Source organism: Mesorhizobium sp. WSM3862, from assembly GCF_002294985.1.
Classification (GTDB): domain Bacteria; phylum Pseudomonadota; class Alphaproteobacteria; order Rhizobiales; family Rhizobiaceae; genus Mesorhizobium.
Genome location: NZ_NSGE01000001.1, coordinates 504428 through 732484, shown reverse-complemented (window position 1 = coordinate 732484; position 228057 = coordinate 504428). Strand labels below are relative to the sequence as shown.

General features: G+C 63.3%; 209 protein-coding genes, 6 tRNA genes, 3 pseudogenes and 1 riboswitch (1 of these 219 running past the window's edge). Of the genes and pseudogenes, 122 read left to right on the top strand and 96 right to left on the bottom strand.

Features of this window, described 5'->3' with window-relative positions; all coding sequences use genetic code 11:
- Nucleotides 1–188: 188 nt before the first annotated feature.
- Nucleotides 189–1199 (top strand): fatty acid desaturase, encoded by a 1011-nt coding sequence (locus CK224_RS03650; RefSeq protein ID WP_095780804.1) that lies wholly within the window; start codon nt 189–191, stop codon nt 1197–1199.
- A 75-nt stretch (nt 1200–1274) separates the two neighbouring features.
- Nucleotides 1275–2120 carry a PhnD/SsuA/transferrin family substrate-binding protein gene (locus CK224_RS03645; RefSeq protein ID WP_095780803.1) on the top strand — a complete coding sequence of 282 codons (846 nt, stop codon included), beginning with the start codon at nt 1275–1277 and terminating at the stop codon, nt 2118–2120.
- Here CK224_RS03645 and CK224_RS03640 read toward each other — a convergent pair.
- The 4 genes from CK224_RS03640 to CK224_RS03625 all read right to left on the bottom strand — a co-directional run bounded on the left by CK224_RS03640 (nt 2082) and on the right by CK224_RS03625 (nt 9248).
- Nucleotides 2082–3428, bottom strand: a complete 1347-nt coding sequence (locus tag CK224_RS03640) for a Xaa-Pro peptidase family protein (RefSeq protein WP_095778489.1) — start codon at nt 3426–3428, stop codon at nt 2082–2084. The two genes, CK224_RS03645 and CK224_RS03640, sit on opposite strands and share 39 nt — an antisense overlap.
- A gap of 17 nt (nt 3429–3445) precedes the next feature.
- Entirely contained in the window at nt 3446–4954 is a 1509-nt protein-coding gene (locus tag CK224_RS03635; protein ID WP_176477839.1) for a glycosyltransferase family 39 protein, read from the bottom strand.
- Between the two features lie 92 nt (nt 4955–5046).
- On the bottom strand, nt 5047–7617 hold the full coding sequence (locus tag CK224_RS03630; RefSeq protein WP_095780801.1) for an FAD-dependent oxidoreductase: 2571 nt from the start codon (nt 7615–7617) through the stop codon (nt 5047–5049).
- A 53-nt stretch (nt 7618–7670) separates the two neighbouring features.
- A complete protein-coding gene (locus CK224_RS03625) occupies nt 7671–9248 on the bottom strand; it encodes a trimethylamine methyltransferase family protein (protein WP_066999726.1) in 1578 nt (525 codons plus the stop codon).
- 256 nt (nt 9249–9504) lie between these two features.
- On the opposite strand from CK224_RS03625, the gene CK224_RS03620 reads away from it, so the two are divergent.
- The 4 genes from CK224_RS03620 to CK224_RS03605 all read left to right on the top strand — a co-directional run bounded on the left by CK224_RS03620 (nt 9505) and on the right by CK224_RS03605 (nt 14409).
- Entirely contained in the window at nt 9505–10665 is a 1161-nt protein-coding gene (locus CK224_RS03620) for an MFS transporter (protein ID WP_095780909.1), read from the top strand.
- Nucleotides 10666–10754: 89 nt separating this feature from the next.
- A complete protein-coding gene (locus CK224_RS03615) occupies nt 10755–12824 on the top strand; it encodes a prolyl oligopeptidase family protein (protein WP_095780800.1) in 2070 nt (689 codons plus the stop codon).
- Nucleotides 12825–12856: 32 nt separating this feature from the next.
- Nucleotides 12857–12979, top strand: a complete 123-nt coding sequence (locus CK224_RS03610) for a capsid protein (protein ID WP_066999731.1) — start codon at nt 12857–12859, stop codon at nt 12977–12979.
- 50 nt (nt 12980–13029) lie between these two features.
- Nucleotides 13030–14409, top strand: coding sequence for an aspartate aminotransferase family protein (locus CK224_RS03605; RefSeq protein WP_095780799.1), 1380 nt, complete (start codon nt 13030–13032; stop codon nt 14407–14409).
- Nucleotides 14410–14730: 321 nt separating this feature from the next.
- Here CK224_RS03605 and mmsB read toward each other — a convergent pair whose 3' ends face one another.
- The gene (gene mmsB / locus CK224_RS03600; RefSeq protein ID WP_095780798.1) at nt 14731–15615 is read right to left on the bottom strand and encodes a 3-hydroxyisobutyrate dehydrogenase; all 885 of its coding nucleotides are present in this window, start codon (nt 15613–15615) and stop codon (nt 14731–14733) included.
- A gap of 24 nt (nt 15616–15639) precedes the next feature.
- Complete coding sequence (locus tag CK224_RS03595) at nt 15640–16806, bottom strand: isobutyryl-CoA dehydrogenase (RefSeq protein WP_095780797.1); 1167 nt, start codon at nt 16804–16806, stop codon at nt 15640–15642.
- Nucleotides 16807–16944: 138 nt separating this feature from the next.
- Between CK224_RS03595 and CK224_RS03590 the strand changes: the two genes are divergently transcribed.
- Both CK224_RS03590 and CK224_RS03585 read left to right on the top strand, forming a co-directional pair.
- Complete coding sequence (locus tag CK224_RS03590; protein WP_095780796.1) at nt 16945–17550, top strand: dimethylsulfonioproprionate lyase family protein; 606 nt, start codon at nt 16945–16947, stop codon at nt 17548–17550.
- Nucleotides 17550–19025, top strand: coding sequence for a cobyric acid synthase (locus CK224_RS03585; RefSeq protein WP_095780795.1), 1476 nt, complete (start codon nt 17550–17552; stop codon nt 19023–19025). Before CK224_RS03590 ends, CK224_RS03585 begins: the two co-directional genes overlap by 1 nt.
- 278 nt (nt 19026–19303) lie before the next feature.
- Here the strand turns inward: CK224_RS03585 and CK224_RS03580 are convergent, their stop codons facing one another.
- The 4 genes from CK224_RS03580 to CK224_RS03565 all read right to left on the bottom strand — a co-directional run bounded on the left by CK224_RS03580 (nt 19304) and on the right by CK224_RS03565 (nt 21790).
- The gene (locus CK224_RS03580) at nt 19304–19723 is read right to left on the bottom strand and encodes a VOC family protein (protein WP_095780794.1); all 420 of its coding nucleotides are present in this window, start codon (nt 19721–19723) and stop codon (nt 19304–19306) included.
- Nucleotides 19724–19809: 86 nt separating this feature from the next.
- Nucleotides 19810–20643 (bottom strand): helix-turn-helix transcriptional regulator, encoded by an 834-nt coding sequence (locus CK224_RS03575; RefSeq protein WP_095780793.1) that lies wholly within the window; start codon nt 20641–20643, stop codon nt 19810–19812.
- 138 nt (nt 20644–20781) lie between these two features.
- Entirely contained in the window at nt 20782–20952 is a 171-nt protein-coding gene (locus tag CK224_RS03570; protein WP_082980616.1) for a hypothetical protein, read from the bottom strand.
- A gap of 52 nt (nt 20953–21004) precedes the next feature.
- On the bottom strand, nt 21005–21790 hold the full coding sequence (locus tag CK224_RS03565) for a TSUP family transporter (protein ID WP_095780792.1): 786 nt from the start codon (nt 21788–21790) through the stop codon (nt 21005–21007).
- Nucleotides 21791–21902: 112 nt separating this feature from the next.
- Here CK224_RS03565 and CK224_RS03560 point away from each other — a divergent pair, with 112 nt between their 5' ends.
- On the top strand, nt 21903–22328 hold the full coding sequence (locus CK224_RS03560) for a TerB family tellurite resistance protein (RefSeq protein WP_066999766.1): 426 nt from the start codon (nt 21903–21905) through the stop codon (nt 22326–22328).
- 15 nt (nt 22329–22343) lie between these two features.
- On the opposite strand, the gene CK224_RS03555 is transcribed toward CK224_RS03560, so the two are convergent.
- The 5 genes from CK224_RS03555 to CK224_RS03535 form a co-directional block, all read right to left on the bottom strand.
- Entirely contained in the window at nt 22344–23966 is a 1623-nt protein-coding gene (locus CK224_RS03555) for a dipeptide ABC transporter ATP-binding protein (RefSeq protein ID WP_095780791.1), read from the bottom strand.
- Nucleotides 23963–24832, bottom strand: a complete 870-nt coding sequence (locus CK224_RS03550) for an ABC transporter permease (protein ID WP_095780790.1) — start codon at nt 24830–24832, stop codon at nt 23963–23965. The genes CK224_RS03555 and CK224_RS03550 overlap by 4 nt, the downstream gene beginning before the upstream one ends.
- Nucleotides 24829–25776: an ABC transporter permease gene (locus CK224_RS03545; protein ID WP_095780789.1), complete on the bottom strand. Its 948-nt coding sequence runs from the start codon at nt 25774–25776 to the stop codon at nt 24829–24831. The genes CK224_RS03550 and CK224_RS03545 overlap by 4 nt, the downstream gene beginning before the upstream one ends.
- Before the next feature lie 29 nt (nt 25777–25805).
- On the bottom strand, nt 25806–27284 hold the full coding sequence (locus CK224_RS03540; protein WP_095780788.1) for an ABC transporter substrate-binding protein: 1479 nt from the start codon (nt 27282–27284) through the stop codon (nt 25806–25808).
- Nucleotides 27285–27399: 115 nt separating this feature from the next.
- Nucleotides 27400–28677, bottom strand: a complete 1278-nt coding sequence (locus CK224_RS03535) for an acetylornithine deacetylase/succinyl-diaminopimelate desuccinylase family protein (protein WP_095780908.1) — start codon at nt 28675–28677, stop codon at nt 27400–27402.
- A 255-nt stretch (nt 28678–28932) separates the two neighbouring features.
- Between CK224_RS03535 and CK224_RS03530 the strand changes: the two genes are divergently transcribed.
- Together CK224_RS03530 and CK224_RS03525 are read left to right on the top strand one after the other, a co-directional pair.
- A complete protein-coding gene (locus CK224_RS03530) occupies nt 28933–29364 on the top strand; it encodes a L,D-transpeptidase (RefSeq protein ID WP_066999783.1) in 432 nt (143 codons plus the stop codon).
- Between the two features lie 194 nt (nt 29365–29558).
- Nucleotides 29559–30404, top strand: a complete 846-nt coding sequence (locus CK224_RS03525) for a hypothetical protein (RefSeq protein WP_095780787.1) — start codon at nt 29559–29561, stop codon at nt 30402–30404.
- 141 nt (nt 30405–30545) lie between these two features.
- On the opposite strand, the gene CK224_RS03520 is transcribed toward CK224_RS03525, so the two are convergent.
- The 9 genes from CK224_RS03520 to CK224_RS03475 form a co-directional block, all read right to left on the bottom strand.
- Entirely contained in the window at nt 30546–31532 is a 987-nt protein-coding gene (locus tag CK224_RS03520; RefSeq protein ID WP_095780786.1) for a lipid A biosynthesis lauroyl acyltransferase, read from the bottom strand.
- Nucleotides 31533–31538: 6 nt separating this feature from the next.
- On the bottom strand, nt 31539–32567 hold the full coding sequence (locus CK224_RS03515) for a zinc-binding dehydrogenase (RefSeq protein WP_095780785.1): 1029 nt from the start codon (nt 32565–32567) through the stop codon (nt 31539–31541).
- Between the two features lie 38 nt (nt 32568–32605).
- Nucleotides 32606–33877, bottom strand: a complete 1272-nt coding sequence (locus CK224_RS03510) for a beta-ketoacyl-ACP synthase (protein WP_095780784.1) — start codon at nt 33875–33877, stop codon at nt 32606–32608.
- Between the two features lie 17 nt (nt 33878–33894).
- Nucleotides 33895–35085, bottom strand: coding sequence for a beta-ketoacyl-ACP synthase (locus tag CK224_RS03505; protein WP_095780783.1), 1191 nt, complete (start codon nt 35083–35085; stop codon nt 33895–33897).
- A 46-nt stretch (nt 35086–35131) separates the two neighbouring features.
- The gene (locus CK224_RS03500) at nt 35132–35413 is read right to left on the bottom strand and encodes an acyl carrier protein (RefSeq protein ID WP_066999801.1); all 282 of its coding nucleotides are present in this window, start codon (nt 35411–35413) and stop codon (nt 35132–35134) included.
- Nucleotides 35414–35590: 177 nt separating this feature from the next.
- On the bottom strand, nt 35591–36736 hold the full coding sequence (locus CK224_RS03495; RefSeq protein WP_095780782.1) for a slipin family protein: 1146 nt from the start codon (nt 36734–36736) through the stop codon (nt 35591–35593).
- Nucleotides 36737–37089: 353 nt separating this feature from the next.
- A tRNA-Met gene (locus CK224_RS03485) sits at nt 37090–37158 on the bottom strand.
- Nucleotides 37159–37232: transfer RNA gene (locus CK224_RS03480), tRNA-OTHER, on the bottom strand.
- Between the two features lie 221 nt (nt 37233–37453).
- The gene (locus CK224_RS03475) at nt 37454–38002 is read right to left on the bottom strand and encodes a histidine phosphatase family protein (protein WP_095780780.1); all 549 of its coding nucleotides are present in this window, start codon (nt 38000–38002) and stop codon (nt 37454–37456) included.
- Nucleotides 38003–38165: 163 nt separating this feature from the next.
- Between CK224_RS03475 and CK224_RS03470 the strand changes: the two genes are divergently transcribed.
- The 3 genes from CK224_RS03470 to CK224_RS03460 all read left to right on the top strand — a co-directional run bounded on the left by CK224_RS03470 (nt 38166) and on the right by CK224_RS03460 (nt 41845).
- Nucleotides 38166–39116, top strand: coding sequence for an AEC family transporter (locus CK224_RS03470; protein WP_095780779.1), 951 nt, complete (start codon nt 38166–38168; stop codon nt 39114–39116).
- 152 nt (nt 39117–39268) lie between these two features.
- Nucleotides 39269–40726: an NAD-dependent succinate-semialdehyde dehydrogenase gene (locus tag CK224_RS03465; RefSeq protein WP_095778551.1), complete on the top strand. Its 1458-nt coding sequence runs from the start codon at nt 39269–39271 to the stop codon at nt 40724–40726.
- Between the two features lie 96 nt (nt 40727–40822).
- A complete protein-coding gene (locus CK224_RS03460; protein ID WP_095778465.1) occupies nt 40823–41845 on the top strand; it encodes an aldose epimerase family protein in 1023 nt (340 codons plus the stop codon).
- On the opposite strand, the gene CK224_RS03455 is transcribed toward CK224_RS03460, so the two are convergent.
- The gene (locus tag CK224_RS03455) at nt 41842–42762 is read right to left on the bottom strand and encodes a sugar kinase (protein ID WP_095778464.1); all 921 of its coding nucleotides are present in this window, start codon (nt 42760–42762) and stop codon (nt 41842–41844) included. The genes CK224_RS03460 and CK224_RS03455 overlap by 4 nt on opposite strands.
- 159 nt (nt 42763–42921) lie before the next feature.
- Between CK224_RS03455 and CK224_RS03450 the strand changes: the two genes are divergently transcribed.
- Both CK224_RS03450 and CK224_RS03445 read left to right on the top strand, forming a co-directional pair.
- Complete coding sequence (locus CK224_RS03450; RefSeq protein ID WP_095780778.1) at nt 42922–43365, top strand: FixH family protein; 444 nt, start codon at nt 42922–42924, stop codon at nt 43363–43365.
- A gap of 7 nt (nt 43366–43372) precedes the next feature.
- Complete coding sequence (locus CK224_RS03445; RefSeq protein ID WP_095780777.1) at nt 43373–44581, top strand: cytochrome c peroxidase; 1209 nt, start codon at nt 43373–43375, stop codon at nt 44579–44581.
- Nucleotides 44582–44641: 60 nt separating this feature from the next.
- On the opposite strand, the gene CK224_RS03440 is transcribed toward CK224_RS03445, so the two are convergent.
- Nucleotides 44642–45094, bottom strand: coding sequence for an Lrp/AsnC ligand binding domain-containing protein (locus CK224_RS03440; RefSeq protein WP_095780776.1), 453 nt, complete (start codon nt 45092–45094; stop codon nt 44642–44644).
- 165 nt (nt 45095–45259) lie between these two features.
- Between CK224_RS03440 and putA the strand changes: the two genes are divergently transcribed.
- The gene (putA, locus tag CK224_RS03435) at nt 45260–48868 is read left to right on the top strand and encodes a bifunctional proline dehydrogenase/L-glutamate gamma-semialdehyde dehydrogenase PutA (RefSeq protein WP_095780775.1); all 3609 of its coding nucleotides are present in this window, start codon (nt 45260–45262) and stop codon (nt 48866–48868) included.
- Between the two features lie 33 nt (nt 48869–48901).
- Here the strand turns inward: putA and CK224_RS03430 are convergent.
- The 4 genes and pseudogenes from CK224_RS03430 to CK224_RS03415 all read right to left on the bottom strand — a co-directional run.
- Nucleotides 48902–49024, bottom strand: a pseudogene (locus tag CK224_RS03430) (antibiotic biosynthesis monooxygenase); the annotation flags it as partial.
- 9 nt (nt 49025–49033) lie between these two features.
- A complete protein-coding gene (locus CK224_RS03425) occupies nt 49034–49894 on the bottom strand; it encodes a TonB family protein (RefSeq protein ID WP_245425713.1) in 861 nt (286 codons plus the stop codon).
- A 216-nt stretch (nt 49895–50110) separates the two neighbouring features.
- A complete protein-coding gene (locus tag CK224_RS03420; RefSeq protein ID WP_067329442.1) occupies nt 50111–50548 on the bottom strand; it encodes a hypothetical protein in 438 nt (145 codons plus the stop codon).
- A 5-nt stretch (nt 50549–50553) separates the two neighbouring features.
- A complete protein-coding gene (locus CK224_RS03415; RefSeq protein WP_095780773.1) occupies nt 50554–52743 on the bottom strand; it encodes a TonB-dependent hemoglobin/transferrin/lactoferrin family receptor in 2190 nt (729 codons plus the stop codon).
- A gap of 203 nt (nt 52744–52946) precedes the next feature.
- Between CK224_RS03415 and hemP the strand changes: the two genes are divergently transcribed.
- The 5 genes from hemP to CK224_RS03390 are packed head-to-tail and all read left to right on the top strand — an operon-like array spanning nt 52947 to nt 57073.
- Nucleotides 52947–53153, top strand: coding sequence for a hemin uptake protein HemP (gene hemP, locus CK224_RS03410; protein ID WP_066999851.1), 207 nt, complete (start codon nt 52947–52949; stop codon nt 53151–53153).
- A 50-nt stretch (nt 53154–53203) separates the two neighbouring features.
- Nucleotides 53204–54265, top strand: a complete 1062-nt coding sequence (locus CK224_RS03405) for a hemin-degrading factor (protein ID WP_095780772.1) — start codon at nt 53204–53206, stop codon at nt 54263–54265.
- A gap of 11 nt (nt 54266–54276) precedes the next feature.
- On the top strand, nt 54277–55170 hold the full coding sequence (locus CK224_RS03400) for a hemin ABC transporter substrate-binding protein (protein ID WP_095780771.1): 894 nt from the start codon (nt 54277–54279) through the stop codon (nt 55168–55170).
- A 6-nt stretch (nt 55171–55176) separates the two neighbouring features.
- Nucleotides 55177–56277: an iron ABC transporter permease gene (locus CK224_RS03395; RefSeq protein WP_095780770.1), complete on the top strand. Its 1101-nt coding sequence runs from the start codon at nt 55177–55179 to the stop codon at nt 56275–56277.
- 7 nt (nt 56278–56284) lie between these two features.
- Nucleotides 56285–57073: a heme ABC transporter ATP-binding protein gene (locus CK224_RS03390; RefSeq protein WP_095780769.1), complete on the top strand. Its 789-nt coding sequence runs from the start codon at nt 56285–56287 to the stop codon at nt 57071–57073.
- Here CK224_RS03390 and rirA read toward each other — a convergent pair.
- Entirely contained in the window at nt 57070–57531 is a 462-nt protein-coding gene (gene rirA / locus CK224_RS03385; protein WP_066999863.1) for an iron-responsive transcriptional regulator RirA, read from the bottom strand. The genes CK224_RS03390 and rirA overlap by 4 nt on opposite strands.
- A gap of 196 nt (nt 57532–57727) precedes the next feature.
- Between rirA and CK224_RS03380 the strand changes: the two genes are divergently transcribed.
- The 3 genes from CK224_RS03380 (at nt 57728) to CK224_RS03370 (ending at nt 60205) form a co-directional block, all read left to right on the top strand.
- The gene (locus CK224_RS03380) at nt 57728–59023 is read left to right on the top strand and encodes a DUF445 domain-containing protein (RefSeq protein WP_095780768.1); all 1296 of its coding nucleotides are present in this window, start codon (nt 57728–57730) and stop codon (nt 59021–59023) included.
- 67 nt (nt 59024–59090) lie between these two features.
- Complete coding sequence (gene phaP, locus CK224_RS03375; protein WP_066999869.1) at nt 59091–59519, top strand: TIGR01841 family phasin; 429 nt, start codon at nt 59091–59093, stop codon at nt 59517–59519.
- A gap of 188 nt (nt 59520–59707) precedes the next feature.
- The gene (locus CK224_RS03370; protein WP_066999871.1) at nt 59708–60205 is read left to right on the top strand and encodes a MaoC family dehydratase; all 498 of its coding nucleotides are present in this window, start codon (nt 59708–59710) and stop codon (nt 60203–60205) included.
- On the opposite strand, the gene CK224_RS03365 is transcribed toward CK224_RS03370, so the two are convergent.
- Nucleotides 60202–61647 (bottom strand): PLP-dependent aminotransferase family protein, encoded by a 1446-nt coding sequence (locus CK224_RS03365; RefSeq protein ID WP_095780767.1) that lies wholly within the window; start codon nt 61645–61647, stop codon nt 60202–60204. The genes CK224_RS03370 and CK224_RS03365 overlap by 4 nt on opposite strands.
- Before the next feature lie 102 nt (nt 61648–61749).
- Between CK224_RS03365 and CK224_RS03360 the strand changes: the two genes are divergently transcribed.
- Entirely contained in the window at nt 61750–62613 is an 864-nt protein-coding gene (locus tag CK224_RS03360) for a DMT family transporter (RefSeq protein ID WP_095780766.1), read from the top strand.
- Nucleotides 62614–62622: 9 nt separating this feature from the next.
- On the opposite strand, the gene CK224_RS03355 is transcribed toward CK224_RS03360, so the two are convergent.
- The 4 genes from CK224_RS03355 to CK224_RS03340 form a co-directional block, all read right to left on the bottom strand.
- On the bottom strand, nt 62623–63663 hold the full coding sequence (locus CK224_RS03355; RefSeq protein ID WP_095780765.1) for a zinc-dependent alcohol dehydrogenase family protein: 1041 nt from the start codon (nt 63661–63663) through the stop codon (nt 62623–62625).
- Between the two features lie 75 nt (nt 63664–63738).
- A complete protein-coding gene (locus CK224_RS03350) occupies nt 63739–64200 on the bottom strand; it encodes a DUF4262 domain-containing protein (protein ID WP_095780764.1) in 462 nt (153 codons plus the stop codon).
- Nucleotides 64190–64840 (bottom strand): maleylacetoacetate isomerase, encoded by a 651-nt coding sequence (gene maiA / locus CK224_RS03345; protein ID WP_095780763.1) that lies wholly within the window; start codon nt 64838–64840, stop codon nt 64190–64192. The genes CK224_RS03350 and maiA overlap by 11 nt, the downstream gene beginning before the upstream one ends.
- Entirely contained in the window at nt 64837–65535 is a 699-nt protein-coding gene (locus CK224_RS03340; RefSeq protein WP_095780762.1) for a fumarylacetoacetate hydrolase family protein, read from the bottom strand. The genes maiA and CK224_RS03340 overlap by 4 nt, the downstream gene beginning before the upstream one ends.
- 291 nt (nt 65536–65826) lie before the next feature.
- Between CK224_RS03340 and CK224_RS03335 the strand changes: the two genes are divergently transcribed.
- Nucleotides 65827–66849, top strand: coding sequence for an acyltransferase (locus CK224_RS03335; protein ID WP_095780761.1), 1023 nt, complete (start codon nt 65827–65829; stop codon nt 66847–66849).
- 5 nt (nt 66850–66854) lie between these two features.
- Here the strand turns inward: CK224_RS03335 and CK224_RS03330 are convergent, their stop codons facing one another.
- The 4 genes from CK224_RS03330 to CK224_RS03315 all read right to left on the bottom strand — a co-directional run bounded on the left by CK224_RS03330 (nt 66855) and on the right by CK224_RS03315 (nt 69349).
- Nucleotides 66855–67340: an SRPBCC family protein gene (locus tag CK224_RS03330; RefSeq protein ID WP_066999887.1), complete on the bottom strand. Its 486-nt coding sequence runs from the start codon at nt 67338–67340 to the stop codon at nt 66855–66857.
- Between the two features lie 124 nt (nt 67341–67464).
- Nucleotides 67465–67959, bottom strand: a complete 495-nt coding sequence (locus CK224_RS03325) for a GNAT family N-acetyltransferase (protein ID WP_095778548.1) — start codon at nt 67957–67959, stop codon at nt 67465–67467.
- A gap of 14 nt (nt 67960–67973) precedes the next feature.
- Nucleotides 67974–68732 (bottom strand): copper homeostasis protein CutC, encoded by a 759-nt coding sequence (locus CK224_RS03320; protein ID WP_170950212.1) that lies wholly within the window; start codon nt 68730–68732, stop codon nt 67974–67976.
- Between the two features lie 185 nt (nt 68733–68917).
- Nucleotides 68918–69349 carry a cupin domain-containing protein gene (locus CK224_RS03315; RefSeq protein ID WP_095778447.1) on the bottom strand — a complete coding sequence of 144 codons (432 nt, stop codon included), beginning with the start codon at nt 69347–69349 and terminating at the stop codon, nt 68918–68920.
- A gap of 545 nt (nt 69350–69894) precedes the next feature.
- On the opposite strand from CK224_RS03315, the gene CK224_RS31160 reads away from it, so the two are divergent.
- Entirely contained in the window at nt 69895–70254 is a 360-nt protein-coding gene (locus tag CK224_RS31160) for a hypothetical protein (protein WP_176477838.1), read from the top strand.
- 78 nt (nt 70255–70332) lie between these two features.
- Here CK224_RS31160 and CK224_RS03305 read toward each other — a convergent pair whose 3' ends face one another.
- From CK224_RS03305 to CK224_RS03290, 3 genes are all read right to left on the bottom strand, one after another.
- Nucleotides 70333–72234: a hypothetical protein gene (locus CK224_RS03305; RefSeq protein WP_141245771.1), complete on the bottom strand. Its 1902-nt coding sequence runs from the start codon at nt 72232–72234 to the stop codon at nt 70333–70335.
- 706 nt (nt 72235–72940) lie between these two features.
- Complete coding sequence (locus CK224_RS03295; RefSeq protein ID WP_245299689.1) at nt 72941–73675, bottom strand: isoprenylcysteine carboxylmethyltransferase family protein; 735 nt, start codon at nt 73673–73675, stop codon at nt 72941–72943.
- A complete protein-coding gene (locus CK224_RS03290; protein ID WP_095780756.1) occupies nt 73672–73971 on the bottom strand; it encodes a hypothetical protein in 300 nt (99 codons plus the stop codon). Before CK224_RS03290 ends, CK224_RS03295 begins: the two co-directional genes overlap by 4 nt.
- A gap of 804 nt (nt 73972–74775) precedes the next feature.
- Here CK224_RS03290 and CK224_RS03285 point away from each other — a divergent pair.
- Nucleotides 74776–75240 (top strand): hypothetical protein, encoded by a 465-nt coding sequence (locus tag CK224_RS03285; protein WP_095780755.1) that lies wholly within the window; start codon nt 74776–74778, stop codon nt 75238–75240.
- Between the two features lie 153 nt (nt 75241–75393).
- On the opposite strand, the gene CK224_RS03280 is transcribed toward CK224_RS03285, so the two are convergent.
- Nucleotides 75394–76695 (bottom strand): hypothetical protein, encoded by a 1302-nt coding sequence (locus CK224_RS03280; protein ID WP_245425712.1) that lies wholly within the window; start codon nt 76693–76695, stop codon nt 75394–75396.
- Nucleotides 76696–77137: 442 nt separating this feature from the next.
- On the opposite strand from CK224_RS03280, the gene CK224_RS03275 reads away from it, so the two are divergent.
- The 4 genes from CK224_RS03275 to CK224_RS03255 all read left to right on the top strand — a co-directional run bounded on the left by CK224_RS03275 (nt 77138) and on the right by CK224_RS03255 (nt 86137).
- Nucleotides 77138–80242: an efflux RND transporter permease subunit gene (locus CK224_RS03275; protein WP_176477837.1), complete on the top strand. Its 3105-nt coding sequence runs from the start codon at nt 77138–77140 to the stop codon at nt 80240–80242.
- The gene (locus CK224_RS03270; protein ID WP_095780753.1) at nt 80229–81107 is read left to right on the top strand and encodes a hypothetical protein; all 879 of its coding nucleotides are present in this window, start codon (nt 80229–80231) and stop codon (nt 81105–81107) included. The genes CK224_RS03275 and CK224_RS03270 overlap by 14 nt, the downstream gene beginning before the upstream one ends.
- Nucleotides 81108–81185: 78 nt before the next feature.
- The gene (locus tag CK224_RS03265; protein WP_095780752.1) at nt 81186–84332 is read left to right on the top strand and encodes an efflux RND transporter permease subunit; all 3147 of its coding nucleotides are present in this window, start codon (nt 81186–81188) and stop codon (nt 84330–84332) included.
- Nucleotides 84333–85231: 899 nt separating this feature from the next.
- A complete protein-coding gene (locus tag CK224_RS03255; RefSeq protein ID WP_095780751.1) occupies nt 85232–86137 on the top strand; it encodes an FHA domain-containing protein in 906 nt (301 codons plus the stop codon).
- Nucleotides 86138–86217: 80 nt separating this feature from the next.
- On the opposite strand, the gene CK224_RS03250 is transcribed toward CK224_RS03255, so the two are convergent.
- Nucleotides 86218–86292: transfer RNA gene (locus CK224_RS03250), tRNA-Asn, on the bottom strand.
- Nucleotides 86293–86306: 14 nt separating this feature from the next.
- Here CK224_RS03250 and CK224_RS03245 point away from each other — a divergent pair.
- The 10 genes from CK224_RS03245 (at nt 86307) to CK224_RS03200 (ending at nt 97886) form a co-directional block, all read left to right on the top strand.
- Nucleotides 86307–86507, top strand: a complete 201-nt coding sequence (locus CK224_RS03245; protein ID WP_095780750.1) for a hypothetical protein — start codon at nt 86307–86309, stop codon at nt 86505–86507.
- Complete coding sequence (locus CK224_RS03240) at nt 86508–86768, top strand: hypothetical protein (protein ID WP_066999931.1); 261 nt, start codon at nt 86508–86510, stop codon at nt 86766–86768. It begins immediately after the preceding gene.
- A gap of 177 nt (nt 86769–86945) precedes the next feature.
- Nucleotides 86946–87019 (top strand) — tRNA-Cys (locus tag CK224_RS03235).
- 126 nt (nt 87020–87145) lie between these two features.
- Nucleotides 87146–87820, top strand: a complete 675-nt coding sequence (locus CK224_RS03230; protein ID WP_095780749.1) for a protein-L-isoaspartate O-methyltransferase — start codon at nt 87146–87148, stop codon at nt 87818–87820.
- A gap of 181 nt (nt 87821–88001) precedes the next feature.
- Nucleotides 88002–89396 carry a TolC family outer membrane protein gene (locus CK224_RS03225; RefSeq protein ID WP_066999937.1) on the top strand — a complete coding sequence of 465 codons (1395 nt, stop codon included), beginning with the start codon at nt 88002–88004 and terminating at the stop codon, nt 89394–89396.
- A gap of 233 nt (nt 89397–89629) precedes the next feature.
- A complete protein-coding gene (locus CK224_RS03220) occupies nt 89630–90436 on the top strand; it encodes a PopZ family protein (RefSeq protein WP_095780748.1) in 807 nt (268 codons plus the stop codon).
- Between the two features lie 219 nt (nt 90437–90655).
- On the top strand, nt 90656–93439 hold the full coding sequence (locus CK224_RS03215) for a valine--tRNA ligase (RefSeq protein WP_095780747.1): 2784 nt from the start codon (nt 90656–90658) through the stop codon (nt 93437–93439).
- 362 nt (nt 93440–93801) lie between these two features.
- Nucleotides 93802–95079 carry an OmpP1/FadL family transporter gene (locus CK224_RS03210; RefSeq protein ID WP_095780746.1) on the top strand — a complete coding sequence of 426 codons (1278 nt, stop codon included), beginning with the start codon at nt 93802–93804 and terminating at the stop codon, nt 95077–95079.
- 268 nt (nt 95080–95347) lie between these two features.
- On the top strand, nt 95348–97072 hold the full coding sequence (gene ilvD / locus CK224_RS03205) for a dihydroxy-acid dehydratase (protein ID WP_095780745.1): 1725 nt from the start codon (nt 95348–95350) through the stop codon (nt 97070–97072).
- A complete protein-coding gene (locus tag CK224_RS03200; RefSeq protein WP_066999951.1) occupies nt 97059–97886 on the top strand; it encodes a tetratricopeptide repeat protein in 828 nt (275 codons plus the stop codon). Before ilvD ends, CK224_RS03200 begins: the two co-directional genes overlap by 14 nt.
- Nucleotides 97887–97901: 15 nt before the next feature.
- On the opposite strand, the gene CK224_RS03195 is transcribed toward CK224_RS03200, so the two are convergent.
- The 4 genes from CK224_RS03195 to erpA all read right to left on the bottom strand — a co-directional run bounded on the left by CK224_RS03195 (nt 97902) and on the right by erpA (nt 99803).
- Nucleotides 97902–98177 carry a hypothetical protein gene (locus CK224_RS03195; RefSeq protein ID WP_095780744.1) on the bottom strand — a complete coding sequence of 92 codons (276 nt, stop codon included), beginning with the start codon at nt 98175–98177 and terminating at the stop codon, nt 97902–97904.
- An 80-nt stretch (nt 98178–98257) separates the two neighbouring features.
- Nucleotides 98258–99046 (bottom strand): exodeoxyribonuclease III, encoded by a 789-nt coding sequence (gene xth, locus CK224_RS03190; RefSeq protein ID WP_095780743.1) that lies wholly within the window; start codon nt 99044–99046, stop codon nt 98258–98260.
- A 7-nt stretch (nt 99047–99053) separates the two neighbouring features.
- Nucleotides 99054–99446, bottom strand: a complete 393-nt coding sequence (locus CK224_RS03185; RefSeq protein WP_095778431.1) for a VOC family protein — start codon at nt 99444–99446, stop codon at nt 99054–99056.
- A gap of 9 nt (nt 99447–99455) precedes the next feature.
- A complete protein-coding gene (gene erpA, locus CK224_RS03180; RefSeq protein ID WP_066999964.1) occupies nt 99456–99803 on the bottom strand; it encodes an iron-sulfur cluster insertion protein ErpA in 348 nt (115 codons plus the stop codon).
- Between the two features lie 70 nt (nt 99804–99873).
- Here erpA and CK224_RS03175 point away from each other — a divergent pair, with 70 nt between their 5' ends.
- From CK224_RS03175 to CK224_RS03120, 12 genes are all read left to right on the top strand, one after another.
- Nucleotides 99874–101088, top strand: coding sequence for a deoxyguanosinetriphosphate triphosphohydrolase (locus tag CK224_RS03175; RefSeq protein WP_095780742.1), 1215 nt, complete (start codon nt 99874–99876; stop codon nt 101086–101088).
- A 60-nt stretch (nt 101089–101148) separates the two neighbouring features.
- Nucleotides 101149–102906: an arginine--tRNA ligase gene (gene argS, locus CK224_RS03170; protein ID WP_095780741.1), complete on the top strand. Its 1758-nt coding sequence runs from the start codon at nt 101149–101151 to the stop codon at nt 102904–102906.
- Nucleotides 102907–103009: 103 nt separating this feature from the next.
- On the top strand, nt 103010–106735 hold the full coding sequence (locus CK224_RS03165; RefSeq protein WP_095780740.1) for an SPOR domain-containing protein: 3726 nt from the start codon (nt 103010–103012) through the stop codon (nt 106733–106735).
- 231 nt (nt 106736–106966) lie between these two features.
- Nucleotides 106967–107986 carry a beta-N-acetylhexosaminidase gene (gene nagZ, locus CK224_RS03160; RefSeq protein WP_066999978.1) on the top strand — a complete coding sequence of 340 codons (1020 nt, stop codon included), beginning with the start codon at nt 106967–106969 and terminating at the stop codon, nt 107984–107986.
- Nucleotides 107987–108049: 63 nt separating this feature from the next.
- The gene (locus CK224_RS03155) at nt 108050–108850 is read left to right on the top strand and encodes a ScpA family protein (protein ID WP_067000872.1); all 801 of its coding nucleotides are present in this window, start codon (nt 108050–108052) and stop codon (nt 108848–108850) included.
- Nucleotides 108847–109596 carry an SMC-Scp complex subunit ScpB gene (scpB, locus tag CK224_RS03150; RefSeq protein ID WP_066999981.1) on the top strand — a complete coding sequence of 250 codons (750 nt, stop codon included), beginning with the start codon at nt 108847–108849 and terminating at the stop codon, nt 109594–109596. Before CK224_RS03155 ends, scpB begins: the two co-directional genes overlap by 4 nt.
- Before the next feature lie 179 nt (nt 109597–109775).
- Nucleotides 109776–109994, top strand: a complete 219-nt coding sequence (locus tag CK224_RS03145) for a twin-arginine translocase TatA/TatE family subunit (RefSeq protein WP_066999984.1) — start codon at nt 109776–109778, stop codon at nt 109992–109994.
- Between the two features lie 83 nt (nt 109995–110077).
- Nucleotides 110078–110821, top strand: a complete 744-nt coding sequence (gene tatB / locus CK224_RS03140; RefSeq protein ID WP_095780739.1) for a Sec-independent protein translocase protein TatB — start codon at nt 110078–110080, stop codon at nt 110819–110821.
- Entirely contained in the window at nt 110818–111684 is an 867-nt protein-coding gene (gene tatC, locus CK224_RS03135; RefSeq protein ID WP_066999990.1) for a twin-arginine translocase subunit TatC, read from the top strand. The genes tatB and tatC overlap by 4 nt, the downstream gene beginning before the upstream one ends.
- Before the next feature lie 109 nt (nt 111685–111793).
- Nucleotides 111794–113098 carry a serine--tRNA ligase gene (gene serS / locus CK224_RS03130; protein ID WP_095780738.1) on the top strand — a complete coding sequence of 435 codons (1305 nt, stop codon included), beginning with the start codon at nt 111794–111796 and terminating at the stop codon, nt 113096–113098.
- 4 nt (nt 113099–113102) lie between these two features.
- Entirely contained in the window at nt 113103–113861 is a 759-nt protein-coding gene (gene surE / locus CK224_RS03125; protein ID WP_095780737.1) for a 5'/3'-nucleotidase SurE, read from the top strand.
- The gene (locus tag CK224_RS03120) at nt 113858–114511 is read left to right on the top strand and encodes a protein-L-isoaspartate(D-aspartate) O-methyltransferase (protein ID WP_095780736.1); all 654 of its coding nucleotides are present in this window, start codon (nt 113858–113860) and stop codon (nt 114509–114511) included. Before surE ends, CK224_RS03120 begins: the two co-directional genes overlap by 4 nt.
- 61 nt (nt 114512–114572) lie before the next feature.
- Here the strand turns inward: CK224_RS03120 and CK224_RS32245 are convergent, their stop codons facing one another.
- On the bottom strand, nt 114573–114695 hold the full coding sequence (locus CK224_RS32245) for a hypothetical protein (RefSeq protein WP_280952243.1): 123 nt from the start codon (nt 114693–114695) through the stop codon (nt 114573–114575).
- A 465-nt stretch (nt 114696–115160) separates the two neighbouring features.
- On the opposite strand from CK224_RS32245, the gene CK224_RS03115 reads away from it, so the two are divergent.
- Nucleotides 115161–116684, top strand: a complete 1524-nt coding sequence (locus CK224_RS03115; protein ID WP_095780735.1) for a LysM peptidoglycan-binding domain-containing M23 family metallopeptidase — start codon at nt 115161–115163, stop codon at nt 116682–116684.
- Between the two features lie 103 nt (nt 116685–116787).
- On the opposite strand, the gene CK224_RS03110 is transcribed toward CK224_RS03115, so the two are convergent.
- Nucleotides 116788–117660 carry an ATP-binding protein gene (locus CK224_RS03110; RefSeq protein WP_095780734.1) on the bottom strand — a complete coding sequence of 291 codons (873 nt, stop codon included), beginning with the start codon at nt 117658–117660 and terminating at the stop codon, nt 116788–116790.
- Between the two features lie 266 nt (nt 117661–117926).
- Here CK224_RS03110 and yajC point away from each other — a divergent pair, with 266 nt between their 5' ends.
- The 6 genes from yajC (at nt 117927) to CK224_RS03080 (ending at nt 123695) form a co-directional block, all read left to right on the top strand.
- Nucleotides 117927–118265: a preprotein translocase subunit YajC gene (gene yajC / locus CK224_RS03105; RefSeq protein ID WP_067000009.1), complete on the top strand. Its 339-nt coding sequence runs from the start codon at nt 117927–117929 to the stop codon at nt 118263–118265.
- A 55-nt stretch (nt 118266–118320) separates the two neighbouring features.
- The gene (gene secDF / locus CK224_RS03100; RefSeq protein WP_095780733.1) at nt 118321–120876 is read left to right on the top strand and encodes a protein translocase subunit SecDF; all 2556 of its coding nucleotides are present in this window, start codon (nt 118321–118323) and stop codon (nt 120874–120876) included.
- Between the two features lie 126 nt (nt 120877–121002).
- Entirely contained in the window at nt 121003–121392 is a 390-nt protein-coding gene (locus tag CK224_RS03095; RefSeq protein ID WP_067000016.1) for an Mth938-like domain-containing protein, read from the top strand.
- Nucleotides 121393–121400: 8 nt separating this feature from the next.
- The gene (locus tag CK224_RS03090; RefSeq protein ID WP_245425711.1) at nt 121401–122240 is read left to right on the top strand and encodes a phytoene/squalene synthase family protein; all 840 of its coding nucleotides are present in this window, start codon (nt 121401–121403) and stop codon (nt 122238–122240) included.
- 79 nt (nt 122241–122319) lie between these two features.
- A complete protein-coding gene (locus CK224_RS03085) occupies nt 122320–122745 on the top strand; it encodes a hypothetical protein (protein WP_095780732.1) in 426 nt (141 codons plus the stop codon).
- A complete protein-coding gene (locus CK224_RS03080) occupies nt 122745–123695 on the top strand; it encodes a sterol desaturase family protein (protein WP_176477836.1) in 951 nt (316 codons plus the stop codon). Before CK224_RS03085 ends, CK224_RS03080 begins: the two co-directional genes overlap by 1 nt.
- On the opposite strand, the gene trmFO is transcribed toward CK224_RS03080, so the two are convergent.
- From trmFO to CK224_RS03065, 3 genes are all read right to left on the bottom strand, one after another.
- Entirely contained in the window at nt 123696–125105 is a 1410-nt protein-coding gene (trmFO, locus tag CK224_RS03075; RefSeq protein ID WP_067000028.1) for a methylenetetrahydrofolate--tRNA-(uracil(54)-C(5))-methyltransferase (FADH(2)-oxidizing) TrmFO, read from the bottom strand.
- A 348-nt stretch (nt 125106–125453) separates the two neighbouring features.
- On the bottom strand, nt 125454–125594 hold the full coding sequence (locus CK224_RS03070; RefSeq protein WP_067000031.1) for a DUF1127 domain-containing protein: 141 nt from the start codon (nt 125592–125594) through the stop codon (nt 125454–125456).
- Nucleotides 125595–125645: 51 nt separating this feature from the next.
- Nucleotides 125646–125786 (bottom strand): DUF1127 domain-containing protein, encoded by a 141-nt coding sequence (locus CK224_RS03065; protein WP_006335194.1) that lies wholly within the window; start codon nt 125784–125786, stop codon nt 125646–125648.
- Between the two features lie 234 nt (nt 125787–126020).
- On the opposite strand from CK224_RS03065, the gene CK224_RS03060 reads away from it, so the two are divergent.
- A complete protein-coding gene (locus CK224_RS03060; protein ID WP_095780730.1) occupies nt 126021–127136 on the top strand; it encodes a DUF2157 domain-containing protein in 1116 nt (371 codons plus the stop codon).
- Nucleotides 127133–127714 (top strand): GDYXXLXY domain-containing protein, encoded by a 582-nt coding sequence (locus CK224_RS03055; RefSeq protein WP_095778412.1) that lies wholly within the window; start codon nt 127133–127135, stop codon nt 127712–127714. The genes CK224_RS03060 and CK224_RS03055 overlap by 4 nt, the downstream gene beginning before the upstream one ends.
- Nucleotides 127715–127998: 284 nt before the next feature.
- On the opposite strand, the gene CK224_RS03045 is transcribed toward CK224_RS03055, so the two are convergent.
- Together CK224_RS03045 and CK224_RS03040 are read right to left on the bottom strand one after the other, a co-directional pair.
- A complete protein-coding gene (locus CK224_RS03045; RefSeq protein ID WP_095780728.1) occupies nt 127999–128523 on the bottom strand; it encodes a hypothetical protein in 525 nt (174 codons plus the stop codon).
- Nucleotides 128524–128862: 339 nt separating this feature from the next.
- A tRNA-Leu gene (locus CK224_RS03040) sits at nt 128863–128947 on the bottom strand.
- Nucleotides 128948–129289: 342 nt separating this feature from the next.
- Between CK224_RS03040 and tig the strand changes: the two genes are divergently transcribed.
- The 4 genes from tig to CK224_RS03020 all read left to right on the top strand — a co-directional run bounded on the left by tig (nt 129290) and on the right by CK224_RS03020 (nt 133453).
- Nucleotides 129290–130774: a trigger factor gene (tig, locus tag CK224_RS03035; RefSeq protein WP_095780727.1), complete on the top strand. Its 1485-nt coding sequence runs from the start codon at nt 129290–129292 to the stop codon at nt 130772–130774.
- Between the two features lie 196 nt (nt 130775–130970).
- Nucleotides 130971–131477, top strand: a complete 507-nt coding sequence (locus CK224_RS03030) for a hypothetical protein (RefSeq protein ID WP_095780726.1) — start codon at nt 130971–130973, stop codon at nt 131475–131477.
- A 289-nt stretch (nt 131478–131766) separates the two neighbouring features.
- Nucleotides 131767–132147: a cytochrome c family protein gene (locus CK224_RS03025; protein WP_067000047.1), complete on the top strand. Its 381-nt coding sequence runs from the start codon at nt 131767–131769 to the stop codon at nt 132145–132147.
- Nucleotides 132148–132631: 484 nt separating this feature from the next.
- The gene (locus tag CK224_RS03020; protein WP_095780725.1) at nt 132632–133453 is read left to right on the top strand and encodes a DUF2189 domain-containing protein; all 822 of its coding nucleotides are present in this window, start codon (nt 132632–132634) and stop codon (nt 133451–133453) included.
- A 33-nt stretch (nt 133454–133486) separates the two neighbouring features.
- On the opposite strand, the gene CK224_RS03015 is transcribed toward CK224_RS03020, so the two are convergent.
- The 8 genes from CK224_RS03015 to CK224_RS30555 all read right to left on the bottom strand — a co-directional run bounded on the left by CK224_RS03015 (nt 133487) and on the right by CK224_RS30555 (nt 139475).
- Nucleotides 133487–133960: an aminoacyl-tRNA deacylase gene (locus tag CK224_RS03015; RefSeq protein ID WP_095780724.1), complete on the bottom strand. Its 474-nt coding sequence runs from the start codon at nt 133958–133960 to the stop codon at nt 133487–133489.
- Between the two features lie 111 nt (nt 133961–134071).
- Entirely contained in the window at nt 134072–134464 is a 393-nt protein-coding gene (locus tag CK224_RS03010; protein WP_082980618.1) for a cytochrome C oxidase subunit IV family protein, read from the bottom strand.
- 26 nt (nt 134465–134490) lie between these two features.
- Complete coding sequence (locus CK224_RS03005) at nt 134491–135210, bottom strand: heme-copper oxidase subunit III family protein (protein ID WP_067000053.1); 720 nt, start codon at nt 135208–135210, stop codon at nt 134491–134493.
- 10 nt (nt 135211–135220) lie between these two features.
- On the bottom strand, nt 135221–135925 hold the full coding sequence (locus CK224_RS03000; protein WP_095780723.1) for a cytochrome c oxidase subunit 3: 705 nt from the start codon (nt 135923–135925) through the stop codon (nt 135221–135223).
- Entirely contained in the window at nt 135922–137691 is a 1770-nt protein-coding gene (locus CK224_RS02995; protein WP_095779206.1) for a cbb3-type cytochrome c oxidase subunit I, read from the bottom strand. The genes CK224_RS03000 and CK224_RS02995 overlap by 4 nt, the downstream gene beginning before the upstream one ends.
- A 16-nt stretch (nt 137692–137707) precedes the next feature.
- The gene (locus CK224_RS02990) at nt 137708–138592 is read right to left on the bottom strand and encodes a cytochrome c oxidase subunit II (RefSeq protein WP_067000063.1); all 885 of its coding nucleotides are present in this window, start codon (nt 138590–138592) and stop codon (nt 137708–137710) included.
- 241 nt (nt 138593–138833) lie between these two features.
- The gene (locus CK224_RS02985) at nt 138834–139079 is read right to left on the bottom strand and encodes a hypothetical protein (protein ID WP_095780722.1); all 246 of its coding nucleotides are present in this window, start codon (nt 139077–139079) and stop codon (nt 138834–138836) included.
- A 93-nt stretch (nt 139080–139172) separates the two neighbouring features.
- A complete protein-coding gene (locus CK224_RS30555; protein ID WP_127214219.1) occupies nt 139173–139475 on the bottom strand; it encodes a hypothetical protein in 303 nt (100 codons plus the stop codon).
- A gap of 204 nt (nt 139476–139679) precedes the next feature.
- On the opposite strand from CK224_RS30555, the gene CK224_RS02980 reads away from it, so the two are divergent.
- From CK224_RS02980 to CK224_RS02945, 8 genes are all read left to right on the top strand, one after another.
- Nucleotides 139680–140837 carry an AraC family transcriptional regulator gene (locus CK224_RS02980; RefSeq protein ID WP_245299691.1) on the top strand — a complete coding sequence of 386 codons (1158 nt, stop codon included), beginning with the start codon at nt 139680–139682 and terminating at the stop codon, nt 140835–140837.
- Nucleotides 140838–141484: 647 nt separating this feature from the next.
- Complete coding sequence (locus tag CK224_RS02975) at nt 141485–142099, top strand: DNA ligase (RefSeq protein WP_067000069.1); 615 nt, start codon at nt 141485–141487, stop codon at nt 142097–142099.
- 375 nt (nt 142100–142474) lie between these two features.
- Nucleotides 142475–144124, top strand: a complete 1650-nt coding sequence (locus CK224_RS02970) for an EAL domain-containing protein (RefSeq protein WP_095780906.1) — start codon at nt 142475–142477, stop codon at nt 144122–144124.
- 155 nt (nt 144125–144279) lie between these two features.
- Nucleotides 144280–144798 (top strand): ubiquinone biosynthesis methyltransferase UbiE, encoded by a 519-nt coding sequence (locus CK224_RS02965; protein WP_176477835.1) that lies wholly within the window; start codon nt 144280–144282, stop codon nt 144796–144798.
- A complete protein-coding gene (locus CK224_RS02960) occupies nt 144795–145973 on the top strand; it encodes a class I SAM-dependent methyltransferase (protein ID WP_095780721.1) in 1179 nt (392 codons plus the stop codon). Before CK224_RS02965 ends, CK224_RS02960 begins: the two co-directional genes overlap by 4 nt.
- Nucleotides 145970–148336, top strand: a complete 2367-nt coding sequence (locus tag CK224_RS02955) for a SpoIIE family protein phosphatase (RefSeq protein WP_095779297.1) — start codon at nt 145970–145972, stop codon at nt 148334–148336. Before CK224_RS02960 ends, CK224_RS02955 begins: the two co-directional genes overlap by 4 nt.
- A gap of 1 nt (nt 148337) precedes the next feature.
- Entirely contained in the window at nt 148338–148898 is a 561-nt protein-coding gene (locus CK224_RS02950; protein ID WP_176477834.1) for an ATP-binding protein, read from the top strand.
- 17 nt (nt 148899–148915) lie between these two features.
- Nucleotides 148916–149254 (top strand): hypothetical protein, encoded by a 339-nt coding sequence (locus tag CK224_RS02945; RefSeq protein WP_067000080.1) that lies wholly within the window; start codon nt 148916–148918, stop codon nt 149252–149254.
- Between the two features lie 88 nt (nt 149255–149342).
- On the opposite strand, the gene radC is transcribed toward CK224_RS02945, so the two are convergent.
- The 3 genes from radC to CK224_RS02930 form a co-directional block, all read right to left on the bottom strand.
- Entirely contained in the window at nt 149343–150095 is a 753-nt protein-coding gene (gene radC, locus CK224_RS02940; protein WP_095779209.1) for a DNA repair protein RadC, read from the bottom strand.
- Between the two features lie 163 nt (nt 150096–150258).
- On the bottom strand, nt 150259–151182 hold the full coding sequence (locus tag CK224_RS02935) for a DMT family transporter (protein ID WP_067000092.1): 924 nt from the start codon (nt 151180–151182) through the stop codon (nt 150259–150261).
- 3 nt (nt 151183–151185) lie between these two features.
- The gene (locus CK224_RS02930) at nt 151186–151758 is read right to left on the bottom strand and encodes an NAD(P)H-dependent oxidoreductase (RefSeq protein WP_095780720.1); all 573 of its coding nucleotides are present in this window, start codon (nt 151756–151758) and stop codon (nt 151186–151188) included.
- Between the two features lie 95 nt (nt 151759–151853).
- Between CK224_RS02930 and CK224_RS02925 the strand changes: the two genes are divergently transcribed.
- Nucleotides 151854–152786: a LysR family transcriptional regulator gene (locus tag CK224_RS02925; protein ID WP_067000095.1), complete on the top strand. Its 933-nt coding sequence runs from the start codon at nt 151854–151856 to the stop codon at nt 152784–152786.
- Nucleotides 152787–152845: 59 nt separating this feature from the next.
- Here CK224_RS02925 and map read toward each other — a convergent pair whose 3' ends face one another.
- A complete protein-coding gene (gene map / locus CK224_RS02920; RefSeq protein ID WP_067000098.1) occupies nt 152846–153673 on the bottom strand; it encodes a type I methionyl aminopeptidase in 828 nt (275 codons plus the stop codon).
- 210 nt (nt 153674–153883) lie between these two features.
- Here map and CK224_RS02915 point away from each other — a divergent pair, with 210 nt between their 5' ends.
- The 3 genes from CK224_RS02915 (at nt 153884) to CK224_RS02905 (ending at nt 155125) form a co-directional block, all read left to right on the top strand.
- Entirely contained in the window at nt 153884–154279 is a 396-nt protein-coding gene (locus CK224_RS02915; RefSeq protein WP_245425710.1) for a hypothetical protein, read from the top strand.
- A gap of 117 nt (nt 154280–154396) precedes the next feature.
- Nucleotides 154397–154633, top strand: coding sequence for a hypothetical protein (locus CK224_RS02910; RefSeq protein WP_095780719.1), 237 nt, complete (start codon nt 154397–154399; stop codon nt 154631–154633).
- A 186-nt stretch (nt 154634–154819) separates the two neighbouring features.
- Nucleotides 154820–155125, top strand: coding sequence for a DUF982 domain-containing protein (locus CK224_RS02905; RefSeq protein WP_095779214.1), 306 nt, complete (start codon nt 154820–154822; stop codon nt 155123–155125).
- 4 nt (nt 155126–155129) lie between these two features.
- Here CK224_RS02905 and CK224_RS02900 read toward each other — a convergent pair whose 3' ends face one another.
- Nucleotides 155130–155816 (bottom strand): aspartyl/asparaginyl beta-hydroxylase domain-containing protein, encoded by a 687-nt coding sequence (locus tag CK224_RS02900; protein ID WP_095780718.1) that lies wholly within the window; start codon nt 155814–155816, stop codon nt 155130–155132.
- Between the two features lie 359 nt (nt 155817–156175).
- Between CK224_RS02900 and CK224_RS02895 the strand changes: the two genes are divergently transcribed.
- On the top strand, nt 156176–156841 hold the full coding sequence (locus tag CK224_RS02895) for an outer membrane beta-barrel protein (protein WP_176477832.1): 666 nt from the start codon (nt 156176–156178) through the stop codon (nt 156839–156841).
- Nucleotides 156842–156929: 88 nt separating this feature from the next.
- Here the strand turns inward: CK224_RS02895 and CK224_RS02890 are convergent, their stop codons facing one another.
- Nucleotides 156930–157631, bottom strand: a complete 702-nt coding sequence (locus tag CK224_RS02890) for a GNAT family N-acetyltransferase (RefSeq protein ID WP_095780716.1) — start codon at nt 157629–157631, stop codon at nt 156930–156932.
- Between the two features lie 66 nt (nt 157632–157697).
- Here CK224_RS02890 and CK224_RS32440 point away from each other — a divergent pair.
- Nucleotides 157698–157858 (top strand): annotated as a pseudogene (locus tag CK224_RS32440) (two-component sensor histidine kinase); the annotation flags it as partial.
- A 213-nt stretch (nt 157859–158071) separates the two neighbouring features.
- Here the strand turns inward: CK224_RS32440 and CK224_RS02880 are convergent.
- A complete protein-coding gene (locus CK224_RS02880; RefSeq protein WP_095780715.1) occupies nt 158072–158254 on the bottom strand; it encodes a hypothetical protein in 183 nt (60 codons plus the stop codon).
- A gap of 332 nt (nt 158255–158586) precedes the next feature.
- Here CK224_RS02880 and CK224_RS31155 point away from each other — a divergent pair, with 332 nt between their 5' ends.
- Nucleotides 158587–158760: a hypothetical protein gene (locus CK224_RS31155; RefSeq protein WP_095780714.1), complete on the top strand. Its 174-nt coding sequence runs from the start codon at nt 158587–158589 to the stop codon at nt 158758–158760.
- A gap of 22 nt (nt 158761–158782) precedes the next feature.
- Here the strand turns inward: CK224_RS31155 and CK224_RS31150 are convergent, their stop codons facing one another.
- On the bottom strand, nt 158783–158950 hold the full coding sequence (locus CK224_RS31150; RefSeq protein WP_176477831.1) for a hypothetical protein: 168 nt from the start codon (nt 158948–158950) through the stop codon (nt 158783–158785).
- Between the two features lie 543 nt (nt 158951–159493).
- Between CK224_RS31150 and CK224_RS02865 the strand changes: the two genes are divergently transcribed.
- Complete coding sequence (locus CK224_RS02865) at nt 159494–159775, top strand: hypothetical protein (protein WP_067000122.1); 282 nt, start codon at nt 159494–159496, stop codon at nt 159773–159775.
- 182 nt (nt 159776–159957) lie between these two features.
- Here the strand turns inward: CK224_RS02865 and CK224_RS02860 are convergent.
- The 3 genes from CK224_RS02860 to phaC all read right to left on the bottom strand — a co-directional run bounded on the left by CK224_RS02860 (nt 159958) and on the right by phaC (nt 163503).
- Nucleotides 159958–160032 (bottom strand) — tRNA-Glu (locus CK224_RS02860).
- A 138-nt stretch (nt 160033–160170) separates the two neighbouring features.
- Nucleotides 160171–161460 (bottom strand): YcbK family protein, encoded by a 1290-nt coding sequence (locus CK224_RS02855; RefSeq protein ID WP_095780712.1) that lies wholly within the window; start codon nt 161458–161460, stop codon nt 160171–160173.
- A gap of 201 nt (nt 161461–161661) precedes the next feature.
- On the bottom strand, nt 161662–163503 hold the full coding sequence (phaC, locus tag CK224_RS02850; protein WP_095780711.1) for a class I poly(R)-hydroxyalkanoic acid synthase: 1842 nt from the start codon (nt 163501–163503) through the stop codon (nt 161662–161664).
- Nucleotides 163504–163600: 97 nt separating this feature from the next.
- On the opposite strand from phaC, the gene CK224_RS02845 reads away from it, so the two are divergent.
- The 5 genes from CK224_RS02845 to recJ all read left to right on the top strand — a co-directional run bounded on the left by CK224_RS02845 (nt 163601) and on the right by recJ (nt 169696).
- On the top strand, nt 163601–164011 hold the full coding sequence (locus CK224_RS02845) for a hypothetical protein (protein ID WP_164748201.1): 411 nt from the start codon (nt 163601–163603) through the stop codon (nt 164009–164011).
- A 49-nt stretch (nt 164012–164060) separates the two neighbouring features.
- Nucleotides 164061–165278: an LL-diaminopimelate aminotransferase gene (locus CK224_RS02840; RefSeq protein WP_095779221.1), complete on the top strand. Its 1218-nt coding sequence runs from the start codon at nt 164061–164063 to the stop codon at nt 165276–165278.
- Nucleotides 165279–165325: 47 nt separating this feature from the next.
- Nucleotides 165326–166639, top strand: a complete 1314-nt coding sequence (locus CK224_RS02835) for a homoserine dehydrogenase (RefSeq protein ID WP_095780710.1) — start codon at nt 165326–165328, stop codon at nt 166637–166639.
- A 148-nt stretch (nt 166640–166787) separates the two neighbouring features.
- Complete coding sequence (gene glpX / locus CK224_RS02830) at nt 166788–167771, top strand: class II fructose-bisphosphatase (protein WP_095780709.1); 984 nt, start codon at nt 166788–166790, stop codon at nt 167769–167771.
- A gap of 140 nt (nt 167772–167911) precedes the next feature.
- On the top strand, nt 167912–169696 hold the full coding sequence (gene recJ, locus CK224_RS02825; protein WP_095780903.1) for a single-stranded-DNA-specific exonuclease RecJ: 1785 nt from the start codon (nt 167912–167914) through the stop codon (nt 169694–169696).
- A 13-nt stretch (nt 169697–169709) separates the two neighbouring features.
- Here recJ and CK224_RS02820 read toward each other — a convergent pair whose 3' ends face one another.
- From CK224_RS02820 to folE, 3 genes are all read right to left on the bottom strand, one after another.
- Nucleotides 169710–170681, bottom strand: a complete 972-nt coding sequence (locus CK224_RS02820) for a patatin family protein (protein ID WP_067000906.1) — start codon at nt 170679–170681, stop codon at nt 169710–169712.
- 84 nt (nt 170682–170765) lie between these two features.
- Complete coding sequence (hisI, locus tag CK224_RS02815; protein ID WP_095780902.1) at nt 170766–171224, bottom strand: phosphoribosyl-AMP cyclohydrolase; 459 nt, start codon at nt 171222–171224, stop codon at nt 170766–170768.
- Between the two features lie 93 nt (nt 171225–171317).
- A complete protein-coding gene (folE, locus tag CK224_RS02810; protein ID WP_067000141.1) occupies nt 171318–171944 on the bottom strand; it encodes a GTP cyclohydrolase I FolE in 627 nt (208 codons plus the stop codon).
- Between the two features lie 236 nt (nt 171945–172180).
- Between folE and CK224_RS02805 the strand changes: the two genes are divergently transcribed.
- From CK224_RS02805 to CK224_RS02785, 5 genes and pseudogenes are all read left to right on the top strand, one after another.
- Complete coding sequence (locus CK224_RS02805) at nt 172181–172627, top strand: iron-sulfur cluster assembly scaffold protein (RefSeq protein ID WP_095780708.1); 447 nt, start codon at nt 172181–172183, stop codon at nt 172625–172627.
- A gap of 180 nt (nt 172628–172807) precedes the next feature.
- Nucleotides 172808–173182, top strand: a complete 375-nt coding sequence (yidD, locus tag CK224_RS02800; protein ID WP_095780707.1) for a membrane protein insertion efficiency factor YidD — start codon at nt 172808–172810, stop codon at nt 173180–173182.
- 142 nt (nt 173183–173324) lie between these two features.
- Nucleotides 173325–173516: pseudogene (locus tag CK224_RS02795) on the top strand (class D beta-lactamase); the annotation flags it as partial.
- 229 nt (nt 173517–173745) lie between these two features.
- Complete coding sequence (gene thrS / locus CK224_RS02790; protein WP_095780706.1) at nt 173746–175719, top strand: threonine--tRNA ligase; 1974 nt, start codon at nt 173746–173748, stop codon at nt 175717–175719.
- A 95-nt stretch (nt 175720–175814) separates the two neighbouring features.
- Nucleotides 175815–176756 carry a lysophospholipid acyltransferase family protein gene (locus CK224_RS02785; RefSeq protein ID WP_095780705.1) on the top strand — a complete coding sequence of 314 codons (942 nt, stop codon included), beginning with the start codon at nt 175815–175817 and terminating at the stop codon, nt 176754–176756.
- A 9-nt stretch (nt 176757–176765) separates the two neighbouring features.
- On the opposite strand, the gene CK224_RS02780 is transcribed toward CK224_RS02785, so the two are convergent.
- On the bottom strand, nt 176766–177731 hold the full coding sequence (locus CK224_RS02780) for a hypothetical protein (RefSeq protein ID WP_067000157.1): 966 nt from the start codon (nt 177729–177731) through the stop codon (nt 176766–176768).
- 162 nt (nt 177732–177893) lie between these two features.
- Between CK224_RS02780 and CK224_RS02775 the strand changes: the two genes are divergently transcribed.
- A complete protein-coding gene (locus CK224_RS02775; protein WP_067000159.1) occupies nt 177894–178478 on the top strand; it encodes a nitroreductase in 585 nt (194 codons plus the stop codon).
- A gap of 1 nt (nt 178479) precedes the next feature.
- On the top strand, nt 178480–179088 hold the full coding sequence (locus CK224_RS02770) for a flavin reductase family protein (protein WP_095780704.1): 609 nt from the start codon (nt 178480–178482) through the stop codon (nt 179086–179088).
- Between the two features lie 63 nt (nt 179089–179151).
- Here CK224_RS02770 and CK224_RS02765 read toward each other — a convergent pair whose 3' ends face one another.
- Nucleotides 179152–180033: a CoA ester lyase gene (locus tag CK224_RS02765; RefSeq protein WP_067000912.1), complete on the bottom strand. Its 882-nt coding sequence runs from the start codon at nt 180031–180033 to the stop codon at nt 179152–179154.
- Complete coding sequence (locus CK224_RS02760) at nt 180033–180485, bottom strand: MaoC family dehydratase (protein ID WP_095780703.1); 453 nt, start codon at nt 180483–180485, stop codon at nt 180033–180035. Before CK224_RS02760 ends, CK224_RS02765 begins: the two co-directional genes overlap by 1 nt.
- Nucleotides 180486–180635: 150 nt before the next feature.
- Here CK224_RS02760 and CK224_RS02755 point away from each other — a divergent pair, with 150 nt between their 5' ends.
- Nucleotides 180636–181757, top strand: a complete 1122-nt coding sequence (locus tag CK224_RS02755) for a DUF2336 domain-containing protein (RefSeq protein WP_095780702.1) — start codon at nt 180636–180638, stop codon at nt 181755–181757.
- A 72-nt stretch (nt 181758–181829) separates the two neighbouring features.
- Here CK224_RS02755 and CK224_RS02750 read toward each other — a convergent pair whose 3' ends face one another.
- Together CK224_RS02750 and parE are read right to left on the bottom strand one after the other, a co-directional pair.
- Nucleotides 181830–183896: an FUSC family protein gene (locus CK224_RS02750; RefSeq protein WP_095780701.1), complete on the bottom strand. Its 2067-nt coding sequence runs from the start codon at nt 183894–183896 to the stop codon at nt 181830–181832.
- 43 nt (nt 183897–183939) lie between these two features.
- A complete protein-coding gene (gene parE / locus CK224_RS02745; RefSeq protein ID WP_095780700.1) occupies nt 183940–185994 on the bottom strand; it encodes a DNA topoisomerase IV subunit B in 2055 nt (684 codons plus the stop codon).
- Between the two features lie 254 nt (nt 185995–186248).
- Between parE and cpaB the strand changes: the two genes are divergently transcribed.
- The 9 genes from cpaB to CK224_RS02700 all read left to right on the top strand — a co-directional run bounded on the left by cpaB (nt 186249) and on the right by CK224_RS02700 (nt 195474).
- A complete protein-coding gene (cpaB, locus tag CK224_RS02740) occupies nt 186249–187187 on the top strand; it encodes a Flp pilus assembly protein CpaB (RefSeq protein WP_095780699.1) in 939 nt (312 codons plus the stop codon).
- Nucleotides 187188–187268: 81 nt separating this feature from the next.
- A complete protein-coding gene (locus CK224_RS02735) occupies nt 187269–188663 on the top strand; it encodes a type II and III secretion system protein family protein (RefSeq protein WP_245425717.1) in 1395 nt (464 codons plus the stop codon).
- Nucleotides 188664–188667: 4 nt separating this feature from the next.
- Complete coding sequence (locus CK224_RS02730; protein ID WP_245425708.1) at nt 188668–188943, top strand: hypothetical protein; 276 nt, start codon at nt 188668–188670, stop codon at nt 188941–188943.
- 13 nt (nt 188944–188956) lie between these two features.
- Nucleotides 188957–190171 carry a response regulator/pilus assembly protein gene (locus tag CK224_RS02725; RefSeq protein WP_095780697.1) on the top strand — a complete coding sequence of 405 codons (1215 nt, stop codon included), beginning with the start codon at nt 188957–188959 and terminating at the stop codon, nt 190169–190171.
- Nucleotides 190168–191589 carry a CpaF family protein gene (locus tag CK224_RS02720; protein ID WP_067000192.1) on the top strand — a complete coding sequence of 474 codons (1422 nt, stop codon included), beginning with the start codon at nt 190168–190170 and terminating at the stop codon, nt 191587–191589. Before CK224_RS02725 ends, CK224_RS02720 begins: the two co-directional genes overlap by 4 nt.
- Nucleotides 191590–191592: 3 nt before the next feature.
- Nucleotides 191593–192558 (top strand): type II secretion system F family protein, encoded by a 966-nt coding sequence (locus tag CK224_RS02715; RefSeq protein WP_095780696.1) that lies wholly within the window; start codon nt 191593–191595, stop codon nt 192556–192558.
- 1 nt (nt 192559) lies between these two features.
- Nucleotides 192560–193522: a type II secretion system F family protein gene (locus CK224_RS02710; RefSeq protein WP_095780695.1), complete on the top strand. Its 963-nt coding sequence runs from the start codon at nt 192560–192562 to the stop codon at nt 193520–193522.
- 133 nt (nt 193523–193655) lie between these two features.
- Complete coding sequence (locus CK224_RS02705; protein WP_095780694.1) at nt 193656–194129, top strand: hypothetical protein; 474 nt, start codon at nt 193656–193658, stop codon at nt 194127–194129.
- Nucleotides 194130–194301: 172 nt separating this feature from the next.
- Complete coding sequence (locus tag CK224_RS02700; RefSeq protein WP_095780693.1) at nt 194302–195474, top strand: GGDEF domain-containing protein; 1173 nt, start codon at nt 194302–194304, stop codon at nt 195472–195474.
- Between the two features lie 13 nt (nt 195475–195487).
- Here the strand turns inward: CK224_RS02700 and gcvP are convergent, their stop codons facing one another.
- The 10 genes from gcvP to CK224_RS02655 form a co-directional block, all read right to left on the bottom strand.
- Nucleotides 195488–198298, bottom strand: coding sequence for an aminomethyl-transferring glycine dehydrogenase (gene gcvP, locus CK224_RS02695; protein ID WP_095780692.1), 2811 nt, complete (start codon nt 198296–198298; stop codon nt 195488–195490).
- A 16-nt stretch (nt 198299–198314) separates the two neighbouring features.
- Nucleotides 198315–198683, bottom strand: coding sequence for a glycine cleavage system protein GcvH (gene gcvH, locus CK224_RS02690; protein ID WP_067000208.1), 369 nt, complete (start codon nt 198681–198683; stop codon nt 198315–198317).
- Nucleotides 198684–198690: 7 nt separating this feature from the next.
- Nucleotides 198691–199791 carry a glycine cleavage system aminomethyltransferase GcvT gene (gene gcvT, locus CK224_RS02685; RefSeq protein ID WP_095780691.1) on the bottom strand — a complete coding sequence of 367 codons (1101 nt, stop codon included), beginning with the start codon at nt 199789–199791 and terminating at the stop codon, nt 198691–198693.
- Nucleotides 199792–199940: 149 nt separating this feature from the next.
- A riboswitch (glycine riboswitch) is annotated at nt 199941–200027 on the bottom strand.
- A 139-nt stretch (nt 200028–200166) separates the two neighbouring features.
- Nucleotides 200167–200295, bottom strand: a complete 129-nt coding sequence (locus CK224_RS32240) for a hypothetical protein (RefSeq protein WP_259979720.1) — start codon at nt 200293–200295, stop codon at nt 200167–200169.
- The gene (locus CK224_RS02680) at nt 200295–201086 is read right to left on the bottom strand and encodes a molybdopterin-binding protein (RefSeq protein WP_095780690.1); all 792 of its coding nucleotides are present in this window, start codon (nt 201084–201086) and stop codon (nt 200295–200297) included. The genes CK224_RS32240 and CK224_RS02680 overlap by 1 nt, the downstream gene beginning before the upstream one ends.
- Before the next feature lies 1 nt (nt 201087).
- Nucleotides 201088–201969 carry a cytochrome b/b6 domain-containing protein gene (locus CK224_RS02675; RefSeq protein ID WP_095780689.1) on the bottom strand — a complete coding sequence of 294 codons (882 nt, stop codon included), beginning with the start codon at nt 201967–201969 and terminating at the stop codon, nt 201088–201090.
- Nucleotides 201970–202072: 103 nt separating this feature from the next.
- Entirely contained in the window at nt 202073–202750 is a 678-nt protein-coding gene (locus CK224_RS02670; RefSeq protein WP_095779246.1) for a DUF1345 domain-containing protein, read from the bottom strand.
- A gap of 24 nt (nt 202751–202774) precedes the next feature.
- Nucleotides 202775–203242, bottom strand: coding sequence for a YaiI/YqxD family protein (locus tag CK224_RS02665; protein WP_095779247.1), 468 nt, complete (start codon nt 203240–203242; stop codon nt 202775–202777).
- A gap of 62 nt (nt 203243–203304) precedes the next feature.
- Nucleotides 203305–203874: an S-(hydroxymethyl)glutathione synthase gene (gfa, locus tag CK224_RS02660; protein WP_095779248.1), complete on the bottom strand. Its 570-nt coding sequence runs from the start codon at nt 203872–203874 to the stop codon at nt 203305–203307.
- Nucleotides 203875–203941: 67 nt separating this feature from the next.
- Complete coding sequence (locus CK224_RS02655) at nt 203942–205069, bottom strand: S-(hydroxymethyl)glutathione dehydrogenase/class III alcohol dehydrogenase (RefSeq protein ID WP_095779249.1); 1128 nt, start codon at nt 205067–205069, stop codon at nt 203942–203944.
- 266 nt (nt 205070–205335) lie between these two features.
- Between CK224_RS02655 and CK224_RS02650 the strand changes: the two genes are divergently transcribed.
- The 8 genes from CK224_RS02650 to CK224_RS02615 all read left to right on the top strand — a co-directional run bounded on the left by CK224_RS02650 (nt 205336) and on the right by CK224_RS02615 (nt 217329).
- Complete coding sequence (locus tag CK224_RS02650) at nt 205336–207348, top strand: acetyl/propionyl/methylcrotonyl-CoA carboxylase subunit alpha (RefSeq protein WP_095780688.1); 2013 nt, start codon at nt 205336–205338, stop codon at nt 207346–207348.
- A 116-nt stretch (nt 207349–207464) separates the two neighbouring features.
- Nucleotides 207465–210992 carry a DNA polymerase III subunit alpha gene (dnaE, locus tag CK224_RS02645; RefSeq protein ID WP_095780687.1) on the top strand — a complete coding sequence of 1176 codons (3528 nt, stop codon included), beginning with the start codon at nt 207465–207467 and terminating at the stop codon, nt 210990–210992.
- 257 nt (nt 210993–211249) lie between these two features.
- Nucleotides 211250–212470, top strand: a complete 1221-nt coding sequence (locus tag CK224_RS02640) for a glycosyltransferase family 2 protein (RefSeq protein ID WP_095780686.1) — start codon at nt 211250–211252, stop codon at nt 212468–212470.
- Between the two features lie 198 nt (nt 212471–212668).
- Nucleotides 212669–213244, top strand: coding sequence for a methyltransferase domain-containing protein (locus CK224_RS02635; RefSeq protein ID WP_197504263.1), 576 nt, complete (start codon nt 212669–212671; stop codon nt 213242–213244).
- On the top strand, nt 213241–213633 hold the full coding sequence (locus CK224_RS02630) for a GtrA family protein (protein WP_095780685.1): 393 nt from the start codon (nt 213241–213243) through the stop codon (nt 213631–213633). Before CK224_RS02635 ends, CK224_RS02630 begins: the two co-directional genes overlap by 4 nt.
- Nucleotides 213630–214298: a class I SAM-dependent methyltransferase gene (locus tag CK224_RS02625; protein ID WP_067000248.1), complete on the top strand. Its 669-nt coding sequence runs from the start codon at nt 213630–213632 to the stop codon at nt 214296–214298. Before CK224_RS02630 ends, CK224_RS02625 begins: the two co-directional genes overlap by 4 nt.
- Before the next feature lie 12 nt (nt 214299–214310).
- Nucleotides 214311–215444, top strand: a complete 1134-nt coding sequence (locus tag CK224_RS02620; RefSeq protein ID WP_067000251.1) for a glycosyltransferase family 4 protein — start codon at nt 214311–214313, stop codon at nt 215442–215444.
- Nucleotides 215445–215637: 193 nt separating this feature from the next.
- The gene (locus CK224_RS02615) at nt 215638–217329 is read left to right on the top strand and encodes a hypothetical protein (protein ID WP_141245770.1); all 1692 of its coding nucleotides are present in this window, start codon (nt 215638–215640) and stop codon (nt 217327–217329) included.
- Between the two features lie 85 nt (nt 217330–217414).
- On the opposite strand, the gene CK224_RS02610 is transcribed toward CK224_RS02615, so the two are convergent.
- On the bottom strand, nt 217415–218296 hold the full coding sequence (locus CK224_RS02610; RefSeq protein WP_095780683.1) for a DMT family transporter: 882 nt from the start codon (nt 218294–218296) through the stop codon (nt 217415–217417).
- Nucleotides 218297–218376: 80 nt separating this feature from the next.
- On the bottom strand, nt 218377–219177 hold the full coding sequence (locus tag CK224_RS02605; protein WP_067000259.1) for an IclR family transcriptional regulator: 801 nt from the start codon (nt 219175–219177) through the stop codon (nt 218377–218379).
- A 239-nt stretch (nt 219178–219416) separates the two neighbouring features.
- Here CK224_RS02605 and CK224_RS02600 point away from each other — a divergent pair, with 239 nt between their 5' ends.
- Genes CK224_RS02600 through CK224_RS02585 form a run of 4 tightly spaced genes read left to right on the top strand, consistent with a single transcriptional unit; the run spans nt 219417 to nt 223923 of the window.
- Complete coding sequence (locus CK224_RS02600; RefSeq protein ID WP_067000263.1) at nt 219417–220469, top strand: ABC transporter substrate-binding protein; 1053 nt, start codon at nt 219417–219419, stop codon at nt 220467–220469.
- A gap of 24 nt (nt 220470–220493) precedes the next feature.
- The gene (locus CK224_RS02595; RefSeq protein ID WP_095780682.1) at nt 220494–221993 is read left to right on the top strand and encodes a sugar ABC transporter ATP-binding protein; all 1500 of its coding nucleotides are present in this window, start codon (nt 220494–220496) and stop codon (nt 221991–221993) included.
- Nucleotides 221990–222955 (top strand): ABC transporter permease, encoded by a 966-nt coding sequence (locus CK224_RS02590; protein WP_095779258.1) that lies wholly within the window; start codon nt 221990–221992, stop codon nt 222953–222955. The genes CK224_RS02595 and CK224_RS02590 overlap by 4 nt, the downstream gene beginning before the upstream one ends.
- Nucleotides 222952–223923, top strand: coding sequence for an ABC transporter permease (locus tag CK224_RS02585; RefSeq protein ID WP_095780681.1), 972 nt, complete (start codon nt 222952–222954; stop codon nt 223921–223923). The genes CK224_RS02590 and CK224_RS02585 overlap by 4 nt, the downstream gene beginning before the upstream one ends.
- Here CK224_RS02585 and CK224_RS02580 read toward each other — a convergent pair.
- The gene (locus CK224_RS02580) at nt 223897–224838 is read right to left on the bottom strand and encodes an amidohydrolase family protein (RefSeq protein ID WP_095780680.1); all 942 of its coding nucleotides are present in this window, start codon (nt 224836–224838) and stop codon (nt 223897–223899) included. The two genes, CK224_RS02585 and CK224_RS02580, sit on opposite strands and share 27 nt — an antisense overlap.
- A gap of 68 nt (nt 224839–224906) precedes the next feature.
- Here CK224_RS02580 and CK224_RS02575 point away from each other — a divergent pair, with 68 nt between their 5' ends.
- The 4 genes in view from CK224_RS02575 to CK224_RS02560 are tightly spaced (at most 38 nt apart) and all read left to right on the top strand, a layout consistent with a single transcriptional unit that may run on beyond the window.
- Nucleotides 224907–226232 (top strand): alanine racemase, encoded by a 1326-nt coding sequence (locus CK224_RS02575; RefSeq protein ID WP_095780679.1) that lies wholly within the window; start codon nt 224907–224909, stop codon nt 226230–226232.
- Nucleotides 226233–226266: 34 nt separating this feature from the next.
- Nucleotides 226267–226611, top strand: coding sequence for a RidA family protein (locus tag CK224_RS02570; protein ID WP_095780678.1), 345 nt, complete (start codon nt 226267–226269; stop codon nt 226609–226611).
- Between the two features lie 9 nt (nt 226612–226620).
- Entirely contained in the window at nt 226621–227631 is a 1011-nt protein-coding gene (locus CK224_RS02565) for a succinylglutamate desuccinylase/aspartoacylase family protein (protein ID WP_095780677.1), read from the top strand.
- A gap of 38 nt (nt 227632–227669) precedes the next feature.
- A protein-coding gene (locus CK224_RS02560; RefSeq protein ID WP_095780901.1) for a hypothetical protein crosses the window boundary here: on the top strand, nt 227670–228057 show its beginning. Its footprint extends 791 nt past the window's final position; the window shows 388 of its 1179 coding nt (coding positions 1–388); the start codon lies at nt 227670–227672; the stop codon falls past the right edge of the window.

Below are 228057 nucleotides of genomic sequence, written 5' to 3'. Positions count from 1 at the left end.
GCCTGCTGGGTAGGTGCTCAGGCGCAAATGAATCCCCAAATCTGTTTACAATATATAACATCTGCAGCCAAAAATGCGCATTCGCAACAGGTTGTTCACTTTGTCGCGTTGCGACAACGGCAGGCTCCTGACACAATACTGTCAGGAATCAAAGTGGTTCCGGCGACTGGAAGGCAGTGGTCGATAGCATGACTGGCATACGCAAGAGACACAGCAGCACACCGGCCGTGGAATGGCCGACAGTATTCCTCACACTGTTCTGTTATGGCGCCTGGCTTGCCACCGGCTTCCTGCTTTGGCTTTCCTATTCGCTGCTGGCCCTTGTCGCCTTGGCCTTGATACTGGCCCTGCAATCCTCGCTGATGCACGAAGTGCTGCATGGCCATCCGACCCGCAACGCCAGCATCAACGAAGCCTTCGTCGTCCTGCCGATCGGGCTGGTCTGGCCGTTCCGCCGTTTCAAGGCGATCCATCTTCGCCACCACGCCGACGAGCGGCTGACCGACCCGCTCGACGATCCGGAAAGCTATTACCAGGCGCTCTGGATGCATGCGGAAATGCCGCCGGCGATGAAGTTCCTGCTCAAGATCAACAACACAATGGTCGGCCGCTTCGTTCTCGGACCTTGGCTGTCGTCGATCGGCTTCTTCCTCGACGACGCCAGACAGATGGCCGCCGGCGACAAGGCGATCCGCAAAGCCTGGCTGCTGCATGCCGTCGGACTTGCAGTGGTCGTGCCGATCGTGACCTTCGGCTTCGGCATCCCGCTCTGGCTCTACATCCTGGGGCCGGTGTGGCTTGGCCAGTCCCTGATTTCGGTGCGCACCTATGCCGAGCATCAGTGGTCGGAACACCCGGAGGGCCGCACGATCATCGTCGAGCGGTCGCCGCTCTCCTTCCTGTTCCTCAACAACAACCTGCATTTCGTGCACCACAAGAGCCCGACCGTCGCCTGGTACAGACTGCCGAAGATGTTTCGCGATCGCCGCGAAGAATGGCTGCGGATGAACAACGGCTACGTCTATCCGAACTATTTCGCGCTGATCAAATCATTTGCCTTCAAAGCCAAGGAGCCAGTGGTGCATCCGGTGCTGCGCCGCGCGCCCGAACCCGGCCGCGCCTTCAAACCGCGTATCAGAGCGCGTAATGTGAGTGGACTTGGCACGGCTCCGGTGCCGGCTGAGCCGCCCAAAGAGTAATTTCGAACTTTCGCGACTGCTTTATCGCCGCGGAATTCAGGCGCCGATGACCGCCTGTTTTGAAAGCTGTTCGTCATGAGCAAGTTGATTGCGGCTCTGCCGATGTATGACTGGCCGGAAGTTCGTGGCGAGATCGACGCGCAATGGGCGCAGCTCCGCGACGCTTTTCGACGGAGCGGTATCGACGCGCCGGAAAGAATGGCGCGCAGCAATCGCGACCTGCCGCCGGTGTCCGGCGGCATCCAAGACGGCGCCGGAAAGCTGATAGCGCCCGACCCCGCGACATTGCCCCCGGACGAGTTCGATTTTCACCAGCTCTGGCTGAGCCCGGCGCTGCTTTTCGGCCAGACCTGCTGGGGGCCGATGGAGCTCGGCCTGGCCAGGCATGTGCAGGTGGTCGCTCAGCCAAGCTATGACGCGTTCGAGGGCGGGCAGGGCGAGCTCTATTCCAGCGCGCTGGTGATGCCGGCTGATGGCGGGCGGTCGGTTGGCTCGCCCGAGGATGGCAAGGCCGTCATCCCGCTCGATCTCATCCGCGGCAAGCGCTTCATCTTCAACAATCCGGATTCGATGTCCGGGCTGCTCGGGCTGACGCGCGACCTGGAGGCGATCGGCGAAAGTCTGGGCGTCTTCGCCTCGTGCGGCGAAAGCGGCGGCCACCGGTCGTCGATCGTCGCCATCGCCGAGGGCAGGGCCGATATCGCCGCCATCGACTGCCAGAGCTGGGCATTGGCGCAGCGATTCGAGCCGGCGGCGCGGCGCGTGAAAGTCGTCGGCTGGACGACTAGGCGGAAGGGATTGCCATTTATTTCGGCCAGGGCCACATCGGCGGACGTCGTTGCGTCCATGCGCGAGGCCATCGCCGAGTTTGGCTTGGACGGGTCAGCTGCCAAGCAGCTTTTCGTCGAGCGGGTAGGCTGAGAGTTTTTCGTTGCCGGTCTCGGTGATGAGGATCTGCTCCTCGATCTTGACGCCCTCGCGGCCGCCGAGCCTGCCGATATAGCTTTCCACGCACAGCACCATGCCGGGTTCCAGGACGCCATCCGGCGTGTCGTCCGTCCAGTCGCTGGCATGCGGCAGGGTCGGATATTCGTCCGCCAGACCGACGCCGTGGTAGAGCACGCCGTAGCGCGCCGGGAAGCAGTCTCCAGGCGGCACGGCGGAGCGTTCGACGAGATCGCGGAAGGAAATGCCCGGCCGCATCAATGCCGTGTTGTGGGCGATCTGGTCGGCGGCGATGCGGAACAGGTCACGCTGCTCGTCGGACGGCCGGCCATCGCCGCAGAGCCAGGTGCGCGATAGGTCGGCGCAAAATCCATAGGGACCGATGAGGTCGGTGTCGAAGGCGACGAGATCGCCGTCCTCGACGATGCGCGACGAGCATTCCTGGAACCAGGGGTTGGTGCGCGGCCCGGACGACAGAAGCCGGGTCTCGATCCATTCGCCGCCGCGCGCGATGTTGCCGCGATGCAGTTCCGCCCAGAGTTCGTTCTCGGAAATGCCCGGCTTCAGCCCCGCTTCCATCTCGCCCATCGCCGCCTCGCAGGCGACAATGGCGCGGCGCATGGCGAGGATCTCGTCGGGCGACTTTATGAGGCGCGCATTCTCCATCACCGCCTCGCCATTGCCGACCGTGATGCCGCGGCGGGCAAGCTCTTCGACGCCTTCCGGGTTGATGTGGTCGACGGCGATCCGCCGATTGCCGCCGCCGTGCTCGGCAAGGAGCTCGGCGATGCCGGCTGCCCAGCGGCGGACCTTCTTGTCGGTCAGCTCGCCGCTATAAAGGTACATCCACGACACCGCCGGCCGCACCTCGTCGACGACGCCGGCGTGATCCGACAAATGCTCGCAGGAGAAATAGTCGAACAGCACCACAGGACCTTCTGTGGCGACGAAACAGTGGCGGGTCGGATTGTGCGCGACCCAGAGCTGCATGTTGGTCGAATCCGTCGCGTAGCGGATGTTGACCGGGTCGTAGAGCAGGGCGCCGGCATAGTCGCGGCGCCTGAGTTCGGCGCGGATGCGCTCGAGCCGATAGGTTCGCATGGCAGGCAGGTCGGGAGCGGCAATGCCTGCCGCCGCCCATTCGGCTTCGGCTACCGCGCCATAGCCCAGAGCGTGCTGGTTGAGCGCGCCAGCCTTCTCGCGGGAGGCGGCGCGGAGCGCCTCGACGGAACCGGGTTCGAACGGCATGATCTTGCGGTGGCGGCCGAAACGTTGTGTGTCCATGCGGTCCCCCTGTCTGTCTATTGCGGCTTCATCTTGTGCAGCCTGGTGATCGTGACCTGGCGCGGTGCGCTCCCCAACTGCGGCACCGCGATGCGCCGATGGACGGTATCCATCACATAGCCGGCCTCGGTGATCCTTTTGAAGATGACGGAGGCCGGTTCCTCGTCATCCGCGAGCACAAGCACCGCGGGCTCGCGGATCGATCTGGCGAAATCGGGTATCTCGTCGTCGAGCACGATGAGATCGGGATCGACGAGGCGGAGATTGCCGATCCAGAACCAACTCGAGACCACAGTGCCGACCGGTCCGTCGGCTGTCAGCTGACGATGGAGCGAAGCGTAGTCCATGCGCACGATGCTGCCGCGGTTATCGCCGCCGTGGACCTGCATGTACCAGCTTACCGGAAGCACGAGGATGGCCATCACGGCGCCGACGAAGACGATTGTCGCCTGCGTCTTCCTGCCCCTTTCCCCCATCGCGTCCAGCCGCATGGCAATGGCGACCGGCAACAGCACGAATACGGGCAGCATCCAGCGATCGCGAAACTGTGTGATGCCGCCCGCCAGCACCACCACGAGCGTGATCAGCAAGGCGAAGGCTATCGCCCGCCAGACCAGCGTCTCTGGCCACGGTGCGGCCTCGGGCGGTGGAGCGGATTGCTTGCGCGCCAGGAAAAACGCGACGGCAAAGATCGTGGCCGGCAGCCCGGCGAAATTGAGCATCGCATTGCCCAAGCCGCGGATGCCGCGAGACAGGGTCTTTGCCGCGCTGCCCCCTTCGGCGACGCCCAGGCCACCGCTGTGCGCCAGCAGGTCTCCGAGATGCGTGAGGCTCCAGTAGAATGTGGGGAGGCAGGCAAGGATCGCCACAACCACACTGATCAGGAAACGGCGATCGAAGATCGCCTCACGTGTTTCGCGGACGGACAGCGCCGCAAGGAACAGCGCAGCGAGAAAGATCACCTCATTGTATTTCGACAGCATTGCGGCGGCCGTCGCCAAGCCAAGCAGCACATACGCGGTAGTCGAGCGCCGTTTCTGCAACTCGGCGACTGCCAGGAGCAGCAGCGATGAAAAGCAAAAAACCGCGACCGAGTGGGTGAGGGCATGCTGCATCTCCCATACGATCTGTGGAAACAGCAGCAGGCCGAACATGGCGGTGGTCGCCGCGCGGGCTGAATAGCCCAGGCGGCGCACTGTGGCGAAGGACGCGACCAATCCACCGGCCAGCAGCGTGTATTTGACGATCTTGAGCGCGAGAATGCTGGTTCCAACCAGCGAGGCCGTGAGGATGCCGAACCAGGTGTATAAAGGCGGCTGCGAGCCGCCATAGCCGGCCGCGAGGAAGCGCATCGCCATCAACTGTTCGGAATCGTCGACGCCGACGCCGGTGCCCACGAAATGGGACGAAAGCGGCATCACCACGATCTGGACCAGGCAATAGGCAAGTGCAAACGCGATTGCGGCACTGAAAGGGCCGACCCGTTCATCGCAGAGCCAGTCGGTCCATTTCTCCAGCTGCCGCAAGGGTCGTCTTCTCATCTGATGCGTTGGTGGCCGGTTGCTATATAGCCGGCCACCAACACGATCCGAAAGCGGTACATTACGGCTTCCTGGAATCAGGTGCGCATCTTCTCGCCGCTCGGGTCGAAGGGCGGCTCGACGTTGATGCGGGCCGGGCGGCGGTGGCCGAGGATCTCGATTTCGAACAGGCCGGCGCTCTCGTCCTCGGCAAGGGCCGCCGGCACATAGCCCTGCGCCATCGACTTTTGCACGTAATGCGCATAGCCGCCCGAAGTCACCCAGCCGACAACGCGCCACTCGCCATCGACGATACCGCGCACGGCCGAAGCGCCTTCGGCGGCTTCCGAGCCGCGCACTTCCTTGCCCGTCTCGTCGAAGCGCGGCGCGCCGTAGCCATGCGGCTTCTCCACCGTGCCGTAATCCTTGCTGACCTTGGCCCAGATCGGCTCGTCGCCCATCACGTCGGCGTCGGCAGCATCGACGATGAAGGAGACGCGGCGCAGCTTCGGCCCTTGCGCCTGCTCCCTGGCAGCCGCCTCGCGGCCAATGAAGTCGTTCTTCTCCAGCTTGATGAAGCGGTCCATCGAGCCTTCGAACGGCCCGTAGATCGGACGCAACTCGCGGAACCAGGTTGGGAAGTTCTTTTCGAGACGCATCGACAGCAGCGCGCGCATGCCGAAATCGACGAGGCCGAATTCCTCGCCTGCTTCCTTGATCGCCTTGTAGACGAGGCGCTGATAGGCGGGGGCCATCCAGATCTCGTAGCCGAGGTCGCCGGTATAGGTGATGCGGTTGACCATGCAGGGCGCGCCGCCGACCGCCATCTCGCGGAAGTCCATGAAGCGGAAGGCCTTGGTCGAGACGTCGACGTCCACAAGTTTCTGCAGCAAATTCCGCGCGCTCGGTCCGGCGATCGACAGGCCGACCAGTGTCTGGTCGAAGCGGTGGATGCGCACAGAACCATCCTTCGGCAGGTGCTTCTCGAACCAGCGCATATGGTATTTCTGCGCGGCCGAAGAGCCCCAGATCATGAAACGGTCCTCACCGGTCTTGGCGATGGTGAAGTCGCCGATCAGCCTGCCGAACTCGTTGACCATCGGGGTGAGCACAATGCGGCCGGTCTTCGGCATCCGGTTGGTCATCAGCCGGTTGAGGAAATCCTCGGCGCCCGGCCCGGAAACTTCGTACTTGGCAAAGTTGGCGATCTCGGTGACGCCGACCCGTTCGCGCGTCGCGCGAACTTCCTCGCCGATCGGGCCGAAATCGTTCGAGCGGTGGAAGGAGACGATGTCCTTTGGCTCGGTGCCCTTGGGCGCGAACCAGAGCGGGGTTTCCAGTCCCCACGAGTCGCCCATGACCGCATTGTTGGCGAGCATCGTGTCGTAGAGCGGCGTCGTCTGCGCCGGCCGGGCGGCCGGCAGTTCCTCGTTCGGGAAGCGGATCGAGAAGCGCCGCGAATAATTCTCGCGCACCTTGGCGTTGGTGTAGCGCAGCGTCGCCCATTCGCCGAAGCGGGCGACATCCATGCCCCAGACGTCGAAGCCCGGATCGCCGTGCACCATCCAGTTGGACAGCGCCAGGCCGACGCCGCCGCCCTGGCTGAAGCCGGCCATGACGGCGCAGGCGCACCAGAAGTTGGTCAGGCCCTGGACCGGGCCGACCAGCGGGTTGCCGTCGAGCGCGAAGGTGAAGGGGCCGTTGATGATCTGCTTGATGCCGGCCTTCTCGATGCCGGGGAAATGCTTGAAGCCGATCTCCAGCGACGGCGCGATGCGGTCGATGTCGGGTGGCAAGAGTTCATGACCGAAATCCCAGGGCGTGTTGACCGGCGACCATGGCTTGCAGGCTTTTTCATAGGTGCCGAGCAGGATGCCGTTGCGCTCCTGGCGGGTGTAGATCTCGCCCTTGAAGTCAAGCACGCCGATCATCTCGCGGCCGGTCGACCTGTTGAATTCCTCGACCTCCGGCATCGGCTCGGTGAGCAGGTACATGTGCTCCATCGCCAGCACCGGCAGCGCGACGCCGACCATGCGGCCGATCTCGCGCGCCCACAGGCCGCCGCAATTGACGACATGCTCGGCTTTCACGGTGCCTTGCTCGGTGACGACGTTCCAGGTGCCGTCGGCTTCTTGCGTCAGCTCGACGACGCGGTTGCGCAGCACGATCTCGGCGCCGAGTTTTCGCGCGGCCTTGGCGTAGGCGTGGGTCGTGCCCGAGGGGTCGAGATGGCCTTCGACGGGATCCCACATGGCGCCGACGAAATTCTTCTCGTCCATCAGCGGGAACATCGCCTTGGCTTCCGACGGCGTGATCAGCTCGGTATCCATGCCGAGATAGCGGCCCTTGGCGTGGGCGAGCCGCAGGAAGTCCATGCGCTCGGGGGTATCGGCCATCATCACGCCGCCGGTCAGATGCAGCGAGCAGGACTGGCCGGAAAGCTCCTCGATCTCCTTGTAGAGCTGGACGGTATAGGCCTGCAGCTTGGCGACGTTCGGGTCGCCGTTCAGCGTGTGGAAGCCGCCCGCCGCGTGCCAGGACGAGCCGGAGGTCAGCTCCGAGCGCTCGATCAGCATGATGTCGGTCCAGCCGGCCTTGGCGAGGTGGTAGAGCACCGAGCAGCCGACGACACCGCCGCCGATGACAACCGCTTTAACGTGGGATTTCATGAAGATAGGTCCGTTTTTGCAGAGACTGAATCGAGTGAGCGGGGCGTGAAAGATCAAAAATCGGTCGGCGCGCCGCCTTCGGCGCGGCGCTTCTCGACGAAGTCGTTGAGCTCCTCGCGGATGGCCGGGTCCATATAAGGCTCTTCGTAGGCCGCGAGGCGCTCCTTCCACACCTTGTTGGTGCGTTCCAGCGCCGTCGGCGAGCCCGCCTCGGTCCAGGTCTCGAAATTGCGCCAGTCGGAGACGATCGGCGAGTAGAAGGCGGTCTTGTAGCGCTCCTGCGTGTGCTGGGTGCCGAAGAAATGGCCGCCCGGGCCGACCGACTGGATGGCGTCGAAGCCGAGCGCGTCTTCGGAGAGATCAAGCGGGGTGAGAAATTCGGCCACCATCTGCAGGAGGTCGATGTCGAGGATGGTCTTTTCGTAGGAGCAGCGCAGGCCGCCTTCCAGCCAGCCGGCGCCGTGCATCATCAGATTGCCGCCGCCCTGGATGGCGCCCCAGAGCGAAAAGACGCTTTCATAGGCGGCCTGAGCGTCGACCGTGTTGGCGGCGCAGGTGTTGGAGGTCCGGTAAGGGATATTGTAACGGCGGGCGAGCTGGCCGCCGGCGAGCTGCGCCTTCATGTATTCGGGCGTGCCGAAGGCCGGTGCGCCCGACTTCATGTCGACATTGGAGGTGAAGCCGCCATAGCCGACCGGCGCGCCTTTCTTCACCATCTGGGCAAAGGCGATGCCGGAAAGCGCCTCGGCATTCTGCTGCACCAGCGCGCCGGCGATGGTGACGGGCGCCATGGCGCCGGAGAGTGTGAACGGCGTGACGATCACCGCCTGGCCCATGCTGGCCATTTGGATGATGCCTTCCATCATCGGCACGTCGAGCTTGAGCGGCGAATTGGTGTTGATGATGGTGAAGACCGACGGCTCCTCCATCAGCTGCTCGCGGCTGACGCCGCGCGCGATGCGGGCGATCTCGATGCCGTCGACATTGCGTTCCTTGCCGAGCGAATAGATGTGGAAGACCTTGTCGGTCAGCGTGGCGAGGTCGCGGATGCATTCGAGATGCCGGACCGAGGGATGGATGTCAATCGGCTCGACCGGATAGCCGCCGGTGCACTGCAGGATGTTGTGCATCTGCGCCAGGCGCAGGAAATTGCGGTAGTCGACCTGGTTGCCGGGGCGGCGGCCGCGGTCGAGGTCGGAGCAGTTCGGCGCCGAGGCCATCATCGACAGGATGACGTTGTTGCCGCCGAAGCGCAGATTGTGCGCCGGGTTGCGGGCGTGCAGCGTGAACTCCGGCGGACAGTACGCGATGAGCTCGAGGATCATGTCGCTGTCGAAGCGAACGCGCTCGCTGCCTTCGCGAACGTCGGCGCCATGCGCCTTCATGATGCGGCGGGCTTCGTCATGCAGCACGTCGACGCCGATCTCCTTCAAAACGCGCAGCGAGGCGAGGTGGATCGATTCCAGTTCGTCGTCGGACACCAGCCTGGTGGGCACCAGCGGGTTCTTAAGCTGCCGGAACGGCGGCTGCTCGAAGGCTGCCGATCCGCCGGCACGTTTGCCAGCACGGCCGCCGCGGCGGGCGCGATCTGTTGCCAATGCCGGTTCGGCGGGGTGAAGGGCGGCAGTCATGAGAGGCCTCGTGGGGATGCGAAAGTGGTCGGCATAATGGACCGGCGGCAATGCTGCCGGTAAGGAGGCGGCGACCACTAGGGCGAGGGAAGCGACATGACGGAAGGGCAGATTGGCCCGCCGAATTGCCGCCGCCAAAGCATTCCCTGCCGGCGTTCCTGACAAGGATTGGCTGGAACATGCGCCCTTGCCGTCAGTTGGCCGTTTACGGCTGTCGCCGGCAGCGGCTAAGCCTGCGTTGAATGGAGCAGGAATGATGGCTCTGGCGAAATCAGCGACCGGCGAGACGGTGCAGTGGGCCGCGATTACCGGCGTGATCGCGACCGTGTCGGTGTTCGCCATCGCGCAGGGGCTTTCCTATCCGCTGCTGAGCTTCATCCTGCAGCGTCAGGGCGTGTCGCCGGCGATGATCGGCCTGTCGGCCGCGATGACGCCGGTCGGCTTCATCCTGTCCTCGCCACTGATTCCGGGGCTGGCGCGCCGGTTCGGAGCAGGGCGCACTGCGCTCACGTGCGCCGGGCTCTCGGCACTGGTGCTGGCGCTGATCGGCTGGACGCAGGACGTCTATTTTTGGTTCCCACTGCGCTTCCTGGTCGGCGTGGTCACCAATCCGCTTTATGTGCTCAGCGAAATCTGGGTGATCGCGCTGGCGCCGCCGTCGCGGCGCGGGCGCGTCATGGGCATCTATTCGACCATCATCTCGGCTGGGTTCGCGGCCGGGCCGCTCTGCCTGCTGGCGGTCGGCACGGACGGTTGGCCGCCTTTTCTGGTCGGCATCTTTGCTTTTCTTTTCTGCGGCGCCTGCCTGGCGGTCGTGGTGAAACGTCTGCCCAGGGTCGACGAGGCAGGTGAAAAAGTTTCGGTGCTGGGCTTCATGCCGCTCGCCTGGCTGCTCCTGTCGGCGGTCGTCGCCGCCGCCGGTTTCGAGCAGTCGGTGCTGGCGCTGCTTCCCGTCTATGGCACCCACTTCGACATTCCCGAGACGCGCATGTCGGCGCTGCTGTCGACGATGATCGCCGGCAACATCGCTATGCAGGTGCCGCTCGGCCTGCTCGCTGAAAGACTGACGGCGCGCCTCGTGCGATTCGGCTGTGTCTCGGTGACGGTTCTTGGCTGCGCGCTCTTGCCGGCGCTCATCGAGACGCCGCTGATCTGGCCTTGCGTCTTCATCTGGGGCGCGGTTTCCTACGGGATCTACACGATGTCGATCATCGAGCTCGGCGAGCGTTTTACCGGCTCGGCGCTGGTCGCGGGCAATGCCGCCTTCTCCTTGATGTGGGGCGTCGGTGGCATCCTCGTGCCGCCGCTGACCGGCGGTGTGATGGACCTGATCGGCGCCGCGGGGCTTCCGGTGACACTCGGCGCGATCTGCGCGGCGCTGGCTGTAGCCACCGTCATTCGCCGGCGGGTGATGTAGGGCCGGCTGGCTGAGCGCAGGCAGCGCTGCTCTTGAATGTTGGCGCGGCGAACGCGATGTAGGCAGGGCCGCCAGACCCGGAGACCAGCATGACCAGCCCAATGGCCCAAACCCAGCCTGAATTGCCGGTCGAGGATCCTTTCCTGTGGCTGGAGGATCGCAACGGCAAGGAAGCGCTTGAGTGGGTCCATCGCCAGAATGCGACGACTGTCGCCGAACTGCAGGGCGATCCATCCTATCAGGCGGCATTCGAGACCGCGCTCGACCTGATGACGGCCGAGGACAATATCCCGGTCGGATCGGCGCTCGCCGGTTGCGTCTACAATTTTTGGCAGGACAAGACCAACGCGCTGGGCTTGTGGCGCCGCACGACAGTCGCCTCCTACAAGACCGACAAGCCGGAATGGGAAACGATCCTCGATTTCGATCAGCTCTCGGCCAAGGAAGGCGTGAAATGGGTGTTCGGCGGCGCGAGCCGGCTCTATCCCGATTTCGACCGCTGCCTGCTGTTCATGTCGCCGGACGGCGGCGACGCCAGCGAGATGCGCGAGTTCGACATTGCGACCAAATCCTTCGTCGAGGACGGGTTTCGGGCACCGGCTTCGAAGTCGGGGTTTTCCTGGCTGGACGGGGATACGGTGATCGTCTCGGCGGCTTTCGAGGACGAGGACAAAACTCAGTCAGGCTATCCGCGGGTGATCAAGCTCTGGCGGCGTGGCACGAAGCTGGAGGAGGCGACGCCGATCTTCGAGGGCGAAAAAAATCATCTCGCGGTCGGCGGCGGCGTGGAGTTCGATGGCGACAAGAAACATGTCATGCTCGGCAAGACCATCGACTTCTTCACCTCGCACAGTTTCCTTCGGCTGGCTTCGGGCGAGAACCGGCGCATCCCGCTGCCCGACGACGCGACCGACACCGCGATCTTCAAGGGACAGCTCGTCTTCGGCGTCCGCAGTCCGTGGACGGCGCCGGACGGCACGCGCTGCCTGCCGGATGGACTCCATTCCGTGGATTTCGACCGCTGGATTGAAACGGGTTCGTTCGAACCGGTCGAGACGCTGCTCAAACCGGAGCCCCGCGTTTCAATCGCAGGTCTCGCGAGGACGCAGGACCGGCTGTTCATCAACCTGATGGACAATGTGCGCGGCAAGGTCGTCGTTTGCGACCGCACCGGCAATGGCTGGTCGGTGAAGCCGGTCGACCTGCCCGACAACGGCAATGTCGGCATCAGCCATGCCGAGCATTTCGGCTCCAGCGTCTCCTTCTCCTTCACCGATTTCCTGACGCCGAGCTCGATCATTTGGTCGGACGACAATGGCGACTCGCTTCAAACCGTGAAATCGCAGCCGCCGCGCTTCGATGCATCGCCCTATGTTTCGGAGCAGTTCGAGGCGCGCTCGAAGGACGGCACGATGATCCCGTATTTCGTCGTCAGGCGGCGCGACCAGACGGGACCGGTGCCGGCGCTGCTCTATGGCTATGGCGGCTTCGAAGTACCGCTCTTGCCCGGCTATGCCGGTATCCGCGGCAGGCTCTGGCTGGACAAGGGCAATGCCTATGTGCAGGCCAATATCCGCGGCGGCGGCGAGTTCGGCCCGGCGTGGCATCAGGCGGCGCTCAAGGGCAAGCGCCAGAAAGCGTTCGATGATTTCGCTGCGGTCGCCGAGGATGTGGTCAGGCGCGGCATCACCACGGCGGCACAACTCGGCATCCAGGGCGGCTCGAATGGCGGCCTGCTGACCGGCGTCTCGCTGACGCAGCGTCCGGAGCTGTTCGGCGCCGTCATCATCGACGTGCCGCTGCTCGACATGCTGCGCTACACCGAACTGCCGCCCGGTGCCTCGTGGATGGCGGAATATGGCGATCCGTCAAAGCCGGAGGAGGCTGCATGGCTCGCCGCCTATTCACCCTATCAGCGTGTGGCGACCAGTGCCGTTTATCCGCCGGTGCTGCTGATGACCTCGACCGCGGACGACCGCGTCCATCCGGGGCATGCGCGCAAGATGGCGGCGCGGCTCCAGGCCGCCGGTCACGGCAAGACGCTGTTCTTCGAGGAGACCGAAGGCGGCCATGGCGGGCGCGGCGATCGCCGGCCCCAGGCCGCGCAAACGGCGATGCGCTACGTCTTTCTGCAGCGCACGCTTGCCGGTCCAGCTTGAATTGCTGGCCGTTGGCGGCTTAAGGTGCCGCCATGGTCCGCATCAGCACATCAGGCGCCTTCGGGGTCGCGGTGACGCCGTCACCGCGCACGCTGCGCGCCGAGCTTTTGCGGCTGTGCGCCCGCATCGGCTATTCGCCGCCCCGTTTCCTCTGACGAATCCGCCCCGGCCACCGCCGGATTGATTCAAGAGGAAAGACAAACCCATGACCTATCAGAACTATTCGCTGAAGCAGCTTCAGCAGATCGATGCCGCGCATCACCTTCATCCCTTCACCGACCATAAGGAACTGCGTGAAGCGGGCTCTCGCATCATCACCCACGCCAAAGGGCCGTTCATCTATGATTCCGACGGAACGGAAATCCTCGACGGCATGGCGGGCCTCTGGTGCGTCAATGTCGGCTACGGCCGCGACGAACTGGCGGAGGCCGCGTACGCCCAGATGAAGGAGCTGCCCTACTACAACTCCTTCTTCAAGTGTTCGACGCCTACACCGGTGCTGCTGTCGCAGAAGCTGGCGGAACTGGCGCCGGAGCATGTCGGTCAGGTCTTCTACGGCTCGTCCGGCTCCGAGGCCAACGACACAGCGCTGCGGCTCGTGCGCCACTATTGGGCGCTCGAAGGCAAGCCTGAGAAGAACCGGATCATCTCGCGCAAGATGGCCTATCACGGCTCGACGATCGCCGGCACCTCGCTCGGCGGCATGGAGCCCATGCACAAGCAGCTCGGCGGCGCGGTGCCGAACATCGTCCATGTGATGATGCCCTATGCCTATGAGCTCGCGCTGCCCGGCGAAAGCGACCACGATTTCGGCCTGCGCGCCGCCAAGGCCGTCGAGGACGCCATCCTCGAAGCCGGCGCCGACAAGGTCGCCGCCTTTATCGGCGAGCCGGTGATGGGTGCGGGCGGTGTGAAAATCCCGCCGATCAGCTACTGGCCGGAGGTGCAGCGCATCTGCCGCAAATACGATGTGCTCTTGATGCTCGACGAGGTGATTACCGGCTATGGCCGCACCGGCGAATGGTTCGCGGCGCAGACCTTCGACGTTGAGCCCGACACCATCACCACCGCCAAGGCGCTGACCTCCGGCTACCAGCCGCTGTCGGCGCTCCTGGTCGGCGACCGCATCAGCAGGACGCTCGTCGAAAAGGGCGGCGAGTTCTACCACGGCTACACCTATTCCGGTCACCCGGTCGCGTGCGCGGTGGCCCTGAAGAACCTCGAGATCATTGAACGGGAAGGTCTGGTCGAGCGCGTCAGGACCGACACCGGTCCCTATTTCGCGCAGGCGCTGCAGGAGCGCATCGCCGGCCACAGGCTGGTCGGCGAGGTGCGCTCGATCGGTCTTATGGGTGCGATAGAGATCGTCAAGGACAATGCGACCAAGGAACGATACCTGCCGTCGGGAAGTGCAGCGGTCGTCGTGCGCGATCACGCGATCTCGCAGGGCATGATGCTGCGCGCCACCGGCGACACGATGATACTGTCGCCGCCGCTGATCTGGACGCGCGACACCATCGACATGGCCTGCGAGCGCATCGCCAAGGCGCTCGACCTTGCGGAGGCGGATTTGCGGAAGCGCTGAGAAAACACAGCCGGGCGCCCTTGCTGGAGGGTGCCCGGCGACCCGAATCTGCAGCGAAGCCTTGCCCAGACGCAAAAACCGCGTCCCAGAAGGGAACGCGGCTTTGCCAGATACGCATGGCGTTTCGCTACTCGAGACCTGCGAAACTTACGGGCTCCGGTACGCGAGACCTGATCCGGAGCGCCGGGCGGTTGCGATGTCCGCCTCGCAGTCCGTTTTAAAGGCACATCGTTACCGGTGAGTTAGCGAGACCTTAAGCAAATCTAAATTTGCCGGATTTCTGTCGAAAAATTTGGCTAATAACCCTTTGCAAGCAGCTGCTTAGGTTGGATCGCCGCGCAGGAAATTTATGATGCCGGAAAAGTCGGCGCCTGCGTTGCCCTGCGCATTGAACAGCGCGTAGAGCTGCGTCGCCTCGGCGCCCAGAGGCGTCACGGCGCCGGCGCTTTGCGCGGCTTCCTGCGACAATTTCAGGTCCTTGAGCATGAGGGCGGCAGCAAAACCCGGCCTGTAGTCGCGGTTGGCGGGCGACGCCGGAACAGGGCCGGGCACCGGGCAGTAAGTGGTCAGTGACCAGCACTGGCCGGAGGAGGTGGAGGCGACGTCGAACAGCGCCTGGTGCGACAGGCCGAGTTTCTCGGCGAGCACAAAGGCTTCGGCGACGCCGATCATCGAAATGCCGAGAATCATGTTGTTGCAGATCTTGGCGGCCTGGCCGGCGCCGTCACCGCCGCAATGAACGATGCGGCCGGCCATCGGCTTCAGGATCGGCTCGGCTGAGGCGAATGCTGCGTCCGACCCGCCGGCCATGAAAGTGAGCGTGCCGGCGGTCGCGCCGCCGGTGCCGCCGGACACAGGCGCGTCGATCGAAGGCAAGCCGTGCCTGGCGGCAATGGCGTGAGCCTTGCGTGCCGATTCGACATCGATGGTCGAGGAATCGATCAGCAAGGCGCCTTTCTTCGCCTTGGGCGCGATGTCCTCGTAGACCGACAGCACATGCTTGCCGGCGGGAAGCATGGTGATCACCACGTCGGCGTCCTTCACCGCGGCGACGGCATTGGCCATGACGGTGACGCCATGCTCTTTTGCGATCGTGAGGTTCTCCGGCACGAGGTCGAAGCCTTGCACCGCAAACCCCGCCTTTACGAGGTTGGCAGCCATTGGGTTGCCCATATTGCCAAGGCCGATGAAGGCGATCGTTGCCATCGTTGTCTCCCGAAATTTGCTGCTTCAGCGGCCGATCAGCGTTCGCGCGATGATGACACGCATGATCTCGTTGGTGCCTTCGAGGATCTGGTGGACGCGCAGATCACGCACCAGCTTCTCGATGCCGTAATCGTGCAGATAGCCGTAGCCGCCATGCAACTGCAGCGCCTCGTTGGCGATGTCGAAGCCGATGTCGGTGACGAAGCGCTTGGCCATCGCCGACCATTTGCCGGCATCCGGCGCCTTGCGATCGAGCTTCGAGGCGGCGGCATAGAGGAAGATGCGGGCCGCCTGCAGCTCCGTTTCCATGTCGGCCAGCCTGAACTGCGGGGCCTGGAACTGGTTGATCTTCGATCCGAAGGCCTTGCGCTCGCTCGTGTAGGCGAGCGCCTTGTCGAGCGCCGACTGCGCGCCGCCCAGCGAGCAGGCGGCGATGTTGAGCCGGCCGCCGTCGAGCCCGGCCATGGCGATGCCGAAGCCCGCGCCTTCGGTGGCAAGCAGGTTCTCGACCGGCACCTTGCAATCCTCGAAGATGACCTGGCGGGTCGACTGCATATGCCAACCCATCTTATGCTCATTGGCGCCGAAGGAGAGGCCGGGCGCATCCTTGGGCACCACCAGGGTCGAAATGCCTTTGGGCCCGTCGCCGCCGGTGCGCGCCATGACGACATAGAGGTCGCTGTCGCCAGCCCCCGAGATGAACTGCTTGGCGCCGTTCAAGACATAGTCGCCGCCGCTCCTCACCGCTCTCGTCTTCAAGGCGGCGGCATCCGAGCCGGAGCCGGGCTCGGTCAGGCAATAGCTCGCCAGCCATTCCATCGTGGTCAGCTTCGGCAGGAAGCGCCGGCGCTGCTCGTCGCTGCCGAAGCGGTCAATCATCGAGGCCGCCATATTGTGGATGGAGATGAAGGAGGAGAAGGCCGGATCGGCATGCGCCAGCGCCTCGAAGATCAGCACCGCATCGAGCCGACCGAGCGCCGAGCCGCCGACATCGTCGCGGACATAGATGCCGCCCAGGCCGAGCGGCCCTGTCTCGCGGATCACGTCGGCCGGAAAGTGCTTTGCCCGGTCCCAGTCGAGCGCGTTCGGCGCGACCCGATCGGCCGCGAAGGCCTCAGCCATCTCCTTTATGGCGCGCTGTTGCTCGGTGAGTTCGAATTGGCCAGTGCCCGCATCGACTGCCGCGTCCATGGCGTGCTCCCTGTCGTTTCAGGCCTTGTGGCCTGTCGTTTTTGGCTTTGCGCAGCGATCAATCTAGACCAATGATGCCGCCGCGCAACCCAGCCCGCCGCGGACCGGCTGTGCATGGATTGATCAACGGAGTCTTGCGTGCCGACAATTTTCGATCAGCTGCTGGACCGGTTCCACTTCTATCTCGCCGGCATCGACAGCGATCTGGTTGCGGACGCCGTCGCGCGCATCGATTGGCACATGCCCTCTCGTTCGCGCGAACCACGTGCGCTTCGTTGCCTTCGCCATCTCGATCGGATTGCGGAGCTTGCGCCGCGGGACGCCGGGCCGCTGACGCGGTTCATCGCGGACCATCGCAATGAGCTGTGCTGGGGGCAGACTTATACCGCTGCCGATTTCGGACAGCTCTTCATCGACAATTACGGCTGGCTGGAGGTGTTCGGCATGCGGGGGCATTTCGCCAATGACGAGGTCGCGGGCGGCCTGCTGATCCTCGGGCCCGACAGTGTCTACCCAGACCATCACCACACCGCCGAGGAGATCTACATTCCGCTGACCGGCGGCACCGAGTGGCGCATGGGCGAGGCCGGCTTTCGGGTTCGAGCGGCGGGCGAAATCATCCACCATGCGTCCAACGTCAATCACGCCATGCGTACCGGCAAGGAGCCATTGATGGCGCTCTATATCTGGCGAGGTGGACCGCTCGCGCAGAAATCGATCATCGCCTCGGAGGGCAGGGGCTGATGGCGAGGGCGATCATGCTGCAAGGCACTGGCTCGGATGTCGGCAAGACCGTGCTGGTGGCGGGGCTCTGCCGGGCAGCAAAAAAACGCGGACTGAAGGTCAGGCCGTTCAAGCCGCAGAACATGTCCAACAACGCCGCCGTCGCCGACATCCCCGGCAACAACAAGACCGGCGGCGGTGAGATCGGCCGCGGGCAGTGGCTGCAGGCGCTGGCCTGCGGGGTGGGGCCGACCGTGCACATGAACCCGGTGCTGCTCAAGCCGCAAAGCGACATCGGCTCGCAAGTGGTGGTGCAGGGCAAGGTTTTTGGCGAGGCGCGGGCGCGCGACTATCAGGCGATGAAGGCCAGTCTGATGGATGCGGTGCTCGATTCCTGGGCGAAGGTCGGCGAGGACGCCGACCTCGTCATCGTCGAGGGCGCCGGCTCGCCGGCCGAGATCAACCTTAGAAGCCGCGACATCGCCAATATGGGCTTTGCCACGCGTACCAACGTCCCGGTGGTGCTTATCGGCGACATCGACCGCGGCGGCGTCATTGCTTCCGTCGCCGGCACGCATCTGATCCTGCCGGAGGAAGACCGGCGCATGATCGCCGGCTATCTCATCAACAAGTTCCGCGGCGATGTCTCGCTGTTCGACGATGGGGTCAGCGCCATCGGCAAGTTTACCGGCTGGCGCTGTTTCGGCGTCGTGCCCTGGCTGAAGTCCGCGGCAAGGCTGCCGTCCGAAGATTCGGTTGTGCTCGAGCGCCTTGCCTCGGGCGAAAGGCGGGCGCTGAAGGTGGCGGTGCCCATGCTGGCGCGGATCGCCAACTTCGACGATCTCGATCCGCTCAAGGCCGAGCCGCAGGTCGAGGTGGTGTTCGTGCCGCCGGGAAAGCCGCTCCCGGAAGATGCCGGGCTGGTGGTCATTCCGGGCTCGAAATCGACCATCGGCGATCTGATAAAATTCCGCGAGAATGGCTGGGATCGCGACCTTGCCGCGCATCGCAAACGCGGCGGCCATGTCGTCGGCATCTGCGGCGGATATCAGATGCTCGGCCGCAAGGTTCGCGACCCCGATGGCATCGAAGGCAGCGTCATCGAGACGGAGGGCCTTGGCCTGCTCGACATCGAGACGGTGATGGAACCGGGAAAGACGGTGCGCAACTCGAGCGCTCATTCGGTGCAGTTCGGTCTGCCGCTCGAAGGCTATGAGATCCATCTTGGCCGCACCACCGGCCCGGACACGGCGCGGCCTTCGGCAATCATCAACGGCGTCGAGGACGGCGCGGTCTCCGCCGATGGCAAGGTTATCGGCACCTATCTGCATGGGCTGTTTGCAGCGGACGCTTTTCGCGCGGCCTACCTTGCGAGCATCGGGGTCAAGGATGGGGGCATCGACTATCGCGCCGAGGTCGAGAAGGCGCTGGACGAGGTCGCGGCCGAGCTGGAGAAGCATCTCGACTGCGATGCGATTTTCGGGCTGGCGCGGTAGGTCCTCCCGTCGATGCGCATACGCTTGCCATTAGCGAAAGCTTCCGCCGCATTGTCATCCACGGGCGGAGCAAGGAGCGAAGCGACGCGGCGCAGACCCGAGGATCCATTCCGTGACGGTAAGGCGTTGCTACCGTGCAGAATTCTGCTCCGCTGCGCCCTTCGATCGAGGTCACGGAATGGATCCTCGGGTCTTCGCGTCCGCTTCGCTCCCGCTCCGCCCGTGGATGACGAAGTTCAGGCGTTTTCGCCAGCCGCAAATGCCGGCGCGGATAGCAACTACGCCTTCTCGCCCGCCTTCGGCCAGTAGGTGCCGAAGGACCAGACATTGCCTTCGGGGTCGAGGCAGATGAATTCGCGACTGCCATAGTCGCGGTCGACCAGTTCCTGGGTGATCCTGGCGCCGGCCTTCTTCGCCTTGGCATAGGCGGCATCGGCGTCATCGACGGCAATGTAGATAAACTTGCCGCCGCCACCGCCGGGCTCGCCGACCATCTTGCCGTAATCGTCGTCGCGCGCGGTGCCCAGCATGATCATCGAGGACCAAAAGGTCAGTTCCGCGTGGTGAACGATGTCGCCATCGCCATAACGGGCGCGCAGTTCGAAGCCGAAGGCCTCGCTGAGCCAGTCGATCATCCTAGCGGCGTTCCTGTATCGAAGGACTGGATAGAGACGGGGTGCTTCGTTTGTTGCTGGCATGACAATATCCCTGTGCCGGTTGAATGAATGCCAGTCTGTGCGAAGGCGGTTTCCACGTCTTGAAGAAATGTTACCTCGCCTGAGGCTTAGATCCGCGCGGCGAGCCCAGACGGCGTTTCGCCGGCAAGCTGACGGAATTCGCGCACCAGATGCGCCTGGTCGGCGTACCCGCAATCGGCGGCAATGCCGGCCCAGTGGTCGTCCTGCCGCTTCGACAGCGACAGCGCGCGGTTGAAGCGCACGATGCGTGACAATGTCTTCGGGCCGATGCCGATCGCGTCGGTGAATTTCGCCGCCAGATGCTTGCGGCTCCAGCCGATCTCGCTGGCGAGCGCCGAAATGCGGGTGCGGCCGCCCGATGCGATGACCGTTCGGTAGGCCCAGGCGATTTCGGGCGAAAGCGCATGCGCGTCCGCGAGGCGGCCTGCGATGAACCCCTCGGCAATGTCGAAGCGCTTGTCCCAATCCGACGCTTCGCCGAGCTGTTCGCGCAGCGCGATGCCATCAAAGCCCATCGCATCGTCCAACCCGACCATGCGGTCGCGCAATTCACTCATCGCCAGGCCGAAGAATTGCCTGGCGCCGAGCGGCGTGAAATTGACCTGGACACAGCAGGCGGCGCCGAAGGATTCGATCATGACCGGGCCGGCATAGAGACCGGCGGCGAAGCTGGCGTAGCGATCGTTGTCGCCCGGGCTGCGGCCGAGCCCGATGGCGAAGGCTCCGGCGAAGCTGATCACCAGCGGTACAGTCAGCGAGGCATATTCGACGATGCGGAAATGGCCTGGCCGTATTTCCCGGTAGCCGCAGATATCCGTGACGATGCCTGCGAGAGAAGCGGCGGGTTTGCGCCGCACCATCTCGAAATGGAGGGCGGGAGAGCGAGTATCCTGCCGATGGCGCTCCGTCTCGTCGGACATGCCGCGAGTCTAGCAGAACACGCTCGCAAAAATCAAAAGCGCCCGGCAGGGCCGGGCGCCCCGAGTTGCCTGAGATTGGTGTTGGCGGTTAACGCAATTCCGGACGGAAAACCGCTGCACACTTTTCCTGGAATTGCGTCAAGCGCCGCGCATCAGACAGCCGCCGGCGAGCACGACATAGGCGATGAGCATGATCCACACCGACGCAAGAGGAATGAACGCAAGAAGGCCGAGAGCGGCGAGAAGGCCAATGACGGCGATGACCAACGAAATAATGAACACAATCTGCGTGGGCGCACTAAGATTCATGTCTGGTCCCTCCAACATGATTCGCAACACCCGAATTCTACCAGCAGGACAGTCACACACCAATGAGTTGGCGTAGGGGATTGGCCGGGTCGGCAAGCAGCTTCACCGCCAGCGCTACACACACGATCACCAGCAGCGGCTTGATCAGTCTTGCGCCGATTTTGATGGCGAGGCCTGCGCCGAGGCGGGCGCCCAGAAACTGGGCGACACCCATCATCAGACCGATCTTCCAGTCGATGACGCCGACGGCGGCGAAGACGACGAAGCCGCCGATGTTGGAGGCGAAATTGAGCAGCTTGGTGTGCGCGGTCGCCTTGAGCAGACCATAGCCGGCAAGGCTGACGAAGGCGAGCATAAGGAACGAGCCCGTGCCTGGGCCGAACAGACCGTCGTACAAGCCAATGGCAGGCACAACCGTTAGGCCGTATAGGAGCGGCGACAGACGTTCTGCGCGGTCAACGTCGTTCATGTTGGGTTTGAACGCGAAGTATAGAGCGATCGCGATCAGGAGAACCGGCAAAAGGGCGCGCAGGAAGTCGCCGGGCACGATCGTCGCCAGCAAGGCGCCGATGGCGCCGCCAACCAGCGCCAGCAGCGCGGGAGGCAGTTGTCGGCGCAGATCGACCTGGCCATTGGCGGCATAATGGATCGTGGCCGAGCCGGACCCGAACATGCCCTGCAGCTTGTTGGTGCCGAGCGCTGCCACCGGAGAGAAGCCCGCCAGGAGCAGCGCCGGGATGGTGATCAGGCCGCCACCGCCGGCGATCGAGTCGACGAAGCCCGCCGCGAAAGCGGCTGCGGTGAGCATGAAGACAGTCTGCAAGGTAAGGTCGATCATCGGGCTGTGGGTCAAGGCGGGGGACGGCTGCTTCCATCATGCTTAGACAGTTTGCGCAAGACCGATTCCACGCTAACAATTTCAACGGAATCGCAAAGGGAGGCTTACGGCGATGGCGCTGCTCGACCAGATACGCTCGATCTTCGACGGCGACCCGGGCGTGCGCAAGGTAGCGGACGATCCGGTGCTGTCGGCCGAGCTTCTGATGCTGTTCCGGATGATCCTGGCCGACGGCGCGGTGTCGGAGAGCGAGATGGTCGCCTTCCGGCACATCTGCAAGGAAGCCTTTGGCATTCCCGAAGCCTCGATCGACAGCGTCGTCGAATATCTCAACGACTACGGCTACGAGACCAACGGCTCACAAGCGATCGCGCTGTTCCGCGACCTCGATGTCGAGCGGCGAAAGCTGCTTGCGCGCCACATGGCCGAGATCGCGAAGGCGGATTCCAAGCTTGCCGAGAGCGAGGTGAAGCTGCTGCGTCGCACGCTCGACCTGCTCGACATCAGCCCGGTGGATTTGGTCAAACCGGAGGGCTGAGCGCGGGCTCGCCGCTTACCCTTGTTCCTGCATGCGTCGCGCTATCGCACGGTGAAGGTCCGGCGCCGCCGCGACCAGCGCCTGCGCGGCTTCCGAGCGCGGGCTGTCGAGCACATCGGCCGTCCTGCCGCGCTCGACGATCTTGCCCTCATGCATGACCAGCACCTCGTCCGACATGGCGCGGGCAACCGTCAGGTCATGGGTGATGAACAGATAGGCGATGCCGAGCTTCTGGTTAAGCTCGGCGAAGAGGTCGAGGATCTGGGCGCGGATCGACACATCCAACGCCGAGACCGGCTCGTCGGCGACGACCAGTTTCGGGCGGGTGATGATGGCGCGGGCGATCGACAGGCGCTGGCGCTGGCCGCCCGAGAATTCATGCGGATATTTGTCCATGTCGCGCGGGCCGAGTCCGACCTCATGCAGCGCATGCGCGACCAATTCGCGCCGCTCGGCTTTCGACGGCTGGGTCTCGAGAAGATGCAACGGCTCGGCGACCAGCTTCTCGACCTTCTCGCGTGGATCGAAGGAGCCGTAAGGGTCCTGGAAGACAACCTGCATGTCGCGCCTGGCCGGCTTCAGTTCGGCCTCTGACTTGCCGGTGATGGTCTCGCCGCGAAAGCGGATTGAGCCCGCCGTCGACTTGTCCAGTGCCAGGATCATGCGGGCGAGCGTGGATTTGCCGCAGCCGGAACGGCCAACGAGGGCTACCGACTGGGCCGGCTCGATGGTTAGCGAGACATCGTCGACGGCGCGAATCGGTTCTGCCGCCCGGAACAAGGATTTGCGCCGACCCGGATAGTCGCGGCTCAGGCCTTCGACTTCGAGAAGCGGCCTTGCCGAACCGGCAAGGTGTTTTTTGGGCCGCGCCGGCACATGCATGGAAGCCAGCGCCAGCTCGCGCGTGTAGGGGTGGTGTTGTGCCGACAGCGTGCGCGCGGTGTCGCCGGCCTCCATCACTTCGCCACCGCGCAGGATGGTCAGACGGTCGGCCATCTCGGTCACCACCGCGAGATCGTGCGAGATGAGCAGCAGGCCCATGCGGTTTTCGCTGACGAGGTCGCGCAGCAGGTCGAGGATCTGCGCCTGCAGCACCACATCGAGCGCCGTGGTCGGCTCGTCGGCGATCAGCAGTTTTGGCTTCAGCGCGCAGGCGATGGCGATGACGACGCGCTGGCGCTGCCCGCCGGAGAGCTCATGCGGGTAGCGCGACAGCGGGAACTTGGCTTCCGGCAGGCCGACACGGTCGAGCATTTTTCGCGCTCGATCCTCGGCCTCGGCGCGGCCCGCCCTGGTGTGCCAGCGAATGCCCTCGGCCACCTGCTCGCCGATGGTCTTGACTGGATTGAGCGCCGTCATCGGCTCCTGGAAAACCATGCCGATGTCGTCGCCGCGCAGCGCACACATCTGGTCCTCGCTCGCTGCAAGGAGGTCGATGCCGTCGAAAGTGACGCGTCCGCGGGCTTGAGCTAGATGCGGCAGCAGGCTCATGATCGTCAGCGCCGTCATCGATTTGCCGGAACCGGATTCGCCGACCAGGCCGACCACCTCGCCGGGCGCAATCGCAAGCTCGACCTGCTTCAGGATCGGCGTTCCGCCGATGACAAGCGACAGGTTCTCGATCTGGAGCAGGCTCATCGCCGCCGCCGCGATTTCGGATCGAGGATGTCGGCGATGCCGTCGCCGAGCAGGTTGAGCCCAAGCACGGTCACGATGATCGCCATGCCGGGAAAGATCGCCATCCACGGCGCCGTCACCATCCGCGTCTGCGCGTCGAACAGCATGCGGCCCCAGCTCGGCATTGGCGGCTGCGCGCCCAGGCCCACATAGGAAAGCCCCGCTTCGGCGAGGATGCCCAGCGCAAACTGGATCGTGCCCTGTACCAGCAGCAGCGTCGCGATGTTGGGCAGGATGTGCTCGACAGAAATCTGCGTCATGCCCTTGCCGGCAGCGCGCGCGGCGAGGATGAATTCGCGCGGCCAGATCGCCAAAGCGCCAGCGCGGGCCACGCGCGCAAAGACCGGGATGTTGAATATGCCGATGGCGATGATGGCGTTGACGGCGCCCGGGCCGAAAATGGCCGTGATCATGATCGCCGACAGCAGCGCCGGGAAGGCGAAGACGAGATCGTTGATGCGCATCAGCGCCTCGTCCGCAAGGCCGCCCCGCGCCGCCGCGAAGGCGCCGAGCGGCACGCCGATGCCCATGCCGATACCGACCGCCACCAGCGCCACCGCGATCGAGTTGCGTGCGCCGACCATGATCATCGAAAGGATGTCGCGACCGAAATGGTCGGTGCCGAACCAATGCGTCCACGAGGGCGCCTGCGTCTTGTCTGCGATCACCAGCTTGGTGACGTCGTAGGGCGTCCATACAAAGGAGAGCAGCGCAATCGCGGCCACCAGCAGCGTGATGGCGAAGCCGATCAGAAAAGAGCGGTTGCCGAAGGCTTTGGCCAGAACCCCGGCAAGCGTTTCCTCGGGCAGGTCGACGCGCACCGTCATTGCCGGCCCCTGAGCCGCGGATCGACAACGGCGTAGGAGAAGTCGACCAGCAGATTGACGGCGATCACGGCGGCGACCAGCAGCATGACGACGCTCTCGACGACGATCAGGTCGCGCTGGGTGATGGCCTGGAACACCAGCCGTCCAAGCCCCGGCAGATAGAAGACATTCTCGATGATAATGGTGCCGGCAAGCAGGAACGCGAATTGCAGGCCGAGAATGGTGAGCACCGGGATCATGGCGTTGCGCAGCGCGTGGCGCCAGAGCACGGCGCGGTAGGGCAGGCCCTTGGCGCGGGCGGTGCGGATATAGTCTTCGTTGAGCACCTCGATCAGCGCCGAGCGGGCGACGCGCGCCAGGATCGCCGCCTGCGGCAGCGCCAGCGCCACCGCCGGCAGCAGCAGCGATTTTACCGCCGGCCAGATCCCGGCGCCCCAGCCAGGAAACCCACCCGCCGGCACCAGCCGCAGCCAGACGGCGAAGAGATAGATCAGCATCAGCGCGAACCAGAAATTCGGCACGGCAACGCCGAGTTGGGCAGCACCCATGGCGACTGTGTCGCCGGCCCGGCCCTGGCGGCCGGCGGAAAACACCCCGACCGGAATGGCTATGACGGTCGACAGCGCCAGCGCGATTAGCGCCAGCGGCAGAGAAACGACGACGCGCTCACCCACGAGGTCGATGACGGGAACCGAATAGGTGTAGGAGCGACCGAAATCGAGACTGAGCAACCCGCCCGCCCAGTGCAGGTAGCGCAGGACAAGCGGCGCGTTCAGGCCCATCTGGTTGCGCAACTGCTCGACCTGGTCGGCGCTGGCGTTGAAGCCAAGCATCAGGCGCGCCGGGTCGCCAGGCAGGATTTCCATCACCGCAAACACCACCATCGAGGCCAGCACCAGCGTGATGGCCGCGATGATGAGGCGCTTGAGGAGATAGGTGGCCATGGGAGGCGATCAGGCGACCGCGCCGGCCGTCAATCCGTCCACTTCACCTTGGTAAGGTCATTGGCCTGAATCGGTGCATTCTCCCATAGGCCCTGCAGCTTCGCGTCCCAGACCCCCACCTTCGGCAGCTCGTAAAGGAAGCCGACCACGGCGTCGTCGGCCAGGATCTTCTGCGCCTCTGCCAGCAGCTCTTTCCGCTTCGCCTCGTCCGAGGTCAGGTTGAGCTTGGCGATGATGGCGTCGAAGGCCGGGTTGTCGTAGTTGAAGTAGTAGTCCTTGCGCGAATAGATATCGATGTCGTTCGGCTCGGTGTGGGAGACGATGGTGAGGTCGTAGTCCTTCTTGGTGAAGACCTGATCCAGCCATTGCGCCCATTCGACGGGGATGATCTCCAGATCGATGCCGACATCGCGCAGCTCGGACGCGATGATCTCGCCGCCAAGCCGCGCATAGGACGGCGGCGGAAGCTTCAGCGTCGCCTTGAAGCCTTTTTCTAGGCCGGCTTCCTTCAGCAGTTCCTTGGCCTTGTCGACATTGTGCGGATAGAGGCCGGTGAGGTCGACATAGTCTTTGTTGGCGGGCGACATATGCGAGCCGATCGGCACGCCGAGGCCCGCCGAGGCGCCGTCGATGATCGCCTTGCGGTCGAGCGCGAAGGAGATGGCCTGGCGCACCTGGAGCTTGTCGAAGGGCGGCTTCTTGTTGTTGATCGAAAGAATCGTCTCGCCTTCGGTGGAGCCGATCACCACCTTGAAACGCGGATCGTCCTTGACCTGAGCGACGCTGTCGGGATCGAAGAAGGGGAAGGCCTGGATGTCGCCGGAAAGCAGCGCCGGCACGGCCGCGGCGGCATCGGGTACGATGCGGAACTCGACCTTGTCGAGCGCAACCGGGGCACCCCAGTAATTATCCGACTTCACAAGCGTGATCGACGAGCCCTTGGCCCAGCTCTGGAACTTGAAGGGGCCGGTGCCGACCGGCTTTTCCTTGTTGGTGTCGGCCGATTTCGGTGACACGATCACCGCGTCGCCCCAGCCCATATTGTACAGGAAGGAGCCTTGCGGGTTTTTCAGCGTGACCTTCACCGTCGCCGGATCGACGACATCGACCTTGTCGATCTGCGCGAACAGCCCCTTTTGGGCGTTGACCGAATTGTCGGCCCGGGCACGGTCGAGAGAGAATTTCACGTCATCGGCGCTGAAATCGCTGCCGTCGTGGAATTTCACGCCGGTGTGCAGCTTGAAAGTGTAGATCTTGCCGTCATCCGAGATGGTCCAGCTTTCGGCAAGGTCGGGGATCACCTCGCCGTTCGGACCGATGCGGGTGAGACCTTCGAAGACATTGGCGTAGAGCACCTCGTCGATGGCGGCGGCGGCGCCCGCGGTCGGATCGAGATGCGGGGGTTCGAGCGGAATGCCGATGACGAGGTCAGTGCGGGCCGAAAATGCCGACGTGGCGGCAGCGAAAGTAAGCACAGCGGCGGCCAAAATGGTCTTCCACAGTTTCATTGCCGAACTCCCATGCGGTCAAACGGACAAGCCCAGCGGATAGAAGCGTGATTTGGCCTGTGAGTAAATTGCGTTTCGTGCTGCCGGGTGGCGCCAAGGGAAATGTTTTCCCCGATCAGCCGGTCGTACCGCGCAGCAGCACGTCGAGGCCGATCGCCATCACCTTGGCCGCGTCCACCATGTCGGCGATGCCCACCCATTCGTCCGGCCGATGCGCGAGATCGAGGATGCCGGGGCCATAAGCGATGCAGTCGTAGATCTGGCCAATGCGGGCAACATGCTTCTGGTCGTAGGTACCGGGCGAGATGACGTATTCCGGCTCGCGGTCGAAGATTTCCATGATGCCCTTGGCGACGGCTTTCACCACCGGCGCGTCGCGCTCGGTCATCAGCGGCAGCACCTCCATCAGGTCGCGGATCTCGTAGTCGAATTTTTCTCGCTCGCGCTTCAGCCGGTCGAGGATGCCGGTGACTTCACCCTTGACGGTGGCGAGGTCTTCCTCGAGCAGGAAGCGGCGGTCGATGGTCAGCCGGCAGGAATCCGGCACGTTGGGCGAGGGCAGTCCCGGCCGGAAATCCTCCGTCTGGCCGCCATGGACAGAATTGATGTTCATGGTCGAGCGCCGGGCGCCCTCGGGCACCACCGGCATGCGCGACACCTTGCGGTCGAGCGCCGGGAAAAGCTCGTCCTCGAACGCCTGCACGACGGCGCCCATATGGCGCACCGCGTTGTCGCCGAGGAACGGCATCGAGCCATGCGCGATCTCGCCCTTGGTCTCGATCTCGGCCCACCAGACGCCGCGATGGCCAAGGCAGATGCGGTCCTTGTTCAGCGGCTCGGGGATGATGACGTGGTCGATCCTCGGCTTCGAGAAATAGCCGAGCTTCGCCAGATGGGCGACGCCGCCGAACCCGCCGGATTCCTCGTCGACCGTGCCGGATATCTCTATGGCGCCGGGAAAGTCGGGGTAGACCTCCATGAAGGCTTCGGCGGCAATGACAGAAGCCGCCAGCCCGCCTTTCATGTCGCAGGCGCCGCGGCCGTAGACCCTACCTTCCTTCACCAGGCCGGCGAAAGGATCGACGGTCCAGCCTTCGCCGGCCTCGACCACGTCGATATGCGAGTTGAAATGGACGCAGGCACCGGGCGAGCGGCCGTCGAAGCGGGCGACGACATTGACGCGCGGGTAGCGGTCGGTGTCGCCGGGCGTGCCTTCTGCGCGAATGAATTCGGTTTCGAAGCCGAGCTTCTTGAGGCGTGCGCCGAGATACTCGGCACATGGCCGGTAGGCCTCGCCGGGCGGATTGACGGTCGGAAAGCGGATGAGCTCGGCGGTCAGCGCGATCAGGTCGTCGACCCGGTCATCGACGGCCCGGAGGAGTCGTTCATTCATCCTGCCGATTGAAAAAGCAACGCGGCGCTTTTGCAAGCTGCCTTTCGCGGTTGCCGGACAATGATTGAGGGCAGGCTCGCGCTTAAACCGTTGAGAGTGGGTGGCGGCCCAGCAACTATGACGGGAAATCATTCAAATTCGCGAAATCGAATTGGCGAATTTGTCAAGGAGTGTGTGGTACTTAACGCACCTGCCGGCAAAAATGATGGAAAAGAGACCACGTGATGGCAGGGGGCAATCGAAGGGGTTCATCGCATGAAAAAATCCAGCCTCATGGCGGCCGTGCTGGCAACCACGTTGCTCGGCACGTCGATCGCAAGCCGGGCGGCTTCGCTGGTCGCCAATATCGACGTCTCGACGCAGACGATGACCGTCAGCAGATACGGCCAGGTGCTGTATCGCTGGAATGTATCGACGGCCCGCAGGGGCTACTTCACACCGCGCGGCAGCTACCGGCCGCAATGGACCGCGCGGATGTGGTACTCGCGCAAGTATGACAATTCGCCGATGCCGTATTCGGTGTTCTTCCGCGGCGGCTACGCCATTCACGGCACCGGCGCCGTGAAGTATCTCGGGCGTCCGGCCTCGCATGGCTGCGTGCGCCTGCATACGGCCAATGCCGCGACTTTCTATTCGATGGTGAAGGAAGCCGGCTACGGCAACACGCGAATCGTCGTCACCGATTGAAACGGCCCGGAGAGGGCTGCCTTAGGCCGCAGGCAGCATTTGATGGCTGCGCCTGCTCCTTTCGGAGCGTTGCAGCAATGCCGCACATGCTTCGAAAACAAACAGCTTATACTAGCGTGAGCATCGCCGAAGCTGGTTTGCATGACGGCGCAGTGGTAAGTACGAAGCGTTGTTCTGGCTGCTTGGGGACTTTAATGTATCGATTTCTATTGAGCGCTGCGATCGCGGCAACCGCAACCTCGGCTTTTGCTGCCGATGCACCCGTTCTTCTGGACCAGGAACTCGCGCAGCCGCATATATCAGGTTATGGCGAAATCTATCTCGGAGGTCTCTATTTCGCGACCCCAGGGGACGACTCGGATGGCACGACTGCCGGCGGCGCCGTTCGGGTGAATTTCCCGATCGACGCCCGCTGGAACATCCAGACCGACGCGGTGATCGATTCGCTTTGGGTCGAAGGCACGAACATCTACAGCTACGGCGGTGCGCTCCACGGTTACTGGCGCGATCCGAGCTCATATGCGCTGGGTGGATTTGCTACGATAAACGGATTTGGCGGCGATAACGGCATCGGTGACTTAGACCTTTATACCTTCACTGTTGGTCCAGAGGCTCAGGCCTATTTCGGCAACGTGACGATCTACGGGCAGGCCTACTACGGGCAGCTGCGGGCCAGCGGCGAGTCCGAACATTTCGACAATTGGGGCGGCCGGGGTGTCGTGCGGTATTTCGCGCAAGACAATCTCCGCTTCGACGGTGAACTCGGCTTCTCGCGGCTGTCCGGTTTTGGCGGACATTTCGATACGGTAACGGCGGCATTGCAGGCTACTTATCGGTTCTCGGGGACCCCTTGGTCGGTATTTGGCCGCTATCAGCTGGATCACCTGACCTTCTCGGAAGCTTCAGGCACCGTGAACATCCACAAATACGTGGTCGGCCTGCGGGCAAGCTTCGGCTCGGACACACTGCTTTCCGAGGATCGCAACGGTGCCACGATGGATACGTTCCGGCCGAACTTCACCATCCCCGCTCCGCTTTGAGACAGCTGAACCTGGAGCCGCGTGGACTTAGTCCTTGCGGCTTTGCGTTGCGCATGGGTCGCAACAGGGCTAGGGGAAAGCTATTTCAAAGCGGTTCCGTGTTTGATCCAGACGAAAGCGATCTGAACGTTCTGGGCCGCTTTAGCTGACCTTGGCCTGCTCACGCCGCTTACGTCGGCGGCCGCTCATCTCCCAGCGCTTGTGGAACCACATCCACTGTCCGGGATCCTCGCGCACCCAGCGCTCGACGACGTCGGCGAGCAGCTGCGTGGTGGCGTGAACATCGACGCTGCCGGTTTCGGTGCGCGGCAAGTCGAGCTTGTCTTCGATTTCCAATCGGAAACGGTTTCCCGGCAGCCTGACGCAGCGCGCCGGATAGACATCGCAGTCATAGTGGCGGGCGAGCATGCCCAGCACGGGATTGCTCTGGCAGGGGCGACCAAAGAAGGTCGTCTCGACGCCGTTCGTGAATTTCTGATCGACCAGCACGCCGATATTGCCGCCGTTTTCCAGGATGGCGGCAAGGGCAAACGATGCGCCGGTCGAGGACGGCAGCAGGCCTCCCATGCTCGAGCGGCGAGTCGAGTGGATGTAGTCGGCAAGGTAGGGATTGTTGGGCGGGCGGAACAGTGCCGTGATGTTCATGCCGAAGGTGGCGGCGGCGACCGGCAAAAGCTCGAAATTGCCGAGATGGCCGGTGAACAGGATGTGCGGCTTCTTTTCGCCTGCGATTTCGACGAAATGCTCGATACCGCTGACCTCGACCCGGCCCGGCTTGGCGGCATTCGGGTCAAAATCGAAGAGGGCATCGAGGAAGATGTATTCGGCGGCAAGCCGGGCCATGTTGCCCCACATGTCGGACGCGATGGCCTCGATTTCGGCATCGCTCTTTTGCGGATAGGCAAGGCGCAGATTGTTGACGGCTACCCGGTGCCGTCCGACCATCGGCCCGATGCGGCGGGCGACGCGGTGGGCGAAGTTGAGCGCGCTGTCAGGCGGCAAAAGGCGCAGCAGGCCGATGATCGCCATGGCAAGCCGCGCCACCAGCCAGTGCTCCATTTGGCGTAGCCGCCGGCCATAGCGGAACATGAAGTCCCGGCGGGCTTTCTTGAGCACCTTGCCGACCATCTTGTCTTAGGAAACGCGAAGAATGATCTTGCCGAAGACGTCGCGGCCTTCCATGCGCTTCAGCGCGGCGTCGATGTCGTCGAAGCCGACTTCGGTGTCGATCACGGGCGCGACGAGACCGGCCGCCATCTTCTGCATGGCATCGGCCATGTTCTCCATGCGGCAGCCGAAGGAGCCGAGCAGCTTCAGCTGTTGCTGGAAAAGCTGCATCAGATTGACCTGCGTCGAGACGCCGGAGGTCGAGCCGCAGGTGACGAGGCGGCCGCCGCGCTTCAGGCACAGCATCGAGCCGGCAAAGGTGTCGGCGCCGACATGCTCGAACACGACATCGACGCCCTTCTTCTTCGTCAGCTTGCGCACGACGCCTTCGAAGCGATCCTCGCGATAGTTGATGACATGGTCGGCGCCAAGCGCCTTCGCCTTGTCGATCTTGTCGTTCGAGCCGACCGTAGTGATGACCGTGCAGCCCATGCGCTTCGCCAATTGGATGGCTGCGGAGCCGATGCCGGAGCCACCGGCATGGACGAGGATGGTCTCACCGGGCTCCAGTTTCGCGTTGTCGAACAGCATATGCTCGACGGTGCCGAAGGTGACGGGTGCGACGGCAGCGCCGATCTCGGAGACACCGGGCGGCGCAGGCACCAGGAGATGGGCAGGCAGGTTGATCTTTTCCTGCGCGAAGCCGTCGAGATGAAAACCGTGGACGCCGGAGACGTGCTCGCAAAGATTGTCGCGGCCCTCGCGGCAGGCACGGCAGAGCCCGCAGGTTCGCGCGCCGTAGATCGACACCAGTTGCCCCGGCAGGAGGGTGGAGACGCCGGGTCCGACCGCCTCGACCTCGCCCGAGGCTTCGGCGCCGACGACCAGCGGCAGCTTGCGCTTGGCGAAGGCCATGCCGCGCCAGCCCCAGACGTCGATATGGTTGAGCGCCACCGCCTTGATGCGGAGCGTCACTTCACCTTGCGAAGGCGGCGGGGGAGGCAGAAGGTCCACCGTTTCAAGGCGGCGGTCCTCGATAAGTTGCAATGCGCGCATTTGGCCTGTCGGTACTTTGGAAGCGGGAAAACGTCCGCTTAGACCGGTTCCCGCGCCATGACAAGGCAGGTGTTCTGGCCGCCGAAACCGAAGGAATTCGACAGAACCGTGCCGACCCCGGCGTTGCGCTTCTTGTTTGGCACCACGTCGAGCACGATTGCCGGATCAGGATTGTCGTAATTAATGGTCGGCGGGATGACGCTTTCTCGCATCGTCATCAGCGAAAACGCGGCCTCGACCGCGCCGGCGGCGGACAGCGTGTGGCCGATCATCGACTTGTTCGACGAGATCGGCATCGAGCCGATCCGCTCGCCGAACACGGTCGACAGCGACAGATGCTCCATCTTGTCGTTTTCCGGCGTCGAGGTGCCGTGCGCGTTGACGTAGTCGATCTCGTCTTCGCTCAAGCCGGCATCGGCAAGGGCAGCGCGTACCGCGGCGATGGCCGGCGAACCGTCAGGCTTGGAGCGGGTGCGGTGGAAGTCGTCGGCGCGCTCGCCGCAGCCGCGCATGATGCCGAGGATGGTGGCTCCCCGGGCAAGTGCCGCTTCCAGCGATTCCAGCACCAGCGCGCCGGAACCTTCGGCAAGGACAAAACCGTCGCGGTCCTTGGAGAAGGGTTTCGAGGCCTTTTCGGGAATGTCGTTGTGGGTGGAGAGCGCCGAGAGCAGCGAGAAGCGGATCAGGGCTTCGGCCGTCGCGGAGCCGTCGGCGCCGATCGACAGCGCCTTGTCGCATTCGCCGCGGCGGATGGCCTCGACACCGAGCTGGATGGCGGTGGCGCCTGACGCGCAGGCTGTCGACAGCGTGATCGGCAGGCCGCGCGTGCCAAAACGATCGGCCAGGCGATCGGCGATCGAGCCGAACTGGGTGGTCTCGAAAATGCCGAGCTCCTTCAGTCCGCGCGCCACGCGCAGCAATCTCTCGGAACCGCTTTCCTTCTTGTCGGAATTGTAGAGCGAGAAGCGGTCGGCCCAATCGAGTTCGACCGGCGGCGAGGCGAGAAAGAGCGGGCCGCCGAAATCGCCGGAATCGAGGCCGGCCTCCGACACCGCCTCCTGGGCGGCCGTCTCGGCCAGCTCGTAGGTGAGGGGACTGGCACCCTTGGAGCTCGACGGCAGGAAATCGACCATGCCGGAGATGCGGGTGTTCAGATGATCGACGGGAAAACGGGTGATCGGATGGATGCCGGATTTGCCTGAGGTCAGCGCCGCCCAGTTGTCGGCCTTGCCGACGCCAAGCGAAGTCACCACGCCGATGCCGGTCACGGCGACGATAGGCCTGCCCATGTGATCGCGGAGATTGGCCATGTTCTGTCTGTCTCGCTCTAAGCGGCCTTGATCAGCCCCAGGCCCTCGAATTGGTGATAGCCGATCGCCGTTGCAAGGACGGAGCTGGGGGCGCCTTCGAATGGTTGCTCCACTGTGGCATCGAAGACAGGGTAGGGGGCCTTGCGGTCGACGGCGAGCGCGGCAAGCGCCACGGCGAAGGGGAACTGCGCTTCCTTCATGTGGCCGGTGAGCGTCGAGAAGGCGCGCACTGCAAGCGCCGGGTTGGCATCGAGTGCCACCTTTTCGGCCGCCGTGGCGGCATGGGCGCCGGAGGCACCGGAAATCGTCAGCAATTCGCCGGCGGGCAGCGCCGCCTGCTTCAGCAAAGCGGCGATGTCGGCATTCAGCTCGCCGCGCCGGCGTCGGGCCCGGCCGGAAACCACAGGGCCGAGCTCAGCATAGATCTTGCGACCGCGGCTCTGCGCATGCTCGCGCTGTTCGAGCACCAAGAAAGCGCCGCCCGAGCCCGTCACCACGCCGCCGCCTTCCGCGCCCTGTCTTTGCCAGACCGGTCTCCACGGGCCGCGATGCAGATAGCCGGCGAGTTCATAGCCGAGCAGCATGTCTGAGTGCTCGGTCTGGAACGCGCCGCCGACCAGCACATGGGTCGACTGGCCCGAGCGGATGCGCGCGGCGGCCGTCTCAACAGCCGAGACGCCGGCGCCTTCCTCGCCCATGAAGGTGCGAGACGAGCCGGTGACCTTGTGCACGATGGAGATGTTGCCGGCGAGCAGATTGGAAAGCTGGGCGAGGAAAAGCGTCGGCCGCAACTCCGTGGTCAGCTTCTCGTTGAGCAGCACGTCGCGGTCGTTGCGGCTCTCGGATGCTGCGAGTATCGCGCTGTCCACGGCCTCGTCGCGCTCGCCGCCGCCGGCCGCCACAACCATGTCCATGGTCGCGCAAAGCTCGTCATTGCCCTTGATGCCGGCGTCGTCCAGCGCCAGGCCGGCGACATAGGTGCCGAGCCGCTGCCAGGTCTCCATCTGGCGCTGGTCGCCGCGCTTGGCGATCTGCAGGTTCCAGTCGATCTCGGGCAGGGGATGAATTGTGTAGGGCGCAAAGCGCGTCGCATCGAGCACCGGCTCAACGCCCGGCCGGGTCAGCTTCTGCCAATGCCCGTCTGGTCCTTCTCCCAGGGAAGAGACAAGGCCGATGCCGGTGATGACGACGTCGCGCGGGCTGCTCATGAGCGGCTTTGCTGGTCAGGCTGGAGGCGGGGCAAGGTCGCGCTCTTCAGGCGGCCTTGGCCGCGACCAGCGCGTCGATCTTGGCGCACAGGTTCTGCATGACGAAGTAGTCGTCGGTCGAAGCCTTGCCGTCATTAACCTCTTGCGTCCACTTCTCGAGCGGCACCTTGATGCCGAATTCCTTGTCGATGGCAAAGACGATGTCGAGGAAATCGAGGCTGTCGATGCCGAGATCGTCGATGGTATGGCTTTCGGGCGTGATGGTGTCGATATCGATCTCGCTGGTGTCGGCAATGATCTTGGCGACTTTCTCGAACGTGGTGGACAAGGGCTCTTCCTTCGGTTGCGGGCGGAATCTGTCCGCATCTTGTTTTGGCGCTGTCTAATCGGTTTTTCCGGGCAGGAAAAGGCCTGACACGCCGGGCGCAGATGGGATGCCGGCTTTGTGGACGCAAGAAGGGCCGCCGGGCAACCGGCGGCCCTTCCCATTTTACGCGGCGTAAGCTCAGCCTTCGCGGAGCTTGACCAGATCGTTGAGCAGCCCGCCCGTCCCGTTGTGGACAGTCAGGCGCTCGACCTTGCCGGCGATGGCCTCGAGAGCCTCAAGCTCCTTCAGCCGCAGCATCACCGGATTCTCGGCCATCACCTTGGCCGTGTTGAGCAGCGAACGCGTGGCGTTCGTCTCCTCGCGGCGGCGGATGACGTTGGCCTCGGCCTGCTTCTCGGCCGAAACCACCTGGTTGAGGATCTCGCGCATCTCGCCCGGCAGGATCACATCCTTAAGCGCGATATCGCTGACCTCGAGGCCGATCGCGGCCATGTCGGAACGCACCTTGGCGGCTGCCTCCTCATCGACCGTGATCTTCTTGTCGAGGATCTGGTCGAGGGTGAGCGCGCCGAGCGTCTTGCGGAAGGCGTACTGCAGGGCGCGGTAGAGGGCTTCCGAGAAGTCCTTCACCGTGCTCACCGCCGTCACCGGATCGACGACCCGGTATTCGGCGGCGATGTTGACGCGGATCGTCACGCGATCCTTGGTCAGCACTTCCTGCCCGGCGACATCAAGCGACTGCCGCTTGAGGTCGACGACCTTCACCTGGACCATGCGCCCAACATTCCAGAAGGCGTGCACACCCGCGGCAAGCGTGCGGGTGTAGACGCCGTCCACGAACAGCAGACCGACCTGCCCGTCCACGACCGGATGCAGGAACATGTGTTCCGCCTTTCGGGCCTGGCCGATCCGGCGCATCAAGGCCGGATCGACGGCCAGATCGGCCGCCGCGTCGACGGAGGTCACCGCCCACGGGCCGGCATCCGTCCACAGCACGAGCTTGCGATCCGGAGCGAGAACGGCATGAAGGGCGCCGTCGCGCTCGATCACGGCAATGTCGGTGCGCCCGGTGCGAACCACGGTGAAGTGACGCGCGGCCGCATCCGGGAGCTTGTCGAACAATGCCTTCTCGTAGGCCGAAACGAATTCCGGGTTCTTCAGGTCGTGCCTGGAGATTTCCAGGTTTCCGCGCCGGTTGTCGAGCCAATGTTCGCCCGGCATCAGGACAGCCTGGATCTCGCCCTTGTAGAGGGCGACGGCACGTTCATTTTCCTTCACGAGGACGCGCTGGCGTCCCAGAACCTTTTCGAGAATGGTCTTCATTGTCTTACTCCTGTCGGGCATGGCCCCATGCGAGGCGTCACGTCATGCGTCGATCGTCCTTTCGTTTCTCGTTTCGTTTCCCGGCACGGATGATCCGGAGACCGGTGGCATCGCCAGGCGGCGGGCCTTCGGGAGCGGATCGCGGGGCGGCAAGGCGGGCGCCGGCGCCCGAAGGCTCCTTTGCCGGCATTGCCGCGCCTTGATCGTCACCGCGAGCCTGGCCGCGAGCCGATGGCATCGGACCGTTCGATACGGCATCGGCCCGAAGGCTTAGCCGTCCGTCAGGTCTTCTGCATTCCGGTCCCCGGACCGTTTTGGATAACACCACCCAAAGGTGTCGGCTTAACAGGCCGTTGGAGAAGGAATCGAACCTTCGACAATCAGATTATGAGTCTGACGCTCTAACCAAACTGAGCTATCCGTGGTGCTGATGAAGGGACTCGAACCCCTGACCTCCGGACCCAAATCCGGCGCTCTTCCTCTGAGCTACATCGGCGATCCCAACACTCCGAAACGGCGCCGTACACAGCGCGGCAAAGCCGGCTGCGCGGGCGGAGACGAAAGCTCCAACCGTTGTGCTCGCTTCGGTTTTCGTGACCGGGAGCGCGCCTATAGACCCTGCGACGGCTTGTCGCAAGCGGCATTGTCGCGGGGGCTTGCGGCTTCTTGCGGCTGTGTCATTTCGGCCACAGCGCTGAGCTGTGCAGACCTATGCCGTCAGAAGGTGACGCGGCCGAGCACTTTGAGGCCATCGCCATCCGGCGCCACGACCACGGCCTCGCCCTCGCGCGGCGCGACGCCGGTGAGCGCCTGGATGTTTTCCAGATGCGTGACCAGCACCAGATTGTCAGAGCCGGAATAGCCCCGGATCTCCTTCATTACGGCCTCCATCTGAGCGGCCTTCTCAGCCGAGTCGGTCTTGAGCAGGTCGAGCGGCGCAAATGGTTTCGGTTCGGCCTCGAAAGCGATGCGGGCGGTGTCAAGGCAGCGGCAGTAGCGGCTGGAGAGCACACGCTCGATGGGCGCCGCGCGCGCCGCGAACAGCGCGCCGATGCGGCTTGACTGCTGCTTGCCGCGCTCGGACAGGTTGAGCTGGGTGGCGCAATTGCCGATGTCGAAATTCGCCGGATCGGTGGCCCCGGTGACGAATGCATGCCTAAGCAGCACGATATGGCCGCCATCGCGCAGCAGTGCCCAGCCGGCGTCGGTTGCATGGGCGAGGGTGGGAACGGCAAGCAGGAAAAGCGCCAGGGCAAGTCGCAGCATGTGAAGTCCTTATGGCGGCCGGAGAGGCCGGGGCCATGTTCGGCATATAGGGACCGCAAAGCCGGCTGAAAAACAAGCAGAGGACCAACGGTCGGCCGGATAACGGCCGATTGCACGGCGCTCGAGGCTTGCCTATCACGCGAAGGATGTCTCCGCCCGAACAATGACGCCGCTCACCGAAACCGTCCTCTTCGTCTTCAGTCTCGTTGCGCTCGGCTATCTCGCCGGCCTTACCGGCTATCTGAAGCCGGCAAGTGGTGAGGGCATATCCGAATTCGCCGTCAACGTGGCTATGCCGCTGCTCTTGTTCCAGACGATGGTGAAGTCCGATTTCCATGGCGTGGCGCCATGGTCGCTGTGGAGCGCCTATTTTGCGGCGGTTGCCGTCACCTGGTCCGCCGGGCACCTGGTCATGACGCGCCTCTTCGGCCGCGATGCCCGTGCCGGCATCGTCGGCGGCGTGTCCTCGGCCTATTCCAATGTCGTGCTGCTTGGCGCGCCCTTCATCCTCGGCATATTCGGCACCAGCGGCTTCGTGGTGCTGTCGCTGCTGGTCTCGATCCACCTGCCTGTCATGATGATGGCGTCAATCGTGCTGTTCGAGATGTTCGGCCGTCGCGGCGAGGAGTCCGTGCATCCGTTGCGCGTCATCCGGAATTTCCTCAGGCGGCTGTTCGTCAACCCGCTGATCATCGGCATTCTCGCGGGGCTCGCCTGGCGCTTCATCGGCGCGCCGCTGCCGCCGCTGATCGGGCGGCTGGTCGACGCGCTGGCCGATACGGCCGGGCCGGTGGCGCTGTTTGCGATGGGGCTCAGCCTGTGCCGCTTCGGCATATCCGGCAACATCCGCCCGGCGCTCGCGCTGTCGGCGCTGAAACTCTTCCTGATGCCGGCCTTGGTGCTGCTCGCGGTCTGGCTGCTCGGCCTGCCGCCGCTGACGGCAAAGGTCGCCGTCGTCGTGGCGGCACTGCCTTCCGGCATCAATTCCTATCTCATCGCCGTCCAATTCAACACCGGCCAGGCGCTGGCGTCCAACCAGATGACGATCGCCACGGCCAGCGCGGTGCTCACCACATCCTTCTGGCTGACGGTGGTCCTGCACGTGTTCGGCTAGCGCTCGTTTTTGCTGGCCCAACCCCCATATGCCATCTTGTGATTGCTTGCCGGGCTTTCCCTAGGTAAGAGCAATGCGCCGGCGTGCAGCCTTGCACGCCCCCGAATATCCAGAAAAACGGCCGATCAGCGCGCCGAAACGGAGGCCAGACCATGCTTCAGAAAACCAGTCATTTCATGCGCCAGGCCAATCTCATCAACGGCGAATGGGTGCAGGCCGACAGCGGGCAGACCATCGACGTCAACAATCCGGCGACCGGCCTGAAGATCGGCACCGTGCCGAAGGCCGGCAAGGCCGAAACCCGCCGCGCCATCGAGGCCGCCGATGAAGCATTCAAGAGCTGGCGCAAGACCACCGCGCTCGAGCGCTCGAAGCTTCTGCGCAAGCTGCACGACGCAATGATGGACAATCAGGACGTGCTGGCCGAGTTGCTCACCATCGAGCAGGGCAAGTCGCTGTTCGAATCCAAGGGCGAGATCGGCTCGGCCGCGAGCTATATCCTGTGGTTCGCCGAGGAAGGCCGCCGCACCTATGGCGACATCGTGCCGTCGCCCTGGGGCGACCGCCGCATCCTGGTGACGAAGGAGCCGGTCGGCGTCATTGCCGCCATCACGCCGTGGAACTTCCCGTCCTCGATGCTCGCCCGCAAGCTCGGACCGGCGCTGGCCGCGGGCTGCACGGCCGTGGTCAAACCGGCCTCGCAGACGCCTTATTCGGGCCTCGCCTGGGGCGCGCTCGCCGAAGAGGTCGGCTTCCCCAAGGGCGTCATCAACATCCTGACCGGTTCGGCCGGCGAGATCGGCGACGAGATCTGCGCCAACCCGCTGGTCAAGAAGATCACCTTCACCGGCTCGACCGAGGTCGGCAAGATCCTGATTCAGAAGTCGTCGACGACGGTCAAGAAAGTGTCAATGGAACTCGGCGGCAATGCTCCGTTCCTGGTCTTCGACGATGCCGACATCGATCGCGCCGTCACCGGCGCCATCACCGCGAAGTACCGCAATTCCGGCCAGACCTGCGTCTGCACCAACCGCTTCCTCGTCCAGGCGGGTATCTATGACAAGTTCGTCGAGAAGCTGGCCGCTGCCAGCAACAGTCTGAAGGTCGGCTCCGGCCTGGAAGAAGGCGTGCAGCAGGGGCCGCTGATCGACGAGAAAGCGGTCGAGAAGGTCGAGGAACTGATCGCCGATGCCACCTCGAAGGGCGGCAAGGTCGTTGCCGGCGGCAATCGCCATGCGCTCGGCGGCTCGTTCTTCCAGCCGACGGTCATCGCCGACGCCACGCCCAAGATGCGCTTCATGAAGGAAGAGATCTTCGGGCCGGTCGCCCCGGTGTTCAAGTTCGAGACCGAGGAAGAAGCGATCGCATTGGCCAACGACACCGAGTTCGGCCTCGCCTGCTATTTCTACACCGGCGATCTCGGCCGCGCCTTCCGCGTCATGGAAGGGCTGAAATACGGCATGGTCGGCGTCAATGAAGGCCTGATCACCACGCCCGAGGCGCCGTTCGGCGGCGTCAAGGAATCGGGCCTCGGCAAGGAAGGCGGACATCAGGGCATCGAGGACTATCTCGACACCAAATATGTCTGCATCGGCGGCCTCGGCCTCTGACACCGCTCGACTGGTGGGGCAGGCATCAGGCCTGCCCTTGCCGGAGACGGCCGGCGTAGTCCACAGATCAATGAACTGACGTTTTCGGGCACAGCGATGAAGGACGGCGAGGTCTTCGGCACGACGCAGGCGGGCGAGGCCGTTCGCCGCTTCACCATCCGTGGCGGTGGTCTCACGGCCAACATCATCGGGCTTGGCGCGATCATCCAGGATCTGCGGCTCGCCGGCCATGATGCGCCGCTGGTGATGGGCTACGACCAGTTCGAGCCCTATGAGACCGACCGCGCCTATTTCGGCGCCGTCGTCGGCCGCTTCGCCAATCGCATTCGCGACGGCCGCTTCACCATCGCCGGCAAGCGCTACCAGACCGAGCGCAATTTTCTAGGGAAACACACGCTGCATGGCGGCTCGGAGGGCTATTTCCACCGGCCATGGTCGGTCTCGCTGCACGGGCGCGATTTCGTGACGCTGACACTGCACGATCCCGATGGCACGATGGGCTTTCCAGGCGCGCTGGACGTCACCTGCACCTACCGGCTGAAGATCCCCGGCACGCTCAGCATGGAACTGACCGCCACATGCGAGGAGCCGACGCTCTGTAATCTTGCGCAGCACTCCTACTTCAATCTCGACGACGGGGGCGCGGGCGACATTCTCGACCACCGGCTGATGCTCAATGCCGGCGCTTATACGCCCGTCGACGCAGAGATGATCCCGACCGGCGCGGTGAAGCCCGTCGACGGCACGCCCTATGACTTCCGCCAGGCGCGGCCGCTGCGCATGGAATCGGAAGGCGAGCAGCTTCCCTACGATCTGAATTACTGCCTCGCCTCCAGCCGTGGACCGCTGCACCAGGCAGCCTGGGTGCAGGGCGCCAGTTCCGGCGTCGAAATGGAAGTCTGGACCACCGAGCCCGGCCTGCAGCTCTATATCGGCCAGTATGTCGCGCCGTCCTCCCCTGGGCTGGACGGGCGCGGCTACAAAGCCTTTTCAGGCTTTTGCCTCGAAGCTCAGACCTGGCCCGACGCGCCGAACCGGCCCTATTTCCCACAGGCCACGCTTTGGCCGGGCCAGATCTACCATCAGGTGACGGAATACAGGTTCCGGCTCCCTAGCTAGATCCCAAAGGCTGTTCTTAGAATCTCGAACGGCGCGAGCGCGCCGCGCACCTGTACGACGGCCGCAGCCACCCGATGCGCGCGCCGAACCGCGTCGACTGGGGCGTGACCGGCAAGCCGGGCGGCGAGATAGCCGCCGTTGAAGGAATCGCCGGCGCCGGTAGTATCGACAGGCGAGGCGACATGCACTGCCTCGATTGTTTCCGAGGCGCCGTCCACGGCAATCAATGCCGGCTGCTCGCCGTTCTTGACGACAACCTCGCCGACCACTCCTCCGAGACGCCTGGCAGTTGTTTCCGGCGCCTCATCGCCAAACAGCATCTGCTCATCCGGAAAAGTGGGCAATGCGATATCCGCGACGGCGAGCGCTTCCAAGATCGCAGCCTGCGCGGTTTCACGGCTCGGCCACAGCCTGGGACGGTAATTCGGGTCAAAGGCGACCAGCGAACCCGCCGCGCGTGCTGTCGCGACGGCCGAAAGCAGGGTTTTGCGCGCGGCATCATCCAGAATTGCCAAAGTGATTCCGGAAAAATAGACAAGCGCTTGGTTTTCAAGACTTTTCGCCAGTGCCGCTGCATCGGAGGCAAGCTGGCGCGCGGCAGCATCGCTTCGCCAGTAAGTGAAGGCGCGCTCGGCTCCAGTGAGCGTGATGGCGTAAAGGCCCGGTCTTGCGCCGGCAATGACCGGGCTGCTGCCGATACCGATGCCGTTCTGGGCTAAGAACGCGATCTGATCGCGGGAAAAAGGGTCGTCGCCGAAGGCCGAGACATAGGTCGCGGGCCGGCCGGGGCTGAGCGCATGCAGCGCCCATAGCGTATTGAAGGTGTCGCCGGCAAAGCCCATACGCCAGTTCGGTCCTGCCTGGCCCGACAGTTCGAGCATGCATTCGCCGATCGACGCGACACCATTGGCTTCCATATGACTTGTCCTCCTAAAGCTTTGGTGCTGTAGCTTTTTGCAGCCGGCAGCGCCATGCTTGGCGCAGGCCGATTTTTGCGCCAGAAGCGAAGCGATTTCCTACAGGCGGGAGGGATGCTGCGCGCAGCCCGTGACGTTATCAGCCGAAGAGGAGCCGGTTTGGCATCGATATGGCGTTACATTCTTGCGGGTCTCGGTCTTGCTGCCCTGCTGGTCGGCATTCTGACTGTCGTCTACCTGACGGCGCCGCATTCGGCACCGGGCCCCGATACGTCGCGTTCGAAAAAGACGGCGAGCGGCCTGTTCGTTGCGAGCTTCGAGCCGGAGCGCGGCGTCATCCGGCAGGGCGAGCTGCAATCCTGGCTGCTGACACTGAAGACCTCCGCCGGCGCTCCGGTGGAGGGGGCCGCGATCACCGTTTCCGGCGGCATGCCGCAGCACAATCACGGCCTGCCGACCAGCCCGCAGGCGACCGACTATATGGGGGCGGGACGCTACCGCATCGACGGCGTGAAATTCACCATGAGCGGCTGGTGGCAATTGCGCTTCGCGATCTCGGCGGCGGCGGGTTCCGATTCAGTCGTCTTCAACATTCTGTTGTGAGCGGCCGATGAAGCGTCTTCTCCGCCTCGCAAGCCTGTCCGCTCTGGTCGCGCTCGCTTTGCTTGGCGGTTGCGACGAACCCGAGTTCAGCGACGCCGAGAAGAACACCATCGCCTCGCTGGCGTTGAACACGCTGCCGGCGCTCAAAGCGGACACGACGAACCAGTATGCCGATGTGCCGGCCGCTGCAGCGCTCGGATCGACGCTGTTCTTCGATGTCGGCATGAGCCGCGGCGGCACCGTGTCCTGCTCGACCTGCCACAAGATCGACCGTCAGTTCCAGGACGACCTGCCGCGGGCGGTCGGCGTCGGCCACACCAATCGCCGAACCATGCCGCTGGCCGGCGTGGCGCGCGATCCTTGGTTCTTCTGGGACGGACGCCGCGACAGTTTGTGGGCGCAAGCGCTGACGCCGCTCGAAAACCCGCTGGAGCAGGCCGGCAACCGCGCGGCCTTCGCGCATTACATCAAGGAGCGGTTCGGCGAGCGCTATGAGCGCATTTTCGGGCCGCTGCCCGATCTTTCCACCGTGCCGGCCAATGCCAGCCCGCTCGGCACCGAGGCCGAAAAGGCGGCATGGAACGCCATGCCCGCCAGGCAGGCCGAAGACGTCAACCGCGTCTTTGCCAATATCGGCAAGGCAATCGCGGCCTTCGAGCGCTCGATCGAACCTGGGCAGACGCGTTTCGACCGCTTCGCGATCGACCTCGCGACCGGCACCAAGCCGCAAGGCGATGCTGCCTTCTCGCCGGAAGAGATCCTCGGGCTGAAGCTGTTCATCGGCAAGGCCAATTGCGTGACCTGCCATAACGGGCCGCGCTTCACCGACAATTCGTTCCACAACACCGGCGTGCCGCCGGTCAAGGATCTGCCGCCCGACCGCGGCCGGGTCGATGCCGTGGCTCAAGTGCAGGCGGACCCGTTCAACTGCTTCGGCAAGTTCCGCGACGGCGATGAAAGCGCCTGCCGCGAATTGCGCTTCATGGTGAAGGACGGGCAGCAACTCGTGCGCGCCTACAAGACGCCGTCGCTCAGGGGGGCAGCTACGCGTGCGCCCTACATGCATGCCGGGCAGTTCTCGACCCTCGACGAGGTGGTGGCGCATTATTCGAAAGCGGCGCCCAGCGTTGAAGGCGTTTCGGAGATCCACCCGCTCGAGCTTTCCGATCGCGAGCGCGCGGCTCTGGTGGCGTTCCTGAAGACTCTGTCGGAGTAGAGTCTTAATTTTGCGCGATTCCCGGACGGAAAACGGCTGCGCACCTTTCCTGGAATTGCGCTAGCGATCCTTCACCGTTTCCATCGCCACGAAGGTCGAAGTCTGCGCCACGTGGGGAAGGGCCGAAATGCGCTCGCCGAGCACGCGGCGGTAGGCGGCGATATCGGTGGTGCGGACCTTCAGGAGATAGTCGAAGCTCGACGCCATCATATGGCACTGCTCGATCTCCGGCACGCCGTGCACCGCGCGGTTGAACGCGTCGAGCGCCGCCGAGCGCGTATCCGACAGCTTCACCTGGACGAAGGCGACATGGCCTTCGCCCATGCGCTCCCGGTCGATGATCGCGCGATAGCCTCTGATGTAGCCCTCCTTCTCAAGACGCTTCACACGGGCCTGCACCGGGGTCTTCGACAGCCCGACCTTCAAAGCCAGCTCGGACATTGAAAGCCGGCCGTCGCGCCCGAGCGCGGCCAGGATGTTGCGGTCAATGCGGTCCAATTGGTCTTCGCTCATCGATCTTATGGACAAAATGACAGGAGTTGAGCCGCTACGATAGCTCGAATGGACTATCTTGTCGATTTCTTTGGACCGACCTGGGCTCCCAGCTGTGCTAGCTTGCGCCAATCGGTCCGGCGACCGCCAGACCCGCTCGCTAACGCTTGCTCTCATGGATCCGACATGCCGCTCGATGCCATCCGCCAGGATATCCGCGCCAACTATTTGCCCGACGAAGACGAGGCGGTGAAGCGACTGTCCGCGGCTGCCGGGCTTTCGGCGGAAGAGCGCAAGGCGATCTCGGCGCGTGCGGCCGATCTGGTGCGCGCGGTGCGCGGCTCGACCGACCCTCGGCTGATGGAGGTTTTTCTTTCGGCCTATGGCCTGTCGACCAAGGAAGGCGTGGCGCTGATGTGTCTCGCCGAGGCGCTGCTGCGCGTTCCCGATGCCGAGACGATGGACGATCTCATCGCCGACAAGATCGCGCCGCATGACTGGTCGGCGCATTCGGGCAGCTCGAGTTCCATTTTCGTCAACGCCTCGACCTGGGCGCTGATGCTGACCGGCCGCGTGCTCGATGAAGGCGAGGGCGGTATCGAAGGCACGCTGCGCGCCATGGTGCGCAGGCTCGGCGAGCCGGTCATCCGCAAGGCCGTGGCGGCGGCGATGCGCGAAATGGGCGAGCAGTTCGTGCTCGGCCGCACCATCGCCGAAGCGGTCAAGCGCGGCCGTCCGATGACGCAGAAGGGCTATCTCTATTCCTTCGACATGCTGGGTGAGGCGGCCCGCACCGAGGCTGATGCGCTGCGCTATCACCGCGCCTATGCGGATGCGATTTCCTCGCTCGACGCGGGGTCCAATGGCCCGGACATTCGCTACAACCACGGCATTTCGGTCAAGCTTTCGGCACTGCATCCGCGGTATGAGGTGGCGCAGAAGGAGAAGATGCTGCCGGTAATGGCCGAGCGGCTGTTGTCGCTGGCGCTTGCCGCGCGGCATTCGCGCATGGGCCTCAACATCGATGCCGAAGAGGCCGACCGGCTCGATCTGTCGCTCGACGTCATCGAACGCGTGCTCGCCGAACCGGAGCTTGCCGGCTGGGATGGTTTCGGCGTCGTCGTCCAGGCCTATGGCCCGCGCGCGGCATTCGTCATCGACTGGCTCTATGCGCTTGCCAAAAAATACGACCGCAAGATCATGGTGCGGCTGGTGAAGGGCGCCTATTGGGACACCGAGATCAAGCGGGCACAGACGCTTGGGCTTGCCGGCTATCCGGTCTTCACCCGCAAGACCAACACCGACGTCTCGTATGTGGCCTGCGCGCGAAAACTGCTGTCGATGACCGACCGCATCTACCCGCAATTCGCCACCCACAACGCGCACACGGTGGCTGCCATCCTGTCGATGGCGAAGGATCGCGACTCCTTCGAATTCCAGCGTCTGCACGGCATGGGCGAATCGCTGCACAAGACGGTGCGCAAGGCCGAAAGGACGCGCTGCCGCATCTACGCGCCGGTCGGTGCGCATTCCGACCTGCTCGCCTATCTGGTGCGGCGGCTCTTGGAAAACGGCGCCAACTCCTCTTTCGTCCACCAGTTGACTGACGAGGAGGTCGAGCCGGAAGAAATCGCCCGCGACCCGCTGGAAGCTGTAGAGAAACAAGGCCCCGCCGCCAATCCGGCGATCGCGCGGCCCGCCGCGATCTTCGGCGCCCACCGGCGCAATTCAAAAGGGTTCGACATCAGTGATGCGGTGACTCTTGCAGCCATCGACAGGGCGCGGGCGGAATTCGCGGGAGCGGATCGCTGGCATGCCAAGCCGATCACGCGCGCCGCCGGCTACGGCAAGCCGCGCCAGATCGTCAACCCGGCCAAGCCCGATGAGGTCGTCGGCACCGTGCATGAGGCGGCGGCCAAGCAGGTCGCGACGGCCGTTCGCATCGCTGTGGAGGCGCAGCCGGCCTGGGCAAAACGCCCGGTTGCCGAGCGCGCCGCGATCCTCAACCGCGCCGCCGACCTCTACGAGGCCAATGCCGCCGAGTTCTTCGCTTTGGCCACTCGAGAGGCCGGCAAGTCGTTGGCCGACGGCGTCGCCGAAGTGCGCGAGGCGGTCGATTTCCTGCGTTACTATGCGGCCGAGGCGGCGAATGCCGAAGCGGGCACTGAAGCCCGTGGCGCGATCGTCTGCATCTCGCCGTGGAATTTCCCGCTGGCCATCTTCACCGGCCAGATCGCGGCGGCGCTCGTCACCGGCAATTCAGTGATCGCCAAGCCCGCCGAGCAGACGCCGCTGATCGCCTTCCGCGCCGTCGAGATGCTGCGCGAGGCCGGCGTGCCGGAGGATATCATCCAGCTCCTGCCGGGTGACGGTGCGTCGGTCGGAGCGCCGCTCACCGCCAACCCGCGCATCGCAGGTGTCTGCTTTACCGGCTCGACCGAGGTCGCCAAGCTGATCGAAAAACAGCTGGCCGAAACGGCGGCGCCCGATGCCATGCTGATTGCCGAGACGGGTGGGCTGAACGCCATGATCGTCGATTCCACGGCGCTTCCCGAGCAGGCGGTGCGCGACATCCTCGCCTCCGCCTTCCAGAGCGCCGGGCAGCGCTGCTCGGCGCTGCGCGTGCTCTACGTGCAGAAGGATGTCGAGAAGAAGATGCTGGCCATGCTGAAGGGCGCGATGGAGGCCCTCAATGTCGGCGATCCGTGGCTGATCTCGACCGATGTCGGCCCGGTCATCGACGATGAGGCGCAGGCCTCGATCGGCGACTACTGCAAGAAAAAGGGGCTGGAGGGGCGCCTCATCGCCAAGCTCGAAGCGCCGGCTGCCGGCCGCTTCGTCGCGCCGCATGTCTTTCGGGTCAAAGGCATCGAGGAGATGGAGCGCGAAGTGTTCGGTCCGGTGCTGCATGTCGCCACCTTCGACGCCGACGACGTCGACGCGGTGATTGCCGGCATCAACCGCAAGGGCTACGGCCTGACCTTCGGCCTGCACACCCGCATCGAGGGCCGCGTCCAGCATTTCGTCGACGGCATCCATGCCGGCAACATCTATGTCAACCGAAACCAGATCGGCGCCGTCGTCGGCTCGCAGCCCTTCGGCGGCGAGGGTCTGTCCGGCACCGGGCCGAAGGCCGGCGGGCCGCATTATCTGCGCCGCTTCCGCAAGGGCCCCCAAGCCGGCACGGAAGTCGGCGACGGTCACAAGGTGACGGCGACGGAACTCGCCGACAATCTGCCGGACCCGACGCTTGGCGGCTGGTCGACGCGACCAGATCGCGTGGCGATTCTGAGAAAACATCTGCGCGGCAAGGGGGCTGCGGCCATCGCCGCCGCAGCGAGCCTCGATTTCGGGCAGGTCGACCTGCCGGGCCCGACCGGCGAGGCCAACACGCTGTCGCTGGCGCCGCGCGGACGGGTGCTCTGCCTCGGGCCGGATGCCGAGACGCTGCTTGCGCAGACAATCCAGGCTTTAGCCGCCGGCAATGCCGTTCTGGCAGTGGCGCCAGGCGCGCCGGCGGCGCTGTCGGCGCTGACCGGCAAGGGCCTGCCGCTGGCGGCGATCGACGGCCGGCCGGACCCGGTCGAGGCACGCTCGCTGCGCGTCGACGTCGTTGCCTTCTCCGGCACGCCGGAAGCGGCGCGCATCGTGCGCAAGGTGGTTGCCGAGCGCGCCGGGCCGATCGTGCCGCTGGTCGGCGAAGTGCTTAATCCGGCGGCTTATGCGCATGAGCGCGCGGTCTGCGTTGACACGACGGCGGCCGGCGGCAATGCCAGCCTGCTCGCGGCAGCCTAATCAGGTGCGGGAAGGCCGCCGCGTTAGCGGCGGTCAGGCGCCCTCGACGACCAAAAACCCTTCGAACTCGGGGTGGCCAAGATAATGCACCTTGGCGGTGCCGGCGTTGCGATGGGCGGCGCGGAAGTTCTCCGACTTCGTCCAGGCGATGAAATCGCGGAGGCTTTAAAAAGGGCCGATCCGCGCCTTGAACACCCAACTTGATTTGCCGGTCTCGGGTGGAATGGGAGGGAACGGGGCTTGCTTGCGCACCAGCGTCAAAGCGAACTGATCGAGCTCGGCGGACCCTGAACTTTCAGTGAGCTGCAGGTCGCTGACGCTGCCGTCGGCCGCGACGACGAAAACCACCCTGGCGTTGTTGCGAGCCTTGGCCTGGATCGATTTCGAAACGCGACGGTTGGCGCGCGCAAGTTTCTTCTGGATTTCACCGCTGTAGTGGGATTCCAGGGCATTGCCGGCAGCGGCCTGTTTCTTGCCCTTGCTGGCGGCAACAGGCGCGTCGCGTGTATCGCCATCCGCCGTGCCGCCGGTTGCATTGGTCTGGTCTGCCGCTGCCGATGGGGCTGGGGCGCTCGATGTCGCACTGGGGACCGGTGGCTGTTGAGGCTCGGCAAGGGGCGCTTCAGCGCTTTGCAGTTCGGTCGCGGGCGTAGGTTTGCTGTCGTCGGGGACAGTCTGGTCATCCTGGCGTGGGCTGGTGGCCGCCACGATATCCGGCGCGGAAGCGGCTTCCTTGACGGCTTGCGGCGGAAGCTGAGGCGTCGAGGGTTCGCTTGCTGGTTCCTGCGCTTCGACCGGCGGTGCGGGCTGCGCGGCCTGGCGTTTCACCGGCTGCAGATCGGGCACCAAGGTGACATCCACGGCGCCGGACGACTGGTCGTCCAGGGCGCTGCCGGTGACGTTGGCGCCGGACTGATCTGCGCCCTCGGCCCGAATCGCGTCCATGGAGTCGAATATCCCGGCAGGCGCGAGCAGGAACGCGGCCGCCGCAGCGCCATGGAGCAGGCCGGAAGCGATGATCGCCACCGGCCATTTGCGATGCCCGGCCGAGTGCCGCGGCTGCATGAGCGGCTCGGCCGGCGTGATCGCCGGTTCGCTGCCTGCATCGGAGGAGTGATTGATGTCCTGCATGTCTCGCGCCGAGACCTGCTGTACGCGATAAGAAATTGTCAAATCAAGATCGGTTGCCGCCCATGGCCCACGCCATGGCGTCTCCTGGCGGGCCGGATGCAATCCCCACCTCTATACGCCGAAGGCGATGGCGGTTTTAGTCGAGGTCTTCAGGTCGCGCATGCAGGCCGTCGGCTCGACGCCGGTTCCAGCGCATTCCGTCGCGCTGTTGATCAGCACGCGGCCGAGCTTGCCGCAGTCGGCGCCCGCGAGATCGAAGCGCGTGACTTTCGTCTTGCCGACCGGCAGGTCCTTGAAATCGAGCACGGTGAGGCGGTCGACAACGCCGGACTCATTGAACAGCGCGATTTCGAAAGCGGACTTCGACAGGTCGGCGCCGAGCGCGTTGTTGACGACGAAGGTCAGCCGGCAGCCCTTGTCCGAAGGCTGCACGGCGTTGAGTTCGAGATTAAGGGCCGGCGCTGGCGCGGACTGGCCGCGCGCCGGCACCGGGCCGAGCGACATCGCCAGCGCCGAGGTCAAGAGACGGAGCGATGTCGTCAAGTTCATGGTTCTCAGCCTCCAAAGCGCATGGTTGCCGCAAGCTTCAGCGTGACGCCCGGTTCATAGAGGACGGCAGTCGTGCTTGCGTTGAGCGGATTGGTGTATTTGACATCGAACAGATTGTCGGCGCGGACGTCGAGCTTGAGGTTGTCGGTCGCCTGGTAACTGGCAAAGGCATTGACCAGCGTATAGTCCTTGGCCACCGGATTGCCCTTGGGCTTGCCGTTATATTGCACTTCACCGCCGACGGTGAGCCTGTCCTCGAGGAAGCGAAGTCCGAGCTGCGCCGTCACCTGCGAGGAGGGAATGGTGGCAAGGTCGGCCCGCTCGCCCTCATACGAGATGGTGTGGCCGTTGATGATCGAGGCCGAGAAGCCCGCATAGCCCCAGCCGGCGTCATAGACGCTTTCCAGTTCAAAACCGTTGATCTTGGCCTTGGCGAAGTTCTGGTACTGGAAGCAGATCGGGATGCCGGGGCCGAACGGGCAGCCGCTGATCGGGTCGAAGGCCGACAGCGTGACGCCGTCGATATAGTCTTCGACATTGTTGTTGAAATAGGCGGCCTTGAGCCGCAGAGCGTCGCCGCCTTCGAAAATGTCGTTCTGCTTGTAGTTGACGCCGAACTCGACGGTCTTGCCGGTCTCAGGCTTGAGATTTGGATTGGGCAGGAAGGGGAAGGTGACGCCGGCCGGATGGTTACCGCTGATCAGCGTCTCCGTCAGCGAGGGTGAGCGGTAGCCTTCCGCATAGGTGCCGTAAAACTGCAGGCCGGCGAGGTCAGCGCTTTCGAAGGGCGATACGCCGACGGTGATGCGCGGCGACAGCCGGTCGCCTGATGTCTCGTGCTCGGATTCCTTCAGGCTGTACCTGTCGTAGCGCAGGCCGGTGATGACCTCCAGCCATTCCCAGGTCAGCTTGTCCTGGACATAGGCGCCGGAGACGTTGCGCTTACCTGACGGCGTGTAGAAGCTGTCGCCGCCGGCTGTGCCCCCGGTTTCGACGTCGTCGCCGACCCAGTCACCGCCGTAAGTCAACTCATGCGCAATGCCGGCGGTCTCGAATCGCGACGTGTTCCATATGTCGATGCCGGTCGTCCCGACATCGAAAGTCGAGAGCGACCCGGCGGGCAGCACCACGGGCAGGCCGGTCGTCGGATCGAAACGGTTCTGCGGGAAGAGCGTCGTCAGATCGAGAAGCGTCTTGTTGTAAGAGGCGTTGATGTGGAGATCGAGCCAGCTTTTGGCATCGTCGGTGATGTTGTAGCGGGCGGTGAAGGTATTCGATTTCAGGTCGACATCGTTGGCCGGAACGCCGCCACTGGTCTCCGTCCACCCGTCCTTCGAGCCGACCCAGCCGAGCTTCAACTCGCTGTTCTCGGTCGGGCGAATGGTGGTCTTGAGCAGGCCGCTCAGCACGTCGAAGCCGGTGCCGGCAACGGTGTCGCCGCCACCGTTCTTGTAGTCGCCGTAGTCGCGGTAGACGATGTTGCCGAGAACGTCCCAGTTCTCGTTGAAGCGATAGGCGCCGCTAGCGCTGGTGGTCCAGCCCTTGCCATTCGTTTCATAGCGACCGGTCAGCGATCCGGCCCAGGTCTCTTCCGGCTTGAGGAAATCTCCGACGTCCTTGGTTTCGAAGAAGACCACTCCGCCGATGGCGCCGGAGCCATAGGTGTTGGCGACCGGGCCGCGGATCACGTCGACCGATTTGATGAGCTCGGGATCGACATAGAAGGTGGACTGCGTGCCGTGGTCGGAGCGCTGGAAATCCTGCCTGGCGCCGTCGACGATCACCGCCACGCGGCCGAAATCCTGCAGGCCGCGGATGTTGATGCTGGAGCTGACGCGTCGCGCGTCGGCCTGCACTGCAACTCCCGGCACGCCAAGCAGCATCTCGTTCGGCGTCGTCGCCATGCGGCGCTCAAGCTGTTCCTTGTCGACATGGCTGGCCGAGGCCAGCGACTGGATCGCCGTCTCGCCGGTGCGGCTAATGACGAGGATCTTGTCGAGCAGCGTCGAGTCGCCTGCACTTTTCTGGTCAGCCTTCTTTGTCTGGTCGCTCTGCTGGTCAGCCGCCGGCTGGGTGGCCTGTTGCGCTTTGGCCGCCGGCATACAGAGCGCGATTGCCGCCGCGCCAGCCAGCAAGGCCGCCATTTCCTTCGCCATCGGCCGATCTGTCGGCCGTCCCCAATTCACCAACCCCATGCCCCAACTCCAGATTCTCAGGCTCGATGCTGGCTGGCGCGGGGCTCGCTCGCATTTTTGATCGCGTCCGGCGTCTTAAATGTTGACTCATTTAGTCCGGTAATGCACGACTAGTAAACATGAGAAATCGAGTCAAGAATTTAATCGGCATTTGACGAGGCGACCGGCCCGGTGGCCGGCACAGGAAAAAGGGACCGAATGAGATGAACAGCCATAACCCAAGCGACTTTCGCTACCGCGGCCGCCGCTCCGACGACGTGCCCGCGCGTTTTGACCGCGTGGCGATGTCAGTGCGCACGCTCTCCAGCAACGCGCTGTTCCAGGGCGAGCATGAGATCGGCATCGAACATCATGGTGCTCTCTACCGTCTGAAGATCACCCGCCAGGGCAAGCTGATCCTCAACAAGTAAGCACGATCGGTAGACGAACAGGGCAGACAAAAAGTGGGCAGGTGAACGATATGGACCAACGCGTGAAGCCGTCGCCGGACGAGATCCGGGGTTCGCGGGAAAACAATCCGAAGATGCGCGAGCGCGATTTGGCGGCCCCACTCGGCATTTCGGAAGCAGAGCTGGTCGCGGCACATTGCGGCCATGGCGCCGTGCGCGTCGAGCCGCGCGTCAATGACTTGCTGAGCGGCCTCGAAGCGGTCGGCGAAGTGATGGCGCTGACCCGCAACGAAAGCGCCGTGCACGAAAAGATCGGCGTCTACGACAAGGTCGTCACCGGCAATCACAACGCCATGGTGCTCGGCGAGAACATCGACCTGCGCATCTTCCCGAAAGTGTGGGCACATGGCTTTGCCGTCGAGAAACGCGACGGGGGCGAGATCCGCCGCAGCCTGCAGTTCTTCGATGCGGCCGGCGAGGCCGTTCACAAGGTGCATCTGCGGGCGGCCTCGAACCTCTATGCTTACCAGAAGCTGGTGGCGAGCCTTGAATCGTCGAACCAGGAGCCGACGATCGCAATCGCCTCAAGCGCGCCGGAAGGCGAAGTGGAGGTGCAAGCCTCGGTAGCCAGCATCGACGACCTCCGCGACCGCTGGAGCCGGATGACCGACGTGCATCAGTTCTTCGGCATGCTGAAGACGCTGAAGCTCAGCCGCCCTGAGGCGGTGCGCATGGTCGGCCAGGACTATGCATGGCTGCTCGACAATGATGCCGTCAGCGCCATGTTTCACCACGCGGCCGAAGGCGAGATGCCGATCATGTGCTTCGTCGGCAACCGCGGCTGCATCCAGATCCATTCCGGCCCGATCAAGTCGGTCAAGCCGATGGGGCCGTGGATCAACGTGCTCGACGAGACCTTCCACCTGCATCTGAGGACCGATCACATCCATGAAGTCTGGGCGGTACGCAAGCCGACCAAGGATGGCCATGTCACGTCGCTCGAGGCTTATGACGCCAAGGGGGGCATGATCATCCAGTTCTTCGGCAAGCGCCATGAAGGCGAGGGCGAGCGCGAAGACTGGCGCTTCCTGGCCGAGAACCTGCCCCGCATCCCCAGCCCGACCGCTGCATGAGGCGAGACTCGATGCGTGTCGTTCACCGTTTCCGCTCTGCGCTTGCGCCGCTGATCGGCGTTCTGCTTGCCGCCGCCGCTCTGCCTGCCGGAGCCGATGAAGGTAGGGCCGTCTTCTCGGACACCTCGCGGATTGCCTCCATCGGCGGCTCGATCACCGAGATCGTCTATGCGCTCGGCGAGGAAAGTCATCTCGTCGCCCGTGATTCGACCAGCTCCTTTCCGCAAGCCGCGCAGAAATTGCCCGATGTGGGCTATATGCGCGCGCTGTCGCCGGAGGGCGTTCTTTCGGTCAATCCGTCGGGGATTCTCGCTTTGCATGGCAGCGGCCCGAAGGAAACCGTCGACGTGCTGAGGAAATCGAGCGTGCCCTTTATCGAGGTGCCGGAGCGCTACAGCCATGAAGGCATCCTCGTAAAGATCCGCACCGTCGGGAGGGCGCTGGGGGTCGAGGCCAAGGCGGAGAAGCTCGCTGCGGAGACGGACGCGAAGCTGAAGTCGGCCGAAAAGCAGACGGCCGCGATCAAGGAGCGCAAGCGCGTCCTGTTCGTGCTGTCGATCCAGGGCGGCAAGATCCTGGCCGCGGGCAGCGATACGGCCGGAGACGGTATCATCAAGCTTGCCGGCGCCGTCAACGCGGTCGAGGGTTTTTCGGGCTACAAGCAGATGTCCGACGAGGCGATCGTCACTGCAAGGCCGGATGTGATCCTGACCATGAAAAACGCCGGTCCGCCGATCTCGGAAGATGAGCTGTTGGCCAATCCATCGATCACCTCGACGCCCGCGGGAGCTGCTCGCAAGCTGATCAGCATGGATGGCGGCTACCTGCTGGGCTTCGGGCCGCGCACGGCCGCGGCCATCCACGACCTCGCCGTCTCGCTTTACGGCAATCAGGTCACGGACTGAGCGGTGATGGCCGAACAGTCGATTGCGGGGCCGGCGGGCAGGGTGAGGGCATCCGATGGCGACCGCTCGGCGCGGGCAAGGATCGTCATCCTGCTTTTGTCTGTCGCGCTTGCGCTGTCCATATTCCTGTCGCTGACCTCGGGCGCTTCGGACGCGTCCGCCGTTCGCGTCATCCGCGACTGGCTGACCGGAGGCGTGCCGGCCGATACGGCGCTCGCCGCGCGCGACCGGCTGATCGTCTATGACATCCGCATGCCGCGCGTGCTGCTCGGCGTGCTGATCGGCGCCGCGCTCGCCGTCTCCGGCGCGGTGATGCAAGGACTGTTCCGCAACCCGCTCGCCGATCCCGGCCTGATCGGCGTCTCGGCCGGCTCGAGCCTTGGCGCGGTGGCAATCATCGTGCTCGGCACAACCTGGCTTGCGCCTGTCACGCTCGCCCTTGGCACGCTCGCCCTGCCGCTGGCAGCCTTCCTCGGCGGCCTGGCGGTGACGCTGCTGCTCTATGCCATTGCGACGCGCCACGGCCGGACGTCAGTCGCCACGATGCTGCTCGCCGGCCTGGCGATCGCCGCCCTTGCCATGGCGCTCACCGGCATACTGGTCTTCGTGGCCGACGACAGGCAATTGCGCGACCTCACCTTCTGGCAACTCGGCTCGCTTGGCGGCGCCACTTGGCCGAAAATCGGCACGGTCGGACCGGTGATCTTGCTGGCACTGGCGACGATGCCGTTCCTGTCGCGCGGCCTCGATGCGCTGGCGCTCGGCGAGGCGACCGCCGGCCATCTCGGCATTCCGGTCCAGCGGCTGAAATATACGGCCATCGTCGGCGTGTCGGCGGCGGTCGGTGCGTCGGTCGCCGTCAGCGGAGGCATCGGCTTCATCGGCATCGTCGTGCCGCATCTGTTGCGCCTCGCGATCGGTCCGGATAACCGCTACCTACTGCCGGCCTCGGCCTTGCTCGGCGCCTCGCTGCTTCTGCTTGCCGACGCGGTCGCCCGTACCGTCGTCGCGCCCGCCGAACTGCCGATCGGCATCGTCACGGCAGTGGCCGGCGCGCCGTTCTTCCTGTGGATCCTGCTGCGCGAGCGCGGCGTCATTGATCTGTGAGCAGCCGATGATCGAAGCCCGGGACATCTCCGTAGCGATCGGCTCCAGGCGCATCGTGTCGCATGTCGATTTCACGGCGCGGCCGGGCGAGGTAACGGCAATCGTCGGGCCCAATGGCTCGGGCAAGACGACGCTGCTCAAGGCGCTGACGGGCGAGCTCTCCTATACCGGCACTGTCATCCTCAATGGCCGAGACCTGGTTTCCATGAAGCCGGTGGAGGCAGCGACGCATCGCGCCGTGCTGCCGCAATCCACCACGCTGTCCTTTCCCTTCACGGTGCTAGAGATCGTTCGTCTCGGCCTGATCGGCGGGCGTTCCGGGGTGCTGCCCGGCGAGGATGCGCGCTTGCCCGAGCGGGCGCTGGCGCGTGTCGATCTCGACGGCTTTGCCGGCCGCTTCTACCAGGAGCTTTCAGGCGGCGAGCAGCAGCGCGTCCAGCTTGCCCGTGTACTTTGCCAGGTCTGGGCGCCGGTTCTCGAGGGCAGGCCGCGCTACCTTTTCCTCGACGAGCCTGTCTCCAGCCTCGACGTCAAGCACCAACTCATCATCATGAATATTGCGCGCGATTTCGCCCGGCGCGGCGGCGGCGTGGTGGCGATCCTGCACGACCTCAATCTGACGGCCATGTATGCCGACCGGATTTTCGTGCTCTCTCGTGGCCAGCTGGCTGCCGCCGGCTCGCCGCAAGACGTGCTCAATGACGAGCTGATCGAAAAGGTGTTCGACTGCCGGCTCAAGGTCGGCGCACTGCCTGCTGGAAGCGTTCCGTTCGTGTTGCCGCAATCGGCAGCTTAGGCGGCCGGGGCGCGCTGCTCCAGGAGGTCGATGCCAAGCAGGTGGCGCACATTCGGGCGCGCCGCGACGAGGTCGGCGATCGTGTAGCGGGAGAGCACGGCGAAGAAGGCGTTGAGCGCTTCGCGCAGTGCCGAATTCAAGGCGCAGCTGTCGACCAGCGGGCATTCGGCGGCGTCGTTCTCGAAGCACTCGGCCATGGCGAAGCTCTCTTCGGTGACGCGCACGACGTCGAACAGGCTGATCTGCTCTGCCGGGCGGCCGAGCCTGACGCCGCCATTGCGGCCGCGCACCGTCTCGACCAGGCCGGCCTCGACCAGCGGCTGCAGGATCTTGAACAAAAACAGCTCCGAAACCGAATAGGCGGTGGCGATCTCGGGGATGCGGCTCAGCCGATCGCTGTTCGCGGCGCAATACATCAGTATGCGCATCGCATAGTTGGTCTGGCGCGTGAGCCGCATGGTGATCCTCGCGAAATGAGCTTGGGCCGAATATGGCCCATAGTTTGGAACAATTCCAGACTGGACCGCTACATAGCTGAATAATCTTGTCAACTTTTTGTGCGTGTCCGCCGCATCGCGCCGCAATGGGCTTTGAGCGAGCTTTTCCCCGGCGCAGGCCCTAGATAAGTCCGGGTGCAATAGGGAAGGCCTTTCCATGTCACAATCAGCTCAGGCCCTCGCGCCGGTTCGATTCGACGCCGATGCGCAGGCAAAGCTCTCGGCATTGCGGCGGACCAAGTTCGTCGCCGCCGCAGCGCTTGGCCTATGCATCCTTGTCTTCGCGCTCGCCAAGTCGTTAGAGGTCACCCATCCGTGGCTCGGCTTTGTCGCCGCGTTCGCCGAGGCGGCGATCATTGGCGGGCTAGCCGACTGGTATGCGGTCGTGGCTTTGTTCAGGCGCCCGCTCGGCCTGCCGATCCCGCACACTGCCATCATTCCTGAGAACCAGCACCGGATCGCCGACAATCTCGGCCGGTTCATCGAGGCCAATTTCCTTGCGCCGGAGCCCGTGCGGGAAAAGCTCGCCGAGGTCGACTTTGCGGCCCTCGTCGCCGACTGGTTGGCCGACGCCGAACGCGCCGCCGACCTGTCGCGATTCGTCGCCCGCCTGGTGCCGCAGACGCTGACCGCCGTGGAGCAGTCCGGGCTGCGCGACTTCGTCACCAGCCGCTTGCTGGAGCAGATCGAAAAGGTGCCGCTGGCGCCTTTAGCCGCGGAGCTGTTGTCGGCGCTCACCGACGACCGGCGCCACCAGAAACTGTTCGACGAGTTCACCAGGGTGGTCGGGCGCTTCCTGAACGACGAGAAGGCGCTGGCGACGATGCGCGAAAAGATCCGTGAGGAACTGCCGTCGCTGTTCAACCTGTTTCGCGCCGACGCCTATCTGCTCAAGAAGATTGTCGCTTCCGCCGGGTTGCTGCTGGAGGAGGTGCGGGCCGATCCCGATCATCCGGCGCGCGCCGAGTTCGACCGTTTCGTACTTCGCTTCGTCGAGCGGCTCAGGACCTCGAAGCAATATGCAAGGCGCGCCGAAAAGCTGAAGCGCGATTTCCTGGGCCGTCCGGAAGTCAGGGCTCTCGCCGGCGACACTTGGGCAAGCCTGCGCTTGTTCATCGAGCAGGACGCCAACGCGGCCAATTCGACGATTCGCGAGCACCTCGCCAACCTGTTCGTCGAGGTCGGACGACATTTGGCCGACGATGCCCAGATCAGGGCCGACATGAACCAGGGTTTTGTTGTGGCGCTCGCCTCCTTCGTCGAAAGCCAGAAGAGCGGCGTGTCGAAATTCATCGCCGATCAGGTCAAGCGCTGGGATCTGGCCCAGCTGACGCGGCTGATCGAGATCAATATCGGCAAGGACCTGCAGTATATCCGCTTCAACGGCATGGTGATCGGCGGTCTGGCCGGCTTGGCACTCTATACGGCGGAGCGGCTGCTTCTCCTCAATTGACGCGGACCGGGCGCGCACTATTCTCCCTAGTGGGCGCTGTAAGAGCGGCAGATCGGGAGGCGACGACATGGCAAGACAACCGGAATCCGACTCTTTTCTGGACATCTTCAGCAGGTTCGGCCGCGACTTGAAGCTGCCGAAGGTCGACATCCAGGCGATCCTCGATCACCACCGCAGGAATCTCGAGGCTCTGGAGAAGTCGGCCCGGGCAAGCGCCGCCGGCGCGTCATCCATTCTGTCGAGACAGCACGAAATGGTGCAGGAGGCGCTCGGCGAAATTACCCGGATGGCACGCAACTACCAGCCTCCGGGCAATCCGCAGGAGTTGATGACGAAGCAGGTGGATTTCGCCAGGAAATCCTTCGAGACAACGCTGAAGAATGCCGGCGAGGTCGCCGACCTGGTTCGGAAATCCGGCACCGAATCGGTCGAAATCCTGCGCGACAGGATCAAGGACGCGATGGCGGAAATCCGGGCCGGCTACGACGGGAAGTGAGCAATCCAGGACGCCTATTCGGGTTTTCCGGATCGGGTTCAGGCGGCTGAGCAATCGGCGCGTGCGGCTGCGCGTTCGCGGCTTGCCGTAAAACCGTCAACTCTGAGGGTGAAATCGAGGCGCCGCGAATTGACAGGAGCCGCCGGTTCATGGTCGGGAGATTGGCAGAAGCCAGCAGGAAAGCAGGAATGACGGAAAATCGGCCGAGGACGCCGCCGACCTTTGAACAGTTGCGGACAATGGCCGGCCAGGAGATCGGCGTGTCGGACTGGACGACGGTCGACCAGCAGCGCATCGACCAGTTCGCCCAATGCACGGGCGACCACCAGTGGATACATGTCGATCCGGAGCGCGCGAAGCGGCAGAGCCCGTTCCGCACTACGATCGCGCATGGCTATCTGACGCTGTCGATCATCGGCGCGCTGGCGCTGGAAATGGGCATCGTGCCGGAAAACACGCAAGCCGCCTTCAACTATGGCTTCGACAAAGTGCGCTTCCTGGCGCCGGTGAAGTCCGGCGCACGTATCCGGCTGCGCACGACGCTGCTCACCATGGAAGACCGAGGCCCCGGCCAATATCTGATGAAGGCCGCGAATACCGTCGAGATCGAGGGCGAGCAGAAGCCGGCGCTGACTGCCGAGACGCTGGTGATGATGTATGAGCGCCGCAAGCGGGCAGGCGCCTAAGCTCTGCCGCTGCCGGGCTGCGACGCGCCTTTGCGGCGGGACGCGGCCATTGCCCTTTCAAGCACTCTGAAGTTGCGCTCATCGGCGCATTGGGCGACGTTGAAACGCATGAAGCGGCCGGCGGAGTGCGACAGGCTGAAGGCGTTGCCGGGCGCCAGCACGACATTATCCGCCAGCGCATGGCGGGCGACATCGGCGGCGTCGATGGCGTCGGGCAGGCGGCACCACAGGAACATACCGGCCCCCTGATCGATCCAGGGCATAACGTCCATTGCTTTCAGCCTGCCGGCTGTTTCGGCCATTGCGCGCGACAGGCGGGTGCGCAACTGCTCGACATGCTTGCGGTAGCTGCCGTCCTTCAGCAGAGTCAGCACCAGTTCCGAGGAGAGCCTCCCGCCGCCGAAAGTCGTGGCGATCTTGAGGTCAATCAGTCGTTCCATCCAGTCGCGGGGCGCGGCGATGAAGCCGCATCGCACCGAAGCCGACAGCGTCTTCGAGAAGGAACCGATCTGGACGACGCGGCCGAGGCCATCGAAGGCCGCGAGCCGCGGCGCCGGCGTGTGCTCGAAATCGGCGAAAATGTCATCCTCGACGATGGCGAGACCCGATTGATCGGCAAGCTTGAGCAGCCGGTGCGCTATAAGCGGCGAGAGCACCGCGCCGGTCGGGTTGTGAAGCGCGGAATTGGTGATGTAGAGGCGCGGCTTGTGCTCGGCGAGCGCTTGCGCGAAGAGGTCGATATCGGGCCCTGAGGGTGTCATCGCGACACCGACCACTTTGGCGCGGTGCGCGCGCAGCAACGCATGGAAGTTGAAATAGCAGGGATCGTCGACCAGAACCGTATCGCCCGGCTCGAGGAGCAAGCGGCACAATAGGTCGATCGCCTGCGTCCCGGACTCGGTGAGCATGATCTGGTCCGGCGAAGCCTCGACGCCGTGCGCCGACAGGCGGCGGGCAAGCAGCTGCCGCAGTGCCGGCAGGCCAAGCGGCGTGCCGTAGTCGGCAAGCGTCGCATCGTCGGCTCGGGCGGCGCCGCGCAGTGCTTGCCGCAACGCGGCCTGAGGCATCCAGGAAGCCGGCAGCCAGCCGCAGCCCGGTTTCAGCATATCGTCGCCTGCCTCCAGTGCTTGCCGCGAGACCCAGAGCGGGTCGACGGCGCGGTCGAGCCGCGGGCCGATCTCGGCCAGCGACAGCGGCGCAAGCGGGCAGGCGGCAAAGAAGCCGGAGCCCGGCCGCGAGCGGATCGTGCCTTCCGCCGCAAGCCGCTCATAGGCCTCGACCACCGTAGATTTTGACACCTGCATCGTGCCGGCGAAGGCGCGGATCGAAGGCAAGCGCGCGCCCGGCGTCAGGATGCGCGCGGCGATCCGCTGCCGGATTGCCGACATGACGGCTTCGACGAGCGTTCCGGCATTCGTCGCCTTCGGGTCGGGCGTGTCCATCTGTACTTCCCTGTCGACCAATACAGTTTTGCGGAATTGTACCCCATTGTCTCTGGCAACGCCATGCGCTGCGCCGGTACAGAAGCGCAAACGGAGCGGATGATGGATAAGAGTTTCAACGGCTGGCTCAACGGCTTCATCGGCGTTCTGATCTTCAGCGGCTCGCTGCCGGCGACGCGCGTGGCCGTGGTCGATTTCGACCCGACCTTCCTGACGTCGGCCCGTGCGGCGATCGCTGGCCTGCTCGGCATCGCGGTGCTGTTCCTGTTCCGCGAGAAGCGCCCGGATCGCGGCGATCTGGTCTCGCTGGTCGTCGTTGCGCTAGGCGTCGTGGTCGGCTTTCCCCTGCTGACGGCGCTGGCGCTCAAACATGTCACGGCGGCGCATTCCATCATCTTTGTCGGCCTGCTGCCGCTGGCGACGGCGATCTTCGGTGTGCTGCGCGGCGGCGACCGTCCGCGCCCGGCCTTCTGGCTGTTTTCCTGCCTGGGCAGCACGCTCGTCGCGGGTTTCGCGCTGTCGCAAGGCGTGACCGCCTCACCGGTCGGCGACGGCTTGATGCTCGCCGCCATCATCGCCTGCGGGCTGGGCTATGCGGAAGGTGCGGCGCTGTCGCGCAAGCTCGGCGGCTGGCAGGTGATCTGCTGGGCCTTGGCGCTGTCGCTGCCGGTCATGTTGGCGCTGAGCTTTGCGACCCTGCCGCCGTCTTTTGCCGCTGTCGGCTCCGGCGCATGGATCGGCCTCGGCTATGTCTCGCTGTTCAGCATGCTGATCGGCTTCGTGTTCTGGTATCGCGGCCTGGCGCAGGGCGGCATCGCCGCGGTCGGGCAATTGCAACTGCTGCAGCCCTTCTTCGGCCTGGCGCTCGCGGCGAGTCTGCTGCACGAGCAGGTCAGCCCGCTGATGGTGGTGGTCACGCTCGGCGTGGTGGCCTGCGTGTTCGGGGCGAAGAAGTTCGCCAGGTAGGGAGCCTACTCAAAACTTCGTCACCACCCCGATGCCGATGCCCTCGAAGCCGCCCATCGCCATCAATGCGGCTGGCGCCTCATCGAGGCTGATCCTTTTGCCGACCAACAGTTCGGGCTTCAGCTTGCCGGTGCGAATCATGTCCATCATGGCGGAATAGCGGTAGGCCTGCATGCCGTGGCTGCCGAGGATTTCGAGCTCGAAGGCGATGACCTTGTCCATCGGCACTTGCGGGCGGGCATGGTCGCCCAGCATCAGCCCGACCTGAACATGGCGACCCCGCCGGCGCAGATTGGCGATCGAGTTGAAGCACGTGGTTGGATGGCCGAGCGCGTCCATCGACATATGCGCGCCGCCGTTGGTGATCTGCTTGACGGCCTTGACGACATTGGGCGTGGTCGAAGCGTTGATGGTCGCGACCGCGCCGATCCTTTTCCCAAACTCCAGCTTCTCGTCGGTGAGGTCAATGGCGATGACATTGGCGCCCATGGCGCTGGCGATCATGATCGCCGAGAGACCGACACCGCCGCAGCCATGCACCGCCACCCACTCGCCGGGCGTCACCCGGCCCTGGTCGACGATGGCGCGGAAGGAGGTGACGAAGCGGCAGCCGAGGCTGGCGGCAGTGGCGAACTCCATCTCGTCCGGCAGGCGTACGAGATTGGTGTCGGCATGCTCGATGCCGACATATTCGGCGAACGAGCCCCAGCCCGTGAAGCCAGGTTGGGTCTGGTGCTCGCAGACCTGATGGTTGCCGGAGTTGCATTCGAAGCAGCGGCCGCAGCCGACGGCGAAAGGCACGGTGACGCGGTCGCCGGCCTTCCAGCGGCTCACCTGCTTGCCGGCGGCGACGACGACGCCCGCCAGTTCATGGCCGGGGACATGCGGCAGCGTGATGCCGTCGTCATGACCCATCCAGCCATGCCAGTCGCTGCGGCAAAGACCGGTCGCCTCGACCTTGATGACGACGCCATCCCCCGCCGGCTTGGGGTCAGGCACGGTCTGGATTGTTGGCGCTTCGCCGAATTTTTCGAAGACGACAGCTTTCATGGGAGTGCTTTCTATCCAGTTCAAAGGGCAGGGCGATTTTGGGTAATAGGTGCCAAGCTAAGTCGGCCATGGTGGTTAGTCGAGCAATGGTTGCCGCTTGCAAAACCACTCGCCGGCTTCGGCATCCCATGGCCAAACACCGGAGGTTGTCGGAAAGATAAGCTGCAGAATCCGGAAAACGGGCCCGTCGTAAAACCATAGGTCCCAACCGAAATATTCAGGGTAGTGGTCGGGATGGACCGCACCGAATTGACAGTCGAAGCCACCTCCCAGGAAACCCGGCGCCTGCTCTCCAACGTTGAACCTCTCGCCGCTGCGCACTCGTCGGCAATACTCGTTGATGATGGTCTGCGAAAGCTCCGGCTTGAGCCCGATGACGACCAGCTCAGGGGCTTTGGAATTGTACTCTATCCCCACCGAGTAAGCGAATGGCGGGTGCTCGTCGTCCTCCAGCACGTAGAGAATATGACAGCCATACTCCTCCATATCGGCGAGCGTCTTAGCCTCGTCGGGATCCCTGGCTTCCCTACTCGGCATCGATCTGGTTCTGCGGCGCAGCCTTCTGGAACGCCGGCAGCGCCATGCAGGCGGCGTGGATGCGCGAGATCACCGGATAGGCCGCCATGTCGACGCCGAAGCGGGCATTGTTGGTGACCTGCCCGGCGAGGCAGATATCGGCGAGCCCCGGTGTATCGCCATGGCAGAACCTGCCGGTCTCGGGCGAGGCGGCCAGAATCTTTTCAAGCGGCTGGAAACCTTCATTCACCCAATGCCGGAACCAGTTGACGACATCCTCGTCGCCGGCGCCGAACAAGGTGCGCAGCGAGGTGAGCACGCGCAGATTGTTCACCGGATGGATGTCGCAGGCGATCATCTGCGCCAGCATCCGGACCCTGGCGCGTCCCAGCGCATCCTTGGGCAGCAGCGGCGGCGCGGGCGCGATCTCGTCGAGATATTCGATGATCGCCAGCGACTGGGTTAAGAGCGTTCCGTCGTCGAGCACCAGCGCCGGTACCAGCCCTTGCGGATTGACCGCGAGATAGGCGGGCTCGAGATGCTCGCCATGGCGCAGATGGTGGGGCACATAGGTGTAGTCACGCCCCTTCATCTCCAGCGCGATCCGCACCCGGTAGGAGGTGGAGGAGCGATAATAATTATGGAGGACGAGGTCGCTCATCGCTTCGGCTGCCCGATGGTGACCTCGACGGCGCCGATGCCGTCGACGCCACCAGTGATCTTGTCGCCCGCCTGAACCGCACCAACGCCGGCCGGCGTGCCGGTGAAGATCAGGTCGCCGGGCTGGAGCTCGACCGCTTCGCTGCAGATCGAGACGACATCGGCGACGGGCCAGATCAGCTCGGCGAGGTCGCCGTCCTGTTTTACGTCACCGTTTACAGCGAGCCAGATGCGACCCGTTTCGGGATGGCCAGACCTTGCGACCGGAAGCAGCGGGCCGCAAGGCGCGGAGAAGTCGAAGGCCTTCGACCAGTCCCAGGGGCGGGCCGCTTTCTTCGCCTGGTCCTGCAGGTCGCGGCGAGTGAGGTCCACGCCGACGCCATAGCCCCAGACATGCGCGAGCGCCTCGGTGCGAGGGATGCGGAAGCCGGCCTTGCCGATCGCCACGACCAGCTCGATCTCGTGGTGGAGATTGCCAGTCAGCGGCGGGTAGGGGATCTCGGCGCCGCTGTCGACCACGGCGTCGGCCGGCTTGGTGAAGAAGAAGGGCGGATCGCGCTCGTCATTGCCGAGTTCTCGCGCATGCGCCGCGTAGTTGCGGCCAACGCAGAAGATGCGGCGCACGGCAAACCGTTCCGCCGAGCCGGTCACCGCGACCGAAGCGATCGCGGGCGGAGGGAGGACGAAGTCTGCCATAGGCGGTCTCTGCGTTGGAAATGAATCTATCCGCACATTCGGCCGATTTCGGCAGGCGGGCAAGGCATTAGGCCACGAAACATTGCCGACCATGGCGGGTTCACTAAGCGGCGGCAGGACCCGCCGCGGCCCCTTTTTCTTTGTGTTCGCAATCGGTTGGCAGGAACTGCCTGTGAATTCGCTGCTTCGCACTTGCACAAGATTATCCCGCACTGCAAAATAACTGCGGCGGGGAAAACGAAGCGGTTCCAGGCACGGCTATGCCGGGACCTCGAGTTGCGAGGGACGGGCATGACCGACATCTCCGCGACGGCCGGCGTCCTGCCGCGGGCCGCAGCCGACAAGGCGGCACGGGCAAGGCTGGCCTATCTCGACGGCTGGCGCGGCCTGTCGATTGCCTTCGTGCTGATCGGCCATTTCTTTCCGATTCGCGGCATCAATCTGGGCGTGCTCGGCGTCGAGTTCTTCTTCGTGCTGAGCGGCCGGCTGATGGGGGAAATCCTGTTCGTCGAGCGCTTTCCGCTGAAGAAATTCTTCAAGCGCCGCTTCGCCCGCGTCTATCCAGCCCTGCTGGTGTTCGTGATTGCCGTCATGATCGGGCTCTCCGGCACCTTCATTGCCTTCAAATGGAAGGCGGCGCTTACCGCGCTGACATTCACCTACAATTATGCCGGCATTCTCATCAATCGCGCGGGCGCGCTCGACCATATCTGGTCGCTTGCCATCGAGGAGCATTCTTATGTCATCCTGGCGCTGATCAGCGTGGCGGTTTCCAGGCGCGCGAATGTCGTGCGCTTGCTTGTCATGCTGTCGCTGCTCGCTATGGCCAACGGCGCTATTTCCTACTGGGTCTTCGGCATGGACTACGAAACCAGCTACTGGCGAACCGACGTGCATATCGCCTCGATCCTGCTGTCGGCGGCTATCTGCCTGCTCAAGGCCGATGGACACCTGCCGGCATTCCTCAGGAACCGGCATCTGGCGCTGGGGGCCGCGGTCGGGGGAATCTTGCTGTTCCTCGATCCGGTGCCGACGCCCTTGCACTATCTGCTGGGCGTGCCGCTGCTGGCGCTCGCCGTCAACACGCTCGACTTCGCCGGCGGCTATCTGACCGGCCTACTGTCATCGCGGCCGATGGTGATGCTGGGGCTGTGGTCCTACTCGCTCTATCTGTGGCAGCAGCCCTTCTACAAATTCGTCCATGACCGCGACGTGGCGCCGATCCCGATGCTGGCCGCAGTCTTCGCCTGCGCCCTGGCGAGCTACTACATCGTTGAGAAACCGGCGCGCGGCTGGCTCAACCGCAATTGGTGAGGAGGTCAGGCCTTGCCGGTTTTTTGTGCGGCGAGATAGCGGCGAAGCCCGGCTTCGCCGCGAGGTGTGGTCCAGCGGTGATTCCACGCGAAAACCGGTCTGAGCAAGGGTGCCAGGAGTTTGAGGATCGGCCTCTCCACGATGACCTGCCAGGTGAGCTTCGCATGCGTTCCGCTTCCGGCTGGCGACAGTTCGGCCCGCCACAGTCCGTCGAAATCGCCGAAGGTCTTGACCACCACCAGCCGGCCAGGCTCGAGCTCTGCGGCCTCGATGATGAAGTTCAGCTCGTAGGGCAGGGCGCCTCGCGCCCTGGCTCTTGCCCGTGACCCGACAACGGCCTTGCCTTTCTTGTCGAGCGGCTCGACTTCCTTGTAGGCGTCGCCCCACCAGAGCGGCAGCAACTCGGCGTCGGACAGAACGTCCCACACTTCCTGCGGCGTGGCATCGGGAATGTTCCAACTCTCGTCGAAGCGGAAGACGTTGCTTGGCATGATGTCACGCCCCCAGCACGCGAAGGCGATACATTAGCTGTAGCTTCTGTTTGTGGCCAGTGCGGCCGTCGCACGAACCTTGTTTGGCGTATGGTTGAAAGCCTCTGCTTTTCAGGACCATGCGCTAGTCGATCGGCTTGGCGTAGTAGCGCACCGACTTCCTGCCGCCGTGGATCACGGCATCGCCGACCTCGGCAAAGCCGAGCGCGGCGTGAAAGGCATCCGATGTGGGGTTCGGGGGATCGGCATTGACCTCGCAGGTTACGATCGTGTGGCATGCGCGCCTGACATGCTCGAACAGATCCTCGTAGAGACGGCGGGCATGGCCACGGCCGCGCGCTTCGGCCGCGACCACCACCCGGTCGACATAGACGAAGCGGGGATAGCGCTCACGAAACCAGAGGAAGTTCGGGCTTTCGTAGCTGGCATCCTGATCGAAGCACATGATGAAGGCTTCGAGCGTCCCGATGCGGCGCGTGTAGAAAGCCTGCCCGATCAGGAATGACAGGCGCTCCGGCTCCAGCCAGGACAACTCGGCGGCATGCTCGTTGTTGAGAGCGAGAATGGCGGCCTCGTCGGCAGGCGAAACGCGTTCGATCGGCGCGCGATCTTTCGACATCGTCACTTCCGGCATCAGACCCTCGCGGCCGCGATCGTTGCCGCCGCCAAGTCCTGGTCGGTCACCGTGTTGCGGTACTCGCGATCGAGATCGGTGCCGCCCATGCCGACATGCGGGTTGCGGTAGCGCATGGCGCTCGGCACGTCGGCAAGCGCGGCAAAATGCATCTCGGTCAGTCCGGTTTGCCGGCGGACCTCGCCGATATTGTCGGGCGCCAGCCCGCCGCAGCCGAGGATGATGATGCGTGCGCCGGCCTGGCGAACCAAGCGCGCGAGCAGATCGAAGCCCTCCAGCGCCGTGTCGCGTTGCCCGCTGGTCAGCACGCGGCCGACCTTGCAGCGGATCAGCGCTTCGAGCGCCTCGGCCGGGTCCCGCGTCATGTCGAAGGCGCGGTGGCAGGTGACGTTGAGGGGACCGGCGGCGCGCGCCAGTTCGCTCATTCTCGCTTCATCGATTGCGCCGTCAGCGGTCAGGCAGCCGACGACGACGCCGGCGACGCCGAGATCGCGCAGCGCGCCGATATCGGCCAGCATCGACTGGTATTCCGCCTCGCTGTAGAGAAAATCGCCGCCGCGCGGACGCACGATGACATGAAACGGAATAGTCGCACGTTCGAGTGCTACGCGCACCGTGCCGAGGCTCGGCGTAATGCCGCCTTCGACGAGGCTGGCGCAAAGCTCGACCCGGTCGGCGCCGGCGGCCTGCGCGGCAAGCAGCCCGTCAATGCCTTCGACGCAGAGTTCTATCAGGGGCCTTTGAGCGGCGGTCACCATCATCCATCCATGTTGAAGAGAAAGCGCAGCCCTAGCATCGGGGCGGTCGAGGCGAAAGCCGCATCAATCGGTCCAGCAAGCGAAGCGGTCACTTTGCGCTTCCGGTTTTGTTCGGCTCGCAGTTATTGATTGCTCAAGCCTTGGAGCGCCGCCCTACCGCGGAACAGCTGAGCCCCGTTGCCTCGCTACTGCTTCAGGATTGTGTTCTTGGCGCCTTGTTCGACCTGGTCGATCACCAGCAGCTTCACCGGATCGCTGCCGATATTGGTCGCCTGATGCCACTGGCCGATCATCTCGACGATGAAATCGCCGGTCTTGTAGGTGTTGCTGTTGCCGGTCTCGACGTTGGTGACCTTGAGGGTGCCTGCCTCGACATAGGCATAGCGCGGGAAGGGATGTTTGTGCACCGGCAGCGTCGCGCCGGGCGCGATCTGATAGGCCGAGACCTGGACCTCGACATTCTTCTGGGGCAGCTTGATCGGCTGGCCGGATGCCGTCGTCGTCTTGGACGCCAATGGCGTCACGACAACAGGTGTGGCCGAACTGTCCAGAGCGTCGGCGGTGGTTGCATAAAAAGCGGCCGCCAGCAGCAGCGCCGATGCCGGAATGTTTCGCACGATTTCCTCCCGAAATGATCGGCAAAATCGCCTAAGCGCTGTCGACTCGCAAGGAGAAAGGATTTGGGGCTTCCCGGGCTGTATGAACTATGAGCTGCCAGGTCCTTCAAATCTGCCCCGCACTTGGGTGCTGCCGCACCCAGTCCCTTGATAGACCGGAATCATCCCCTAGTTAGTTTCCCTGGCGTAGTCGCGAGTTGCCTGGGGGTGCTGCGCCGTTCTGACGGCATGCGGCGGAAGGACGGCCGGCCGAAGCGCCTTTGGAGGGTGCCGTGCGTCAATATCTGGGATCCAGCTTGGCCCATCTCGCGTTCGCGTGCTCTGTCGCGATAGCTTGCGCGGGAGCCGCGGCCGCCGGCGAGCGCGGCCAAGGTCATAACGCTGGTGGCGATCACGGGAATAACGGAGGTCATGGCGCTGGCGGCAACAACGGTCAGCACAACGGAACTAGCGGCGATCCCGGTGGCTCCGGCGGCAGTCCGCCGTCTGACCCACCGTCCCCACCGTCTAACGATGACGGAAGCAGCCCCACCACAACCGGGTCAGTGACGTCAAGGGCGGGCGTAGCCGGCAACGGCGGAAGGTCGCTCGACCTTCCGCCCGCCCTGCTGCCCTTCGAAGACAGCGCCATTCCACTGGCAGTCCATCCAATCGAAGTGCTGCCGGGTGTCCCGGACAACATCGTTCGTGCCTGCCGTGAGGCAATCGAGCAGGCCGCAGCTCAGTTTGGCGCGACCAGTGTGCGCGTCAGCAGTGCAGGTTCCGTACGGCGGTTGAGCCGTCAGAGGATATCGGCTCCCGTCCAGGTCAGCATCGACTACGGATATCAAAACGGCGTCGAGACGCGCCATGCGCCGGTCGGCTGCGAATTGAACGCGAAAGGCAGCGTGATCGGGCTGACATAGCGCACAGTGCGAGCCCTCGCCGTAGACGTCCGAGTTCATGCCGCCCAGCGCCCGATTTTCCAGGGCAGTCGTTCCAGCTCAGTCCAACGTCGAATGGCTTGGCCGGAGGGAAAACGGAAGCGTGATGGCACGCACACGGATTTCGCGCGACGGTTTGCGAACCTTGCTGGACGTAGTCTTCTTTTGGCTGACAGCTTTCGTCTGGCCTGCGCCGGCCGATGCGCGGCCAGTGCGCGGCTTCAGCGGCGGCTCGATCTGAGCGTCGCGGCGCTGAGCCCGAAGCTTGTCATTGTCGGCGCGCGCGGCGGCCAGCTCGCGGGCGAAAGAAACCGTCGCTTCACGTTGCTTGTCCAGAGCCTCCTTCAGCCTCATGGCGGCCTGTCCCAAGAGTTGGCGGGCTGTGTCACGCTCGAGGCGGGCTTTGTTGAGGTTCTCTCCGGCCGACACTGCTGAAGCGCGTTCTCGTTGCAGAGCCTGCGCCGTCTCGGCAGCACTCTGCTCCGCATGCTCGCTCGCTGCGGCCGCCTTGGTGCGCTCCTGCAACGCTGCGTCGCGCTCCAGCCGGGCTTTGTCGAGGTCCTCCCGGGTCGCGACTGCCGAAGCGCGTTCGCGCTCCAGCGCCTGCGCCGTCTCGCTAGCAGTCTGCTCCGCACGTTCTCTCGCTACGACAGCCCTGTCTCGCTCCTGCAACGCCGCGTCGCGCTCCAGCCGGGCTTTGTCGAGGTCCTCACGGGCCGCGACTGCCGAAGCGCGTTCGCGCTCCAGCGCCTGCGCTGTTTCAGTTGCAGCCTGCTCGGCATGCACTTTCGCCGAGACAGCCTTAGCTCGCTCCTGCTCAGCCGCGTCGCGCTCGAGGCGGGCTCTGTTGACATCCTCTTGGGCCGATATTGCTGAAGCGCGCTCGCGTTCCAGAGCCTGCGCCGTCTTGGCGGCAGTCTGCTCGGCACGCTCTTTGGCTAAGACGGCCTTGGCTCGCTCCTGTTCGGCCGCGTCGCGCTCGAGCCGGGCTTTGTCGAGGTCCGCACGGGCCGCGACTGCCGAAGCCTGTTCCCGCGCCAATGCCTGCGCCGTCCCGGCAGCAGTCTGCTCAACCCTTGCTCGCGTCGCGGCGGCACCGGTCCGTTCCCGCTCAGCCGTGTCCGCGATCGCGGCCTTGGACTGCTCCATTTCAGCGATGTCGCCACGAAGGTCCTCCGACTTCCGGCGCTCCTCGTCAAGCATCCCGCTCGCTTGCGCCAGCGAAGCCTCGGCTCTGGCGCGATCCCCGGCGGCTTTGGCTTCCAGCTGTTCAATTTGCGCTCGCGCCTGCGCTAGGTCGCGCGCCATCTGTTCGGTTCGCTCCCGTTCGAGGCGAGCAGCGGGCATCTGTATAAAGACATGGTCGATGGTTTCGCTGATCCGCGCGCGGACATCTTGCGCAATCCACCGCAATGCCTCGAGCGTGCGGGCTGCCACAAGTTCGTTGCGCAAACGCTCCTCGCTGGCGTAGTCGGCGGCTGCCATGCTTGTCTTCAGCACCTCGATCTGCTTGCGCGTCTCAGCGAGCGCACTCTCCAGAGAGGCACTCCTGGCGCGCTCCTCCTCCATCGCTCGGTGCTCCTGGCCAGCCAATTCCGTTGCAGCTGCTGCCTGAGCACGAGCTGCCTCGACCTGTGCTTCGGCAGCGTTGAGATCCGGGTTGGGCAGTTCGCCGTTGGTGGGTGCGTCGGTTGATGCCGTGCTGGCAGGAATCTCCAAGCGGCGTGAAAGATCGGGAAGGGAGTAGCTATCGGCCCGCGAAACAGCGGGGGCGCTTTCGACCGGCTTTTGTCTCGTCAACGCATAGCCAAGCGGCACGGCCAGACAAATTGCGGCGACGCTCAAGCGTAACAAGGGGCTCGTCGGCCTGCGAACACGGGGAGGTAAGGCCAAAGCATCGGGCAGGTCCTCGCGCGAGTTCTCGTCCGCTTCGGGCGTCGTGTTGAGATAATCCTTTCGCACCCCGGACTTACCGGAGTTTAGACCCTGAACATCCGGGGGCGGGGGCACGGCGGCCGGGGAAGAAGCCGCCTTGGCTGCAAGATTGCGTGGGCGATCCCAGGCCCAAGAAGCCTCATCGAGGGGAATAGGCGTACTTTCGCTCAGGTAGCCATACTGGTGACGCCGTCTCGCTGCGATGAGGATACGCCGGACCACAAGGAAGAAGCCGACCAATACAAATATTGTCATCCCGCCCAGGAGAGCGAGACCTGTGTCGTCTGCGTAAAACCCGGCAAGATCTGACATCGCCGTACCTGCGCGGTTTCCGATGTAACTTTAAGCTCGTGAAGCGGTGTGTGGCTCCTCGCCCTGGCTAACTGCCTGCCTTCGAAGCTGTCATCGCTTCGGCCCCAGTACTGGGGGAATTTTGGCGATGCATGGCTGGGCGCCGGTCGAAAGCCAGCTCGCGCCTCTCCATCCTCAACGTCCCGGGGAGTTCTCCCACGGTGCGCGCCATGCCACCATTTCGGAGTCTGGGACGCTCCATTGTAAAGCTAGGTCACAGACCTCGGTGGTCAACATCTGGGCGACAGTTCGGCCATGCAAAATGGCCATCGCGGTGCCCGGCACGAGCGCCAAGACTCCCGCGGCTACCTCATCAAGCTCGACGAACTGGTGACGATGCCGAAATCGGCAGGCCATTTGGTGAGAGAGGATCTGGCGGATCTCAGTAGATCGTCATGAGGATCGGCAGGTAACTGCCTGCTCGCAGTTGTTCGATTGCTTCAATTGCGGGATAGGCTGCGGGGAAGTACAGTCCATCCTGGAAGTTGCGCTTGAGCGCTTTCGGGGAGAAGACAACTTCGGCAGAGTCCGTATATTGGGACAGTTTCGGCCAGAACAGCGGCGTATAGCGCGCATAGGAATCGTATTGCGAGCCGAAGATCGTCTTCAGGTGTTCGGCCTCTTTGGCTGCCGTGATGACCAAGATCCAATAGCTGAAAAATCCCAGCGCCAGAGCGACGGCGATCGATCCATGGATCAATCCGATCCCAGCTGCTCCAAGCGTAGAAAAGAGATAGAGCGGGTTTCTGGTCAACGAGTAGGGGCCGGAGGTAATCAACTCCAGATTCTTCTTTGAACCGATATAGAGAATGCTCCACATTCTGCCAACGAAGCAGGTGAGGACCAGGCCGAGACCCGCCATCTGGATCAGTTCATGTACGCCCCCACCCAATCCGGGGTGCGAAAACAGGATAACAGTTGCAGCAACCAGCCCCGCTGCCCGAGCGGCGTTTATTCGCATCCTTTGATTGACTGACTGAACTCTCATCGAGGCCCCCGGGAATGAAGAGGCCGCGTTTCTGGGCTCCGCATTTTGACGGCACCCCCCGATATGCGGCTCGCTTGCGCTTGCCAGGCTTTGCTGGCCGTGCGGTTGAACAGGAGGGGTATCGATCATTGGATCGTCTCCTCGGTAAGCTGAAGGAAGACGTCCTGGAGCCGCCCGCCCTCGGCCTCGAAGGCGAGAATCGGCATCTCGGCGCGGATCAGGACGTTCGGGATTTCGTTGTTGAGATGGCGGCTTGGAGGTGTTTTGGTCGGATCAAGAAGTTCGACGCGCAGCCAGCCCGCGTCTCCGTTGACAAAATGTCCCGTGATAGGCTGCAGAATGGTCGTCAGGATGCGGGTGGAGGTCGCTTCTGTGTCGATCGTTCCGCCTGCGCGCCGGCCGGGTTCTTGGCTTGCTCGGCCCAAACGGCGCTGCAGGCAAAACGCCTTTCGTGACCCATAGGACTTGTTAGGGTCTTCGGGCGCGAAGACGTGAGCAGATGAGCCGGGCGCTACGGCGACACTTCCGCGAGACATTCAGTGCAGGCTCCCTCGTGCCTGCCAGCACGCTTTCAGGTTGACGCGCCTATTTATCGCTGCAGTCGTTAGGCTTTACGATTCGGCAGTTGAGCTGACTCGCTTGCGAAGGGATTACCCCTTTTTGCGAAGGGGCCTCGTCCGTGATGTCCGACATCAACGCCAGAGTGGGCTTAACCGACAGCGGGATTTCGGCTCATTGTAGCGCTTGAAGGAAGTCGTCGCCGAGCAGGCGCTGGAGCTGCGGCTGCAAAAAAGGCATGATCGCGACGGGAGCGACGACGGTCCCCGGAACGGCGCCACCTCCGCTGGGGGCGTCCGGAACTTCGCATGAGCCGCTACGGCTTTCGGTTAGGCCGGCAAAGCCGTTTTGGGCTATCGGTCCGCCGGCGCGCTTTGTCCTATCTTGGGTTTCCAACGTCGGGCAACGGTCGCTCAGGCTGCCTTAGCCAGCCTACCCTCCGCTGGCGCGGCGGGTCGGTTGCGCAACACTTGTCAACTTGATGGGTCGCAGTGCTGCAGGCGAAGCTCGCGCAAATACGTACAAACCGCACACCGCCAGCAGAGCCATAAGCGAGGAGTACGCGAACTCGGCCCGCGGCAGAGGCGGCAAAGCGGCACTGCTGCTTGTCTGGTCGACCCCAGTGTTGGTGCTCCGTGAAAGCCGATGAGGTCATATGAAGGAGGTCCCCCATGAAACCTGTTCGTTACTGCCTGGCGCCCGGCGCATTCGTCCTCGTGCTTGCCGGGGCGGCCGGCGCGTCGGCCGCGGAACAGCCGATAGCCTGCAAGAAGGTGCCGTTGGTGGTGCGGGACATGTTCCACAAGGATTTTCCCGTCGCCAAGGTCAAGGCATGCGCCCGCGAGGTCGAGAACGGAGAACTGGTTTTCGAGATAGCAAGCGTCGAGGGCGCAATGACGCGCGATGTGCTCTACCATCAAGACGGTAAGGTCATCGTCGTCGAGGAATCAATTCCGATGGAAGCGGTGCCTCAATCGGTGCGCGCGGCCGTTGATATGAAATTCGCAGGTGGAAAGATCAAGCTTGCGGAGAAGCTGATGCGCGACGGCAAGGTAAGTTACGAGTTCCAGATAAGCTACAGGGGCAAGAACGTTCAGCCCGTCTTCGATCCGGATGGAAAGGAAGTGAAGGGCTGATGGACGCAACTCTTGTGCTGAAGGGTCGCTGAAATAGCTTCAATCAGCCTGAGGGAGGGAATAAGTTCGGCGCATGTAGACGGGCTTGCGGACCTCACTCGAGTTCAGCAGAAGGCAGCCGTCAACAAGCGTCGGACATCCCGACGATCGAGCCTACCTGCCCAACTTCACGTGTCCACCGAACTGGAGCGTCGCGCGCACACTGAAGGTGTGCGTTCTCTCGTCCTCAGCATTCTCCGCGAATGTGTAGCCGGCGCCGAGGTTCCATTTCGCCGCGCCGGACGGCGCGTCTTCTTCCCCGGACGCATAAATCACTTCGAAATCCGCCAATTGCTCGCGGGTGTCCGGACCGTCGGCGACAAAGTTCCGCTGCTGCGTGTAGGTGGCTATGTAGGTCAAAGGTTGCACTTCCAGCGCGACAGAGCCGGTGAGAAGCAGAGCGTCGTCCGGACCGCCGTCGAAATGCTTGAGGTAGGCCGATTCGCCGAGAAGCCTCAGTGTGTTCCCGTTAAGGTCGAGGCTTCCAGTGGCGGCAGCAAGGTAGGCCAATTCATTGCCGGTCCCCGGCAGCGGTTCCTCTTCTTCTTCCTCCTCCTCCCCTGTGTCGGCGGACAGCCCGGGCTTCTGGTATCGGATGCCAAGGCGATAGCCGAATTCACCGTCCTTGTAACAATCGCCCTTTTCCGCCCCTTTGCAGCCATCAAGGGTAACCGAGAATGAGGATAAACCGGTGGTGTTGCCGGCACCGCCATCCGCCAGCGTGGTCCGTCCACGGTTGGTAAAGAGCGACTCGCTGAGGAACGTCCGGTCGGTCGTGAATACCGTCGCGGCCAAGGCATTGTTCAGCCCAAAGCCCTCGAAGCCAACAACAGCTTCGCCACCCAGACGTTCGTCAGCGTCAAAAACAGACGCCAGATCCGGGGCGTGTATCCCCGGCAGGGCTTCGCTGGCCAGGCTGAACACCGTGTCGAACTTTCCGGCCCTCACGGTCAGGGGATCGACCTTAGCGAGAGCATAGAGCTCACCGACATAGGTGCCGATCCCTTGAAAGGCCGCATTCTCCCCGGGTTCCGGGTCGACCACGGGCTCGGTAATGATGGCACTCACGAACCGAAGATAATCCGTCGGCGCGTAGAAAAGATCGAGCTCCAACTTCGGAAAGAACACATCGGATCTCAGGAAAGACGGATGTGCGCCAAATATCCAGTCGTTCTGCAGCTCCGCGGTAGCCTCGTACCCCGCGCAGGGCGCAGCGCATTCTTCAGCCAGAGCCGGTATCGTTTCTTCGGCTAGAGCCCGCTCGTGCTCCTCCGCCAGTGCCGAAGCCGAAGAGTACAGCAGCCCTATGCCACTAAGCGCTAAGATAAAAAGGCGAATGACCGGCGAGCCCCCATGAGATGCACCACGCGTCGATGATATCCGCTGATTCCACTGTGGCAACTGCGATTTCGTCATTTTGTCCCTTACAAACGCGACTTGTCTCATACAAACGCAAACGTGTCGCATCCCTACAACACTTCTTCGCTATTCCGCGCCCGGTACGCTCCCCGAGGACCGCCGGCGCAGCAAATTGGCGATCTCGCTTCGCCTTCCTCAAATCAGTATTCGCATGGCACTCCCGGACCGAGGCAAACTGCGCCACGGCACGTCCAGCGTTTTGCTGGAAACAGGCGCACGCCCATGCAACCGACGCGAGCACTCACGCGTGAGTCGCGATCATAATAAATTTGTATGAACTATTTCTCTACTCCGAAAGTTAGGGACCGCCGAATATACGGTAAAAGCGCCTTGCAATATTGATTAATTATGCGGCGCCCTCCCGCATGATACGCTTTGGGACTGTCTCTGATCTGTCGCAGGCGCGGTTTCGCGCGCCGCGGAATCGTGGGGGATTGCCGTGCTGCAAACGCTCGTCAAGCTGAGTCTCGAATTTCGGCATCTGGTCCTAGCAGCCGCGATACTCTTGGTAGCGGCGGGTGCCGTTCTGCTTCCCAAGGCCAAAACCGATGCTCTTCCCGAGTTCGGGGCGCCGATCGTGGAGGTGCAAACCGAGGCTCTCGGCTTGTCGACAGGCGAAGTGGAAAGCCTGGTGACCATCAATCTCGAAGAGATTCTGACCGCGACGCCGTTCCTCAAATCAATTCATTCCAAGTCGGTGCCGGGGATGGCTTCGGTGTTGCTCACCTTCGAGCCCGGCATGGATCCAATGAAAGCCCGACAAATGGTGCAGGAGCGTCTTACGATGGCTTGGGCCCTGCCCAATGTCTCGAAGCCGCCCACCATGCTGCAGCCGAAGTCGGCGGCGGGCCGTGGCATGATCGTCGGACTGTCGTCCAAGACCGTATCGCTGATCGACATGTCGGTGCTGGCCCGGTGGACGATGACGCCGAAGCTGCTCAGCGTGCCGGGCGTCGCCAATGTCGCGATCTGGGGCCAGCGCGCTCGCCAGCTTCAGGTGCAAATCCAACCTCAGCGCCTCGAATCGGCCGGCGTCTCGCTCGATGAAGCCGTAGAGAGCGCCGGGGATTCGCTCTGGGTCTCGCCGCTCAGTTATCTGGAAGCGTCAGTACTCGGAAGCGGAGGCTGGATCGACACGCCGAACCAGAGGCTCGGCATCCAGCATGTGCAACCGATCAGCAAGGCCAGCGACCTGACGAAGGTTGCTGTCCCGTCTTCAGCGCTCAGGCTAGGAGACGTGGCCGAGGTCGTCGAAGGCCATCCGCCGCTGATCGGCGATGCGATGATCAACGGACAGCCTGGCCTCATGCTCGTCGTCGAGAAGCTTCCCAACGTCGACACGAAAGCGGTCGTAGCGGGGGTCGAAGCTGCGCTCGCGGAGTTGAGCCAAGGCATGCCGGGCATCGACATCGACGCCTCCCTCTACCGCGCCTCCGACTATGTCGACAGCGCCTTGGCCAATCTGGTCCGGATGGTGACCGCCGCCATGGTGGTCGTGTCCGTAGCCCTCTTCCTGTCCTTGACGCCGGTCGGCGCGGCGAGCATCGCCGTCGTCGCGATCGTCCTGTCGTATGTCGCGGCACTTGTCGCTCTCTATTTCAGCAGCCCCATCTTCAACCTGATCCACCTGGCCGGCCTCGCGGCCGCGCTTTCCCTCGTGGTCGACACTGCGGTAGTGGCTGCCGAGGCCATCGGGCGGCGCCTCCGCGCCGGTGGCGGCCGTCCGCTCGCCGCGCCTGTATTCGATGCGATCGCCGAAATCGGCAAGCCAATGATCTATGCAGCGGTGATCGGTCTGCTGGCGGTCGCTCCGATACTCGGACTCGACGGCGAAACCGCGGCATTCTTCCGGCCGCTGGCTCAGGCCTATGGCGTCACGGTGGTTGCTGCCATGGTCGTCGCGCTCTTGGCGGCGCCCGCCCTCGCGATGGTTTTTTTCCGCTCGGGCAGCGCAGCAGGAAACAGGTCCGAACCTGTGGTGGCGCGGCTGTTCGGTGCGGCCTATGGGCGGCTGCTGGGGAGGTTCTCGGCGACGACCGGTCCTGCCTATGCGATCGTGGGTCTCGGAGCGTTGGCGCTACTCGCGGCGACGCCCGCCCTGAAGTGGTCGCCGTCGCCGTCCTTTGACGAAGGCACCGTCCGCGTTTCGTTCAACGCCGCGCCGGGTGCATCCTTGCCCGCCATGATCCGGACGATGGCGCGACTGGAATCCGAAGTCCGCGCAATCGACGGAGTCCGCTCTGTCGCTGGCCATCTCGGCAGGGCCATCACGGGCGACCAGGTCACCGGCATCGAATCCGGGCAGCTCTGGATTGGCCTCGACGAGCGGGGGAACCGAGCCGCCGCACTGTCCCAAATTCGCGACACGATGGAGGGCTTCGCGGACCTCGAAGTGAAGGTTGAAGGCTATCTGGCCAGTACGGCCGGGCGGATCTTCGCCGACGCCGGCGAACCAGTGGTGGTCCGCATCGAAGGGGCCGAGACGGCCGTGCTTGAAGAGCAGGCAAAGCTCGTCGCCGCGAGAATCGCCGCCGTTGACGGCATCAACTCCGTACGCATCGACAAGAACGCTTTCTCGCCCGAAATCGAGGTCAAGGTCGACGTTGCGGAGGCGGCCGCACGTGGACTGAAACCGGGGGACATCCGGCGCGCGGCAGCGACGGTCTTCGCCGGGCTCGAGGTTGGCAATCTGTTCGAGCAGCAAAAGGTCTTCGACGTGGTCGTTTGGGGGGCTCCCAACGCACGAAGCAGCATCGCCGACGTCGAGAATCTTCTGATCGAAACGCCTGATCGCCCGCATACACGCCTTGGCGATATCGCCGAGGTGCGGATGGTGCCGCAGTTGAGCACCATCGAGCGTGACGGCGTCACGCGCAGCATGGACGTTCACGCCAGCGTCGCAGGCCGCAGCGTCACGGCAGTGGCGGAAGACGTGGCGGCAGAACTCAAGAAGGTGCAACTCCCCTTCGAATACCATGCCTACGTTCGAGGCGAGTATGCCGAGAGCCGTGCAGCCATGCTGCAGGTGGCGCTCTTCGCAGCGTCGGCTGCAGTCCTGATCTTCTTCCTGCTGCAGGCGGCGCTGCAAAGCTGGCGACTGGCGACCGGCATGTTCCTTTCGCTGATGGCAGTGTCGGGTGGCGTCGCGGCGATCCTCGTGGCGGTAACGGGCACCGTTTCGGTTGGGGCGCTTGCCGGACTTCTCGCCGTCCTCGGGCTTGCACTCCGCAACGGTCTGGTTCTGGCCAGCCGCGTCGATCAGACCGGGGAAGGTGACGAATCCTGGCCGGATCTTGTCGCTGCGGCCGCGCGCGAGCGCTTCGCGCCCATGCTGACGAGCACGCTGGTCACCTGCCTCGCCTTCCTTCCCGCAGTGGTCATGGGCAGCGCCGCCGGTCTGGAGATTCTGCATCCAATGGGATGGGTTGTGATCGCAGGCGCAGTCATTTCAGTCCTGATCAATCTGTTCGTCCTACCGGCCATGATGCTCCATTCCGGCCCGGTTTCACGACGCCTTGGAGGAGTTGCACATGCTTCGCAATAGGCTTTTTCTTACGTCATCCCTCGTCGCCGGTGTGGCTTTCGTCGTGGTTGCCACGGGATCCTTCGCGGCCGCGGAGTCGCCCGCCGGCGCGCCTGCCAAGCTGGTAGAGGTCGCAGGTTCACCATTTCCACGCGTGGTTCTGACCGAACAGGCCTCCAAACGACTGAGCATCCAGACCGAAGCGGTGCGGGAGGAGATGGCGAAGCGGTGGATGATGATGAACGCCCAGGTCGAGATTGCGAGCGGTGAACCGTCGGTGAATGCAATTACGGAGACGGCTTCCATCGCGCCGGCCGGTGAAAGCGGCCAAGCACGGCAATCCCTGATCAAGGTGCCTGTGGACGCGGCGAGCCAGATTTTGATCGCGGTTGTCGCCGACGAGGATGACGACGACGAGACCGGCGACCACGACGAGTTTGCCGAGATTTTCGGCGTCGCCAACCCGGCGGACGAGGATAAGGATGGTCTAGTCGTCGTGCTGCTGACCGGCCAAGGCCGCTCCGGTAAATATTACAAGGCGCGGCCGGTGGCGGTGACGGACCGGGACGACGGGCGGTTCTTTGAATTCCTCGAGGCAAGCAGCGGCGTCAAGCCCGGCGATCATGCGTTCGTGGCGATGAAGGCGCCGGAGAGCGGCAGGATGGCGAAGATCGTGCCCTACTCGTCGGTTATCTACGACGAGCACGGGAACAGCTGGCTCTACTCCAACCCGGAGCCGCTCGTCTTCGTCCGCCAAAAGGTGGCTGTCGAGCGCGTCCTCGGCGACATAGCAGTTCTGTCGGACGGACCAGCGAGCGGTACGCCGGTCGTGTCGGTCGGCGCGGTCGAGCTGATGGGGGTTGAACTGAAGTTTGGCGGGCACTGAGCGGGCGTGAAAGACATTCCGCCGCTTGCGAACGCCTGAGTTAGCCGGCGTCCAATCATCCGAACAAAGGACAGGGCCATGTTCCGCTGGATCATCGGCACGAATCTGAAATACCGGTATCTGGTACTGGCCGCGGCAGCGCTGATGGTGCTGCTGGGTCTGGACGTGTTCCGCAAGATGCCCGTGGACGTCTTCCCGGAATTCTCCCCGCCGCTGGTGGAGATTCAGACCGAGGGTATCGGCATGTCGACCGCCGAGGTCGAGGAGCTGATCACCATTCCCCTCGAGGATGCACTGCGCGGCACACCGGAACTCGACGTCATCCGCTCGAAGAGCGTGATGTCGCTGTCCTCCATTGTCATGATCTTCAAGCGGGGAACCGACATCATGCACGCGCGGCAGCTCGTCCAGGAGCGCGTGCAGCTTGCGTCGGCCAGACTGCCGTTCGGCTCGAGCCCGCCCGTCATGCTGCAGCCCTTGTCCTCGACCAGCAGGACCATGAAGATCGGCCTCTCGTCGAAGGAGCTCACTCAGCTCGACCTATCGATGACCGCCTACTGGAAGATCCGCTTCCGCCTGCTGCGCGTGCCCGGCGTCGCCAACGTGGCGATGTGGGGCGAAAAGCTCAAACAGCTGCAGATCCAGGTCGATCCCGCGCGCATGCTGAAACACGGCGTGACGCTGAACGAGGTCATGGAGGCTTCGGCCGATGCGCTGGACTTCGGCCTGCTGCCGATGGCGAGCTCAGCCAAGAGCCAGACCGTAGGCTTCATCGACACCGCCAACCAGCGGCTGTATGTCGGCGCCGACGTAGCGTCCAGCGTGAAGCTGGAAGACGTCAAGAGAATTCCGGTTGAGTCGAAGGCCGGCGAGCAACTGGTGCTGGCGGACTTTGCCGACGTCACCTGGGGGGAACCGCTGCCGATCGGCGACGCTGTGATCAATGACGGTCCCGGCATGATGCTGATCGTCGAGAAGTTCCCGTGGGCGAACACGCTGGAGGTCACGCGCGGCGTCGAGGCCGCCTTCGCCGAAATGAAGGACGGCCTCAAAGGTATCGACGTCGACCTGCAGATCTTCCGCCCGGCGACGTTCATCGAGCTCTCGATCCATAATCTGACAATGGCCTTGCTGGTGGGATCGGTCCTGGTGGTCTGCGTTCTCGGCGCCTTCCTGTTCGAGTGGCGCGTGGCGCTGATCAGCCTGCTGGCGATCCCGCTCTCCCTGGTCGCCGCGGGACTTGTTCTCTACTGGCTCGGAACGACCATCAACACGATGGTGCTGGCCGGCTTCGTCGTGGCGGTGGGATCCGTGGTGGACGACGCTATCATCGACGTTGAAAACATCACGCGGCGATTGCGCGAGAATCGCCGCAGCGGCGCCGGCAAATCGGTGGCATCAGTCATCCTGGAAGCATCGCTCGAGATCCGCAGCCCGATCGTCGCCGCAACCCTCATCATCGTCATCTCGGTCATTCCTGTGTTCTTCATGGGCGGTCTGTCGGGCACTTTCTTCGTGCCGCTGGCGACGTCCTATTCCATCGCGCTCCTCGCTTCGATGGCCGTGGCGCTGACGGTGACGCCGGCACTCTGCCTTATCCTGCTTCAAGGAGCGCCGATCGAGCGCGTCTCGCCGCTGGTCGGGTGGTTGCAGCGAGGCTATGCCGCCATGCTGTCGAGGATCATCGCTGCTCCTCGCGCGACGTTTGGGATCACCGCGGTCGTCGTGGTCGCGGGATTAGGAGTTTGGCCGCTGCTCGGAACCTCGCTCCTGCCCTCCTTCAAGGAACGTGACTTCCTCATGCACTGGCTGACGCCGCCCGGGACATCGCACGCCGAGATGTATCGGATGACGGTAGCTGCCAGCAAAGAACTGAGATCCATTCCCGGAGTGCGCAACTTCGGCGCTCACATCGGCCGGGCGCTGGTGGCCGACGAGGTGGTGGGCATCGACTTCACGGAGAACTGGATCAGCGTCGATCCAAAGGTCGACTATGACAAGACCCTGAAAGCCGTTCAGGACACGGTCGACGGCTATCCCGGTATCTATCGCGACGTCCAGACCTACCTTCGCGAACGCGTGAAGGAAGTGCTCACCGGATCGAGCGAGTCGATAGTGGTTCGGATTTTCGGGCCTGACGCGGCGGCGTTGCGCGAGCAGGCGGTGAGGGTCCGCGACGCCCTGGTCGGCATCGAGGGCCTGATCGACCTACACGAGGAGCCGCAGAAGACGGTACCGCAAATTCAGGTCACCGTGGATGTCGCCAAGGCGGCTTCCAGAGGTCTCAAGCCCGGCGATGTTCGTCGCGCTGCTGCCGTGATCTTCGCCGGTCACGAGGTGAGCGACGTTCATCGCATCGGAAAGGTGTATGACGTCATGGTATGGTCGACGCCCAAATCGCGGCGCGGCCTCGACGACGTGCAGAACGTTCTCCTGGATACTCCCGACGGCGGTCAGGTCCGGCTCGGCGACGTTGCCGAAGTCAAGATTGCCCCGGTGGCCAGCACCATCAAACGCGAGAACGCCTCGCGCCGCCATGACGTGCGTGCAAATGTGCGCGACCGCGACCTGGGCTCCGTCGTCCATGAGGTTGAGCAGCGCCTGGCCAAGATCGAGTTTCCGCTCGGCTATCATGCCCAGCTGCTGGGCGAGGCGGCGGAACGCAACGCTGCGCAAAACAGGCTCGTCTATGCCTCTGTCGTCGCCGCGGTCGTAATCTTCATGCTGCTGCAGGCCTCCTTGAGAAGCTGGAGGCTCGCTGCCCTGGTTTTCCTTTCACTGCCGGCCGCTATGGTCGGCGGGGTCATCGCCGCCTATCTGGGCGACGGCATCATCTCGCTAGGCGGCCTCGTGGGGTTCCTGACGGTGTTGGGCATCGCGGCCCGCAACGGGGTGCTTCTGATCCACCATTTCCTGCATCTGGAGCGCGAGGAGGGCGAGCCCTTCGGACCGGAACTTGTCCTGCGCGGCGCGCGTGAACGCCTTTCGCCCATTCTCATGACGACGCTGGCGACCGGTCTTGCGCTCGTCCCACTGGTTGTTACCGGCAACATTCCCGGGCAGGAAATCGAACATCCGATGGCCATCATCATTCTGGGCGGGCTGATCACGTCAACGCTTCTGAACCTCTTCGTCGTGCCTGCCATCTATCTCAGACTCGGTTCGCTGCAGGCGCGATCGCCGGCGCGGACCACAGGTCTCGGCCTGGAACCATCTCCCCTTTGATGCAAGGCCCGAGATTTAGACCAGAACGTTCGTGACTCTACCGCATTCAATCCACCGGCTATACCGTTGACGATCATCTCGATCGCGCAGCGAAAGAGCATGACAACTTACAAAACTCGGAGGACTTGGAGCAGCAAGGAACGCGTCCGTGTTCACAAAGCAGGCGGACAGAGCCGGGGGCGAGCCGGCGGGGGCTAGGAAACGAAATACGGCACCGGCTGACGGCAACTATACGCTCCTGCCGCTATGATGGGGCACGCATCCATAGGTGAAGCAGCGTCGCTAATTCCCGCGCGGTCTGGGTTTTGGTCCTGGAAGGCTTTCGCACGGATTTGCGGCCAATCTCGCGATTCGCGGATCTCTTAGCCAGACAGTCTTCTTTCTTCTTTCTAGAATCTCGTTGCGGCCCACATCGACGGCCGATTGGCCTTTCGCGGCAAAGGCATAGTCGGCTCGGTTCGTGCGATAGTCTTCCTTTTGGATGGACATCTTTTTCCTCCCGGTCCGCGGCTTCCCTCCACTAGCCTGGACGGAGAACACTAGCTGCCGATGCATCGCAGGAGTCTACAAATTGAGGATTGTATTAAAATGATACACTCCACCCGTTCGTCTCACGGGCGCCGCTCAGCATTACCCTGAACCGGCCCGTATGCCGCGCCTATTCGTCGCTATGCTCATCGTCGCTTTCGGAATGCTGTTCCGGACCGCATCGCCCGCTTGCGCTTCAACGTGCGCTTGGCAGCCTTGGTCATAGCCGTGGAAAGTCTTGTGCAGTTGCCGGGGCGGCAACAAGGCCGGGTTGTCCGTGGAAGGTGGTCTCGCCACAGCGCCCGGCTCCCAGGCGGGTAAGCAGGGTGAGTTATGCTATATACGTCGCGTTCGTGGTCGGATACGAGCCGATGGATCAGGAAAGACTTCTGGCCGCAGTCCTCCTAGCTGATGTCGTGGGCAGCACGCCGCTCTATGAGCGCATCGGCGACGATGCAGCTCTGCAGCAGATCTCGGATTGCCTCGACGCGATACGCGAGATCGTCGCCCGGCACGGCGGTGACTTCATTTACTCGAAGGGCGATGACGTGCTCAGCCTGTTCGATAGTTCAGAGGCGGCGCTGAGGGCCGTCTTCCAAATCAGCAGCGAACTGACGAAAGGGCCGTTGCACGCCCGGATCGGATTGCATTTCGGGGCGGTCATTCGCGCGCGGGGCGCGGTATTCGGAGACGTTATCAATGTCACCGCAAGGTTGTCCACCACGGCCAACCCCGGGGAGGTGCTGATCAGCCAGAGCTTCTTCGAAGCCCTTTGCGCGGATAGCCGCAGTGCCTTGCGGCTCCTCGACAAAATGGCTTTCAAGGGAAAGCAAGAACTCTTCGATGTCTATACCCTGGGGAGCGAGGATCGGGCCCTCAGTACGCAAATCATCAGCCGGGGCACGGTTATCGAGAGACGCTCCGCCCCGCCGCGGCAGATCAATCTGGTCATCCGCTATGGAGATCAGTTGCGATCCTGCCGAAACAACGAATTGGTGACGATCGGCCGATCCCCGGAATGCAACATCGTCATCCAGCGGCCCTGGGTCTCAAGGCACCACGCAACCTTCACCCTTTCGAATGGCAAGGCCGTCCTTATCGAGCGAAGCTCGTCGGGCACATTTGTGTCGATGGGACCCGACCATGAGGTATTCGTGCGCCGCGAAGATATTCTTCTCTTCGGCTCCGGCGTTATCTCGCCTGGACGCAGATCGTCCCTCGGCGACGCCGAAATCCTTTACTACGAAATTACCTCAGACTGGCCCGGCCCGGCTTGACCGTTGCCGCATGCTGCCGGATCCAGCGCCGCGCGCTTGCAGTATCGGAAGTTCATTCAATCAAATGAAACAATGGCAATTGGCTCCCCGGGCCGGATTCGAACCAGCGACCAACCGGTTAACAGCCGGTTGCTCTACCACTGAGCTACCGGGGAACGGAGGCTCTGACGTGAGTGGCGCAGCCTATAGCAAACACCTTTCGGCTTTGCAAAGCAGCAATTCGCAATTTTTCTGCAGTTTTTCGTGCGGCGATTTGTGGCATCGCTTCGGCGTGCCCACATATGAGCGGCTTGACACCGGCATGGAACAATGCGGCTGGTCGTCCTTTGGTATTTATGACATCGGCCGCGCAGATGGGATCTGGCTTTGAATGACGGCAACTGACGACGATAACCCGCCGGCGCGCAAGATCACGGTCTTCGGCCGCGACTTCTCCATGCCGCGCTCGCGGGGATTGCGGATCGCGATCGGCGTGCTGCTCACAATCGGCGGGATTCTGGGCTTTCTGCCGATTCTCGGTTTCTGGATGGTTCCGATCGGCCTGCTGGTCCTGTCCTACGAATTCGCACTGGTGCGACGTCACAGGCGCCGCTTCGTGGTCTGGTGGGAACGCCGCCGCCGGCCGGATTGAGAGCTTTGCAGGGAGAGAGTCCAGCAGGTGCCGGCGACACCATCGGGATCGGCCGCAAGCAATCGGCAACCACTGCCTTCGATGAGGAATGGGAAAGCATCGGGAATGACTTGCCGGTGCTTGACGACCTTTCACCGCCAACATATTGAGTTGCCCCGGAACGCCGGGAGCATGGAAGGCCTCGTGGCGGAGTGGTTACGCAGAGGACTGCAAATCCTTGCACCCCGGTTCGATTCCGGGCGAGGCCTCCAATGCCCGGGCTCCGGCGCTGTCGCGCCGGGGCGCTAGGTTCCGGTCGAATTGGCCCGCGTCATTTGCCTGGAAATCGGATCGGGCGCGGGGCACGAATTGGGCGCGGGAAGCGGGTTGGTTGGGACATGAACGCTGATTTCTCCGAACGCCGCGTGAAGATGGTCGATGGCCAGATCCGCACCACCGATGTGACCAGCGCGCCGCTGATCGAAGCGATGCTTTCCGTGCCGCGCGAGGCTTTTGTCGGCGCCGGGCAGCGGGACCTTGCCTATATCGACGAGGACATCCGCATCACCGATGGCGTCAGTGGCGGCGGTGCCCGCTACCTGATGGAACCGTCACCGCTCGCCAAGCTTTTGCAACTGGCCGAAATCAGCGACACTGATTCGGTGCTCGATGTCGGCTGCGGCACCGGCTATTCGGCCGCGCTGCTTTCCCGAATCGCAAAATCGGTGGTTGCGCTCGAAAGCGACCCGACGCTTGCCGAAGCCGCGAAGTCGACCCTTTCCGCACTGGATTGCCAGAACACCACAGTAGTGATCGGGCCGTTACCGCAGGGTCATGCCGCCGCGGCGCCCTATGACGTCATCTTCATCGGCGGCAGCGTCGAGGAGGTGCCCGCGGCATTGCTCGGCCAGCTCGCCGAGGACGGCCGGCTGGTTGTGGTCGAGGGGCAGGGCAACTCCGGCGTTGCGCGTCTTTTTGTCAAGGCCGGGGGGGTTGTAACCGGCAGACGCGCATTTAATGCGGCAATTAAGCCACTACCGGGGTTCGAACGTGCTCATGCGTTCGAATTTTGAGCGGTTTTGCCTTGCAGCGAAGGCGCTGTCATGATCGCTTGCGCTTGAACAATCGTTGCTGATTTGCTTCACGTGCATTTTCGGGGGCTGTCAGCGGGGGACGATAAACACGCGGCGCTAGCTGATCCGGAAGGAAAAGGTGCGCGGCGTGGTTCCCATGCAAACGAATGAGGGATAATACGTGCCGCCCCTACACAAGACTTTTCTATCAGCCATACTTGTTTCGGCGACCGCGCTTTCGCCGCTGGCAGCATCCGCCGAAACTATCACCGGCGCGCTCGCCAAAGCCTATCAATACAATTCCCAGCTGAATTCCGCCCGCGCGGGCACCCGTGTCACCGACGAGGGCGTGGCCATCGCCAAGTCCGGCTACCGGCCGACGATCAGGGGATCGGCAAGCATCGACTACACGAGCAGCCGCAACAACAACCTGGGTCAAACCTTAAACATCACTACGGGCAATTTCGGGGTTGAGATCGACCAGACGCTGTTCGACGGCTTTCAAACCAAGAACAATGTCGCCGCGGCCGAAGCGCAGGTCAGGGCCTCGCAAGAAAGTCTCCGCAACACCGAAGAGAACATCCTGTTCAACGCGGCAAGCGCCTACATGGATGTGATTCGCGATCGCCAGATCGCGGTCCTGACCGCACAGAACCTGCAATTCCTGACCGAGCAGGCGCGCGCCGCGCGGTCGCGCTTCGAGGTCGGAGAGGGCACCCGCACCGACGTCGCACAGGCCGATGCCTCGCGGGCGACCGCGGTGGCGCAACTCGCCAGCGCTCGCGCGACGGCGCTGGCGAGCGCTGCGACCTACCACCAGATCATCGGCGACGAGCCGGGAAAGCTCAAGGCGGCCGCGCCGGTTGGAAAGCTGCTGCCGGGAAGCCTCGATTCGGCCTTCACCATTGCCGCCGCGGAGCATCCGGCCATCCTTGCCACCGAGCATCTCGTCGACGCCGCGGCCTTTTCGGTGAAGTCGGCCGAAGGGGCGCTATTGCCGCAGCTTTCCGCCAGCGCCGGGATTTCGAGCCAGTATCGCAACACCTCGCCCGGCGTTTTTGCATCGGCGGGTTCCGAAGGAACGACCAATTCGGCCAATATCGGTGCAACGCTTACCGTGCCGATCTATTCGGGCGGGCGCACCTCTGCGCTGGTCCGCCAATCGAAGGAATCGCTCAGCCAGGCCCGCATCGAGGTCGACGTCAGCCGCGACCAGGTGCGCCAGGCCGTGGCTTCGGCGTGGACGCAATACACCGCCGCGCGCGAAAGCGTGGATGCCAACAGGCAGGTGATCGCCGCCGCGCAACTGGCGCTCAACGGCGTCATCGAGGAACGCAATGTCGGCCAGCGCACGACGCTCGACGTGCTCAACGCGCAGAACGCCGTCATCACCGCCAAGATCAACCAGGCGAGCTCCGAGCGCGATGTCGTCGTGGCGAGCTACGCCATCCTGTCGGCGATCGGCCGCCTGTCCGCCGGCCAACTCGGCCTGGCGGTCACGAAATACAACCCGGAAGAGCACTACAACGCCGTCAAGGACAAGTGGATCGGGCTGCGCACGCCGGACGGCCGCTGAACCTTTGGCATTTCCAAAAGCGCCGCGTGTCCAATGGATGCGCGGCGCTTTTGCATTGGAACCAGACGGTCGGCTGCCGGCGGCGTAGCGAGCTAATCTGTTGAAATCCAACGTCTCCCCAGATTGGGGATTCTCGGATGACGATCGGTCAGTTACGCTGTCCGCATTGATTCGAATTCCGGTCTTGCCGGATTGGAAATCTTGAACAAGTCACAAAGGCGGCGGATGTGACGATGGCGACAGCGAGCAGCGCGCAGCGCGAACCTTCCATGGAAGAGATACTTGCTTCCATCCGAAGGATCATCGAGGACAGCGACACCGGCCGCAAGCAACCGGCGGCGGACAACGGTGAGGTTCGCCAGGACCTCCGGCCGACGCCGGCGGCGCAGACGGCCGACCTTGATGCCTTCCGTTCCGAGCTCAACGCCGGATCCGCTCCCAGCAAGCCGGTGAGTCTGGCGGAAATACAGGCCCAGCTTGCGGCGTCCGATCCGACGATCGCCGAGACGAGCCCTGAACCGGTGAAGACCGCGCCTCTACCCTCCACCCTGGCGGAAGTCGGGGCCAGGGTAGCCGCGGAGCCGGACACCCCGGCGGTCGCGAGGGCAGCGGAGAGCGTGCCGCAAAGTGCCGATACCATCGTCGCCGATTGGCGGCGCGAGATCGCCGCCGTTGGCGGAAGTTCCGTCAAGGCGAAGGTAGCAACTCCGGAAGTGGCGCCCGAAGTCGAGATCGACGAGGAGGATCTTGCGGCGCCAACGGCCGAAACCGCGGCGCCTGGCAACGTTTCGGCGCCATCCTCGTCCGACCTGCCGCCAGCCCGGCCGGCAATCCTGTCCGAGCATGCGGGCCGTCAGGTCGCGGCGGCCTTCGGCGAGCTTTCCGATGCCTTCGCCAGCCGCAGCAAGAAGAGCTTCGACGAGATGGCCGAGGAGATGCTGCGGCCGATGCTGCAGGACTGGCTCGACAACAACCTGCCGACACTGGTCGAACGGCTGGTGCGCGAGGAAATCGAGCGCGTGGCGCGCGGCGCGCAGTGATTTCGTCTGGGCTTTCAGCGTAAAAGCGCCGCCCTCAGGCGGTGCTTTTTATTTCCGCGAAAATGCGGCCGCGCGATTTGTCTTGCGATGAGTCATGGGCTTGCCGCAGATCGCCGCAAGCCTATCTGGGCAAGGCGGGCCCATCCTTCTCGCGGTTGACTCGGCCAAGAGCTTCCGATTTACACCGGACGCTTGTTCCCGACAGTTCGGACTTCCTCCATGCTTGATAAAACCTACGACGCCAAGACCGTCGAGCCGAAGATCGCCAAAATCTGGGAAGAGGCCGATGCGTTCCGCGCCGGCGCCGGCGCGGAGGAAGGGGCGGAAGCCTTCGCCATCGTCATCCCGCCGCCCAACGTTACGGGCTCGCTGCATATGGGGCACGCGCTCAACAACACGCTGCAGGATATCCTGGTGCGGTTCGAGCGCATGCGCGGCAAGAATGTGCTGTGGCAGCCCGGCATGGATCATGCCGGCATCGCCACGCAGATGGTTGTCGAGCGGCAGCTGATGGAGAGGCAGATCCATCGCCGCGACCTGACGCGCGAGGAGTTCATCGACAAGGTCTGGGAGTGGAAAGCCGAATCCGGCGGCGCGATCTTCAATCAGCTGAGGCGGCTCGGTGCCTCGGCCGACTGGAGTCGGGAGCGCTTCACCATGGACGAGGGTCTGTCCAAGGCGGTGCTGGAGGTGTTTGTCACCCTCTACCAGCAGGGGCTGATCTACAAGGACAAGCGCCTTGTGAACTGGGATCCGAAGCTGTTGACGGCTATTTCCGACCTCGAGGTCGAGCAGCATGAGGTCAACGGCAGTCTCTGGCATTTCCGCTACCCGGTCGAAGGCCTGGCGTTCGATCCCGAGAATCCGCAGACGTTCATCACCGTCGCCACGACACGCCCGGAAACCATGCTGGGCGACACGGCGGTGGCGGTGCACCCCGACGACGAGCGGTTTCGCGACCTGGTCGGCAAGCACGTCATCCTGCCGATCGTCGGCCGCAGGATACCCGTTGTGGCGGATGAGTATTCGGATCCGGAAAAGGGTTCCGGCGCGGTCAAGATCACCCCGGCGCATGACTTCAACGACTTTGAGGTCGGCAAGCGCCACAAGCTGCCGGCGATCAACATCCTGACCGTCGAAGCCTACATCAAGCTCAAGGATAACGAGGAGTTCCTTGCCGGTCTTGAAGTGACGCCGCAGCGCCAGTCCGTCTGGGATGAACTCGACGGGCTGGATCGCTTCGTGGCGCGCAAGAAGATCGTCGAGCTGATGGAAGCGGGCGGCTTCCTGGAAAAGGTCGAGCCGCATCGCCACACCGTGCCGCATGGCGATCGCGGCGGCGTGCCGATCGAGCCGTTCCTCACCGACCAGTGGTACGTCAACGCGGCGGAGCTCGCCAAGCCGGCCATTGCCTCTGTGCGCGAGGGCCGCACGAACTTCGTGCCGAGGAACTGGGAGAAGACCTATTACGACTGGATGGAGAACATCCAGCCCTGGTGCATCTCGCGGCAGCTGTGGTGGGGGCACCAGATTCCGGCCTGGTACGGGCCGGACGGACGCGTCTTCGTCGAGAAGACCGAAGAGGAGGCGCTGGCTGCGGCGGTCGAATATTATTTGGCACTGGAAGGCCCGTGGAAGGCCTGGGTCGAGGACAAGCTTGAGAATTTCAAGCCGGGCGAGATCCTGACGCGCGACGAGGACGTTCTCGACACCTGGTTCTCCTCGGCGCTGTGGCCGTTCTCGACGCTCGGCTGGCCTGACCAGACGCCGGAGCTGAAGACCTACTACCAGACCGACGTGCTGGTGACCGGCTTCGACATCATCTTCTTCTGGGTGGCCCGGATGATGATGATGGGCCTGCATTTCATGAACGAGGAGCCGTTCCACACGGTCTATGTTCATGCGCTGGTGCGCGACAAGAACGGGCAGAAGATGTCGAAGTCGAAAGGCAACGTCATCGACCCGCTCGACCTGATCGACGAGTATGGCGCCGACGCGCTGCGCTTCACCTTGACCGTGATGGCGGCGCAGGGGCGTGACGTGAAGCTCGACCCGGCGCGTATCGCCGGATACCGCAATTTCGGGACCAAGCTCTGGAACGCCACGCGCTTCGCCGAAATGAACGGGGTCGCCAGGAACGACGATTTCTGGCTGCAGAACGCCAAGCTCGCGGTCAACCGCTGGATCCTGACCGAGCTGACGCGGGCGGCGCGGGCGATCACCGAGGGCATCACCACCTACCGCTTCAATGAGGCGGCCGGCGCCGCCTATCGCTTCGTCTGGAACTTGTTCTGCGACTGGTATCTCGAACTGCTGAAGCCGGTGTTCATGGGCACGGACGAGGCGGCCAAAGCGGAGAGCCGGGCCTGTGTCGCCTTCGTGCTGGACGAGATCTACAAGCTGCTGCACCCGATGATGCCGTTCATGACCGAGGAGCTGTGGGCGCAGACCGCGGGCGAGGGGAAGGTACGCACCTCCCTGCTTTGCCACGCCGCCTGGCCCGCGCCCGATTTCGAGGATGACGAGGCTGCCGCCGACATCAACTGGCTGGTCGAGCTCGTCTCCGGTATTCGCTCGGTGCGCTCGGAAATGAACGTTCCGCCGGCGGCGATCGCGCCGCTGACGGTGATCGGCGCCAGTGCCCTTACGCAGGAAAGGCTGGAGCGCCACGCCCAGGCCATCAAGCGGCTGGCGCGCGTCGGCGACATCGCGCTGGTGGATGCGCCGCCGAAAGGCTCGGCCCAGATCGTTCTGAACGAGGCGACCGTCTGTCTGCCGCTCGGCAGCCTGATCGACCTTCAGGCCGAAGCAACGCGGCTGCAGAAGGAACTGGCCAAGGTAACCGAGGAGATCGCCCGCCTGCACAAGAAACTTTCCAACGAGAAGTTCGTCGCCAACGCGCCGCAGGAGGTGGTCGAGGCAGAGCGCGAAAAGCTCGCCGAATATCGCGAGGCTCAAGAGAAGCTTTCAGTCGCCCTGACCAGGGTCCGAGACGCCGGGTGACCGGCAAGATTCGGCTTCACTGGAGGGCGCTTTACGAAGCGTCACTACACTCAGATACGGGCCTGCCGTTGGGTTAATTTTGACGTAAACGGAAAGTTTTGGCCCCATTGTTGCCGTAATGTAACAATGGGGCCCAGTCCGATCAAAATGGCCCGTTTTTGAGCTGTTTCGGACCGTTTTTGCAATTTTTTCTCTCAGTCCGATGCCGAGTGGGCCGCTTTTAAGGCTCAATGGGCGGTCGATGACCATGGCGAAAATACGAGCTGTCAAGGTGTACATGTACAGCTCACGAATTCGTTGTTGCGCCGTTAACCTGAATTGGTTCTAGCTTGCCCCACTTCGTGTTTCGGGGAGGGATTTCCATGAACGTTTTGCGGCTCAAAGCACTGCTGGGGGCAGGGTGCTTTTCGCTGGCTTTGATCGGATCGGCGATGCACCCGGCGCATGCCGGTGGCTTGGAGCGCGGTTGGTACGACATCGACCTGCTTTTCGATCCAGCGCAGATCACGGGGGAAGTCACGGGTACCTACGTGATGCCGCAACGAGACCTCAAGAATGCAAGGGACGCCGATCCATCTGACGGCGACCTCACCGCGCTAGGAAGATCAAGCACTGCCCGTGATACCGAAAGCTATTGGGTGCCGAGCGTGGGAATCAAGATTGGGATGGGACCAGTCGATTGCCTTGGCGACTACTCTCAGCCAATCGGTGCATTCAGCAACCCTGGTGCCAATTGGGCCGGCGCGCAAAGCAACGTCGAGACAAAGGTCGAGAGCGAGGCGTTCGGCGCAACCTGCTCGTACAAGATGGACGTAGGCAAAGGTCAGTTTCGTCTTATTGGGGGCGTCTTTCACGAGGATGTTTCTGGCTTCAAAGAACAATTGGTGGCGCCTATTCCTGCAATGTTTGGCACAGGCATAGGTCGTCTTGATCTGGAGGGCGACGGATGGGGATGGCGGGCCGGCGTTGCCTACGAGATTCCGGAAATCGCTCTGCGCGCCAGTTTAGTTTATAACTCGGCAGTCAAGCTTGACAACTTGAGCGGGACGCTTGATCTGACCCAGGTTCCCGGATTTATCAATCCCGCAAATCCGCTTCTGGGTAGCGTGACCGACGTATACGGCTCCTCCGAGGTGCCCGAGTCCGTGGAATTGAAGCTCCAATCAGGTATAGCACCGGGCTGGCTTGCCTTTGGATCCATCAAATGGGTCAATTGGAGCGTCCTGCAAAGCATTCCGTTCTGCCCGACATCGACCCAGGGCGTGCTCGCCTGTACGACAACGAGTCCTGCGCGTGCAACCTCGCTTGATTTGCTCTACCGTGACGGGTGGACAGTCGCAGCCGGCATCGGCCACAAATTCAACGAGCAGTGGAGTGGTGCGGCCGGTATCGCTTGGGACCGCGGAACGACGACCGGGCTCAGCACTCAGACCGACACATGGACAGTTAACGCCGGCGTCGCTTACACGCCGACCAAGAACGTCGAGCTTCGTCTGGGCGGTGCGCTTGGCGTCTTGACGAGCGGGCACATCCATTCGGTCGTCGGCTCCGACGGCGTGACCTACGGGACCGATTACACCGCCGACTTTGGCAACGACCTCGTTTCGGCGATTTCGGGATCGGTTAAGGTCAAGTGGTAACTCCTTTAATTTGAACGAAAAGGCCGGCATTGCCCGGCCTTTTTTATTGCGGCGGCCCTGACCGCTGACTCGAACTGCAGATTCGCCTCACGACCGAGCGAGTGTGACGTTTCAGCAACAGTTTATGAACAAGCCCCGCGCTAAGAGCGTCGCCGAGGGAACTGCCCATTTCCCGCCATAAACCCGGAGCAACTCGAGTAGGTCTCGGGACGCGTGCCAGGTTGGCCCGGCGATGGGACCGGCCGCGGGGTGTGCGGCAAGGACGACGATGGACGCCAAGGCAATCTCCAAGGCCAAGCTGCCCAGCCGCTACGTGACCGAAGGTCCGGCGCGCGCGCCGCATCGTTCATACCTCTACGCCATGGGATTGTCGGCGGCCGAGATCGCGCAGCCGCTCGTCGGCGTCGCCAGCTGCTGGAACGAGGCCGCACCCTGCAACATCTCGCTGATGCGCCAGGCGCAGGTGGTGAAGAAGGGCGTCGCGGCCGCCAATGGCACGCCGCGCGAATTCTGCACCATCACCGTCACGGACGGTATCGCCATGGGCCACCAGGGCATGAAGTCGTCCCTGGTGTCGCGCGAGGTGATCGCCGATTCAGTCGAGCTCACCATGCGTGGCCATTGCTATGACGCGCTGGTCGGGCTTGCCGGCTGCGACAAGTCGCTGCCCGGCATGATGATGGCGATGGTGCGGCTCAACGTGCCGTCGATCTTCATTTATGGTGGTTCGATCCTGCCCGGCAGCTACCGCGGAAGGCAGATCACCGTGCAGGATGTGTTCGAGGCGGTCGGGCAGCATTCGGTCGGCACGATCTCCGATGCCGAGCTGCTCGAGATCGAGCAGGCCGCCTGTCCGTCGGCAGGGTCGTGCGGCGCCCAGTTCACCGCCAACACGATGGCGACGGTCGCCGAGGCGATCGGGCTGGCCTTGCCCTATTCCTGCGGCGCGCCTGCGCCCTACGAAATGCGCGACCGGTTCAATTTCGCCTCCGGCGAAAAGGTCATGGAGCTGATCGCGAAAAACATCCGGCCGCGCGACATCGTTACCCGCAAGGCTTTGGAGAATGCCGCGACGGTCGTGTCGGCCACCGGCGGCTCGACCAACGCGGCACTGCATCTGCCGGCGATCGCGCATGAGGCGGGTATCAAGTTCGACCTCTTCGACGTGGCGGCGATCTTCGAAAAGACGCCCTATATCGCCGACCTCAAGCCCGGCGGCAAATATGTCGCCAAGGACATGTTCGAGGCCGGCGGCATTCCGCTCTTGATGAAGACGCTGCTCGACCACGGCTATCTGCATGGCGACTGCATGACGGTCACTGGCCGCACTTTGGCCGAAAACATGGAGCACGTTGCCTGGAATGAGAGCCAGGATGTTGTGCGTCCCGCCAATCGGCCAATCACCAAGACAGGCGGCGTTGTGGGCTTGAAGGGCAACCTCGCCCCCGAAGGCGCGATCGTGAAGATCGCCGGCATGTCGGAGCTGAAATTCTCAGGCCCGGCGCGCTGCTTCGATTCGGAAGAGGAGTGCTTCGAAGCGGTCACGCAGCGCAATTACCGGGAGGGCGAGGTTCTCGTCATCCGCTACGAGGGGCCGCGCGGCGGTCCGGGCATGCGGGAGATGCTGTCGACGACGGCAGCGCTCTACGGCCAGGGCATGGGCGGCAAAGTGGCGCTGATCACCGACGGGCGTTTTTCCGGTGCTACACGTGGTTTCTGCATCGGCCATGTCGGGCCGGAGGCGGCGGTCGGCGGGCCGATCGGGCTCATCAAGAATGGCGACGTGATCTCTATCGATGCCGTTAATGGCACGATCGAGGTGGCGCTGTCGGATGCCGAACTGGCGGCCCGGGCCAAGAAATGGAAGGCGCGCAAGACCGACTATCAGTCCGGCGCGATCTGGAAATATGCGCAGACCGTAGGGTCGGCCCGCGACGGCGCGGTCACCCATCCGGGCGGCGCAAAAGAAATACACTGCTATGCGGACATTTGAGGTGTTGAGGTCATTTGTCTTGCCGGCACTGGTCGCGGTGGCGACCCTGGGCGCCGTCGGGCAGGTCATGGCCTTCGACGACAAGGTGTTCGACGACAAGACCGGGGTCAAGCCGCAGTCGAGCCCGTGGGCGGTGTTCCAGTTCGGCTTCTCCGCCTACAAGAACGGCCACAAGGACCAAGCGGTCGAGGCCTATAAATATGCCGCCGAGAACGGCCAGATCGGCGCCACCTGGAAGCTTGCGCGCATGTATGCGCAGGGCGACGGCGTGGCCCGCGACGACTATGCGGCCTTCAAGTTCTTCTCCGAGATCGTCGATCAGGATGTCGAGCCCGGCTCGCCCGAGGAAAGCTATGTCTCCGATGCGCTTGTAGCGCTCGGCGACTATCTGCGCAAAGGTATCCCCGGCAGCCCGGTCGAGGAGAACGAGGTTGCGGCGCAGGAATACTACATGCGCGCCGCCGCCAACTACCGCAACCCGAACGCGCAGTTCGAGATCGGTCAGATGTTCCTCAAAGGCGAGGGCGGCGTGAAGGCCAGCGTCAAGCAGGCCGGGCGCTGGCTGCAACTCGCGGCCGAAAAAGGCCATGCCGGCGCGCAGGCGACGCTCGGCAATCTGTTGTTCCAGAGCGGCAAGATCGTGCGCGGCCTGGCGATGATGACGGCTGCCTTGGAGCGTGCCCCGCCGGCGGATCAGCCCTGGATCCGCAGCATGCAGGAAGAGGCCTTCGCCGCGGCTGGCGAAGCCGACCGTCGCACGGCGATTTCGCTCGCCGACGACATCCTGACCAAGGGCAACAACGGCGACCAGTAGGCCGCAGCTTCGGCTTCAATTTTCGGTAGGTTCCGTCGGCGCCGTGATCGAGGTCGGGTGCAGTTTCGGCGCCTGATTCTCGCCGGGGCAGTCGTCCTGGACCTTCGTCCAGGACGTGTTGTTGAGAACCATGTCGCAGCGGGCGAGGTGACTTTCGCCGGCAATCGTCAGGCAGGCCGTCTCACCGATCTTGAACGATTTGCCGTTGGCAAGACACTCCGGCGCCGCGAGCGCCGGCGCGGCAAACGCCAGCGCAAGGCCGACCGAGCAAAGAACAAATCGGATCGCCATCGAACCCCCGCAACAATCCCGCATCAGACGCGCGATTTGTGGCGACATCAGGGTTCGGCAAGAGCCCGCAAGCAGCGCCTTCACTGCAAGCGCAGATCGATGGCCACCGGCACGTGGTCGGAAGGTTTTTCCCAGGCGCGGACGTGCTTTTCCACCGAGGCCGACGAGAAGCGGTTGGCGGCTTCGGGAGACAGCAATAGATGGTCGATGCGGATGCCGTTGTTCTTCTGCCAGGCCCCGGCCTGATAGTCCCAGAAAGTATAGACATCGGGCGAATCGGTCACGGCGCGCACGGCTTCCGTGAACCCGAGATTCTTCAGGCGCCGGAAGGCCTGCCGCGTCCGAGGCTGGAATAGCGCGTCACTACGCCAGTTTTCGGGGAACCTGGCGTCGGCGGGCTCGGGGATGACGTTGTAGTCCCCGGCCAGCACCAGCGCTTCCTCGAGCCTCAGCCGCTCTTCCGCCCAGCACTCTAGCCTCGCCATCCATGACAGCTTGTAGGAAAACTTCCGCTCGTCCTCGACTGGGTTGCCGTTTGGCAGATAGAGGGAGGCGACCCGCAGCGCGCCCTTATCGGTCGAGAAGACGCCTTCGATGAAGCGCGCGTGGTCGTCGGCATCGTCGCCAGGCAAACCGCGATTGACCTCGTCGAAGGGCAGCTTCGACAGGAGAGCGACGCCGTTGAAGCTCTTCTGCCCGTTGGTCTCGACATTATAGCCCAGCGCCTCGATCTCGGCGCGCGGGAACTGGTCGTCGACCGTCTTGATCTCCTGCAGGCACACGATGTCCGGCGCGCTCTCGGTCAGCCAGTGGGTGAGGTTGCCGATGCGGGCGCGAACGCCGTTGATGTTCCAGGTGACGATCTTCATGCGGACCTCAATGTTCTTCCGGCGCAAGGCGCTCGACGAGGCCGATCGTATTGCCTGCCGGATCCTTTAGAAAGGCCATCCATTCGCTTTCCCCCGCCGGACCGAACCGGCCCTCGGTGTCGCGATGGACCAGCGCCGGCGACGCGGTGAAAGGAACACCGGCGGCTTTCGCCTCAGCATGGAAGGCCTCGAGGCCGGCAATATCGAGATAGACGGTGCCGGGGGGCACGCCGTCGCCAAAGAACAGCCGCACGCCGCCCGCGATGATGAAGGCGATGCCCGGCGGATCGTAGCGCGCATGCACGCTCATGCCGAGCACATCGTGCCAGAAAGCCAGCGTTCTATCGAGATCGCGCCCGGCCGACAGCGCGACCTGACGGACCGCGCCGACCGTGGGCATGGCGGCCCGCTAGACGGAGAAGCTGGTGCCGCAGCCGCAGGAGGCGACGGCGTTCGGGTTTCGGATCTGGAAAGACTGACCCATAAGGTCATCGACGAAATCGATCACCGAGCCGCCCATATAGACCAGCGAGAGGTCGTCGATGAGGATCGTGGCGCCATCCTTCTCGATGGCTACGTCGTCGTCGTTGCGACTGTCGACGAGATCGAACTTGTAGGAGAAGCCGGAGCAGCCGCCGCCTTCGACGGAAACGCGCAAGGCATTCTTGCCCGGCTCGCCGGCCAGAATCCTGGCGATCCGCTTCGCGGCCGCTTCGGTCATTTCGACCTTCATGGCAGTCTTGGCATCCGCGCCCATCGGCGTCACCTTGCTTTCGGTTTCCCATGATAGGTATGAAGCTGAGGGGGGCAAGTCAACTGGTGGGCGAATGGGCAAGGGTGCTCTCGGCGATATCGGTTTCGGCTACCGGCCGCGCGCCGTTTACGCGAGCGATCCGGCGCGCTCGCGCGGCCGCCTGTTCGATGAGCCGGAAAGCCCGACCCGGACGCCATTCCAGCGTGACCGCGACCGCATCATCCATTCCACCGCCTTCCGCCGGCTGAAGCACAAGACGCAGGTGTTCGTTGCGCATGAGGGCGATCACTACCGCACAAGGCTGACGCATTCGATCGAGGTGGCGCAGATTGCCCGCGCCCTGGCGCGCGCGTTGCGCGGTGACGAGGATCTGGCGGAGGCAGTGGCCTTGGTGCACGATTTCGGTCACACGCCTTTCGGCCATACCGGCGAGGAGGCGCTGAACGAAAAGATGGCCGGCTGGGGCGGCTTCGACCACAACGCGCAGTCGCTGCGCGTCGTCACCCGGCTCGAGCGGCGTTACGCCGAGTTCGACGGGTTGAACCTCAGCTGGGAGACGCTGGAAGGGCTGGTAAAACATAACGGGCCGCTTACCAATGCAAGCGGGAAGGGCAAGGGCCCCGTGCCGCAGGCGATCCGCGACTATTCCGCACTGCACGACCTCGAGCTCGACCGCTTCGCCGGAATCGAGGCGCAGTGTGCCGCGATCGCCGACGATATCGCCTACAACACGCATGACATCGACGACGGCCTGCGTGCCGGCCTGCTGACGCTGGACATGCTGGAAGACGTCGGCCTGCCGGGCTCGATCCTGAGTGGCGTGCGCGCCCGCTACCCGCAACTCGACAACGTTCGCACCGGCCACGAGCTGATGCGGCGGCAGATCACGCTGATGGTGGAGGATGTCATTGCTGCCGCTACCGCCAATATCGAGCGCCTCAAGCCGGACAGCGCCGATGCGGTGAGGGCCGCGGGTGAGACGATGGTCGCCTTCTCGGCCAAGATGGCGGCAGCCGAAAAGGAGCTGAAGGCCTTTCTCTACAAGCATCTCTACCGGCATGCCGAAGTGATGCGCGTGCGGGCCGATGCCGAGCAGATCGTCCGCGACCTGTTCGATGTCTATTTCGCCGACCCGCGCGCCATGCCGGACGGCTGGCGCGAAGGGCTCGACAGGGCGCAGGATCGCATCAAGGCGCGCAGCGTCGCCGATTTCCTGGCCGGAATGACCGATACCTATGCGCTCAAGGAGCACAGGCGATTGTTTGACCATACGCCGGATTTGGGCTAGGGCGAGCCACGATTTTGTCGGCCAAGCAGCCGGTCCCTCTTAAAGCCCAGAGCATACCCGATGAATGTCTTCGCCGATTTCAACGCGCGGATCGTAAGAGCCGTCGAAGCCCTTGACCTGAAGGACAAGGATGGCGGAGCGCTGGATCTGTCGCGCATCGCGGTCGAGCCGCCGCGCGACGCCAGTCATGGCGACCTTGCCACCAATGCGGCGATGGTGCTGGCAAAGCCCACCGGCCAGAACCCGCGCGCGTTGGCCGAGAAGCTGACCGAAGCACTGCGCAGCGATGCCGACATCGCTTCCGCCGATGTTGCCGGCCCGGGCTTCGTCAATCTCCGGCTGAAGGACGGCTTCTGGCAGGCGCATTTGGCAGTGCTGCTCGGCGAGGGCCGCAACTATGGCCGCTCCAAGATAGGCGGCGGCCGCAAGGCCAACGTCGAGTATGTCTCGGCCAATCCGACCGGCCCGATGCATGTCGGCCATTGCCGGGGCGCCGTCGTCGGCGACACTTTAGCCAACCTGATGGCCTTCGCCGGCTACGACGTGACCAAGGAATATGTCATCAACGATGCCGGCTCGCAGATCGACGTGCTTGGACGCTCGGCCATGCTGCGCTATCGCGAGGCGCTCGGCGAAGCCGTCGGCGAGATTCCGCCAGGCCTTTATCCAGGCGACTATCTGATACCCGTCGGCCAGGCGCTGGCCGAACAGTTCGGCCTCGGCCTGCTGGAGATGCCGGAACACGAGGCGCTGGCGATCGTCAAGGATCGCACGGTCGACGCGATGATGGCGATGATCCGCGAGGATCTGGCGCTGCTCAACGTGCATCATGACGTGTTCTTCTCCGAACGCACGCTGCATGCCGACAATGCCAAGAAGATCCGCGCGGCAATCGCCGACCTGACGCTGAAGGGCCATATCTACAAGGGCAAGCTGCCGCCGCCGAAGGGCGAGAAGCCGGACGACTGGGAAGACCGCGAGCAGACGCTGTTCCGCTCGACCGCGGTCGGCGACGACATGGACCGGGCGCTGGTGAAGTCGGATGGCTCTTTCACCTATTTCGCCGCCGACGTCGCCTATCTCAAGGACAAGGTCGAGCGCGGCTTCGTCGATCTCATCTATGTGCTCGGCGCCGACCATGGCGGTTACGTCAAGCGGCTCGAAGCGCTGGCGCGCGCGGTCGCCGGCGACACGGTCAAGCTCACGGTCCTGCTCTGCCAACTGGTGAAGCTGTTCCGCGACGGCGAGCCGGTCCGCATGTCGAAGCGGTCAGGGGATTTCGTCACGCTGCGCGACGTGGTGGAGGAGGTCGGCCGCGACCCGATCCGCTTCATGATGCTCTACCGCAAGAATGATGCGCCGCTCGATTTCGACTTCGCCAAGGTCACCGAGCAGTCCAAGGACAATCCGGTGTTCTACGTGCAATACGCTTCGGCGCGCTGCCACTCGGTGTTCCGGCAGGCGAGCGAGCAACTGGGCGAAGCGAATTTCGACCGCGACCGGCTTGTGGCCTCGGTTGCGTCGCTGACGGACGAGGGCGAAATCGGCCTGATCCGGAAACTCGCTGAATATCCACGGCTAATCGAATCCGCGGCGCTTGCGCTGGAGCCGCACCGGCTGGCATTCTACCTCTACGATCTGGCGTCGAGCTTTCACGCACACTGGAACCGGGGCACCGACAATCCAGACTTACGTTTTGTTAAGGTTAACGACCCACAATTGACGTATGCCAGACTGGGGCTGGTGCAGGCTGTTTCGGATGTTTTGACCTCCGGCCTGACGCTGATAGGAGCTGATGCGCCTACCGAAATGCGTTAGGTTTGACTAAAAAGCCTGTCACCTTTTGCCCACATTGCGCTGGTAAGGGCCAACCCTGCGCGACGTCCATGGCGTCCGACTGTGTGCGAGTTCGGGAACAATAATGGCAGACAGAACCCAGCTGAAAGTAGCCGCAAGCAATCACATCGCCGACGACGATCCGTTCGCCGAACTGACCCGCATCATGGGTTTCGATCCGCGTCAGCCGGTCAGGCCGCAGTCGCCGGCGGCCGCAAAGGCTGCGCCCGCGAACCAGGCTGCCGACGGGGCCAACTTCGACATCGACCTCGAAAAGGAGCTGATGGGCGACTTCAACATTGCCGAGGAAAGCGAGCCGGTGGCGCAGCAGGCTGCCCAGGCTGCGCCGGCTTACTGGGCTGCCACTCTCAGCGACGACGAGCTCGCCGCTTCTCTTGAACGGGATTTCGTCTTTGACGATGCGGCGGATCACGCCCATTTTGCCACGCCCGCTGTTGCCACGCCCCCTGCGCTGGAGCCGGCCGCGGACACGGCATTCGACGATGATTTCGACAGGGCGGTCGCGCGTTCGTTGGAAGTCTCGCCCGTGCAGGACGACCTTTCCGTCGACCAGGAAATGGCGGCCTCCCTGGATGAGGGCTTCTGGATCGACGACCAGCCTGACACGGACGAGAGCGCCGCCGCGGCCGCCGAGCCTGCGGCTGTCGAGCCTGCTGTCCTTGCGCCTGCGGACGAGACGGCGTTCGACGCCGATTTCGACACTGCGGTCCAGATGTCGCTCGAGGACGAGTTGGCCTTCGATGACCGTGATATCGAGCAGCCCGAAGGCGCCGACGTGCAGCCGATCGAGGCTCACGCCGCTGTCGACCAGCCGATCGCCGCCGAAGATTACGAGAGCCGGTCCGATCAGGCCGCATTTGATCAGGCCCATTTCGATCATGCCCAATCTGATCAGGCCCAATTTGAGCAGGTGACGGCTGATATCGCCATGGATATCGATCAGCCGCAGCACCTGATCCTGGAGCAGGAACTGTCGGTCGATGACGAGCCATCGCCGGCCCTCGAGGCGCCTGTCGAGGCCGAGCATTTCGCCGCCGATCCCGAGCCCGCCTTCGATCCCCAACCCGATCACGGAGCTGTAGCCGATCAGGTCTTCGAAGACGATTTCGAGCTCAGCTTCCGTGACGCGCTTGCCGAGGAGCCGGAAGGCCCGGCTGTCGATCCTGAACCGGTCGCCGGTCACGAGGCTGCGGCTGAAGAGGTCTTCGGAGACGATTTCGAACTCAATTTCGACAACGTGCCGTTCGGGGAACCGGAAGCGCCGGCTGCCGAGCCCGTCGCCGCGGCGGAGCCGTCAATCGCGGAGCCTGCTCCTTCTGTATCGGCACCGGTTCCGCCGGTTGCGGCAGTCGAGCCGGCTAAGCCGGCCGCAGGCGAGCGCAGCCTGGAAGACGAACTCAATGCGCTGCTTGGCGCCATGACGGCGCGGCCGATTCCGGTTGCGCCGGTCCCGGTTGCTCCTGTTCCGGCCGCCGCATCGGAACCGCGGTCGGTCGTTCAGCCGGCTGGCGACACCGACCAGAAGGCTGGCGTGGCCGATGAGCTCGATTGGGACCTCGACGCACGCAACGAGCCCGCCTACGGCACGCAGACCGCCCAGTCCGCCGATGCCGATCTCGATAGGCTGCTCGCCGGCGAACTCGACCGGCAGGGCTTCGAAGGCGCGGCTTCCGAACAGGATGCCGAACCCAGCATAGATTTCGATGACGAGGCTTTCGACGCCGCCTTCGCCAAGGGCATCGAGATGGACGCGCCGGTCGCGCCTGCCGAACCGCCAAAGTCGTGGAGCCGCGTGACCCCGGTCGCAGCGCCGGTGCACGCCTCTTATGCCACGCAGCCTGCGGCTACGGCGCCGCAAACCGCGGCCCCTGCCTACGAACCGGTGAAGGATTATTCCGCATACGCCAAGCCGGCGCCGCAGATGCCGACGCCTGCCTATCGTGCGGAGCCGGCGAAGGACTATGCCGATTACGCCACGCCGGCCCCGGCGCCGCAGATGTCGGCGCCTGCCTATCGTGAGGAGCCGGCGAGGGACTATTCCGCTTACGCCAAGCCAGCCGCGGCGCCGCAGTCTCGCCAGCAGGAGGAAATGCCCGATGTCGAGACGGTCGACGTGCCGGAGCGCGTGGTGGCGTTGGCCGACGACCTCGACATTCCGGAGCTCAGCTTCGAGGAGGATCAGCCTGCGGCGCCTGCCTATGACGATCTCGATGCCGAGTTTGCCGGCCTGCTTAGCGAGATGAACGCAACCGAGATCGCTCAGGCGCCTGTGCAGAGCCGGGGCTATGAGGACGACTCCCTCAATGCCGGATTCAAGACCGGCTACGACCGCCGCGAGTTGCGCGCCGAGACGGCCGCTGCACCGGCGACCCTGTCCCATTCCGCAGCTGCAAGCCAACTCGATGCAGACGATTTGCCCGGCAGCCGGCCGGTCTCGCAGGCGGACGACTTCGCCGTCGACGAACTTGACTACGATCCTAAGCTCGACGAGGCGATGACTGTGCCCGGCTTTGCCGAGCGCGAAGCCGCGAAGCCGCGAAGCCGTGGCATGATGCTTGCCGCGCTCGTCGGCGCCGTTGTGGTCGCGGGCGGTCTCGGCGCTCTCGCCTTCTCCTTTGGCGGCAAGGGCGGCAGCGAAGCGCCCGTGATCGTGAAGGCGGACAATTCGCCGATCAAGGTCAAGCCGCAAAATCCGGGTGGCACTGTGGTGCCGAACCAAGACAACAAGGTCTATGACGCCGTGGCCAAGGGTGGGGCGGCCAAGCCCGCCGAACCGGCGCAGCAGAAACTGGTGACCAACACCGAGGAACCTATCGACGTGGCGTCGAAGGAACCCCCGCAGAGCCGGATCGTCGACCTTTCGCCTGACGACACCGACGCCGCGCCTGGCACCAACTCAGCCGGCAATGCGGCCGCGGCAGCGCCGGTTCCGGACACAGCAGCTCCGGCCGCAGCCGCGCCGGCACCGGCCGAAGCCGCGCCGGCTCCGGAGGCCGCAGCGCCGGCACCGGACGCAGCAGCGCCAGCGCCGGCTGACGCCCAGGCCGCCGCCCCCGCAACCCCACAGCAGGCCGCTCCGGCGCCGAAATCGGAAGACCGCATCGCCCAGGTTCTGCAGGAGGCAGACAAGGGGACCAACAACGATGTCGTCGCCGTGGCGCCGCGCAAGGTGAAGACCATGATGGTGAAGCCTGACGGCTCGCTGGTTCCGCGAGACGACCCGGCTCCCGCGCCGCAGGTCGCGGCGACCGAACCGATCGATCCGGCGCCGCAGCACGTCGCTTCCGCCGGGCAGGGCGATGCCCAGCCGACAGGCGCCGTCACGCCGGCAACCGATCAGGCTGCCGACCAGGGCGGTGATGACCAGAGCGATGCCGCAGCGGTGAAGCCCGCCGCCGCGCCGAAGACCGAAGCCAGGGTCCAGTCCGCCAACACGCCGGCGAAGGTGCCGGTGGCGCCGCCGCGTCCGTCCGATCAGCCGGTCGATATCGTGGGCGAGGTCAAGCCCGACCAGGTCGCCTCCATCGATCCGGCGGCGGCAGGCGGCGGCTCGTGGTCGATGCAGATCGCTTCGCAGCCGACGGTTGAAAGCGCCCAGTCCACCTACCAGGACCTGCAGCGCCGTTACGGCAGCGTGCTTGCCGGACGCACAGCCAACATCGTCAAGGCGCAGATCGCCGGCAAGGGCACTTTCTACCGCGTCCGGGTTCCGGCCCAGTCGCGCAACGACGCGATCAATCTGTGCACCAACTACAAGGCGGCCGGCGGCACCTGCTTCGTGTCGCGCTGATCATCTAGCACCGTTCAGAGCCGGCGCCGCCGCGAGGCCGCGCCGGCTTTTTCGTTGTGGACGGCTATCGGCATTCATGCGGCAGCGTCAGGGTCAGTCCCTTTGCTTTCGCAAATCTTAGGGCGGTTCAGCGCCGGCAGAAACGCAGAACCGCATAACTCCTTGTTTTTGCGCAATTCCGGGCACAAAACGGTTACACATTGTTCCTGGAATTGCTCTAAGCTTCGATTCATGACCGAATCAAAATCCATGATCCTCGGCTGTGCCGGGAAATCCCTCACCGAAGATGAAATCCGCTTCTACGGCGACGAACGTCCTTGGGGCTTCATCCTGTTCGCGCGCAATGTCGGCGAGACCGAGCAGATCCGCGACCTGGTCGCCTCGATGCGCGAGAGCGTCGGACGCCCGGATGCCCCGGTCTTCATCGACCAGGAGGGCGGCAGGGTGCAGCGCCTGCGGCCGCCGCTGGCGCCGAACTATCCTGCAGGCGGAGCGCTCGGCGCGCTTTGGCGCGACGATCGCGAGGCCGGCCGCCGCGCCGCGTGGCTGCTCGCGCGGCTTCACGCCTTCGATCTGCTGCGCCACGGCATCACCGCCGACTGCCTGCCGGTGCTCGACGTCCCCATTGCGGGCGCCAGCGATGTCATCGGCGCGCGCGCCTATGGCATGGAGCCCAATGCCGTGATCGAGCTTGGCCGGGCTTCGGCCGAGGGCCTGATGTCGGGTGGCGTCCTGCCGGTCATGAAGCATATTCCCGGCCACGGCCGCGCCTTTGCCGATACGCATTTTGCGCTGCCGACGGTCGACACGCCCCTCGCCGAGTTGCGGCAACATGATTTCGCCCCGTTCAAGGCGCTCAACCACCTGCCGATGGCGATGACGGCGCATGTCGTCTACAGCGCGATCGACCCGGACAATCCGGCGACGACCTCGGCCAAGGTCGTCAACGAGGTGATCCGTGGCGAGATCGGCTTCGACGGGCTCCTAATGAGCGACGACACCTCGATGAAGGCACTTTCTGGGGATTTCCCGACAAAGGCGGCCGCGATCCTTGCGGCGGGCTGCGATCTCGTCCTTCACTGCAACGGCGTTTTCGAGGAAATGTCGGGGATCGCGTCGCGTACGACGGTGCTCGAAGGCAAGTCCTTGGCGAGAGCGGAGCGGGCGCTGGCCTATATAAAGGACCGCGACGTCGCGGACGAAAGCACCATACGCGCGGAATTCGCCACCTATTTCGACGCGGTGGCCTGAACCGAAGGGAAAGCAAGGCAAGTGGCGGAAACATTGGACAGCAAGGCCGCGAAGGCCGCACCGATGGACCGTCTGTGGGCCGAGAACGACGAGTCACGTCTGACCGGCGATCCGTCGCTCGTGGTCGATGTCGCCGGCTTCGAGGGCCCGCTCGATCTTCTGCTGCATCTGGCGCGCAACCAGAAGGTCGATCTCGCCCGCATCTCGATCCTGGCGCTCGCCGAGCAATATCTGGCCTTCATCGAGAAGGTGAGGGCGCTGAGATTGGAGCTCGCGGCCGACTATCTGGTCATGGCGGCATGGCTTGCCTTCCTCAAGTCGAAGCTGTTGATCCCGAAACAGCCGGGCGAAGAGGGCGAGAGCGGCGAGGAACTGGCAGCGGTGCTGCAATTCCGGCTGAAGCGGCTGGAGGCGATGCGTGATGCCGCTGCGCGGCTGGTCAACCGCAACCGGCTCGGCCGCGACGTCTTCGCGCGCGGCATGCCGGAAATGGTGATCGTCGAGAAGCGCAATGCCTATTCGGCCTCGCTCTACGATCTGCTGACCGCCTATGCGCAGCAGCGCCAGCGGCAGGCGATCAGCAACGTGACGATCGCCAGACGCGCCGTATGGTCGCTGAAGGACGCACGCGACGTGCTGGCACGGCTGGTCGGAACGATTGGCGACTGGACGGCGCTCGACAGCTTCCTGATCCAGTATCTGGCGGCGCCGGAAGAAAGGCGCACGGCAGTCGCCAGTTCGTTCGCCGCGACACTCGAAATGGTGCGCGAGGGCAAGCTGGAAGTGCGGCAGGATCAGGTCTTCGCGCCGATCTATCTGCGCGGCCGCGCACAAGGGGTCAAGGCAGTCGAGGTGGCATCATGAGTGAACGCGCCAACGCTTCGGTCATCCCGTTCAAGGTCGAACCGGAAGCCGAGATGGCCGAGCAGGGTTCTATCGAGAACCCCGCCGAGCGGCTGCAATTGTCGGAAGCAGTCCGCATGGCCGAGGCGATCATCTTCGCCAGTGCCGAGCCGGTCAGTGAAAGGCAACTGGCGGCGCGCCTGCCCGAGGGCGTCAACATCGCGGCGGCAATGGCCGATCTGCAGGAAATCTACGCCAAGCGCGGGGTCAACCTGGTGCGGGTCGGCGACGCCTGGGCGTTCCGCACCGCCGGCGACCTGGCTTTCCTGATGAGCCGGGACTCGGTCCAGCAGAGAAAGCTTTCGCGCGCGGCGCTCGAAGTGCTGGCGATCATCGCCTATCATCAGCCGGTCACCCGCGCCGAGATCGAGGATATCAGGGGGGTCGAGACCTCGAAGGGCACGCTGGACACGCTGCTGGAGACGGAGTGGGTCAGGATGCGCGGCCGGCGCCGCACGCCCGGCCGTCCCGTGACCTACGGTACGACCGACGCTTTCCTCGATCACTTCGCGCTGGAGGAGATCCGCGACCTGCCCGGCATGGAAGAGCTGAAGGGCGCCGGATTGCTCTCGACGCGCATGCCGTCCAATTTCTCGATGCCTGTGCCGCCGGCCGATCCGGACGCGCTGGCCGAGGACGAGGATGCGCTGACCGATATCGACCTCGAGGAGCTCGGATTGCTCACGCCGCGCGTCACCGAAGAGTGAGTGCGAAACCGATACGAATGGTTTATTAGCAGGGGCTGCGCGGATTCGTAGCAAGGCGCTCACGCCGAAAGTGCGTGACATCCGCTAGCCATTTTACCAACTTCATTGCGGTTGTGTTTGAATCCCCGAGCGAAAACGCATAGATCATCGCCGAGGGAAAACATTCGAGAGAGATTGTTATGGGTTCACTATCGATATGGCACTGGCTGATCGTTCTGGTCATCGTGCTGCTCCTGTTCGGCCGCGGCAAGCTGCCGGAGCTGATGGGCGACATGGCCAAGGGCATCAAGAGCTTCAAGAAGGGCATGGCTGAGGACGATACCGACGACAAGCGGACCGTCGAGCACCGCGCCGACGAGACCGTATCGCCGGGCAAGGAAAAGGTCAGCAAGAGCTGAGTCCGGTTGTTGCTTTGAGCATGTCGTTGTCCCAGAACCCTTTCGTGTTTTTGGGCGACAGGCTCTCGTTGGAATAGATTGCCATGTTCGAAGTCGGCTGGAGCGAGCTGCTGGTGATCGCGGTCGTCATGATCGTGGTCGTCGGGCCGAAGGATTTGCCCAACATGCTGCGCACGTTTGGCCGCACCGCGGCCAAATTGCGCGCCATGGCGGGCGACTTCCAGAAGCAGTTCAACGACGCCCTGAAGGAAGCCGAGCTTGACGATGTCAAGGACTCGGTCGACAGCCTTCGTGGGCTCAGCCCGATGAACGAAATCCGCAAGCAGCTCAATCCGTTCGAGCAGGCGGCGGCCGACGTGCGGGCCGGCGTCGATACGATGATGAAGCCCAAGCCGGCTTCCGATCAGGCGCCCTCGGATGCAACGACCCCGCAGCCTGCCGAGCCGCTGAAGAACGGCGCGACGGAAATCCCGGGCATCAACGGAACCGACGTCGCCCCGGCTGTGCCGATGTCCCCGCCAGCTGCGCCGATCTCCCCGGCCTTGACTGAGGCCTCTGTGACCACGCCCATTGCGGAGACCGCCGGGTCCGCCCAGCCGGCGAAAAAAGTGGCCGCGTCGAAGACGAAAGCCGCCGGTGCAGCGGCGAAAGCCGCATCGGCCAAGGCTCCGGCGCCTAAAGCCCCGGCAAAATCTGCGCCGGCGCCCGCAAAGGCCGCAGCGCCTGCTAAGAAGGCGGCACCCAAGGTTGAGGCCAACCACGCGGCGAAGAAGCCGGCCGTGAAAAAGGCGGCCGATGCCAAGAAGACGGCAGGAGCCGCCAAGTGAGCGTCTCGGACAAGGAGAGGGAAGAGATCGAGAAATCCTCGGCGCCGCTGATCGAGCACCTTGTCGAGCTGCGCCGGCGGCTGATCTGGTCGCTGGGCGGCTTCTTCATCGCCTTCCTCGCCTGCTTCTTCTTCGCCAAGCGCCTGTTCAACCTTCTGGTCGTCCCGTTCAAATGGGCGACGCAATGGGCTGGGCTCGACCCGCACAAGGTCGAGCTGATCTACACGGCGCCGCAGGAGTTCTTCTTCACCCAGGTGAAGCTCGCCATGTTCGGCGGCATGGTCATCGCTTTCCCGCTGATCGCCACGCAGATCTATAAATTCATCGCGCCGGGTCTCTACAAGAACGAACGCAGCGCCTTCCTGCCGTTCCTGATTGCGTCGCCCATCCTGTTCCTGATGGGCGCCTCGCTGGTCTATTTCTTCTTCACCCCGATGGTGATGTGGTTCTTCCTCGCCATGCAGCAGGTCGGCACCAACGACCAGGTGCAGATCTCCTTGCTGCCGAAGGTGTCGGAATATCTCAGCCTGATCATGACGCTGATCTTCTCCTTCGGCCTGGTGTTCCAGCTGCCGGTGGTGACCAGCCTGCTGACGCGCGTCGGCCTTCTGTCGTCGCAAGCGCTGGCCGAGAAGCGCAAATGGGCGATCGTCATTGCCTTCGTCGTCGCCGCGGTGTTGACCCCGCCAGATCCGATGAGCCAGATCGGCCTCGCTCTTCCGACCATCGTGCTCTACGAGGTCGCGATCTTCACTTCGCGCCTGATCGAGCGCAGCCGGGAGCGCGACCGTCTGGCGCGCGACAGGCAGGAAGAGGCAGACAGCGCTGTCGCCGGAAAGACGCCGGACGCGCCGTCAACCTAGCGCTAAAACCTGGTCCCGGGCCTGAAAAACACGGCTGCCCGCTGCTGCTGTCTTGCATCGATCAGGGATGCGGTTTACGCCCTCGAACCTTACCCGAGGACGGAAAGCCATGCTTGACATCAAATGGATTCGCGACAACCCGAAGGCCCTTATCGAAGCGCTGGTGAAGCGCTCGTGGTCGGCTGAGGACGCCCAGTCCGCCGTCGAGGATCTGATCGCCAGGGACGAGGAGCGCCGCACCCATCTCAGCGAATTGCAGGTCAAGCAGGAGCGCCGCAATGCCGCTTCGAAGGAAATCGGCAATGCCATGCGCTCGGGCGAGGCCGTGCTTGCTGAAAAGCTCAAGGCCGAGGTCGGCGAGATCAAGGCGTTCATCCAGAACGGCGAGGCGCGCGAGCGCGAGCTCGACCAGGCGCTGAACGACGCGCTTGCGGTCCTGCCCAACGTGCCGCTCGACGACGTGCCGGTCGGCAAGGACGAGCACGACAATGTCGTAAAGCGCGTCGTCGGCGATGTGCCGACCCGCCCGAACTGGGTGAAGGAGCATTTCGAGATCGGCGAAGCGCTCGGCATGATGGATTTCGAGCGTGCGGCGAAGCTGTCCGGCTCGCGCTTCACGGTGCTGAAGAGCCATCTGGCGCGCATGGAGCGCGCGCTCGGCCAGTTCATGATCGACCTGCACACGACAGAGCACGGCTATGAGGAGATCCAGCCGCCGCTGATGGTGCGCGACGAGGTTCTCTTCGGCACCAACCAGCTGCCGAAATTCGAACTGGACCTGTTCTTCACGCCGCATGGCGACGGACGGCTGGGCCTGATCCCAACCGCGGAAGTGCCGCTCACCAACCTGGTGCGCGAGGAGATCACGCCGCATGAGAAGCTGCCGCTGCGCTACACGGCGCTGACGCCGTGCTTCCGCTCGGAAGCGGGCTCGGCCGGCCGCGACACGCGCGGCATGCTGCGCCAGCACCAGTTCTACAAGGTCGAGCTGGTGTCGATCACCGACCAGGAAAGCTCGCTCGCCGAGCATGAGCGCATGACGCAATGCGCCGAGGAGGTGCTGAAGCGGCTCGGCCTGCCGTTCCGCACGGTGACGCTCTGCACCGGCGACATGGGCTTTGGCGCACGCAAGACCTACGACATCGAGGTCTGGCTGCCGGGCCAGAACGCCTATCGCGAAATCTCGTCCTGCTCGGTCTGCGGCGACTTCCAGGCGAGGCGCATGGATGCCCGCTACAAGGACAAGGACGGCAAGGGCAACCGCTTCGTGCACACGTTGAACGGCTCCGGCACCGCGGTCGGCCGCGCTCTCATCGCCGTCATCGAAAACTACCAGAATGAGGACGGCAGCGTAACCATTCCTGAAGTGCTGCGGCCTTACATGGGTGGTCTCGCCAAGATCGAATCGAAATGAGTTCATGCGCATCCTGCTGACCAATGATGACGGCATCCACGCCGAAGGCCTTGCGTCGCTCGAACGCATCGCCCGAACGCTCTCGGATGACGTCTGGGTGGTGGCGCCCGAGCAGGACCAGTCCGGCTACGCGCATTCGCTGTCGATCTCGGAGCCGCTCAGGCTGAGGAAGGTTGGCGAGAAGCATTTCGCCGTGCGTGGCACGCCGACCGACTGCGTCATCATGGCTACGAAGAAGATCCTCCCCGGGCCGCCTGACCTCATCCTTTCGGGGGTCAATTCCGGCGCCAACATCGCCGACGACGTTACCTATTCCGGCACGGTCGCCGGCGCGATGGAGGGGGCGCTGCTCGGTATCCGTTCGATCGCGGTCAGCCAGGCCTATTCCTATCTCGGCGAGGACCGCGTCGTCCCTTACGAGACGACCGAAGCGCTGGCGCCGGCGCTGCTCGAAAAGCTGATCGCAACGCCGCTGCCGGAAGGCGTGCTGCTCAACGTCAATTTCCCGAACTGCGCACCCGACGAAATCGAGGGCACGGTCGTCACCGCGCAGGGCAAGCTCGTGCACAGCCTTTGGGTCGACGAGCGCCGTGACGGTCGCGGTCTGCCTTACTACTGGCTGCGCTTCGGCCGGGAGCCGGTCGAAGGCAAGAAGGGCACCGATCTTTACGCGCTGCGCAACCGGCTGGTGTCGGTGACGCCGCTGCAGCTCGACCTGACCGCCCATGAACTCCGCGACCAGCTGACCAAGGCGCTGTCATGACCATGGCTATCGACGACCGTGAAGGGTTCGCCGCTTTCCTGCTGCGGCTGCGCGGCAGGGGCACGGCGCCGAAGGCACTGGTCGCTGCTTTCGAGGCGACTCCGCGGCGCGGCTTCCTATCCGCGCAGTTCCATTCGATGGCCTGGTCGGAAGGCATGCTGCCGATCGAATGCGGCGAGGCGATCGAGGGCGCAGACCTGCAGGCGGCGGTGGTTGCGGCTTTGGCCATCGAGCCGGGCAACCGCGTGCTCGAGATCGGCACCGGGTCTGGCTATACGGCAGCCGTGATGTCCAGGCTCGCCGCGCGCGTCGTCAGCGTCGACCGCTACAAGACCTTGACTGAGCAGGCAAAGCAGCGTTTCGAGGCGCTCGGCATCAGCAATGTCATCGTACGCCAGGCCGACGGCTCCAACGGCCTGCCCAACGAAGGGCCGTTCGACCGCATCATCGCCTGGGCGGCCTTCGACAGCCTGCCGCGCTTCCTGCTTGATCAATTGTCGAGCGGTGGCGTCGTCATCGCGCCGATCGGCCCGGAGGAGGGCGAGCAGGTGCTGGCCAAGCTCACCAAGGTCGGCAGCCGTTTCGAACGCGAGGACATCGGCATGGTCAGGCTGCAGCCGGTCCTGCGCAGCGTTGCCGCGGTGATCTAGGGCGCCAGCCCTGCGATCGACGGCTAACCGCGTCGAACGCGCCTGCGACCCATCATTGTAGTCAGCCACCCCAGCGGTAGTTCAGGTGCAAACCAACGAGATCGACATCCTGATCGATGCGCTCGGTGCTGAAGGGGCCCCCGGGCGCGCCAGCGACCGTGAAGGTGGTGGTCTTGTCGGGCATGAACAGGTGATCGTATTCGATCGCGAGTGACCAATTCGGGGCAAGCCATATTCAAGACCGGCACCCAAGGCACCGCCCCAGCGGGTCTGATCGTCTGTCTCGCCGGCGGGCGTGTCGGGTGAAAAGAGAACATCGAAACGGTCGTGAGTCACGGCCGCGCCTCCCTTGACGTAGAAGAGGGCGTTGTCGACGCTGTACTCGACTTGGGCGGTCAGCAAGCCAAACCAAGCGAAGGCGTGGTCGAGTGAGGGTGGTGCCGCTGCTCGCCCGGTCTCATTTCGTGCGATTCGCCGGTTCCCGAGACGTCCGTCTCGTCTCGGCCGGCACGATCTGTCCGGACTTCGTCGCGCCTGTCGAAAAATGTTTTAAGAAAATTTTCGGCGGATTCTAATGGGTTAACCGGCCAGTAACATTAACGCGCTTTAATCATGACCAGTTTGTACCGGGTCTGTGCGGGTTAGTGCGATGCAATTCAATGGTTTGAAGGCAAACGGACGCAATCTGGCGCGCGGCTGCGCCGTCCTCATGATCGCCGGTGCCGCGGCAGGCTGCAGCTCCCAGGCGATGCGCTTCAATGGTGTCGACGACGTCTTCACATCGTCCACCAACAATCAACGCGCCATCATCAACAAGCAGAATGTCGACCAGCCCTATCCGGGCGATACGGTCGCGCCGGCGCCTGTCGACGGCAGTCACACCCAGTCGGTGAGCCGCTCCAGTCTCGAACCGGTGACGTCCCAGCAATTGCCGCCGCCCTCGGCGCCGGCCGCCGCCAAGCCGATACGCACCGCCTCGGCCCCGGCACTCGCGCCGGCTCCTGCCGCGCCGCATCTCGACAGGACGGCCACCAACACAGTCGCGCCGGCCAAGCCGTTCAAGACCGCCGAGCCCGACGCGGTGCGCAACGCAAGCGCGACGCCACACGCGACCGAGATCGTGGTGAGGGAAGGCGAGACGATTTCCGGTCTGGCCCGGCAATATCATGTGCCGGCCGATGCGATCATCAAGGTCAACGGGCTCGATGCCAACAAGGGCATCAGAACCGGCCAGAAGATCGTCATTCCGGCCTATGCCTATTCGAGCAAGGGCGGGCCGAAGGTTGCCGACAGCACCAAGCCCGCCAACCCACCGAAGCAGCCCGCCGGCGCGCCGGAGAAGGTTGCCGTGCTGCCGCAGCAGCCAAAACTCAAGGACGGCAAATCCGCCGCGCAGGTCGATGCATCGGCGGCGGCCAGCGGTTCGAAGAGCGCCACGCCCGCCCAGATGGCCGAGGCAAAGCCGGCCGGCGCCGGCGGTACCTACACCGTTCAGCAGGGCGATTCCCTGTCTTCGATCGCCCGCAAGACCGGCGTCGGCGTCACGGCGCTCAAGCAGGCCAACGGCATGAAGGACGGCCTCTTGAAGATCGGCCAGACGCTCAAGGTTCCGGCCGGCGGCACCGTTGCCGTCGCTGCCGCGAAGCCTGTCGCGACCAAGCCGACCGTCGATCCGGTGACGACGGCAACCACGCAGCCGCCGGCAAAGACCACACCGTCGGAGACGCTCGCCTCCTACACGCCGCCGAAGAAGGACGCCAAGGTCATCCAGCAGGCCGAGGACGACGATGCAGTGGCGCCGGATGCGACCGGCATCGGCAAGATGCGCTGGCCGGTGCGCGGCCGCGTCATCTCCGGCTTCGGCTCCGGCAAGGACGGGGTCGACATCGCGGTGCCGGAAGGGACGCCGATCAAGGCGGCCGAAAACGGTGTCGTCATCTATGCCGGCGACGGTCTCAAGGAGTTCGGCAACACGGTGCTGGTGCGCCACGAGAACGGCCTGGTCACCGTCTACGGCCACGCCAGCTCGATCGAGGTGCAGCGCGGCCAGAAGGTCAAGCGCGGCCAGGAGATCGCGCTGTCCGGCATGAGCGGCACCACGGACTCGCCGAAGCTGCACTTCGAGGTGCGCAAGAACTCTGCCCCGGTCGATCCGAGCGGCTATCTCGAATAGAACAAGAACAAATTGCGGGCCGCCTGACCTCCAGTCCGGCCCGCCGGCTTCAGCCCGCTCCGCCAGGAGCGGGCTTTTTCAGGGCAGCCGGTGATATGGGCTATCAGTCCTTCAGCGGCTTGCCGAGCCGTCCGGCAAGATCCTGGGTGAACTGCCAGGCGACGCGGCCGGAGCGGCTGCCGCGCGTCGTTGCCCATTCCAAGGCTTCCGCGCGCAACGTCTCGGGATCAATCGCGAGGGCATGGTAACGGACATAGCCGTCGATCATGTCGAGATATTCGTCCTGCGAACATTTGTGGAAGCCGAGCCACAGGCCGAAGCGGTCGGAGAGTGAGACTTTTTCCTCCACCGCTTCCGACGGGTTGATGGCGGTCGAGCGCTCATTGTCGATCATATCGCGCGGCAGCAGGTGCCGACGGTTCGACGTGGCGTAGAAGATGACATTGGCGGGCCGGCCCTCGACGCCGCCTTCGAGCGCTGCCTTGAGCGACTTGTAGGAAGTGTCGTCATGGTCGAAGGAAAGGTCGTCGCAAAACAGAATGAAGCGGTAGGGCGCCGCCTTCAACAGGCTCATCAGCTTGGGCAGGGTATCGATGTCCTCGCGATGGATCTCGATCAGCTTCAGCGGCCGGTCAAGCTTGTCCGAGGCGTTGACCTTGGCGTGCACGGCCTTGACCAGCGACGACTTGCCCATGCCGCGCGCGCCCCAGAGCAGCACATTGTTGGCGGCGAAGCCGGACGCGAAGCGCTCGGTGTTGTCGAGCAGGATGTCGCGGACCCGGTCGACGCCGCGGATCAGGCCGATGTCGACGCGATTGACCTTGTGGACCGGCTCCAGGTAGCCCGGATCGGCCTGCCAGACGAAGCAATCGGCCACGCCGAGGTCGGTCTCGGGAACCGCTGGCGGGGCGAGACGGGAGACCGCGTCGATCAGGCGGTCGAGCTTTTTGTTCAGGGCATCTAGGCTATCGGTCATTTCCGGTCTTTTTAACTTGGCAATCACGGAACGTGAAACGGATCCGCGGCTGCGCACCAAGAACCAACTGCAAGCTTCTGTTGTAGCACGATCTTTTCGGCCGGCTCCAACTGGCTTCCGGCTGCGACGCTCTAGCACGCGCCAAACGGCTGGAAAAGCAACGGATTCGGCGGGTCGCGCAGTTGCATTGGCAACTTTACCGACTATATTCCGCCCAAATTTCGCGGGGCCGTCCCGGCGGTATTTCACCATCCAGGAGTTTCTTGATGTTCGTCACACCGGCATACGCCCAAGGCGTCGGCACCTCGCCCGATATGTTCATCAGCATTTTGCCGTTTGTCCTGATTTTCGTGATCATGTATTTTCTGATCATCAGGCCGCAGCGCACGCAGCTGAAGAAGCGCCAGGAAATGCTGGCCGCAGTGCGCCGCGGCGATACGGTGGTGACCGGCGGCGGCTTCGTCGGGAAGGTGACCAAGGTGATCGACGACAATGAGCTGGAGATCGACCTTGGCGGCGGGACCAAGGTGACGGCGCTGCGCTCAACCATCTCCGACGTGCGGGTCAAGGGCGAGCCGGTGGCGAACCAGAACGCCAAGAAGTAATCACCACCTCGATGGCGGAACGCTGCCGCTTGTACGCCTGAACGGATAAGAACTAATGCTTTATTTCTCGCGCCTGAAGATGATCCTGATCTGGCTGGCCGTGGCCGTGACAGTGGTCCTCGCCGCGCCCAACCTGTTTCCGGCAAGCATGCTGGCGCAACTGCCGAGCTGGGTGCCAAAGCGGCAGATGACGCTCGGCCTCGACCTTCAGGGCGGCTCGCACATCCTGCTTGAAATGAATCAGAACGATCTGATCAAGGATAGGATGGAGACGACGCGCGACGAGATCAGGACGCTGCTGCGCGAGGCCAATCCCAAGATCAACTACACCGGCCTTTCCGGCTCCGGCCGCACCGTGCAGGTTCGCATCACGGACCAGGCTCAACTCGACCAGGCCAAGAAAGTCCTGAAGCCGCTGACCGATCCGGTGGCGGCGGGACTGTTCAGCGGCGGCTCCATCCAGGAAATGTCGCTGGATGACTCCGAGCCCGGCCTGCTCAAATTCACGGTCACCGACGCCGGCCTGAAATACCGCACCTCGACGGCTCTGTCGCAGTCGATCGAAGTGGTCGAGCGGCGCGTCAACGAGCTCGGCACGACCGAGCCGATCGTGCAGCGGCAGGGCGACGACCGCATCCTTGTTCAGGTGCCGGGCCTGCAGGATCCGCAGCGGCTGAAGGAGATCCTCGGACAGACCGCCAAGCTGACCTTCCAGATGGTCGACCAGTCGATGCCTGTGCAGGATGCGCTGAAGGGCCGTCCGCCCGCGGGCTCTTCCGTCCTCTACTCGCAGGACGATCCGCCGGTCCCGTATCTCATCGAAAACCGCGTCATCGTTTCCGGCGAAAATCTGGTCGACGCGCAGGCGACCTACAATTCGCAGACCAACGAGCCAGTGGTTTCGTTCCGTTTCGATTCCAAGGGAGCGACACGGTTCGGCCAGGCGACGGCGCAGAATGTCGGCAAGCTGTTTGCCATCGTCCTCGACAACCAGGTGATTTCGGCGCCGCAGATCCGTGAGCCGATCCTGGGCGGTACCGGGCAGATTTCCGGCAATTTCACCCCGCAGAGCGCCAATGACCTTGCCGTGCTGCTGCGCGCCGGCGCGCTGCCGGCAACGCTGACGGTCATCGAAGAGCGCACCGTGGGTCCAGGCCTCGGCCAGGATTCCATCCATGCCGGCAAGGTGGCGGGCGTGATCGGTTCGATCCTCGTCGTCGCCTTCATGTTCGTCGCTTACGGCTTCCTCGGCTTCCTCGCCAACATCGCGCTGGCCGTCCACGTGGCGATGATCGTGGCGCTACTGTCGCTGCTGGGCGCCACGCTTACTTTGCCCGGTATCGCCGGCATCGTGCTCACCATCGGCATGGCGGTGGACTCCAACGTTCTGATCTATGAACGCATTCGAGAGGAGCGGCGACTTGGCCGCTCGGTGATCCAGTCGATCGACACCGGCTTCGCCAAGGCGCTGGCAACGATCGTCGATTCCAACGTCACCTCGCTGATTGCCACCGTGGTGCTGTTCTGGCTGGGTACAGGACCGGTCAAGGGTTTCGCCATCACCTATGCGATCGGCATTCTGACCACCGTCTTCACCGCCTTCACCTTTACCCGCATGCTGGTGTCGATCTGGCTGCGTCGCGCCCGTCCGAAGGAATTGCCGCGCGCGCCGGTCACCTTCATTCCGCCCGGCACTAGGATCCCATTTATGGGTATCCGCCGCTGGACGTTCGCTTTGTCCAGCATCTTGTCGATCCTGTCAGTTGTCGGGTTCCTCACCATCGACATCAATTACGGCATCGACTTCAAGGGCGGCTCGATGATCGAGGTGCAGTCCAAGCAGGGCGACGCCGATCTCGGTGACATCCGCAACAGGCTCTCCGAGCTCAACATCGGCGAGATCCAGGTGCAGCAGTTCGGCGCGCCGAACGACGTTCTGATCCGCGTCGGCACGCAGGACGCCGGCGAGAATGCCGAGCAGACCGTCATCGACAAGGTGCGCGGCGAACTGCAGGACCAGTATGACTTCCGCCGCGTCGAGGTGGTCGGACCGACGGTCTCCGGCGAGCTCGCCAAGCAAGGCACGATCGCCATGCTCATCGCGCTGGTCGGCATCCTGCTCTATGTCTGGTTCCGCTTCGAGTGGCAGTTCGCCGTCGGCGCCATCATCGCCACGGTGCACGATGTGGTGATGACCATCGGCTTCTTCGTCATAACCGGACTGGAATTCAACCAGTCGTCGCTCGCGGCGATCCTGACCATCATCGGCTACTCACTCAACGACACCATCGTCGTCTATGACCGCGTCCGCGAAGACTTAAGAAAATACAAGAAGATGCCGCTGCCGCAGCTGTTGAACAACGCCATCAACGAGACGCTGTCCCGAACCACGCTGACGTCGGTGACGACCATCCTTGCGCTGTTGGCGCTGGTGCTGTTCGGCGGCGAGGTGATCCGCTCCTTCACACTGGCGATGCTGTTCGGCGTGGTGTTCGGCACCTATTCGTCGATCTTCATCGCCGCGCCGCTGCTGATCCTCTTCAAGCTCAGGCCGCAGGCCGCAACCGCCGAAGAGACCAAGCCGGCGAACGGCAAGGCCGTGGCGACCTGAAGCCGTCAGAGCCGGATGATCTCAGGTCGAGTCGACCTGAGATCTGAATCCGCTCTAAATCAAAGAGATAGAGCATGATGTCGTCCGAAAACCGCTTCACCCTTTTCGGCATCATGCTCTAGCCCCATGGCCAAAGGCATCGTCATCCGCGAGGCGCATTTCCCGGGCAGGGCGCCGGTCGAGGCCTATGGCAATGGCGGGTTCCGCTTTGCCGACATGTCGCATCGAGGCTCGCTGCTCTGCCTGCCGTCCGGTATCCATGGCTGGGAGCCGGCCGATCCGTCGGCGCTGAAGGCCTCCGACTTCGACAAGCTGTTCGCCCAGGCCGACAAAGTGGAAATCCTGCTGGTCGGCACCGGCAAGGATCTGCGGCCGCTGCCGGCTGCACTCCGCTCCGCCCTGAAAGAGGCCGGCATTTCGGCCGACCCGATGTCGACGGGCGCGGCCGTGCGCACCTACAACGTGCTGCTGGCCGAGGACCGTGCCGTTGCCGCAGCGCTCATTGCCGTCGATTGATGGCCGGCATGCCCAACATCGTCATGGATGCGGTGCGTGCCGCAGATCATGATCGCTATCTATGCGCGCTCTACGCGCCCGCCGACAGGCGTGACGCGTTGCTTGCGCTCTATGCCTTCAATGCCGAGGTCGCCGGCGTTCGCGACCGCATCCACGAGCCGCTGCCGGGCGAGGTCCGGCTGCAATGGTGGCGCGATGTCATCTTGGCCGAGGGCGAGGCGGAGACAGGTCATCCTACCGCCGACGCGCTGAGGGCGGCGATCGCCGCCAACCATCTGCCGAAGGCCGCTTTCGAGAACATGCTCGAAGCGCGTATCTTCGATCTCTACAACGATCCGATGCCGTCGCGGACCGACCTGGAGGGTTATTGCGGCGAGACGGCCGCGGCGCTCATCCAGCTTGCGGCCATGGTGCTCGATCCGAATGCCGCGCCACGCTTTGCCGAACTGGCGGGCAGGGCGGGCTGCGCGCAGGCCATCACCGGCTTGCTGCTTTTGTTGCCGCTGCACCGTCGCCGTGGACAGTGCTTTATCCCCTCCGATATCCTGGCAGCCGCCGGCACCTCGCCGGAAGAGTTCGTCAAGGGCGACGGCGATGCTGCCGCGGAGCGCGCGGTCGCGGCGATGATCGCGCTGGCGCGAGAGCATCTCGGCGCTTTCGAGAAGGGCGCGTCGGCTCTCCCCGTGTCGCTGCGCCCCGCCTTCCTGCCGCTGGCGCTCACACATGCCTATCTCGACAGGATGGAAAAGCCGGGTCGGTCTCCACTCGGGGGCACTTCGACCCTCTCAACCTTGCGCCGGCACTGGCTGCTCTTGCGTCATGCCATGCATGGCTGGACGCCCCTTTGACGTAAACGTCAACCATGCTAGGGGTTCTGCGCGTGGACTCGCATCAGAGAAATGCGAGCCAGCGGAGGACCGCCTTTCCATGAGCCTGCCAGTTTTGGTCGTCCTTGTCGTGTTCGGCATCGCGCTGTCGGTGGCGGCCGTGCATTTCACCGGCGGTACGACGACCGCGACGCTTGCCGGGGCTGAACACGCGCTCGCACGTTTTGCCGAAGACTTTCCAGACGAAAGGTCTGGGGCGGTCAGGCTGACATCCGACAGGCAAGCCGCCATCCTGGAACTCGACCCGCAGCGCTGCGGCATCGTCCAGAGCATCGGCGACTGTTTCCTAACCCGCATCGTCACGCCGCGGGATGTGCTCGCCCTGGTGCGGGAAGGTAATGTCTTGTCGCTGAAAATGGATGATTTCACCTGGAAAGGCGGGCGGTTTGCCTTCGCCGACGAGGCAGACGCGCTGAGCGTGGCGGCGGCGCTGATGAGCCACGATCAGATCCGAGAGGCGGCGTGATGGACGTTTACAATTTCCCGCAGGTCACCCAGCTTGCCATCCCGTTCTTCGTGACGGCGATCCTGATCGAGCTCTGGCTGGTACGCACCGGCCGCGCCAAGGGATCGTTCGAGACGCGCGACACGCTGGCCAGCCTGATGATGGGGACGGGCAATGTCGTCGCCGGCCTGCTGCTCGGTGTCGTATCCTACTGGGCGCTGCTGTGGCTCTGGCAGTTCCGTTTCTTCAATCTCGGCCTGTCGATCTGGGTGTTTGTCGCCGCCTTCCTGCTCGATGATTTGCGTTACTATGTCTACCACCGCATCGCGCATCGGGTGCGCTGGGTTTGGGCCGAGCACGTCAACCATCACTCCAGCCAGCATTACAATCTCTCGACGGCGCTCCGGCAAAGCTGGACCGGCCTCTTCACCTTCATGTTCGTGCTGCAGGCGCCGCTGGTGCTGCTCGGCTTCCATCCGGCCGTCATTGCCTTCGTCTTCGGCTTCAACCTCGTCTGGCAGTTCTGGATCCACACCGAAACGATCGGCAAGATGTGGGGTTGGTGCGAATTCGTCTTCAACACGCCCTCGCACCACCGCGTCCACCACGCCACCAATCCGCGCTATCTGGACGCCAACTATGCCGGCACGCTGATCATTTGGGACCGCATGTTCGGCACTTTCGTCGCGGAACTGGACGACGACCGGCCGCGCTACGGCATTGTCAAGAACATCGGCACCTTCAACCCGCTGAAGGTCGCCTTCCATGAATGGATCGGCATGTTCAAGGATGCGATGATGCCGGGACTGACGCTCGGCCAGCGTCTCAGCTATCTGATCCGGCCGCCAGGCTGGAGCCATGACGGCTCGCGCGATACGTCGGAGACGTTGAAGGCGGCCTATGTGCGGAGGAATCCGTCCGAAGCAGGAAAGCCGGGATTGCCGGCGGCGAGTGCCGAGCCGGCGGAGTAGCTATTCCGCTGCCTGCGCCTGCGAAGGCAGGCCCAGCCACACGCGACAATCGGCCAATGCGCGCGCCGTGATCGCGCGGCGCTTGGCAACGGTCTTGTCCTTGCCGCGCAGGCGCTTGCCTTCAGACTTTGGAGCCTCGACCGGCGGGAACAGGCCGAAATTGACGTTCATCGGCTGGAAGGAGCGCTTGCCCGGCTCGTCGTCGGAGACGATGTGGCCTCCGGTAATATGGTTGAGCAGCGCGCCGAAGGCCGTGGTCGACGGCGGCAGTGAGGCCGCCCGGCCGAGCCGTTCGGCCGCGGCGAAGCGGCCGGCGAGCAGGCCGATCGCGGCGCTTTCGACATAGCCTTCGCAACCGGTGATCTGGCCGGCAAAACGCAGGCCGGGGCGCGACTTCAGCTGCAGCGACGGATCGAGCAGCGTCGGCGAGTTGATATAAGTGTTGCGGTGCAGGCCGCCGAGGCGGGCGAATTCGGCATTCTCCAGTCCGGGAATGGTGCGGAAGATGCGGACCTGCTCGGCATGCTTCAGCTTGGTCTGGAAACCGACCATGTTGTAGAGCGTGCCCAGCGCATTGTCCTGGCGAAGCTGCACCACTGCATAGGCTTTGACCGACGGATTGTGGACGTTGGTCAGCCCCATCGGCTTCATCGGCCCGTAGCGCAGCGTCTCGACGCCGCGCTCGGCCATCACCTCGATCGGCAGGCAGCCGTCGAAATAGGGCGTGCCTTCCCACTGCTTGAACTCGGTTTTTTGGCCGTCCAGCAACGCCGCCACGAAGGCGAGATATTGCTCCTTGTCCATCGGGCAGTTGATGTAGTCCTTGCCGGTGCCGCCGGGGCCAACTTTGTCGTAGCGCGACTGGTACCAGCAGGTGTTCATGTCGATGGTGTCGAAATGCACGATCGGCGCGATGGCGTCGAAAAAGGCGAGCGCATCGGCGCCGGTTGCTTCGGCAATCGACTGCGCAAGCGAAGGCGCGGTCAGCGGACCGGTGGCGATGATCGCCTGGTCCCAATCCGCCGGCGGAAGTCCAGACACTTCCTCGCGCTGGATGGCAATCAGCGGATGCGCTTCGATTTTTGCGGTTACTGCCTCGGAAAAAGCGTCGCGGTCGACGGCTAAAGCGCCGCCGGCCGGGACTTGGTGCGCGTCGCCGGCGCTCATGATCAGCGAGCCGGCGAGCCGCATTTCGGCATGGAGCAAGCCAACTGCATTGGTCTCGGCGTCGTCCGAGCGGAACGAGTTGGAGCAGACGAGCTCGGCGAGCCCGTCGGTCTTGTGCGCGTCGGTGCCGCGCACCGGGCGCATCTCGTGCAGCACGACCGGCACGCCGGCTTCTGCGATCTGCCATGCGGCTTCGGAGCCGGCGAGGCCGCCGCCGATGACGTGAACGGGATCTTTGCTCATGAGCGCCGAGATAGTCGCTTGGCGCGGCGAATGCAATTGCCGGCTTCGACGGGCCGACTACCTCCAAAACAACAACACCCGCCGGGGGAGGAGGTCCGGCGGGTGTCGTTTTGGGGGTCGATCCTCGGGAGGAGGTGAAGATCGACCATATTCGTCATTGCCGGGGAGGAGGTCGGCTTTGACGAAATTCCTTCCGCCAATTGAAGGGGCGGACCCTTTCGGAGAACAACGCCCGCCGGGGGAGGAGGTCCGGCGGGCGCCGTTTCGGTGGTCAACCTTCGGGAGGAGGTAAAGGCTGACCGTATCCGTCAGGGTCGGGGAGGAGGTCGACCCTGGCGAGATTCTTTGTCAAACCGCCTTGCGGGCGATCATCTTGATCTCGTCGCGAACGATGCCGAGATCATTGAGCTGGCGGTTCGAAAGCCGACCCAGCTCAGAAACCGTCTCGCGATAAACGCGCCAGTTACGGTAGCTGCGGATCAGGTTCATTGTCTTGCTCTTCTCAAAAACTGGTTCGGACCATTCGCGGTCCGAAGCGGATTAGACCGCCTTGCGAGCGACGTAGTGAATGTCGCTGCGGCTGATGCCGAGGTCGGTCAGTTCACGGTTCGACAGGCGGCTCAGCTCGGAAACGGTGTCCCGGTAGCGGCGCCAGTTGCGGTAGTTGCGGATCAGGTTCATGGTAGTGCTCGTTTCGTCTTTGGTTCGGATCATTCCGTTTGTGTACGAACGGAAAATAGGCGGGGTCATATCGGTTTAAAAGTGCCATTGGTGCATGGCAGCAATGCAAATTGTGCAATGCAACATTAACGGCGATTCACGCTTGCGCCATAAGCAAGACCGAATCGGAAAATGCCGTCGCGTCAACAATTTGCGGCGCGCGGTTGTAAAATGGCCAAAGCTCGGGGGGAACGGATGGCGGGCTATGCGACGAAGGTGAGGGCCGATATCGCCCGCTGGCGGGCGGCGGGCCTGATCGACGCGCCGACGGCGGACGCATTAACGCGTGACGTTGCCGCCAACGATCGCGCCTCGCTGAGCTTCGGCTCTATCCTGGCGATGATGGCGGCGTTACTGTTCGGTGCCGCGATCCTGATCTTCGTCGCCGCCAACTGGGAAGCCATTCCGCGCCTGGCGCGCGTGACGGCGCTGTTTGCTGTCATCCTCGGCGGTTATGTCGCTGGCGCCGTTCTGAAGACACGCGACCATGCGGCGATCGGTGAGGCGCTATGGATCATCGCCGCCGCGGCCTTTGGCGGGTCAATCGCGCTGATCGGTCAGATGTATCATCTGTCGGGCGACGAGGCTTCGGCATTGCTGACGTGGTGCGCCGGCACGGCGCTGGCGGCGGTCGCATTGCGCTCGAACCCGCTCACCGTCGCCTCCGTCGGCATCGCCGATGCCTGGCTGTTCCTTAAATGGGGAGGATTTTTCCGCCGTGCCGAGTTCCCGCATCTCTTCGCCGCTATCGTGCTGGTGCTGTTCGCCATCTCATTCTGGACACGCAGCCAGGCGGCGCGGCACGTCATCATCCTTTCGATCGTATTCTATCTCCTGCTGCTGGCGATCGACCACAACACGCTCCAGGTCGCGATTCCGCTCGTGCTCGTCTCGATGCTGCTGTTCGCGGCAGCGATCTTTGTCGCCGAACCCGTCGACAGCGTCGTGCAACTCGGCGGCAGGCTGCCATTGCATGCGCTCATCGGCTTTCTTGCCGGCCTCGCAATGGTCCAGTTCGAACTGGCCGATGAGGCGAGCTACAACAGCGGCTTTGCCATTGCCTCGGCAGCCGCGCTTGCCGGCATCGTCGCGGCGATCATGCTCGGCGGCCGTGAAAGCAGAGGCTTGCGCTGGGTGGCGTATGCCGGCTTTGCCTTCGAGCTCGCCATTATCTATGTGGTGATGTTGCAGTCGATGCTCGACACGGCGGGCTTCTTCCTGTCCGCGGCCGTGCTGCTGGGAATACTGGCGCTGGTCATCATCCGCGTTGAAAAACGAATGAAGACGCCCGCCGGAGGAGCAGCGGCATGAGCGGCAAAAGACTGATCATCGCGGCGCTGGTGACGGCGCTTGTCCAAATCGGCTTGCTGGGCTGGATCATCGCCGGACGCGCGGCGATCCTGCGCAACGGCAAGGAGGTCCTGCTCAAGGTTGAGCCCGTTGACCCGCGCGATCTTCTGCGCGGCGATTATATCTCGCTTGGCTATGACATCTCGCGCATCCCGGTGAAGCTTATCGCCAACATTCCGCCGGGCAAGTTCACCAGCAACGACTCCGAGATCGTCGTCAGGTTGAAGAAGGCTGTGGACGGCTACTGGCAGCCGAGCGCGGCATGGTTCGATCAGGCGCCGGCGCCTGCCGCTTCCGATGAGGCCGACATTGTCGGGCATGTAGCGGATGGCTGGGATCTGCGCTCACCCGAGATGACGATCACGCCGGAATACGGGATCGAGCGTTTCTACCTGCCGGAGGGCAAGGGGATGGCGATCCAGAACGACATGCGCGTGCGGCCGTTCGGCGTCAAGCTGGCGCTCTCCGCCGATGGCAAGGCGCAGATCAAGGCGCTCATGGACGGCGACAAGACGCTGTTCGAGGAGCCTCTTTATTAGTGTGTTCGGGCCTGGGCGTCAGCGCGACGGTCCGGGTTAACGACGGTCCTGGTTATGGCCGGACATCGCCCGTCTCGGCGATGATTTTGGGATAGGGACCGATCGATATCGTATAGCTGAAGTCCGCTACGCCTTTCTCCTGCTTGTGTGTCGAGGGGCTGCGCACAATCCAGTCGTAGATGCCTGAGACGTTGCAGCGATCGTTGGCGCAGCTGACCGCAATGCTGTCATTGCGGACGTTGTATCCGCGTTCAGGCCATCGCTGGTAATAGCTCCTCTTGTCCTCAATGATCGAACTTAGGTTCGTCAACTTGCCGTGATAGTCGACCGTGGGAGCGTAGGACGCCGAGCCTAAGCAAGAGCGAAATCGTTGTTATCGCCATGATGCTCGATGAGATCCCTGACGAAGGCGACCGCAACGCTTTCCGGCTGTTGCCTGGCGTCGGGCGCAGGAGTTCGCTGGCCGACAGGTACCGTATGTCATGCTTGTCATAGCTCGAAGCCAATTCCATCAGCTTGGGATCCGCTCCCATCTCGACCACATAGGATATGATTGCGGCCGTGCCGAACTGGAAACGGGCCTCCGCGTCTTCATTTGATCTCCCGTCGGCCGGTTTGAGGGACGGCCGATGAACGCCGATGGAACCTGGTTCGGCAACGCGGTGGACGCCGCCCAGGAAGGCCAGTGAGCAGGCTGAAGCGCACTGCAATTGGCGAAGCTGAAAAGTATCCAACCCCGCCGCGCGGATCAGCCGCCCCAAGCGAATCGCACTGCCGACGTTGCCGCCGCGGGAGTTGAATACGATCATCCTGGCCCTGCTGCTCGCAACCGCGTTGCTGAAGGCGTTCAGGGGACTCCAAGGCCTCAACGTGACATGTCGCTGCCGCGACAGCCGACCCAACCGCCAGAACCAGAGAAACTACGCGCACAACCTGACAGAGCCCCAACCTGCCTGTTGCTGCGACTAAGAACCTGTCGACAGGCTATTTCAAGGGCATTGGACACGAAAAAGCGGGTTGTCTGCTCGAGCCTTTGCGTGCGCCGCCAGGAGTTGATGGCTCCGATCCTTCCTTGCAAAGGTTCGGAGGACACCCTTCGCTCTGACGACCATAGGGTGGCCTACCACCAGAAGCTCGCAGGCGAAGGGTGGTGCGGATGAAGGGACTCGAACCCCCACGCCTTTCGGCACTGGAACCTAAATCCAGGGCGTCTACCAATTCCGCCACATCCGCGTTCCCCGGCAATCCCATGTAGCCATCATTCTGTCAATGTCGGGGTCCAAGTCACCGTCATTCTCGTAATCGCGAAGATGGTTGAAAATTAGCCTAGCCTGTGACAAAAGGCGTGTCGAATGTGACGGGACGCGACTATCCGCTTCTGCCGAATGCAAGAAGAAGTAGGAAAAACAAAGACTTCTTCACATTTTGGAAGCGCAGTTCAGGAGAGTTTGAGCCGCATTGGCGGTCAAATCACCAGGTTCCGTACCAAAGCCATTTCCGGCAAGATTATACCGGCAGGCTGTGAACGGCTAAGGACCGTTTGGCAGCCTCGTTGGTGAAAACAAAGGTTTTAGGATGCAGGTCACCGAAACGCTCAACTCCGGTCTCAAGCGCGAGATCAAGATCACCGTGCCGGCCGGTGACATGGAAGCCAAGCTGATGGCGCGGCTGAACGACGCCCGCGGCAAGGTGCGGATCAACGGTTTCCGCCCGGGCAAGGTGCCGGTGCAGCACCTGCGCAAGATGTACGGCAAGTCGTTCATGGCCGAGGTGGTCAACGAGATCCTCAACGACTCGACCCGCTCGATCATCTCGGGCCGCGGCGAAAAGGCCGCCATGCAGCCTGAAGTCATCATGACCGAGGACGAGAAGGAGGCGGAGAAGATCCTGGCCGGCGGCGCCGACTTCGAGTTCCGCCTCAATTACGAGGTCATCCCGGCCATCGAGGTCAAGGATTTCTCCGACATCAAGGTGACGCGTCAGGTTTACGACGTGCCGGAATCGGAAGTCGACGACCAGGTGAAGCGGGTCGCTGAATCGGCTCGCAGCTACGAGCCCAAGGAGGGCAAGGCCGCCGAAGGCGATCGCGTGAGCATCGATTATGTCGGCAAGATCGGCGGCGATGCGTTCGCCGGCGGCGCCGGCACCGACCAGCCGCTGGTCCTGGGCTCGAAAGAGTTCATCCCGGGCTTCGAGGACCAACTGGTCGGCACCAAGGCGGGCGATGAGAAGCAGGTCACCGTGACCTTCCCGGAGAACTACCAGGCAGCGCATCTGGCCGGCAAGGAAGCCACCTTCGACGTCACCGTCAAGGAAGTGGCCAAGCCCGGCGCGCTCGAGATCAATGACGAGACGGCCAAGAACCTTGGCCTGGAATCGCTGGAGCGCCTGCGCGAGATCGTGCGCGGCCAGATCGAGAACCAGTTCGGTTCCATGACCCGCCAGAAGGTGAAGCGCCAGCTGCTCGACCAGCTCGATGCCGCCTATTCCTTCGAGGCACCGTCGAAGCTCGTCGAGGCCGAGTTCAACAACATCTGGGCGCAGGTCAACCGCGACCTCGAAGCCGCCGGCCGTACCTTTGCCGACGAAGAAACGACGGAGGAAGAGGCGCGCGCCGAATATATGCGCCTGGCCGAACGTCGCGTGCGTCTCGGCTTGGTTCTTGCCGAGATCGGCGAGAAGGCCGGGGTCACCGTGTCGGACGATGAACTGCAGCGCGGCCTGTTCGAGCAGGTTCGCCGCTTCCCGGCCAACCAGCAGCAGGAAGCTTTCGAGTTCTACCGCAGCAACCCCGAGGCGATTAATTCGCTCCGCGCGCCGATGTTCGAGGAAAAGGTCGTCGACTATTTGCTGGGCCAGATTTCGGTCGAGGACGTGAAGGTCAGCAAGGAAGAGCTGATGGCGGACGACGAGGAGGCCGAGAGCGCCAGCAAGGCGAAGCCGGCGAAGAAGGCTTCCTCCAAGAAAGCCGAGGCCAAGGCCGGCGAAGCAGCCGGTGAGGCGGAAGAGCCCAAGAAGAAGGCCGCGCCGAAGAAGAAGGCCGCCAAGGACGCCGAGTAAAACCGGCGATAAGCTGATTTCGAAAGGCCGCCCACGAGGCGGCCTTTTTCGTTCATGTTCTCTGTTGTTGCTGCGGGGCAACACCACCCGCTTCAGATGAATGCACGCTGCTGGCGATACCGAACATTGATGATTATCTGCTCGATATCACATTGCGCAGGGTCGTTTGGAGGCGTCGGTGGGTGTGGCATTCACGATGAGGGGCGTGGTCGTTACCGCGGCGCTCTTGCTTGCCGCGGCCGGTGTGGCAGAGGCCGGACCCGATCTCGGCAACTGGCGCGTCGACGCCGGCAACGACGGCCAGGTCACTGCGTCGCTATACGCCACCAACAAGCTGATCACCGGCGGCGGCGCGCTGGGCTACAGTCCGGTGCTGACGCTGGCCTGTCGACCGGACGGCGAACCGCGTTGGAGCGAATGGCTGCAACTCAACGATTCAGTCTCCGCCAGCCGCAAGATCACCATGTCGGTCATGGTTGATGGCGGCGGCAAGTTCGATGAAAGCTGGTCTGTCGGCCCACGCGGTAAAATGCTGGTCAGGGACGGAGCCGATGGCATCAAGCGGCTGGTTTCGGCGAGCCGGCTGTTGCTGTCATGGCGCTTCGGCCTGCTGTCGGGACGCGGCGAGGCCGATTTCGAACTCGCCGGACTGTCCGAGGCGATCGGACAGATGGCTGCAAGCTGCAATACCGATCCGCCGTGACTCTCAGCACACGGCCTAAAACGCGTCGCGAGGAGCCGGACTCAGGCGACGCGCTTTAGGTCCGTGTTTTGATGCATGTCGTTCTGCCAGAACCGCTGCGGAGCTTGGGCGACGTGCACCTTTGCACAAATTGCCGTTTCTACCCATTGGCTTGATACTGTGGTATGTAGATGCCGCAATTCCATTGGTGGGACCACGGATGTTCCGCTGTACCGTGCAGGCCGCCCCAGCGCAGCTGGCGTGGTGCGGATCGTCCGGCGCAGATGACGATCGATCAGGGAGGAATGCCATGCGCGCAATCGCACTTTTCATCGCCTCGGCGGCCACGATCTTCATTGCAAGCCCTTCGCGGGCGCAGGATGCAGCCGCAGGCGAGAAGGTCTTCACCAAGTGCAAGGTCTGCCACATTGCAGACCAGGACCAGAACAAGGTCGGCCCGTCTCTGCACGGCGTCATCGGGCGCACGGCGGGCACGCATCCCGGTTTCACCTTTTCCCCGGCTATGATCGAGGCCGGAAAATCCGGCATCAAATGGGATGAGCCCACGCTGACGAAGTATCTTCAAGACCCCAGGGGCATGATCAAAGGGACGAAGATGGTGTTTCCCGGCCTCAAGAACGATCAGGACGTAGCCAACGTCATTGCTTACCTGAAACAGTTTTCGAAGTAAGCGGGCCCTTCCAGGCCCGTCGGTGGCGCCGGCTCGCTCCGACCGAGGGCGGCCGGCATGACGCTGCTGGAATGCCGCCGCCGGCCCTGTCATGCAGGCAGCGCAAAGAATCCCAGCACCAACAGAATGGCTATGCCGAGGCCGAGTATGAGAAGCGTTCGCGTGTCCATGACGTTCGCCTTCGACCAGGCGCATGACCCGGAAAACAGGGAAAGGATCACGGGCCAATCAAAGTGATCCAGCCTCCTTGCGCGTCCCGGAGGGCGCTGCGTTGTAGCTGTATAAGAATACCGCAAAAAAACCTCTGGAACCAGCGTGCAGCTCTGGCCGGCCACCGCACCCTCGTTCCAATGAAAAGAGACAAACCGGGCGCAATGGAGTATGTTGGCTGCCGGTGCAGGTCGCGGTTTTGCGTGGCCAACCATGCAGAGCGGTAGCACCGCGAATCCGCGACCTTGCCGGACCCTGGTCTGGAGGAATGGTCATGGCAAGCTTTCACGTCATTGCAGGCGCTAGCGAAACGCTCGAGCATACCAGAGTGAGAAAGATCGGCCTTTCCGATCTTTTCGACGCGCTCAGGCGCGGTGTCGACGATTTCATGGTGAAACCCTCGCATATCGTGTTTCTGTGCATGATCTATCCGCTCGTCGGCGTGGTGCTTGCTACCTGGACATCGGGAGCGAACGCGCTGCCACTGCTGTTTCCGCTGGTGTCCGGTTTTGCGCTGATCGGCCCATTCGCGGCGATCGGTCTTTACGAGATCAGCCGCAGACGGGAAGCCGGGCTCGATGCATCCTGGCGCCATGCCTTCGAGGTCAGGAACTCCCCGGCGCTGCCGGCCATCGCCGCGGTCGGGATCATGCTGTTCGCGATCTTCATCGCCTGGCTTTTGACCGCCAAAATCTTCTACGAGCAGCTGTTCGGTCCCGCGCCCCCGGCATCGCTGTCCAGTTTCATCGCTGACATATTCGCCACCGGGCGCGGTTGGACCCTGATCGTGCTGGGTCACGCCATCGGATTCGTCTTCGCCGTGGTCGTGTTGTGCACCACCGTGGTGGCTTTTCCGCTGCTGCTTGATCGCGATGTCGGCGCCTACGAAGCCATTCACACTTCCGTACGCGTAGTGCTGGCGAACCCCATCGTAATGGCCGTCTGGGGACTGATCGTCGCCGTTGGGCTGATCGTCGGCTCACTGCCGGTGTTCGCAGGGCTGGCGGTTGTGCTGCCAGTCCTCGGCCATGCCACCTGGCACGTGTATCGCAAGGTCGTGGAAGCGCCGGCCGCCCCAAGACCGGCGAACTCGTAGACCTGTCGAGCACGGGCGGGAGTGCCGGTGCTCTCACAGGGCCGGGTGGCTGAAGCGTGCCCGACGCGCGCCTGTGGTCAGGTCGCGGAAATCCTTGCCGCTGACATGCACAAGGGTCTTGTGGTCGCCGCCCTCGAAATAGATCTCGGCGGCATCGCCGAGGCTTTCGTCCAAAATGACCGGCACGTCATAGGCCGCGCCGATCGGCGGCACGGCGCCGATATCGCAATCATCGAAGAGCGAGACCACCTCTTCCTCGGAAGCGAGCCCGAGGCGCTTGTCCATGACGTCCTGGAGCTTGGCGAGTTCGATCCTGTGGGTGCTTGGGACCACGGCCAGCGCATAGCCGAGCTCGTGGTGAACGACCACGGACTTGGCCATCATGCTGCCGGGCACGTGGGCGGCAATGGCGGCCTGCCTGCTGGTTGCAGTCCGATGATGCGCGACGGTGTCGTACGGGATTCCCTTGCCGTCTATGAAATTCCTCAGTCTGTTCGCTATCGTCATTTTCCGCGTCCTTTGCTTGAGTTCACGACGCATATCAAAACCAAACCGCCGGTTGTTTCGAGGCACCGGCCATTTCGGGCTGATTAGGCTGCGGTTTATCCAAACCGCGCGTCAGGGGCCGGGCCCGAAAAACGCGATACGGGTCAGCAGCGTATAGTCGGCCTCGAAGACCATCATCGCCACGAAGACCAGCACCAATATCGGCGGCAAGATGATCGCATACATCATCGCCAACCGTTCCCAGGCCATGTGCATGAAGACGGCCACGATCAGTCCTGCCTTGAGCATCATGAAGATCAGGATCAGCGACCATCTGAGATAGCCGTGCAGGCCGAAATAGTCGACCATATAGGAGCAGGCGCTGAGTATGAACAGCCACACCCAGACCACCAGATAGAGCTTGATCGGGTGTTCCTGGTGCGTGTCCGATTTGCCGGCGGTCGCCGCATCGTGGGTGGAGTGCAGCGCCTGTTGTCCGAGACCGTTTGCGGTTGCTTCAGCCATTTCGTCCTCTCAGCAAAGCCTGCCTCTCACCAAAGATAGAAGAAGGCGAAGATGAACACCCAGACCAGGTCGACGAAGTGCCAGTAGAGTCCCATGATCTCGACATTCTCGTAGTGGCCCCGGCGACTGGTGAAAAACCCTGGACGCCCGATGTCGTAATCGCCGCGCCAGACTTTTCGCGCCACGATGATCAGGAAGATGACCCCGATCGTGACGTGCGTGCCGTGGAAGCCGGTGATCATGAAAAAGCATGAGCCGAATTGCGCGGCTCCCCAGGGATTGCCCCAGGGCCGCACTCCTTCGGTGATGAGCTTGGTCCATTCGAAGGCCTGCATGCCGACGAAGGTTGCGCCGAGCGCGGCGGTCAAAAGCATCAGGATCGCGGTTTTGCGGCGATCGCGGCGGTAGCCGAAATTGACCGCCATGGCCATGGTGCCGCTGCTGGAGATCAGCACGAAGGTCATGATGGCGATCAGGATCAGCGGGACCTCCGACCCGCCGATGTGCAGCGCGAAGACCTTGCTTGGGTTGGGCCACGGCACGCGCGTCGACATGCGGGCGGTCATGTAGGAGAGCAGGAAGCAGCCGAAGATGAAGGTGTCGCTGAGCAGGAAGATCCACATCATGGCCTTGCCCCAGGACACGTTCTTGAACGCGCGCTGATCCGAGGCCCAGTCGGCGGCAATCCCGCGCCAGCCCTGGGGGCGATCCAACTGGCTGCTATCCGTCAGTGTCGTCTCGGCCATCGCCAGTCTCCTAGGTCAGCAGCCGTTGGCAAATGCTCACGAATGTCGCCGCCCAGCCGGCCAGAACGGCGAAGATGCCGAGCCAGACGAAAAGCAGGAAATGCCAGTACATCGCGCAGAGCTCGATCCCGAGGCGAAGCCGTTGCGGCCGGGCGCCCGTCCGGGCGCCGATGCTCGTCCTGCCAAGGCCGACCAGCCCGCCTAGTATGTGCAGGCCGTGCATGGCGGTGATCAGATAGAAGAAGCTGTTGGCCGGGTTGGAGTCCAGCAGGTAGCCGTCATCGGTCAGCTGCCGCCACGCGATCAGTTGGCCGATCAGGAAGGCGAGGGCGGTCAGCCCGGCCGTCGCAAGACCGAGCCTGACCATGTCCGTCTGGCCTCTGCGCGCCGCGATCACGGCGCATTGCAGCGCGACGCTGCTCAGCACCAGCACGCCGGTGTTCAGCCAGAGCAGGCGCGGCAGCGGCAGAGGCCGCCAGTCCGGCAGACCCATGCGCATGAAATAGGCGCTGGTGAACAGCGAAAACAGACAGCCGACGACCGCGAGGAAGACACCGAGGCCGATCTTGGCGGTGGGCAGGGCCGATCGCTCGAGGCCGACGAAATCCCCGGCCAAGCCTTGCTCGAGCCACGGCTTCGCGGTCAGCCGCTGGTGCGAAAGCCACCATCCGGCAAAGCCGGCGATCACCAGCAGGAAGACCAGGATGACGCTCATGCCGGCTCCCTCGATGGGATGAAGGAGCCCGGCACGTTCTGCGGGATGAAATCCTCCTTCGCGCCCGGCACGCTATAGTCATAGGCCCAACGATAGACGATCGGCAGTTCCTTGCCGAAATTGCCGTGCGCCGGCGGCGTCTGCGGCGTCTGCCACTCGAGCGTCGTTGCCCGCCACGGATTGCCGCCGGCGTCACGGCCGTGACGAATGCTCCAGATCAGGTTGAACAGGAACACCATCTGGGCGAAGCCGACCAAGAAGGCCATGATGCTGATGAACGAATTCAGATGATGGGCCGACTCCGTCATGATCGTCATGTCTGTCAGTTCGGCGTAGCGGCGCGGTACACCAATCAGGCCGATATAGTGCATGGGGAAGAAGATCAGGTAGGCGCCGAGGAAGGTGACCCAGAAGTGAAACTGGCCGAGCGCCTCGTCCAGCATCCGTCCGGTGACCTTCGGATACCAGTGATAGATCGCGCCGAAGATCACCAGGATCGGGGCGACACCCATCACCATGTGGAAATGGGCAACGACGAACATCGTGTCCGACAGGGGAACGTCGACGACGACATTGCCGAGGAACAGCCCCGTCAAACCGCCATTGACGAAGGTGACGATGAAGGCGAGCGCGAAAAGCATTGGTATCGAGAGATGGATGTCGCCGCGCCACAGGGTCAGCACCCAGTTATAGACCTTGATGGCGGTCGGAACGGCTATGATCAACGTCGTCGTGGCGAAGAAGAAGCCGAAATAGGGGTGCATGCCGCTGACATACATGTGGTGCGCCCAGACCACGAAGCTCAGCGCGCCGATGGCGATGATCGCCCAGACCATCATTCGGTAGCCGAAGATGTTCTTGCGCGCGTGCGTGCTGATGAGGTCGGACACGATGCCGAAGGCCGGCAGGGCCACGATGTAGACTTCCGGATGGCCGAAGAACCAGAACAGATGCTGAAACAGGATCGGGCTGCCGCCACTGTGCTGCAACTGTTGGCCCATCTCGACGATCGCCGGCATGAAGAAGGAGGTGCCGAGCGCGCGGTCGAGCAGCATCATCACACAAGCAACGAACAGCGCCGGGAAGGCGAGCAGAGCCATGACGGTGGCGGTGAAGATGCCCCATACGGTGAGCGGCAGGCGCATCAAGGTCATACCCCGCGTGCGGCCCTGCAGCACCGTCACAACATAGTTCAAGCCACCCATGGTGAAGCCGATGATGAACAGGATGAGCGAAGAGAGCATCAGGATGATGCCCCAGTCCTGGCCACCGGGCGTGCCGGTCATGATCGCCTGCGGCGGGTAGAGCGTCCAGCCGGCGCCGGTCGGTCCGCCGGGCGCAAAGAAGCTTGCGACGAGAACGAGCACCGCCAACAGGTAGACCCAGTAGCTCAGCATGTTGACATAGGGGAAGACCATGTCGCGGGCGCCAACCATCAGCGGGATGAGATAGTTGCCGAAGCCGCCGAGGAAGAGTGCGGTGAGCAGGTAGATCACCATGATCATGCCGTGCATGGTGATGAACTGGTAGTAGGCCTCCGGAGTAATGAAATCGAACGTGCCGGGGAAGCCGAGCTGCAGGCGCATCAGCCAGGACAGGAACAGCGCTACAAAGCCGATCGCCGTTGCCGTTGCCGAATACTGGATCGCTATGACCTTGGCGTCCTGCGAGAAGACGTATTTCGTCCACCAACTGTGCGGATGGTACAGTTCCATTTCCCCGACTTCGGCGGGGGGAACGGCATCTGCGGGTGTGACGTCGACCATGGGAGCACCTCCCTGTTCAGCGGGCCTCGACAGTTTCGACTTTTGCCCCGACGTCCAAAGCGGACGCCATTGTCTTTCCTGGCAGCGGGTTCGCCGAGCCCGTTTGCTGAGGCGCCGACAGTTGCGCAAAAGTCTGCTGCTGCCCGAGCCAGGTCAGGTAATCCTGCTCGGTGTCGACCATCACCATGCCATGCATCAGCGGATGTCCCTGGCCGCAGAGCTCGGCGCACAGGACCTGGAAGGTTCCGGTCCTTGTTGGAGTGAACCAGAAATAGGTGACCGATCCCGGGATCATGTCCATCTTGGCGCGGAATTCCGGGATGTAGAAATCATGCAGCACGTCGATCGAACGCAGCAGCATCTTGACCGGTTTGCCGACCGGCAAGTGCAGGTCCGCCGCCTCGACCACGACGTCGTCCTGGCCGTTGGGATCCTTTGGGGCGATGCCTAGCGGGTTCTCAGCGGCTACTTCACGGGTGTCCGAAGTGCCGAGCTTGCCGTCCTTGCCCGGCAGGCGATAGCTCCACTGCCATTGCTGAGCAACGACCTCGATTTCGGTCGCATCGCTCGGCACGTTGACGAAGCGGCTCCAGACGAACAGGCCGGGAACGAGCAAGGCGGTGACGCCGATCGCAGTGACGATCGTCAGCCACCATTCGAGACGCTTGTTCTCCGGTTCGTATACCGCGCGATTGCCTTCGCGATGGCGAAAGCGGAACACGCAATACGCCATGAAGAGCACAACGGCGGCAAAAACGACGCCGGTGATCCAGAAGCTGATGATGATGGTGTGGTCGATATAGTCCCAGTTCGAGGCAATCGGCGTCCACCACCATGGGCTCAGGAAGTGGAACAACACCGAGCCCACGACGATCAAAACGAGTACAAGCGCGATGGCCATGTCCCGTCCTCCGGTATTTCATGGGAGCGCGAAGCATCCAACGCCAATACCAAGCCGCATCATGCTCGATTTCCGGTTGAAATTCCAGAGCCGACTAGCTGATGTGCAAAACGTTGCTGCGCGCCCGGACCTTTTGGGGCGGGGGGCCTTGGCGCAGCGGGCCCTTCGTCGAAGCATTGCCCTTACGGACGATGTGCAGAGGGCTGAATGGCCGGCTTGATGCCGCTGGCGGGTAGATCAACTAGTTCATTTTAGGCGTGCGGACGGCTGCCCTGGCCTTTTGCCGGCGAGATTTGACCGCCTCCAGCAGTTCGCGTTCGTTGGTGTGAGCATTTCGAAAGATGGCCACAACCAATACCGCTAGAATTTCGGCGTCCGGGTCCAAAGGATCGAGCTGTTCATCTGCGCAGACCTGATTGAACACGCGTTCGCAAACGGCCAGATCGAGAGGGCTAAGGCAGGTGCGATTGAAACGCCGACGCAGCATTTGAGCGAACCTTTCAGCGCCCGCCGCCCGTACTTTGCGGCGGGGCCTTGTCACCGAGGCTTGAAAAGATGTTGTCCCCAGCTTCTAGTAACGTTACTCCATGCTCGGCGATTGTGTTGTCAATAATCCCAAAATCTGTGCGCAGTCCCGAGATCTATATTGGCCGACTCGCATGAGCTGGTAATAGTCTTGCCGTTTGTTGTCGGGTATACGAAAGCCGCGTCGAAAGTCAGCCGCCTCTTTCGGGGCGCGAGTGCAGCCAAGTTTGCTGGCGCTGACTTTCAAACTCGCCAGTGAGCATCCGAGCTTTGCCGCAATGTCTTTCAATGGCTCGTTGTTGACATATCCATCAAGAATTATCTTGCGGCGAGCTTCTCCTTTGACTTTTTCATTCATTACCTGGTCTCCTCAACGTCGCTTTCACGATGTCGGAATCTATAGGCGCCGGTCTGAAGTGTGTCGTTAGCCTCGTATCCAGAAACTTATCTCGGGATGCATTTCTTATTGTAACCCAGCGTGATCGACGATGCGGTCCACAGGCTTGCCAGATCCCGGGATACACCACATGATTGCGGGGGCATGGGCATACCGGAATCGGATATGGCACCACGCGCGATGGACGCTAAGGAGCAAGACGAGGCGCATACCGGGCCTGTACCGGAGCGTGAGCGACGGCGTTGGCCTCGCGACGTTCAACCCGACAACGAGGCGGCTCGGCCAATCGCGCCGGCACTGGAACCGCTGTCCTTTTCAACACTCGAACTGGCAGCAGAGGATCAATTCCCCGCTTGGCAAGCGCATGTGGCACCGCTTGTCGAGGTCAGGCTGCCGGATGACAAATCGCTGGACGACGGCTTCCCCGCAGCGCACAAGGCTTGGAATCTCGGCGGCATGCTGATCGTCGAACAGCGGACGCCGGCGCACAGTTATATCCGTTCCGCCGCAAAGCTTCGGTCCAGCTCGATCGATCATTGGTATGTCGTCTTGCCACATACCGGCCGGTCGTGGACGGAGGTCAATCGCCGTGTCGCGGAGGGCCAGCCGGGCAAACTTGAGATCAGGTCGCTAGGTTACCCGTTTCGCGGGAGGATGACCGAATCCGAAAGTCTCGTTCTATATTTGCCGCGTGATTTGTTCGCCGACGCGGCGGCAACCCTCGACGCAAACAACAATTCAATTCTTTCCGGCAATTTTGCAAACCTTTTGATCGACTATGTCGACGGCATCGTAACAAGACTGCGCAGCCTCACCGCTGACGACCTGCCTCGCATCGTACACGCAACCCGCAGCATGATCATTGCGTGCCTAGCGCCGCCGGCCGAACATGCGGCTGCGGCCGAACAACTGGCGAGTGTCGCGCTGATGGAGCGGGCCCGTCGATACGTCCAGAACAACCTGGAAGCGGCTCATCTGACGCCGGATTCAATGTGCCGGGCGCTCGGTGTTTCGCGATCTCGTCTCTACCAGCTGTTCGAACCGAGCGGTGGGGTGCTCCATTACATTCAAAGTCGCCGACTTCTAGCGGCCCATGTTGCGCTCAGCGATCCGGCGGACAGCCGGCGCATCGTTCAAATTGCGGAGGCCTTCGGGTTCAGTTCAGCGGCAAATTTCAGCCGGGCGTTCAGCAAGGAGTTCGGTTACAGCCCCCGCGAAGGGCGCAGGACGACGGTGTTGCCGCGCCCCGCCCACTCTGTTTCGCTTGGCGAGCACGAGAAGACCTCCTCGTTTGAAGGATGGCTCAAGGCGCTTGGAAGCTGATCATAGCATCCGCGGCGGACGTTTCATCAGTATGCCCGGAGTGATACTGGATCCGGCGACAATCCTTGCCGGGCAAGCGATCCTTGGCTGGCGGTACCCCATTGGGCAAAATCCCTGGCGAGAGATGCCGTGCCGATCGAGATATGTACGCCCGGATAAGTATCTGGATGCGCAGCTAACGACAGCGCGGCCTTATTCGTAGATGTTCGCTGTGACTTAGCGGGGGGCTCGGCACAGGCGGCAGGTTTCCAAGTTGGGGGGAATATCGCACCGCCTGTGCCGACCGCGCCGCCGCAAACCGTCAAAGGCGTAAGTGAGTTAGCGTGCCAAGGCCGAGGCGGCCGGTTGGTGTTCATGCCGCCGCAAAATAGCTTAGTGGGGGCTCGATGGCTTAGTGGGGGCTCGGCACAGGCGGCAGATGTCCAAGTTGGGGAAATCGGATCGCCTGTGCCGCTCGCGCTACCGCTATCCGTCGAAGGTGTGGCGTAGTTGAGTAAGCGTGCCAATGGCCGGGGGGCGGCTGGCCGGTGTTCATTCCGTCGCAGAATGGCTTAGTGGGGGCAAGGCACAGGCGGCAGGTGTCCAAATGGATACCAGATCGCCTGTGCCGCTCGCGCCACCGCTATCCGGCAAAGATGGTGGCGTAGTTGAGTCAGCGTGACAAGGTCGACGACGAACGGCTGGAGTTCATTCCGCCGCAGATACCAACTCTTGTCGAGCGGCCGCCCGAAGATGAAGGGTGGGTCCACGAGGCCAAATTCGACGGCTACCGCACGCAAATCATCATTGATAAGAACGGCGCGCGTCTTTACAACAAGAACGGACGCGACTGGACGACTAAATACTGGCCCATCGCGCTAGCTGTCGACCTGCCATGCCGGGCTGCCATTCTCGACGGCGAGGTGATTGTCTCAGGCGAGCGGGGCTCGCCCGGTTCTCCTGATCTGGAAGCTGCGATCTGGAACGAGCCGAGCCGGCTGGTGTTCGTCGCTTTCGACATCCTCCATCTCGACGGTCGCAATCTTATCCCCTTACCCCTGCTGCAACGCAAGCAAGCGCTGTGGCGACTGGTTGAGCCTGGCCTCGGCAAGATCCAATACAGCGAGCATTTTGAGGGCGACGCGCTCGCGATCTTTCGCGCCACCGAGAAAACCGAGCTCGACGGCGTCATCTCGAAACGCGCCGATAGCCCCTACCAGAGCGGACCGTCGAAAACGTGGCTGAAAACCAGATTTTTGAGAAAGCCGATTTCGAAACACTAGGTCTGTGATCGATCCCAGGCCGCGAACTCCGCTCTGTCCTGTGGGTCGCAATATTTCGAATCAGGCCTGGCGCGACGCCGATTATCTGTCGATCCGCGATTTATTAACAATGAATGAACCTCCATCGTGGAATAACCTGCCGCCAATCACAGCGGAGCAGCCATTGCAATTACAGCGCATGCCGCGCTTGTTGAAATAGCGAGTTGAAAGTTTGCCAAGCTTGTTACTTATGCTATTTCTAAACTGGGGGACGCTAATTTTCACCGCCTACGGAGGTGGCTTTTGCGTTCAGAGGCATCAGGCGTCGGCACGCAGAATGAGGAGTCTTCCTCAAGCGATGATTCACGTGCCGGCGAAGCGCTTCTCGCTAACCTGTTGGCGAATACGACCGAACTTCTATCGTTCTATGATAGCGACTTCCGCCTAACTCACTACGCCGCCAGGCTTAAACGCCTGTACGGAGGTGCGGTGGTGCCAGGCGCCGCCATTTGGGAGATCTATCCAAGCTTCCTCGATACGAGGTGCCGCGACGAATTTCTTCGGGTGTTCCAGGGCGGCTCTGCGGCAAGCATTGACCTGCCGCGCTCATCGGGCGAAGCGCCCCGCTCCGTTTTCGTCTTCGGCACTGCAGATGGCGTGGGAATCATTGAATCCCGGGAGCAGGGGGAGCGCAGCGCGGCGCAGGAGCAGGAGCATATGATTCTGCTCCATCAGGCGACGCACGACGTGCTGACCGGACTGCAGAATCGACGGCGATTCGGTGAGCGGCTGCAGCAAGCGCTGGCGGCCATCGGCGGATCTCAGCCAAAAGCCGCCCTGCTGCAAATCGATCTTGACGATTTCAAAGCGGTCAACGACACGCTCGGCCATGGGGCAGGCGACACGCTTCTGCAACTCGCGGCAGGTCGAATCCGCGACGCGCTGGAGGACGGCGACTCTGCGTACCGGTATGCCGGCGACGAGTTCGCCGTCATCCAATTGGGCAAGGAGCAGCCCGCGGAAGCCGAGCGCCTCGCCACATCGCTGGTCAACGCGTTCAAGGACCCTTTCGTCATCAACGGCATTCCCGTCTTCGTCGGTTCAAGTATCGGAATCGCTTTCGGGCCGGAGCACGGGACCGATGGCGAGCAGCTGATGAAAGCCGCAGATATTGCTCTTTACGCAGCCAAGACGGATGGTCGCGGCTGCGCTCGAACGTTCAATCGCTCGATGCTGTTGTTGCTCGAGCAACGCGAAAATCTGAGGCGCAGCCTTCGAACCGCGCTGGAGCGGGGCGAGCTTTACCTGGACTATCAGCCGCTCATCAGGCCTCCTTCGTCGGTGATTGGTTTCGAAGCGCTGCTGCGGTGGCGGCACCCCGAGATAGGAATCATTCCGCCCGGCGTGTTCATTCCGATCGCCGAAGCGGACGGTCTGATGGACGAAATTGGACGATGGGTGCTCGAGCAAGCTTGTCGCCAGGCATTGGCGTGGCCTTCCGCGCTGACAGTCGCAGTCAACCTGTCGCCGGCTCAGTTCCTGAGCGGTTCGCTGACGGACACGGTCGCTCAGATCATCGACGCAGTTGGAATCCGAGCTGAAAGGCTTGAACTCGAGATAACCGAAACGGTTCTTCTTGAGAAGACTATCGACAATATAGATACATTGAATACGTTGAACGTCCTGGGAATACGAATCTCGCTCGACGATTTTGGAACATACTATTCATCCTTGAGCTACCTTAAGAATTTTCCGTTCGATACCTTGAAGATAGATCAATACTTTATCGCGGACCTGGAGACGGATCTGAAGAGTCAAACGATTGTGCGATCGATCATAAGTCTGGCGCACGGCCTGGGAATTAGCGTCACCGCCGAGGGGGTCGAGACGTCGGCGCAGGCACGGTGGCTGATCAAGGAAAATTGCGATTACCTGCAAGGCAATTTCATGGGACGGCCGCTCGGATCCGAGGCAACCGGCGATTTCATCAGGCGGTCGCCGCCGAAGGGGCTGGAAGCGATGGAGGAATCAAATCGGGCGCGCTAGCCACTTGCACCGTTTGTAAATCGGAGGGCTGTAAACACGATCGAGCTAGATGCCGCGCAATGCGGGACTGGCTCATCACGAGGCGGTCAAACTTCCGTCCCGGAGTTCATCGCGTCACCTGGGCTCAAATACGGATGGAATAGGAGAGGATGCGGATGGGATCTGTTCATGACCCGGTTGGCGAACCGACTTTTGAGCCGATGATCCAGATCGACATGGAAATCAAGACTTTTGTCTCCGCTTGGAAACACTGCGATTATGTCTCGACGTACATCGCCCGGATGATCAGTCAAAACAGATCAGACTCGGTGCGGCATTCGAATCTCTTTTCCTCTGCGTTCAACGAATTGCTGGAAGTCGCCTTTCGTACCCGCCACGCCGACGGCGAACTGGCATGCAGGGTGTCTCGCTATGGCGCGACGGACAGGATCGAGCTGACATTTCCCTGCATGCCGGAGGAGCGCCAATTCTACGAAGAAGCCGTTTTGCAAGTCGTGGGATTTGAGGCCAAGGAGCGATATCTCAATTCTGTGTCTGGGGATCTGGCGCCCAGCCGGGAGGTGGTACTCCTGGAACTGGCTGTCGACTACAACGCGGCACTCAGGGTCGAGGAAGCCGACGGCGATGCGATCACGCTCGTCGTGGATCTTCCGCTTGAGGGCCTGCAACATTGAGCCCTTACAACCTGCACGCGCGCTTCAAGGCGCAGTACGATGCGAACAACCAGGAGTTCTCAATATCTGGGGTGGTCCGGCCTCAGGCGATCGATGAGCTTGGGCCTAGCCTGGCATTGCTTCGCGATGCGATCGGCCGAGTACGCGGCGTTCTCTACGTCAATGTCAGGCGCTTGGCGCAGATGAACAACGCTGCATTTTACGCCTTTTCGAGGATCATCATCGATGCTTGTCGCGCTCGACCCGATCTCAAATTTGTTGTCATCACGTCGAGCGTCGTCGGATGGACCTCGCGAAAATTCGGTCGGCTGAGCGGAATCGAACCGAACATCACGGTCGAGGAGTATGACAGCGAATTCTATCCAGGGCAGGGCTTCCTCGAGGAAGGCGGGTTCGTTCCAATCCTGCGCACGCAGACAAAGATGACCTGGCGCCACGAGCGTGCAATCCTGCCGCGACATGGCATGAGACCCGGGATCGTTATGGCCGACATCTGTTGCGGGATCGGTGATTTCGCCGTGCTCGTGCAGAAAGAGTTCCAGCCGTCGCGGATTGTCGCCCTCGACCACTCCATATCAAGCCTGGACTACGCCAGACGCGTGATGCGGGAGTTCGATATCCGGGGCATCGAATATACTTATGGCGATGCCTCGGAAATGCTGCTCGACGAGGAGCAGTTCGACTTGGTCACCTGCCGACATTCGCTTCAAATCTTCAATCGACCGGAACTCATCCTCAAGGAACTCTACCGCATATGCAAGCCAGGCGGGCGGGTCTACATCACCAACGAGAAGAATTCGCATTGCCTCGGCGAGCCGCGCGCCGAAAGCATCCGTTGGACATACAATGAAGTGGCGAAGCTGTTCGCGCATTTCGAAATGGACGTTGAGCTCGGGCCCAAGAGTCGCCGATATCTGATCGAAGCCGGATTCGACGACATACGTGTCGAGACCTTCACGGTCACCAACTTGGACGGAGATGTGCAGGACTTCGCCGATGTCATTGTAGCCTGGGCCGATGTGTATGCCGGCGAGATGGCAACCAAACGCGGCGACGGGGCGGAGTTCGTTGCACGGTTCCGGCAGGGCTTCCAGGATCACATATTCGCTGCGCTACACCCCAAGGGTTATGCGGGTTGGCCGATCTGGGTCGCATCGGGGCGAAGGCCGCAATGAAAGCCGACGATCAGCCTACACCGCGCTTCGGCCTGCGCTCCTTCCGGGCGAAATTCGTATTGGTCGTCGGCGGCGCCGTGCTGTTCGACCTCCTGCTGAGCGGTGGCCTGGCGCTCTGGAACGTTCAAAAGCTGTCGCGCGACGCCACGTCGGAAGTCGGTGAGGGCCTGACCACCGCAAACCAGGAATACATTCGCTCCTATGCCGACTCGACAGCGTTAAGCGTCGACCTCCTGCTCGATCGAGTTCATGGGGACGTGAAAGCGCTGGCCGGCGTCCTGCAGGCCCAGACCGACGATCCGAGCCGGCAGCGACAGGTCGGAGCAACCCTTTCGCATGAAGCACCCGGCTCGGTGAAGGTCGTCTATGACGCGAAGGGCGATTGGGCGCAGAACCTGCCGGGCGCGCCTTCCGTGATTAGCGTCTGGGGCTACCTGCTGGGCGCCGACCACACGCCGCTGCCGAGCGTTGAGCAGGAAATCGAAGACAGTACCGTTCTGGATCTCGTCGCGCCGACCCTTATGGCCAGCGGATCGCCAAAACTGCAGATGTACTATATTGGTCCGAAGGAACGGCCGATCTTCAGGACGGTACCGTATACGGACCAGGCGCAGACCTTCGATCGACTCTATCCAGGCCACAACAAGGCGGAGTTCTGGGAGTTCTTCTTTCCGGGGATCTACGGGTCATGGCAGCAATGGGCGAGGGATCCAGCCTCGCGTCCAGTCCCCGACGACATCACTCAGACGGCGCCCTACACCGATGCGATCACGGGAAAGCTGATCGTCAGTTTCTTCCACCCGCTGTGGACGCGGGACCGTACCGGTATCGCCGGTGTAGCGGGTGCAGACATCACTCTCGATCAGCTCGCGGAAGTCGTCGAGCGCGTCAAGATCGCCGAAACCGGGTTCGGCTTCCTCACCATGTCGACCGGCAATGTAGTGGCGATCAATCCATCGGGCGAGGCGATCATAGGCCTGACTTCGTCCAACGATGCGGGCACGCAGGGCGTCACCGGGCTGGAGAGGTCGCTGCGGGGAAGCACGCAGCCGGCCATCGCGTCGCTGCCGCTCGACCAGAACAATGACGGTGTCATTCAGCATATCATGCTCGACAACAAGGGCGAACACGTACCCTACATAGTTGTCCTCAAAAGATTGAAGCCGACCAATCTGTGGAGCTCGGGACCGATCAAGTCTGAAACGATGTCGGTCGGAATCGTCGTTCCAGAACGCGAAATCTATGCGTCCCTGGTCGCCGCGCAAAAGAGTATTTCCCGCGCGACCAATCGTATCCTGCTCTTTCAGGTCGCCGCCATCGTCGTTTCGCTTCTGATTGTCTTTGCGGCAGTGCTCGGGATCTCCAAGCGGATCACGGCCGGCCTCAGGGCGCTTGCCAGCGCCGCCCAGAGGCTACAGTCCAAAGATTATTCGGTCCGCGTTCGCGTTCCAACGCGCGACGAGGTTGGAGCGGTCGGAGTCGCCTTCAACCGTATGGCCGAGCAGATCAGCTTTCACACGGAAAACCTCGAGCAACTGGTCGACGAACGAACCAGGGAACTCGGCGACGCAAATCAGGAGATTTCCGCGCTCAACGAAAAGCTGCGGGACGAGAACGTCCGTCTCGGCGCCGAACTCGCGGTCGCCAGGCAAATCCAGATGATGGTCCTGCCGAAACCGTTCGAACTCGAAGCGATTCCGGGGCTGGAGATCGCGGCCTACATGCGGCCGGCCGACGAGGTCGGCGGGGACTACTACGATGTCCTGCAGAACGGATCACGGGTCAAGATAGGCATCGGCGACGTGACCGGTCATGGTCTCGAGAGCGGCGTGCTGATGCTGATGGTCCAATCCGTTGCACGCGCGCTGCAGGAGGCCAACGAAGGCGATCCGCACCAGTTTCTGGTTCGTCTGAACAGAGCCATCTACAAGAACATCGAGCGGACGAACACCGACAAGCATCTCTCGCTGGCCTTTCTCGACTTTGAGGATGGGCGGGTAACGCTATCCGGCCAGCACGAGGACATTCTGGTCGTGCGTGCGGATGGGGACGTCGAACGTATCGACACGCTTGATCTGGGTCTGCCCGTTGGCCTGGAGAACGACATCTCGCAGTTCGTTGACACGCGAGACATCGTGTTCGGGAGCGGCGACGTAATCGTGTTGCACACCGACGGTGTGACCGAGGCGGAAGATGAAGACAGAAGACTGTTCGGGTTCGATCGCCTCTGCAAGAGCGTGCAAAAGCGCCATGGCAGGAGCGCCGAGGACATCAAGACCGGGATCATCGAGGATTTGATGGCCCATATCGGAATCCAGAAGATCCACGACGACATCACACTCGTGATCATAAGGCATACGTAGGATGACAGCGCTGTTCGGTACGCCTGACATTGCAATAGGGATGAAGGGGAGCGTCAGTCGCGTGCGGCTGTTCGACGGACCTCTCGACTTGAGTTGGCGTCATTGCGCCACGACCTCGGACTTCATTGCCGATCTTTTCGCGTTGCGCTTTCAGTCGTCGCGCAATGACTACATGGAGGTGCGGCATAGCATCGGATATCTGGTCAACGAACTCATCGAAAACGCCGTCAAGTTCCGAGCACCAGGCGAGATCGTGGTTGAGGCGTCGATGGATTCGGAGTGCTTCAAGCTGAAGGTGTCGAATGACGTCGATGGTGAAATCGCGTCGGAGTTCCAAAGCCTTCTGGCGGACATCACGGTTGGCGACCCAAAGGACCTGCTGATACAGCGGATTGAGGCGAATGCCGCGAACCCCGACGTGGGGAGCTCCGGGCTTGGATTGCTGACGTTGATGAGCGACTATGGCGCACGCCTGGCCTGGATATTCAGCCCGGCCGATGAAAACGACCGTATTTGCCTGGAAACATATGCCTCCATTCCGATCTCGCCAACTCACAACTAGATGAAACGAAGCCAGATATGGAAATCAAGACAGACGACTACCGCGTGTGGACTGAGGGAAGCGATATCTTTTTCGACGGTGCAATGCGGCTTGCCAGTTCCGAGGCGGGTGCGCCGATCACGGCTTTGGCGACCAGTGTTCTTGCCTCAAATCCCGCTTCCATCACACTCAATTTGAAGGACCTTCACTTTCTCAACTCTTCCGGCATCAACCTGCTGGCGAAATTTACCATCGAGGTGCGCAAGCATCCCGATGTTCGACTTGTCGTGCGCGGAACGCCCGACATACCCTGGCAATCGAAATCATTGCCGAACCTGAAGAAGCTGCATCCCGCTCTGGTGCTTTTGATGAACTAACGTGAACGCGTCTCGATCGAGCCATCGCCCGCGACGTGCCCGCCCGGGGATGATTTCCTGATCGGTGTCCAGCTGATTTTCGGGACTGTCAGATCAGCAGCAGGCCCTTCATCGAGGCGTTGCCCTTGCGGCCGATGATGACGTGGTCGTGAACGGCGATGCCGAGCGGCTTGGCCGTGTCGATGATCTGCTTGGTCATGTCGATGTCGGCGCGCGAGGGCGTCGGGTCGCCGGACGGATGGTTATGCACCAGAATGATCGCGCTGGCGGAAAGTTCGAGCGCGCGCTTGACCACCTCGCGCGGATAGACAGGCGTATGGTCGACCGTGCCGGTCTGCTGCACCTCGTCGGCGATGAGCCCATTCTTCTTGTCGAGGAAGAGAATGCGGAACTGCTCGCGGGCCTCGAAGGCCATGGCCGAGCGGCAATAATCGAGAAGCTGCGTCCAGTTCGACAGAACCTCGCGGCCGCGCACTTCGCCGCGCGCCATGCGCTGCGCCGTGGCGGCGATGACTTTTAGATCGGTCGCCACCGTCGGCCCGATGCCCTTCACTTCCTCGAGCAGGGACGCCGGCGCGCCGAGCACTTCGGCAAGCGAACCAAAGCGCGCGATCAGCGCCTTGGCGATCGGCTTGGTGTCGACGCGCGGGATCAGCCGGAAGAGAAGCAGCTCAAGCAGTTCATAGTCGGGCAGGGCGTCCGGACCGCCGGCCAAGAAGCGTTCGCGCAGACGATCACGATGGCCGTGGTAGTGCGGCTTCTCAACAGGCGCCACCTCTTTCTTCGGCGGCTCTACCCAGGCTTCAGAGAAAAACGCCCGCTCGTCCTCGACTTTTCCCATCGCCCGCCCACATCGCTGATCGAAAGAAGACCTTTGCCAGAGACTAAAGCATGATTCTGAAACGCGAAACGGTTCTCGATCATTTCAAGAAAGTAGCCGGGAGCGTTGCTGGGACATATCAAGACGCCGTGACGATGAGGGCTGCATCGCCTATTGGCGAGCGTTAAACATGAGCACCTTCGGCAGCCTGTTTCTTCACCGTTCTTGCCCCGCTGACCGAAACAGCGATGCCGAGGACGACAAGGGCTGTTCCGAGAATGTGGATCGTCGTGATGGTCTCGCCGAGAAGAAGAAACGAGAGCGCGAGTGCCGCGACCGGCAGCACTGCCATGAACACGCCAGCCTCTCCGCCGCTGGCGCGCGCGGCTCCTGAATACCAGAGCCAGAAGCCGATCACGGTGGGAAAAATGCTGATATAGACTGTCGCCAATAGGGCGGCAGGTGCTGCTGCAACGGTGCTAGACGCGGCAAGGGCGGCGGCGAGCGGCAAGGTCAGCAGCAGCGAAATGCTGCTCATCAGCGCCGCGAGATAGAGCGGCGCCAGCGGCTTGCTGATTCTCTTGTTCAGGATCGCAAACAGTGCTTCGCCGGAAACAGCGAGGACCACCAGCAGGTTACCCGCTAGCAGCTTCAGATCGAGGCCAAAGCCCTTAGCAGAGGCGACATTGACAAGAAGTGCGCCTGCCGTGACAGCGCCGACCGCGATCCAGAGCTTGGCGCCTAGCCTCTCCTTCAAGGCCAACGTTGCAACGAGGGCAGCCAACACAGGCAGAAGGCCGTGGATGACGCTGGCATTGGCACTCGTCGTCAAGGTCAAGGCGAGGATCATTAGAATGCTATAGCCGGCGCTGCCCGCGGCCGCCTGAATCATCACAATCACATATTCCTTTGCCAAGAGCCGCGGCCGCGGCGTGCTTGTCAGGAAGACGAGTCCCCAGAGGATCGGCGTCGAAATCAGGAAACGCAGGGGAACGGCGAGGAAAGGGTGCATGCCGCCGGCAATGATTTTCGAGGCCACCACGCCGGATCCGACCAGCGTCATGGCTATGGTCATGAGGGCGCCTGCAATGATGCGTTGCGAATCCATGTGTTAGCCTACGGTATAGGGGCCGCGCGAACGCGCCTCCTTCAGCGCAAGAGCCCACCACTTGAGTTGGTGGAGCATGGTTGCGACAGCGCCGGAGCTGCGCTTCGGATCGAGCGGGCCCGCACCATCGGCAAAATGCTCCCACACCCCGTGAAAGCTTACTGCGTCCCGGACGGTGACGGCGTGGAGTTCGGCAAATACCTGCCGAAGATGTTCGACCGCCCTCAACCCGCCGGAGACGCCACCGTATGAAACGAAGCCGACCGGCTTGGCGTGCCACTCGTCAGTAGCCTGGTCGATAGCGTGCTTAAGATGGCCGGGCATGCTGTGATTGTATTCGGGGGTGATGACAACGAAGGCGTCTGCCTTGGCGAGCTTACTCGTGAATGCCTTCATCGCCGGTGTCGGCTCCGCCAAGTGCCGGCTGGGCAGATCAATGTCTGCAACATCGATGAGGGAAAGCTCGAAATCGCCCAGTCTCTGCGCCTCCTGGGCAAACCAGTGTCCGACCTTGTCGCCATAGCGTCGTTCCCGCGTGCTGCCGATCAGCGCTGCGAGCTTGAGCCGTTCAGTCACTTCGCTCTCCTGTCTCAGGCCAGGAAACTGATGACACATCGGGACGATCGATGGGATTGCTAAAAGTTGGCGCTTTCTGATCTAATTGATCGATCATGCTCGACGCGCTCACTCTCGATCAGATGCGGATGTTCCTAACCGTGGCGGACGCGGGTAGCTTTCGCCTGGCCTCCATGCGGCTCGGTCGCGCCCAGTCGGCGGTAAGCCACGCGATTGCCAATCTGGAGACCGAACTCAAGACGGTCCTGTTCGACCGGTCGACTCGTCGGCCGACCTTGACCTCGGACGGACGGGCCCTGCTGGACGACTGTCGCTCGCTGGTTCTACGCGCCGATCTGCTGCGCGCGAAGGCGCAGGGTATGGGCAGCGGCATTGAAATCGAGCTTGCGCTGATGGTGGACACGCTTGTTCCATTGCCGGCCGTCGGCAGGGCTCTTGAAGCCCTCCACGCCACCTATCCGACGGTTGGCGTCCGGTTGCAGATAGGTACCCTTGGGGAACCGATCGATTGCCTCCTGCAAGGCACGGTCGACCTCGCGATAACGGTGGGCGAAGACCTGCGCGATCCGCGCCTGGAATTCGATTCCCTCGCGCCGCTGTCGATGGCGGCGGTCGTCGGTGCTGGGCACGCTCTGGCCTTGATAGCGAAGAAAGGCCGGGTGAGTACGCCAGAGCTGGCCGATCACATCCAGATCGTCCTGATGGACCCTTCTCCTCGCTCCCATGGCCGCGACTATGGCGTGCTCTCCCAGCGCAAGTGGCGGGTGGGTAGCCAAGAGGCGAAACTGGCGTTGATCAGAGCAGGCATCGGTTGGGGGCGGCTTCCACTTTGGTTGATCGAGCAGGATCTTGTCGAAGAGCGGCTCGTGCAGCTTTCAGCCGCTGCGCTTGGTGAAAATGGGACAACGAAGAGCTGGGTCTATCTTGCCCGACGGCTCGACAAACCCTTGCTGCCAGCAGCCAGGTGCCTCAGGTCCGCGCTTCTGGCCGGAGCCGGGCTTGGTGATACTGCCGGGCTTCCAGCCTAGGCGCGCCTTGCCAATTGTTATGGACATCAGACCGTGCCGATGCCGTTGCCTGCGGCAGACTAATCCGGCAAGCCGGGGCGGTCGAGCTTCTTTGGCGACAGCGTGAAGATCTCGCAGCCGCTATCGGTGACGCCGATCGTATGCTCGTACTGTGCCGACAGCGAACGGTCGCGCGTCACCGCCGTCCAGCCGTCAGAGAGCACCTTCACATGCGGGCGGCCGAGATTGATCATCGGCTCGACGGTGAAGATCATGCCGGGCCGCATCTCGACGCCTTCGCCGGCGGTGCCGTAATGCAGGATGTTCGGCGCGTCATGGAAAAGCTGGCCGACGCCGTGGCCACAGAAGTCGCGCACCACCGAGCAGCGCTCGGCCTCGGCATAGGTTTGGATAGCGGCGCCGATGGCGCCGGTGCGAGCGCCCGGCCTGATTGCGGCGATGCCGCGCATCAGGCATTCGTAAGTCACCTCGAGCAGGCGCTCGGCGGCGCGCTTGATCGTGCCGACCGGATACATGCGCGAGGAATCGCCGTGCCAGCCGTCGAGGATGTAGGTGACGTCGATGTTGACGATGTCGCCGTCCTTGAGGGGCTTGTTGTCAGGAATGCCGTGGCAGACCACGTGATTGATCGAAGTGCAGGACGATTTGGTGTAGCCGCGATAGTTGAGCGTGGCCGGCAATGCACCGTGATCCATGCCGAACTCGAAGACGAAACGGTCGATGGTCTCGGTGGTGACGCCGGGCTTCACCATCGACACAAGCTCGTCAAGACAGCGCGCGGTGAGATCGCAGGCCTTGCGCATGCCCGCAAACCCTTCCTCGCCATAGAGGCGGATCTGGCCGGTGTTTCTCAAGGGGGCCGTTGCGGCGTCGAGATAGGTAACCATTCTTGTCCGTTCGCGGGTTGGCTCCTGACGCGAGCCGGTGCGGAAATTTTCTTCAGATTTGGCACTGGAAGCCGCAAGGTTCAAGGACGAAGTGCCTGCAACCGGTTTGCCGCGGGAATATTCGCTGGGCGGGCGCGTCTGGGTGTCGCAAAGCTTTCCTTGCACCATCCCTTGAGGTAGCCGGGTCAGGATGCAGGAGATTTACGCCCGTTGACGGCACCGGAACGCGCAAGATCGACGCTGCTGCCAAGCAGGACCGCGTGCTCGGCCCTGATGGCGCTGCTTGCGCTTGCGCTGGTGAGCTTCGCCCAGCCTGAGGTCTCCGCCTCGACAGCGTTTGCCTCGGGCGGCGCCGGCATCAGCGCGATGCGGCAGGGCGAAACGCTTGCCTTGCTGAGGATCGCCGGCAAGGCGCAGGCCCTCGAAGCCCGCGCCGGCCGGCCGCTGCCGGTAAAGCTCGTCAGCGGCAATCCCGGCATTCTCGCTCCCGCATCCGATTTCCTTGTCGCTGGCGAGGCTTTGCCGGCGGAGCGCGGCATCACGCCTGCTTTTGTGGCCGCGCCGCTCTCGCATACCAATCAGCCTCGCGCGCCACCAACCGCCTGAGTCAGGCGGTCGCTGGCCGCAGCTTCCTCACCTCAACTATTCCTTGCGCGCCGCGACCTGGCGACGGCTACCGGCTGTCGGCAGGTTGCGTGGCGCGTGTCCATTGGACATTTCTCGATGCAACGTATCAAGACATTCAAGACACTCACGCGCGCTGCTTCGGCAGCCGCGTTTCTCGCCGTCCAGGCAGTCATCTGCATAGGCACCGTCTATTGGGCTGTAGCCGCAACGCTTCGCGTGGAAAGGACGGCGGCGATCGTGCTCGGCGTCATCTTCGCCGTGCCGTCCGCCAATCTGCTGATGGTGGTCTCGCGCATGGCCTACGAGGCGGAGACGGACCCGGCGAACCAGTAGACGCAACCTCGACAGGGCGATGCCGGTTGCATCGCCCGGTCGAACGATGTGGCCAGAGCGCCGATCTGCCGCGGCAGTCGCCGGGCCCGCACCGCACTGAGGTCACATTCCTGCGTCAAAAACCGGGCAAAGAACTTTTCAGAACGAACGGCGTTGCTCCGACTTCGCCAGTTCGGGAGACAGGGAATGGACAGACTGCAATTCGAGGTGCCGGTGCGCATCACGCCCGCGCCCGGCCTGCCGGTCGAGGAAATCTACAGCGTCGAGCAGGCGCTCGATTTCCTGCAGAACTGGCCGAAGCGCCGGCAGGGCAAGGTTTATGACGCCGCGTTTAACGCCTGCTTCGGCGCGACAGTCGATGTGGCAAGCGCCGAGGAAGCGTGCCGGGCCTTCATGGCCTTCTGCCGCGTCAGCGGTTTGCTCGCAAGGGACATGATGTTGCCGCTGAAGCGCGGCGGCAGCGCAAGAGGGTTTCGCGAAGCGAGAGCGTGACGCTTTAACCGGCGAAAGATACCCCTCTGTAGTGCATTCCCACCTGCACGCCTCGAACGATCAACCTGGACAGGATCTCCATGTCCAGCGGCATATCCGGGCGCCACACATCAAGCAACAAGGCGATACGCGCCTGATCGGCGCTGTTCATGACCTCGTGCTCGAAAGTGTCGTCCCACAGCAGGCATTCGCCGTCGGCGATCCGCTTTTCCTGATGGTTGATCATCATGATCGTTGCCGGGCGGCCGTCCGCCAGTTTCGGAATGACAAGGCCGAGATGAAATCTCATGATGCCGCGAAAGGGGCCGCGGTGGGGCGGGATGTGCTTGCGCGGCGCCAGGAACGAAACAGCCGCCGATTTGACCTCGGGGCACTCGGACAGCAACCGGCTGAGGGTAGGCATCTTCCCAAGGTTTTCCGGGATCGTCATGTCGTAGGCCTTGAGCACGAACATGCGCCAATCGAGGCCGTCATTGGCCGAAATCTCGGCCTGTTCCGGCATGATGTCGTGAAAACGCGGCACCCGGTTCAGTTGCACCGACAGCGCTTCATCGCGAATACTCTGCCAGGCGGCTGCGAACTTCGTCGCGTTGGGAAAATGCGTGGAGGCATCAAGAATCGCCGGTGCATCTATGCGTTTTTCATAGATACGACGCACCAGATCGCTTCCAAGATCGTAGACGTTCGACATCGCATCGCCTCGACCATGTTATAATATAGTGCACGATTGCTTTCAGCTATGGGTCACGGAGATTTGTTCCGAGGCGTCAGCCAGACGTTCGGTTTGGTATCACTGCGTCTTCGAAGTCATCTGCGGACCGGTCGTGACGCCTCGATGACTTCGGGCGTCGTGCTGTCTATCGTGCCCTCTCAACCGCCGGCGGCACACGTCCGATACGCCATGCCTGAAAGGCGCCGTCCGAAAACTTCCTCGCCTGTCACTATCGAACATGAATCGGGCAGCGCACCCCAAAACCTAGTGTGGTACCGCCGCTACAGCATTTCGCTGCCACGTCGGCTATGGGTGAGCTTACGGGTGGGGATGATTTCATGATCAAGATTTTCTATGCGTCGGTCGCCTTGGCTGCGCTGGCAGCGCCAGCGAACGCTCAGGACGGTAGCTGGACGGGATATTACGCTGGCGCGGAGATCGGAGCCGGGTTTTCGCATCCCGGGTTCGACGGACCTTCGGCCGTCAGCAGTTCGGATTTCAGCGACACGGCGTTCATAGGTGGCGTCTACGTCGGTCACGACTGGCAGGCAGGCCAATTCGTCTACGGCGGCGTCGCAAGTTTCGATTTCCTGGGCTTTCACAACCAGAATTCGTCTCATGTCGTGGTGGACCCGATCTTCGGCGGAAAGACCCACGCATACAATTACGATTTGGATTGGGTAGCGTCTGCTCGCGCGCGTGCGGGCTTCTTGGCGTCGGATCAGTTCTTGCTGTACGGCACAGCCGGCGTTGCCGTTTCCCGCTTTGGGACTTCCTCATCGACAACCGGAATCTTGGGCGGGGCGGACGCAGTCAACACGACCAAAGTCGGCGGGGCATTCGGTGCAGGTGTCGAATACGCTTTCGCTCCGCATTGGGCGCTCAAGACAGAATACGTCCACTACGTGTTCAACAATGTTCACGTGGGCGGCAATGGCGCCGATCAGGTGACATTCAAACCGTCGTTTGGCACCTTGAATTTCGGCATTTCCTACCGCTTCTAGCGAGTAAAAGCGCGTCCCGCTTTCAAGTCTTTGATTTTGACGCCTGTCGGTCCCCCAAAAGCGCTGCGCACTTTGGGCGCGACATTCACTAGGAAAGGTTGCGGCCGAATGACTTGGCTGTCTCGCGCACGAAGTGGCGCGACAAGCCGGGTCCCTCAAAAACCGGAAGGGACGGAACAACTCGCACGCGCTTCTTGAACTCGTCCACAGTCAACGCAAAGACAAGCTGATCCAGGCGTTCACCCGTTTTTATGTCGAGTCGGTGGGACAGCAACGTCCCCTCTTGGCGCAGCATTCCAAGCCGGCAAGCTGTCACTGCTGCTTGATTTCGAGCCAGCGGCTCAAACATCAGCTTTTCCAATCTGCGTTCGACGAACAGATGCCAGATTGCGAGACGAGTGGCCTCGATTGAAATCTGGAGCTTCCGCTGTGCTTTATCCCCGACGATGATGTGCAGAGACCCAATGCGGTGACGTGGATCAATCTCGATCATGATCAAGCCGATCGGGTCTTCGTCGAGCAGGCGGATCGCCAGCAGGTTACGCCGTACATTGTCGAAACTATTGACATACGTGCGGAACGATTCGAGCCCCATTGCCGTGCCAGCCATGTTCAACCCGGCGCTGACAGCTGGATCGGCAAGCCACCTTGTGAAGCGCTCATTCACTTCATTCGGCCGCAAGGTGCGGATCCGGCAAGTTTCGCCGGACCGGTCAACAAATATCGGTTTTTGAGCTGCGGCTATTGGTGGCAAACTTACGCGTTGGCCGGCGTGAGGCATCTTGGGCATCTGCGGGACTCACATCAAGACTCTGACCGGACAATGTCATCAAACTCCCGCCAAGGGGAGGATTCGATTCCGCCGGACCTATTGGAAAGGCCTTCGGAGCCGTTCTTCCGGGTCGATCCGGCGCGTACGCAATTCATTCCAGGCGCCGGGCGGGGGCTGACGATAGCCAAGGAAGATTATTGAGCGGTATGGCGGGTGAGAACCGGCAAGGCGGCGCCGGCGTTTGACGCTGCTTCCTAGCGGATCCGCGCCGATAAGACCGCATATTTGTGCTGTTCAATCACCGGAGCCGTCGGCTGCATGCGTCCGGCGTGCAACTCAGAACCCGCTCCGCTGACGCTTGGGCAATGCGCGACGTGCTGTGTCAAAAAAATTGCCAGAACGCACAACGCCCCGCCGGCAACTTGCCAACGAGGCATTTATCAGAACCCGATCGTCAATCAGTGGCGATCGTGTCCGCGGCCGCCGCTCTGGTGGCCGTTGTTTGCGGCACCCAGGCACTGGTTCCAGTAGTCCTCGTGATTGCTGCAAGAAGTGATGGTCTGCTGCTGAGCATAAGCCGCACCGGACAAGCTGAAAACCGCGACAGTAGCCAGAATTGCATTACGAACGATGTTGGTCATTTGAGTTTCCCTTTGCTCTGATTTCCGGCAGTGCCGGTCGACGCCGTTTTTGCAGCGATCAAGTTTCGATCTGATGGCGCGCAATTTCGGCTTTGTTTCGAGGAGGCAACGCCACACGCTCCCTGTGCGTGGGATGCCTGGGACAACTCCGATCACCTCAAAACCTTCTGACCAGCTTGGTTGTGTGCGAGCGTTTCAGGGGCAACTGTTTGGTTACAGCCCGTGAGCTTGCGTGCGACGCGGCGGAAACAATCATCGACCATCTAGTACCGATCGAAAGCAGCCGAAGATCGCTCGCGGGACGGCTTCGGCACATGGAAGGATGATGAGCCATGCCGATCTTAAAAACGCTCAACCGCATGGGAGCGGCCCTGAAATATGCGCATGATGCCCAAAAAGCGACGCGGATGCTGAACGGCCCGCCACGCGAAATGCAAATGGATCTTGGCTGGGCAGTTATGCCGACCACCAAGTATCTTTCTTCCAACACTTGGGGCGGTATCTGACGAAATTCAGCGTAGAGCCGGCTCAAGCCGCCTGTTCGGCAGGAGGACAATTCCGCAGCGTGCCGATGCCGTCGCCGACGCAGAGGTCAAGGCGAAGCTGGCCCAAGTCGATCTTGCTGCGCGATTCCTGGCCCATACGATGGAAACCCTGCACGGCGATTCCTACCGGATTGAGATCGACCGACGCCACTGGCTTCGTCTTGGTTCGGGTGGAGAATGTTTCGCGGAGGAAGCAGACGGGCTGCTGATCGATACTCTTCGGACGATGCTCGGCTGCTCAGGTGGCCCGGCTATTCCTTGTGCGGAACAATATACCTGACATTGCTGTCGCCGCGCGTAACCGTAACTGTCGTATAGCCGGCTGGCAAAGAGCCCGTGACGGTCGGATCGACCACCTGGCATCGGCCGACCATTCTTCCGCTAGGAGCGCCGGCGAGTTCAGCTGCCAATGAGGCACGGCATTCGTTGAGGGAGGCGAAAACCCGAGGCGCCGTATTAAGCGGTTTGCAGATCGAAGCCTCGCCTGGGCTGCACAAAAGCAAAACCATCACCGCTGCCGTAGCCGGGTCCATCGTCGAAGCTCCTTTGTGGAGCTTTAAACGCTCGCGAAATCCCTTTGTTTCAGATGTCGCTAAAATACGAGGCAATTCCCGGCGACCTCGGTGGCCGGGCCTGTCGATCCTCGGGAACAAGACGCGTTAGTTCACTGTTATTATTAGCAGAGGCTAATACGATGCCTTTTAGCGTCACCAGTGCGACTTCGGATGCCGTTCTCGAAGCCAGGAACACTGACGCTGAGATCCTTGGAGTCGTCGACCTCGCCAACAAGACTGATGCCAAGATCGGCACCATGCGCCTGGGGCAAGCTATCCAGTTCGTTGCGAATGCATCCGTGCTTGGATACGGAGTTCGCGGAGCGATGGTGTTTTACGGAAAAGCAGGAACACCGAGCCTCAGGGCGAGAGAATGTGAGCAGTTGTGGGCGCTATATGGTTTCGCACTCCTTGAGCCATAATGTCTGGCTCGATGGAGCGCTGGAAGGCGTTCACGTTATGAAAAGCGCGAACGGATGACAGGAGCCGCCACGGATTCTCAGAGCGGGCCATTTCGCGGTCACCGTCGGCCGTAATACGCAGTCGCTATTTGACGCTTATTGGATGATTTGCCGGGAGAGGGTGCTAACTCCCTGACATTTGCTGGTACGCCCAAGGGGAATCGAACCCCTGTTACCGCCGTGAAAGGGCGGTGTCCTAACCGCTAGACGATGGGCGCGCTCAGACGAAGCGGCTTATAATTGCGTTGTTCGCAACCGGCAACCCATCTGCCGCCACATGCGACAACTTTTTTCGCGAGCCTGCAAAACGCATGTTTGGCAACCGGAAACAGTTCGATTGAAGGCAGGTAAGCCGCTCAGTTGTCGCCACCGCCGCCGCGCCGGCGGCAGCGCCAGTTCCAGTCGCGCTCGGGGCCGACGTCGACATGGACGGATTCGGTGTGGCAGTAGGTTCCGACGCCGCCGCGGCCGGGCATCGAACGCACATAGCTCGCCAGCTCCCACTTGGAGACGCCGGGAACCTGGATGTCGGCGGCAGCGCAATACATGTGCAGCGAGTTCTTGGCGCCGTTGGCGCGGCGGTTGCGGGCTGGGTCGCGATAGCCGGAGGTGACGATCATCTTGCGGCCGAAATGACCCTCGATCGTCTTCAGCACGCGCACCAGCGAAGGCTTCAGGCAGGCGACGTCGACACTTTCGTTCTGTCTCAAGAGGCCGTTGGGCGCGAGCCTTGCCATACCGGCGGCCGACGCCACCTGGTAGGAGCCGCCGCCTTCGTCCTCGTTGAGATCGACGTCGCTCTCGTCGTCGATGCCGGACTTGCGCTTGATCTCGAACAGCGCCGTCTGGCGCACGCCGGGCAAGGCATCGGCGCCGGTGATGTGGTTGCTGCTGTCGTCACCGAGGGAAGCCAGTTGCACCGGCTTGTCGCCCGGGGTCGCGGAGGCGAGGGTGACGATCGGCTTTGTCGCCGGCGACGTGGTCTTGGCCTGGGCGGCGGGCTGGTCGCTGGAGCGCGTGTTGATCAGCGGGGCAGGCGCGGCCGAGGCCGGCGTGGTGCTGAACAGAGAAGCAAACAGCCCCTTCTTCGGCGCGGCGATCGGCTGCTGCTCGCCCGCTGTCACGTAGACGCCTTTGCTCATCGCCTGCACGGTCGCCTGCGCTTGCGATGCGACCGCGGCGGCATCGCCGGCAGCAACCTTGTTGGCGGCCGCTTTCGTCTCCTCTGCCGTCTGCGGCGGATGTACCAGCGGTTGCGGCGTGTTGCCGGCGATCGAGCCGGCGTCAGCAGGAACCGCTACCGCGGGGAAGGCTGCTCCGGGCCGGGTTTCCGGCAAATAGGCGACTTTTTCAGGCAACGGTTTGTCGTCTTCGCCCATCACGGTCGATGCCGCCTCTGGGGATGCCGGGGAGGTCGACGCCGCCTGCGAGGTCGAATCGGCCGACGCCTCGGACTGGGCGCTGGAAGCCGCGCTCATCTCTGTGGCGGTTGAATTGTAGGCGGGCGTGACGACCGACATCGTCGGGTCGCCGGTCGAGGTGCAGGAGGCCAGAAGCACGGATAAAAGCGCTGCCACGATGCTGCGGCTTTCCCTTCGTGCGAGGCGCCAACCTGCTGATTTCAAAATAAAATTCCCCCTCGGCATCCGGTCCGTACATCGTCGCCGCAGCACTCCAGTACCTCTGGCGGCGACCTCCTGTTCCCGAACCGGAAACGGGATCTGTATCGATCTGCAAAGCCTCGGATTTATTGTTTGTCTGCAGGCGAGCTGAGGCTACGAAAACGATTAACATCACCATTTCGCCCTGTTTGGGCGGCCCGTCAACTCACCAGACATTACAGCCGGTTACACACGCATCTTGACATAGGTGCCCGGCGCGTCCCCCAAGGTTTTCATACGCTTGCCCGGTTTGCGGGCGGGCACATGGATGTTGTCCTGGCTTTCGATCCAGTGCTGCCAGTGCGTCCACCATGAGCCGGCATGCTCGTGCGCGCCGGCGAACCAGGTGCTGAAATCCCCCACCGGCTTGCCGCCGGTCCAGTACTGGTACTTGTGCGCCGCCGGCGGATTGACGACGCCGGCGATGTGGCCGGAGCCCGCCATGACATATTCGACGTCGCCACCGAAATAGCTCGAGCCGAGGAACACCGAAAGCGCCGGCGCGATGTGGTCTTCCTTCGTGGCGAGGTTGTAGACAGGGATCGTGATGTCGGCCAGCGAGACGGTTCGGCCGGCAAGCTCCATCGTGCCGCGGGAGAGATTGTTCTCGAGATAGCAATTGCGCAGATAGAAGGAATGGTTGGCCGCCGCCATGCGGGTCGAATCGGCATTCCAGTAGAGCAGGTCGAAGGGCAGCGGGTCCTTGCCGCGCATATAGTTGTTGATGACATAGGGCCAGATCAGGTCGCCCGAGCGCAGCATGTTGAAGGCGGTCGCCATCTTGGTGCCGTCGAGATAGCCCTTTTCGCTCATCGAGCGCTCGACCGCGGCAACCTGGTCCTCGTCGACAAAGACCTTGAGATCGCCGGCATAGGTGAAGTCGACCTGAGTGGTGAAGAAGGTCGCCGATCTGATGCGGTGGTCGCCTTCCTGCGCCAGCAGCGCGAGCGCCGCGGCCAATAGCGTGCCGCCGACGCAATAGCCGATGGCGTTGACCTCCTTCTCGCCGGTCGCCTTCTCGACCATGTCGAGGCCATATTGCAGCCCCTCGCGGATATAGGCCTCCCAGCCTTTGGCGCCGTGGCGCTCGTCCGGGTTGATCCAGGAGATGACGAAGACCGTGTGGCCCTGCTCGATTGCCCAGCGGATGAAGGATTTCTGCGGGTTGAGGTCGAGGATATAGTATTTATTGATCCACGGCGGGCAAATGAGCAGGGGGCGCTTCAGCACCGTCTCCGTCGTCGGATCGTATTGGATGATCTCGGCGACATCGCTGCGGCCGATGACCTTGCCGGGTGTCGTGGCAATGTTCTTGCCGATCTCGAACGGCGCGTAGTCCGCCTGGCGCAGCTTCAGGTCGCCCCTGCCGGCGGCGATGTCCTCGGCCAGCATCTTCATGCCGCGCACCAAATTCTCGCCGTTGGAGGCGACGGTCTCGCGGAACAGCTCGGGATTGGTCAGAATGAAATTCGACGGCGCGATGGCGTTGGAAACCTGCTTGACGTAGAAGCTCGCCTTGTGGCGGGTGTGCTCGTCCAGGCCCTCGGCATGATCGACGAGATCGGAGGCCCAGCGCGAGGTGACGAGATAGGCCTGTTTCAGGAAGTCGAAGAAGGCATTGCGGCCCCATTCCGGATCCTGGAAGCGCTTGTCGCCGCGCTCGGGCTTGACCGCGTCCTCGGGGGCTTCGGCGTTGGAGCTGGGGCTGACCTTCTGGATGGCGTTCGCCCAGACCGTCATGTAGCCGGCGAAAAGCCGCGTCTGGGCTTCAAGCGCGCGCTGCGGGTCGGCCAGCCAGTACTCCGAGAGCTTGGAGAAGGTCTTGACCATGTCGACCACGGGTTCGGCGACGTGGTCGCGCACCTCACCCTTTTCGCGCGGCTCGGCCCAGGCGGAGGCCGCCTTGCCGGCCTGCTCGATCATGCGCGCCATGTTCAACGCGAAGCGTTCGGGATCTTTCACCAGATATTGCTCGACGGTCGAAGGTCCGCCATTTTCCGCTTTGTCCGAATCGGGCGCTTTGGACATGGTTCGCGGGGTTCCTCCCGGAGCGTTTTCTTGACATATTACCATGGGACATCTGACCGGGTCCAACACGCTCTAACCCGGCTGCCAGGAAAACAATATGACGATTAATTTTGGCGGGACTTATTTTCTCGGCGCCGGTTCGATTTGCCGCATCGCCGCCGCAGCCGCGGTGCTGTGCACGCCGTTGCTCGCGGGCGGCTGCGAGACCAGCAGCAACGCCAGCAATGCAAGGCCGACCGCGGTGACCGAGGGGCCGAAGGACACCGGCTCCTATCCGAACCTCAACATTCCGCCGCCGGTAGCCGCCAAGCAGCTCACGAAGGAAGAGACTGCAGCCAAGCTTGCCCAGCTCAAGGCCGAGCAGCAGGCGCAGCTTGCCAAGGGCGGCGGCGCGAAGCCAGCCGCCAATACGGCAGCGCTGAACGCGCTCGCCAGGACGCATGGCGACGACGCGCTGAAGCAGATCGAAGGCAAATGCGATCCCGCCCTCGACCCTAACTGCAATTAGGTCTATATCGCGCGCCGAAAAGCGCCCCCTTTGCTCGTCTGGAACTCCAATGGAAGAATTTCACAAGGTCCGCCGGCTTCCGCCTTACGTGTTCGAGCAGGTCAATCGGCTGAAGGCCAGCGCCCGCTCGCGCGGTGCCGACATCATCGACCTTGGCATGGGCAATCCGGACCTGCCGACGCCGAAGGCCATCGTCGACAAATTATGCGAAGTGGTGCGCGATCCACGCACGCATCGCTATTCGTCCTCGCGCGGCATTCCGGGCCTGCGCCGCGCCCAGGCGAACTACTATGCCCGCCGCTTCGGCGTGAAGCTCAATCCAGACACGCAAGTGGTGGCGACGCTCGGCTCGAAGGAGGGCTTTGCCAACATGGCGCAGGCGATCACCGCGCCCGGCGACGTCATCCTGTGCCCCAATCCGACCTACCCGATCCACGCCTTCGGCTTCATCATGTCGGGCGGCGTCATCCGGTCGCTGCAGGTGGAACCGGATGACGGCTTCATCCCGGCGGTCGAGCGCGGCATCCGCCACTCGATTCCGAGGCCGCTGGCGCTGATCCTCAACTATCCGTCGAACCCGACAGCGCTTGTCGCCTCGCTCGATTTCTACAAGGACGTGGTCGCCTTCGCGAAGAAGAACGACATCATCATCCTGTCGGACCTTGCCTATTCCGAGATCTATTTCGACGGCAATCCGCCGCCTTCGGTGCTCCAGGTTCCAGGGGCGATGGATGTCTGCGTCGAGTTCACCTCGATGTCGAAGACTTTTTCCATGCCCGGCTGGCGTATGGGCTTCGCGGTCGGCAACGAGCGGCTGATCGCGGCGCTGACGCGCGTCAAATCCTATCTCGACTACGGCGCCTTCACGCCGATCCAGGTCGCGGCGGCGCATGCGCTCAACGGCGACGGCGCCGACATCGCCGAGGTGCGCGAGATCTATCACAAGCGGCGCGATGTGATGGTCGATTCCTTCGGCCGTGCCGGCTGGACCATTCCGGCGCCGGCGGCCTCGATGTTCGCCTGGGCGCCGATTCCGGAACAGTTCCGCCAGCTCGGCTCGCTCGAATTCTCCAAGCTGCTCATCGAGCACGCCGACGTCGCGGTGGCGCCGGGCATCGGCTTCGGTGAGCATGGCGACGATTTTGTTCGTGTGGCGCTGGTCGAGAACGAGCACCGGATCCGCCAGGCGGCGCGCAACATCAAGCGCTTCCTGGCCTCGACCGCCAAGCAGCCCAACAATGTTGTGCCGCTCACCGCGCGCCGCTGAATTTACCGCACATCACACCGACCAATCTTTGAGGGGCGTCGCCGGACATGGCTGAAGCGTTGCGTGTTGGAATTGCCGGCCTTGGCACGGTGGGCGCCTCGGTGGCGCGCGTGCTCAACGACAAGGCCGCCGAGCTCACCCGCCAATGCGGTCGCGACATTGTCGTCGCAGCGGTTTCGGCGCGCGATCCGAAGCGGGACCGCGGTGTCGATCTGGGCGGCACCAAATGGTTCGACGATGCCGCGAAGATGGCCGAGAAGGCCGACATTGATGTCTTCGTCGAGCTGATCGGCGGCGACGAAGGGCCAGCGCGTGCATCGGTCAAGGCGGCGCTCGAGGCCGGCCGCCATGTCGTGACGGCCAACAAGGCGCTGTTGGCCAAGCACGGCGTGCAACTCGCCGAGGTCGCCGAGAAGAAGGGCGTGCTGCTCAACTACGAGGCTGCGGTGGCCGGCGGCATCCCGGTCATCAAGACGATGCGCGAGGCGATGGCCGGCAACCAGGTCACCCGCGTCTTCGGCATCCTCAACGGCACCTGCAACTACATTCTGACCCGCATGGAGGCCGAAGGCATCTCTTTCGATGCCTGCCTCAAGGACGCGCAGCGCCTCGGCTATGCCGAAGCCGACCCGACCTTCGACATCGAAGGCCATGACACGGCGCACAAGCTGTCGATCCTGACCAGCCTTGCGTTCGGCACGAAGATCGCCGCCAACGACATTTACATGGAGGGCATCTCCAACATCACCCAGGCCGACATTCGCGCCGCAGCCGAGCTCGGCTATCGCATCAAGCTGCTCGGCGTCGCGCAGCGCACCGACAGCGGCATCGAGCAGCGCGTGCATCCGACCATGGTGCCGACGGCCTCGGTCATCGCGCAGGTGCATGGCGTCACCAATGCCGTGGCGATCGAGACCGACATCCTGGGCGAGCTTTTGCTCTCCGGCCCCGGCGCCGGCGGCAATGCCACCGCCTCGGCGGTGGTCGGCGACATTGCCGATATCGCCAAGAGCCGGCCGGGCTTCCAGCACGGGCCGGTCTTCGGCTGGCCGGCGAAGGAATTGAAGCCCTACAGGAAAGCGCAGATGCGCAGCCATGCCGGCGGCTATTTCATCCGGCTCACCGTGCACGACCGCATCGGCGTCTTCGCGGCGATCGCCAAGCGCATGGCCGACAACGATATTTCACTGGAATCGATCGTCCAGCAGGCCGCCGGGCCGGCAACCGAAGAGCAAAAGACGGTCATCCTCGTCACCCACGAGACAACGGAAGCGGCCGTGCGCAAGGCGGTCGAAGGCGTCACCAAGGACGGCCATCTCACCGACAAGCCGCAGGTGATCCGTATCGAGCGGGCGGAATAGTTCGAGTCATACTTCACCTTTAATCGATTGATATTGCTGCCATTTCAAAAATTGACATGGCAAGTCTTGCCGTTGTCATGGAGCTTTGCCAGAAGAAGCGCGCTTCTGGCGGGAGGCAAAGCGCAGTTTCAACGAGGAATGCCCATCCATGAACATGGCCCAAAACATCGTAGCCGGCCTCGATCGTATCCTCACCATGGAAGTGGTGCGTGTGACCGAAAGGGCAGCGGTCGCCGCTGCCAGGCTGCGCGGTCGCGGCGATGAGAAGGCCGCCGACCAGGTCGCGGTCGATGCGATGCGCCAGGAACTCAACCGGTTGGCCATCAAGGGTACCGTGGTCATCGGCGAGGGCGAGCGCGACGAGGCGCCGATGCTCTATATCGGCGAAGAGGTCGGCACCGGCAAAGGCCCGGCGGTCGACATCGCGCTCGATCCGCTCGAAGGCACGACGATCTGCGCCAAGAACCTTCCCAACGCGCTTGCCGTCATCGCCATCGCGGAAAAGGGCAGCCTGCTGTTCGCGCCCGACGTCTACATGGACAAGATCGCCATCGGGCCGGGATACCCGGACAGCCTGATCGACATCGACGCGTCGCCGGCCGAGAACATCGCCAATCTCGCCAAGGCCAAGGGCGTGGCGGTGCCCGACATCACCGCCTGCATCCTCGACCGGCCGCGCCATGCCAAGCTGATCGACGCGGTGCGGGCCACGGGCGCCGCCATCCGGCTGATCGGCGACGGCGACGTCGCCGGCGTCATCCACACCACCGATCCGGAAGAGACCGGCATCGACATCTATCTCGGCACTGGCGGCGCGCCGGAAGGGGTGCTGGCCGCGGCGGCGCTTCGCTGCACGGGCGGACAGATGCAGGGCCGGCTGATCCTCGACACGCCGGAGAAGATTGCACGGGCCGAAAAGATGGGCATTTCGGATCCGAAGCGGGTCTATCGCGCGCAGGACATGGCGCGCGGCGACGTGCTGTTCGCGGCGACCGGCGTCACCGACGGCAATCTGCTCGGCGGGGTGAAGTTCGGGCGCACCTTCATCACCACTCACACCATCGTGCTGCGCTCGTCCTCGCGCACAGTGCGCGAGATCAAGGCGCGTCACCAGGATCTGGAAAAGTTCTGATTTCGTCCTTGTAGACACTTTCGCGCAATTACGGTCGGAGCGCCCTTCCACAGTTTTCCGGGGTGGTTCGCTTTCCCGGAATTGCTAGGGCTGTCGCATCTTGATATCTGCCGAAGGATGGTGTGCAGACGGCGCGTCTCATGATGGGCGAGAGACGCTTCTTCCTCGATGTCAGGCAGTCGGCGACCGGTGTTTCCTGGGAGCACCGGCTGACCGAGCGGCAGGACATGGCCGCTTTGGCCATCGCGCAGGGTCATGGCGTGCCGGACATCGTCGCAAGGGTGCTGGCTGGGCGCGGCGTGACGGTCGAGCAGACCGAGCGCTTCCTCGATCCGACCATTCGCGAGCTTTTGCCGAACCCGGCCTCGCTGACCGATATGGAGAAGGCGGCGGCGCGCATCGCGGATGCGGTCGTGGCCGGCGAGAAGGTGGCGATCTTCGGCGACTACGATGTCGACGGCGCTGCGTCGTCGGCGCTGCTGAAGCGCTTTCTGGCGCATTTTTCGGTGCCGTCCGAGATCTATATCCCCGACCGCATCTTCGAAGGCTACGGCCCGAATCCGGAAGCTATGTGCGAGCTGATCTCGCGCGGCGCGAAGCTGATCGTCACCGTCGACTGCGGCACCAACAGCGCCGTGTCGATCGAGGCGGCGAAAGATGCCGGCGCCGATGTCGTGGTGCTCGACCATCACCAAGTCGGCGGACCGCTGCCGGCGGCGGATGCGGTGGTCAATCCGAACCGGGAGGACGACCTTTCGGGGCAGGGGCATCTCTGCGCCGCCGGTGTGGTCTTCCTGTGCCTGGTGCAGACGGCGAAGGTGCTTCGCGAACGCTTGCCAAACGTCGCGCCGGTCGATCTGCTTTCGCTGCTCGACCTCGCCGCGCTGGCGACCGTTTGCGACGTGGTGCCGCTCACCGGCGTCAACCGCGCTTTCGTAGTCAAGGGGCTGCAGGTGGCGCGCCAGCAGAAGAATGAGGGGCTGGCGGCTCTTGCGCGGGTCTCGCGCATCGGCGAGCCGATCAACACCTTCCATCTTGCCTATCTGATCGGGCCGCGCATCAATGCCGGCGGGCGCATCGGCGATGCCGCGCTCGGCAGCAGGCTGCTTGCCACCGAGGATCCCGTTGAAGCCGCAAGCATTGCCGAGACGCTCGATCGGCTGAACCAGGAACGGCAGCAGATGGAACTGGAGATGCTGGCGCAGGCGCGCGCCGAGGCCGATGCGGAGCTTGCCGGCGGCACCGGCCCTGGCATCGTCGTGACCGCAAGCAACAGCTGGCATCCCGGCATCGTCGGGCTGCTGGCCTCGCGGCTCAAGGACCATGCGCGCCGTCCCGCTTTCGCAATCGCCTTCAATTCCAATGGGATCGGCACCGGCTCGGGGCGCTCGGTCTCCGGTTTCGATCTCGGCCGGCTGGTGCGCGAGGCGGCGCAGGCCGGGCTGATCGCCAAGGGCGGCGGCCACCGCATGGCGGCAGGCATCACCGTCGAACGTGCCAAGCTGGGCGCGCTTCGGGCTTTCTTCGAGGAGCGCGCGGCGGCGGATGTGTTCCGGCTGCAGAGCGAGGAGAGCCTGGCGATCGACGGCGCCTTAGCCGCCGAGGGCGCGACGCTGGCTCTTCTCGACGCGTTGGAGAAAGCCGGCCCGTTCGGCGCCGGACACATCGCGCCGGTGTTCGTGCTGCCGCGGCACAGACTCATCGATGCGCGGCCGATCGGCACCAACCACATCCGGGCCGACCTGCAGTCGCAAAGCGGCGGCAGCCTCCAGGCGATCGCGTTCCGCGCCGTCGACACCGCGCTTGGCGAATTCCTGTTCAAGAACAGGGGCAAGACCGTGCATATAGCCGGTTCGCTGTCGGGCAATTACTGGAACGGCAACCGCTCAGTGCAATTCCGCATCACAGATGCCGCGATTGCTTGACTGACGCTTCGGATCAGGCGAGCACCGTCTGCAGCCGCCGCAATTCGCTGATCTGGGACATGGTCGCCTGATAGCCGATGCGGATCGCCTCGTCGGCGCGGTGGAACTCGGTCAGTCCGATATGGCTGAGCTTCGGCTGCAGCGACATGTCGGGCGGATCGCCGGCGAGCCTGGCGCGCGAGATCCGGTCCTGGATGATGTTGAAGGCCTCGACCATGACGCCTGTGATGCCGAGGCGGGTCTGGTGCGGCGGGTGCTGGGGATTGACCTGACCGGGACGCGGCGCGTCGTTCTCGATGACGAGTTCGCCCGCGCTGTGCTTGATCACCGCGGCACGCCCGAACAGATCGTAGTGGAGGTTGACGGCAACGACCAGCGGCTGCTCGTAAGCACGGCAGACCGAGACCGGCACCGGATTGACCAGCGCGCCGTCGACCAGCACGCGCCCGTTGCAGTTCACGGGCTCGAAGACGCCGGGCAACGCGTAGGACGCGCGCATGGCGGTGATGAGCGAACCTTTCGACAGCCAGATTTCGTGGCCGGTGCGGATTTCGGAAGCGACGGCGACGAAGGGCTTCGACAGTTCCTCAAAACGGATACCGTCGACATGTTCGCGCAGCCGCGCATCGAGCTTCATGCCGCCGAACAGGCCGCTGCCGCGCAGATTGAGATCGAGCAGTCCGAAGAGGCGCCGCTTGGTCAGGCTTCTGGCGAACTCTTCCAGTTCGTCCAATTTGCCGGCAAGATAGCAGCCGCCGACCAGCGCGCCGATCGACGTGCCTGCGATCATCGAAACTTCGATGCCGGCTTCGTCCAGCGCGCGCAGCACGCCGATATGGGCCCAGCCACGCGCACAGCCGCCGCCGAGCGCCAGCGAGATGCCCATCTTCTTCGCCGATTTCGGATCGAGCACGCCGCCGGACGATGCAAGGCCGTTGGCCTCCTGAACGTCAGGTCTGCTGCGCAATGACGCCCATTCGAGCATCATGATCTCCCTTGTCCCGTGTCCCTTCTATCACAAGGATGTTTGAGAATAGTGAATATGAGTGGTTTGTGAATATCGAATGGTTCACACCGGCTTCCGATACGTTTCTTGCGCATCGAACAGCGGCTTGCTGCCATCGTCGGCAAGCACCGCCTTGCCGTCGCTGAGCCCCACCGTCCGATAAAAGCAGGAACGCCTACCGGTGTGACAAGTTGCGTCCTGGCCCAATACTTTGACGCTCAACCAAATCGCGTCCTGGTCACAATCCGTGCGCATCTCGACGACGCGCTGGACGTTGCCCGACGTCTCGCCCTTTTTCCACAGCGCGTTGCGGGAACGCGACCAGTAGTGGGCGATGCCGGTTTCGAGCGTCAGCGCCAGCGCCTCGGCATTCATATGCGCGACCATCAAAAGCATGCCGTCGCCGGCGTCGGTGACGACGACGGTCACGAGGCCGGCAGCATCGAAGCGCGGAGAAAGGACGGTGCCTTCCTCCAGCGCCTTCTTGTCTGCCGGGGCTTTGGGAAATTGCAGTGCCGACATTGCCGGTTCGTCTTTTTGTTGGACCATGATCTTATCCGAAAACCGGGTCCCGCTTTTCGGGACCATGGTCTGAAGGCCGGCAGCAGCCGGCGATCAGGCACGCACCATGGTGACGAAGCGCACCTGTTCCTCGGGCGTGTCCTTGAAGACGCCGGTGAAGGTAGAGGTGAGCGTGGTCGAGTCCTGCTTGCGGATGCCGCGCATGGCCATGCACATATGCTCGGCCTCGATCATGACGGCGACGCCGCGCGGGTTGAGCACGTCCTGGATGACGCCTGCGATCTGCGCCGTCATCGCTTCCTGCGTCTGCAGGCGATGGGCGAAGATGTCGACGACGCGCGCGATCTTGGACAGACCCACGACCTTGCCGTCCGGCAGGTAGCCGACATGCGCCTTGCCGATGATCGGCACCATGTGGTGCTCGCAATGGGAGTGGAACTTGATGTCCCTGACGATGACGAGATCGTCATAGCCGGCCACTTCCTCGAAAGTGCGGCCAAGCTCCTCGGCCGGGCACATGTCATAGCCGTTGAACATCTCGCGAAAAGCCTTGGTGACGCGCTTCGGCGTGTCGACAAGGCCCTCGCGATCAGGGTTGTCGCCGGTCCAGCGCAAAAGCGTGCGCACGGCGGCCTGGACCTCGGCCTCGCTTGGGCGATCGGTGACAGGCTTCTCCATATAGGAGGAAGGGGGCATGAGTTTCTTGATGACGGCATCCATAAAGGCGTCTCCCGTAGTCCCACTCAGAGGTGGGACGAGTTGAACGGACCACGACCTTTCGGGTGAAACTCGCCCGGTTTCCAGCCCGTAAGCGGCGTGAACAGATGAGCAATGACAATGGTTTGAGTTTGCCTTGTCGATGCCCGGCTGCCATCATTATATATGGTCGTGCACAGCGAAAGGAAGACGCAACAGCGGCAAAGCCTGTTCGCTTGGCGGCGACGGATTGGAAAAAAATGATCGACGACATCTACAATGCGAAAATCCTGAGCTTCGCCGGAAACATCGCCAAGATCGGCCGACTCGACCACCCCGATGCGACCGCCAGAGCGCACTCCAAACTGTGCGGCTCGACCGTCACCGTCGACCTCAAAATGGATGGCGACGTGGTGACCGATTTCGCTCATGACGTGAAGGCCTGCGCGCTTGGTCAGGCATCCTCCTCGATTATGGCCCGGCATGTCATTGGCGCGAACGCCGGTGAGCTGCGCGCGGTGCGCGAGACCATGCTGAAGATGCTCAAGGAAAACGGCGCGCCGCCGGAGGGCCGGTTCGCCGATCTGAAATATCTGGAGCCGGTGCGCGACTACAAGGCACGTCACGCCTCGACCATGCTGACCTTCGACGCGGTGGTCGACGCGATCGGCCAGATCGAGAAGAAGCGCGCCGGCCAGGCTGCTTGAGGGCGATCTCCTGGGCTGCTTGCCTGTTATGGCGAACTCGCTTGGTATCCCGGCGCCATGTCGAGTGGACCGACCGGCGTCCCGTCCGGCCTTCCCGGCGATGACCGATAAAAGGTCGTTGCGTTCCCGGCTCGAAGCCCACATCTAACGCACAAGGAAGCTGGCTGCGGAGAAGTGCGGATGGGAGACCATTCAGGACATATCCATGGTGTCCGGCCGGTCCGGCATGGGCGAAACTGGCAGGGACCCTGGCGCAAGACGCCGGGCCGCGTCCTCGGCACGTCGCTCGTGCGCCTCTACCAGTTGACGCTTTCCGGCTTCGTCGGCAATAGCTGCCGGCATCTGCCGACCTGTTCCGAATACGCGCATGAGGCAATCGCCCGCCATGGATTGTGGACCGGGGGCTGGCTGGCGCTGTTCCGGGTCTCGCGTTGCGGGCCGTTCGGGACGCATGGCATCGACCGCGTGCCGGAGACGCTTGCGCCGCGCTACGTCTGGTTCATGCCGTGGCGCTATTGGCAAATCGGCAGGAAGCGCGATGACGCAGATGGCTGACTGCGGCTGCGTTTCGCAGCCCGTGTTTACGATTCGGTAGGGTTAACGTCAGCCTGCACAAACACTGCCAATTTGAGACAAAATCGAGACAAGACGCCTCGCTAAGCCGCTCCGCGTAATCCCTTTTCCGGAGTGAGCTTCGATGCGCCAGATGGACCGCTATCCGTTCTTCATTGCCATCATTCTGTTCCTGCTGGCCTGGATGCTCGGCCTGCCGATGCGGGCGCAATCGGCGCCGCTCAAAGACATCCACTGCACTTTGATCGAGGACTCGGCGAGCGGCTCGACGCTTTGCCAGGATGGCGTCTGCGACCAGCGCGTCAGCCCGGCTTCGATCTTGCCGAAGGGGCTCGCGACGCGGGCGGCTTCCTGAACGATCTTCCCGGGCTCATCAAATAGAACGGCTTGCGGCTTTACGGCGGCGGAAACTCCTCATAAAAGACTGCCGCCCGCCAGCGTCCAAGTGATTGGCGCCTCCGGCCAACCCTGCATGCTCCAGCACACTTCCTGCGACATGCATTCACCACCCGCGCTCGTTTGCGGGACTGGATAGGACAACTCTGATGCTGAATTCCGTGTCCCTGACATTTCCCGATGGTTCCGTCCGCGAGTACGACGCGGCCGTGACCGGCGCCGCCCTTGCCGAATCGATCTCCAAATCGCTGGCGAAAAAGGCTGTTGCCTATAGCCTCGACGGCACCGTCCGCGATCTTTCCGATCCGCTCGGCAGGTCCGGCAAGGTCGAGATCATCACCCGCGAGGATCCGCGCGCGCTGGAACTCATCCGCCACGACGCGGCGCACGTGCTGGCCGAGGCCGTGCAGGAACTTTGGCCGGGAACGCAGGTGACCATCGGGCCAGTGATCGAGAACGGGTTCTATTACGACTTCGCGCGCAACGAGCCGTTCACCCCGGACGATTTCCCGGTGATCGAGAAGAAGATGCGCGAGATCATCGCCCGCAACAGGCCGTTCACCAAGGAAGTGTGGTCGCGCGAGAAGGCGAAGAAGGTCTTCGCCGACAAGGGCGAGCGCTACAAGGTCGAGCTGATCGACGCTATCCCCGAGGATCAGGATATCAAGATCTACGCGCAGGGCGACTGGTTCGACCTCTGCCGCGGTCCGCACATGGCTTCGACCGGGCAGATCGGCAATGCCTTCAAGCTGATGAAGGTGGCGGGCGCCTATTGGCGCGGCGATTCCAACAACCCGATGCTGACGCGCATCTACGGTACCGCCTTTGCCGACCAGGCCCAGCTCGAGGCATACCAGATGCTGCTGGAGGAAGCCGAGAAGCGCGATCATCGCAAGCTCGGCCGCGAGATGGATTTGTTCCATTTTCAGGAGGAGGGACCGGGCGTCGTCTTCTGGCACGCCAAGGGCTGGAAGATGTTCCAGAACCTGGTCAACTACATGCGCCGCCGCCTCGACGAGCACGGCTACCAGGAAGTCAACGCGCCGCAGGTGCTGGACAAGAGCCTGTGGGAGACGTCCGGCCACTGGGGCTGGTATCGCGACGCGATGTTCAAGGTGACGGTTGCCGGTGACGACACCGACGACGACCGCGTCTTCGCGCTGAAGCCGATGAACTGCCCCGGCCATGTGCAGATCTTCAAGCATGGGTTGAAGTCTTACCGCGAACTGCCCGTAAAGCTTGCGGAGTTTGGCAATGTGCATCGCTACGAACCGTCGGGCGCACTGCATGGGCTGATGCGTGTGCGCGGCTTCACGCAGGACGATGCGCATATCTTCTGCACCGAGGAGCAGCTCGCCGCGGAATGCCTGCGCATCAACGATCTGATCCTGTCGACCTATGCCGATTTCGGCTTCGAGGAGGTCGCGGTGAAGCTGTCGACGCGGCCCGACAAGCGGGTCGGCACAGACGAGGCCTGGGACCATGCCGAGGCGATCATGAGCAATGTGCTGGAGACGATCCGCACGCGCTCCGGCAATCGCATCAAGACCTCGGTCAATCCGGGCGAGGGCGCCTTCTACGGGCCGAAGTTCGAATATGTGCTGAAGGACGCCATCGGCCGCGAATGGCAGTGCGGCACCACGCAGGTCGACTTCAACCTGCCGGAACGCTTCGGCGCCTTCTATATCGGCTCGGATTCGGAGAAGAAGCAGCCGGTCATGGTGCATCGCGCGGTGTGCGGCTCGATGGAACGCTTCCTCGGCATCCTGATCGAGAACTATTCCGGCCATTTCCCGCTGTGGTTCGCGCCGCTGCAGGTGGTGGTGGCGACGATCACCTCAGACGCGGATGAGTATGCAATGAAGGTGGTCGAGCGGCTGAAGGCTGCGGGGCTGCTCGCCGAAACCGATCTGCGCAACGAGAAGATCAACTACAAGGTGCGCGAGCACAGCCTGGCCAAGGTTCCGGTCATTCTCGTTTGCGGCAAGCGGGAGGCGGAAGAGGAAACCGTCAATGTCCGCCGGCTCGGCTCCCGCGACCAGGAATCGCTGAAGCTCGGCGACGCCGTGAAATTGCTGGCGGACGAGGCCGTCTCTCCGGACCGCAAGCGCCGCGCGGCCTAAAATCGTTAATCTCCAATCGCTTCTCGAATGGCGGTGGCACATAGTCCACCGCCATCTTCACACGCCTGTCACGCCAACCTTGTAACCGAGCCGCCATGCTCAAGCTGAAACCGCGGGAAAGGCCGTTTCCCGAGCTCTCCTACGCCAACCGGCATCAGCCGGCGCTGACGCGGTGGTTCATCCATTCCGTCGAAGGCCTGTCGGGCCGCGACCGCTTTGCCGTGCTCTACGACTTGTGGCGGCGCCAGGTCGCTCCAAAGGGCGACCGTGTGTTCAGCCGCATGCTGGATTTGATCGACGTCAGGGTGCACCGCGCCGGCCGTTGGCCGCCGGCGAATGTGCCGGATAGTCCGCTGGTGATCGTCGCCAACCATCCCTTCGGCATCGGTGACGGCATTGCAGTGCTGTCGCTCGCCGAGCAGCTCGGCCGTCCGTTCCGGGTCATGATCCACAAGGATCTGCTCAGGATCCGCGAGATGGAAGCCTATTCGCTGCCGATCGATTTTTCCGAGACCAAGGAAGCGCTGAAGAACAACATGGCCGTGCGCCACGAGGCGGTGCGGCTGTTGAAGGCAGGCGTCACCATCGTCGTTTTTCCGGCCGGCGGCGTCGCCACGGCGCCGAAGGGGTTCGGCCGGGCGATTGACCTGCCGTGGAAGATGTTTCCGGCCAAGCTCATCCAGGAGGCCAAGGCCTCGGTCATCCCTTTGCATTTCTCCGGCCAGAACGGCCGTCTGTTCCATCTCGTCAGTGGGCCGATGAACATGGCCGAGCGCGACAACCGCGTGGCGAAATTCGTCGGCAAGGCGTCGCTGACGCTGCGCACCTCCCTGCTCATCCGCGAATTCGCTCGGCTGTCGGGCAAGGCGATCGAGGTGCGTATCGGCGATGTGCTGAAGTGGAGCGAGCTCGAACCGTTGCGCGACCGCAAGGCGCTGCTCGACCGGCTCTACCAAGCGGTCTTCCATCTCGCTCCGGTGGCGGCGCGGCGCGGACGCGTGCCGTTTTTAGCCAAGCGGATGCGCAAAGCCGCCTGAGCAGACCGACTAGTCCGCGCCCTCCTCGGGATCGATGGCGGACGATTCGTTGGCCACGACCTCGATTTCCTGGTTCTGGCCGGCCACGACGGTGAAATCCTTCTGGTAGATGCGGTCGCGGTTCTTGGCGATGATGGTGTATTGTCCTTCGGCCAGCACCATCGAGGCGAAGGCGCCGACGGCTTCCTTGATCGGATCGCCGGATTCATTGAGCAGCGACCAGGAGGTGTCGGCAATGGCTTCGCCGCCGGGCTCGCGCACCAGCTTCATCGTCATCTCGGCTGCGCGGTGCTCGACGGTGGCCTCGGTCAGCTTGCCGGCCTCGACGCGGATATCGGAGCGGATCACGGCGTTGACTGCGCCATAGGTGGAGACGACATGGTAGGTGCCTGCATTCAGCCGCACCACCGTGTTCGGCTCGACATCGGGGGCGATCAGCGCGCGGTCGCCATTGGCCTCGGCCTGGCCCTCATAGATCGCGAAGCGGAGCTTCTTTGGCGCGATGTGCGCGCCGCCGGACGTCACCGCGTCGAGTTTCAAGCCGCCGGCATCGAGAACGAGGCTTTCGCGCTTTGCGTCCTTGCCGACGGTGATGCGCTTGGTGGCGCCGGCCCGTCCGTAAGAGGCGTGGACCAGGTAGCTGCCGGGGTCGAGCTGGAACACCGCCGTGCCGCCATGCGCGGACGCCACCATCGGCAGCTTGCCGTCGCTGGCCGGTTCCGGCTTGAAGACGCGCCAGACGATGCCGCGGGTGATGTCGGCGCCCTTGTCGGTCAGTTGCGCAGAAAGGGTGATCGCTCCGCCGCTGCCGAGCGCCAGCGACCGCTCGCTCTTCGGCGTCGCATAGCTCGAAATGCCCGGCAACTTGATATTGCCGACATCGTTGGCGTTCTGGGCCAGCGCGAACGAAACCGGCACCGCAAGCAACGCGGCGATGAGCCCGATCACGAAAAGGCGCAGAGTCCCCTCAAACATGCCTTGCGTTGAAGCCCAAGGCGGTGGCAATTTCAAGGCTCAAGAGCCTGCCGCCCTCCGCCAGGGCTCTTTATCCGCCGTATAATTGCGCCATTGCCCGAGCCGCCCGACCTCCCGATGGCGCGCTTCAGCTCAAAATTGAATGCTAGGAGACTTGCGCCCATGGCGTCGCCGATCATCGACTTCCTGCTGACCCGCAATTCAGCGCCGATTCCCGACCTCAAGGAGCCGGCGCCGAGCGATGCGGAAATCGCCACGATGATCGCCGCGGCGTCGCGGGTGCCAGACCATGGCCGCCTCGAGCCCTGGCGGTTTATCGTCTACCGCGGCGACGCGCGGGTCGAGATCGGCAAGAAGCTCGCGGCGCTTGCCGAGCAGCGCGAAGGACCGTTGCCGGAGGGGCGCCGCAACCAGGAACTGGCGCGCTTCTCGCGCGCCCCGCTGGTGATCGGCGTCGTCTCCGTGCCGCGGGAGAACCCAAAGATCCCGCAATGGGAGATGTTCCTGTCGGGCGGAATGGCGGCTATGAATCTGATGATCGCGGCCAACGCGCTGGGCTATGGCACCAACATGATCAGCAACTGGTATTCCGACGTTGCGGAGGGCAGGGCGATCCTCGGGCTGTCGCCGCAGGAGCGCGTCATCGGCTTCGTCCATATCGGCTCGTACCAGGGACCGGCGCCGGAGCGGCCGCGGCCCGATCCGGCTAAGCTCTATGCCGATTACGCCGGGCCGTGGGCCGGCTGACATGTTCTACGAGCCATCCAAGGGGCACGGCCTGCCGCACGATCCGTCGAAGGCGATCGTTGCACCCCGCCCGATCGGATGGATCTCCACATTGAACAAGGCCGGTGAGATCAACCTGGCGCCCTATTCCTTCTTCAACGCCTTTTCGACTCGTCCCTTCATCGTCTGGTTCTCATCCGAAGGCGCGAAGGACAGCGCCACCTTCGCTGATGAAACCGGCGAATTCGTCGCCAATCTCGTCAGCCGCGAGCTTGCCGAGAAAATGAACCGCACGGCCGTCGATGCGCCGCGCGGCGTCAGCGAGTTCGCCTATGCCGATCTCGCCATGGCGCCGTCGCGCCTCGTCGCGCCGCCGCGCGTGGCGGAAGCGCCCGCCGCCCTCGAATGCAAGGTGACCGAGATATTTCGGCCGCGGACGCTGGACGGCGCCGAGACCAGCGCCATCGTCGTCGCCGGCGAGGTCGTCGGGGTCCACATCGACGATGCTTATCTCAGGGACGGCCTGTTCGACATCGTCAGGGCCGGCAATGTCGCCCGGCTCGGCTATATGGACTATGCCAGCGTCAACGAGATTTTCTCGATGCGGCGGCCGCGCTGGAGCAAGGATTAACCGAAAGGGCTACACGGCTCACGTCCGCTACAAACTGATCCCCATGGTCTGGCAATTGGCGGTTCAGGCTGAAAGTCCCGCCGCTCTCGCGCGTGCCAGCAGCCGCTCCGCAAGCCGCAGGTGCGGCCGATCATACATCTTGCCGTCGATGCCGACGACGCCCGGATTTCCCGCCGCCGCGAAGGCGTCGACGATCGCCCGCGATCGTTCGACCGCTTCCGGCGACGGCGTGAAAGCGGCGTTGATGACCGGCACCTGCACCGGATGGATCGCCATCTTGCCGGTAAAGCCGTCGCGCTCGGCTTCTCTGCATTCGGCTTCGAAAGCGGCCATGTCGCGAAAATCCGGAAAGACGGTATCGATCGCGGCGATTTCCGCCGCTCCGGCGGCCAGGATGGTCGTCGCGCGCGCCAGGCGGAACACGTCGGTGTAGCGGCCGCTCTCGTCGCGCGCCGAACGCGCGCCGATTGCGGCCGACAGATCTTCCGCGCCCCAGGTAAGTCCGGCAAGCCGGCTGCTTGCTCCGGCGTAGCTCGCGGCAGCCAGCAGGCCGGATGCGGTTTCGGTGATGATCGGCAGGATCTTTATGCCGCCATCCGGCAAGCCGCATTCGGCCTCGTGCACCCGAAGCTTGGCCGCGAGCTGCTGGACATCCTGTCCGCTGTTCGACTTCGGCAGCATGATGCCGTCGGGTTTCACCGGGACGAGCGCCGCAAGATCATCGTCGGTCAGGCCGGTCGACAGATCGTTGACGCGTACGTAGATGGCGGAGTTGGTCTGCCGTCGGTGGCCGGCGATGAAGTTCGCCGCGACTTTGCGGGCGGCAGCCTTGTTGCCGGCGGCTACCGAATCCTCAAGGTCGACGATGACCACGTCGGCGCCGGCGCCAAAGCCCTTTTCCAGCTTGCGCTCGGAATCGCCCGGCACGAAGAGCAGCGAGCGCATCAGGACGCCTTCTTTATCATCATCGCCTGCCTCGTGCATTTGGCGACAAGAACATCGTTCTGATTATAGGCGCGGTGCTCGAATTCGACGATGCCGCGATCGGGCTTCGACCTGGACTCGCGCACCGAAACGACCGTCGTCTCGACGCGAATGGTGTCGCCGTGGAAAACCGGGTGCGGGAAGACGGTCTCCTTCATGCCGAGATTGGCGACAGTGGTGCCGACGGTGATATCGTTCACCGAGATGCCGATCATCAGGCCGAGCGTGAACAGCGAATTGACCAAGGGCTTGCCCCATTCGCTCTTCGCGGCGAAGTCGAAGTCGATGTGGAGCGGCTGCGGGTTCAGCGTCATCACCGAGAACAGCATGTTGTCGCTTTCGGTGACGGTCTTGCGCAGCGTGTGCCGGAAGACGCGGCCGACGACGAACTCCTCCAGATAAAGCCCGGCCATGGTCGATCTCCTCCGCTATTCCTGTTTGATAGGCGTTGGTTGCAAAGCCATCAAGCCGGTTAAGAAACATGGTGAACCGTTCGTAAACCATTTCCAGCTTACCGTTCCCAACGGGGCCGAAACGTTTCGGCAAGGGCGTAGCTGATCGGCATGGTTGTTTCGCATTTTCTAAAGTGGATCGATAAGGCAAGGGTTTCCGAGCGCGCCGCCGCCGCGAGCGCGCTGGCCCGCGCCTACATCAATTCCGACCTGCCGTTCGAGGATCGCTGCGCCGCCGAGGCGGCGCTCACGCTGCTGCTCGACGACGTTTCCGCCAAGGTCCGGCAGGCGCTCGCCGAAGCGCTGTCGATGAGCCATCACGCCCCGCCGCAGGTGATCGCAGCACTCGCTTCCGACCAGCCGGAAGTAGCGGCGCTGGTGCTGGCGCGTTCGCCTTTGCTTACCGATGCCGATCTCATCGACCGCGTCGCCGGCGGCCAGAAGGCCACCCAAAAGCTGATAGCCAACCGTCCCGTCGTCTCGATGTCGCTGGCGGCAGCCATCGCCGAGATCGGCGAGCCGGAAGCCTGCGCCACGCTGATCGCCAACAGCGGCGCCGATATTGCATCGCTGAGCTTCCGCCGCATGGCCGAACGGCACGGGCACCTGCCGCTGGTCCGTGAGGCGCTGATCGCCGACGCGCGGCTTCCCGCCGACTGCCGGCACATGCTTCTGGTCAAGCTCGGCGAGACGCTGAAGGGATCGCCGCTGGTGCTGGCGCTGATGGGGGCGGCACGAGCGGACCGCGTGATGCGCGACGCCTGCGTGAAGGCCTCGGTGACCCTGATCGAGGGCACGCGCGCCGAGGAGCACGCGGCGCTGATCGAGCATCTCAGACTGCGCGGCGATCTCACCGCGAGCTTCATCATCCGCACCGTCGCGCATGGCAAGGTCGACTTCTTCGGCTCGGCGCTGGTGGCGCTTGCCCAGCAATCCGAGCAGCGGGTGAGGGCGTTGCTGGCCGGCGGGCACGACGTTGCGTTGCAGGCGCTGTTCCGCAGCGCAGGCCTCGCCGCCGCCACGCACGGCATCATCCTTCGCGCGCTGAAGATCTGGCGCGAGGTCGCCAACGGCAAGCGTGTCGCCGGCGTGCAGGAGGTGAGCTGGCTGATGCTGAAGGAACTCGGCGGGCAATCGGCCGAGGGCGATCTCGCCGGACTGGTGAAGTCGATCCATCTCGACGCGCTGCGCGAGAACGCGCGCGGGCATGCGCTGGCAATTGCCGCCGCCTAGCGCACGTCGGTGCCAGGTGTGGCCGGCCTGGCGGCTTCCTGCTCGATGCTCACGTATCCCGGCCCGGCCCGTCTAAGGGTGCCCCTTCGCGAAAAAATCCGGATAATCCTGCATCGCGGCAGCGATGATGCGCAGTGAGGCCGCGACCTGAAGCATTTCCGGCCGGTCGCCGCGACCGGCGATGCTCGCCGCATATTCCCGCGCCACGGCGATGGTCGAGGTCTGCGGCTCGCCATGCCTCCTGAACAGCAATTCCCGCGCCAGGCCGCGCAGGAAGTTGCCGATCGACTCGACCGTCTCGCGTGGTACGGCGGAGTTCAGTTGCGCCTGGCGCAGCCGGAGCACTTCGAGGCCGACGGTCACGGCGGCAATGCTGCCGCCAAGAATGGGCTCGCCTTTCCTGCCTGTTTGCTGCAGTTGCGGCATCAATTGGTTGATCCGGTCATAGGCCAGGCTTTCGAAGGCCGAACGCCTGGGGACGCGCTCATGCAGGCAAAGGCGCGCCAGGTCCTCGCGCATCGCCTTCGAGATGCGCTCAACAGTGGCCCAGGGATTGGCCGGCAGAACGACGATGAAGACGCCGATGGCGATCAGGATGCCGACCAGGATCGATGCCGATCCGGCGAAGAACGGGCCGGGATCATAGGTCATCATCTGGTGCGGGCTGAGGAAAGCCAGGAAATTGATGGCGAAGGCGGTGGCCACGCCGACATGCCGCGGATTGGCCATGCCGAGCGCTGCCGGCACCAGGATCGGCACGACAAAGAGGGTGAACCAGCCGAAGCCGGGCAGCGCCGGCATTGCGATCTGGCCGACGAGGAAAGCGAAAGGCAAAGCGAGGAGCGTTCCGGTGAAGAAGCCCCAGGCCGACTGAACCGGATCGGGACGTGCCGCGAACAGGCTGGAGACGACGGCGACGAGAATGACGGTGCCCGCCGCCTCCGACCATTTGGTGGTCAGCCAGAAGGCGGCCACCAGAAGCGTGGCGAGCGCGGCGCGCACCGCATTGCGCCAGGCCGCTTGATAGTCGCGGTGCACGACCAAGGCCGGCTGCTGCCGCTCACGAGACGTTCGGGAAACCGGCGAGCGAAGCGCATCCAAGCCGCGCATCACCTGCTTCAGCGCCTCCGCGAAATCGGCGGCAATGGTGAGGCGGGTGATGGTGCCGACCTTGTCTTCACCGGGATCGGTGGCCACCGGCGCCGTTTCTCTTGCCCTGATCGCGATTGCCTCGAGCCGGGCCACCCATGGGCCGGTGTCGTCCAACGCGTCGCGCGTCGTAGCGAGTTCCCCGACGATTGCCTTCAACTCGCTGCGAACAGGGATGAGCGTCGCATTCTTCGGCGCGGCATGGGTATGCAGCGCGCGGGCCGCCGAGAGCGCCCACAGGAGTTGTCCGATCGTGCGCCGGACCGGATGGGCGCGGGTCGCGAAGCTCGGCGCTTCGAGGCGCGCATAGGTGCGCATCTCGGCAAGTGTCTGGGCATCGGTGATCAGCTTGCGCTGGAGAGCGGCAAGACCGGCCGGATCGCCGTCGGAAAAGGCGCCTGAGGCGTAGTCGGCGAGATCGAGAATGCTGCGCTTCAGCCTGGAGATGATGGCGTCCGCCGCGAGCTTCGGCAGGATCAGCCGGCTGGTGACGCCGGCGCAGACGATGCCGAGCACAATTTCGGTGCAGCGCGCGACAGCGAGATCGACGACGAGATGCGCCTGCCCGAATGCCGGCAGGCTGATGATCATCGCTGTATAGCCGGCAAGGGCGGCGCCATAGGCTTCCGGATTGCGCAGCAGCGAGGAAACGAGGGTGCTGACGCCGATCCATAGTGCCAGCACCGTCACCAAGAGCCAGGGATTGGTGCCGAACAGCGATGTGATGCCGATCGCCGCCAGGCCGCCGGCCAGCGTGCCGAGCAGGCGGTAGAAGCCTTTCGCCAGCACCATGCCGGCGACCGGCTGCGCGACGATGAACACCGTCATCATCGCCCATTGCGGATGATCGAGCTTTAAGGCGTAAGCGGCAAGCAGCGCGATCAGCCCGGCAGAAACCGTGCGCAGGGCGAAGATCCAGTCCGAGCGCGTTGGCTGGGTCAGCTCACTTAACGGTGTCCCGGCTAGATCCTTCAGCCGCGTCCAGGTCACATGCAAGTCTCCGTCCCGGAGCCTGTTATGGACCGGTCCGCGTTCAGATATCCAGCACGTCGGCCTCGGCGAATTCGGCGCGTTCCTGGATGAAGCGGAAGCGGGCCTCGGGCTTGGTGCCCATCAGCGCGTCGACGGCGTCCTTGGTCGCCTGCTCGGCATCGATCACGTCGACCCTGAGAAGCGTGCGCTTCCTCGGGTCCATCGTGGTTTCCTTGAGCTGCGAGGCCATCATCTCGCCAAGGCCCTTGAAGCGGCCGATCTCGACCTTGGCGCGCCCGGTGAATTCGGTGCGCAGCAATTCGTCCTTGTGCGCGTCGTCACGCGCATAGGCCACCTTACCGCCCTGACGGATCGAATAGAGCGGCGGCACGGCCATATAGAGGTGGCCACCGCGGATCAGGTTCGGCATCTCCTGGTAGAAGAAGGTGATCAAAAGCGAAGCGATATGCGCGCCGTCAACGTCGGCGTCGGTCATGATAATCACGCGGTCGTAGCGCAGGTCCTCGTCGCGATATCTCGAGCGCGTGCCGCAGCCGAGCGCCTGAACCAGGTCGGAAATCTGCTGGTTGGCGGCCAGCTTGTCGTTGCCGGCGCTGGCGACGTTGAGGATCTTGCCGCGCAGCGGCAGCACCGCCTGGCTGGCGCGGTCGCGCGCCTGCTTGGCCGAGCCTCCGGCCGAGTCGCCCTCGACGATGAAGATCTCGGCGCCGGCCGCGGCATTCTGGGTACAGTCGGCGAGCTTGCCCGGCAGGCGCAGCTTGCGTACGGCGCTCTTGCGCGAGACTTCCTTTTCCTGACGCCGGCGCACACGCTCATCGGCGCGCGCGATCACCCATTCGAGAAGCTTCGAGGCTTCCTGCGGGTTGTCGGCCAGCCAGTGGTCGAACGGGTCGCGGATGGCGGTTTCGACGATGCGCATCGCCTCGATGGTGGCCAGCCTGTCCTTGGTCTGGCCAACGAATTCCGGCTCTCGGATGAAGACCGACAGCATGCCGGCGGCCGAGATCATGACGTCCTCGGTGGTGACGATCGAGGCGCGCTTGTTGCCGATGAGATCGGCATATGCGCGAAGCCCGCGCGTCAGCACGTTGCGGAAGCCCGCCTCATGCGTGCCGCCCTCGGGAGTGGGAATCGTGTTGCAGTAGGAGTTGAGAAAGCCGTCGCCGCCGAACCAGGTCACCGCCCACTCCAGCGAGCCGTGGCCGCCCTGCTTGTCGCTTTTGCCCGCGAAGACTTCGCGCGTGACCTGGAATTCGTCGCCGAGGGTGGCCTTGAGGTAGTCCTTCAGGCCGCCCGGGAAATGGAACTCGGCTTTGGCCGGGGTTTGATCCTTTTCCTTGATCAGCGAGGGATCGCAGGTCCAGCGGATCTCGACGCCGCCGAACAGATAGGCCTTCGAGCGAGTCATGCGGTAGAGCCGGGCCGGCTCGAAGGCGGCGCCCTTGCCGAAGATCTGCTCGTCGGGATGGAAGCGGGTCCTGGTGCCGCGGCGGTTGTGCACCTCGCCGAGGTGCTCCAGCCCGCTCACCGGAACGCCGCGCGAGAAGCGCTGGCGATAGAGCTGGCGACCGCGCGCGACCTCGACCTCGAGGTGATCGGACAGCGCGTTGACTACGGATACGCCGACGCCGTGCAGACCGCCGGAAGTCTCATAGACCTTGGAGTCGAACTTGCCGCCCGAATGCAGCGTCGTCATGATGACTTCGAGCGCCGGCTTCTTGAACTTCGGATGCGGATCGATCGGAATGCCGCGGCCATTGTCGGTGACGGTCAGGAAGCCGTCGGCGGAAAGCTCGACGTCGATGAAGGTGGCGTGGCCGGCCACCGCCTCGTCCATCGAATTGTCGATGACCTCGGCGAAGAGGTGATGCATCGCCTTGTCGTCGGTGCCGCCGATATACATGCCTGGGCGGCGGCGCACCGGCTCCAGCCCCTCCAGAACCTCGATGTCGGCGGCGCTGTAGCTCTCGCTGCCGTCGCGGGCGGCGGCCGAGCGCTTCGCGGCCTGCACCAGCGGATCGGCCGGCCGCGAGGGCGCGCGTACTTGCTGGGGCTGCTTTTCCGGGTTGCCGAAAAGATCGCTGGTGTCGTCCATGCTAGCCATTAAGTCCAGTACTGCGAATCACTCCTCGATACTGCCACGCTTTTGGCGGGCGAACGAGTTCCTGTTCCGTTCAGGGATCAAACTGTCTCTTATTCCAAAACCATTCGATAACCAAGCCGCCGGAAATAGGGCGGGCTCCACCCCTTTGGATTCCTGATTCTTTAACATTAACGCCTAGCGTGAGCCTCAACGAAAAAAGACCACGGGGCGTCAGGGGTTTCGTTGTGAAGGGCAGGGCCATAACCATGATCGGCATCGCGGCCGTTTTCGGCGCGATCTCGATCTTTGCCGCGGACTTCTGGGTCAAAAGCCAGGCGAGGGCCCAGTCCGAGCAGAAGACGGCATCGATCGTGGTGCCGCACGAGCCCAAAGTCGAGTTCAAGACCATCGTCGTGGCGAATGCGCCACTGCGCTACGGCATGCAGCTCGACCGGGCGCAACTCACCGAAATTCCGTGGCCGCAGGATTCTCTGCCGCAAGGCGCCTTCCCGACAATCGACAAGCTGCTGGCCGCAGGCAGCCGCGTTGTGCTGTCGCCGATCGAAGTCAACGAGCCGGTGCTGCTCGCCAAGCTGTCGGGACCGAACGGCCGCGCCACACTTTCCAACATGCTGTCGCCGGGCATGCGGGCCGTCACCATCCGCACCGACGAGATCGCCGGCGTCGGCGGCTTCATCACGCCGGGCGACCGGGTCGACGTCGTGCTGACGCGCGATGCCGGCGAAATCCAGGAAGTGTCCAAGAACGCGCAAGGGGCAGCCGGCTCGACGGTCACGTCCGAAATCGTCGTGTCCGACGCCAAGGTGCTTTCGGTCGGGCAGGGCGCGGACGAGCGCAAGACCGAGCCGCAGGTCGCCAATTCCGTGACCCTCGAGGTCACGAACGAAGGGGCGCAGAAGGTAGCGCTCGCCCGCACCGTCGGCTCCTTGTCGCTGTCTTTGCGGTCCGCCGCCGATGCCAGCGCCAGCGGCAACGGGCTTACCACCATCTCGTCCTTCGGCGGCTCGGTTGCCGCGAGCGCCGAGGCGGGCGCCGCCTCGCTGGTCAATGCGGTGGCGAAGGAGCCGGAAGAGCCGAAGTTCAAGACGGTGATCGTGTCGCGCGGCACGAAGGTGGAGGAATACAAGGTTCCCTCCAAGCCCGCCGACGGAGACGTCGTTCCTTCCAAGGAACAAGAACAATAGCCGGTGGGGACCGGCGGGAACGGGACAATGCATGTGCTGAACAAAGAACGGACCACGAGAGGGCTGCGCCTTCTGCGTGCAATGGCGGCGGGCGCCTTTCTGGCAGCCGCCGGAATACTGGCCTTTGGGGTGCCGGCCCAGGCAAACAACGACGTCGTATACGTCTCGGCGACCAAGAACGCCTCGATCAAAGTCGCCAAGGGCAAGCCCAAGACGATCATGACGAACGCCGCCTTCTATCAGATCGTCATCGGCGATCCGGAGATCGCCAACGTCAACCCGCTGACCGACAAGTCCTTCTATGTGCTGGGCAACAATCTCGGCACCACCGGCATCGCGCTGTTCGACCAGAACAAGCAGCTCGTCGGCACCATCGACATCGAGGTGACGCTGGATACAGATCAGCTCGCCAACACCATCCGCGCCAGCGTGCCGGATGCCAAGATCAAGGTCGGTTCGGCCAACGGCCGCGTGGTGCTTTCGGGCGAGGCGGAAGACGCGGTCGCGGCCGACAAGGCGAGCAAGATCGCGTCGCGCTTCTCCGGCAATGAGGAAGTGATCAACTCGGTCAACATCTCGTCCTCGCAGCAGGTTCAGCTCAATGTCCGTTTCGTCGAGATCAACCGGCAGGCGGGACAGGATCTCGGCGCCAAATACGGGGCCAACTTTGCCTTCGGCGTCGGCGGTCGCGACGTCATCATCGACCCGGGCACCGTGCCAACCGCCGGGACCGGCGAGATCATCGGCCGGTTGCTTTCCAACGGGGTTTCGATCGACATCGCCATCAAGGCGCTGGAAGAGCGCGGTCTCGCCCGGCGACTGGCCGAGCCGAACCTGATCGCCCGCTCGGGCCAGACCGCGAGCTTCCTTGCCGGCGGCGAGTTCCCGATCCCGGTGTCCGAGGACAACGGCAAGATCAGCGTCAGCTACAAGAAATACGGCGTCGGTCTGGATTTCACGCCGACCGTCCTCAAGGGCGGACTGGTCAGCCTCGATATCGCGCCCGAAGTTTCGTCGATCGATCCCTCCGCGTCGATCGAAGTCAGCAGCGGCATTTCCATTCCTGCCTTCATCGTGCGTCGCGCCAAGACGTCGGTCGACTTGAAAAACGGCCAGAGCTTCATGATCGCGGGGCTTCTGCAGTCGCAGAACGACATCACCACCTCGCGCCTGCCGGGGCTCGGCAAGCTGCCGGTTCTCGGTCCGCTGTTCTCCTCGAAATCCTATCAGCGGCGCGAGACCGATCTGGTGATCATCGTCACGCCCTACCTGGTCAAGCCGGTCGACCCGTCGAAGAAGATGGTCGAACCCACCGACGGAACGCGCCCGCCAAGCAATGCCGACTACTTCCTGAACAACACCGAGGAAGTCGACGCTTCCGCTCTCAAGCGCCCCTTGGCGCTGGCCGACGGCAGCGGGGCCCGTCCGGTGGCGGCCACGACGTCGGGCCATTTCCTCGATCTGCCGAAGGACTGAAGCCATGCGTCTGGCTCCTTGCATAGCTCTGCTGCTCGCCGGCACGCTCTCCGGCTGCACCAGCGACGACTATGTGCGCACCGAAGGCGTGACGCCGGCTGCCGGCAACGCCCAGGCGTCCAACACGGCCATGCAGATGGTCGATCCCTGGCAGTACGGCGTCCAGAACACCAGGCTCCTGGTGCCGGCTCCGAGCACGAGCTCCACGGCCACTGCCGCGGGTGCGAAGGCCGGCGCGGCGCCGGCTTCAACGACATCGGTATCAACGACAGCAGACTGATGGGCTGACGACCATGGCATCGGGCACCAAGACCAAGAAGATCCTGCTCGTTTCGACCGACCGGGCGTTTTCGCAGGACACGCGGACGGCTTTCGCTGCATCCGAGGTCATCGAGCTTTTGACGGTCGAGAAAAGCGTCAACGAACTGCGCGGCGAGGTCCAGGAGACCGATTTCGGCGCCGTCATTGTCGACATGGACGCGGCCAAGCTCGAAGAGATCGAGTCGCTGCAGCGCATCATGCGCCGAATCGAAGGCCGCGTCCCGGTGGTCGTCGTCACGCAGGAATTCAATGCGGCGGCGGTGCGCATCCTGGTGCAGCTCAAGGTCGCCGACTTCCTGGTGAAGCCGATCACCACCGCCGATCTGGTGCGTTCCGTCATTCGCGCGCTACAGGGGCCGGGGCGGGAGGAAAACACCGAATCGCAAATCTACACCTTCATGCCGGCCGCCGGCGGTGTCGGCACCACCACGCTTGCCCTGCAGACCGCCTTCCAGCTGCATCATTCGGTGACGCGCGGCGCCTCGACCTGCGTGGTCGACCTCAATTTCCAGCAGGGCGCCTGCGCCGAATATCTCGACCTCGAACCGCGCTTCGACATCACCGAAATCGAGAACCAGCCCGAACGCCTCGACCGGCAGCTGCTGGACGTCATGCTGTCCAAGCATGCAAGCGGGCTCTGCGTGCTGGCGGCGCCGACGCGCCCTTCGGAAATGCGCTCGTTCAAGACCGATGTCGTGGTGCGCATGCTCGACCTCGTCTCGGCCTATTTCGACAATGTCGTCATCGACATGCCGCGCACCTGGTTCCCGTGGACCGAGACGGTGCTGCTCGGCTCCAACAAGCTCTATATCGTGGCCGAGATGACGGTGCCTTGCCTGCGCCACACGCAGCGTCTCATCCAGGCCATCTACGAGACGGCCGGCAAGGAAGTGAAGCCGAACGTCATCGTCAACCGTTTCGAGCAGAAGATGTTCGACAGCGGCATCAAGCAGGCCGACGTCCAGGATATCCTCGGCGAGCACTTCGTCGGCGGTATCTCCAACAACTACCGGCTGGTGCGCGAGGCCGTCGACCGCGGCGTGCCGCTGCACGACATCGATCCGAACGCCAATGTCGTGAATGACCTGAAGAAAATCATCCTGCCCGAGGAGGCGGTGGCGACGACGGCAAAATCGAAGTCGCTGTTCGGCCTCGGCAAGGGCCTCTTGAAGAGGAAAGCAGGATGAGCAGCCGCTTCTCCAACCTGCAGAATCGCGATGTCCGTCCGCTGCGGGCGCCCGAACCCGCGCCCGTTGCGCATCACGCCGTGGTCATTCCGACGACCCGCAAGCCGGCGCCGCCGAAGCCGGAAGCAGCACCCGCAAAGAGCGCCAACAAGGTGCTCGACGCGCGCGTGCGCATCCACCGTATGCTGCTCGAAGAAATCAACCTCGTCGCGCTGGAGCGGCTGCCCAAGGACGAAATGCGCCGCCAGGTGCATGAGTTCGTCTCGGAAAAGACGCGTCAGGAGCGAATGGCGATCAACACCGCCGAGCTGGACGCGCTGGTGGACGACATCGTCGACGAGATGGTGGGCCTCGGCCCGCTGGAGCCGCTGCTCAAGGATCCGGAGATCAACGATATCCTGATCAACGGCCATCAGAACTGCTTCGTCGAAAAGCGAGGCAAGCTGCAGCAGGTCCATATCCCGTTCAAGGACGAGGCGCATCTGCTTCGGATCATTAATAAAATCGTCGCGGCCGTCGGCCGCCGCGTCGATGAATCGCAGCCGATGGTCGACGCCCGCATGCTCGACGGATCGCGTTTCAACGCCGCGATCAGGCCGGTCGGCGTCGACGGGCCGCTGGTATCGATCCGCAAATTCTCCAAGAACAAGCTCGGCCTGCACAAACTGGTAGAGTTCGGCGCCATCACCCAGAACATGGCCGAGGTGCTGGCGGCGGCCGTGCATGCGCGCAAGACGACGATCATCTCCGGCGGCACCGGCACCGGCAAGACGACGATGCTCAATGCCTTGTCGGCCTTCATTCCCGAGGACGAGCGCCTGATCACCATCGAGGACGCCGCCGAATTGCAGCTGCAGCAGCCGCATGTCGCGCGCATGGAAACGCGCCCGGCAAACATCGAGGGTCATGGCGAGCTGAAGCAGCGCGATCTGGTCAAGAACGCGCTGCGCATGCGGCCCGACCGCGTCATCCTTGGCGAGTGCCGTGGCGAGGAAGCCTTCGACATGCTGCAGGCTATGAACACCGGCCATGAAGGGTCCATGGCGACCATCCACGCCAACACGCCGCGCGACGCAATATCGCGCCTCGAACAAATGCTCGGCATGACCGGCATGCCGATGACGGTGCAGTCGATCCGCAGCCAGATTGCGAGCGCCATCGACATCATCGTGCAGCTGACGCGCCTGTCCGACGGCAAGCGCAAGGTGACCAGCGTCGCCGAGGTGACGGGCATGGAAGGCGACGTCATCCAGATGCAGGAGATCTTCCGCTTCGTGCGCACCGGCATGGAGGCGGACGGCAAGATCGTCGGCCATTTCGAGGCAACGGGCATCCGACCGCGCTTCCTCGAGGACCTCCGCAACATGGGCATTGAATTTCCGGGCAAGTATTTCGAACCCGGCCGGCCGCAGGAGTAGCCGGTGCTCGAGGGATTCAGCCCGATCTATGCCGTCTACGCGGCGGCGGCGCTCACCGGCATCATGATCGCCGAAGGCTGCTACCTGCTCTATGCCGGCCGCAGCGACAAGCGCACGGCGATCAATCGCCGCATGAAGCTGGCGGAGAACAAGATCAGCCAGGAGCAGGTGCTGATCCAGCTGCGCAAGGAGCGCGGCATGGAAGAGGGCACGCCCCTCCTTTCTTTCGATCGCTTTCGCGCCTTGCGCACGCAGTCCGGCATGATCATGCCGATGCCCAAATTCCTCACGATCACGTCGGGGACAGCGTTCACTCTGGCGCTTTTCGCCGTCTGGTACGGCCTGCCTTTGCTGTTCGGGCTGGTCCTGCTTCTTGTGCTGGTGCCGGTCTTGCCGGTTATGGCGATGCGTTTTCTGCGCAAGCGCCGGCTTAAGCGCTTCGGCATGCAATTGCCGGAAGCGCTGGAGCTGATCACGCGCGGCCTCAAGGCCGGCCACCCGGTGCCGGTGGCGATCGCGATGGTGGCGCGCGAGATGGCCGATCCGATCGGCACCGAGTTCGGCGTCGTGGCCGACGAAGTGACTTATGGCTCGGACCTGGTTTCAGCGCTCAACAACCTGTTCGATCGCGTCGGCCATGAGGACCTGCCGCTGTTCGTCACCGCAGTCTCGATCCAGAGCAGCTCCGGCGGCAATCTGCGCGAGATCCTCGACGGCCTGTCGTCGACTATCCGCGAGCGCGGCAAGCTGCGGCGCAAGGTGCGCGCCATTTCGACCGAAGGCCGCATGTCGGCCTATATCCTGACCGCCGTGCCGGTGCTTCTGTTCACCGCCATCATGGTGCTGATGCCGCAATTCTACCGCGAGGTGTGGGGGATACCGAAGACCTGGTACATGCTGGGCGGCTCGATCCTGTGGCTCCTGCTCGGCAATGCCATCATGTTCAAGATGTCGAATTTCAGGTTCTGAAATGGACGAGGTCATCCGCTTCCTTGCCTCGCTAGCGCCGACATCGCTGATGCCGGTGGCTGTGCTGCTGCTGGTGATGGGCGGCGGCGCGGTGGCCTGGCCGCTGGTCGTCGCGCAGGGCGACCGCAACGAGGTCAAGCGCCGGCTGAAGGTCGAGGCGGCGCAGCCGATCGAGCAGCACGAGCCGGCACCCAGCAAAAACGCGAACGCCGTGCGCGAGAAGGCGGTGAGGCGGGCGCAGGAATTCTATGCCAAGAGCGATCCGGAGAATGTCGCGCGACTGCGCATGAAGCTCATCCAGGCCGGTTACATGGAGCCACGCGCCGTCGGTACGTTCTTCCTGATCCGTTTTGCCGCGCTGGTCGGAATGGCGCTTGGGGCATTCCTGGTCAACCATTGGGCGGCCAGCGCCGAATCGACCGTGACCAGCCGCTGGACCTTCATCATCCTGTCGGGAGCGGCCGGCTATTTCCTGCCCGGCCTGGTGCTGACGCAGAAGGTGCGGGAAAAGATGCGCGAATACCGCAATGGCTTTCCCGACTTCATGGATTTGATGATCGTCTGCTCCGACGCGGGCATGAGCATGGAGGCCGGCATCGAGCGGGTCTCGAAGGAACTCGCCAGGACCTATCCGTCGCTCAGCCAAAACCTGCAGCTGGTGTCGCTGGAGTTGAGGGCCGGCCGCAGCCTCGACGATGCACTAAAGGCGCTCGCCGATCGCCTCAGCCTCGACGAAGTGCGCTCCTTCGCGACGCTCCTGCAGCAGTCCAAGGAGCTCGGCACCAGCCTGTCGGGAGCGCTGCGTGTCTTTTCCGACGAAATGCGCCACAAGCGCATGTCGCTTGCCGAGGAGAAGGCACATGCCTTGCCGGCCAAGATGTCGGTGCCGGTGACGGTGTGCATCCTGCCGGTGGTGCTGATGGTCGCCATCATCCCGATCGTCGTAAGGCTGACGTCGCACTGAGGCCGGCGGTGCTGGTTAACGCATCCTTTGCAAGCAACTGAAATTTAGGCGCATTTCGGCACCGAAGCTTAATCGCTCTCCTGTATGGTCCTTGCTGAAGAACGACCCGGCAAATCGGGCGACGGGGCAGGGCATGCGTCACAGACTTTCCACGGCAGCGGCGGTATCGGCGGCCGTCTTGATGATCACCGGCTGCACGACGAACAGCAGCGTCGACACGACCAAGACCACCGCAATCCAGGCGACGGCCAAGGATATCAGTGCCGCCGACCTGACGGAGGGCAAGGCGCAATTCCGGGAGGCGAATTTCGGTCTCGCAGAACAGCATTTCCGCAAAGCGGTGGAGCTCAAGGCAGACAATGCCGAAGCCTGGATGGGACTTGCCGCCTCCTATGACGAGCTCGGCCGCTTCGACTTCGCCGACCGCGCCTATGCGCAATTGCTGAGGGTCGCCGGGCGCAAGCCGCAGATCGTCAACAATATGGGCTATTCGCAGCTCCTGCGCGGCAACAAGAAGAAGGCAAGGGCCCTGCTGCTAGAAGCCAAGGCCGGTCTCGCCGACCAGACCGTGGTCAACGCAAACCTGGCGCTGCTCGACAAGAGCTGATCCGCTTCCGGTTCGTCCCGCCGCGGAACCGTGCCGTAGTTTCAGCGGACATGTCGACGCTTTGTAAACCCTTTGTCGAGCGAGCAGCGGACACCGGCCGAAAACGGTTTGCGCCACGCGTCTACAGGCTACATTGAGGAAGCAACGAGACTCCCCATCGAGAACCTCAGAGATGTTGGATTTCAGCTCGCTCCTGCTCGCGGCGGCGCTGTCGGGCACATGCCTCAGCGTCACCATGCTCGCGATCTGGTTCACCGCGCCGCGGGCGCGTTTCGTGCTTACGGTCGCCTGCGGCATACTCGTACTCGTTGCCCATGTCGTCCTGTTCTGGCGCTATACTAAGCAAGCCAACCCATGGCTCTGCCAGATCGTGCTCGCGATGCTTAGCCTCGGCTTTCTGGTCATCTGCCTGTCGGCCATGCAGTATCTCGGTTTTCGCGACTACCGTCGCGCGATTTTGCCAACGCTGGCAGCCATGGCCGCTTGCGCCGCTTTCACCTATCTCGGTTTCGACGGCATCGGCTTCCAGATCACTTACGCGGCTGTTACGGCTCTGCCCGCCGCGATCGGAACGATGTTCTGGATCAAGGGCGATCACGACCGCCGGATACTGCTCGTCGTTTCGTTTCTCAGCGGCGCCTGCGGGATATCCTTCGGCCTGTGCGGCCTGGTGCTGCTGGTGCAAGGGCAATGGGTTCTCGGCGCCGCGCCCGACAACTGGGCGGAGCGGTTGAACTCCGTCGTCGCGGTCGCCTGCATGACCGGCCTCGGCGCGCTGACGCTTTCGTTGCACCATCTGCAGGCGCAGATCGAGCTCAAGGCCGCGACGATGACCGATCCGCTCACCGGCCTGATGAACCGCAGGGCGCTCAGCGAGCTTTACGGCGGTCGCAGCTTCGGTCCGTTCATGGCGATCGCGATGTTCGACCTCGACCATTTCAAGACGACCAACGATGTCTTCGGCCATCCCGTCGGCGATCAGGTGCTTTGCCGGTTCGCGGCGGTGATCAAGAAATATGGCAGGGCCGGGGTCGATGCCTTCCGGCTAGGCGGTGAGGAGTTCGCGCTCGTCCTATCGCGCATGACGCCGGAAAAGGCGCACGATATGGCAAGCAGGATCGGGGTCGCTTTCGGCACCGAAATCGTTCCGACTCAACGTGGTCCGTTGCGCAGCAGCGTCAGCGGCGGCATGGGATTTGGCGCCCCCGATGGCCGGACCCTGGACGAGGTGCTGGCTGAGGCGGACGCCGCGCTCTACGCCGCAAAGCGCGCCGGGCGAAACCGCGTGATCGCCCAACGCCAGGAGGACCAGCCCGATAGCGGGCCAGCCCTGCGCTCGGCCTAACTTGCCCTACCGTCTACTCTGCGGCGCCGAGATATTCCGACAGCGGCGGGCAGGAGCAGACCAGGTTGCGGTCGCCGGCGACATTGTCGATGCGCGAAACCGGCGGCCAGTATTTTGCTGCCAGATCGACGTCACCCGCTGGGTAGGCTGCTTCCATCCGCGAGTATGGATGCGGCCATGCGCCTGCCAATGCCTCGGCGGCAGTGTGCGGGGCGTTGACCAGCGGGTTGTCGTCGAGCGGCCATTCGCCCTTCGCCACCTTCGCCGCCTCGCCGGCGATCGCAATCATCGCCTCGCAGAATCGGTCGAGTTCGCGCTTGGGTTCGGATTCCGTCGGCTCGACCATCAGCGTGCCGGCAACCGGAAACGACATGGTCGGGGCGTGGAAGCCGTAGTCAATGAGGCGCTTGGCGATGTCATCGACGCTGATGCCGGCGCTCTCCTTGAGCACGCGCGTGTCGAGAATGCACTCATGGGCGATGCGATCGCTCCTGCCCTTGTAGAGGAGGGGGAAATGCGGCGCGAGCCGCGTCGCCACATAGTTGGCCGAAACGATCGCCGTCTCGGTGGCCTGCTTCAGCCCGGAGCCGCCCATCATGCGGATATACATCCAGGTGATCGGCAGGATCGAAGCGCTGCCGAAGGGCGCGGCGGCGACGGCATGCGCCGAACCTTCCGTGACATGGCCCGGCAGATAGGGTTTCAGATGCGCCCTGACGCCGATCGGGCCGACGCCCGGGCCACCGCCGCCATGCGGGATGCAGAAGGTCTTGTGCAGGTTCATGTGGCAGACGTCGGCGCCGATATCGCCGGGGCGGGCGAGACCGACCAGGGCGTTGAGGTTGGCGCCGTCGAAATAGACCTGGCCGCCATGCTCGTGGATGAGGGCGCAGAGATGGCGCGCGCCTTCCTCGTAGACGCCATGCGTCGAGGGATAGGTGAACATCAGCGCCGCGAGGTTCTTGGAATGCTCGTTGGCCTTGGCCCGCATGTCATCCATGTCGATGCTGCCGTCCTCGGCGCAGCGCACGACGACGACGCTCATTCCCGCCATCGCCGCGCTCGCCGGATTGGTGCCATGCGCGGAGGACGGGATAAGGCACACGGTGCGGTGGCCTTCGCCGCGCGCGCGGTGATAGGCGCGGATGGCGAGCAGGCCGGCATATTCGCCCTGGCTGCCGGCATTGGGCTGCAGGCTGACCGCGTCGAAACCGGTGATCTCCGACAGCCAGGCCTCCAGGTCGCCGACCATGGCCCGATAGCCGGCCGAATGGCTGGCCGGCGCGAAGGGATGCAGGTTGGCGACATTCACCCAACTCACGGGCATCATCTCGGCGGCGGCGTTGAGCTTCATGGTGCAGGATCCGAGCGGGATCATGGCGCGGTCCAGCGCGAGGTCCTTGTCGGCCAGCCGCCGCAGGAAGCGCATCATCTCGGTCTCGGAGTGGTTCTCGTGGAAAACCGGCTGGGTGAGGAACTCCTTGCCGCGCCGCTTACCGGGCATCGAGCCGGCTGCCACCGTGCCGGGCTTGGCGCCGAATAGCGCCGCGATCGCTTCGAGGTCGGCTTCGGTCGAGGTCTCGTCGAAGGCGATGCCGACGTGGTCGGCATCGATGACGCGCAGCAGCCGGCCAGTCTTCTCGGCGGCGGCGGCTAATGCCGCTGCCTTGCCCTTCACTTCCGCCGTCACAGTGTCGAAGCGATGTGCTCCGAGAACGGCCACGCCCGCTGTCTTCAGCCCCGCCGCAAGGCGGTTGGCGAGAGTGTGGACGCGCTCCGCGATCGCTTGCAAACCGGCGGGACCGTGCCAGATCGCATAGGCCGTCGCCATGTTGGCGAGCAGCGCCTGCGCGGTGCAGATATTGGAGGTCGCCTTGTCGCGGCGGATGTGCTGCTCGCGCGTCTGCAGCGCCAGGCGATAGCCTGGGCGGCCCTTGCTGTCGGTCGACTGGCCGACGAGGCGGCCGGGCATCAGACGGGTGAGCTTGTCGGAGACGGCGCAATAGGCTGCGTGCGGGCCGCCAAAGCCCATCGGCACGCCGAAGCGCTGCATCGGACCGACGGCGATGTCGGCACCGAGCTTGGCCGGCGCATCCGTCAACGTAAGCGCGAGCGGGTCGGCGATGAAGACGACCAGAGCGCCAGCGGCGCGGGCCTTCTCGATCGCCGCCTTGTGGTCGCCATAGACGCCGAAAGTGTCCGGCCAGGAGACGAGCAGGGCGGCGGTGTTGTCGTCGATGGTCTCGCCGTCGACCTCGGTGCCGAGCGGTTCGGCGCGGGTGCGCACGACATCGAGCGTCTGCGGATGCGGCGTGCCGGCAAGCGCCACCTTGGTGAGCTTGTCGCGGTGATGGCGCAGTGCGATGCCGACCGCTTCGGCAACGGCGGTGGCCTCGTCGAGCAGCGATGCCGACGCCACCGGCAGGCCGGTCAGCTCGGCAACCAGGGTCTGGAAATTGAACAGCATCTCCAGCCGGCCCTGACTGATCTCGGCTTGGTAAGGCGTGTAGGCCGTGTACCAGGCCGGGTTCTCGAACATGTTGCGCTGGATGACCGGCGGCACATGAACGCCGTGATAACCGGCGCCGATGAAGCTCTTCAGCACCGTGTTCTTCGCCATCATCGCCGACAATTCGGCCAGTGCTTCGGCCTCGCTGGCCGGAGTGGGCAGGTTGAGCGGCAGGTCGAGGCGGATCGATCTCGGCACGGCCTGGCTGATCAGCGTTTCGACGGATGGAACGCCGATGGTGGCGAGCATTGCCCTGACATCGTTGACGCTGGGGCCGATGTGACGGGCCGAGAAAGGAATGGGTGCTGCGGTCATTTCAAAGATCCTGGTATCAGCCGATATGGGCTTTGTAGGCGGCCTCGTCCATGAGGCTGTCGAGTTGGCTTGCGTTGGAAAGCTTCATCTTCCAGAGCCAGCCGTCGCCGGTCGCCGCCGAATTGACCAACGAAGGATCCGACGACAGTGCTGTGTTGGCTTCGGTGATCTCGCCGTCGACCGGCGCGTAGACGTCAGAGGCCGCCTTGACGGATTCGACGACTACTGCAGTGTCGCCCTTCGCGAGCTTGCGGCCGATTTCCGGCAGTTCGACGAAGACGAGATCGCCGAGCTGCTCCTGCGCATAGTCGGTGATGCCGACGGTGGCGACGCCGCCTTCGACGCGCAGCCATTCATGATCCTCGGTGAAATAGGTATTTGCCATCGGAATATCATCCTTTGCGGTAGCGATGTGGCGTGAAGGGCAGCGAAGTGACGTCGATCGGGACCCTGGTCCCGCGGACTTCGGCGAACAGTCTGTTGCCGGGCTTGGCCAGCGCATTGTCGACATAGCCCATGGCGACCGGGTGGCCCGTCGACGGCCCGAAGCCGCCCGAGGTCACGTGACCGGCCGCATTGCCATCGGCATCGACAAGCGCGGCGCCGGCGCGCACCGGCTGACGACCATCGGGCTTCAGGCCAACGCGCTTCTGAGACGGCCCACGCTCGAGGATCGAGCGCAGCGCGTCGGCGCCGATGAAGTGACCGGAAGCGCGGAGCTCCTTAGGGATCGCCCACATCAAAGCGGCGCTCGCCGGATCGATCTCGGGTGTCAGATCCTGGCCATGCAGGCAGAGCCCGGCCTCGAGCCGCAGGCTGTCGCGGGCGGCAAGGCCGATCCATTGCACGCGCTCATCCTGCAGCAGCTTGCCGACGAGATCGCGGGCATCCGCTTCCGGCAGCCCGATCTCGAATCCATCCTCGCCGGTATAGCCGGAGCGGCTCATGAACCAGTGTTGCCGGGGCTCGACACCATGCATGAACAGCAGCGAGCCCGTTTCGATACCGGCTCGCGAAAGGGCCGCCCAGGCGTCCGGGCCTTGGATCGCCAGGAAGACGCGGTCGAGCGGCTCGACCTTGGCATCGAAATCCGCGGCCAACGCACGCAAATGCCTTTCGTCCTCGGCCGCATTGCCGGCGTTGGCCACCACCATGAATCGGCCATCGCCAAGACGCGTGACGATCAAGTCGTCAATGACGCCGGCGGCCTCGTTGAGGAAGAAGGTGTATTTGGATTGGGCAATTTCCATCGCGCCGGCGTCGAGCGGGCAGGCGCGGTTGAGTAGGGCGGCGGCGCCCGGGCCGCCGACCTCGAACAGCTTCATATGCGAGATGTCGAACAGGCCGGCATGCTCGCGCGTGTGGAGGTGCTCCTTCATCACGCCCGCCGGATAGGTCAGCGGCATCGACCAGCCGGCAAAAGCGCCGAAACGCGCGCCCGCGGCGCTATGCAAATCCTCGAGGGGTAGATGTTTGGTGTCTTCGCCGGTCATGTCTTCTCCAGAGTCGCACGCAATCGACCGCCATTGGCGGTCCAGTCCGTGCCCCTCTGTCTGAAGCCTGAGAGACTCGCGCCCCGTAACTCTGTCGGCAGCGCTTACACCTTCGGCGCGGGAAGATTCCCGACTTTCCAGAGTTGTCTTTCCCGTCCACGGTTCTTTTGCCTGAGAGATTTCGGGCGATTTCCCCTTCGGCGACAGCTTGCGCTGTTCTCTCCCGCAAACAGGTAGGACTCAGTCACCTGAGCCCTCGACGCGCCATCCATAGCCCGTCGGCGACACCTTGTCACCTCCCAGCGACATATCTCTCGGCAGCCGACGCCGATGACAACACCCGATCTGGTCTGAACGGCGGCCCAGCAAGGCGGCCTAGTCGCCCGAGGCCATCGTCTTGCAAAGGATGATGTTGGAATGGCCGATTGTCGCCGTGAGGCTTTTCTCAATCGCGTTGAACTCGGCTGACGCAAGATCGTGCTCGGCCTGCAGGCGAAGCGCCATCAAATACCGGCATACCAGTCGTAGCCATTGTCTTCCCAATAGCCGCCGCGACCGCCGCCGACATTGGCGAAGCCGTCGACCAGCTCGATCTTGTAGAGATATTTCGGCATCTTGTAGCCGAGCTGGCGCTCGACCCGCACCCGCAGCGGCGCGCCGTTCTCGACCGGCAGCGGCTTGCCGTTCAAGCCGTAGGCCAGGATCGTTTGCGGATGGCGGGCATCGATCAGGTCGATGCTGCCGTAATATTTGATGTCGCCAGACAGGCTTTGCTCGATCGTGTCGAGGCAATGGAACATGACGTAGCGCGCCTGCGGCTTGACGATGGCCTGATCGAGCACCAGCGACAAAGGTGTGCCGGTCCATTTGGCGATGCAGCTCCAGCCTTCAACGCAGTCGTGGCGGGTGATCTGGGTGCGGCTCGGCATGTTCTGCAACTGCTCGCGGGTGAGCGACAGTGGTTTTTCGACGAGGCCGGTCACCTCCAGGCGCCAGTCGGCGAAATTGTTGGCGAGAAGAACCTTATAGGTGTCGTCGTCAGGCGCGGTGACGCCGTTCGGCCGCTGCGGCTGGCGGATGTCGGCCTCGCTGAATTCCGGTGCCAGCGCGTCCCGGCCGGCAAGCAGGCGCTGTGCGCGGTATGTCAGCCCGTTGGCGTTTTCGAGGAAGCTGCGCAGCCCGCTGCCGACGCCCAGACCGCTGTCGAAGGCATCGCAGCCCGACAGCGCGATGCCTGACAGACCGAGGCTGGCGGAGGTTAAGAACTTCCGGCGGCTAATCTGGAATTTTGCCATGTCAGGCGCTCCTCTCGGTTGCCTGGTCGTGCTTTGCGGGCGGGTCGGTGCGGTACCAGCCGGTGATGATCGAGCGCAGCTCGTTGATCGGGCCGGCAGCCACGATCATCAGCATATGGACGACGAAGAAGAGCACGAGCAGCACCATGACAATGAAGTGGATGGTGCGAGCCGTCTGCCGGCCGCCCAGGATTTCATTGAGCCAGGGAAGCACCGAGTTCATGCTCGGCGACATCGCAAGCCCGGTGATGATCATCAGCGGCAACAGCACGAAGAGCACGCCGCCATAGGCCATTTTCTGCAGCGTGTTGTATTCGCGCGCATGGTGGAATTTCAGCCTCGCATGGTCGACGATGTCGCGCGGCAGCTTGCGCAAGTCATCCAGGCGAGGGGCAAGATCGCGGCGGATATGGCCGTTGATCAGGCTCGCGATCAGCCAAAGGAGCAGGGTTGCGCTCAGCACCCAGGCGAAGAAGAAATGCACGACGCGGGCCGTGCCGAGGTCGTAGTAGGACGGGATCGTCGCCCAGGACGGAAAGGCGCGCGGCGTTTCCTGTCCGGGAGGGCCGGACCAGCCGAGCACGCCGGTGGTGTCGAAGCGATGCCCGAAGATTTTGGCAAAGCCGCGCGGTCCGCCGTCTGTGTTTTCGGCGCCGATCTCGAGGATCGTATTGTTGTATTGGAAGCCCGATTCCTTGCCGATGTAGAGTTGCGGGCGCGCGTTGAAGATCTGCAGGCCCGAAAGCAGCATGAAGAACAGCGAGAACGCCCAGAGCCAATGGGTCAGGCGCGTCCAGCCCGATTGCCGGTAAATCAGCGTCGGGTCCTTCGGCGTGGATGCTTCTACCTCGGTGGAGGGTTCGCTTCTGGCGACGGTCTCCATATCTGGATGTCCTCCCGGCTCGCTCGTCTGCGGCCTCTCAGAGCCTTGTTCTCCTCCCAATACGTCTCCGGCCCAAGCGTTGTTTCATCCGATCACGGATTTATTATGGACTGCCCAGGCTGACCGCGAGATTGACCGCGGCGGCGACGATCACCGTGTTAAAGAAAAAGCTCAGGATCGAATGGACGAGCACGACCTGGCGCATGCGCGAGGTCGTTATCCCAGTGTCGGCGGTTTGCGCAGTCATGCCGATGACGGTCGCGAAATACAGGAAATCCCAGCCTTCCGGGCGTTTGCCGCCGGGAAAATCGAGGCCGCCGACCGGATTCTTCTTCCTGGTTTTCTCGTCGATCTCGTCGCCGTCCATCCAGTAGACATGCGCATAATGCAGCGCCGCCATGGCATGGATTGTGAACCAGCCAAGCGGGATCGACAGCATCGCGAACAGAACCTCCAGCGGATGCGCGGCAGCCTTTTGGTTGATGAGCTGAAACAGCGAGCCGATGGCGAGGCCGACGACCAGGAGCGTGACCGCAAAAATCAGCAGCACCGGCAGGTCCGTGGCACGCGCGTTCTTGCTCAGGTAACGGCCGGTGAGCCTCGGCATCGCGACCAGCACCAGAAGAGTGTAAGCGGCGAAGAAGAGGTTGGCCCCGATGGAGTAGGGCAGCGGCGCCCCCAGCATCAGGGCGAGAAGCAGCGCGACAATGCCGATGGCCGCAGCCAAAGCGAACTGCACGTGCCGGTGGATCGGCGTGTTGAGGGATATGTCGTCGCCCATGGCCGGTTCTCAAAGGGCTTCGGGTCAGCCGGGTGTGGCGGATTTGAGCGCCCGCCGCAAGATGCGGTCGAGCTCGCCGAGAAAGTTTGACCTGTCCTTCGCCGTGAAGGCGGCGTTGAAGCCGCGGCTTTCGCCGGTCTCGCGCAGATGCTGCTTCAAATCCCGCATCGCCACCGCCATGCCGATGGTCTCGTGCGTGAAGGGACGGCCCGTAGGTCCCAGCACATGCGCGCCGAGCGCCACCGTGCGCGCGGCAAGCGGGATATCGGCCGTCACCACGACATCGTTGGGTTTGGCGTTCTCGACGATCCAGTCGTCCGCGGCATCCGCGCCCTTGGAGACGACGACATTGCGGATCATCGGATCGCGCGACGGGCGCAGGCCGCCATTGGAGACATAGGTAACCACGACGCCGTGCCGCTCCGCCACCTTCTCGACCTCGGCCTTCACCGGACAGGCATCGGCATCGACATAGATGATGGGTGCTGGCATCGTCTCTCCAAATGTGCAAAGGGCCGGCGTTGGCCGGCCCTTTACCAGAAATCCCGCAATTGTCAGGCCGCCAAGGCTCCCGACTTCTTCGCCGTCCAGGTGGCGATGTAGTCCATCAGGGCGGGGTTGAGGCAGTCATAGGGTTCGAGCCCGATCGACTTCAGCTGGCCGCGGATGCCGTCCATGCGGCTCGGGTCGACGCCGGCTTCGATGATGGAGGAGACAAAGGCGGCAAAGCCGGGCGGCGACCAGCCGTCCTCCTCGAAACGCTCGGGATGGATGAAGGACAGACCCTTGAAGGGATGGTCGCGCTCGACCGGGCCGTACATGTGCACGCCGCAGCTGGTGCAGGCATGGCGCTGGATCAGCGCTGCCGGGTCGACCACCTTCAGCTTGTCGCCATTCTCAGTGACAGTGACGTCGCCGGTGCCGGCAACGGCCACGACCGAGAACACCGCCCCCTCCGGCTTCCAGCATTTGGTGCAGCCGCAGGCATGGTTGTGGGCGATCTGGCCCTTGACCTTCACCTTCACCGGATTGCTGGTGCAGAGACAGACCAGCGTCCCGCCGGAAAAGGCAGCACTTTCCTTCGGCAGCCCGTTGTCGATCTTCGGATGCAATTTTTCCGCCATTCGTCCTTCCTCCCATGTTGAGCCGCAAAGGTTGCGGGCTCCAGCCCACGACCGATGCGGCATTGCTTCAGTAAACCACGACGCTGCGGATCGACTTGCCCTCATGCATGAGGTCAAAACCCTTGTTGATGTCGTCGAGCGTCAGCGTATGGGTGATCATCGGATCGATCTGGATCTTGCCCTCCATGTACCAGTCGACGATCTTCGGCACGTCGGTGCGGCCGCGCGCGCCGCCAAAGGCGGTGCCCATCCAGGTGCGGCCGGTGACCAGTTGGAAGGGCCGCGTCGCAATCTCCTGGCCGGCGCCGGCAACGCCAATGATGACCGACTTGCCCCAGCCGCGATGCGAGGCCTCGAGCGCCTGGCGCATCACCTTGGTGTTGCCGGTGCAGTCGAAGGTGTAGTCGGCGCCGCCGATCTGGTCGGCGCCGCGCTTGGTCAGGTTGACTAGGTAAGGCACGATGTCGCCGTCGATCTCCTGCGGATTGACAAAATGCGTCATGCCGAACTTCTCGCCCCAGGCCTTCTTGTCGTTGTTCAAGTCGACGCCGATGATCATGTCGGCGCCGGCCAGGCGAAGGCCCTGGATGACGTTGAGGCCAATGCCGCCGAGGCCGAAGACGACCGCGGTGGCGCCCTGCTCGACCTTGGCCGTGTTGATGACGGCGCCGATGCCGGTGGTCACGCCGCAGCCGATATAGCAGATCTTGTCGAAGGGGGCGTCGGGATTGACCTTGGCGACCGCGATCTCCGGCAGCACGGTGAAGTTGGAGAAGGTCGAGCAGCCCATATAGTGGAACAGCTTCTCGCCGCCGACCGAAAAACGCGAGGTGCCGTCGGGCATCAGGCCTTGGCCCTGCGTGGCGCGGATGGCGGTGCACAGATTGGTCTTGCGCGACAGGCAGGACGGGCACTGCCGGCATTCGGGCGTGTAGAGCGGGATGACATGGTCGCCCTTCCTGACCGAGGTGACGCCCTTGCCGACATCGACGACGATGCCGGCGCCCTCATGGCCGAGGATCGCCGGAAAGATGCCTTCCGGATCGGCGCCCGAGAGCGTGAACTCGTCGGTGTGGCAGATGCCGGTCGCCTTGACCTCGATCAGCACCTCGCCCTCGCGCGGCCCCTCAAGGTCTACCTCCATGATCTCCAGCGGCTTTCCGGCACCAACGGCAACTGCGGCACGCGTTTTCATGAGGCATTCCTCCCAAGGCAATCTTAAAAGTCTCAGCTTTATGGCAGGCCGCCGAGCCTGCCCGGCGAGGCGAATACCGCCTGCCATTTTCTTGCGCTCGCCACCACCTTACCGGGTTCGAAGGTGGCGGCCAACGTCTGTTGCGACGTTTTTCGACGCCGTTTCTGCAAAAGCATCGAGTGCCGAAGGGCAGGGGTTGGAGACACTTGAGGCGCGTCGGGATTGTCCATAGAACTGGACCGCTTCGCCGGAGGAACGACATCCGAATGTTCAAGAAGATCCTGATCGCCAATCGCGGCGAGATCGCCTGCCGCGTGATCAAGACGGCGCGCAAGATGGGGATCGCCACGGTCGCGGTTTATTCGGAAGCCGATCGCGACGCCGTGCATGTCGAAATGGCCGACGAGGCTGTGCATATCGGCCCGTCGCCGGCCGCGCAGAGCTATCTAGTGCCTGAGAAGATCATCGCCGCCTGCAAGGAAACCGGCGCCGAAGCGGTGCACCCGGGTTATGGCTTCCTGTCGGAACGCGCCTCTTTCTGCGAAGCGCTGGAAAAGGAAGGCATCATCTTCATCGGACCGAAGCCCAAGGCGATCCGCGCAATGGGCGACAAGATCGAATCGAAGAAGTTCGCCAGCCAGGCCAAGGTTTCGACCGTGCCCGGCTGGCTGGGCGTCATCGAAAATGCCGACCACGCCGACAGGATTGCCGGCGAGATCGGCTATCCGGTGATGATCAAGGCCTCGGCCGGCGGCGGCGGCAAGGGCATGCGCATCGCCTGGAGCAGCGCGGAAGTGCGCGACGGCTTCGAGCGCGCGCGTTCGGAAGCGAAAAGCTCCTTCGGCGATGACCGCGTCTTCATCGAGAAATTCGTCGTTGACCCGCGCCATATCGAGATCCAGGTGCTGGCCGACGCGCATGGCAATGCGCTCTATCTGGGTGAGCGCGAATGCTCGATCCAGCGCCGCAACCAGAAGGTGGTCGAGGAGGCGCCGTCGCCGTTCCTCGACGCCAAGACGCGCAAGGCCATGGGCGAGCAGGCTGTGGCGTTGGCGAAAGCCGTCGATTACCAGAGCGCCGGCACGGTCGAGTTCATCGTCGACAAGGACAGGAACTTCTATTTCCTTGAAATGAACACGCGATTACAGGTCGAGCATCCGGTGACGGAGCTCGTCACCGGCATCGATCTGGTCGAGCAGATGATCCGCATCGCCGCCGGCGAAAAGCTCGGCATCAGGCAAAACGAGGTGAAGCTGAACGGCTGGGCGGTGGAAAGCCGTCTCTATGCCGAGGACCCGTTCCGCAATTTCCTGCCCTCGATCGGCCGGCTGACGCGCTACCGGCCGCCGCAAGAGGGCATGTTCGGCGATGTGGTGATCCGCAACGACACCGGCGTTGCCGAAGGCGCCGAGATATCGATGTTCTACGACCCGATGGTGGCAAAGCTCTGCACCTGGGCGCCGACGCGGCTCGAGGCTATCGATGCCATGTCCGAAGCACTGGACGGTTTTGTCGTCGACGGCATAGAGCACAACATTCCGTTCCTCGCTGCGTTGATGCAGCATCCGCGCTGGCGCGAGGGGCGGCTTTCCACCGGCTTCATCGCCGAGGAGTATCCGGACGGTTTCGCGCCGGTCGAACCGGACGGTGAGGAGAGGGCGGTATTCGCCGCGATCGCCACCGCAATCGAGCTGCTGCGGCGGGACCGGCTCGACCGGCTCAGCGGCCGGTTGGCACCGCATTCGGGCCATCTCAAGCGCGACTGGGTGGTGAAGATCGGCGCGGACTATCTTTGCGCCGGCATCCTGGACGGCATGGTCTCGATCCCGATGGAGATCGATCTCTCGATCGATGGCAGCGAGCCGCTGACGGTCGCTTCCGACTGGCGGCCAGGGGACGCGATCTGGCGCGGCACGGTCGGCGGCAGCCGGATCGCGGCGCAAGTCCGGCCGGTGCTGAACGGCCTTTGTATCGCCTGGAAGGGCATGTCGGTGACGGCTCAAGCCATGCTGCCGCGGACGGCGGAGCTGGAAAGGCTGATGCCGGAAAAGCTGCCGCCGGATACCTCGAAAATGCTGCTTTGCCCGATGCCAGGACTGGTGGTGTCGATAGCCGTCGCCGAGGGCCAAGAAGTCAAGGCCGGCGAGACGCTGGCCGTGGTCGAGGCGATGAAGATGGAGAACGTGCTGCGCGCGGAGCGCGACCTCACCGTGGCGAAGCTAAACGCCAAACCGGGTGACAGCCTGGCGGTCGACGCGGTGATCATGGAGTTCGCCTGAGCCAGGGCGACATAGGCCGCAACCTTGTGGTTCGCGGTCGATTGTACTGGACTGGCATCGCGGCGTCCGGGACAATACATCTGCACGGATGAGTCCTTGAGATAGCGCGAAAAAACATGGCGGATGAACGACTTCCACGCGACCCTTTGCAGCGCGAAGCTGTCGTGAAGGCCACGCAGCCGGAGACGCCTGCGCGGAGGTTCATCCATCTGCGCGTGCATTCAGCCTATTCGCTGCTCGAGGGCGCCCTGCAGCTCGGCGCCATCGTCGGCCACGCGGTCAAGGATGAAGCGCCGGCGATCGCAGTGACCGACACCAACAATCTGTTCGGCGCGCTCGAATTCGCCCAGAAAGCGGTCAAGGACGGCGTCCAGCCGATCATCGGCTGCCAGGTCGACCTGGTCTTTTCCGGCGAAACGAGCGACGCCCAACGCGACCGCCGCCGGCACGGTCCCGAGATGTCGCCGATCGTGCTGATCGCCGCCAGCGAGGCCGGCTATGCCAATCTGGTCCGGCTGATCAGCAAGGTTTACCTGGAAACGCCGCCCGGCGAGCCGGTGCACATGACCAGCGCCATGCTGGAGAGCCATTGCGATGGCCTGCTATGCCTGACCGGCGGCCCGCGCGGCCCGATCGGCAGCGCGCTGAAGGCGGACCGCCGCGACCTTGCCGAACAGCGACTGCTGTTCCTCAAAGAGCTTTTCGGCGACCGTCTCTATGTCGAGTTGGAACGGGTCGCCGGCTATGACCGCATGGTCGAAAAGTCGACGCTCGACCTTGCCTATACCCACGAACTGCCGCTGGTCGCGACGAACGAGGCCTTCTTCTCCAAGCGCGAAGACTATGAGGCGCATGACGCGCTGATTGCGATCGCCGAAGGCTCGGTGGTGGCCGCCGACAATCGCCGGCGGCTTTCGCCCGACAATTTCCTGCGCGGCCAGGCCGAGATGGCGCGTCTGTTCTCCGACCTGCCGGAAGCGATCGACAACACGGTCGAGATCGCTATGCGCTGCTCCTATTATCCGAAGAACCGCAGCCCGATCCTGCCGCGTTTCACCGGCGCCGACTCCGCCGACAAGGACGCCGCCGAGAAGGCGGAAGCCGCCGAGCTCGCGCGCCAGGCGCGCGAGGGCCTGGAGGCGCGGCTTGCCGCGCACGGACCGACGCCCGGCTACACGGTCGAGCAATATCGCGAGCGGCTCGAATTCGAGCTCGGCATCATCGAGAAGATGAAGTTCCCGGGCTACTTCCTGATCGTTGCCGACTTCATCAAATGGGCGAAGGCGCAAGGCATCCCGGTCGGACCGGGGCGCGGTTCGGGCGCCGGCTCGCTTGTCGCCTATTCGACCACCATCACCGACATCGACCCACTGCGCTTCTCGCTGCTGTTCGAGCGCTTCCTCAACCCGGACCGCGTCTCGATGCCGGACTTCGACATCGACTTTTGCCAGGACCGGCGCGAGGAGGTCATCCGCTACGTCCAGCAGAAATACGGCCGCGACCAGGTCGGGCAGATCATCACCTTTGGTACGCTTCAGGCGCGCGCCGTGCTGCGCGACGTCGGCCGCGTGCTGCAGATGCCCTATGGCCAGGTCGACAAGCTCTCCAAGATGGTGCCGCAGAACCCGGCCAACCCGGTCAAGCTGGCGGACGCCATCGCCAACGAGCCGCGCTTCGCCGAGGAGGCGGAAAAGGAGCCGATCGTGCAGACGCTGCTCGACACCGCGCAGAAGCTCGAGGGCCTCTACCGCCATGCCTCGACGCATGCCGCCGGCATCGTCATCGGCGACCGGCCGTTGTCGGAATTGGTGCCGATGTACCGCGATCCGCGCTCGGACATGCCGGTCACCCAGTTCAACATGAAATATGTCGAGCAGGCCGGGCTGGTAAAATTCGACTTCCTCGGCCTGAAGACGCTGACGGTGCTGGAAACGGCGGTGAAACTGATCCGGCGGCGCGGTGTGGATATCGATCTTGCCCGCATCCCGCTCGACGACCCCGAGACTTACGCCATGCTGTCGCGCGGCGAGGTGGTCGGCGTGTTCCAGGTTGAAAGCGCGGGCATGCGCAAGGCGCTGATCGGCATGCGGCCGGACTGCATCGAGGACATCATCGCGCTGGTCGCGCTCTATCGCCCAGGCCCGATGGAGAACATCCCGACCTACAATGCCAGAAAGCATGGCGAGGAGGAGATGGCCTCGATCCACCCCAAGATCGACCACCTTGTGAAGGAAACTCAAGGCGTCATCGTTTACCAGGAACAGGTGATGCAGATCGCGCAGGAGCTTGCCGGCTATTCGCTCGGCGAAGCCGATCTTCTGCGCCGCGCCATGGGCAAGAAGATCCGCGCCGAGATGGACAAGCAGCGCGAGCGCTTCGTCACCGGCGCCGTCGAGCGCGGCGTCGGCAAAGCGCAGGCCGATTTCATCTTCGATCTGCTGGCGAAATTCGCCGACTACGGCTTCAACAAGTCGCACGCCGCGGCTTATGCGGTCGTTTCCTACCAGACCGCCTACCTCAAGGCGCACTATCCGGTCGAGTTCCTGGCGGCGTCGATGACGCTCGACATGAGCAACACCGACAAACTGGCGGATTTCCGCCAGGACGCGCTGCGCCTCGGCATCGAGGTGGTGGCGCCGTCGGTGATGACCAGCTTCCGACCGTTCGAGGTCGGCGAGAACAAGATCTTCTACTCGCTGGCGGCGCTCAAGGGCGTCGGCGACGCGGCGGTCGAGCACATTGTCGAGAAGCGCGGTGAGAGGCCGTTCAAGAGCCTTGCCGATTTCTGCGAGCGCGTGGATCCGAAGATCGTCGGCAAGCGCGTCTTCGAAAGCCTGATCATGGCGGGGGCCTTGGACTGCTTCGGGCACGACCGCGCCGTGATGATGGCCGGCGTGGAGCGGATGATGGGGCTCGCATCGCTGGCGCAGCAGAACGCCATCTCGGGCCAGACGGATATTTTCGGCGCCTCGCTCGGCGCGCAATCGCAGGCGCTCAACCTGCCGGCGGCCGAGCCATGGCTTGCCGCCGACCGGCTGCACCGCGAGTTCCAGGTGGTCGGCTTCTATCTCTCGGCGCACCCGCTCGACGAATACAAGGCCGCGCTGCAGAAGATGCGGGTGCAGAACTGGGCGGAATTCTCCGCCGCGGTCAAACGCGGCGCCGCGGCCGGCCGGCTCGCCGGCACCGTCACCACGAAGCAAGAGCGCAAGACCCGCACCGGCAACAAGATGGGCGTCGTGCAGTTTTCCGACACCACCGGCCAGTACGAGGCGGTGCTGTTCTCCGAAGGCCTGGCGCAGTATCGCGACATGCTGGAGCCCGGCCGTTCGGTGGTGATCACCGTCTCGGCCGAAGACCGGCCGGAGGGCATCAATCTGCGCATCCAAACGGTGCAGTCGCTGGAGGACGAAGCAAGCCGCATCCAAAAGGCGCTGCGCATCTTCGTGCGCGATGCTCAGCCCATCAACATCCTTGCCAACCAGCTTGCCGTGAAGGGCGAGGGTCAGGTGAGCTTCGTGCTGATCAAGGAAGCCGGCCAGGGCGAGGTGGAGATCGAACTCCCCAACCGCTATCGCATCTCGCCGCAGGTCGCGTCGGCCATGCGCGCGGTGCCGGGTGTCGTCGAAGTGGAACTGGTGTAAGCGTTCCACTACTGTTCCCGCGCAACTCCGAACAGAAACCGGCTCACGCTTTTCCCGGAATGCTTTGGCGCGAGACGTGGCCACCAATTCAAGCCCGGCCGCCATCACCCGTACTGGCCAAACCACGTCATTCGCTCAACGACGTATGGTCCTGTATATCTTTGCCTAACTTGTTCTTGCTAATCTTGCAGCTGGGCTGCGGAAATGTTGGGGCCCAAGCTGTAAGCAAGGCTGACGATTGGGCAGGAGCGGGCACGATGGTCGACAAGTCGAATCTCGCAATAGTCGCAACTGATCTCGATGGGCAGCACGCCGATGACGCAGGGGCCCCTCTCGTGTCGGCCATTATCCCTTGCCTGAACGAAGAGCGCACGCTCGGCATCTGCATCCGCAAGGCGCTTGACGTTTTTTCGAAGCGGGGCATTAAGGGCGAGGTCGTCGTCGGGGACAATGGGTCGACCGATCGGTCGGTGGAGATTGCCGAGTCCCTCGGCGCGCGTGTCGTGCACCAGCGGGTCAAGGGATACGGCGCGGCGATCAGCGCGGCGGCTGAAGCTGCACGAGGCAAGTACCTCGTCATGGCGGATGCGGACGATTCCTACGACTGGAGCAGCCTAGGCGACTTCATCGACGCGCTGGAGGGTGGTGCAGAACTGGTCATGGGCGATCGCTTCGCCGGCGGTATCGAGCCCGGCGCCATGCCCGCTCTGCATCGGTATCTCGGCAATCCGGCGCTTTCAACGATTGCCCGCTGGCTTCACCATTCTCCGATACACGATTTTCATTGCGGCATGCGAGGATTCACCCGCGATGCGTTTCGCCGAATGGGCGCGCGCTCGCCTGGCATGGAATTCGCCTCGGAGATGGTCATCAACGCGCATCGCGCAGGCCTGGTGATCCGCGAGGTGCCAATCAAGCTCTATCCGGACAAGCGCGGCCGCCCACCTCACCTGCGTTCGTTCCGCGACGGTTGGCGACATCTGCGGCTGATCGTGGCGCATGCACCCAACACCATGTATCTCATACCGGGAGCGACGTTGCTGGTGTCCGGTATTGCTGGTCTTGCGGTCCTCGCGGCGGGACCTGTCCGGATCGGAGGGTGGTATTTCGGAATTCACTTCGTCGCGCTCTCCGCGATGGCGACGCTGATTGGCCTTTCGGCCATCCTTTTCGGTATGCTGGCCAAGGTGGCGATCGCTATCTATCACCCGGGCCACGGCGGCCGGGTCGTGCCTTGGCTGATGCGCGGCCGCCCGCTGGAATGGCTGGTCTTTTCCGGCGGCATGCTCGCGGTGGCGGGCTTTGTCGCGGACGTATTGCTGGCACTGCATTGGATCTTCATAGGCGGCCCGATGGAGCAATCGGTGCACCTGACCTTCGTGATCACCACCGCCTGCGTGGCCGGGATGTCCATGGTGCTGTCCGGCTTCGTTCTCAAGTTGCTGCTTGATAATCTGGACGATAGGCGTGCGTTCTGAGCGCTTCGACATCGAGCGCCTGGCGCGACGGAAAAAAGATAGAGTCGGCGCCAGCAGGTCGGTGGTGCATTGAAAGCTGGTGGGATGAGGGGAAGCAGGGCGGTTCCGCGGATTTGGGATACGGACTGGCTGGTCTTGCGCGGGCTAGCTCGGCTGTTGCGAAAAGAGGCGAGGGCGCATGTTAGGCCGGGCACACTAATGGTCGATCTCGGCTGTGGTGACATGCCCTATGCTGACATGATGTTCGAGATGAAGATCGACTATCGCGGCGCGGATATCGGCGAGGGCAGCTTCCTGAAAATTGACGAGCAGGGCCGCGTGCCACTAGCAGATGGCATCGCTGGAGCAGTACTTTCAGTACAGGTCCTCGAGCACGTGCGCGACCTTGACTCGTACTGCGCCGAGATTCGGAGACTGCTGCGCGATGACGGTGTGCTGTTGTTGTCTACTCACGGCAGCTGGCTCTACCACCCTCACCCTGAGGACCATCGTCGTTGGACACGCACCGGACTTGTCGTAGATCTTGCCGATCGCGGCCTCGAAGTCGAAGAGGTGCATGCGATTGCCGGGCCCTTGGCAACCACGACGCTAATCCGCCTTACGGGCTTTGCTTTCTTCCTTCGCCGCCTACCGATCATAGGCGCAATTTTGGCGTCGCTCCTTGCCCTGTTGATGAACCTGCGCGCTCAATTGGAAGATCGTCTAACGCCCGCCCAGATACGCGACGACAATGCCTGCGTTTTCTTGGTCCGCGCTCGGAAGGCAGCGATATGAGCGTGCGCACGCCCTTCGCCTATATGGTGATCGCCGGCATCTGCATCGCGCTGCACAACGTGGTCATCATCTTGTCTGACAGGGTCGGGATACGTTTGTGGCTGGCCGTACTGTTGTCCTTCTGCGTCGTGGCGAGCACTGGCTATGTGCTTCATAGCGTATTCACCTTTCGGCGACCATTGGCTCCCATAACCTTCGCACGGTACGTCATTGCAATGGTCGCCAACATACCATTGGCATTTGTCACCATATGGTTTTGGCATCAGCAGGCCGGCCTGCCGATGGTGTTCGCCTCGCCACTTGCCTCGGTTTGCATGCTGGCGCTGAACTTCCTGCTTGGTCGATGGGCTATCGCCACGCCAAACCGCTGGATGACGGGGGGACCATGACCTTGGCCACGGCAATGGGCCCGATCGATCCGAAGCTTCTGCAGGACATCCTGTCGCGTCACCTCGCCTTTTATCGAAACAAGGCGCCGACTTATCAGGCGGTTATGCTCGATAGTCTACGCGAGCTATGGGACAAGCAGCATTGCAAATTGCTCGACGTCGGTGGTGGCACTGGGGTGATCGCTCAAGCCATAGCCGAACTCTTTCCGGTGGATGAGGTGCAGACAGTGGATATGGTTGACCGTTTCTGCCCTTCGCTGAGCGTGCTGACCAAGCAGTATGACGGCAAAACCCTGCCTTTCGCGGACCGTAGTTTTGATGCGGCGACACTCAACAATGTAGTTCATCACGTTCCAGTCACAGCACGTACGGACTTGCTGCGTGAAATTCGGCGCGTGGTTGATGGTCCGCTTTACATAAAGGATCACGAAAGCTGCGGAAGGCTGGACGACCTGCGCCTCACCGCAATGGATGCGATAGGCAATATCCCATTTGGCGGAATGATCTGGGCGCGCTACTTGAAGCGGGCAGAATGGGGGAAGTTAGCAACCGAAAGTGGCTACCGCATTGCTCGTCGCGCTGCGCCGAAGCAATATCGAAAAAGCATCCATGAACTGCTGTTTCCCAATCGTCTCGAAGTGACAATGCGCTTCGAGCCCGCTTGATGGGTCGGTCCGGTGCGCATTTTGACCGTCAGCCATTTCTATGAAGGTCACGGCGGCGGCATAGAGCGTGTGGCCGGGCATTTGTGCCGACAATTCACGCAACTGGGCGTTCAGGCTGTTTGGGCCGCCAGCGATGCCGATCAGCCGCCGGAAAGCGACGTTGAAGCGGTCCCTCTTGCCTGCGTCGACCCAATCGAGAAGGTCATTGGGCTGCCAATGCCGCTGGCGCGCGTCCGTGCTATTCGCGCGCTGGCCCGCGAAATGCACCGTAGCAATGCGGTCGTAGTGCACGATGCGCTGTACATGACATCGATCCTGGCATTGCTGATGTCGAAGGCTTTCCGCAAGCGCGTGGTGCTGATCCAGCATATCGCCGGCATCCCCTTTTCTTCGCGCATTCTCCGCTCCGTGATGGCACTAGCCAACATCGTCATCACGCGCCCGATGCTCCGAGCCGCTGACGCAGTTGTGTTCATCAGCGACACCGTGCGCCATGACCTTGTGGGCACGCCAGCGCGCATTCCCTTCCAACTGCTGTTCAACGGTGTTGACGGTGCGATTTTTCATCCCGCTTCAGGCCCGCTGCCTGTGCCGGAGGCCCCTGCGGCGATCTCGATCCCCCCGGGTACGCGTCGCATTCTTTTCGTTGGTCGCTACGTCGAGAAGAAAGGATTGTCGGTGCTGCGGGCTTTGGCCGCGTTCCGCCAGGATCTCGCATTTTTGATGGTCGGCAGCGGCCCGATCCACCCCGGCAAATGGGGACTTGCCAATGTTCACGACCTTGGTGTCCAGAGCCCTCAGGCCCTGGCGGACCTTTATCGGGGGGCTGACTTCCTGCTGTTGCCGAGCGTCGGAGAGGGCTTTCCGCTCGTTATTCAAGAGGCAATGGCCTGCGGACTGCCTGTCGTCTGCGGCGAACCGAGCAACCGTGCCGACCCAGGCGCGGCCAAATGGCTGCGTGGCGTTGCCATCGACCTCACCAATCCCGACGGGTCGGCCAGGCGTTGCGCCGATGCCATCGACAGCCTTGCCCTCACCTCCGAGGAGCGAGCCGCCATGGCTCGTTACGCGTTGGCGCAGTACGACTGGCGCGCAACGGCGCTCGGCGTGCTGACCTTGGCAGGCGGAGGAGTGGCCAAACTTTGACCTACTTCGCCATGGTCGATGCGGTGTCGCGTCCGCATCTGGGCGAAGTTCAGGCGCTTTCGGCCCTGGCCTGTGCTTGAGGCCTTCCAGCAACGAACACCGAACAGGGCTCCAAACGTCTGGGCCGTGTGGCCTAGCCAATTTTCTTAATTAACGTCGCTTAAATCTGATGTTCATTCCAGGGCGGGATTGAATGCGATCAGAAGCAGGTCTGACTGATTTATTCGGTGCAGGATCGCGCCGCTTAACGATCTTTCTACGCGCTTTGATCGTACTGAAGATCGCGTTGTTGTTCGCCTTGGCTTGGAATTGCCGATTCGTCATGGACGAATTTGGTCAGCTTGGATACGCGAAGCATTTGTTTAATGGCCTGTTCGCCACCGTGCAGCCAAGCAAGGCGGTCGGTTCCACCGCCTTTTACAAGCTGGCTCACCTGATCGGTTGGGATGCCACGTCCATTCTGCTTGTCGGTCGTATGCAGACCGCGTTGCTGGCATGCGCGACCATTGCTTTGGTCTACGCCTGCGCTCGCGCGCTTGGGGAGGATCGGGTTCGTGCCTTGGCCATTGTCCTCGTCCTCTTGTGCTTCTCGAATTTCATGGAGCGCATCTTTCGCACTATCGCCGAACCGCTGGCGGTGTTCTTCGCCGTAGGGGCGCTGCTGGTCGTGCTACGGGCCCGTGAATTGAGGGGATGGCAGCTTGTCGCTGCCGGCGCCTTGAGCGGCCTGTCGTTTCTCGCAACGCAGAAATCAATCTACTTCAACCTTGCGCTAGGCCTTGGCCTGGTCGCCGACGCGGCTTTGATGAGACGCTACCTGGCAGGCATGGTCCGCGGGGCATGGCTCGTGCTGGGATGGACTCTCCCTATAATCGCATATTGCTTCATCTTCGGCGGCGCCGACCCTGTTCCCATCGCCAAGAGCCTGGTGTTCGGCCCTCTTGAGGTCGCAACGCGCGGCGGCGGTGACTACGGGGGGCTGAGGCGCTTCGTGGTTCAGACGCTCGCGCGCAATTATGTTCTTTACGTCTTCTGTTTCGCCGGCATGGCTCTGTCTCTGATACAGATCATGAAGCTCGACGAGCGGAGGCGAATTGCGCTGATCTTCTCTGTCGTCATCACGGTGCTGGTCTTCGCGCATGACCAGCCGTGGCCCTACGTGTTCATTATGGCGTTGCCGTTCATGTCGCTATGGTCGCTGACGATGCTCGACGGCCTCGCAGACCGCGCGCGTTATCTGCGCCTGGCGTGGATAGCCTTGGTCACGGCGATGGCCATAAGCTTCGTTGCCAATTTGCTTAACTTTCGCTTCGACAATACCGCCCAACTTGAGCTGGTGGCGCGCGCGGAGTCATTGCTTGCACCCGATGAGCGGTACTTCGACGGCATAGGAATGTTGCCCAATCGAATGGAGCCGACAACTTTGTGGCTCGACAAACACTACGTGCTCGCCACCTTGCGGGAAAGCGGGCGTTCCGAGGCTTACAATGTGCTTAGCAAGTCTCCCCCGAAGCTGATCCTGTGGTCCTACCGGATGGACTATATCTATCCGGTAGTCGCGCCCCTGATCTTGAACAGCTATGTCCGTGTGGCGCCAAACCTCAGGATCGCTGGTTTCCGCCTGCAACCCGGTGAGCGGAAGATCTTTGATGTTCCTATTGCTGGAACTTATGCGCTCTACAGCGCCGATGGAACGCCTTTGCGGGGCCGGGTCGAAATCGACGGCACCGTGCTTGATCCGCCATTTCACCTTGCGACCGGGCCAAAGACCGTAACATTGCGCAACAGTGCGGGCGAAGCCCTGCTGCTGCCAGCGGGCTCTTACGCCGGACATTTCAAGGCCGGCGGCGACAACGATCTTCTATTTGATGGCGTCTACGATTGAGCGATGAGGCGAGTGATGACGGTCCCGCCGACGCCAGCCACCGTGTCGGATCGCAGGCAACCCAACCGGGCGTCTGACCGCACAGCTAAGAGGTCGCGACTTCGGCAGGCTGAGGCGCTTTGCGCTGCAGGTTGAGGAGATTGCCGGTCAGGATCAGCAAGGCGCCGCCGGCGGTGAAGACATCGATCTGCTCGTTGTAAAGCAGCCATCCGATGAGCGCAGACAGCGGCACGCGCAGGAAGTCCATCGGCGAAATGACGGTCGCATCGGCGTGGCTGAGCGCGCGGGTCATGCAGAAATGGGAGGACATGCCGGTGAAGGCGACCACCGATATCGACGGCCACAGTTCGACTGCCGGGTTGCGCCAGACATAGAGCGCCGGGACGAGGCCGACCACGGACTGAATGATCAGCATCCAGAAGATGATGCGCACGACGCTGTCGGTTCGCGTCAGCGACTTGACCATGACCACCGAGACGCCGAAGCACATTGCGGCTCCCAGCACGACGAGTTGCCCGGGATCGACCGAGCCGACGCCGGGACGCACGATGATCACCACGCCGATCAGCCCCAGCACGATTGCCGTCAGCCTGGGCCGCGACAGCCTTTCGCCGAGAAAGCTCACCGCCAGGATCGCCGTCCAGATCGGGGTCGTGAACTCGATCGAGATCAGCACGGCAAGGGGAATCAAGGTCAGCGCATAGAGCCAGGCGGCCTGGCCGGCATAATGGACGACGTTGCGGGCAATGTGGGCGAGCGGGCGCTGGGTGCGCATCGCCCTAAAGCCGCCGGCCGTCAGCACCAGCGGCAGCAGGATGAAGAAGCCGATCACCGAGCGCAACTCCAGCACCTGGAAGACATTGAGCGCGGCCGTCGCGGTGCGGCCGGCGACCGACATCGCCAGGAACGAGGCGATCGACAGCGCCATCCAGAGCGCGGCCTTGGTGATCGAGGGAGCGGGTGCCATTGGCGCTATGTCGCAAGACCGTCGTTGTGCCGCAATCGGTAGTCGCGGCATTCGACTGGGCCAGACGGCCGCATTCCGGCTCAGCTTCCGGCGAGCGACAGTGCGCGGGCGCGCTCGCGCAGCAGCTCAAGCAACTGGTTGCGACGCGGCTCCGGCGTATCGACCGGCAGCACAAAGCAAAGCGTCGTGTTGATGGCGCCGTGGCTGTCGCGGATGGGAGCCGCCATGCACCAGGTGAAACGGTCGGCGAGCGCCGAGGTCTCGCTGAAGCCCTGCCGGCGAGCCAGGTCGACATCCGCGAAGAATTCGTCGGGAGCAATGACCCGGCCGTCGGGGAGTTCGTAGTCGGCGGCAGGAATGAAATCCTTGAGTTCCGTCTCCTGCATATGGCCGACCAGCAGCCGCCCCGACGCCGTCCAGGGGATCGGCACCTCGACACCGACATCGCTCGAGATGCGGAAAGGGCCGGGAGAATCCCGGCAATCGAGAACGACATATTTGTTGCCGCGCAGACCACAGAGCTGAACGGTCTCGCCGGTCTCGGCCGCCATCCTGTCCAGCGTTTCAAGGATGCGGCGATAGTGTGCGTTGTGATGCGAGTACGCCCATCCGAACAAGTGCATCGCCCGCCCGAAATAGACGTAGCCCTCGGACCCGACATTTTCGAGCATCTCGGCTTCGAGCAGGCTGTTGACGATCTCATAGGTCGTCGAACGGGGTGCGTTGATCATCTTTGCGATGTCGCCGATGCGCATCGGCGCGCGATGCTTCAGCAGGGCCTCGAGCAGCATGATGACGCGGTCGATGCCGCGGCGGCGCTCGCCGGGCTGTGGTTGTGCCCCGGCGCCTGCCTCGATCAAACCAGTTGCGCCTTCGCTCATGCCAGCCGCCCAAAAATCATTTTCGGCTCTCGTCTCAAGACGCTTGAAAGATGTCAAGGCTCAGTCTAGCATCCCGTTTGTCCGATATACAGACATGTTGTCTGGAATATCGGACAAACTAACGAGCCGGGCAGAAGAAGTCCAGACGACGAACGAGCGGTTTCCGCGACGCGGCGACCGCGGTGTTTCGCCGTCCCGACTCCGCACGTCCGGACAAGAGCTACAGAAGGGGAACCGTCATGAAGAAGTCATCGTTTTTCGCATCCGCCAGCGCCCTTTGCCTCGGTCTCGTCCTGGCCGTCGGTGTCGCCTCGCAGGCCGATGCGGCCGCGAAGTGCATCAAGGGCGACCGCAAGGCGCCGTATACGATCGGCTGGGCCAACATCTATTCCGTGCCGACCTGGATGAAGCAGACCCAGGGCACGATCGAAGCCGAGGTCGAGGCGCTCAAGAAGCAGGGGCTGGTCGACAAGCTGGTCGTGACCGACGCCCAGGGCGACGCCAATGTGCAGATCCAACAGATCCAGTCGATGATCGATTCCAATGTCGACGCCATCATTCTGATCGCCGGTTCCTCGACCGCTCCGGCGCGCGTGATCGCGGATGCATGCGCCAAGGGCATCGCGATCATCAACTTCGACAGCCTGGTCGATACCGACCAGGTGACGGCCAAGGTCAACACGGATTCCTCGCAGTGGGGCGACCAGGCTGCGAAGTTCCTGATCGACGCCATCGGCGGCAAGGGCAAGATCCTCATCCTCAACGGCCCGGCCGGCGTTTCGGTCAGCGACGACCGCCGCAAGGGCGCCGATGCCGAGCTCAAGGCCCATCCCGACGTGAAAATCCTCGCCGAGACCAACACGCCGTACAATGTCGCGCCGGCCCAGGAAGCCGTCACCAGCCTGCTGTTCGCCAATCCCGAGATCGACGGCATCCTGTCGCTCGGCGGCGCGCTCTCGGCCGGTGCGGTGCTCGCGCTTGACAAGCAGGGCCGCGACCAGGTGCCGATCACCGGCGAGAATGCGCGCCAGTTCCTCGAGCTGTGGAAGGAAAAGGGCCTGAAGAGCTGGGCGACCATGCAGCCGAACTGGCTCGGCGCCTTTGCCACCTACACCGCGGTCCAGGCGCTGGAGGGCAAGGACGTGCCGGCCTTCGTCAAGATTCCGCTGCCGGTCATCGATAATTCCAACATCGATCAATACCTCGCCCGGGCGAAAGATTTCCCGGCTGACGGCTACATCTATTCGCCCTACGATGAGGAGCTGTTCAAGAAGCTGCTGGCGCAGAAGTAGGCCGGAAGGGTCGCAGCATTGACCATGGCTCCGCTCCTTGCCGCGCGGGGGGTGTCGAAGGCGTTCTTCGGCAACCCCGTCCTGCGCGACGTCTCCATCGCTCTCCAGCCGGGCCGCGTGCATGCGCTGCTCGGCGAGAACGGCGCCGGAAAGTCGACCTTGATCAACCTCCTGTCGGGCGCCTTGCGCCCGGACAGCGGGACCATCGAGGTCGATGGGCGTGCCGTGGCACGCATGACGCCAGCGCTCGCGCGGCAGGCCGGCATCGCCGTCGTGCAGCAAGAGCTCAGCCTGACGGCCAGCCTTTCGATAGCCGAGAACATCGGCATTGGCGCCTATCCCAAGCGCTTCGGGCTAGTCGATTACAAGGAGCTTGCCGCGCGGGCGAAGGCGGCATGCAAACTCGTCGGCCTCGACGAGCCGTTGTCGACACCGGTTGGGAATCTATCTCTCGGGCGACGGCAGATGGTGGAGATCGCCAAGGCTCTCTATCGCCGGCCGCGCGTGCTCATCCTCGACGAGCCGACCTCGTCGCTCTCGGCGACGGAAACGAAAATCCTCACCGACCTGTTGGGACGGTTGCGTGGAGAAGGCGTCGCCATTCTCTACATCTCGCACCGGCTCAACGAGGTGATGGCGCTCTGCCAGCATGTGACCGTGCTGAAGGACGGCACCTGCACGGCCGACCGGTCGCTGGAGGGAACCGACGCGGCTGGATTGGTGCGCCTGATGGTCGGCCGCGACCCCGGCGACCTCTTTCCGAAATGGCAGCCGTCGGGATCGCCCGGCGCCGCCATCTCGGTCCGCGGCTTCTCGGCCGGCCTGATGCACGACGTCGACCTCGACATCGGGACCGGCGAGGTGCTGGGCATAGGCGGCCTGGTCGGTCAGGGGCAGGAGGATCTGCTGCTCGGTCTTTATGGGGCCATCCCGGCGAGGACGGTTTCGGCGACGGTAAACGGCGTGTCGGGCCTGCCGGGCAATGTGCCGAAAGCCAACGCGCTGGGGCTCGCCTATGTGCCAGCCGACCGTAAGCGCGAGGGCCTCCACCTTATTCATCCGATCATCACCAACATGATGTTGCCTTCCCTCGCGAGGCTTCCGTCGTTGAAGCTGCGCAGCCGCAAGGCTGAACGCCAGAAGGGAAGGGATCTCGCCGCCCAGCTTTCCATCAAGGGCGACCTGCAGCGTCCGGCGCAGGCCTTGTCGGGCGGTAATCAGCAGAAGGTCGCACTGGCGAAGTGGATGCCGCACGATCCCCTGGTGCTGCTGCTCAACGATCCGACGCGTGGCGTCGATGTCGAGACCAAGCGCGAAATCTATCTGATGCTTCGCGCCTTCGCCGCCGCTGGCAAGGCGGTCGTGCTGCTCAGTTCCGATACGCCGGAACTGGTGCATCTATGCGACCGCGTCGCGGTGGTTCGTGAAGGCCGCGTCGTCAGGATGATCGAGCGTGCCGCGCTGAGCGAGGAAGCCATCGTGTCGGCGGCGATGGGTGCAGAGAGGCGGAAGGTGGCGGCATGAGCATCATTCCGTACGCGAGAGCCGACGGCGCGCTCTACTGGCAGGTGCAGGCGCGCCGCAACATAGGCGTTCGCAGCCTCTTCCTGGTGGTGCTGGCGTTTCTCATCGCCTATGCCGTGCTTTTTCCGGGCCTGTTCACGGTCTCCGGCTTCGCCAAGTTCACCCAGAGCTGGTTCCCGCTGGCGCTGGTGGCGATGGCGCAGGCGATCCTCATGCTCACTGGCGGCATCAGCCTTGCGATCGGCGCGACCGTCAGCCTCGGCGCGGTCATTGCCGCGACCACCATGGGCGGACCGCTGGGCATCGCCGGCGGCGCGGCCGCCGTGGCGCTTGCCGGGCTCGGCATTGGCGCCGCGACCGGCTTCATCGTGGTCAGGCTGCGCCTGCCGGCGATCGTGGTGACGCTCGCCGGCTCGTTCATCATCGGTGGCGCCGCACTGCTGATCCTGCCGAGGCCTGGCGGCTCCATCCCGGCTTGGCTGTCCGACCTGCTTGCCGGCGACACGCCAGCGGCGTTCGTGCTGCTGGTGGTGGTCGTCCTGCTATGGAAGCTCTATCTCGCCACGCCGCTTGGATTGAGCCTCTATGCCGCCGGCGAGAATCCGGTCGGGGCTTACCGTTCCGGTGTGCCGGTCGACGCGGCGCGTGTGGCCGCCTATGCGATCAGCGGCCTCTTGTCGACCGGCGCCGGGCTGTTCGTGGCCGCGCAAACGGGGTCTGGCGATCCGGTCATCGGCACGGCCTTCACGCTCAATTCCATTGCCGCTGCCGTGCTTGGCGGCATTGGCTTTCTCGGCGGGCAGGGCACCATGCGCGGCGCGCTCGCCGGCAGCCTGCTGCTTAGCCTGATGATCAGCGTGATGTTCTTCCTCGGCTTCACCCCGGTAGCGCAGTATGTCGCGCAAGGGCTGATCATCATCGGTGCCGTCGCCATCCCGCAATTCCGCAAGGTGCAGCAATGACAGCATGGACCGACAGCGCCGGCGGCAGACGCGCCAGGGCGATCCTCACCAGCCGACCGTTCCTCACCCTTGCCATCGTCGTCGCAGTCTGGATTGCGGCGAGCATCGCATCGCGCGGCTTCGGCGCCTACGGACATCTGCGCTACCTGGTAGAACTTGGCGCGGTGATCGGCCTCGTGGCGGCCGGGCAGACCTTCGTGGTGATCGCCGGCGGGATCGATCTCTCGGTGGCAGCGATCGTCACCGTCAGCGCCATCAGCCTGCCGCTGCTGTCATGGCAGGCCGATCCGACCGGCCTTGCCTCCGTGCTCGCGGTGGTTGCGCTGACCACAGCTATCGGCGTAGTCAACGGGTTAGGGGTGGCGCTGCTGCGCGTCCATCCGATGATCATGACACTGGCCATGGCGACATTCCTGCAGGGTCTGCTGATCATCATTGCCGGCGGCAGTGCCGTCACCGCCGAGAACCCGCTGGTTCATTGGCTGGGCAATGCGCGGCCGGCCGGCATTCCGGCCGGCATCCTGCTATGGATCGCGGTTTCCGTGCTCGTGCTGACACTGATGCATGCAACGCCTTTCGGCGCCCGCATCTTCGCCATGGGCGCCAATCCGCTTGCGGCTTCGTTATCGGGCGTGCCGATCATTTCCACGACATTGGCTGTCTATGGCATCAGCGGATTCACGGCGGGGCTCGCGGGCGTGCTCGTGCTCGGCATGAACGGGCAGGGCTATGTCGGGATCGGCGATCCTTATCTGCTCGCCTCGATCGCCGCAGTGGTGCTTGGCGGCACCTCGATCCTCGGCGGGCTCGGCACCTATGCCGGCACCATCCCGGGAGCCATCCTGCTGGTGACGATCACTGCGCTGATCACCGTGGTCAATGCATCGCCCGGCTGGCGCAGCATCCTGTTCGGTTCGTTGATCCTCGGGCTGCTGCTGCTCTCAGGCAGGGAGCAAGCCCGGCGATGACCCGGCGTCCAGGCGATAGATGCGAGCGGCGTTGCCAAAGAACAGCGCCGCCTGCTCATCCCGGGAAAGATCGGCGGTGATGACCTTGAAGCTGTCATATACCTCATCGAACGAGGCGTGCAGGCCGGCGACCGGGAAGTCGGAGCCGAACATGGCGCGCTTCATGCCGAAGCAGTCGATGCAATGCAGAACGATCGGCCGCAGACTTTCGAGCGTCCAGTCATGATCGTAAGCGACCAGGTCGGATATCTTGATGGCGACGTTGTCGCGCTCGGCCAGCAGGCGCAGCCCGTCTCGCCATCTCTGCAAGCCTTCGGGGTCACGGTCGATCGGGCTGCCGCAATGGTTGAGGACGAATTGCTGGTCGGGAAAGGCTGCGGCGAGGTGCGCTGCCTCGGCCAGTTGGCGTGGAAACACCATCAGGTCGAAGGAGAGCCCGTACCGGGCGAGCGAGCCAAGGCCGGCGCGCCAGGCAGGATCGTCCATTGTGCCGTCGCGAGCGGCGAAGCGCCGGGCGGGATCAGGGTCCCAGCTCAGAATGTCGCGAATGCCGACAACACGGTCGAACGCGGCCTGCGCCTCGATCAACTCCGCCGCGTTGTGGCTCGCCAACGGCACATGGACGACGTAGCGCGCCGCTACGCCGCACGACTTGTCGAGCGTCTCGAGCCAGCGGGTCTCGCCGACGCTGTCGTCGCTCGCCCAGCCGGCTTCGACATGGACGCTGGCGACGACATTGTGCCGGGCGGCGTCGCGCAGATAATCCTCGGGCAGATAGTTGCGGCGCAAGGCATCAAGCTCGCCGAGGCCGCCGCGTTCGCCGGCAGAGGCGGTCAGCCAGGGATAGCGGCCGAGGCTGAGATCCCAGAGATGGTGATGGGCGTCGATGATGGGTCCGGAGTAGGGATTTGGCACGCGGTTCCCTCAGGCCTTGGCCGGCAATCGGTTGAGCCATTGTTCGGCGACGGAAGGGTTAGCATCGGATGAGCGAGAACACACCGGCCCAATCGCTTGTCGTGCATGAAAATTTCATGCTCGACGATCGTATCCGTGGCGTGCCCCCCGGCACGTCCGGATTGGATTCCAGCCTGGCCGGACAGCAAGGCTGGCATCCGGCCGATGGCCGCATGTCGCTGCCGCTGCTCACCCTTGACGAAGCGGCCTTCGCCTCAAATCGCGACTTGTTCCTGCGTTATGTGCGCGAGCAGGGCGCTGCGGTCGCGCCGCATGCCAAGACGCCGATGGCGCCGGATCTCGCCCATTCGCTGGTCAAGGCCGGTGCCTGGGGCACGACGGTCGCCGATATAAGGCAGGCAACGGTGATGCTGAAGGCGGGTCTCTCGAGACTGATCATTGCCAACGAGGTCGGCGGCGCCGGTGGTGCAGGCCGGCTCGCGAAACTGACTGGCGCGTGGCCGGATGCCGAGCTCTATGTCTTCGCCGACTCGGTCGCGGCCGTGCGGGCACTGGCGGATGCGTGGCGGGCAGCTGCCGATCTCCCGCCGTTGCGTGTCCTGGTCGAGCTCGGCGCGGCGAGGGCGGGGGCACGAACCACGGCAGAGGCCGAGGCAATCGCCGATGCCGTCGCTGCGACCGGCGGACGGCTGCGCATTGCCGGCGTCGGCACCTATGAAGGCGCTGCCGCTCAGCCTGATCCGCTGCGCACCGATGAAGCGGTCTCTGCGCTGCTGGCAGCGGTGGGCGACATGTTCCTCAGGCTCCGCGCTCGCCTCGGCAGCGAGGCTCCCCTGGTCGTGACGGCCGGCGGGTCGGTCTTCTTCGACAGGGTGGTGGCGGCGCTTTCGCCGCTGGTCGAACAGGACGGCAAGGCGACGCTGGTGCTGCGCAGCGGCGCCATCTTCTTCCACGACCACGGCGTCTATGACCGATCGCTTGGCGCGGTCGACAGCCGCAGCGGTTTCGAGCTCGGCGGCGCCACCGCCTCGGCGCGCAATTCTTTCCGTCCGGTCCTGCGTGTCTGGGCCGAAGTGCTTTCGCGGCCGGAACCTGATCTCACCATTTGCGGCATGGGCATGCGCGACGTCCCCTTCGACCAGGGTTTCCCCAAGCCGCTCAGGGTGTATCGTTCGGGCGATCCGCTGCCAGCTTCACCTGAGAAATCACAGGTAATCAAGCTCAACGATCAGCATGCCTTTCTGGCGCTCCAGCCTGGCGACGACATCGCGGTCGGCGACGTCATCGAATTCGGCATTTCGCATCCCTGCACCTGCCTCGACCGCTATCGCGTTCTTTTCGGCGTGGATGCGACCGGTCGTGTAGCCCATGCCATTCCGACCTATTTCGGCTGACCAGGCCTCCAAAAAGAACTCGAAAGGATCCGAGATGATCAAATACTTCCAGTCCGGCTCTCGCATGTCACAGGCCGTGGTGTATGGCGGCATGGTGCATATAGCCGGCCAGGTCGCCAACGACCGCAAGGGGGGCATCGAAGCGCAGACCAGCGATGTTCTGGCCAAAGTCGAGGCGCTGCTGCATGAGGCCGGCAGCAGCAAGTCGAAGCTCGTGGCGCTCAACATCTTCCTGCCGCAGATCGGCGATTTCGACGCGATGAACAAGATCTACGATGCCTGGGTGGATCCCGAGCGCCTGCCGGCACGCGCCTGCGTCGAAGCGCGTCTGGCCGACCCGGACCTGCGCATCGAAGTCACCGCCGTCGCGGCCGTCTGAGAGGACAGCATGCATACCGGCCTTGTCCACACGCTCGATTTTGACCGCGAAGGCAAAACGCTCGGCTATCTCAGCATTCCGTTCTCGGTCGACCGCTCTCCCTATTTCCAGGTCAAGGTACCGATCTGCACCATTCGCAACGGGAAGGGTCCCTCACTGCTGCTGATGGCTGGCAACCACGGCGACGAGTATGAGGGCGAGCTGTCGCTGGCCAAGCTGATCCGCCGGCTCGATCCGGCCGCAATCAGCGGTCGCATCACAATCCTGCCGATGGCGAATGCGCCGGCGGTTATGGCCGCCAAGCGCTGCTCGCCGCTGGACGGCGGCAACCTCAACCGCGCGTTCCCGGGCGATCCGTCGGGCACGCCGACCAGTCGGCTCGCCCATTTCCTGGAAACGGAACTGTTTCCCCGTCACGATGTCGTTTTCGACATTCACTCGGGCGGCACCTCGATGGAGCATCTGCCGACGGCACTGGTCGAGCGTAATGCCGATGCCGAGCGCCATCGGCGGGGTGTCGAGCTAATGCGCGCGCTCGGGATGCCGTTCGGCTTCATCGCAGACAACGGCCAGGCCTCGCCGACCTCGATGGGTGCCGCGCGCCGGGCGGGCGCGATCGGCGTCAGCGGCGAATTCGGCGGCGGCGGAACCGCTACCGTCGATTCGATGACGCTTACCGCTCGGGCGCTCGATTGCCTGATGGTCGTGCTGGGCGTGGTCGCGGCGCCGGTGCTCACATCGGACGCAGAGCCGGCGAAGCCGACGCGGTTGCTTTCGCTGTCGAGGCACAGCCAGGGTATCTACTCGACGCGGCGCGGGTGGTTCGAGCCTGCGGTCCGCCTGGGCGACCGCGTGAGTGCTGGCCAGCTTGCGGGATGGTATCACGATCTCGAACGGCTGGAGCTTGCCGAGGAGGCGCTGCATTTCTCGGAGAGCGGCATTGTGCTGTCGCGCCGGCTGCACACCATGTGCGAGGCGGGCGACTGCCTGATGCAAGTGGCCGAGCCGGTCGAAGGCTGACGCCGGCACCGGAAGGGGCGAGGATCCAAAGGATGAGCATGCAGCTTTCGATGTGGACATATCCCTGGGACATTCAGGATCTCGGCCTGGAGACGGTCGAGCGTGATATTGTCCAGCGCGCCGGCCTCAACATGATCAGCCTGGCCGCCTCCTATCATGCCGGTCGCTTCCTGCAGCCGCGCAGCCCACGGCGGAAAGCCTATTTTCCAGAGGATGGCACCATCTATTTCAAGCCGTCAGCGGCGCGATGGGCCGACCTCGCCATCCAGCCCAAGGTCGCGGATGTGATCAGCGAAGGCGGCGACGTGCTTGGCCAACTCGTCCGCCGGCGGGAACAGGGCGGCCCCGGGGTCTCTTGCTGGACGGTGTGCCTGCACAACACCCGCCTCGGCATGCTTCATCCCGAGGCGGTCACTCGCAACGCCT

Excerpts from the sequence above, each read along its gene's own strand:
- CK224_RS03650 (WP_095780804.1), top strand. The coding sequence starts at position 189 with ATGACTGGCATACGCAAGAGACACAGCAGCACACCGGCCGTGGAATGG.
- CK224_RS03645 (WP_095780803.1), top strand. The coding sequence starts at position 1,275 with ATGAGCAAGTTGATTGCGGCTCTGCCGATGTATGACTGGCCGGAAGTT.
- CK224_RS03640 (WP_095778489.1), bottom strand. The coding sequence starts at position 3,428 with ATGGACACACAACGTTTCGGCCGCCACCGCAAGATCATGCCGTTCGAA.
- CK224_RS03630 (WP_095780801.1), bottom strand. The coding sequence starts at position 7,617 with ATGAAATCCCACGTTAAAGCGGTTGTCATCGGCGGCGGTGTCGTCGGC.
- CK224_RS03625 (WP_066999726.1), bottom strand. The coding sequence starts at position 9,248 with ATGACTGCCGCCCTTCACCCCGCCGAACCGGCATTGGCAACAGATCGC.
- CK224_RS03620 (WP_095780909.1), top strand. The coding sequence starts at position 9,505 with ATGGCTCTGGCGAAATCAGCGACCGGCGAGACGGTGCAGTGGGCCGCG.
- CK224_RS03615 (WP_095780800.1), top strand. The coding sequence starts at position 10,755 with ATGACCAGCCCAATGGCCCAAACCCAGCCTGAATTGCCGGTCGAGGAT.
- CK224_RS03610 (WP_066999731.1), top strand. The coding sequence starts at position 12,857 with ATGGTCCGCATCAGCACATCAGGCGCCTTCGGGGTCGCGGTGACGCCG.
- CK224_RS03605 (WP_095780799.1), top strand. The coding sequence starts at position 13,030 with ATGACCTATCAGAACTATTCGCTGAAGCAGCTTCAGCAGATCGATGCC.
- mmsB (WP_095780798.1), bottom strand. The coding sequence starts at position 15,615 with ATGGCAACGATCGCCTTCATCGGCCTTGGCAATATGGGCAACCCAATG.
- CK224_RS03595 (WP_095780797.1), bottom strand. The coding sequence starts at position 16,806 with ATGGACGCGGCAGTCGATGCGGGCACTGGCCAATTCGAACTCACCGAG.
- CK224_RS03585 (WP_095780795.1), top strand. The coding sequence starts at position 17,550 with ATGGCGAGGGCGATCATGCTGCAAGGCACTGGCTCGGATGTCGGCAAG.
- CK224_RS03580 (WP_095780794.1), bottom strand. The coding sequence starts at position 19,723 with ATGCCAGCAACAAACGAAGCACCCCGTCTCTATCCAGTCCTTCGATAC.
- CK224_RS03575 (WP_095780793.1), bottom strand. The coding sequence starts at position 20,643 with ATGTCCGACGAGACGGAGCGCCATCGGCAGGATACTCGCTCTCCCGCC.
- CK224_RS03570 (WP_082980616.1), bottom strand. The coding sequence starts at position 20,952 with ATGAATCTTAGTGCGCCCACGCAGATTGTGTTCATTATTTCGTTGGTC.
- CK224_RS03565 (WP_095780792.1), bottom strand. The coding sequence starts at position 21,790 with ATGATCGACCTTACCTTGCAGACTGTCTTCATGCTCACCGCAGCCGCT.
- CK224_RS03560 (WP_066999766.1), top strand. The coding sequence starts at position 21,903 with ATGGCGCTGCTCGACCAGATACGCTCGATCTTCGACGGCGACCCGGGC.
- CK224_RS03555 (WP_095780791.1), bottom strand. The coding sequence starts at position 23,966 with ATGAGCCTGCTCCAGATCGAGAACCTGTCGCTTGTCATCGGCGGAACG.
- CK224_RS03550 (WP_095780790.1), bottom strand. The coding sequence starts at position 24,832 with ATGACGGTGCGCGTCGACCTGCCCGAGGAAACGCTTGCCGGGGTTCTG.
- CK224_RS03545 (WP_095780789.1), bottom strand. The coding sequence starts at position 25,776 with ATGGCCACCTATCTCCTCAAGCGCCTCATCATCGCGGCCATCACGCTG.
- CK224_RS03540 (WP_095780788.1), bottom strand. The coding sequence starts at position 27,284 with ATGAAACTGTGGAAGACCATTTTGGCCGCCGCTGTGCTTACTTTCGCT.
- CK224_RS03535 (WP_095780908.1), bottom strand. The coding sequence starts at position 28,677 with ATGAATGAACGACTCCTCCGGGCCGTCGATGACCGGGTCGACGACCTG.
- CK224_RS03530 (WP_066999783.1), top strand. The coding sequence starts at position 28,933 with ATGAAAAAATCCAGCCTCATGGCGGCCGTGCTGGCAACCACGTTGCTC.
- CK224_RS03525 (WP_095780787.1), top strand. The coding sequence starts at position 29,559 with ATGTATCGATTTCTATTGAGCGCTGCGATCGCGGCAACCGCAACCTCG.
- CK224_RS03520 (WP_095780786.1), bottom strand. The coding sequence starts at position 31,532 with ATGGTCGGCAAGGTGCTCAAGAAAGCCCGCCGGGACTTCATGTTCCGC.
- CK224_RS03515 (WP_095780785.1), bottom strand. The coding sequence starts at position 32,567 with ATGCGCGCATTGCAACTTATCGAGGACCGCCGCCTTGAAACGGTGGAC.
- CK224_RS03510 (WP_095780784.1), bottom strand. The coding sequence starts at position 33,877 with ATGGCCAATCTCCGCGATCACATGGGCAGGCCTATCGTCGCCGTGACC.
- CK224_RS03505 (WP_095780783.1), bottom strand. The coding sequence starts at position 35,085 with ATGAGCAGCCCGCGCGACGTCGTCATCACCGGCATCGGCCTTGTCTCT.
- CK224_RS03495 (WP_095780782.1), bottom strand. The coding sequence starts at position 36,736 with ATGAAGACCATTCTCGAAAAGGTTCTGGGACGCCAGCGCGTCCTCGTG.
- CK224_RS03475 (WP_095780780.1), bottom strand. The coding sequence starts at position 38,002 with ATGCTGCGACTTGCCCTGGCGCTTTTCCTGCTTGCCGTTCCCACCCTC.
- CK224_RS03470 (WP_095780779.1), top strand. The coding sequence starts at position 38,166 with ATGACGCCGCTCACCGAAACCGTCCTCTTCGTCTTCAGTCTCGTTGCG.
- CK224_RS03465 (WP_095778551.1), top strand. The coding sequence starts at position 39,269 with ATGCTTCAGAAAACCAGTCATTTCATGCGCCAGGCCAATCTCATCAAC.
- CK224_RS03460 (WP_095778465.1), top strand. The coding sequence starts at position 40,823 with ATGAAGGACGGCGAGGTCTTCGGCACGACGCAGGCGGGCGAGGCCGTT.
- CK224_RS03455 (WP_095778464.1), bottom strand. The coding sequence starts at position 42,762 with ATGGAAGCCAATGGTGTCGCGTCGATCGGCGAATGCATGCTCGAACTG.
- CK224_RS03445 (WP_095780777.1), top strand. The coding sequence starts at position 43,373 with ATGAAGCGTCTTCTCCGCCTCGCAAGCCTGTCCGCTCTGGTCGCGCTC.
- CK224_RS03440 (WP_095780776.1), bottom strand. The coding sequence starts at position 45,094 with ATGAGCGAAGACCAATTGGACCGCATTGACCGCAACATCCTGGCCGCG.
- putA (WP_095780775.1), top strand. The coding sequence starts at position 45,260 with ATGCCGCTCGATGCCATCCGCCAGGATATCCGCGCCAACTATTTGCCC.
- CK224_RS03420 (WP_067329442.1), bottom strand. The coding sequence starts at position 50,548 with ATGAACTTGACGACATCGCTCCGTCTCTTGACCTCGGCGCTGGCGATG.
- CK224_RS03415 (WP_095780773.1), bottom strand. The coding sequence starts at position 52,743 with ATGGGGTTGGTGAATTGGGGACGGCCGACAGATCGGCCGATGGCGAAG.
- hemP (WP_066999851.1), top strand. The coding sequence starts at position 52,947 with ATGAACAGCCATAACCCAAGCGACTTTCGCTACCGCGGCCGCCGCTCC.
- CK224_RS03405 (WP_095780772.1), top strand. The coding sequence starts at position 53,204 with ATGGACCAACGCGTGAAGCCGTCGCCGGACGAGATCCGGGGTTCGCGG.
- CK224_RS03400 (WP_095780771.1), top strand. The coding sequence starts at position 54,277 with ATGCGTGTCGTTCACCGTTTCCGCTCTGCGCTTGCGCCGCTGATCGGC.
- CK224_RS03395 (WP_095780770.1), top strand. The coding sequence starts at position 55,177 with ATGGCCGAACAGTCGATTGCGGGGCCGGCGGGCAGGGTGAGGGCATCC.
- CK224_RS03390 (WP_095780769.1), top strand. The coding sequence starts at position 56,285 with ATGATCGAAGCCCGGGACATCTCCGTAGCGATCGGCTCCAGGCGCATC.
- rirA (WP_066999863.1), bottom strand. The coding sequence starts at position 57,531 with ATGCGGCTCACGCGCCAGACCAACTATGCGATGCGCATACTGATGTAT.
- CK224_RS03380 (WP_095780768.1), top strand. The coding sequence starts at position 57,728 with ATGTCACAATCAGCTCAGGCCCTCGCGCCGGTTCGATTCGACGCCGAT.
- phaP (WP_066999869.1), top strand. The coding sequence starts at position 59,091 with ATGGCAAGACAACCGGAATCCGACTCTTTTCTGGACATCTTCAGCAGG.
- CK224_RS03370 (WP_066999871.1), top strand. The coding sequence starts at position 59,708 with ATGACGGAAAATCGGCCGAGGACGCCGCCGACCTTTGAACAGTTGCGG.
- CK224_RS03365 (WP_095780767.1), bottom strand. The coding sequence starts at position 61,647 with ATGGACACGCCCGACCCGAAGGCGACGAATGCCGGAACGCTCGTCGAA.
- CK224_RS03360 (WP_095780766.1), top strand. The coding sequence starts at position 61,750 with ATGGATAAGAGTTTCAACGGCTGGCTCAACGGCTTCATCGGCGTTCTG.
- CK224_RS03355 (WP_095780765.1), bottom strand. The coding sequence starts at position 63,663 with ATGAAAGCTGTCGTCTTCGAAAAATTCGGCGAAGCGCCAACAATCCAG.
- CK224_RS03350 (WP_095780764.1), bottom strand. The coding sequence starts at position 64,200 with ATGCCGAGTAGGGAAGCCAGGGATCCCGACGAGGCTAAGACGCTCGCC.
- maiA (WP_095780763.1), bottom strand. The coding sequence starts at position 64,840 with ATGAGCGACCTCGTCCTCCATAATTATTATCGCTCCTCCACCTCCTAC.
- CK224_RS03340 (WP_095780762.1), bottom strand. The coding sequence starts at position 65,535 with ATGGCAGACTTCGTCCTCCCTCCGCCCGCGATCGCTTCGGTCGCGGTG.
- CK224_RS03335 (WP_095780761.1), top strand. The coding sequence starts at position 65,827 with ATGACCGACATCTCCGCGACGGCCGGCGTCCTGCCGCGGGCCGCAGCC.
- CK224_RS03330 (WP_066999887.1), bottom strand. The coding sequence starts at position 67,340 with ATGCCAAGCAACGTCTTCCGCTTCGACGAGAGTTGGAACATTCCCGAT.
- CK224_RS03325 (WP_095778548.1), bottom strand. The coding sequence starts at position 67,959 with ATGTCGAAAGATCGCGCGCCGATCGAACGCGTTTCGCCTGCCGACGAG.
- CK224_RS03320 (WP_170950212.1), bottom strand. The coding sequence starts at position 68,732 with ATGGTGACCGCCGCTCAAAGGCCCCTGATAGAACTCTGCGTCGAAGGC.
- CK224_RS03295 (WP_245299689.1), bottom strand. The coding sequence starts at position 73,675 with ATGATCGATACCCCTCCTGTTCAACCGCACGGCCAGCAAAGCCTGGCA.
- CK224_RS03285 (WP_095780755.1), top strand. The coding sequence starts at position 74,776 with ATGAAACCTGTTCGTTACTGCCTGGCGCCCGGCGCATTCGTCCTCGTG.
- CK224_RS03280 (WP_245425712.1), bottom strand. The coding sequence starts at position 76,695 with ATGACGAAATCGCAGTTGCCACAGTGGAATCAGCGGATATCATCGACG.
- CK224_RS03270 (WP_095780753.1), top strand. The coding sequence starts at position 80,229 with ATGCTTCGCAATAGGCTTTTTCTTACGTCATCCCTCGTCGCCGGTGTG.
- CK224_RS03265 (WP_095780752.1), top strand. The coding sequence starts at position 81,186 with ATGTTCCGCTGGATCATCGGCACGAATCTGAAATACCGGTATCTGGTA.
- CK224_RS03255 (WP_095780751.1), top strand. The coding sequence starts at position 85,232 with ATGGATCAGGAAAGACTTCTGGCCGCAGTCCTCCTAGCTGATGTCGTG.
- CK224_RS03240 (WP_066999931.1), top strand. The coding sequence starts at position 86,508 with ATGACGGCAACTGACGACGATAACCCGCCGGCGCGCAAGATCACGGTC.
- CK224_RS03230 (WP_095780749.1), top strand. The coding sequence starts at position 87,146 with ATGAACGCTGATTTCTCCGAACGCCGCGTGAAGATGGTCGATGGCCAG.
- CK224_RS03220 (WP_095780748.1), top strand. The coding sequence starts at position 89,630 with ATGGCGACAGCGAGCAGCGCGCAGCGCGAACCTTCCATGGAAGAGATA.
- CK224_RS03215 (WP_095780747.1), top strand. The coding sequence starts at position 90,656 with ATGCTTGATAAAACCTACGACGCCAAGACCGTCGAGCCGAAGATCGCC.
- CK224_RS03210 (WP_095780746.1), top strand. The coding sequence starts at position 93,802 with ATGAACGTTTTGCGGCTCAAAGCACTGCTGGGGGCAGGGTGCTTTTCG.
- ilvD (WP_095780745.1), top strand. The coding sequence starts at position 95,348 with ATGGACGCCAAGGCAATCTCCAAGGCCAAGCTGCCCAGCCGCTACGTG.
- CK224_RS03200 (WP_066999951.1), top strand. The coding sequence starts at position 97,059 with ATGCGGACATTTGAGGTGTTGAGGTCATTTGTCTTGCCGGCACTGGTC.
- CK224_RS03195 (WP_095780744.1), bottom strand. The coding sequence starts at position 98,177 with ATGGCGATCCGATTTGTTCTTTGCTCGGTCGGCCTTGCGCTGGCGTTT.
- xth (WP_095780743.1), bottom strand. The coding sequence starts at position 99,046 with ATGAAGATCGTCACCTGGAACATCAACGGCGTTCGCGCCCGCATCGGC.
- CK224_RS03185 (WP_095778431.1), bottom strand. The coding sequence starts at position 99,446 with ATGCCCACGGTCGGCGCGGTCCGTCAGGTCGCGCTGTCGGCCGGGCGC.
- erpA (WP_066999964.1), bottom strand. The coding sequence starts at position 99,803 with ATGGGCGCGGATGCCAAGACTGCCATGAAGGTCGAAATGACCGAAGCG.
- CK224_RS03175 (WP_095780742.1), top strand. The coding sequence starts at position 99,874 with ATGGGCAAGGGTGCTCTCGGCGATATCGGTTTCGGCTACCGGCCGCGC.
- argS (WP_095780741.1), top strand. The coding sequence starts at position 101,149 with ATGAATGTCTTCGCCGATTTCAACGCGCGGATCGTAAGAGCCGTCGAA.
- CK224_RS03165 (WP_095780740.1), top strand. The coding sequence starts at position 103,010 with ATGGCAGACAGAACCCAGCTGAAAGTAGCCGCAAGCAATCACATCGCC.
- nagZ (WP_066999978.1), top strand. The coding sequence starts at position 106,967 with ATGACCGAATCAAAATCCATGATCCTCGGCTGTGCCGGGAAATCCCTC.
- CK224_RS03155 (WP_067000872.1), top strand. The coding sequence starts at position 108,050 with ATGGACCGTCTGTGGGCCGAGAACGACGAGTCACGTCTGACCGGCGAT.
- scpB (WP_066999981.1), top strand. The coding sequence starts at position 108,847 with ATGAGTGAACGCGCCAACGCTTCGGTCATCCCGTTCAAGGTCGAACCG.
- CK224_RS03145 (WP_066999984.1), top strand. The coding sequence starts at position 109,776 with ATGGGTTCACTATCGATATGGCACTGGCTGATCGTTCTGGTCATCGTG.
- tatB (WP_095780739.1), top strand. The coding sequence starts at position 110,078 with ATGTTCGAAGTCGGCTGGAGCGAGCTGCTGGTGATCGCGGTCGTCATG.
- serS (WP_095780738.1), top strand. The coding sequence starts at position 111,794 with ATGCTTGACATCAAATGGATTCGCGACAACCCGAAGGCCCTTATCGAA.
- surE (WP_095780737.1), top strand. The coding sequence starts at position 113,103 with ATGCGCATCCTGCTGACCAATGATGACGGCATCCACGCCGAAGGCCTT.
- CK224_RS03120 (WP_095780736.1), top strand. The coding sequence starts at position 113,858 with ATGACCATGGCTATCGACGACCGTGAAGGGTTCGCCGCTTTCCTGCTG.
- CK224_RS32245 (WP_280952243.1), bottom strand. The coding sequence starts at position 114,695 with ATGCCCGACAAGACCACCACCTTCACGGTCGCTGGCGCGCCCGGGGGC.
- CK224_RS03115 (WP_095780735.1), top strand. The coding sequence starts at position 115,161 with ATGCAATTCAATGGTTTGAAGGCAAACGGACGCAATCTGGCGCGCGGC.
- CK224_RS03110 (WP_095780734.1), bottom strand. The coding sequence starts at position 117,660 with ATGACCGATAGCCTAGATGCCCTGAACAAAAAGCTCGACCGCCTGATC.
- yajC (WP_067000009.1), top strand. The coding sequence starts at position 117,927 with ATGTTCGTCACACCGGCATACGCCCAAGGCGTCGGCACCTCGCCCGAT.
- secDF (WP_095780733.1), top strand. The coding sequence starts at position 118,321 with ATGCTTTATTTCTCGCGCCTGAAGATGATCCTGATCTGGCTGGCCGTG.
- CK224_RS03095 (WP_067000016.1), top strand. The coding sequence starts at position 121,003 with ATGGCCAAAGGCATCGTCATCCGCGAGGCGCATTTCCCGGGCAGGGCG.
- CK224_RS03090 (WP_245425711.1), top strand. The coding sequence starts at position 121,401 with ATGCCCAACATCGTCATGGATGCGGTGCGTGCCGCAGATCATGATCGC.
- CK224_RS03085 (WP_095780732.1), top strand. The coding sequence starts at position 122,320 with ATGAGCCTGCCAGTTTTGGTCGTCCTTGTCGTGTTCGGCATCGCGCTG.
- CK224_RS03080 (WP_176477836.1), top strand. The coding sequence starts at position 122,745 with ATGGACGTTTACAATTTCCCGCAGGTCACCCAGCTTGCCATCCCGTTC.
- trmFO (WP_067000028.1), bottom strand. The coding sequence starts at position 125,105 with ATGAGCAAAGATCCCGTTCACGTCATCGGCGGCGGCCTCGCCGGCTCC.
- CK224_RS03070 (WP_067000031.1), bottom strand. The coding sequence starts at position 125,594 with ATGAACCTGATCCGCAGCTACCGTAACTGGCGCGTTTATCGCGAGACG.
- CK224_RS03065 (WP_006335194.1), bottom strand. The coding sequence starts at position 125,786 with ATGAACCTGATCCGCAACTACCGCAACTGGCGCCGCTACCGGGACACC.
- CK224_RS03060 (WP_095780730.1), top strand. The coding sequence starts at position 126,021 with ATGGCGGGCTATGCGACGAAGGTGAGGGCCGATATCGCCCGCTGGCGG.
- CK224_RS03055 (WP_095778412.1), top strand. The coding sequence starts at position 127,133 with ATGAGCGGCAAAAGACTGATCATCGCGGCGCTGGTGACGGCGCTTGTC.
- CK224_RS03045 (WP_095780728.1), bottom strand. The coding sequence starts at position 128,523 with ATGATCGTATTCAACTCCCGCGGCGGCAACGTCGGCAGTGCGATTCGC.
- tig (WP_095780727.1), top strand. The coding sequence starts at position 129,290 with ATGCAGGTCACCGAAACGCTCAACTCCGGTCTCAAGCGCGAGATCAAG.
- CK224_RS03030 (WP_095780726.1), top strand. The coding sequence starts at position 130,971 with ATGAGGGGCGTGGTCGTTACCGCGGCGCTCTTGCTTGCCGCGGCCGGT.
- CK224_RS03025 (WP_067000047.1), top strand. The coding sequence starts at position 131,767 with ATGCGCGCAATCGCACTTTTCATCGCCTCGGCGGCCACGATCTTCATT.
- CK224_RS03020 (WP_095780725.1), top strand. The coding sequence starts at position 132,632 with ATGGCAAGCTTTCACGTCATTGCAGGCGCTAGCGAAACGCTCGAGCAT.
- CK224_RS03015 (WP_095780724.1), bottom strand. The coding sequence starts at position 133,960 with ATGACGATAGCGAACAGACTGAGGAATTTCATAGACGGCAAGGGAATC.
- CK224_RS03010 (WP_082980618.1), bottom strand. The coding sequence starts at position 134,464 with ATGGCTGAAGCAACCGCAAACGGTCTCGGACAACAGGCGCTGCACTCC.
- CK224_RS03005 (WP_067000053.1), bottom strand. The coding sequence starts at position 135,210 with ATGGCCGAGACGACACTGACGGATAGCAGCCAGTTGGATCGCCCCCAG.
- CK224_RS03000 (WP_095780723.1), bottom strand. The coding sequence starts at position 135,925 with ATGAGCGTCATCCTGGTCTTCCTGCTGGTGATCGCCGGCTTTGCCGGA.
- CK224_RS02995 (WP_095779206.1), bottom strand. The coding sequence starts at position 137,691 with ATGGTCGACGTCACACCCGCAGATGCCGTTCCCCCCGCCGAAGTCGGG.
- CK224_RS02990 (WP_067000063.1), bottom strand. The coding sequence starts at position 138,592 with ATGGCCATCGCGCTTGTACTCGTTTTGATCGTCGTGGGCTCGGTGTTG.
- CK224_RS02985 (WP_095780722.1), bottom strand. The coding sequence starts at position 139,079 with ATGCTGCGTCGGCGTTTCAATCGCACCTGCCTTAGCCCTCTCGATCTG.
- CK224_RS30555 (WP_127214219.1), bottom strand. The coding sequence starts at position 139,475 with ATGAATGAAAAAGTCAAAGGAGAAGCTCGCCGCAAGATAATTCTTGAT.
- CK224_RS02980 (WP_245299691.1), top strand. The coding sequence starts at position 139,680 with ATGGCACCACGCGCGATGGACGCTAAGGAGCAAGACGAGGCGCATACC.
- CK224_RS02965 (WP_176477835.1), top strand. The coding sequence starts at position 144,280 with ATGGGATCTGTTCATGACCCGGTTGGCGAACCGACTTTTGAGCCGATG.
- CK224_RS02955 (WP_095779297.1), top strand. The coding sequence starts at position 145,970 with ATGAAAGCCGACGATCAGCCTACACCGCGCTTCGGCCTGCGCTCCTTC.
- CK224_RS02950 (WP_176477834.1), top strand. The coding sequence starts at position 148,338 with ATGACAGCGCTGTTCGGTACGCCTGACATTGCAATAGGGATGAAGGGG.
- CK224_RS02945 (WP_067000080.1), top strand. The coding sequence starts at position 148,916 with ATGGAAATCAAGACAGACGACTACCGCGTGTGGACTGAGGGAAGCGAT.
- radC (WP_095779209.1), bottom strand. The coding sequence starts at position 150,095 with ATGGGAAAAGTCGAGGACGAGCGGGCGTTTTTCTCTGAAGCCTGGGTA.
- CK224_RS02935 (WP_067000092.1), bottom strand. The coding sequence starts at position 151,182 with ATGGATTCGCAACGCATCATTGCAGGCGCCCTCATGACCATAGCCATG.
- CK224_RS02925 (WP_067000095.1), top strand. The coding sequence starts at position 151,854 with ATGCTCGACGCGCTCACTCTCGATCAGATGCGGATGTTCCTAACCGTG.
- map (WP_067000098.1), bottom strand. The coding sequence starts at position 153,673 with ATGGTTACCTATCTCGACGCCGCAACGGCCCCCTTGAGAAACACCGGC.
- CK224_RS02910 (WP_095780719.1), top strand. The coding sequence starts at position 154,397 with ATGCAACGTATCAAGACATTCAAGACACTCACGCGCGCTGCTTCGGCA.
- CK224_RS02905 (WP_095779214.1), top strand. The coding sequence starts at position 154,820 with ATGGACAGACTGCAATTCGAGGTGCCGGTGCGCATCACGCCCGCGCCC.
- CK224_RS02900 (WP_095780718.1), bottom strand. The coding sequence starts at position 155,816 with ATGTCGAACGTCTACGATCTTGGAAGCGATCTGGTGCGTCGTATCTAT.
- CK224_RS02895 (WP_176477832.1), top strand. The coding sequence starts at position 156,176 with ATGATCAAGATTTTCTATGCGTCGGTCGCCTTGGCTGCGCTGGCAGCG.
- CK224_RS02890 (WP_095780716.1), bottom strand. The coding sequence starts at position 157,631 with ATGCCCAAGATGCCTCACGCCGGCCAACGCGTAAGTTTGCCACCAATA.
- CK224_RS02880 (WP_095780715.1), bottom strand. The coding sequence starts at position 158,254 with ATGACCAACATCGTTCGTAATGCAATTCTGGCTACTGTCGCGGTTTTC.
- CK224_RS31155 (WP_095780714.1), top strand. The coding sequence starts at position 158,587 with ATGCCGATCTTAAAAACGCTCAACCGCATGGGAGCGGCCCTGAAATAT.
- CK224_RS02865 (WP_067000122.1), top strand. The coding sequence starts at position 159,494 with ATGCCTTTTAGCGTCACCAGTGCGACTTCGGATGCCGTTCTCGAAGCC.
- CK224_RS02855 (WP_095780712.1), bottom strand. The coding sequence starts at position 161,460 with ATGCCGAGGGGGAATTTTATTTTGAAATCAGCAGGTTGGCGCCTCGCA.
- phaC (WP_095780711.1), bottom strand. The coding sequence starts at position 163,503 with ATGTCCAAAGCGCCCGATTCGGACAAAGCGGAAAATGGCGGACCTTCG.
- CK224_RS02845 (WP_164748201.1), top strand. The coding sequence starts at position 163,601 with ATGACGATTAATTTTGGCGGGACTTATTTTCTCGGCGCCGGTTCGATT.
- CK224_RS02840 (WP_095779221.1), top strand. The coding sequence starts at position 164,061 with ATGGAAGAATTTCACAAGGTCCGCCGGCTTCCGCCTTACGTGTTCGAG.
- CK224_RS02835 (WP_095780710.1), top strand. The coding sequence starts at position 165,326 with ATGGCTGAAGCGTTGCGTGTTGGAATTGCCGGCCTTGGCACGGTGGGC.
- glpX (WP_095780709.1), top strand. The coding sequence starts at position 166,788 with ATGAACATGGCCCAAAACATCGTAGCCGGCCTCGATCGTATCCTCACC.
- recJ (WP_095780903.1), top strand. The coding sequence starts at position 167,912 with ATGATGGGCGAGAGACGCTTCTTCCTCGATGTCAGGCAGTCGGCGACC.
- CK224_RS02820 (WP_067000906.1), bottom strand. The coding sequence starts at position 170,681 with ATGCTCGAATGGGCGTCATTGCGCAGCAGACCTGACGTTCAGGAGGCC.
- hisI (WP_095780902.1), bottom strand. The coding sequence starts at position 171,224 with ATGTCGGCACTGCAATTTCCCAAAGCCCCGGCAGACAAGAAGGCGCTG.
- folE (WP_067000141.1), bottom strand. The coding sequence starts at position 171,944 with ATGGATGCCGTCATCAAGAAACTCATGCCCCCTTCCTCCTATATGGAG.
- CK224_RS02805 (WP_095780708.1), top strand. The coding sequence starts at position 172,181 with ATGATCGACGACATCTACAATGCGAAAATCCTGAGCTTCGCCGGAAAC.
- yidD (WP_095780707.1), top strand. The coding sequence starts at position 172,808 with ATGGGAGACCATTCAGGACATATCCATGGTGTCCGGCCGGTCCGGCAT.
- thrS (WP_095780706.1), top strand. The coding sequence starts at position 173,746 with ATGCTGAATTCCGTGTCCCTGACATTTCCCGATGGTTCCGTCCGCGAG.
- CK224_RS02785 (WP_095780705.1), top strand. The coding sequence starts at position 175,815 with ATGCTCAAGCTGAAACCGCGGGAAAGGCCGTTTCCCGAGCTCTCCTAC.
- CK224_RS02780 (WP_067000157.1), bottom strand. The coding sequence starts at position 177,731 with ATGTTTGAGGGGACTCTGCGCCTTTTCGTGATCGGGCTCATCGCCGCG.
- CK224_RS02775 (WP_067000159.1), top strand. The coding sequence starts at position 177,894 with ATGGCGTCGCCGATCATCGACTTCCTGCTGACCCGCAATTCAGCGCCG.
- CK224_RS02770 (WP_095780704.1), top strand. The coding sequence starts at position 178,480 with ATGTTCTACGAGCCATCCAAGGGGCACGGCCTGCCGCACGATCCGTCG.
- CK224_RS02765 (WP_067000912.1), bottom strand. The coding sequence starts at position 180,033 with ATGCGCTCGCTGCTCTTCGTGCCGGGCGATTCCGAGCGCAAGCTGGAA.
- CK224_RS02760 (WP_095780703.1), bottom strand. The coding sequence starts at position 180,485 with ATGGCCGGGCTTTATCTGGAGGAGTTCGTCGTCGGCCGCGTCTTCCGG.
- CK224_RS02755 (WP_095780702.1), top strand. The coding sequence starts at position 180,636 with ATGGTTGTTTCGCATTTTCTAAAGTGGATCGATAAGGCAAGGGTTTCC.
- parE (WP_095780700.1), bottom strand. The coding sequence starts at position 185,994 with ATGGACGACACCAGCGATCTTTTCGGCAACCCGGAAAAGCAGCCCCAG.
- cpaB (WP_095780699.1), top strand. The coding sequence starts at position 186,249 with ATGATCGGCATCGCGGCCGTTTTCGGCGCGATCTCGATCTTTGCCGCG.
- CK224_RS02735 (WP_245425717.1), top strand. The coding sequence starts at position 187,269 with ATGGCGGCGGGCGCCTTTCTGGCAGCCGCCGGAATACTGGCCTTTGGG.
- CK224_RS02730 (WP_245425708.1), top strand. The coding sequence starts at position 188,668 with ATGCGTCTGGCTCCTTGCATAGCTCTGCTGCTCGCCGGCACGCTCTCC.
- CK224_RS02725 (WP_095780697.1), top strand. The coding sequence starts at position 188,957 with ATGGCATCGGGCACCAAGACCAAGAAGATCCTGCTCGTTTCGACCGAC.
- CK224_RS02720 (WP_067000192.1), top strand. The coding sequence starts at position 190,168 with ATGAGCAGCCGCTTCTCCAACCTGCAGAATCGCGATGTCCGTCCGCTG.
- CK224_RS02710 (WP_095780695.1), top strand. The coding sequence starts at position 192,560 with ATGGACGAGGTCATCCGCTTCCTTGCCTCGCTAGCGCCGACATCGCTG.
- CK224_RS02705 (WP_095780694.1), top strand. The coding sequence starts at position 193,656 with ATGCGTCACAGACTTTCCACGGCAGCGGCGGTATCGGCGGCCGTCTTG.
- CK224_RS02700 (WP_095780693.1), top strand. The coding sequence starts at position 194,302 with ATGTTGGATTTCAGCTCGCTCCTGCTCGCGGCGGCGCTGTCGGGCACA.
- gcvP (WP_095780692.1), bottom strand. The coding sequence starts at position 198,298 with ATGACCGCAGCACCCATTCCTTTCTCGGCCCGTCACATCGGCCCCAGC.
- gcvH (WP_067000208.1), bottom strand. The coding sequence starts at position 198,683 with ATGGCAAATACCTATTTCACCGAGGATCATGAATGGCTGCGCGTCGAA.
- gcvT (WP_095780691.1), bottom strand. The coding sequence starts at position 199,791 with ATGACCGGCGAAGACACCAAACATCTACCCCTCGAGGATTTGCATAGC.
- CK224_RS32240 (WP_259979720.1), bottom strand. The coding sequence starts at position 200,295 with ATGGCGCTTCGCCTGCAGGCCGAGCACGATCTTGCGTCAGCCGAGTTC.
- CK224_RS02680 (WP_095780690.1), bottom strand. The coding sequence starts at position 201,086 with ATGGCAAAATTCCAGATTAGCCGCCGGAAGTTCTTAACCTCCGCCAGC.
- CK224_RS02675 (WP_095780689.1), bottom strand. The coding sequence starts at position 201,969 with ATGGAGACCGTCGCCAGAAGCGAACCCTCCACCGAGGTAGAAGCATCC.
- CK224_RS02670 (WP_095779246.1), bottom strand. The coding sequence starts at position 202,750 with ATGGGCGACGACATATCCCTCAACACGCCGATCCACCGGCACGTGCAG.
- CK224_RS02665 (WP_095779247.1), bottom strand. The coding sequence starts at position 203,242 with ATGCCAGCACCCATCATCTATGTCGATGCCGATGCCTGTCCGGTGAAG.
- gfa (WP_095779248.1), bottom strand. The coding sequence starts at position 203,874 with ATGGCGGAAAAATTGCATCCGAAGATCGACAACGGGCTGCCGAAGGAA.
- CK224_RS02655 (WP_095779249.1), bottom strand. The coding sequence starts at position 205,069 with ATGAAAACGCGTGCCGCAGTTGCCGTTGGTGCCGGAAAGCCGCTGGAG.
- CK224_RS02650 (WP_095780688.1), top strand. The coding sequence starts at position 205,336 with ATGTTCAAGAAGATCCTGATCGCCAATCGCGGCGAGATCGCCTGCCGC.
- dnaE (WP_095780687.1), top strand. The coding sequence starts at position 207,465 with ATGGCGGATGAACGACTTCCACGCGACCCTTTGCAGCGCGAAGCTGTC.
- CK224_RS02640 (WP_095780686.1), top strand. The coding sequence starts at position 211,250 with ATGGTCGACAAGTCGAATCTCGCAATAGTCGCAACTGATCTCGATGGG.
- CK224_RS02635 (WP_197504263.1), top strand. The coding sequence starts at position 212,669 with ATGGTCGATCTCGGCTGTGGTGACATGCCCTATGCTGACATGATGTTC.
- CK224_RS02630 (WP_095780685.1), top strand. The coding sequence starts at position 213,241 with ATGAGCGTGCGCACGCCCTTCGCCTATATGGTGATCGCCGGCATCTGC.
- CK224_RS02625 (WP_067000248.1), top strand. The coding sequence starts at position 213,630 with ATGACCTTGGCCACGGCAATGGGCCCGATCGATCCGAAGCTTCTGCAG.
- CK224_RS02615 (WP_141245770.1), top strand. The coding sequence starts at position 215,638 with ATGCGATCAGAAGCAGGTCTGACTGATTTATTCGGTGCAGGATCGCGC.
- CK224_RS02610 (WP_095780683.1), bottom strand. The coding sequence starts at position 218,296 with ATGGCACCCGCTCCCTCGATCACCAAGGCCGCGCTCTGGATGGCGCTG.
- CK224_RS02605 (WP_067000259.1), bottom strand. The coding sequence starts at position 219,177 with ATGAGCGAAGGCGCAACTGGTTTGATCGAGGCAGGCGCCGGGGCACAA.
- CK224_RS02600 (WP_067000263.1), top strand. The coding sequence starts at position 219,417 with ATGAAGAAGTCATCGTTTTTCGCATCCGCCAGCGCCCTTTGCCTCGGT.
- CK224_RS02595 (WP_095780682.1), top strand. The coding sequence starts at position 220,494 with ATGGCTCCGCTCCTTGCCGCGCGGGGGGTGTCGAAGGCGTTCTTCGGC.
- CK224_RS02590 (WP_095779258.1), top strand. The coding sequence starts at position 221,990 with ATGAGCATCATTCCGTACGCGAGAGCCGACGGCGCGCTCTACTGGCAG.
- CK224_RS02585 (WP_095780681.1), top strand. The coding sequence starts at position 222,952 with ATGACAGCATGGACCGACAGCGCCGGCGGCAGACGCGCCAGGGCGATC.
- CK224_RS02575 (WP_095780679.1), top strand. The coding sequence starts at position 224,907 with ATGAGCGAGAACACACCGGCCCAATCGCTTGTCGTGCATGAAAATTTC.
- CK224_RS02570 (WP_095780678.1), top strand. The coding sequence starts at position 226,267 with ATGATCAAATACTTCCAGTCCGGCTCTCGCATGTCACAGGCCGTGGTG.
- CK224_RS02565 (WP_095780677.1), top strand. The coding sequence starts at position 226,621 with ATGCATACCGGCCTTGTCCACACGCTCGATTTTGACCGCGAAGGCAAA.